The sequence below is a fragment of the Micromonospora sp. NPDC049523 genome, from assembly GCF_040676775.1.
Taxonomy (GTDB): Bacteria; Actinomycetota; Actinomycetes; order Mycobacteriales; family Micromonosporaceae; genus Micromonospora_G.
Genome location: NZ_JBFAPP010000016.1, coordinates 1 through 191,953 on the forward strand (window position 1 = coordinate 1; position 191,953 = coordinate 191,953).

Annotated in this window: 137 protein-coding genes, 2 pseudogenes and 1 riboswitch; of the genes and pseudogenes, 66 read left to right on the forward strand and 73 right to left on the reverse strand. The window is 71.0% G+C overall.

The window, feature by feature from the left end; genetic code table 11:
- From AB0J90_RS23970 to AB0J90_RS24025, 12 genes and pseudogenes are all read right to left on the reverse strand, one after another.
- Positions 1 to 105: pseudogene (locus tag AB0J90_RS23970) on the reverse strand (sulfate adenylyltransferase small subunit); the annotation flags it as partial.
- Between the two features lie 20 nt (positions 106 to 125).
- On the reverse strand, positions 126 to 989 hold the full coding sequence (locus AB0J90_RS23975) for a 3'(2'),5'-bisphosphate nucleotidase CysQ (RefSeq protein ID WP_363599267.1): 864 nt from the start codon (positions 987 to 989) through the stop codon (positions 126 to 128).
- 37 nt (positions 990 to 1,026) lie between these two features.
- Positions 1,027 to 1,857, reverse strand: coding sequence for an ABC transporter permease (locus AB0J90_RS23980; RefSeq protein WP_363599269.1), 831 nt, complete (start codon positions 1,855 to 1,857; stop codon positions 1,027 to 1,029).
- Complete coding sequence (locus AB0J90_RS23985; RefSeq protein ID WP_363599271.1) at positions 1,854 to 2,981, reverse strand: ABC transporter ATP-binding protein; 1,128 nt, start codon at positions 2,979 to 2,981, stop codon at positions 1,854 to 1,856. Before AB0J90_RS23985 ends, AB0J90_RS23980 begins: the two co-directional genes overlap by 4 nt.
- Before the next feature lie 48 nt (positions 2,982 to 3,029).
- On the reverse strand, positions 3,030 to 3,965 hold the full coding sequence (locus tag AB0J90_RS23990; RefSeq protein ID WP_363599273.1) for a PHB depolymerase family esterase: 936 nt from the start codon (positions 3,963 to 3,965) through the stop codon (positions 3,030 to 3,032).
- Between the two features lie 198 nt (positions 3,966 to 4,163).
- Positions 4,164 to 5,984, reverse strand: coding sequence for a hypothetical protein (locus AB0J90_RS23995; RefSeq protein ID WP_363599275.1), 1,821 nt, complete (start codon positions 5,982 to 5,984; stop codon positions 4,164 to 4,166).
- A 54-nt stretch (positions 5,985 to 6,038) separates the two neighbouring features.
- Entirely contained in the window at positions 6,039 to 7,001 is a 963-nt protein-coding gene (locus tag AB0J90_RS24000; RefSeq protein WP_363599277.1) for a sulfotransferase, read from the reverse strand.
- Positions 7,002 to 7,026: 25 nt separating this feature from the next.
- Positions 7,027 to 7,857: an alpha/beta hydrolase gene (locus AB0J90_RS24005; RefSeq protein ID WP_363599527.1), complete on the reverse strand. Its 831-nt coding sequence runs from the start codon at positions 7,855 to 7,857 to the stop codon at positions 7,027 to 7,029.
- Between the two features lie 2 nt (positions 7,858 to 7,859).
- On the reverse strand, positions 7,860 to 8,204 hold the full coding sequence (locus AB0J90_RS24010) for an acyl carrier protein (protein WP_363599279.1): 345 nt from the start codon (positions 8,202 to 8,204) through the stop codon (positions 7,860 to 7,862).
- A 38-nt stretch (positions 8,205 to 8,242) separates the two neighbouring features.
- Complete coding sequence (locus AB0J90_RS24015; RefSeq protein ID WP_363599281.1) at positions 8,243 to 13,105, reverse strand: beta-ketoacyl synthase N-terminal-like domain-containing protein; 4,863 nt, start codon at positions 13,103 to 13,105, stop codon at positions 8,243 to 8,245.
- 97 nt (positions 13,106 to 13,202) lie between these two features.
- Positions 13,203 to 20,501 carry an SDR family NAD(P)-dependent oxidoreductase gene (locus AB0J90_RS24020; RefSeq protein WP_363599283.1) on the reverse strand — a complete coding sequence of 2,433 codons (7,299 nt, stop codon included), beginning with the start codon at positions 20,499 to 20,501 and terminating at the stop codon, positions 13,203 to 13,205.
- Between the two features lie 542 nt (positions 20,502 to 21,043).
- Positions 21,044 to 21,181, reverse strand: a complete 138-nt coding sequence (locus AB0J90_RS24025; protein ID WP_363599285.1) for a hypothetical protein — start codon at positions 21,179 to 21,181, stop codon at positions 21,044 to 21,046.
- A gap of 32 nt (positions 21,182 to 21,213) precedes the next feature.
- Here AB0J90_RS24025 and AB0J90_RS24030 point away from each other — a divergent pair, with 32 nt between their 5' ends.
- Positions 21,214 to 22,128 (forward strand): sulfite exporter TauE/SafE family protein, encoded by a 915-nt coding sequence (locus tag AB0J90_RS24030; RefSeq protein ID WP_363599287.1) that lies wholly within the window; start codon positions 21,214 to 21,216, stop codon positions 22,126 to 22,128.
- Positions 22,129 to 22,165: 37 nt separating this feature from the next.
- Here AB0J90_RS24030 and AB0J90_RS24035 read toward each other — a convergent pair whose 3' ends face one another.
- Entirely contained in the window at positions 22,166 to 23,758 is a 1,593-nt protein-coding gene (locus AB0J90_RS24035) for a protein kinase (protein ID WP_363599289.1), read from the reverse strand.
- A gap of 208 nt (positions 23,759 to 23,966) precedes the next feature.
- Between AB0J90_RS24035 and AB0J90_RS24040 the strand changes: the two genes are divergently transcribed.
- Positions 23,967 to 24,953 (forward strand): NAD(P)-dependent alcohol dehydrogenase, encoded by a 987-nt coding sequence (locus tag AB0J90_RS24040; RefSeq protein WP_363599291.1) that lies wholly within the window; start codon positions 23,967 to 23,969, stop codon positions 24,951 to 24,953.
- Between the two features lie 140 nt (positions 24,954 to 25,093).
- Here AB0J90_RS24040 and AB0J90_RS24045 read toward each other — a convergent pair whose 3' ends face one another.
- From AB0J90_RS24045 to AB0J90_RS24060, 4 genes are all read right to left on the reverse strand, one after another.
- Complete coding sequence (locus tag AB0J90_RS24045; RefSeq protein ID WP_363599293.1) at positions 25,094 to 26,173, reverse strand: NAD-dependent epimerase/dehydratase family protein; 1,080 nt, start codon at positions 26,171 to 26,173, stop codon at positions 25,094 to 25,096.
- A 134-nt stretch (positions 26,174 to 26,307) separates the two neighbouring features.
- Positions 26,308 to 27,480 (reverse strand): hypothetical protein, encoded by a 1,173-nt coding sequence (locus AB0J90_RS24050; protein ID WP_363599295.1) that lies wholly within the window; start codon positions 27,478 to 27,480, stop codon positions 26,308 to 26,310.
- A gap of 348 nt (positions 27,481 to 27,828) precedes the next feature.
- Positions 27,829 to 30,273: a tetratricopeptide repeat protein gene (locus tag AB0J90_RS24055; RefSeq protein ID WP_363599297.1), complete on the reverse strand. Its 2,445-nt coding sequence runs from the start codon at positions 30,271 to 30,273 to the stop codon at positions 27,829 to 27,831.
- Positions 30,274 to 30,395: 122 nt separating this feature from the next.
- Positions 30,396 to 31,454 (reverse strand): alpha/beta hydrolase, encoded by a 1,059-nt coding sequence (locus AB0J90_RS24060; RefSeq protein ID WP_363599299.1) that lies wholly within the window; start codon positions 31,452 to 31,454, stop codon positions 30,396 to 30,398.
- Positions 31,455 to 31,598: 144 nt separating this feature from the next.
- Between AB0J90_RS24060 and AB0J90_RS24065 the strand changes: the two genes are divergently transcribed.
- From AB0J90_RS24065 to AB0J90_RS24075, 3 genes are all read left to right on the forward strand, one after another.
- A complete protein-coding gene (locus tag AB0J90_RS24065; protein WP_363599301.1) occupies positions 31,599 to 32,489 on the forward strand; it encodes a helix-turn-helix transcriptional regulator in 891 nt (296 codons plus the stop codon).
- Between the two features lie 198 nt (positions 32,490 to 32,687).
- Positions 32,688 to 33,623, forward strand: a complete 936-nt coding sequence (locus AB0J90_RS24070) for a transporter substrate-binding domain-containing protein (RefSeq protein WP_363599303.1) — start codon at positions 32,688 to 32,690, stop codon at positions 33,621 to 33,623.
- The gene (locus AB0J90_RS24075) at positions 33,620 to 34,696 is read left to right on the forward strand and encodes a hypothetical protein (protein ID WP_363599305.1); all 1,077 of its coding nucleotides are present in this window, start codon (positions 33,620 to 33,622) and stop codon (positions 34,694 to 34,696) included. Before AB0J90_RS24070 ends, AB0J90_RS24075 begins: the two co-directional genes overlap by 4 nt.
- Before the next feature lie 50 nt (positions 34,697 to 34,746).
- On the opposite strand, the gene AB0J90_RS24080 is transcribed toward AB0J90_RS24075, so the two are convergent.
- From AB0J90_RS24080 to AB0J90_RS24090, 3 genes are read right to left on the reverse strand one after another with little or no spacing between them, the layout of a single operon-like run.
- Complete coding sequence (locus tag AB0J90_RS24080) at positions 34,747 to 35,034, reverse strand: hypothetical protein (protein ID WP_363599307.1); 288 nt, start codon at positions 35,032 to 35,034, stop codon at positions 34,747 to 34,749.
- Positions 35,028 to 35,360 carry a hypothetical protein gene (locus AB0J90_RS24085; RefSeq protein WP_363599309.1) on the reverse strand — a complete coding sequence of 111 codons (333 nt, stop codon included), beginning with the start codon at positions 35,358 to 35,360 and terminating at the stop codon, positions 35,028 to 35,030. Before AB0J90_RS24085 ends, AB0J90_RS24080 begins: the two co-directional genes overlap by 7 nt.
- 3 nt (positions 35,361 to 35,363) lie before the next feature.
- Positions 35,364 to 36,581 (reverse strand): hypothetical protein, encoded by a 1,218-nt coding sequence (locus tag AB0J90_RS24090; RefSeq protein ID WP_363599311.1) that lies wholly within the window; start codon positions 36,579 to 36,581, stop codon positions 35,364 to 35,366.
- Between the two features lie 196 nt (positions 36,582 to 36,777).
- On the opposite strand from AB0J90_RS24090, the gene AB0J90_RS24095 reads away from it, so the two are divergent.
- Genes AB0J90_RS24095 through AB0J90_RS24120 form a run of 6 tightly spaced genes read left to right on the forward strand, consistent with a single transcriptional unit; the run spans position 36,778 to position 54,509 of the window.
- Entirely contained in the window at positions 36,778 to 38,790 is a 2,013-nt protein-coding gene (locus tag AB0J90_RS24095; protein ID WP_363599313.1) for a hypothetical protein, read from the forward strand.
- 51 nt (positions 38,791 to 38,841) lie between these two features.
- A complete protein-coding gene (locus AB0J90_RS24100) occupies positions 38,842 to 41,991 on the forward strand; it encodes a DUF6603 domain-containing protein (protein ID WP_363599315.1) in 3,150 nt (1,049 codons plus the stop codon).
- The gene (locus AB0J90_RS24105; protein WP_363599317.1) at positions 41,988 to 47,297 is read left to right on the forward strand and encodes a DUF3892 domain-containing protein; all 5,310 of its coding nucleotides are present in this window, start codon (positions 41,988 to 41,990) and stop codon (positions 47,295 to 47,297) included. Before AB0J90_RS24100 ends, AB0J90_RS24105 begins: the two co-directional genes overlap by 4 nt.
- Positions 47,297 to 51,730, forward strand: a complete 4,434-nt coding sequence (locus AB0J90_RS24110) for a hypothetical protein (RefSeq protein ID WP_363599319.1) — start codon at positions 47,297 to 47,299, stop codon at positions 51,728 to 51,730. Before AB0J90_RS24105 ends, AB0J90_RS24110 begins: the two co-directional genes overlap by 1 nt.
- Positions 51,731 to 51,742: 12 nt before the next feature.
- A complete protein-coding gene (locus AB0J90_RS24115; RefSeq protein ID WP_363599321.1) occupies positions 51,743 to 53,461 on the forward strand; it encodes a hypothetical protein in 1,719 nt (572 codons plus the stop codon).
- Between the two features lie 40 nt (positions 53,462 to 53,501).
- Positions 53,502 to 54,509: a peptidoglycan-binding protein gene (locus AB0J90_RS24120; RefSeq protein ID WP_363599323.1), complete on the forward strand. Its 1,008-nt coding sequence runs from the start codon at positions 53,502 to 53,504 to the stop codon at positions 54,507 to 54,509.
- A 77-nt stretch (positions 54,510 to 54,586) separates the two neighbouring features.
- On the opposite strand, the gene AB0J90_RS24125 is transcribed toward AB0J90_RS24120, so the two are convergent.
- Positions 54,587 to 55,732 carry an HNH endonuclease signature motif containing protein gene (locus tag AB0J90_RS24125; RefSeq protein WP_363599325.1) on the reverse strand — a complete coding sequence of 382 codons (1,146 nt, stop codon included), beginning with the start codon at positions 55,730 to 55,732 and terminating at the stop codon, positions 54,587 to 54,589.
- Between the two features lie 103 nt (positions 55,733 to 55,835).
- On the opposite strand from AB0J90_RS24125, the gene AB0J90_RS24130 reads away from it, so the two are divergent.
- The gene (locus AB0J90_RS24130) at positions 55,836 to 56,891 is read left to right on the forward strand and encodes a Gfo/Idh/MocA family oxidoreductase (RefSeq protein WP_363599327.1); all 1,056 of its coding nucleotides are present in this window, start codon (positions 55,836 to 55,838) and stop codon (positions 56,889 to 56,891) included.
- A 23-nt stretch (positions 56,892 to 56,914) separates the two neighbouring features.
- Positions 56,915 to 57,760: an alpha/beta hydrolase gene (locus tag AB0J90_RS24135; protein ID WP_363599329.1), complete on the forward strand. Its 846-nt coding sequence runs from the start codon at positions 56,915 to 56,917 to the stop codon at positions 57,758 to 57,760.
- Positions 57,761 to 57,768: 8 nt separating this feature from the next.
- On the opposite strand, the gene AB0J90_RS24140 is transcribed toward AB0J90_RS24135, so the two are convergent.
- A complete protein-coding gene (locus AB0J90_RS24140; protein ID WP_363599331.1) occupies positions 57,769 to 58,455 on the reverse strand; it encodes a TMEM175 family protein in 687 nt (228 codons plus the stop codon).
- Between the two features lie 136 nt (positions 58,456 to 58,591).
- Here AB0J90_RS24140 and AB0J90_RS24145 point away from each other — a divergent pair, with 136 nt between their 5' ends.
- Positions 58,592 to 60,142, forward strand: a complete 1,551-nt coding sequence (locus AB0J90_RS24145; protein WP_363599333.1) for a glycosyltransferase family 39 protein — start codon at positions 58,592 to 58,594, stop codon at positions 60,140 to 60,142.
- Positions 60,143 to 60,160: 18 nt separating this feature from the next.
- Here AB0J90_RS24145 and AB0J90_RS24150 read toward each other — a convergent pair whose 3' ends face one another.
- The 3 genes from AB0J90_RS24150 to AB0J90_RS24160 form a co-directional block, all read right to left on the reverse strand.
- Positions 60,161 to 60,862: a DUF305 domain-containing protein gene (locus AB0J90_RS24150; RefSeq protein WP_363599335.1), complete on the reverse strand. Its 702-nt coding sequence runs from the start codon at positions 60,860 to 60,862 to the stop codon at positions 60,161 to 60,163.
- 154 nt (positions 60,863 to 61,016) lie between these two features.
- The gene (locus tag AB0J90_RS24155) at positions 61,017 to 62,276 is read right to left on the reverse strand and encodes a primary-amine oxidase (protein ID WP_363599337.1); all 1,260 of its coding nucleotides are present in this window, start codon (positions 62,274 to 62,276) and stop codon (positions 61,017 to 61,019) included.
- A gap of 18 nt (positions 62,277 to 62,294) precedes the next feature.
- A complete protein-coding gene (locus AB0J90_RS24160; protein ID WP_363599339.1) occupies positions 62,295 to 63,107 on the reverse strand; it encodes a hypothetical protein in 813 nt (270 codons plus the stop codon).
- 314 nt (positions 63,108 to 63,421) lie between these two features.
- On the opposite strand from AB0J90_RS24160, the gene AB0J90_RS24165 reads away from it, so the two are divergent.
- From AB0J90_RS24165 to AB0J90_RS24180, 4 genes are all read left to right on the forward strand, one after another.
- Positions 63,422 to 64,912, forward strand: coding sequence for an APC family permease (locus AB0J90_RS24165; protein ID WP_363599341.1), 1,491 nt, complete (start codon positions 63,422 to 63,424; stop codon positions 64,910 to 64,912).
- Between the two features lie 9 nt (positions 64,913 to 64,921).
- Entirely contained in the window at positions 64,922 to 65,689 is a 768-nt protein-coding gene (locus AB0J90_RS24170) for an IclR family transcriptional regulator C-terminal domain-containing protein (protein ID WP_363599343.1), read from the forward strand.
- A 74-nt stretch (positions 65,690 to 65,763) separates the two neighbouring features.
- Positions 65,764 to 66,519, forward strand: a complete 756-nt coding sequence (locus tag AB0J90_RS24175) for a DUF72 domain-containing protein (RefSeq protein WP_363599345.1) — start codon at positions 65,764 to 65,766, stop codon at positions 66,517 to 66,519.
- A gap of 13 nt (positions 66,520 to 66,532) precedes the next feature.
- On the forward strand, positions 66,533 to 66,898 hold the full coding sequence (locus AB0J90_RS24180) for a hypothetical protein (RefSeq protein ID WP_363599347.1): 366 nt from the start codon (positions 66,533 to 66,535) through the stop codon (positions 66,896 to 66,898).
- Between the two features lie 14 nt (positions 66,899 to 66,912).
- Here the strand turns inward: AB0J90_RS24180 and AB0J90_RS24185 are convergent, their stop codons facing one another.
- Positions 66,913 to 67,566 (reverse strand): DUF1345 domain-containing protein, encoded by a 654-nt coding sequence (locus AB0J90_RS24185; RefSeq protein WP_363599349.1) that lies wholly within the window; start codon positions 67,564 to 67,566, stop codon positions 66,913 to 66,915.
- Positions 67,567 to 67,923: 357 nt separating this feature from the next.
- On the opposite strand from AB0J90_RS24185, the gene AB0J90_RS24190 reads away from it, so the two are divergent.
- Positions 67,924 to 68,262, forward strand: a complete 339-nt coding sequence (locus tag AB0J90_RS24190; protein WP_326557663.1) for a hypothetical protein — start codon at positions 67,924 to 67,926, stop codon at positions 68,260 to 68,262.
- A 79-nt stretch (positions 68,263 to 68,341) separates the two neighbouring features.
- Here the strand turns inward: AB0J90_RS24190 and AB0J90_RS24195 are convergent, their stop codons facing one another.
- On the reverse strand, positions 68,342 to 69,565 hold the full coding sequence (locus AB0J90_RS24195) for a hypothetical protein (RefSeq protein ID WP_363599351.1): 1,224 nt from the start codon (positions 69,563 to 69,565) through the stop codon (positions 68,342 to 68,344).
- 198 nt (positions 69,566 to 69,763) lie between these two features.
- On the reverse strand, positions 69,764 to 70,417 hold the full coding sequence (locus tag AB0J90_RS24200) for a TetR/AcrR family transcriptional regulator (protein WP_363599353.1): 654 nt from the start codon (positions 70,415 to 70,417) through the stop codon (positions 69,764 to 69,766).
- A 125-nt stretch (positions 70,418 to 70,542) separates the two neighbouring features.
- On the opposite strand from AB0J90_RS24200, the gene AB0J90_RS24205 reads away from it, so the two are divergent.
- Entirely contained in the window at positions 70,543 to 72,060 is a 1,518-nt protein-coding gene (locus tag AB0J90_RS24205) for an MFS transporter (RefSeq protein WP_363599354.1), read from the forward strand.
- A gap of 49 nt (positions 72,061 to 72,109) precedes the next feature.
- On the opposite strand, the gene AB0J90_RS24210 is transcribed toward AB0J90_RS24205, so the two are convergent.
- From AB0J90_RS24210 to AB0J90_RS24220, 3 genes are read right to left on the reverse strand one after another with little or no spacing between them, the layout of a single operon-like run.
- Positions 72,110 to 72,724 (reverse strand): response regulator transcription factor, encoded by a 615-nt coding sequence (locus AB0J90_RS24210; RefSeq protein WP_363599356.1) that lies wholly within the window; start codon positions 72,722 to 72,724, stop codon positions 72,110 to 72,112.
- Positions 72,724 to 73,866 (reverse strand): histidine kinase, encoded by a 1,143-nt coding sequence (locus AB0J90_RS24215; RefSeq protein ID WP_363599358.1) that lies wholly within the window; start codon positions 73,864 to 73,866, stop codon positions 72,724 to 72,726. The genes AB0J90_RS24210 and AB0J90_RS24215 overlap by 1 nt, the downstream gene beginning before the upstream one ends.
- Positions 73,867 to 73,878: 12 nt before the next feature.
- Complete coding sequence (locus tag AB0J90_RS24220) at positions 73,879 to 74,298, reverse strand: DUF6069 family protein (protein WP_363599360.1); 420 nt, start codon at positions 74,296 to 74,298, stop codon at positions 73,879 to 73,881.
- Positions 74,299 to 74,532: 234 nt separating this feature from the next.
- On the opposite strand from AB0J90_RS24220, the gene AB0J90_RS24225 reads away from it, so the two are divergent.
- Positions 74,533 to 75,438 carry a bile acid:sodium symporter family protein gene (locus AB0J90_RS24225; protein ID WP_363599361.1) on the forward strand — a complete coding sequence of 302 codons (906 nt, stop codon included), beginning with the start codon at positions 74,533 to 74,535 and terminating at the stop codon, positions 75,436 to 75,438.
- Between the two features lie 16 nt (positions 75,439 to 75,454).
- On the opposite strand, the gene AB0J90_RS24230 is transcribed toward AB0J90_RS24225, so the two are convergent.
- Entirely contained in the window at positions 75,455 to 76,003 is a 549-nt protein-coding gene (locus AB0J90_RS24230) for a hypothetical protein (protein ID WP_363599363.1), read from the reverse strand.
- Between the two features lie 264 nt (positions 76,004 to 76,267).
- Between AB0J90_RS24230 and AB0J90_RS24235 the strand changes: the two genes are divergently transcribed.
- Positions 76,268 to 77,536 carry a glycosyltransferase family 87 protein gene (locus AB0J90_RS24235; protein WP_363599365.1) on the forward strand — a complete coding sequence of 423 codons (1,269 nt, stop codon included), beginning with the start codon at positions 76,268 to 76,270 and terminating at the stop codon, positions 77,534 to 77,536.
- 45 nt (positions 77,537 to 77,581) lie between these two features.
- On the opposite strand, the gene AB0J90_RS24240 is transcribed toward AB0J90_RS24235, so the two are convergent.
- From AB0J90_RS24240 to AB0J90_RS24255, 4 genes are all read right to left on the reverse strand, one after another.
- On the reverse strand, positions 77,582 to 81,556 hold the full coding sequence (locus tag AB0J90_RS24240) for a CARDB domain-containing protein (protein ID WP_363599367.1): 3,975 nt from the start codon (positions 81,554 to 81,556) through the stop codon (positions 77,582 to 77,584).
- Positions 81,557 to 81,901: 345 nt separating this feature from the next.
- Entirely contained in the window at positions 81,902 to 84,949 is a 3,048-nt protein-coding gene (locus AB0J90_RS24245) for a BTAD domain-containing putative transcriptional regulator (protein ID WP_363599369.1), read from the reverse strand.
- A gap of 70 nt (positions 84,950 to 85,019) precedes the next feature.
- Positions 85,020 to 85,667 carry a M15 family metallopeptidase gene (locus AB0J90_RS24250; RefSeq protein WP_363599371.1) on the reverse strand — a complete coding sequence of 216 codons (648 nt, stop codon included), beginning with the start codon at positions 85,665 to 85,667 and terminating at the stop codon, positions 85,020 to 85,022.
- A 210-nt stretch (positions 85,668 to 85,877) separates the two neighbouring features.
- Positions 85,878 to 86,285, reverse strand: coding sequence for a BlaI/MecI/CopY family transcriptional regulator (locus AB0J90_RS24255; RefSeq protein ID WP_363599373.1), 408 nt, complete (start codon positions 86,283 to 86,285; stop codon positions 85,878 to 85,880).
- 118 nt (positions 86,286 to 86,403) lie between these two features.
- On the opposite strand from AB0J90_RS24255, the gene AB0J90_RS24260 reads away from it, so the two are divergent.
- Complete coding sequence (locus AB0J90_RS24260; protein ID WP_363599375.1) at positions 86,404 to 87,285, forward strand: M56 family metallopeptidase; 882 nt, start codon at positions 86,404 to 86,406, stop codon at positions 87,283 to 87,285.
- Positions 87,286 to 87,299: 14 nt separating this feature from the next.
- Here the strand turns inward: AB0J90_RS24260 and AB0J90_RS24265 are convergent, their stop codons facing one another.
- The gene (locus tag AB0J90_RS24265) at positions 87,300 to 88,496 is read right to left on the reverse strand and encodes a glycoside hydrolase family 3 N-terminal domain-containing protein (protein ID WP_363599377.1); all 1,197 of its coding nucleotides are present in this window, start codon (positions 88,494 to 88,496) and stop codon (positions 87,300 to 87,302) included.
- 198 nt (positions 88,497 to 88,694) lie between these two features.
- Between AB0J90_RS24265 and AB0J90_RS24270 the strand changes: the two genes are divergently transcribed.
- Positions 88,695 to 89,285 (forward strand): hypothetical protein, encoded by a 591-nt coding sequence (locus AB0J90_RS24270; protein ID WP_363599379.1) that lies wholly within the window; start codon positions 88,695 to 88,697, stop codon positions 89,283 to 89,285.
- 103 nt (positions 89,286 to 89,388) lie between these two features.
- On the opposite strand, the gene AB0J90_RS24275 is transcribed toward AB0J90_RS24270, so the two are convergent.
- A complete protein-coding gene (locus tag AB0J90_RS24275) occupies positions 89,389 to 89,931 on the reverse strand; it encodes a serine acetyltransferase (RefSeq protein ID WP_363599381.1) in 543 nt (180 codons plus the stop codon).
- A gap of 154 nt (positions 89,932 to 90,085) precedes the next feature.
- Positions 90,086 to 90,541 (reverse strand): hypothetical protein, encoded by a 456-nt coding sequence (locus AB0J90_RS24280; protein WP_363599383.1) that lies wholly within the window; start codon positions 90,539 to 90,541, stop codon positions 90,086 to 90,088.
- Between the two features lie 144 nt (positions 90,542 to 90,685).
- Here AB0J90_RS24280 and AB0J90_RS24285 point away from each other — a divergent pair, with 144 nt between their 5' ends.
- Complete coding sequence (locus AB0J90_RS24285; RefSeq protein ID WP_363599385.1) at positions 90,686 to 91,624, forward strand: hypothetical protein; 939 nt, start codon at positions 90,686 to 90,688, stop codon at positions 91,622 to 91,624.
- A gap of 157 nt (positions 91,625 to 91,781) precedes the next feature.
- Positions 91,782 to 93,212, forward strand: a complete 1,431-nt coding sequence (locus AB0J90_RS24290; RefSeq protein WP_363599387.1) for a neutral zinc metallopeptidase — start codon at positions 91,782 to 91,784, stop codon at positions 93,210 to 93,212.
- Positions 93,213 to 93,281: 69 nt separating this feature from the next.
- On the opposite strand, the gene AB0J90_RS24295 is transcribed toward AB0J90_RS24290, so the two are convergent.
- The 6 genes from AB0J90_RS24295 to AB0J90_RS24320 form a co-directional block, all read right to left on the reverse strand.
- Positions 93,282 to 94,010 (reverse strand): zf-HC2 domain-containing protein, encoded by a 729-nt coding sequence (locus tag AB0J90_RS24295; RefSeq protein WP_363599389.1) that lies wholly within the window; start codon positions 94,008 to 94,010, stop codon positions 93,282 to 93,284.
- Positions 94,007 to 94,558, reverse strand: coding sequence for a sigma-70 family RNA polymerase sigma factor (locus AB0J90_RS24300; RefSeq protein WP_363599391.1), 552 nt, complete (start codon positions 94,556 to 94,558; stop codon positions 94,007 to 94,009). Before AB0J90_RS24300 ends, AB0J90_RS24295 begins: the two co-directional genes overlap by 4 nt.
- A 127-nt stretch (positions 94,559 to 94,685) precedes the next feature.
- Positions 94,686 to 95,231, reverse strand: coding sequence for a hypothetical protein (locus AB0J90_RS24305; protein WP_363599393.1), 546 nt, complete (start codon positions 95,229 to 95,231; stop codon positions 94,686 to 94,688).
- Between the two features lie 40 nt (positions 95,232 to 95,271).
- Positions 95,272 to 96,645 (reverse strand): hypothetical protein, encoded by a 1,374-nt coding sequence (locus AB0J90_RS24310; RefSeq protein ID WP_363599395.1) that lies wholly within the window; start codon positions 96,643 to 96,645, stop codon positions 95,272 to 95,274.
- Positions 96,646 to 96,783: 138 nt separating this feature from the next.
- The gene (locus tag AB0J90_RS24315) at positions 96,784 to 97,347 is read right to left on the reverse strand and encodes a type VII secretion system-associated protein (protein WP_363599397.1); all 564 of its coding nucleotides are present in this window, start codon (positions 97,345 to 97,347) and stop codon (positions 96,784 to 96,786) included.
- Positions 97,348 to 97,447: 100 nt separating this feature from the next.
- A complete protein-coding gene (locus AB0J90_RS24320) occupies positions 97,448 to 102,160 on the reverse strand; it encodes a DUF6531 domain-containing protein (RefSeq protein ID WP_363599399.1) in 4,713 nt (1,570 codons plus the stop codon).
- A gap of 222 nt (positions 102,161 to 102,382) precedes the next feature.
- Between AB0J90_RS24320 and AB0J90_RS24325 the strand changes: the two genes are divergently transcribed.
- A complete protein-coding gene (locus AB0J90_RS24325) occupies positions 102,383 to 102,703 on the forward strand; it encodes a hypothetical protein (protein WP_363599401.1) in 321 nt (106 codons plus the stop codon).
- Positions 102,704 to 102,707: 4 nt separating this feature from the next.
- A complete protein-coding gene (locus tag AB0J90_RS24330; RefSeq protein WP_363599403.1) occupies positions 102,708 to 103,334 on the forward strand; it encodes a hypothetical protein in 627 nt (208 codons plus the stop codon).
- A 59-nt stretch (positions 103,335 to 103,393) separates the two neighbouring features.
- Here AB0J90_RS24330 and AB0J90_RS24335 read toward each other — a convergent pair whose 3' ends face one another.
- Together AB0J90_RS24335 and AB0J90_RS24340 are read right to left on the reverse strand one after the other, a co-directional pair.
- Positions 103,394 to 107,803: an FtsK/SpoIIIE domain-containing protein gene (locus AB0J90_RS24335; protein ID WP_363599405.1), complete on the reverse strand. Its 4,410-nt coding sequence runs from the start codon at positions 107,801 to 107,803 to the stop codon at positions 103,394 to 103,396.
- A gap of 99 nt (positions 107,804 to 107,902) precedes the next feature.
- Complete coding sequence (locus tag AB0J90_RS24340; RefSeq protein ID WP_363599407.1) at positions 107,903 to 108,196, reverse strand: WXG100 family type VII secretion target; 294 nt, start codon at positions 108,194 to 108,196, stop codon at positions 107,903 to 107,905.
- Positions 108,197 to 108,451: 255 nt separating this feature from the next.
- Between AB0J90_RS24340 and AB0J90_RS24345 the strand changes: the two genes are divergently transcribed.
- Positions 108,452 to 109,156 carry a hypothetical protein gene (locus AB0J90_RS24345; protein WP_363599409.1) on the forward strand — a complete coding sequence of 235 codons (705 nt, stop codon included), beginning with the start codon at positions 108,452 to 108,454 and terminating at the stop codon, positions 109,154 to 109,156.
- Positions 109,157 to 109,183: 27 nt separating this feature from the next.
- Positions 109,184 to 109,708 (forward strand): DUF4333 domain-containing protein, encoded by a 525-nt coding sequence (locus tag AB0J90_RS24350; protein WP_363599411.1) that lies wholly within the window; start codon positions 109,184 to 109,186, stop codon positions 109,706 to 109,708.
- A gap of 88 nt (positions 109,709 to 109,796) precedes the next feature.
- Here AB0J90_RS24350 and AB0J90_RS24355 read toward each other — a convergent pair whose 3' ends face one another.
- Positions 109,797 to 110,831 (reverse strand): DUF1996 domain-containing protein, encoded by a 1,035-nt coding sequence (locus AB0J90_RS24355; protein ID WP_363599413.1) that lies wholly within the window; start codon positions 110,829 to 110,831, stop codon positions 109,797 to 109,799.
- 272 nt (positions 110,832 to 111,103) lie between these two features.
- Here AB0J90_RS24355 and AB0J90_RS24360 point away from each other — a divergent pair, with 272 nt between their 5' ends.
- Together AB0J90_RS24360 and AB0J90_RS24365 are read left to right on the forward strand one after the other, a co-directional pair.
- On the forward strand, positions 111,104 to 112,183 hold the full coding sequence (locus AB0J90_RS24360) for an alpha/beta fold hydrolase (protein WP_363599415.1): 1,080 nt from the start codon (positions 111,104 to 111,106) through the stop codon (positions 112,181 to 112,183).
- 99 nt (positions 112,184 to 112,282) lie between these two features.
- On the forward strand, positions 112,283 to 114,295 hold the full coding sequence (locus tag AB0J90_RS24365; RefSeq protein WP_363599417.1) for an FAD-dependent oxidoreductase: 2,013 nt from the start codon (positions 112,283 to 112,285) through the stop codon (positions 114,293 to 114,295).
- Between the two features lie 34 nt (positions 114,296 to 114,329).
- Here the strand turns inward: AB0J90_RS24365 and AB0J90_RS24370 are convergent, their stop codons facing one another.
- Together AB0J90_RS24370 and AB0J90_RS24375 are read right to left on the reverse strand one after the other, a co-directional pair.
- Complete coding sequence (locus AB0J90_RS24370; RefSeq protein WP_363599419.1) at positions 114,330 to 114,974, reverse strand: helix-turn-helix domain-containing protein; 645 nt, start codon at positions 114,972 to 114,974, stop codon at positions 114,330 to 114,332.
- Between the two features lie 58 nt (positions 114,975 to 115,032).
- The gene (locus AB0J90_RS24375; RefSeq protein ID WP_363599421.1) at positions 115,033 to 115,617 is read right to left on the reverse strand and encodes a TetR family transcriptional regulator; all 585 of its coding nucleotides are present in this window, start codon (positions 115,615 to 115,617) and stop codon (positions 115,033 to 115,035) included.
- Positions 115,618 to 115,811: 194 nt separating this feature from the next.
- Between AB0J90_RS24375 and AB0J90_RS24380 the strand changes: the two genes are divergently transcribed.
- Positions 115,812 to 117,461, forward strand: a complete 1,650-nt coding sequence (locus AB0J90_RS24380) for an MDR family MFS transporter (protein ID WP_363599423.1) — start codon at positions 115,812 to 115,814, stop codon at positions 117,459 to 117,461.
- A gap of 141 nt (positions 117,462 to 117,602) precedes the next feature.
- On the opposite strand, the gene AB0J90_RS24385 is transcribed toward AB0J90_RS24380, so the two are convergent.
- Positions 117,603 to 118,322 carry an SDR family oxidoreductase gene (locus AB0J90_RS24385; RefSeq protein ID WP_363599425.1) on the reverse strand — a complete coding sequence of 240 codons (720 nt, stop codon included), beginning with the start codon at positions 118,320 to 118,322 and terminating at the stop codon, positions 117,603 to 117,605.
- Between the two features lie 164 nt (positions 118,323 to 118,486).
- Here AB0J90_RS24385 and AB0J90_RS24390 point away from each other — a divergent pair, with 164 nt between their 5' ends.
- Entirely contained in the window at positions 118,487 to 119,479 is a 993-nt protein-coding gene (locus AB0J90_RS24390) for a LysR substrate-binding domain-containing protein (protein ID WP_363599427.1), read from the forward strand.
- Here the strand turns inward: AB0J90_RS24390 and AB0J90_RS24395 are convergent.
- From AB0J90_RS24395 to AB0J90_RS24405, 3 genes are all read right to left on the reverse strand, one after another.
- Positions 119,383 to 120,633 carry a DUF1501 domain-containing protein gene (locus AB0J90_RS24395; protein ID WP_363599429.1) on the reverse strand — a complete coding sequence of 417 codons (1,251 nt, stop codon included), beginning with the start codon at positions 120,631 to 120,633 and terminating at the stop codon, positions 119,383 to 119,385. The two genes, AB0J90_RS24390 and AB0J90_RS24395, sit on opposite strands and share 97 nt — an antisense overlap.
- Positions 120,634 to 120,646: 13 nt before the next feature.
- The gene (locus tag AB0J90_RS24400; RefSeq protein ID WP_363599431.1) at positions 120,647 to 121,942 is read right to left on the reverse strand and encodes a DUF1800 domain-containing protein; all 1,296 of its coding nucleotides are present in this window, start codon (positions 121,940 to 121,942) and stop codon (positions 120,647 to 120,649) included.
- A 109-nt stretch (positions 121,943 to 122,051) separates the two neighbouring features.
- Positions 122,052 to 123,128, reverse strand: coding sequence for an oxidoreductase (locus tag AB0J90_RS24405; RefSeq protein ID WP_363599433.1), 1,077 nt, complete (start codon positions 123,126 to 123,128; stop codon positions 122,052 to 122,054).
- A 186-nt stretch (positions 123,129 to 123,314) separates the two neighbouring features.
- On the opposite strand from AB0J90_RS24405, the gene AB0J90_RS24410 reads away from it, so the two are divergent.
- On the forward strand, positions 123,315 to 124,673 hold the full coding sequence (locus AB0J90_RS24410) for a carbohydrate-binding domain-containing protein (protein WP_363599435.1): 1,359 nt from the start codon (positions 123,315 to 123,317) through the stop codon (positions 124,671 to 124,673).
- 12 nt (positions 124,674 to 124,685) lie between these two features.
- Here AB0J90_RS24410 and AB0J90_RS24415 read toward each other — a convergent pair whose 3' ends face one another.
- Entirely contained in the window at positions 124,686 to 126,833 is a 2,148-nt protein-coding gene (locus AB0J90_RS24415) for an MMPL family transporter (protein WP_363599437.1), read from the reverse strand.
- A gap of 142 nt (positions 126,834 to 126,975) precedes the next feature.
- Positions 126,976 to 128,931 (reverse strand): BTAD domain-containing putative transcriptional regulator, encoded by a 1,956-nt coding sequence (locus AB0J90_RS24420; protein ID WP_363599438.1) that lies wholly within the window; start codon positions 128,929 to 128,931, stop codon positions 126,976 to 126,978.
- Between the two features lie 306 nt (positions 128,932 to 129,237).
- Between AB0J90_RS24420 and AB0J90_RS24425 the strand changes: the two genes are divergently transcribed.
- Positions 129,238 to 130,632, forward strand: coding sequence for an FAD-binding oxidoreductase (locus AB0J90_RS24425; RefSeq protein ID WP_363599440.1), 1,395 nt, complete (start codon positions 129,238 to 129,240; stop codon positions 130,630 to 130,632).
- Positions 130,633 to 130,753: 121 nt separating this feature from the next.
- Here the strand turns inward: AB0J90_RS24425 and AB0J90_RS24430 are convergent, their stop codons facing one another.
- Positions 130,754 to 131,629 (reverse strand): NAD(P)-binding domain-containing protein, encoded by an 876-nt coding sequence (locus AB0J90_RS24430; RefSeq protein ID WP_363599442.1) that lies wholly within the window; start codon positions 131,627 to 131,629, stop codon positions 130,754 to 130,756.
- Between the two features lie 111 nt (positions 131,630 to 131,740).
- Between AB0J90_RS24430 and AB0J90_RS24435 the strand changes: the two genes are divergently transcribed.
- Entirely contained in the window at positions 131,741 to 132,340 is a 600-nt protein-coding gene (locus tag AB0J90_RS24435) for a TetR/AcrR family transcriptional regulator (protein WP_363599444.1), read from the forward strand.
- Positions 132,341 to 132,443: 103 nt separating this feature from the next.
- Here AB0J90_RS24435 and AB0J90_RS24440 read toward each other — a convergent pair whose 3' ends face one another.
- From AB0J90_RS24440 to AB0J90_RS24450, 3 genes are all read right to left on the reverse strand, one after another.
- Positions 132,444 to 133,529 carry a Gfo/Idh/MocA family oxidoreductase gene (locus AB0J90_RS24440; RefSeq protein WP_363599446.1) on the reverse strand — a complete coding sequence of 362 codons (1,086 nt, stop codon included), beginning with the start codon at positions 133,527 to 133,529 and terminating at the stop codon, positions 132,444 to 132,446.
- Between the two features lie 41 nt (positions 133,530 to 133,570).
- A complete protein-coding gene (gene ggt, locus AB0J90_RS24445) occupies positions 133,571 to 135,403 on the reverse strand; it encodes a gamma-glutamyltransferase (protein WP_363599448.1) in 1,833 nt (610 codons plus the stop codon).
- Positions 135,404 to 135,512: 109 nt separating this feature from the next.
- Entirely contained in the window at positions 135,513 to 136,139 is a 627-nt protein-coding gene (locus AB0J90_RS24450; protein WP_363599450.1) for a M23 family metallopeptidase, read from the reverse strand.
- Positions 136,140 to 136,449: 310 nt separating this feature from the next.
- Here AB0J90_RS24450 and AB0J90_RS24455 point away from each other — a divergent pair, with 310 nt between their 5' ends.
- The 5 genes from AB0J90_RS24455 to AB0J90_RS24475 all read left to right on the forward strand — a co-directional run bounded on the left by AB0J90_RS24455 (position 136,450) and on the right by AB0J90_RS24475 (position 141,841).
- The gene (locus AB0J90_RS24455; protein WP_363599452.1) at positions 136,450 to 137,733 is read left to right on the forward strand and encodes an ABC transporter substrate-binding protein; all 1,284 of its coding nucleotides are present in this window, start codon (positions 136,450 to 136,452) and stop codon (positions 137,731 to 137,733) included.
- A gap of 80 nt (positions 137,734 to 137,813) precedes the next feature.
- The gene (locus tag AB0J90_RS24460; RefSeq protein WP_363599529.1) at positions 137,814 to 138,725 is read left to right on the forward strand and encodes a sugar ABC transporter permease; all 912 of its coding nucleotides are present in this window, start codon (positions 137,814 to 137,816) and stop codon (positions 138,723 to 138,725) included.
- Positions 138,725 to 139,564 carry a carbohydrate ABC transporter permease gene (locus AB0J90_RS24465; protein ID WP_363599454.1) on the forward strand — a complete coding sequence of 280 codons (840 nt, stop codon included), beginning with the start codon at positions 138,725 to 138,727 and terminating at the stop codon, positions 139,562 to 139,564. Before AB0J90_RS24460 ends, AB0J90_RS24465 begins: the two co-directional genes overlap by 1 nt.
- 6 nt (positions 139,565 to 139,570) lie before the next feature.
- The gene (gene ugpC / locus AB0J90_RS24470) at positions 139,571 to 140,779 is read left to right on the forward strand and encodes a sn-glycerol-3-phosphate ABC transporter ATP-binding protein UgpC (protein ID WP_363599456.1); all 1,209 of its coding nucleotides are present in this window, start codon (positions 139,571 to 139,573) and stop codon (positions 140,777 to 140,779) included.
- Positions 140,780 to 140,956: 177 nt separating this feature from the next.
- On the forward strand, positions 140,957 to 141,841 hold the full coding sequence (locus tag AB0J90_RS24475; RefSeq protein ID WP_363599458.1) for a DMT family transporter: 885 nt from the start codon (positions 140,957 to 140,959) through the stop codon (positions 141,839 to 141,841).
- A gap of 119 nt (positions 141,842 to 141,960) precedes the next feature.
- On the opposite strand, the gene AB0J90_RS24480 is transcribed toward AB0J90_RS24475, so the two are convergent.
- Complete coding sequence (locus AB0J90_RS24480) at positions 141,961 to 142,422, reverse strand: Hsp20/alpha crystallin family protein (RefSeq protein ID WP_363599460.1); 462 nt, start codon at positions 142,420 to 142,422, stop codon at positions 141,961 to 141,963.
- Positions 142,423 to 142,937: 515 nt separating this feature from the next.
- Between AB0J90_RS24480 and AB0J90_RS24485 the strand changes: the two genes are divergently transcribed.
- The 4 genes from AB0J90_RS24485 to AB0J90_RS24500 all read left to right on the forward strand — a co-directional run bounded on the left by AB0J90_RS24485 (position 142,938) and on the right by AB0J90_RS24500 (position 150,109).
- A complete protein-coding gene (locus AB0J90_RS24485; protein WP_363599462.1) occupies positions 142,938 to 144,479 on the forward strand; it encodes a glycosyltransferase family 39 protein in 1,542 nt (513 codons plus the stop codon).
- Between the two features lie 172 nt (positions 144,480 to 144,651).
- Positions 144,652 to 146,694, forward strand: coding sequence for a glycosyltransferase family 2 protein (locus tag AB0J90_RS24490; RefSeq protein WP_363599464.1), 2,043 nt, complete (start codon positions 144,652 to 144,654; stop codon positions 146,692 to 146,694).
- A 10-nt stretch (positions 146,695 to 146,704) separates the two neighbouring features.
- Positions 146,705 to 147,847, forward strand: coding sequence for a glycosyl hydrolase (locus tag AB0J90_RS24495; RefSeq protein ID WP_363599466.1), 1,143 nt, complete (start codon positions 146,705 to 146,707; stop codon positions 147,845 to 147,847).
- A gap of 45 nt (positions 147,848 to 147,892) precedes the next feature.
- The gene (locus AB0J90_RS24500; RefSeq protein ID WP_363599468.1) at positions 147,893 to 150,109 is read left to right on the forward strand and encodes a hypothetical protein; all 2,217 of its coding nucleotides are present in this window, start codon (positions 147,893 to 147,895) and stop codon (positions 150,107 to 150,109) included.
- Here the strand turns inward: AB0J90_RS24500 and AB0J90_RS24505 are convergent.
- The gene (locus AB0J90_RS24505; protein WP_363599470.1) at positions 150,083 to 151,237 is read right to left on the reverse strand and encodes a cobalamin biosynthesis protein CobQ; all 1,155 of its coding nucleotides are present in this window, start codon (positions 151,235 to 151,237) and stop codon (positions 150,083 to 150,085) included. The two genes, AB0J90_RS24500 and AB0J90_RS24505, sit on opposite strands and share 27 nt — an antisense overlap.
- 258 nt (positions 151,238 to 151,495) lie before the next feature.
- Between AB0J90_RS24505 and AB0J90_RS24510 the strand changes: the two genes are divergently transcribed.
- The 5 genes from AB0J90_RS24510 to AB0J90_RS24530 all read left to right on the forward strand — a co-directional run bounded on the left by AB0J90_RS24510 (position 151,496) and on the right by AB0J90_RS24530 (position 156,682).
- Entirely contained in the window at positions 151,496 to 152,596 is a 1,101-nt protein-coding gene (locus AB0J90_RS24510; protein WP_363599472.1) for a hypothetical protein, read from the forward strand.
- A gap of 17 nt (positions 152,597 to 152,613) precedes the next feature.
- Complete coding sequence (locus AB0J90_RS24515; RefSeq protein WP_363599474.1) at positions 152,614 to 153,246, forward strand: alpha-ketoglutarate-dependent dioxygenase AlkB; 633 nt, start codon at positions 152,614 to 152,616, stop codon at positions 153,244 to 153,246.
- 154 nt (positions 153,247 to 153,400) lie between these two features.
- A complete protein-coding gene (locus AB0J90_RS24520) occupies positions 153,401 to 155,542 on the forward strand; it encodes a M14 family zinc carboxypeptidase (protein WP_363599476.1) in 2,142 nt (713 codons plus the stop codon).
- Between the two features lie 105 nt (positions 155,543 to 155,647).
- Complete coding sequence (locus tag AB0J90_RS24525; RefSeq protein WP_363599478.1) at positions 155,648 to 156,316, forward strand: fasciclin domain-containing protein; 669 nt, start codon at positions 155,648 to 155,650, stop codon at positions 156,314 to 156,316.
- A gap of 60 nt (positions 156,317 to 156,376) precedes the next feature.
- The gene (locus AB0J90_RS24530; protein ID WP_363599480.1) at positions 156,377 to 156,682 is read left to right on the forward strand and encodes a DUF6582 domain-containing protein; all 306 of its coding nucleotides are present in this window, start codon (positions 156,377 to 156,379) and stop codon (positions 156,680 to 156,682) included.
- Positions 156,683 to 156,771: 89 nt separating this feature from the next.
- Here the strand turns inward: AB0J90_RS24530 and AB0J90_RS24535 are convergent, their stop codons facing one another.
- The gene (locus AB0J90_RS24535) at positions 156,772 to 157,560 is read right to left on the reverse strand and encodes a CbtA family protein (RefSeq protein ID WP_363599482.1); all 789 of its coding nucleotides are present in this window, start codon (positions 157,558 to 157,560) and stop codon (positions 156,772 to 156,774) included.
- 17 nt (positions 157,561 to 157,577) lie between these two features.
- Positions 157,578 to 157,805: a CbtB domain-containing protein gene (locus tag AB0J90_RS24540; protein ID WP_326557719.1), complete on the reverse strand. Its 228-nt coding sequence runs from the start codon at positions 157,803 to 157,805 to the stop codon at positions 157,578 to 157,580.
- 53 nt (positions 157,806 to 157,858) lie between these two features.
- A riboswitch (cobalamin riboswitch) is annotated at positions 157,859 to 157,932 on the reverse strand.
- A gap of 117 nt (positions 157,933 to 158,049) precedes the next feature.
- On the opposite strand from AB0J90_RS24540, the gene AB0J90_RS24545 reads away from it, so the two are divergent.
- Positions 158,050 to 158,631: a histidine phosphatase family protein gene (locus AB0J90_RS24545; protein WP_363599484.1), complete on the forward strand. Its 582-nt coding sequence runs from the start codon at positions 158,050 to 158,052 to the stop codon at positions 158,629 to 158,631.
- A gap of 9 nt (positions 158,632 to 158,640) precedes the next feature.
- Here AB0J90_RS24545 and recQ read toward each other — a convergent pair whose 3' ends face one another.
- From recQ to AB0J90_RS24560, 3 genes are all read right to left on the reverse strand, one after another.
- Positions 158,641 to 160,479 carry a DNA helicase RecQ gene (gene recQ / locus AB0J90_RS24550; RefSeq protein WP_363599486.1) on the reverse strand — a complete coding sequence of 613 codons (1,839 nt, stop codon included), beginning with the start codon at positions 160,477 to 160,479 and terminating at the stop codon, positions 158,641 to 158,643.
- Between the two features lie 9 nt (positions 160,480 to 160,488).
- On the reverse strand, positions 160,489 to 162,138 hold the full coding sequence (locus AB0J90_RS24555; protein ID WP_363599488.1) for a RecQ family ATP-dependent DNA helicase: 1,650 nt from the start codon (positions 162,136 to 162,138) through the stop codon (positions 160,489 to 160,491).
- 190 nt (positions 162,139 to 162,328) lie between these two features.
- Positions 162,329 to 163,879, reverse strand: a complete 1,551-nt coding sequence (locus AB0J90_RS24560) for an alpha/beta hydrolase (RefSeq protein ID WP_363599490.1) — start codon at positions 163,877 to 163,879, stop codon at positions 162,329 to 162,331.
- A 206-nt stretch (positions 163,880 to 164,085) separates the two neighbouring features.
- Between AB0J90_RS24560 and AB0J90_RS24565 the strand changes: the two genes are divergently transcribed.
- Positions 164,086 to 164,661: a LemA family protein gene (locus tag AB0J90_RS24565; RefSeq protein ID WP_363599492.1), complete on the forward strand. Its 576-nt coding sequence runs from the start codon at positions 164,086 to 164,088 to the stop codon at positions 164,659 to 164,661.
- A 21-nt stretch (positions 164,662 to 164,682) separates the two neighbouring features.
- Positions 164,683 to 165,648 (forward strand): hypothetical protein, encoded by a 966-nt coding sequence (locus AB0J90_RS24570; RefSeq protein ID WP_363599494.1) that lies wholly within the window; start codon positions 164,683 to 164,685, stop codon positions 165,646 to 165,648.
- 77 nt (positions 165,649 to 165,725) lie between these two features.
- Here AB0J90_RS24570 and AB0J90_RS24575 read toward each other — a convergent pair whose 3' ends face one another.
- Positions 165,726 to 166,976, reverse strand: coding sequence for a hypothetical protein (locus AB0J90_RS24575; RefSeq protein ID WP_363599496.1), 1,251 nt, complete (start codon positions 166,974 to 166,976; stop codon positions 165,726 to 165,728).
- Positions 166,977 to 166,993: 17 nt separating this feature from the next.
- The gene (locus AB0J90_RS24580) at positions 166,994 to 168,520 is read right to left on the reverse strand and encodes an alkaline phosphatase D family protein (RefSeq protein ID WP_363599498.1); all 1,527 of its coding nucleotides are present in this window, start codon (positions 168,518 to 168,520) and stop codon (positions 166,994 to 166,996) included.
- 278 nt (positions 168,521 to 168,798) lie between these two features.
- Between AB0J90_RS24580 and AB0J90_RS24585 the strand changes: the two genes are divergently transcribed.
- On the forward strand, positions 168,799 to 169,653 hold the full coding sequence (locus AB0J90_RS24585) for an alpha/beta hydrolase (protein WP_363599500.1): 855 nt from the start codon (positions 168,799 to 168,801) through the stop codon (positions 169,651 to 169,653).
- Positions 169,654 to 169,852: 199 nt separating this feature from the next.
- Positions 169,853 to 171,022, forward strand: coding sequence for a winged helix DNA-binding domain-containing protein (locus AB0J90_RS24590; protein ID WP_363599502.1), 1,170 nt, complete (start codon positions 169,853 to 169,855; stop codon positions 171,020 to 171,022).
- A gap of 37 nt (positions 171,023 to 171,059) precedes the next feature.
- Here AB0J90_RS24590 and AB0J90_RS24595 read toward each other — a convergent pair whose 3' ends face one another.
- The gene (locus tag AB0J90_RS24595; RefSeq protein ID WP_363599504.1) at positions 171,060 to 172,205 is read right to left on the reverse strand and encodes an FAD-dependent oxidoreductase; all 1,146 of its coding nucleotides are present in this window, start codon (positions 172,203 to 172,205) and stop codon (positions 171,060 to 171,062) included.
- 108 nt (positions 172,206 to 172,313) lie between these two features.
- On the opposite strand from AB0J90_RS24595, the gene AB0J90_RS24600 reads away from it, so the two are divergent.
- Positions 172,314 to 172,970: a TetR family transcriptional regulator gene (locus AB0J90_RS24600; RefSeq protein WP_363599506.1), complete on the forward strand. Its 657-nt coding sequence runs from the start codon at positions 172,314 to 172,316 to the stop codon at positions 172,968 to 172,970.
- Positions 172,971 to 173,107: 137 nt separating this feature from the next.
- A complete protein-coding gene (locus AB0J90_RS24605; protein WP_363599508.1) occupies positions 173,108 to 174,205 on the forward strand; it encodes a DNA alkylation repair protein in 1,098 nt (365 codons plus the stop codon).
- Positions 174,206 to 174,246: 41 nt separating this feature from the next.
- Here AB0J90_RS24605 and AB0J90_RS24610 read toward each other — a convergent pair whose 3' ends face one another.
- Positions 174,247 to 175,575 carry a hemolysin family protein gene (locus AB0J90_RS24610; RefSeq protein WP_363599510.1) on the reverse strand — a complete coding sequence of 443 codons (1,329 nt, stop codon included), beginning with the start codon at positions 175,573 to 175,575 and terminating at the stop codon, positions 174,247 to 174,249.
- Positions 175,576 to 175,776: 201 nt separating this feature from the next.
- Between AB0J90_RS24610 and AB0J90_RS24615 the strand changes: the two genes are divergently transcribed.
- Positions 175,777 to 176,046, forward strand: a complete 270-nt coding sequence (locus AB0J90_RS24615) for a GlsB/YeaQ/YmgE family stress response membrane protein (RefSeq protein WP_363599512.1) — start codon at positions 175,777 to 175,779, stop codon at positions 176,044 to 176,046.
- A 103-nt stretch (positions 176,047 to 176,149) separates the two neighbouring features.
- On the opposite strand, the gene AB0J90_RS24620 is transcribed toward AB0J90_RS24615, so the two are convergent.
- Complete coding sequence (locus AB0J90_RS24620) at positions 176,150 to 177,487, reverse strand: FAD-dependent monooxygenase (protein ID WP_363599513.1); 1,338 nt, start codon at positions 177,485 to 177,487, stop codon at positions 176,150 to 176,152.
- Positions 177,488 to 177,895: 408 nt separating this feature from the next.
- On the opposite strand from AB0J90_RS24620, the gene AB0J90_RS24625 reads away from it, so the two are divergent.
- The 6 genes and pseudogenes from AB0J90_RS24625 (at position 177,896) to AB0J90_RS24650 (ending at position 184,324) form a co-directional block, all read left to right on the forward strand.
- Entirely contained in the window at positions 177,896 to 179,197 is a 1,302-nt protein-coding gene (locus AB0J90_RS24625) for a serine hydrolase (protein WP_363599531.1), read from the forward strand.
- Between the two features lie 79 nt (positions 179,198 to 179,276).
- Positions 179,277 to 180,551: a cytochrome P450 gene (locus AB0J90_RS24630; protein ID WP_363599515.1), complete on the forward strand. Its 1,275-nt coding sequence runs from the start codon at positions 179,277 to 179,279 to the stop codon at positions 180,549 to 180,551.
- Positions 180,552 to 180,591: 40 nt separating this feature from the next.
- Positions 180,592 to 180,940, forward strand: a pseudogene (locus AB0J90_RS24635) (GNAT family N-acetyltransferase).
- Positions 180,941 to 181,039: 99 nt separating this feature from the next.
- A complete protein-coding gene (locus AB0J90_RS24640; RefSeq protein ID WP_363599517.1) occupies positions 181,040 to 181,987 on the forward strand; it encodes a pentapeptide repeat-containing protein in 948 nt (315 codons plus the stop codon).
- A 182-nt stretch (positions 181,988 to 182,169) separates the two neighbouring features.
- Positions 182,170 to 183,969 (forward strand): hypothetical protein, encoded by a 1,800-nt coding sequence (locus AB0J90_RS24645; RefSeq protein WP_363599519.1) that lies wholly within the window; start codon positions 182,170 to 182,172, stop codon positions 183,967 to 183,969.
- Complete coding sequence (locus tag AB0J90_RS24650; RefSeq protein ID WP_363599521.1) at positions 183,962 to 184,324, forward strand: hypothetical protein; 363 nt, start codon at positions 183,962 to 183,964, stop codon at positions 184,322 to 184,324. Before AB0J90_RS24645 ends, AB0J90_RS24650 begins: the two co-directional genes overlap by 8 nt.
- A 1-nt stretch (position 184,325) precedes the next feature.
- On the opposite strand, the gene AB0J90_RS24655 is transcribed toward AB0J90_RS24650, so the two are convergent.
- Positions 184,326 to 185,189, reverse strand: a complete 864-nt coding sequence (locus AB0J90_RS24655) for a zinc ribbon domain-containing protein (protein ID WP_363599523.1) — start codon at positions 185,187 to 185,189, stop codon at positions 184,326 to 184,328.
- A 682-nt stretch (positions 185,190 to 185,871) separates the two neighbouring features.
- Between AB0J90_RS24655 and AB0J90_RS24660 the strand changes: the two genes are divergently transcribed.
- Complete coding sequence (locus AB0J90_RS24660) at positions 185,872 to 191,829, forward strand: ThuA domain-containing protein (protein ID WP_363599525.1); 5,958 nt, start codon at positions 185,872 to 185,874, stop codon at positions 191,827 to 191,829.
- Positions 191,830 to 191,953 lie beyond the last annotated feature (124 nt).

Consider the following 191,953-nt stretch of genomic DNA (forward strand, 5'->3'; position numbering starts at 1 on the left):
CAGCACCGGACGCTCCAACTCCGCCACCACCTCACGCATGACGAAAACGCTCTCCGCCTCCAGAGCATCCAGATGCGACACCCGGTACGCCGCCGGAGTGGTCATGTCCACCGTCTCCATCGCGGTCAGCCGACTGCCGTGGCCGTCGCCGGCACCAGGGTCAGGTGTTGCCGCAGCGCGGCGAGCAGTGGTGCGGCCAGTTCCGGCCGGCAGACCACCAGGTCCGGCAGCCGGGGATCGGCCTCGTTGTATTTCAACGCAGAACCATCGATTCGGGAAGCATGCAACCCCGTGGCCGTCGCCACAGCCACCGGCGCAGCCGAATCCCACTCGTACTGACCACCCGCATGCACGTACGCGTCGACCTCACCACTGATCACCGCCGCGATCTTCGCACCCGCCGACCCCATCGGCACCAACTCCGCACCCACCTCGCCCGCCAACTCGGTCAGGAACGCCGGCGGCCGACTACGACTCGCCGCCAACCGGATCGTCCGCCCGCTGACCGCCGCTGGCCGGAGCGGGGGTGTCTCGGTGCCGAGCGTACGGTGCTGGGCCGGCAGGGCGATGGCCCCCGCCACCAGGTGATGCTCCGTCGGAGCGTGCCGCTGCCAGAGCGCGACATGCACCGCCCAGTCCGTACGACCCGGCTCGGAGAACTCGCGGGTTCCGTCCAACGGGTCGATGATCCACACCCGGTCGGCGCCCAGCCGGTCCGGCGGGGGTCCGGCCGTACCCGTGGCCCATGCCTGCCGGGCGCCGTCGTCCTCCTCCGAGAGCACGGCGTCGGTGCTCCTGCACCGGGCCAGTTCATCGCGCAGCAGCTGGTGCGACGCCCGGTCTCCCGCGAGCTTCAGCGCGGCCGCGTCGTCGTGACCGTGCTCGGCGCGTACGCGCAGCAGCAGCCGGCCGGCCCGGTCGGCCAACCAGGCGGCGAACGCGCCATCCGACGCGGGGGCTTCGGACCTAGGGGGTTCCAGCACGTTCATCGACGAGCACCTCCGGTAGACGCGTTGACCGTGCCGCTCACTGGACGGCACGCCGACTGAAACTTCGTACGCTGCTGAACGTGACCATCGCGGCCACGCCCGTCAGCACCAGGAGACAGACCCAGGCCGGTATGTGCGCGACCTCGGGCAACATGGCCCCGCGCACGCCCTCGGACACGTAGGTCATCGGGTTGAGGGCGGTGACTGTCTGGAACCAGGGCATCGAGGAGAGCCGCGGCCACGGGTAGTGGATGCAACCGGTCCAGATGATCGGGGTCACGACCAGCGAGAACGTGATGTTGATCCGTTGGATGGGCAGGATCGTCGCCAGCGTCATGCCGATGCCGCCGCCGATCCACCCGCCGAGCAGGACCGTCAGCAGGACCATCGGCAGCCGTTCGGGTTGCCAGGGTGCCGAGCCGACCATCAGCGCCCCCAGCGGGTAGATGAGGGCTGCGGCGACGAGGCCGCGCAGCATCGCGACCACGAGCTTGCCCACCGCGACCAGGTTGGTCGACAGCGGGGCGAGCAGCCGGTCCTCGATCTCCCGGGTGAAGCCGAACTCCTTGACCAGTGGCAGTGCGACGCTCTGCAACGCGGTGGTGAGCGCGGCGAGCGCGATGATGCCGGGCAGGAACAGGTCGGCGAAGTTCCGGGCGACGATGCCCTGCCCGCCGAGCACCTTGACGAAGACGAAGAGCATGAACAGCGGGGTGAGGCCGACCTGGACCAGGATGACCCAGAGTTCCTTGCCGGTGACCAGCAGGTCCCGGCGCAGGATCGCCAGGAAGACCCGGTGTGCGCTGGGTCGCGCAGGTGCGGCCGTGGTGCTCGTCGCCGTCGCCGGTGGCGCTTCGAGGTCGGTCACCGTGGGTCCCTTCCGGTCAGTCCGATGAAGACGTCCTCGAGGCTCGGCTCGGCGATGTGTACGTCGGTGAGGGTCGCCGACCGGGTGGTCAGGATGGTGAGTGCCGGCCCGAGCACGGTCGCGGGGTCGGTGGCGAGATGCAGCCGGATCCGGACGCGCTGGCGCCCGCCGGCTTCGGGGGCGAGCGTGGCGACCGCCCGTTCCCGTCGGGCCAGCGCGGCCAGTGCGGCGGCGGGTGCGCCCGTACCGAATCCGCCGCCGAGGCCGGCGCGGAGGTTGGCGGCCCCGGCGCCGGGCGGTGGCACCGCGGCGAGCCGTTCACCCTTGCGTACGCCGGAGACGTCGGCAAGTGCGCGCAGCAACTCGTCCGGTTCGTCGAGTGCGGCCGGGGTGACGGTCAGGTCGAGGATCGAGCGTCCGGCGAGTCCCCTGACCAGGTTGCCCGGTGTGTCCAGGGTGAGCAGCCGGCCATGGTCGACGATGCCGACCCGGTCGACCAGGGCGGCTGCCGCGTTCATCTGGTGCGTGGTCAGCACGACCGTCACGCCGCGCCCGCGCATCTCGCGGATCCGGCCCCAGATCAGCCGCCGGGACTGCGGGTCCAGGCCGTTGGTGGGCTCGTCGAGGAAGAGGACCGCCGGCTCGTGGATCAGCGCGCGGGCGATCATCAGCCGTTGGGCCATGCCGCCCGAGTACGCCTCGATCCGCTTGTCCGCCCGATCCGTCAGACCGAAACGGTCCAGCAGCACGTCGGCCCGGGCGTTGCGGTCGGCACGTCCGACACCGTGGTAGGCGGCGTGGTACACCAGGTTCTGTCGTGGCGTGAGCGACCGGTCCAGGTTGTTGTGCTGTGGTACGACGGCCAACTGGGCGCGGGCCGCGACCGGGTCGCCGACCACGTCGACCCCGCCGACCAGCGCCCGGCCCCCGGACGCCCGCAGCCGGGTGGTGAGGATGCCGATGGTGGTCGACTTGCCGGCACCGTTCGGTCCGAGCAGCCCGAAGATCTCGCCGGGGGCCACCGTGAAGGACAGCCCGTCCACGGCTGCGGTCGTGCTCCCGGGATAGCGTTTGACGAGGTCGACGACCTCGACCGCGGCCGGGTTGCCAGCACTGCTGGGCATCTGCTGCTCCCTGTCCTGAACTGTCGGGTGGATGGGTGCCGGTGCGGGTCAGCCGCCGGTGCGGGGATGCGCGTCGAAGAAGCGCCAGATGGTGTCGGTGGCGTCCAGCGCCGTCGCGGGTGGATCCAGGTCCAAAAGGCGTTGCGCCTCCGGCCCGGGGCCGGCGGCACCGGGCCACTGGTGGCCGGCGTCGGCGACGGTGACCAGCTCGACCGCCCGCCCCTCGGGGCAGGTGGCGAGCGAGGTGCTGACCGGACCGGAGGTGCTGGTCACCGGCGCGGCGCACCCGCCGATGGAGCGCCACCGGGCGAGCAGGTCGGGGGTGGCCGGGCCGTTGATCTTGACCGGGTTGCGTCCGGTCCCGCCGTTGTCCCGCTTGCCCGGCCCACCGTCGTACGGCACGGTCCGGTCCGCCGTACCGTGGACGTGGATCACGGAGGTCGGTGCCGGGGACGGGCAGGGACCGAGCTGGGTCGCCGCCACCGGCCCGATCGCGGCGAACAGTTCCGTGTCGCACGCCAGCCGGTAGGCGAGCATTCCGCCGTTGGAGATCCCGGTGGCGTAGACCCGGTCGCGGTCCACCGGGAGTTGGTCGGCCACGGTGGCGACCAGTTGCCGGACGAAGGCCACGTCGTCCACGCCGTCGCGGGCCGGCGGGCCGCAGCAGTCCGGGCTCACCGCCCAGGAACGGCTCAACCCGTCCGGGTACGCGGCGACAAAGCCCTCCCGGTCCGCCATCGCATTCCAGCCGTACGAGCTCTCCGCCTGACTGCCGGTGCCGAGCGCGCCGTGCAGCATGACCACCAACGGCACCGGGGTCGACCGGGCAAGGTTCGCCGGCTGATAGAGGCCGAAGTCGCGCTTCTGCCCCTGGACCACCAGGGTGTGCACCGAGGATCCGGCCGCCATGGTCGGCGCCGGTCCGACCTCGTGCTGCTCCGGGTCGTCCCGGAACAGTCCGCAACCGGCCAGCAGCACGAGCACACCGACGAGCGGCAGAAGCGCGACCGGGGGCCGCCGACCGGGCCGTCCCGCCGATACTGTCCAAGATCTACTTATTTCAGCCATATTCGCACCATGACATGATGATGTTCGGGACATGTAAGGATCTGCGCTGATTCGTGTATCCCTGAGGTCGGCCCCGCTCGTGGCCGCCCACGATGCACGAGCGGGGCCAACCGGTTAACAGCGCTGCATACTCAGCCGGATCAGTTCCCAGCCGCCCTCGGGAACGTCGTCATCCGGGTCCGTACGCAGGTTCATCGGATTCGCCATGCCCAGGTAGAGGGTCGACCCGTCGGCGACCATGTTGCGGATCCCGTAGTTCAGGTAGTTGCCGAGCCCGCTGTTGTCCACCACCGTGGCCGGCTTGCTGGTCGAGTCGAAGACGAACAGGTCGCCGCCGTAGACCGGTGCCGGCGGCGGGTCGTCGGCCAGCACGGAGGCGTCGCCGAACTCGGCCGCGGCCGGGCCGGTGACACCCAACACCCGGGCGGTGTCCTGACCCAGGTCCTTGGAGATGTAGCTCCAGTCCATGGTGCCGACGTACAGTTTCCCGCCCGCGACCGCCATCTTCCAGGTGTAGTTGTTGTACGGGTTGCCCATGCCCGACGGGCCGTACAGCGGGGTGTAACCGGTCGAGGCTGGGGCCCACGCGCCCGCGCCACCGTTGCCGGCCGGGTCGTACGCGGGTAGCTGGGGCGCGCCGTACAGCAGGTCCACCCGCTGGTGGCGGTCGCCGAAACTCTTGCCGCGGAAGATGCTGATCGCCCGTTGGGTGCCGCGTACCGAGGCGCGCAGCGCGGCCTCGTTCGCCGGTGGATAGGTCGCGATGTGCACCGTGGTCGCCTTCATCGGCACGTGCATCGTGCCCCAGTAGAGGTAACCGTTGAACGACGCCAGCCCGCCCAGGGCGTAGGTACGGGCGACCACCGGATCGGGCTCGTACCCGTCCACCGACCAGACCTGGGCCCAGCCGTCGGCGTCGGCCGGCGTGAGGCCGCGTTCCCCGTGCGACAGCTTCGGGCTCATCCACACCCCGGCGACCCCGGACAGCGGCTCGTCGGTCGTGCCGGGCACGGCCGCTGCCAGCGCGTCGTCACCGGAACCCGTCCAGGTGGTGACGAAGATGCGTCCGTCGTGCACGGTGAGGTCCGCCGCCTGCGCCGGCAGGTTCGCCACCTCGACGAAACTGAACGGGTTGCTCCGGGAGCCGGTCCAGCGCAGCACGTGCCCCCGGTTGCCGCCGTTCGCGCCCACCCCGACACCCGCGTAGAGGGCGCCGTCCGCCACCACGAAGTGGCGGATGTTGCCGTACGCCGGCAGGTTGACCGAGCCGAGGAAGGCTCCGGTGTACGTGTCGAAGGCGAACAGGTTGATGCTCTCGCCCAGGGCGGGCCCACCCAGGAACGCCACCCCCTGATGGGTGCCGGCGGCGCGGATCCCGGCGGTGGTGCTCAGCCGGTTGGCGTCGGCGGTGGAGGCGCTCTTGACCGCGTCGGTCTTCTCCGTCAACCGCCGCGAACGCTTGTCGTACGTGTACAGCCGAGGTGGCCGATGGTCGCCCAGGGTGGCGGGCAGGGTCGGATTGCGTTTCACGATCTGGCTCTCGCCGTACTCGCAGACCCAGTCGTCGTTCAGGTTCGGTGTCGTGTTGCGCAGGTTGCGCCCACTGGTCAGGCAGTTGACGTTCGCTCCGGTGCCGAACCAGAGGCTCTGCTCGGTCTGGGTCATGCCCCACAGGTAGGACTGGTTCACCTTGGACTGCCCGGTCGCGCACGGGGGACCGGGCGGATAGGCCACACCGACACCGGCGAAGCACTCGTCCGGGGTGCCCTTCCCGATCAGCTTCCGCTCGTACGTCGGCTGGTGTCCGGACGTACCCGGCACGTCCGTTCCGAGCGGGGCGGCGGCGGCCGGCGACGGCGCCGCCAGCACGTACAGCATTCCCAGCACGGCGGCCGCGGCGAGCGGTCGCCGGCCCGACATCCGGAATGGTTTCACCAATGGTTCCTCTCGTTCGACGGAGTCATGACGTTTGATGGGGCACGCACGCGGTCAGGCCGCGGCGACCTCCCGGGACCTGGCGGGTGCGACCACCCGTCCGGCGACCCGCCGCGCCCAGTCCGCCCAGTCCTCGAACTCCAGGAACCGGGCCAGCAGGCCGAGTTGCCCGACCGGGTCGGCGACCAGGTCCTCGTAGCTCATCCGGTGCAGGTGTCGCGGGGGCAGGTCGCTGAGCGCCTGTTCGGCCTGGCTGGTCAGGAACGCGCTCAGTCCGAGGTAGCGGCGCAGGTCCTGTCCGCGTTCCCGGAGCAGGTCGGCGGTGAGCCGGTCCGGCAGGTACCGCTCCAGATCCTCGGGCACCGACTGGCCGGGCTCGATCCGGAACGGATCCAATCCGCACCGGCCGAGGAACTCCACCCGCAGCTGGATCAGCTGGAACGACGAGTGCCGGCTCATCGAGCGAGCGGTCGCCTCCCGGTCGCGGGTCAGGTACACCACCTTCGCCTCGGGAAACGCCCGCAACAGGTACGGAGCGACATGGCTCGACCCGCCGGAACGCTCGACCCAGCGCTGCTTGCCGGTCGTCACCGCCAGCAGGTCGAGGAACATCCGGTGGTGGTCGCCCACCGACTGCGTCGGGAAGTCCGGCACCCGCTCGGCGAGCTGGTCGAAGAGGCGGTCCGGGTCGGCGGTCAGTTTCGACAGGGTGATGGCGAGGATCCGCGGTAGCTCGGTCATCCGGTCCGCCCACCGTCCGGTCGGGGGATAGCGCACCTCCTTCGGCGGTAGCCCGATCCGGAAGAGGGTGGCGAGTTCCGCCTTGGGACTGCTCAGCACCGCCCAGTACGCGGCACCGGTGAGCACCTCGGAACTGCGCGCCCAGGGTGCGACGGACATGAAGAACTCCTGCGCCGAGAGCGTCTCGGACTGCTCCGCGATCAGGTCGGAGAGCAGTGTCGAGCCGCACCGGCCGTTGCTGATGATGATCGACCTGCCGGTGATCGGGGTGTCCATCCGAAGACCTCCTGCACGATGGTTGTCACGGGGTGGTGGCGGCCTCGGCCACCTCGACGGCGCACTCCTCGCGGAGCCAGGACAGGACGAGCCGGCGCACCGCCTCCGGCCGGTCGATCAGGACGGTGTGTTTCTCGCCGGGTAGGACGACGGTGCGCGCCTGCGGTAACAGCCGGACCACGGTCGGTGCCAGCTCGACGACCGCGGAGTTCGCTCCGTACAGGCAGAGCACGGGTGCGCCGATCGCGCTGATCTGCGCGGAACCGGGCAGGGCACTGCCCGGAAGGTCCCTGACCAGGGTCGTCGTCGCCAGCATTTCGCCGGTGGCCCGGGCCCGGCGAGCCACCCGTTCCCCCCGCCCGGCGCTGATCTGCGCCAGTGACTCCGGTCGGGGCAGAAGGTCGGCGGCCCGGTCCAGCCGGCGCGCGACCCGGGTCATCCACGCCCTGGTCGGCGGTGAGGACTCGATCGCCGCGATGGAGGCGACCCGGTCCGGGTGTCTGATCGCGTAACCGAACGCGATCGTGCCGCCGAACGAGTTGCCGAGCAGGTGCACCGGACCGGGGACGCCGAGTTCGGCCAGCATCGCCGACAGGTCGTCGACGAAGTCGTCGAGGGCGTAACCGGTCGGCGGGCGCTCGCTGTGGCCGTGCCCCCGCAGGTCGTACATCAGCACCCGCAGCCCGGCGTCGGCCAGCGGCTTGGCGAGCGTGAAGTACCAGCTCGCGAGGCTGTCGGAGGCCATGCCGTGGATCATCACCAGGGTGGCTGGTCCGTCACCCCGGCCGGCGCCGACCCCACCGGCCGGTGGATCGAGGTGCTCGACGTGCATCTCGATGCCGTTGGCCCGGATCATCGTCACGAGCGGACCGCCTCGACGACGGTCGGGCTGGCGTCGGCCGATGTGTCCCGGTCGGCACCGACCGCGTCCAGGGAGCGTGCGATGTGCTCGACCAGTTGCCCGACCCGCAGCTCGCCCACGGTCTCCAGATCGAGTTTGGCGACAAAATGCGCGAAGTTGACGGTGTTGCCGTACCGGGCCTGCAACCGGCCGGCGAGGGAGACGACGTCGATGCTCTCCATGCCGAGTTCGTCGCGGAAGGTGGTGTCCACGGTGATCGGGGCATCGGTGGCGAAGTCCCCGAGCACCGCGTGGATGATCTCCGTGAGCTCGGCGAGGATGTCGGCATGCGAGGCGGCCATGGGTGCTACTCCTTCGGATGGTCGGGAATGGATGCCGGTCACGGTTGATCGGCCACGGCAGCGATGCGTGGGCCCCAGGTCCAGGCGACGACGTAGCGTCGGGGCGGCAGGTCGTCGGGATTGCCGACCTCACGGTGCTGCACCGGGTAGACCCGATCGTCGACCTGGACGGTCAGCGCCGTGTCCGTGGCACTCGTCACGGCGAACCGGCGCGGTCGCCCGTCGAGTCCGGTGCCCTCCGCCTTGCCGACCGCCTCCTTGGCGGCCCAGAACCGGGTGAACCACCGCCGCCGGTCCTCGGCGTCGCCGCCGAGCGAGCCCAGCAGCGCGGTCTCCACGTCGGACAGGGCGAAGCGCAGGGTGCTCTCCGGGTGGTCGGCGATCTCGGCGACGTCGATGCCGACTCCCGGCGCGTCGGGTGGCGACGCCGGGTCACGGGGTTTCGCGACGGCAACCCCGATCTCCGCGCAGTGAGCCAGCGAGACGTCACAGTCGCGCAGGTCACGGCCCGGACGTCCGTACACCCGGGGCCGCCCGTCCGGCTCGTTGCCGACCGTCAGCTCGATCGGGTAGATGTCGCTGTGGCCGTCCTCCCACAACCGGAACCGGACGGCGTCCTTCACCGCGATCCGCCCCAACAGCCACTGCTTGCGGCCTCTGGCGGGCTGCCGTTCGTAATCCGCGTACGCGGACGAGCCCAGGATGCCGCGGGCGGCCATGCCCTGGGTGACCAGGTCGGTCCAGCAGTCGAAGGCCATCGTCCAGCCCTCGGGTTGGATCAGCGACATCGGATGCCGCTCGGGGAACCGTTCCGCCGGCCGCGCCTGCGGATGGCTGTCGAAGCGCCGGTCGACCGCGCCGTCGATCTGTGCCCACACCCGGTCGCCGACGACCAGTTGGGTGTCCGCGACGAGTTGCGCGTCGTCGATCGAGCGCACCCGGGCGACACACTCGAACGCCGTACCGGGCTCCGGCGGTGGCCCGAAGTACCGGATGTGTCCCAGGCCCACGGGCAACGCCACGGTACGGAACGGCTGGGTGGTGATGAGCCAGTTGCCGATCAGCTGCAGCGCGTTGTCCAGCAGGGCGCCCGGCGGGACGGGTGCGGTGACCACGCCCCGTACGTGCATGTCGCCGAGGGCGTGTACGGCGGTGACTCCCTGGAACTGGGGGCCGTGGAACATCAGCCGCTCCGCGTACATCTCCTCGGCGCTGATCCGTGGCGGCCGCTCGGTCGCGGGATCGTGCCGCCATACCTCGGGCGGGTCCGCCGGATAGTCCGCCGCGAGTTCCACTGTCGACCGGGCGTACGGGCCGAAGGTGACCGAGACCAGCCCGTCACCGGACGGCTTCACGGTGATCTCGACGTCCTGACCCGGCTCGGCGATCAGCCAACGGTTGAACCTGGCGTCGCGTACGGCCACCGCCCGCATGCCGGGCACGGCCTGCTCCGCCGCGTCGACCATGTGCTGGACCAGGGTGGTTGCCGGCACCACCGGCCACCGGTCCTCCATGTTCGGCCAGTCCGGTGGCTGGACGAAGAAGCAGTGGTCCCTCAGGTACGGCATGGTCTCGACGGAGACCCGCAACGTGATCCGCCGCGCCGTACCCGCGCTGCCGTTGCCCGTGCCGCCCCTGCCCGCGCTGCCGTTGCCCGTGCTGCTGTCGGCCGCGCTGCCGTTGCCGGTGTGGACCCCGCTGCCGGTCCCTGTGTCGGTCACGGCGGTGCGGGTGGGCGCGGCAGGCGGGACGCTCGGGCGTGGCGCGACACTCACCGGCGGCACCACCGGTGCCGCCGAGCGGTGTGGTCGCAGCGCCGGTGCGGCGGCGTCCAGCACGCTGACCGCGTCCCGCGCCGTGTCCTGCAACAGTGCGGCGAGTTCCGCCGCCGCGCTGGACCGCCCGGCCAGCCGGTGTAGGGCGGCCAGCGCCGTCGCCGGGTTACCGCCGGTACCCGCCGGCTCCGGTTGCCGCCCCACGCCGCTCGTCGCCGACGCGTCGACCGGCACGGCCGAGCCCGCGCTCGCCACCCGGGACGCCGTACTGGTCGCACCGTAGTCCGTCACACCGGACGGATGGTGCGGCGCGACGCCGCCCACTGACACGCCGAGCAGACCGGCGGCGTCGGCGCCGAGCCGGACCAGTGGTCCGCCCAGGTCCAGCGGAATCGACGGGCCACGCCGTACCGGTTTCGCGGTCGTCTTCGCCGGTGCCGGATCGAGTGCGGTCAGGTTCGGGCTGCCACCCTCCACCCAGAGCGCGGTGGCGACCCGCCGGAGCTGGTCCAGCCCGCCGCGGTGCTTCACGTTCACCGGCATCGCGAGATGGTCGCGCCCGCGCAGGTTGTCGCTGATCAGCGAGGCGAGCTGTCCCGCACCGAGTTGGAGGAACACCCGTACCCCGGCGTCGTACATCGCCGCCACGGTCTGACGGAACCAGACCGGCTCCATCATGTGCCGGACGAACAGGGCATTGACCTGGGCCTCGTCGGTGGGGAACGGTGCTGCCAGGGTCGCCGACCAGACCGGTATCCGGGTCGGGTGCACCTCCCACCGGCGCAGTGCCGCGCCGATCGACTGCAGGCCGTCGGCGAACACGGGAGTGTGGAAGGCCGACCGGAACGGGAGCTTCTGGCACAGCACGTTCTCCGTACGCAGGGTTTCGACGAGGCGGTCCACCTGCGATTCGGGGCCGTTCACCACGGACTGCCCCGGGGCGTTGTCGTGGGAGAGCACCACCCCCGGGAAGTCGCCCAGCATCGGGGTGACCCGGTCCGCACCCGCTCCCACCGCGGCGAAGACGTACCCGGACACCTCGACCGAGTCGGCGTTGAACAGCTCCAGGAATTCGTCCATCGCCGCGGTGCTGATCTGGCCGCTGGTCGCGGCGGCGGTCCACTCGCCGATGCTGTGTCCGGCGACCGTGTCCGGTAGCACGCCGATGCGGCGCAGCGCCTCGTCGAGCAGTTTGCCCACCTCGATCAGCCCGGCGCCGTGCCGGCCCAGGTCCGCCGCGGACCACTGCCGGTCCGGCAGTCGGAAGTGCGCGGCGATGTCCGCGGTACGCGGTGCGAACTCCGCCTCCAGGCCGGGGAAGACGAAGGCGAGGCGACCGGTGCCGGCGGCCAACAGCGGCGACGGGCTGAACCAGATGTCCCGGCCACCGCGCCACGCCTGCCCGCGGGCCACCGTCTTGCGGGCGACGGCCAGCAGCTTGTCGCTGGGGTTGACGATGCCGATCCGGCACGGTTCGGCCCCGGTCGCGGGGCGGTTGCTCCGGGCCCGTTCGAGGCCGAGTGCCCTGACCTCGTGGTCGTCGCGGGACAGCAGGCCGGCCAACCGGACCGGGTCCGGCGCGGCGAGCCAGAGCACCTGGTCCGGTTCGGTCACCTCGACCGTCGAGCCGGCCCCGGTCGAGGCCGGTCCGCCGGCACCTGTGCTGTTCGCTGTCGCCGGCAACCCGCTGGCCGGCCGGTTCCGTACGCCGGCCGGTTCGGGTGCCTGCTCGACGATGACGTGTGCGTTGATGCCGCCGAAGCCGAAGGCGTTCACCCCGGCGCGACGTGGCCCGTCGCCCTCCCAGGCACGGGCGGTCGCGATCGGGGCGAACCGGGTCGCCGCCATCTCCGACCGTGGGTCGTCGCAGTTCAGCGTGGGCGGCAGCACTCCCTCGTACACCGCGAGGGTGGCCTTGATCAGGCCGGCGATGCCGGCGGCCGGCATGGTGTGCCCGATCATCGACTTGACCGATCCGATCACCGGGCGTGGTCCGTCTCCCGCATGCGGTCCGAAGACCTCCGCGACCGAGACCAGCTCGGCCGCGTCGCCGGTCGGCGTGCCGGTACCGTGCGCCTCCAGCAACCCCAGTGCGTCCGGTGCGGTCGGATCCAGCCCTGCCACCTCCCAGGCCCGTCGGATGGCCAGCACCTGTCCGGAGGAGGCCGGGTTGAACATGCTCGCCGAGCGGCCGTCGCTGGAAATCCCGCTGCCCCGGATGACGGCGTAGACCCGGTCGCCGTCGCGGATCGCGTCAGACCACCGTTTGAGTACGACCACACCGGTGCCCTCGCCGATCAGCAGACCGTCGGACTCCCGGTGGAACGGCCGGCTCTCCCCGCGCCGGGACAGCGCCCGCAACTGGCTGAACACCGACCAGAAGCTGATGTCGTGCACGTGGTGCACCCCACCGGCGAGTACGGCGTCCAGCCGCCCGCTGGTCAGTTCGGTGATCGCCTGGTCGACCGCGATTAGCGACGAGGCGCAGGCGGCGTCCAGGGTGTACGCCGGACCGCGCAGGTTGAGCCGGTTGGCCACCCGGGACGCGGCCAGGTTCGGCACCAGCCCGATCGTCCCCTCCGGCTGGTACGGGCCGAGCCGCTCGTCGAACTTCTCGCGTACCAGGTCGAGGCGGCTCTGGTCCAGCTCCGGGATGAGTTCCCGCAGCACCTGGATGACTTGGCTCGACATCCGCACCCGTTGGGCGTAGCGAGCCTGGGCGGGGCTGAGGATGCCGCCCCGCCCGAGGATCACACCCACCCGGTCGCCGCCGGGTAGCCGGTCCGCGCCACCGGCGTCGTCGATCGCGGCGGCGGCCACGTTCAGGGCGATGAGCTGGTCCGGCTCGATGTCCGCCACCGATGCGGGCATGATGCCGAACCGCAGCGGCTCGAAGCTCGCGAACTCGTCAACGAACCCGCCTCGCCGGCAGTACATCCTGTCCGGTCGGTGGGCCTGCTCCGGGTCGTAGAACTCGTCGTCCCACCGGTGCGCCGGCACGTCGGTGATGGCGTCCACCCCGTCGACCAGGTTGCGCCAGTAACCTTCCAGATTGCCGGCGCCGGGCATCACCGCCGCCATCCCGACGATCGCGACCGGGTCGCGCCGATCGGTGCTCGTGTTCATCTTCGACCTCTCGCTCCACCGTCGACGGGGGTACCGGGTGTACGGCGCTGGCTTCGGTGCGACTCCTGGAAGGTCAGGCGGCGCACCTCTCGGAAGATCACCAGCCCGAGGCGGTGTAGACCACGGAGTTGATCTTCGGGTCGCCCCAGGCCAACTCACCCAGCAGGCTGAACGCGCCCGCCTCGGGGTCGATCAGGTCTATGCCGCGGCGGGCGTACTCCCGGCTCAGTTCGTCACTGACCATCCCGCCGTGCCCGGCGCCCGGCGCCCAGGGGCCCCAGTGCACGGTCAGGCAGCGGTTGCCGGTGCTCGCCGCCCAGCGGGTCCCGATCGCGTCGATCGCGTCGTTCGCCGCCGCGTAGTCGGCTTGACCCCGATTCCCGTACGCCGCGGCGATGCTCCCGAAGAGCACCACGAACCGGGGCGCGGAGCCCAGCTCGTCGATTCCGGCCAGCACCGAACGGGCACCCTCCACCTTGGTGCCGAACACCCGGGCGAACGACTGCGGGTCCTTCTCCGCAATCAGTTTGTCCTCGATCACGCCGGCCGCGTACACCACGCCGTCGACCCGCCCGTGCGTACGTTCGACGTCCAGCAGCAGAGCCCGGATCGCCGACGCGTCCCGCACGTCGAGAGCGTGGTAGCGCACCTCGCTGCCCAGTTCCCGCAGCTCACCGAGGGTCGCCTCGACCTCGCGGGCGGCCAGCACCGCCTGGGTGGTGCGTTCGATCTCCGCCGGAGACCGCAGACCCCGACGGGCGAGCGCGGCCCGCAACGACGCCCGGTCCCGGGCCGACACCAGGTCCGGATCCTCCGGCCCGGTCGGCAGCGGTGTACGGCCGACCAGCTCGATCCGGCAGCGGCTCGCCATGGCCACCGCGCGGGCGAACCACGGTGTGATCCCGCGTGCCCCGCCGACCAGGACTACCACCGAATCCCGGTCGAGGCCGATCGCCGCCGCCTCGGAGGCACCATCACCGGCCGGCCCGGCGCCGCTCGTCGCCACCGCTCCCAGTGCCGTCGGTGCGAGGTCGACCGCCGTCCGCTCGGTCTCGCCCCGCACGACAACCGGTGTTTCCCCGCCGACCAGCAACTCGTCGAGCAGGTGTCGGGCGATCCGCTGCGGGTCGGCGTCCCCGTCGACCTCCACGTACCTGGCCGTGACCTGCGGATACTCCCTGGCAATGGTACGGAACAGGCCGGCCAGCCCATCGGTACGGTCAGACCCGCCGACCGGGCCTGCCGCCAGCAGCCAGCGTGGACCGGCCGCGAGTGCCTGCTTGAGGAACGGGAAGATCTCGGGCAGCAGCGGCGCTCCCGTGCCGGTCAACCCGTCGAGCAGGATCAGCCCGTCGAAGCCGGCGAGCTGACCGGCCTGCTTCCCGTCCACCACACCGGTCTGCCCACCCGCCCCGTGCTCCTGGAGAAGCTCGGCGAGGTACGCCAGCGCCGGGCTGGCGCCGGTGATGAGGAAACTCGTTCCGGCGAGTACGTCGACGGGCTGCCCGGCGAGCGGTGCACCGGTGTTCGTAGCGGGAGGTGCCGCGATCACCTTCACCTGGGGCAGGAGCCGCTTCGGCGTGATCCCCGCCCGGCTGGTGGTGGTGACCTCCGCGACGACGTCCACGACGTCGGCCACCGCGGGGATCGGCGCGGGTGCGACGGCCGGATTCATCGTGGCCACCGTGCCGTCCCCTCGTGCCGGTGCCGCGGCGCCCTCTGCCTGCATCTTCTGGTCGAGCCAGGCGACCATGGTGCGTACGGTGCGGGCCTTGACGAGGTCTTCGAGTTCGGCTTCGTCGCCTTCGACGGCGAGGCGTAGTCGTGCGGCGACCTCGCCGGCGACTTCGGCGCGTTTGATGGAGTCGATGCTGAGGTCGGCTTCGAGGTCGAGGTCGAGTTCGATGAGGTCCACCGGGTAACCGGTGCGCTCGCTGATCACGTCGAGGATCGCGGTCTGGAAGTCGGGTCGGGTCACCACGACCGTGCCGGTCGCGACCAGAGCGTTCGACTGGGTCGCCCCGCTCGCGTGCCCGAGTACGGCGGTCGCGTGGATCACGGTCGTGCCCGCCGCGGACCGCATCTTCTGGTCGAGCCAGGCGACCATGGTGCGTACGGTGCGGGCCTTGACGAGGTCTTCGAGTTCGGCTTCGTCGCCTTCGACGGCGAGGCGTAGTCGTGCGGCGACCTCGCCGGCGACTTCGGCGCGTTTGATGGAGTCGATGCTGAGGTCGGCTTCGAGGTCGAGGTCGAGTTCGATGAGGTCCACCGGGTAACCGGTGCGCTCGCTGATCACGTCGAGGATCGCGGTCTGGAAATCGGGACCGGACGCGGCGACCGGTACGGCGGCCACGTCGACCGCGCCCGCCGGTGCGGCCGGAGACACGGCCATCACCGCCGTTGCCGTGACCGGTGCGACCTCGCTCCCGTGACCCGGCAGCACCACCGGCGGGTACGCCTCGGTGGGCTGCCACACCAGCCGCCCACCCGCACCGTCGCCGAAGTAGGCGAGCATCACGTCGCGCTGCGAGGCGATCATGTCCCGGCTGGTGCGAAGGAACTCGCTCAACAGCTCGTCGCGGCCGTCCCGGCCGCCGAAGGTGGTCCCGTTCGATGCGGTCATCGACAACTCCTTGATCCGTCGTGGGGGCGTCATCCCGCCGGGCAGGCTGTTCCCGAACTGATCTCGTACGAGCTGGCCGTCCACTGTCCAGAAGGGACGTCGAGCTGGCTCGACCGTCGCGAGGTCCACCGTGTCGCGGCCCTGGAACAACCAGCCGGTGCGGACCGGTACGCCGGCACAGGCGAGCTGACCGATGGTGACGAGGAAGCCGCGCAGCCCCTCCTCGGGACGTGGCTCCGCGGCGACCGCCAGATGCGGCCGGTCGCCGAGGACGGCCCGGACCAGCTTCGTGAGTACCTGACCGGGGCCAGCCTCCACGAAGGTCCGAGCGCCGCTGGCGTACATCGACTCGACCTGTTCGACGAAACGCACGGGCGCGCCGATCTGCGCGGCGAGTTGCTCGCGTACCCGGTCGGCGTCACCGTCGTACGGGGCGGCGGTGTGGTTCGACCAGACCGGGATCGCCGGCTCGCGTACGGGCCGGGCGGCGAGCGCCTCGGCGAAACGAGCGGTGCCACCGGCCACCACCGGGCTGTGGAACGCGCACGCGACGGAGAGCCCCCGGGCCGACAGCCCAGCCTCGCGCAGCGCCGCCACCGCCGCCCCGACCGCGGGTGTCGGCCCGGAGATCACCACCTGGGTCGGCGTGTTCCGGTTGGCCAGCACAACCTCGCCGGCCAGTCCCGCCTCCGCGAGCACCCGGCCCACCTGCTCGGCGGTGCCGGTGACCGCCGCCATGGTGCCGGGATCGTCTCCGGTCGCGGCGAGGATCGCGTCGGCCCGTTGCCGGCTCAGCGCGAGCAGGGTCTCCGGGTCGAACGCGTCGGCCACACAGAGCGCGACCAGCTCACCGTAGCTGTGCCCACCGGCCAGGTCGGGCCGGACGCCCAGCCGCCGCAGCAGGTGGTCGACCGCCAGCCCGCCGATGCCCAGTACGGGTTGGGCGACCCGGGTGTCGCGTACCCGGTCCTCCTGCTCGCGTACCGTCTCGGGGTCGAACGCCGACGGGGGGAACAACACGTCCGCCCACTCGGCACCGAGGCGCAGGTAGTGCCGCAACTCGGGGAACGCCACGAACAGTTCGGCGAGCGCACCGGGTCGCTGGCTGCCCTGGCCGGGGAAGAGGAACGCCACCTTGCCCGGTTCCGGTTCGTCCGGCGGTTGGACCAGTCCGCGCGCCGGATCGTGCTCGCCGGCCAGGGCCCGGTCCAACAGGGCGGAAAGCTCGTCCCGGTCGCGGGCGACGACGGCGATCCTAACCGCACCCGCGCGGTGGTCCGCCTCGTCCACCAGCGACGCTGCCAGGTCACGCAGCGACCACGGCCGGCCCAGCTCGTCGCGGGTCGCGAGCATCTCCACCAGGCGCCGTACCCGAAGCTGTGCGGCGGGCCGGTCGGCGCCTCGGAAGCAGAACAGTTCCGCCGGCCAGGACTGCCGGGTGTGTCGCGGCTCCGGGGCATTCGGGTACGCGCTGAGCACCGTGTGGAAGTTCGTACCGCCGAAGCCGAACGCGCTCACCCCGGCCAGCCGTTCGGCCGCCGGCACCGTCCACGGCCGGGCCCCGGTGTAGAACGCGAACGGGCTGCGTTCCGGGCTCCACGCCGGGTTCGGGCGGGTCAGGTGGATCGTCGGTGGCTTGACTCCGGTGTAGAGCGCCAGGCTTGCCTTGATCACCCCGGCCAGCCCGGCCGCGCACTTGGTGTGCCCGATCTGCGACTTCACCGAGCCCAGCGCGCAACTACCGGGCTTCGCGCCGGCCTCGTCGAAGAACCGGGTCAGCGTCTCCAGTTCGGTACGGTCGCCGACCACGGTGCCGGTGCCGTGCGCCTCGACCAGGCCGACCTGTCGGGGCGAGACGCCGGTGCGGTGGTACGCCCGGTCGAGGGCACGCCGCTGTCCGCTCGCCCTCGGGGCGGTGAGCCCGAGCGCACGTCCGTCGCTGGAGCTCCCGACGCCCTTGATGACGGCGTAGATCCGGTCGCCGTCGCGTTCGGCGTCGGCCAACCGCTTCAGTACGACGCACGCCACCCCCTCACCGAGGGCGATGCCGTCGCCGGTGCTATCGAACGTACGGCACCGCCCGGTGGGGGAGAGGGCGTGCGCGGAGGTGAACATCAGGTAGTCGTTGATGCCGTTGTGCAGGTCGGCGCCGCCGCAGATCATCAGGTCGCTGCTGCCGGCGCTGAGTTCCTTGCAGGCGGCGTCCATCGCGGCCAGCGACGAGGCACAGGCGGCGTCGATCGTGTAGTTGGGACCGCCGAGGTCGAGACGGTTGGCGACCCGGCCGGCGATGACGTTGGCCAACACGCCGGGGAAGCTGTCCTCGGTGACGGTGGGGAGCTGGTCCTCCAACTCGGCCGGCACCTCCCCGAGGTACGCCGGGAGCATGGTGCGCAGCGTCTGGGCGTGGCCCATGTCGCTGCCGGCCTCGGCACCGAACACCACCCCGGTCTGGCTGTGGTCCACACCGTCCGCGTCGTACGGGTAGCCGGCGTCGACGAGCGCCCGATGCGCCACCTCGAGCGCGAGCAACTGGGTCGGGTCGATGCTGCTCAGCGCCGCCGGGGGAATCCCGTAGCGGATCGCGTCGAACGGGACCGGGTCGATGAACCCGCCCCACCGGGAGACGCTGATCCGCCCGGCCTGCCCGGGTCCCACCTCGGGCGCGTAGTACGTGTCGACGTCCCACCGGTCGGCCGGCACCTCGGTGACCGCGTCGGCCCCGCCGAGCACGGTCTGCCAGAAGCTGTGCAGGTCGGGTGAGCCGGGCAGGATGCAGGACATGCCGACGATGGCGATGTCCAGCGGCGCGGGCGGCTCCTGAACCGGCGTGACCGGCGGGGTGAGTTCGGCGCGCAGCGCGGCCGCCCGTACCGCGTGGAACTCCTGTGCCTCGGTGGTGACCTGCGTGTGCAGTTGCGCGACCGTGGTCGGCGCGTGGCGCAGCACGGCAACCTGGCCGGCCATGAACATCCCCTCGACGGCCTGGACCGCCTCGTCGACCCGCACCAGCCCGTCGTCCTCCCGGCGTACGCCCTTGCTGGCGATCCGCAGCCGGCCGACGTTCAGCAGCTCCAACTGCTCCCAGACCTGGCGGTTCTCCACCCCGGCCGATTCCAGTTCCTCCCGTACGCCGTGGAAGTCGTCGACGAAGGGACTGGGCAGGCACCGGGTCGCGTGTCCGGGGGCGGTCTCCAGCAGCGACGTGGCCGTGGCGGCGATGGCCTGGCGGTGGAACAGGGGCTGGATGGCGCCCTCCTCCACCGCCTCGCGGGTGAAGAGGTAGGCGGTGCCCATCAACAGCCCGATCTGTGCCCCGCGCGCGGTCAGGGGTGCCGCCATCGCGGCGACCATCGCCGCCGACCGCGCGTCGTGGATGCCGCCCGCGAACAGCAGTTGCAACCGCCCGGCGTCGTCCGGTGTGTCCGCCAGGAACTCGTCGAGTACCAGCAGTTGCGCCTCCCACAGGGGGAAGCTCGCCCGGGGCCCGACGTGGCCGCCGCACTCGGCGCCCTCGAAGACGAACTTGCGCGCACCCGACCGGAGGAACTGCCGCAGCAGCCCCGGCGACGGTACGTGCAGGAAGGTGTTGATCCCGTCCTGCTCCAGCACGGTGGCCTGGGAGGGGCGACCGCCCGCGATGATCGCGCAGGCCGGTCTGATCTCGCGGATCGCGTCGAGCTGTGCCGCGCGCAGCTCGTCGGGCGCGAAGCCGAGCACCCCGACGCCCCAGGGACGGTCGCCCAGCCGCTCGGCGGTCTCCCGCAGCACCCGGCGGGACTGTTCGGCGCCGGACAGGGCGAGCGCGACGAACGGCAGCGCACCGTCGGCGGCGACCGCGGCCGCGAAGGGGGCCTCGTCGCTGACCCGGGTCATCGGGCCCTGCACCACGGGTATCCGTACATTGAGGGTGCCGGCGAGGGCGGCGCCCGGCGCCAGGGCGTCCCCGGCAGCCGGTTCGGCGATCGCTTCGAGCAGCGTGGCGCGGATTGCGCGTACGGCCGCGGCGGTGTCGGGCCAGCGTCGGGCGAAGACGGCGGCGAGCCAGCCGTCCTGGCCGATCGGCAGCAGTTGCGAGGTGCTGTCGTGCGGACCGCCCCGGCGGATCCCGCGTACGCCGTCGACCAGGACCGTCTCGGACCCGTCCAGCCGGCGGATCGTGCCCCGTACGTCCGTCGGCAGCTCGGATTCCGGCATGAGGGTGAGCTGGCTGTCCAGGACGATCCCGGCCGCTCCGCCGATGAGGCAGGCGACAGCGGTACGGGGACCGATGCCGCCGGCAACCCAGATCGGCAGGTCGATGCCGTCGGCTGCGGCCAGTTGCTGGAGCAGGACGAACGAGCTGAGCTCGCTGACCCTGCCGCCGCCCTCCATGCCCCGCGCGATGAGTCCGTGCGCCCCGGCCGCGGCGGCAAGGTGAGCCTCGTCGAGGCTGGTCACCTCGACCAGCACCCGGTACCTGTCGACTATGTCGGCCAGTGGCCAGGCTGTGTCCAGCGGCACGACGACGAGGTCGACGAGGCCGTGCCCCGCCCGGTCGACGTCAGCCGGCGCGGCGGCGCAGCCGGCCGGCACCCGTACGCCGATCGGCTCGTTCGACCCGGCGGTGGCCTGTGCCAGACAGGTAAGTGTCCAGCTGTCGCCGGAGGCGAGGTCCAGTACGCCGTGACCGCCACCATGGCGGGCGGCGGTGGCGATCCGGGGACTGGGTTCGAGGAGGCTACCGGCGCTGATCGCGATCACGAGATCGCGCGTGTTCGGTGCAGGGCTCATCGGACTCCCACTTCATGTGGCGGCGGTTCTCGGACGCGACCGAATGAATCAAATGATCACCGAGGTGGACCCGAAGGTAATAGGCGTCAATCGATCTCGGGCTCCAATTAAGTTAGGGGAGCTTGGTTACAGCTCAGTTAAATCTCCCTAACTATGGCGGTGGCCTGTGGGTTTTTCCGGCGAGCCCGTCGATGCGCCGGAACATCTGACGCCCGTCCTTAACGAGCTGGTCAGAGTTGGTCAGGAGATGGTCGCTACTCTGGCCGATATTGGGCCAGTCTGTTAAATACCGACCTACTTTGGTTTCCGAAATGTTACCTGCCACCCAAAAAGAGTGACGTCTATCACTATCTTGTTGCCGATTCGAATTGTGAAAGCACTCTTGTTTGGTCGGTTTGGTTCGCGGAACCATTCCTATCTAGTGAGTATGAAAATGGTTCGGGAGGGCCTCGCCGAATAGGTCTGGGCGCCAGCCGGAGGGAGGTGAATCGGCCCATAAAAGGCCCGCTCGTGGTGCATCCGGCACCGATGGACGACCGTGCCTACACCTGTGCGGCGGCCCCGCCGTGCCCGCGCCGGTCCGGCGCCGCCGGGCGCACGTCGGCGGCAACCGGGTCGGCGAGGCCCGGCCGAGCGCTGCCCTGCCCGCGTACCGAACCCGAGTGCTCCGCTCCCCGCATCCACCTGCCCCCCGACGAACTGGTGGTACCTCATGCGCAAAATCCTCCTGCTGGCCCTGGTCGGTCTCGGCGCGCAACTGGTCGACGGCAGCCTCGGCATGGCCTACGGCGTGACCTCGACGACCCTGCTACTTGCCGTCGGCGCCCATGCCGCCGCGGCATCGGCTACCGTGCACCTCGCCGAGATCGGCACCACGCTCGCCTCCGGCGCCGCCCACTGGCGATTCGGCAACGTCGACGCGAAGGTCGTCGCGCGGATCGGCATCCCGGGCGCGGTCGGCGCCTTCGCCGGGGCGACCTTCCTGTCCAGCCTCTCCACCGACACGGCGGCCCCGATCATGTCGCTGATCCTGCTCACCCTCGGTGGCTATCTCCTGGTCCGCTTCACCACCTTCGGCCTGCCGCAGGGCAACCTGGGCAAGCCGTTGCGCAAGCGGTTCCTCGGGCCGCTGGGCCTACTGGCCGGCTTCGTCGACGCCACTGGCGGCGGCGGCTGGGGACCGATCGGCACCCCGGCGATCCTGGCCAGTGGCAGGCTCGAACCACGCAAGGTCATCGGTTCGATCGACACCAGTGAGTTCCTGGTCGCCATCGCGGCGAGCCTCGGCTTCCTGGTCGGTCTCGGTGCGGAGAACATCAACCTCGGCTGGGTGGCCGCACTGCTGATCGGAGGGGTGGTCGCGGCGCCCATCGCGGCCTGGCTCGTACGCAAGGTCCCGCCCCGAGTGCTCGGCTCGGCGGTCGGCGGCATGATCGTCCTGACCAACAGTCGGACGTTGCTCCGCAGTGACTGGTTCGAAGCGTCGACTACCGTTCGTTACGCCTGTTACACCGTCATCTGCGCGGTATGGGCGGCCGCACTGACCCACTCGATCCGCCAACATCTCGCCGAGCAGCAGCGGCACCCGGTCGCGATCGGCGGTGAGCCGGAGACCCGTTCCAGCTGATCATCGGACGTCGGCTGGTCTTCCCTGGACCGTCGACTCAGCCGCAGTGCTCGAAGGGGCTGTCGTAGCTGGCCCCGCCGGCCGACCCGCCCCACCTGACGCAGGTGCCTGCGGCGTGCGCGCGTACCGGCCCGGCGTAGTACGCGAAGGAGCCGCTGTCGGTGCTGCGGGGTCGGCCCTGTACCTCCAGGTACGCCGACACCGCCGACCCGGTGCCGACCGAGGTGGTCTTCATGGTCACCGTGCAGTTGTAGCCGTTGCCGTTGTTGTAGAGCAGGTAAACCTTCCCGTACTGGGTTCCGTTCGTCCCGGTCAGCGGCGCCGAGTCGACCACCTGGTACCCGCTGCCGCAGACCTCGCCCGGAGTGTGCGGGTTGGCGGCGGCCGGGGCCTGGGTGGTCTTCGCGGAGGGTTTCGGGCCGGCGGCCGTGGTCGGCGCGCTGGTCGGCGGTGCCGTCACCGGGGCACCCGGTTTGCCGGGTGTCACCGGCGGGGGACTCGGCTTGCTGGACGCCGCCTGGGCGGGCACGACCGGCGGGGCCGGGTCGGCACCGAGGGCCGGCGCCTCGACCGGCACGTTCGCCACCGGCTGGGTCGGTGACGGATCCTCGTCGGACGGCCCAGAAAGCAGGGCGACCAGGCCGATCGCCCCGATCACCACGGCCGCCGCAACACCGCCGAGCAGGATGGGGCGTCGCCGCTTGCCGCCGACGGACGCCGCGACCGGTGACGGGTCCGCCCGAGGTGCCGACGGGACGGTGGTCGAGTTGTCGGCAACGCCGATCGGCGTGGGCAGCGGCGCGGTGCCCTGGGCGGCACGGGCGGCGTCGGCGAAGGCGGCGGCGCTCGGGTACCGGTCGGCGGGTGCCTTGGCGAGTGCGCGACTCACCAGGGCGGCCACCGGCGCCGGGATCTCCTCCGGCAGCGCGGGCGGCTCCTCCTGCAGGTGCCGGGTCACCACCTCGATCGGGTTGTCGCCGGTGAACGGCGGCCGTCCGGTCAGGCAGCAGTACGCGACCGCGCCGAGCGCGTAGATGTCGGTCGCCGCCGACACGGGCTGACCGGCGGCCTGCTCGGGGGCCATGTAGTGCGCCGACCCGAGCACCATGTTGGTGGCGGTGATGCTGGTCAGGTTCGCGGACCGGGCCACGCCGAAGTCGACGAGCACCACGCTTCCGTCCGGCTGGACCAGCAGGTTGCTCGGCTTGACGTCGCGGTGCACGATGCCGGCGGTGTGCGCGACGTGCAACGCCTGCGCGGCCTGCGTCACGATCGACATCGCCTGCCCGACGTCGAGCTCGGCGGTTTCCCGAATCCACGTCGACAGTGGTACGCCCTCGATGTACTCCATCACGAGGTAGTCCACCCGCCGACCGTCGACCACCGCGTCCTCGCCGTAGTCGTAGATCTGCACGATGCCCGGGTGGCGCAGCGCGGCCATCATCCGTGCCTCGGTACGGAACCGGGTGATGAACTCCGCGTCGGACACCAGCGCCGGTAGTAGCACCTTGACCGCGACCTTGCGTCTGAGTAGGACATCGGTGCCCAACCAGACATCGCCCATGCCGCCGGTGGCGACGCGTTCGTCCAACTGGTAACGATCACTGAGCACGATCCCCCGAGACAACACCGGGACACGGTACCCGCCGCCGAATTGTCGTTACCCGCACCCGGTGCCGCGACGGGCGGGTGCGGTGCCGTTCGTCCGCAGGTCAGGGGCGAATCCGGGCTCGTCCCCGATGCGCGGCCCGAGGTCCCGCCCTTAGCCTGGTGATCGGGGTCGATGCCTTCGGTCACCGGCCGCAGACCCGCAGATGCTCCGGATCAGGGGAGACGCGATGAAGGCGATCGTCCAGGACCGGTACGGCTCACCCGACGTCCTGGAACTCCAGGAGGTCGACAGGCCGGTGCCTGCCGACAACGAGGTGCTGGTACGGGTGCACGCGGCGTCGGTCAACGCGCGCGACTGGCACATCATGCGCGGGGACCCGTACGTGGCGCGGCTGATGGATCCGAGCGTGTTCGGTCGTGGTGGACCCAAGCTGAGGATCCGGGGCTCGGACTTCGCCGGCCGGGTGGAGTCGGTCGGCCGGGACGTGCGGCGCTTCCGCCCCGGCGACGAGGTGTACGGCGAGGCCGACGGCGCGTTCGCCGAGTACGTGGCCGCCCCGGAGAACGTGGTGGCACTCAAGCCGACCGACCTGACGTTCGAGCAGGCGGCGGCCGTACCGCTGGCCGGGAACACGGCGCTGATGGGCGTGCGTGACGTGGGGCGGGTGCAGCCGGGCCAGCGGGTTCTGGTCAACGGGGCGTCTGGTGGGGTGGGCACGTTCGCCGTACAGCTCGCGAAGTCGTTCGGCGCCGAGGTGACCGGCGTGTGCAGTACGCGCAACGTGGACCTGGTCCGGTCGCTCGGCGCGGATCACGTCGTCGACTACAGCCGTACGGACTTCACCCGCGACGCGACCCCGTACGACGTGGTGTTCGACCTGGTAGGGAACCGTTCCTTGACCGAGTGCCGGCGGGTGCTGGCACCCGGCGGCACCCTCGTCCTCTCCGGCGGAGGCGTCTCCGAGGGCGGCGCTCTTTTCGGGCCGGTCGGTCTGATGATCCGGGCGCAGCTGCTGGACCGGTTCGTCGGCCACCGACTGCTCCTCCTCGCGGCGAAGCAGAGCACGGAGAACCTGTCGACACTCGGCGTGCTCGCCGAATCCGGGGCGGTCGTCCCGATCATCGACCGGACCTTTCCACTGGCCGAGGTGCCCGACGCGATCCGGTACGTCGAGGTCGAGCACGCCCGGGCGAAGGTTGTCGTCACCGTGTGAGAGGGCCGGACCCGGCGGGAGCGGACGCAGGGCTCGATGCGGCCATCGGCCGTAACCACCCACACCCGAGGGCAGCCGTCAACGGCCCACGCCGGAGGGCAGCCGTCAACCGCCCACCACTGACGGGCGTCCGGCAGCCGTCAACCGGCCACCGTGGAGGGCGTCCGGATCGCCGCCGGTGCCCGCAGCTGCGCGGTCGCGAAACCGGCGACGCCCTCGGTGAACCCGATCCGGGCCCGGAACCCGATCAGTTCCGCCGCCCTGGCCGGGTCGGCGACGACGTGCCGTACGTCGGCCGGTCGGCCGCCACCGACCACCATCGGCGTCGGACCGTCCATCGCGGCGGCCAGCTCGTACGCCAACTCCCCGACCGTGTGCGGCTCACCGGAGCAGACGTTCAGCGGCACCAGCCCGTCCGGCGGCGGGGCGGTCAGGGCCAGCAGGTTGGCCCGTGCCACGTCGGCGACGTGGACGAAGTCGCGCCGCTGCCGCCCGTCCTCCAGCACCCGGGGCGCCTGCCCGGCGGCCAGCGCCGACCGGAAGATCGACGCCACCCCGGCGTACGGGGTGTCCCGGGGCATCCTCGGCCCGTAGACGTTGTGGTACCGCAGGGCCCAGACCCCGCCGCCGGTCTGCCGGGCCCAGGCCGCGGCCAGGTGCTCCTGGGCGAGCTTGGTCGCCGCGTACGTGCTGCGCGGTTCCAGTGGCGCGTCCTCCGGCACCAGACCGGGGGCCAGCGCGCTGCCGCAGGTCGGGCAGGTCGGGTCGTACCTGTTCGCGGCGAGGTCGGCCGGGCGTCGGTCAGCCGGCCGGGCCACCCCGTGGACCGCGCAGTGGTACCGGCCCTCGCCGTAGACCACCATCGAACTGGCCAACACCAGCCGACGTACGCCCGCCGCGTGCATCGCCGCGAGCAGGTGGGCGGTGCCGAGGCTGTTGTGGGCGGCGTACTCGGGGGCATCCGAGGGGTCGAGCCCGTGGCCGACCATCGCCGCCTGGTGACACACCGCGTCGACCCTGGACAGCAGCCCGGTCAGCAACCCGCCGTCGCGTACGTCGCCGACGACCAGCCCGTGCCGCCGCGACCAGGGCGGTATCTCCCCGCCGTGGGCCTGGGGCAGCAGCGCGTCCAGGGCCACGACCTCGTGTCCGTCCTCGACGAGCAGGTCGGCGACGTGGGATCCGATGAACCCGGCCGCACCGGTGACGAGTATCCGCATTCCGGTCACCGTATGGCCCGCTCGGCGTCCCTGTCCCGCGATCGACCCAAGCCGGCCCCCGGCGGTCTGGCTCGACACGGGTGCCCGGACCCCTGCCCGATCCGGGCACCCGTTGCGCGCGGAAAGCTACCCGCTCACCTGATCATGGTGATCGACGTGTCGAAGCCGACCCGGACCGGGTTGGTCGTCGGGAACGAGAAGACCTCTCCGGCCCACGGCGGTGGCCCCGGCGGCGGGGGAATCGGGCGCCGCCACCACCAGAAGAACCACCACCAGATGTTGTTGCCGCACCAGGCCACGTACACGTAGTCGTCGACGACGGTGAGCGAGATCGGACCGCCGGGACGGGCGATTCCCGGCTGGCTGGCCACCGCCGGCTCGATCCATCCGCCGGCGAGGTTGGTCGCCACCCGGATCGCGCCGTCGGCGCCCGCGAAGAAGACGCTCGTCTGGCCGGTGGTGAACTGCGCCGCGGCGAGGCGGGCGCCGACCGGTGCCGCGCCGACACCCGAGATGGCCACCGGCTCCCACGGATCCGGTAGGGCTCCGGCCGCGAAGTTGACCCGCCAGAGCCGACCGTCGAGACCGGTGAAGAACGCGGTCACCGCGGCGGCGGAGGCCGCGGCGACGCCGCCACCGGGCGGCGCCAGGCCGGGCGGGCTGGCCGGGACCGTCGCCCAGGTGCTGGTGCCGGTCCGCCAGACCGACTGGAGCCCGCCGTCCGCGCCGACGAACAGGGCGCCCGGCACGTTGCCCTGCCGGGTCGCGGAGACGACCGCGCCCGGCGGGGCGATCCCGGTCGCGGAGATCCGTCGTGGTCCGGCTCCCGGCAGTACGCGTTGCAGATACGACGCGCCGTAGAGCGCCCCGTCGTTGCCGACGAAGAACGCGTGTACGCCGTCCGATGTGCTGACCGCGCTCACCTGTCCGCCCGGCGGTGCCAGGCCGCCGGATCCGTCGTTGAAGATCCTGAATCCGGAACTGCCGGAGCTGGTGGTGCCGACGACGAGTGCCCCCTGGGTGCCGATGACGAACGTGGCGACGTTCCCGTCGGGTTGGCGTACTGCGCTGACGCCGGCTCCGGGTGGCGCGATCACCGCGGTGCTGACCGGGCCGGACGATCCCGACGATGCTCCCGTCGAGGCCGGGTAGAGGCGGCCGTCCGCGCCGATGGTGAAACCGACGAGTTGCGACGGCGCGATCTGCGCGGCTTGCCCGGGTGGGGCTCCGAGCGGTGCGACGGCGGTGGCCACCGCAACGCCGACCGCCACCGCGATGCGCAAGCGTCTGGTGTGGTTCTGGCTCACGGAATTCCCTTCGTTTCGGGTGCGAACCCTCGGACCACAGGTTCCCCACCGGATCGCCTCGGTGGCGAGAATTCAGCGAAAGTGCCAGCCATTCGTGAATTGCTATGCGAAGCCATTGACGAATGGTCCTGTGGAGTGTCATGCCGTAAACGCAGGACCCACAAATCCCTGGTAGCAGTCCATATGATCTTCCGAGGTGTACCTATTCCGGATCCCGCCCGGACACCCGCACCCGAATAGCTGCCGCGAGCTGCTCTTATTGTTCCGGTGCTGCTTCCGGTGTCCGGGAATCGGCCGGACACCGATTTCGTACGCCATGCTGGTAGCGGATTTCCCGGCGGTGTGGGGTCAAGACGATCCGTCGGTTTCGGGGCGAAGTTTCGTCCACACCTGCGCGGCATCCGGATGGCCGAGCCGGTCGAGGATGTCGGCGGCCCGACGCCAGGCGGCGCCGGCCCGCTCGGCTTCGCCCGCACCATGGTGGGTGTCGCCGAGATGCGTCAGCGTGGTGGCTTCGAAGTAGCGCTCCCCGGCCTCCTGCCACAACGCGAGCGCGTGCTCGTAGCAGTCGACGGCTTCCCGGTGGTGCCCGAGATGGTGGTGCGCATAGCCGAGGCTGTCCCAGGTGTGGGCCTGCCAGTACCGGTTGCCCGTCCGCTGTTGTTCGGCGAGGGCCCGTTCGCAGTAACCGAGCGCCCGCCGGTGGTCGCCGAGCTGGATGTGGTACCAGCCGATGTTGTTCAGCGCGTTCGCCGCGCCGTGCGCGTGACCGGCGCCCTCGAACAGGTCGAAGGCCCGTTGTGCCTGGTCGAGCGCCTGCCGGTAGTCGCCCTGGCGCTCGGCCAGGATGCCGAGGTTCAGCCGCGTACGGGCACTGCCGACGTCGTCGCCGAGTTGGCCGTACAGGTCCAGGGACTGCTGCAGGTGGGCACCGGCCTCGGCGTAGCTCCCCAGGCGCAGGCAGGCCACCGCACGGTTACGGTGGACGCGGGCCTGGCCGAGTCGATCACCGGACCGGGTGGCGGCCTCCAGGGCGAGCTGCTGTACGCCGGACTGGTCCTGCCACGCCCCCAGCCGGTCCAGATAGGTGTTCAGCGTGCAGGCCAGCTGCCAGGCGTGGGTTTCGAACCCGGTGGCGGCGGCCAGCGCGGTAGCGGCGAGCAGCGCCCGATGCTCGGTGCCGAGACAGGCCCACGCATGCTCCCGGTCGCGTAACTCGACCGTTGCCACCCCGTCGTGCACGGCCGGCAGGTCGATCGAGTCACGATGGTGGTAGAGCAGCAGGTCCGCGCCGTGCGCGGTGTGCAGGTAATGATCGAACAGCCGGGTCAGGGCCGCCTCCCGCTCTCGATCGGGAGCGTCCGCCTCGAACTGCTCCAGCGCGTACGCACGCAGGAGGTCGTGCAGCGCGTACCGCCCGGGCAGCGGCTCGGCCAGCAGGTTCGCCCGGGTCAGATCGGCCAGCGGTGCCCGTACGTCCGCGACCGGAAGGCCGGCGAGGCTGGCCGCCGCTGGGACGGACACGTCCGGGCCGGGGTGTAACCCGAGCAGCCGGAACAGCCTTGCGCTGACCGGGTCCAGCCCACGGTAGGACCAGGAGAAGACCGCCCGAACGTCGGCACCCGCCTCGCCACCGGTGAAGCCGTCGAGGCTGCCCCGTCTGTCTTCCAGTTCGTCGGCCAGCCGGCCGAGCCCGAAGTCCGGATGGGTGGCCGCCCGCGCGGCCACGATGGACAGCGCCAGCGGCAGCCCCGCCGAAGACGCGACGATCCGGTCCACCGCCTCCGCCTCCCGGGCCACCCGCGCGGCGCCGAGGCGGCGCGACAGCAACTCCCGCGACTCCGCCGCCGGCAGCAGGTCCAGGACCAGCGGATGCGCACCCTCGGCGGCGACGAGCCCCGGTAGCTGGTTGCGACTCGTCACCACCACCAGACAGCCGGACGAACCGGGCAGCAACGGCCGTACCTGGTCGGCGTCACGGGCGTTGTCCAGCAGCACGAGCATCCTGCGCCCCACGAGCAGGCTCCGATAGAGCGCCGCCTGTGCGGTGAGCCCCACCGGAACGCGCTCCGCGGGCACACCGAGGGCCTCCAGGAAACCCCGTGTCGCCTCGGCCGGACTCATGATCGGCAAGGTGGCGTCGAAACCGCGCAGGTTGACGTAGAGCTGCCCGTCCGGAAATCGGTCGGCGACCCGGTGCGCCCAGTGCAGCGCAAGGGCGGTCTTGCCGACCCCCGCCGTCCCGCCGATCGCGGAGATCAGCACCGCCCCGGGCGCGTCGGCCGCCTCCGCGAGCAGGTCGGACAGGGCGGCGACCTGCGGCTCCCGTCCCGCGAAGTGCCGTACCGCCGCCGGCAACTGCCGGGGGACCAGCCGGTCGCGCCCTGTGCTCCCGAGTTCCGGGGCGGCCGGCTGTTCGGCGCGCGCGGCCCGGCGACCCAGCTCGGTGTGCGCCGCGCCACTGAGCCGCTCAGCCGCACGGACGCCGTCGGCGGCCCGCAGCAACCGCCAGTGCTCGGCATCCCACCGGCCCAGGTCGGACAGTTCGGCCGGCAGCGGTACGCCGACCTGCTCGGCGTGGGCGGAGCAGGCACTCACGTACGCGGCCACGAAGTGCCATTCCGGCAGTGACTTGGCATTGAGCTTGTCGCTGAGGGTGGAGCGGGCGAGCGGCTGGTGCAACCGGGTGGCGACCGCGACCAGTTCGTTCAGCGACGGCGCACCGGCGAGTTGCCGCAGCCGCTTGAGTTCGTCGACGAAGTGGAGCAGCGCCTCCCGGCCGGCTTCCCCCATACCGCACCTACCTCCGGCACCCGGTTCCGATCTTCGAAAGCCCCACCCAGGGTAGCCGGACGAACTCACGCTGATCGATGCCAGTTGCCTTGGGTGTTCGACCCGGCCCATCGCCTGAGGCGTCACAGGTGGCGTACGTGGGCGAGCAGCGCGCCGAGAAACTGTTCCGGTTGGGTGAACGCGGCGAAGTGGCTGGCGTTGCCGATCAGCACCAGCGCCTTCGTCGACGCCTGCACCTGGGCGTAGTAATCCTGCGCCAGGGTGGTCAGGGTCAGCACGTCGGTTTCGCCCTGGAAGATGAAGAACGGTACGTCGAACCGGGTACCGTAACGCCGTGCGTCGTACGACATGAACTGCTCGAACAGCGCCCGCTGCGAGTACGTGAAACCCGACGCGAGGTGGACGACGTCGCGCAGGGTGTGAGCGGGTGAGGTCAGCGCGAGCGGGAACAGCAGCTTGGTGACGGCGTTCGGTTCGACCGGATCGGTCTTCATGGTCCAGTTCATCTTCCTGCCCCAGGTCGCCAGGTCCCACCGCGACGGATCCGGGTCGATCCGTTCCAGAATCGCGACCGCCCTGGTGTTGCCGGCACGGCGCAACCGGTCGAGGGTCAACCCGAGCCCCTGCGACTCGTTGCGGGCCATGTCCACGTAGTGGTCGGTGCCGACGTAGGCGCTGAACAGGTCGGGCCGGCGCTGGACCAGTGGGACCCCGACCAGGGTGCCCATCGAGCCGGCCAGCAGGATCACCTTGTCTTTCTGCAGGTGCCGGCGGAGGAACTCGACCACCTCGATCCCGTCGGACACCATCCGCTCGAACGTCATCTCGCCGCTGCCCGACCTGCCGTTACGACCCAGGGTCTTGCCCGCGCCGCGACGGTCCCAGTGCACCACCGTGAAATGCTTCTCCCACGGGCGCAGCAGCGGTGTGAACACCGAGTACGGCGACCCCGGCCCGCCGTGGACCACCAGCAGCACCGGGTTCTCCCGGTCCTCGCCACGGATGCCGATCCACTGGTCGATCCCGCCGATCCGGACGAACCGCTCCTCGACGATGCCGTCGGGAGTGTCGATCGTCAGCTTCCTGGCGATCCGGCGCCGCAGCACCGTACGGTAAACCAGGCCCCCGACGACGGGTACGACGACAGCGGCGGCGGCGCAGGCCAGAACGGTTCCGATCATTTCCGCTCCCAGGATCGTGGTCTGTGCAGCCATCGTTGGTCCGGAAGCGGGCCGGGCCCAGGGTGCGGTTCCCACCCCGGTTCACGGTTCATAGGTCTGGCAGGACCAGGCTCGCACCACGGGGACGAGTCGATACTGGACGGCATGGACCCTCGTGCGGAATTGAGCGAGTTCCTACGGTCCCGCCGCGCACGGCTGCGGCCCGAGGACACCGGACTGCCGGTCTTCGGTGGCCGGCGCCGGGTGCCGGGGCTGCGCCGTGAGGAGCTGGCCCAGCTAGCCGGGGTCAGCGTCGACTACTACGTACGCCTGGAGCAGGGCCGGCTGGGCAACGTCTCCGAGTCGATCCTGAACGCCGTCGCGGTCGCGCTGCGCCTGGACGACGCCGAGCGTACGCACCTGTACGACCTCGCCCGGCCGGTGCGGCGGCAACGGCCGCCACAGCGGCAGGGTGGTGGCCGGGAGCAGGTCCGCCCGAGCCAACAGTGGCTGCTCGACGCCCTGTACGAGGTCCCGGCGTACATCCTCGGCCGGCGGCTGGACGTCATCGCCTGGAACGACCAGGCCAGCGCCCTGCTCTCGGTCGACCTCGACGCGCTCGGCCCCGAGGAGCGCAACATGGCCCGGCTGATCTTCCTGGACGACTCGGCCCGCGACCTGTGGGGCAACTGGACGCAGAAGGCCCGGGACACCCTGGGCGGCCTGCGGATGCACGCCGGCCAATACCCGGACGACCCGCTGATGGCGCAACTCGTCGGCGAACTGTCGTTGCGGAGTACGGAGTTCCGGCAGTGGTGGGCGGATCACGACGTGTGGGTCAAGCCGCACGGCACCATGCACTTCCACCATCCGGTCGTCGGCGAGTTCAGCCTCGCCTACGAGGCGCTCGCGGTGCCGGACGCGCCCGAGCAGACCCTGGTCACGTACACCGCGCAGCCGGGCTCGGCCGCCCACACCGCCCTGCGCCTGCTCGCCACCTGGCACGCCGACTCCCGCGACCCGGTCAAGACCCCGCCGATGTCCGACCCTTCCTGACGCTCCGACAAAACACATGACAAAGCGCACCCGCCGGCAAGTCTCGGGTAGCGGAGTAGAACCAGACCGCAAGTCAGCAGAATCCCGGCTGCGACCAGCCTGACCAACTTTGTGAACGTCTGGTGACCGATCGTGCGCGGCGTCGATACGCTGACTGCTTCCGCGCACTCACTCCAGCTTCGAGTTGAGGACGGGCAGATGAACCCGACGTCCGCGCCACCCCGTTACCGGTCCCTGGCCACCAGCGTCGCGGTGGTCCTCACACTGGCCCTCGCCGCGGCGGCCGGCTGCCAGAGTCAGCAGGACCCCAAGCTTCAGTCGGTGCAGGAGAAGCTGAAGCAGACCCACATCTACCAGCAGGGCAAGCTGCGGATCGGGGTGGCCGGCACCGAGCCGCTGATGGGTGAGGTGGACAACGGCGTCTACAAGGGATTCGACATCGAGGTTGCCCGGTACATCGCGGCGTCGTTGGGGTACTCCGCCGAGGACATCGAGTTCAAGGCGGTCGAGACCGAGAACCGCATTCCCAGCCTGCAGGGTGGCGACGTCGACCTGGTGGTGTCGAGCTTCTCCATCACCGAGGAGCGCGAAAAGCTGGTCAGCTTCGCCGGCCCGTACTTCGTCACCACCCAGGAAGTGCTTATCCCGGTGACCATGAAGGGGAAGATCCAGACCATCGAGGACCTGCGCAATCCCGCGTACCGGATCTGCACCAGCGGCGGCTCGACCAGCGAGGAAGAGCTGGAGCGGCACAAGGTCTCTCCCCTTGTGGTGATGACGACCAACGACTGCGTCACCGGCATCCGGGCCGGCCGGTACGACGCGATGAGTTCCGACGAGACCATCCTCGCCGGGTTCATGTCCCGCTATCCGAAGGAGTTCGAGATCGTGGGTATGCCGTTCGGTACCAGCGAACGGCTGGGCATCGGCGTACCGATCACCGACCCGGCGCTGCGGGACCTGGTCGCCTACTTCCTGCAGAAGAGCTACCTGGCCGGCCGCAACGGCGGCAGCAGCCCGTGGCGGACGGCGTACAACAAGACCTTGGGACCCTGGCTGGGCGCCGACCGGAATCAGCCGGCGCCGGAGAAGGTGCCGGACCTCATCGACTTCGACGAGCGGTCGCCACGATGACCCGCGCAGTCTCAGACCTACCGGTGGCCGGTGACCCAGCGACGGACGCCGCGACGGCGACGGCCGGACCCCCGACCGGACTGCCGCGGGATGACGCCGAACGCCGCGCGCGGGCCAGCCAGTCCTTCTGGGCGGTGGCGGTCGGCGCACCCGCAATCTTCTCGGTACTGCGTCTCGGCGTCGAAGCCGGTGGCGAGTTGCAGACCACCTTGCTGCTGGTCGCCAACGTCGGGCCGGTCAACCTGGTCGCAGCATTCGTCACGACCGCCACCCGGCTGGTGTCCACCGCGCTGGTCGCCGTCTTCGCGATCGGAGCGGTGCTCGCGGTCAGCGCCGACCACGACCCGAACGGGCGACTCGGCCGGCGCCGGCCGATCTTCGCCCGCTGGGCCGACGTCGCACCGGTCTGGTTCGTGATCGCCTGCTTCGGTCTGGCGCTGGTCACGTGGCAGGTCCTCTACCTGCCACTGCTCCTGCCGGCGCTCGCCGCCACGTTTCAGCTCGATCCGGTACGCCTGATCGAGCACCGGATAACCCGGGTGTTGGTCATCGGGGCGGGACTGCTGGCGTACTCCTGGTTGGTGTTCCCGACCACATGGAACGCCCTCGAACAGGGCGAGTACGTCGTGGCGTTGCTCTTCACCGTCCCACCACTGGTCGCACTGTTCGTCGCCGGCCCGATCCTGCCCATGATCGCCCGGCCGCTCGCGTCCGTCGGTCAGGCTGCGGCGCTGGTCATGCTGGTCTGGGCGGCGGTGCCGGTGATCACGACGCCGGTGCTGCCGCTCACCGTCACGACCGTCGAGAACACCGGGGGCGGGGACGAGGACATCCGTGGTCACGTGATCAGCGTGGACGACGTGAACGTGGTGATCCTCCAGGAGCGCGGCGGGGTGCGGTACGTCCCGGTCGACCGGGTTGCGTCGCAGGTGCTGTGCCCCACCGAGGAGGAACTACCCCGCTACCGGCTGCGGGTACGCGACTTCCACATCGAGGACTCGCTGCTGGTCGGCCTCGGCCGGTTCGTACGCCCCTCGGCCCCGATCGACGCGGCCTGCCGAATCATCCCGTGATCGGGGTTTTGGTCCACTGTCGGAAAACGCTGGGCTTCGCCCGCTCGCGGCTACTGAACCTCGCGGCGGAGAACGGCCAGGCCGCAGGTCAGCAGGATCCCGAGAGCGACCAGCCCGATCCGTAGCCAGGGGACGTCCCGGGCGGGCCTGACGCCGATCGAGATCGCAACACCGACGTTCACGATGACGACCAGGCAGATGACTATGCTCAGCGCCCGGAAGGCCACGCCGTGGTCCGACCACCATGCCCAGGTGCCGAACAGAGCGGGGGCGACCAGCAGCAGGCTCAAGCCGATCAGGGGAAGGGCGATCCTCCAGCGCATCCGGACGCTCAGCACTGACCACCCTCCTTGTCGGGGCCCTCGCCACGGTTACCCGCCGTGTCGGCCGACGGCTGCTCGTCGGCATCCCGGAGTTGCTGTGCCTGTCGTTCGACCTGGGCCCGCTCGGTTGGCGTCAGCTCGTTGCGCCTGTTCAGGGCCTCGGTGAACGCTTCACCGAGCGCGCCGCCGTGCCAGGAGTGGGTGACCGCGGTGCGCAGGTCGGCATCCCCGGCGAGGACGGTACGGGCCAGTGATCCGAGCGGGTCGTCCCCGGAGCGAGTCCGGGCGAGCCGGGCCAGGACAGCGCGGGCGAGCGGTTGCTGGGTGATGTCCTCTGTCATGGCCTATCCCTGATAGCCGGCGGGGTGTTGGTAAGGCTTCAGGTCGGGTATCGAGGCGACCTCGAGGCCAGCGTCGATCATCGCAATCGAACCCGCGATGCCCTTGAAGGTGGCCTCGGCGGTCCCGTAGACGTTCGAGATCTCCCGGTATAGGTCGTACGCCTGCCAGGTGTAATACGCGGCGACGCCGTAACCGGCGACGGCTCCGATGCCGGTCTCGATCGTCGCCGTGCCGATCACCGCCGCCAAGTTCACGATGATAAGGACGTCGATCAGTTCGCTGATCAGGCCGCTGACGACGGAGAAGAACTGTTTGGCCGCCTCGGCCGCCTGTAGGTAGAGGTCGGCGTACCGGTCGCAGGCGGGGTGCAACGCCATCGTGGCGGCACCGAGTGCGAACTGGAATTCCTGCTCGGCCTCTGCGGCGTTGCCCCGCCAGACGCTGGGCACCTCCGCTGCGCCGGTGGTCAGGTTACGACCGAGATCGTGCATCGTGTTGCCGATGATCCGCCAGGCTGCGGCGCAGTGCACGTACGAGTTCCAGTCGCCGCTGAAAGCTTTGGCCCAGCCTTCGAACGGGTCGTGGTCGAAGAGCCAGACGCTGACCTGGCGCAGCCAGGCCGCCGGGCTGATCAGGTCCGTCATCGGGTTGATCTGCCACATCTCGATGCCGGTCGCGTAGTTGGGCGGCACCAGGTGCCGGGCCGGCTGCGCGACGTCGGAGAAGAGTGACCGTTGCGGAGCCGGCCACAGATCCGGGCGGCCGGTAGCCGACGTTCCCCGCACCATGTCCGGATCCGCAGCACTCGGATAGCCCTGATCGATTCGCGCGACGGCGTTGTGGTCGGATGTCGCGTAGTCCCGCTGGGCAAGATTGATCTGGGTGGCTGCGCTACTGGTCAGGCTCTGCAGCCGTGCCAGGGCACTCGTCATCGCCTCGTACGCCTCGGAGTGCGGCCCGCCGAGATAGAACAGCAGGCCCTCCTCGTCGAACTCCATCTGACAATGTGTATTCGTGTACCGCAATGTCTCTTCGGCGTCGCCGGATGCTCGGTGGAGCAGGTTGTAGAGCCCGTTGAGACCGGCTGGATCCACATAGAAGCCGCTCATGTTCCCCCGTCGAACGTCGGTCGGCACCTCGCGGCACAGTAATAGCCGACGATCACGACAGTCAACGGCCCGTCGCCTTCGGTAACCGATCCGACAGGACGAGCGCGCCATCGCTGACCGGGCAGGCGGTGCGGGCGATTGTCCCGCCCGGTCGGGACTGCCGTCACTGGTGAACCGGGACGGCCCTCCGGTGTCCTTCTACTCGGCACAGATCGAGGGAAGGGGTCCAGTTGCGGTACAGACCAGGGACCGTAGGCAGCATCGCGTCCGTCCTCACGACGACGACCGGGCGCGGGGGGTGGACGTGGTGAGGGACGGCTTCCTGCTGTTTCCGTTCTCCCCGGCCGACCAGGGGAGGATCGACGCCGCGTCGATCGGGGTCACGGACGTCGGCTTCGCGTCGGCGCCGGTTGCCGGACAGCCGTACCCGCAGGCGATGCGGCTGGCGTTCCGGATGACCGCCGGCAGCCCCGTACCGCAGGTCCGGCCGCTCTTTCCGGGGCAACTGCGGTTCATTGCCGATCCTGCGGCTCCGGGGGTCACCCCAGCGCCCGACGACGTCGAGTTCACCGGGACCGCGTACGCCAATTGGCGCACCCTCGGCATGCTCCGGCTGACGGTGGACCCGGAAGCCGCCCGGGCGCTGGGTGAACTCGACCCGGATCTGGTTGTGCTGCCGAACGTCGTCTGGTACGGGCCCGTACGCATCTCCCAGGAGTTCCTGTTCAGCACCCTGCGTACGGGGCTGCGCGCGGAACGGTTGGGCGGCACTCCGTCCATCCCGCCGAGCGATCCGCGCTGGGCCAAGCACGCGGTGGCGGCGTTCCTCGCCGGACGGTACGAGCCGACCATCAGGGCCGGCGCCACAGCGGCCACCGACGACCGGATCGCGCATCCGATGCCGACGGTGCATCCGACCGGCGCGCAGCACGACGTCACGCTGCTGGTGAGCGCGGCGATCCGACAATCGCCGAAGGACGGGCTGCGGGAGCGGTTCAACGTACTCAGCGCGGGTGTGGCCGAGGACGACCCGGCGCACAGCGCCAACGGTGCCGTACCCGCCCGGCACGTGTACCGGGTGCTGCGTCCGCATCTGACGGACGCCGCCGCCGGTACCGCCGTACCCGATGCGGTGCTGGCCACCGGCGGGTCCACGCCGGTCTACCACGCGCTGCGCTGCACCCGCGCCTGGCAGCCGGTGGCCGAGTGTTCGGTCCACTTTCCGGCGCAGCGGATCTCCGTCGCCGATCCGGCGGGCAATCCGCTGGCCGTCCAACGCCTTCCGGCCCACGGTGTCTTCTTCTGGTCGTACCCCGCCGACGCACCCGTACGGGATCTGCGGGTTTCGATCGCCGGGGGGATGCGCTGGATCGACGGGGCGACCGCCGACGTGTGGCGGCAGCCGGCGGGTACGGTGGCGCTCGCGTACGACCTAACCGTCACGCCGTCGCCGCATCTGCAACTGCGTCTTCCGATGGGCGAGGCGATGCTGGCCGAGCCGCGGGACAGTCCGGGCGGCGGCAGGTGCACGTACATGTCGATGCGACGGTCGGTGCGGGCGCTGACCGACAACCGGATCTGCGGCGGACGGCTGAACTTCGGCCGGGGCGTCACCGGGCCGGGGACCCGCCAGCTCATGGACGACGCCTGGGCCGGCACTCCAGCACATGCCGGAATCCTGCGCAACAACCAGCCGCTGCCGAACCTCGCGCCGGACATCGGCGCGCCACGACTGGTCCCGGTGCTGCGGGCTTTCTTCCCGGACGAGGTTCCGGCCCAGGAGATCGGCGGCAGCACGCACCGCGCGACCGCCTACGACGGCGGTGAGATGGCGTACCGGCTCTGGCAGACGATCATGGGTTCGTTCCATGCGGAGGGGACCAAGCGCAACTTCCCGCCGGCGGTGATCGGACGCGGTGGGCCGGGGGTGCTCGTCGCGACCGGGCTCGCCGCCGGGTTCCACCTCGACCCGGTACGCCGAGCAGGCGAGGCCGACAGCGTCTACTTCGACCGGATCGTGGGCCTCGCCACCGCTGGGCTCCATCCCGGTGCCCTGCTCCAGTTCTGGCATTTCGACACCGACTTCGAGGGCATCAAGGCCACCCAGACCAGCGCGAACCCCCACCCGATGCAGGGGTACGGGCACTCGCTGGTGTTCGCCGGGTACGAGCGGAACAGCGCCGGGGCGATCACCGGACTGCGAACCATCGACCAGTTCGGCGAGGACGTCCAGCCGATCACGGGCGCCGCGGGCTCACGGCTCATCACGTGGGGCGGGGATGACCAGCAGATCTGGGTCGCCGCCAACTGGGAGGAGTGAGCGGATGTACCAGCCACCTGCCGGCCACGCCCGGCGAGAGCGGAGACTGTCGTGACCATCGATGTCAACGGGCGCGCCCTGCACCCGCTCGGCGAGGCGATCGCCGCCGCCGACTTCCCCCTGGTCGACCTGTTGCCGGCCGGGGCGTTCGACGGGATCTACTACCTCAGCGCGGAAGCCGCCGTCGAGGACAAGAGCTTGGTCGTCGCGTTCGAACTGGCCTTCGAGGGTGAACTGGCGCTGACTCCGCCGGACAGCGACGTCATCGCGCTCGTCCTCGGCTCCGCCGGGGCCGGGTGGACGGGGGTACGGGCCACCGTCACGCTCGGCGCGGAGCCGTCGATCCTGCTCGAAGACGTCGCCCTGTCGCTGCGGCTGCGCGGTGACGTACTGCGGGATGTGGCGACCGGCGGTCCGGCCAGCATCAGTGTCACCGCCGACCTGCGGGTCTCCCCGGACGGGCTCAGCCTGGAGGGCTTCGGCGGGGCGTCGCTGGCCCCCGCGTACGTGGCCGACACCGAGGTGGTGGTCGAGGCCGACCAGGTGCGGCCGGTCTTCGGCGGCATCGACCCGCCCGGTTGGTTGGAGGGCCGCGAGGACTTCCGTGGACTCGCCATCGACCGGCTGTCCGTCACGTTGCCCGGTAAGTATCTCGACGCCGACCCCGGTGCCGATCTGCGGTTGGAGTTGGAGCACGCGGCGATCGACGCGGACGGGTTCACCGGCAAGTTCGCCGTGGCCGCCGACCCGCAGCATCCGGTCACCGGGCAGCTTTTCGGCTTCCCGTTCCGGTTCCGCGCGTTCGCCCTTGAGATCGAGCGCAACGTCGTACGTGTCGCCCGGCTCGCGGCCGACCTGCGGCTGGCGGCGCTGGAGCAGTCCGATCAGGAGAAGTGGGTCAGCGTCGAGGTCGGCTTCGCCGCCGGCCGCAGGCTCAGCGCCGCGCTCGCGGCCGCACAACCACCGGGTACGTCCACCGACCCGGCCGCGCTGGTCTCCGTCGAGGCGGCCGGGGTGGCCCGGATCGGGTTGCGGGCGATGCGGCTGGAGGCGACCGACGGTGTTGTGGTGCTGCTCTTCTCCGGTGCGGTGACCGTCCTGGTCGGCGCCGGGGCGATCGGCTGGCCGCGGCTGGAGTTCGACGAGTTCGGCATCGGGTCCGACGGGCGGCTGATCCTGCCCGCCGAAGGGATCCGGTTGCGGGGTGTACTCGCCGCCGCCCTGGGACCGGTCAAGCTGGTGGCCGAGGGGATCGGCATCGGCAGCAACGCCGCCGGCACCGCGCTCGCGCTCAAGCCGCCGACCAGCGTCGGGATGTCGTTGGCGGCGGGACCGGTCGCCGGTGGCGGCTACCTCTTCGTCGACGAGGCCGCCGGCCAGTACGCCGGTGCGCTGAGCCTGCGGTTCGAGGCGGTCGCGGTGACCGCGGTGGGGGTGCTGGCGACCAGGAATCCCGACGGTTCGCCGGTCCGGATGCCGGACGGCGGCGACGGCTTCTCCCTGCTGGTTCTCGTATCGGCCGAGTTCACCCCGATCCAGCTCGGCTTCGGCTTCACCCTCAACGGTGTCGGCGGGCTGTTCGGCGTACACCGGACGGTCGACGTCGAGGCGCTGCGCGCGGGGGTGCGTACGGGGTCGCTGAACGCGCTGATGTTCCCGAACGACCCGGTGGGTCGGGCCGCCGAGGTGGTGGCGACCGCTGGTTCGGTCTTCCCGGTCGCGGTCGGGCGGTACGTCCTCGGCCCGATGGCCCGCCTCGGCTGGGGTACGCCCACCCTGCTCACCTTCGACCTCGGGCTGGTGCTCGAACTGCCGGCGCCGATGCGGCTGGTGGTGCTGGGGCGCCTGCGGATGGCCCTGCCGGACGACAACCATCCCCTCGTCAAGATCAATATGGACGTGCTGGGTGTCGTCGACTTCGACGCCGGTGAGGCCTCGATCGACGCCTCGCTCTACGACTCCCAGGTGGCCGGGTTCCCGATCAGCGGCGACATGGCTATGCGCATGTCCTGGGGCGACCGGCCCACGTTCGCCCTGGCGGCCGGCGGCTTCAACCCGAGGTTCCAACCACCGCCGAACTTCCCGGCGCTGCGCCGCCTCGCCATCGCGCTGTCCGAACGGAACAACCCGCGGCTGCGGCTGGAGGCGTACCTCGCGCTGACCTCCAACACCGTCCAGTTCGGCGCCCGGCTGGAGGTGTACGCCGAAGCCGCCGGCTTCAACGTCGCCGGGATGCTCTCCTTCGACGCGCTGCTGCAACTGGCGCCGCTCGGCTTCATCGCCGACATCGCCGCCGCGGTGGCACTGCGCCGGGGCAGCCGCGAGCTGATGGCGGTCTCGCTCCAGGTCACGCTCAGCGGACCACGCCCGTGGCGGGCCCGAGGCAAGGCCAAGTTCAAGGTGCTGTTCGTCAGCGCGTCGGTCGCCTTCGACGTGTCGATCGGCTCGCGTACGCCACCGCCGCTGCCCACCCCGTTCGACGTCGGCGGCGAACTGGCCCAGGCACTCGGCGACCCGCGCAACTGGACCGCGCAGCTCCCGCCGCGCGACGAGGCGCTGGTGACGCTGCGCCGGATCGACGTCGCCCGACGGCAGCTGCTGGCCCACCCGCTCGGCGCGATCGCGGTCACCCAGCAGGTCGCACCGCTCGGCCTGGACATCAACCGGTACGGCACCTCACCCGTCACCGCGCCGGGGACCTTCACCATCGAGTCGGTCCGGTTCGGTGACGCCGACGGCAGTGCCGGCGAGGCGACGTACGAGCATTTCGCGCGGGCACAGTTCCAGGACCTGACCGACGACGAGAAGCTGTCGACGCCGTCGTTCGAGCTGATGGAGGCGGGGCGCAGCTTCGGCGCGCCCGAGGTGAGGTTCGACGACGACCCGCCACCGCCGCTGCCGCTGGGCTACCTGGAACCGATCATCGTCGACCGGCCGGAGGCCGTCGAGCGGCGTGGATCCGTCGAGCGGCGTGGATCCGTCGAGCGGCGTGGGTCCGTCACCCGGATTCGGCGGGTCGAGCCCGCGGCGATCCAGCCCGTGGACGGGCCGACGCTGCTGCGGTTGTCGCGTACCAGCCCGGCCGCGCTGGCGCCGACCCGGACCACCGGGCGGGCCGCGTACCGCACCGGGGCGGGACCGCTGGTGCGTCTCATCGAGCCGGTCACCGGTTCACCCAAACCCGAGGAGGCACGCCGGTGACGGCGCAACTGCACTTTCTGGCGTACGTCCGGCAGGGGCTGGCCGCGGCCGGCGTGGCGCCGGACCCGATCGTGTCCGACATCCCGGCCCGGCAACCGATCCAGGTCGGCGTACGGCTGACCGGCCGCGACGAGGAGCACTTCGACGTACGGCTCTACGGCCCCGGCGACGTACGCGGGGTCGACACCCGGCAGGTGATCCGGATGGACCCGCCGCCCGGTGCGCACGACTTCGAACCGAACAACCTCGTCACGATCGAGTTCGACCGGCCGGACTTCCCGTGGCTGTTCACCCCCGCGAGCAAGGGCCACCGGCAACGGCTGCGCCCCTGGCTGTTCCTGGTCGTGGTACCGGTGGCCGACTCCGAACTGCGTACGGACACCGGCGCGCCGCTGCCCGTACTGGAATGCGACCGGGCCGACCTGCCCGACCTCGCCGAGTCGTGGGCCTGGGCACACGCCCAGGTCGCCACGGCCGACGACACCGACACCGTCGCCTCGGTGCTGGACGGTGACCCGGCCCGGACCCTGTCCCGGCTGATCAGCCCGCGCCGGCTCGCCTCCGGTGTCACCTACCGGGCCTGCCTGGTGCCCGCCTTCGAACCCGGCCGGCTCGCCGGTCTCGGCCTGGACGTCGACGACACCGTTGCCATCGGCCCGGCCTGGCGTCCCGGCGAGGGCGCCGCGCCACCGCTGCCGGTCTACCACTCGTGGGAGTTCTCCACCAGCGAAGACGGCGACTTCCAGTTGCTCGCCAGCCGGCTGGAGCCACGGGCACTCGGCACCGACGTCGGGCTGCGTCCGGTGTGGATCGGCCGATCCGGGCTGCCGGACCTGGATCCGGCCGTGCCCACGGTCAGCCTCGGCGTCGAGGGCGCGCTGCGCGGCGCCACGACCATGCCGAGCCGGTGGGCGGCCGAGTCCCGCGAACCAGTGCAGGCGCTGCTGCGCGAGCTGATCACCGACACCGCCACCCGGCTCGGGCCACCGCTCTACGGCGGCCACTACGCCGAGCTGGACCGGGTCCCCGGCGACGCCGAGCCCCCGCACTGGCTGCGCGAACTGAACCTCGACCCCCGGCACCGGATCGCCGCCGCACTCGGCACCCGGGTCGTACGCGAACAGCAGGAAACCCTGATGGCCGCCGCCTGGGAACAGGCCGCCGAGGTCCAGCGGGCCAACGAGGCGCTGCGCCAGGCACAGCTCGCCGCGGAGGCGAGCCGGTCGACGTACGAGCGGCGGATCGTGGCCGGCGCGGCACCGGTGGGCGGCGCGGCCGTGCCGTCGACGGACACCGGCCCGTTGCCGCCCGGCCGACTGCTCCAGGTCAGCGGCGCGGTCCTGGACTCGGTGACCGTCACCCCGCGCAGCAAGAAGCGCATCGGTGACGAACTCGAACACAACCCGACGGCGGCGGCGACCCTGTCGACCACCTTCCGCCGGATCGCCCGACCGCACGGACCGGTAGCCCGCCGGCTCGGCACCGACGCCCTGGACGGGCTGGTCGAAGCGGCCGGCGACAACCAGGTACGAGCCACCCCGCCGCAACGAGAACCCGCCGGTACGGTGCTGTTCGACACCGTCGCCGGGCCCGACAACGTCTCCTTCGACCGGATCGACGCGCAGATCGACGACGACGCCCGGTGGTGGCACTGGCCGCCACCGGCCAGCGCGACCGCCGCGGTGGAGCCGCCCCAGCCGCAGACCGAGCCCGCCCCGGCCGCGCCGAGGCTGCCACCGGAGAACCCGGAGTGGCCGCCGGAGAACCCCGACTGGCCCCCGCCGCCGCCTCCGCCGCCCCCACCCCCGCCGCCCGCGCCGCCGGTCGAGCCGCTGCCGGTGTCGTACCCGGACACCGGCCCGCTGCCGGCGGGTGTGCCGGGCCAACCGACCGGCCTGCCGGCGAGCGTGTTGAGCGGACCCGGTCCGGTGCTCGACGACCGCCGCACGTACGTCAGCAGCGGCGACGGCCGACTCTTCGAGCTCTACCACGACGGTGGCCGCTGGCTCTGGTCCGACCACGGCACCCCGCCGGGCACCCAGGCAGCCGGGGTCGAACCCGGCGCGGCCATGGACGGCGGACGCCGCTTCTTCGTCGCCTCGGTCCACGGCGCCCTGTTCGAGCACTACTGGGAGAGCGACCGCTGGCTGTGGCGCAAGCACCCGTCGCCGCCGAACACCTACGGGCTCGGCAGCGCCCCCTCCCTGGTGCTGAACAACCAGAGCATGTTCGTCGCCCAGACCACGAACGGCAACACCAACGACAAGGTCGGCCGGCTCTGGGAACGCCGCCGCGACGGCGACCTGTGGAGCTGGGTCGACCACGGCAACCCCGGCGGCACCGAACGGCTCACCGCAAATCCGGGAGCAGCACACGGCAGCACCCGGTTCTTCGTCGTCACCGACGCCGGCAACCTGTGGGAACGGGGCTGGAACGGCACCCGGTGGCTCTGGATTCCACACGGCCGCCCGGCCGACACCCTGGTCGCGGACCTCGGCCCGTCCCTCGGTACGACCAGCGTGTTCGTGAAGACCCGCGACGGCCGGCTGTTCGAACGGATCTGGTCCGGCACCAGCGCCTACTGGCAGGACCACGGCAAGCCCTCCGGTGTCGACCTGGCCAACATGACGTACGCGGTGATGCAGGTCGGGGAGGAGACGTCGCTCTTTGTCGGCGGCGTCGACGGCGGACTGCACCAGCGGCGCCGGATCGGTGCCGGTGGGGCGTGGGCGTGGCGCAACCTCGGCACCCCGCCCGGCACCAGGGTCATGCAGCCGCCGGGTGCCGCGATGCCGTCCCGATCGGTGCTCTTCGTCAGCGCCAGCGACGGCCGCGTCCACCCCGTACGCAAGGACGGTGACAACTGGCGGTGGGGCGACCCGCTGCCGCTGCTCGACTCCCGAGGCGCCGGACCCGTCGGCGCGGAACCGGCGCCCCACCTGCGCTGGGCGCTGCCGCTCGGCTTCCTGTCCAACCTCGTCGCCGCCCACGTCGACAACCCGGCCGGCGACAACACCGTCTACCACCGCATCGGCCGTGACCTCGGCTTCGAGGCCGAGGTACGCGGCGGCTGGTCACCGCACCTCGCCAAACCCGGCGGAATCGGCGCGGAAACCCAGGGGCTGGGCGTCGCGGTCGCCGACCTCAAGGGGCGGGGACAGCAGCTCGACCTGGTCCTGATGTGGGTGGAGAACCCGACCGGCGCGAACACCATCTGCTACCAGGTGGGCTGGAACCTCGGCCCGACCGGTGAGGTGAGCGGCGGATGGGGACCGGTCCACCGGATCCCGAACGAGGTCGCCGCCGAAGTGCAAGGGGCCGATCTCGCCCTGGCGGACCTCGACGGCGACGGCCGCCCCGAACTGGTGCTCGCGTACGCGACCGGCGGGGCCAACCCGACGATCTACTACCGGATCGGCTGGCGCCTCGGCGACCAGGGCGAGGTCACCGGGGGCTGGTCGGACTCGGTGCAGGTGCCCTGGGCAACCTCCGGCCCGATCCGGGGTGTCGGCGTGGCCGTCGCCGACCTCGACGACGACCGGATCCCCGACATCGTCGTACTCACCCTCGAACCGCGCGGCGGTCAGACCCGGGCGGTCTACCGGGTCGGTCGGCGGATCAACCCCCGTGGCCAGGTGGTCGGCGGGTGGGCGCCGGAGAAGGAGGCCGGTGGCGACCCGCTACCGGCCGAGCACCAGGGCGCCGGGATCGCCGTCGTCGACGTCACCGGCACCCACCAACCGGACCTCGTGCTGTTCCACGTCGACAGCTCCGGCGCCGAGAACCGCGGCTACTACCGGGTCGGCTGGGACCTCAACCACTACGGCGTGGCCCGGCGATGGTCCGCCGACGCCCCGGTCTCCGGCTGGTTCGGTGGGCAGGGGCAGGGTGCCGCGATCACCATCGCCGACCTGAACCCGGCCCTGGTCACGGTCCGCCGGAACATGGGCGACGCGTTCGCCGCCGCCGCCGACCGGCACCAGGCCAAGGTGCTCGCCGCGCAGGACCTGGTCGACGAGTCGGACCCGGACCAGGTGGACGCCGCCACGATGGCGGCCCGGGTCGCCACCGCCCTGCACCCGGTCGCCGGGATCACCGGGCGGATGACCGCCCGGCTGGCCCTGCCCGGTACGGACACCCTCGAAACCCTGGACCAGCTGGTCGTCGTGCCGAGCTTCCCCCGACCGATGTACGAGGCGGTACGCGAACTCTCCCCGGAGATCCTCTTCCCCGGTGCGTCCCAGATCCCACCGGAGACCGTCACCCTGCTGCGGGTCAACGCCTCCTTCGTGGAGTCGTTCATGGTCGGGCTCAACTCGGAACTCGCCCGCGAGATGCTCTGGCGGCGCTTCCCGACCGACCCGAGAGCCACCTTCTTCCGCCAGTTCTGGGACGTCCGTTCCGCGTCACCGTCGGTCGGCCCGCTCTCCGATCTGCCGCCGATCGCCGGCTGGGCCGACGACAACCAGCTCGGCGAGAACGCCACCGCCGTCGGCGCCGGGGACCTACTCGTGGTCCTGGTCCGGGGCGAGTTGCTGCGCCGCTACCCGGGCACCGAGATCTACGTACAGAAGGCGGAGTACGCACCCGACGGCAGCCGCCGGCTGCTGCCGGAAACCAGGTCACCGCAGTTCACCGGCCGGCTCGACCCGGACATGCACTTCTTCGGCCTGCCGCTGAGCGTTTCCGACGCCATCGGCGACGACGAGAAGGCCGGCTGGTTCGTGGTGTTCCGGCAGCCACCGGTCGACGCCCGGTTCGGGCTGAACGCGGCACCGACCGGAGCACCGTACGGCGGCAGCCCCGCCACCTGGTCGGACCTGCACTGGCGGCACCTGTCCGGCAACGAGGCGGCGGACCGGGCACTGCGGCACGTACGACTCGGCGGCCGGCTCGCCGACCTGCGCCTCGACGAGGTCGAGTGGAACCACAACGGCGCCCACCAGGCGCGGATCGTCTACCAGCCACCGGTCCTCGTCGCGGTGCACGCCACCGACATGGTGCCGCCGATCGACGACACCTGGCAGGTGGACGCGATCGTCCGACGCGCCGACGGGCTGCCGCAACACCGCATCGTCGCCCTCGCCGGCACCCGCTCCGACGGCACCCCGTGGCGGATGGACACCGACGACGTGATCGCCGCCATCGCCCGGCACGAACGGTTCCTGGTCGAACGCCCGGTCGGCGACCGGGTACGCGTACGGGTCTCCCGCACCGGACAGGGCCGCCCGTACCTGACCACCGAGGCCGACGGCGACCTGCCGAACAACCTGCTATCCCTGCCCGAACTGGCCGAGGACGCGTGATGACCGCACCGAACCCCATCTGGAACCTGCCGACCGAGTGGCCCGTAGCGCTGCTGCCCGTACGCCTGGAAACCCGGTTCGTCGACAACACCGACGACGGGACCACCGAGCTGTGGCTGCGGATCCTGCCCGACGTGCTGCACGTCGACACCCACCAGCCGGAACTAACCGACGACGAGGTGGCGTGGGGCAAGCAGTACTGGACCGACGTGTGGCGGGCCGCAGGCAAGACGACCGACGAGGTCACCGCCTGGCACCGGTTGTGCCAGCTCGTCGACCCGGAACGGGCCGCCTGGATCGCCCGGGTGATGGAACCGGCGCAGACCGGCCGCCCGGACCGGCCCGTACCGCCGGACCAGCCGCTGCCCCACGACCCGGAGTTCCCGCCAGCGCCCGGCGGCGCCGACCCGTGGGACCGGGCGCCGGTCGCCCGCGCCCTGCCCAGCCAGTGGCAGGTCACCCTCTGGCGTGACGGCGTGCCACCGGTGTACGCCCAGTCCGAGCCGGTCAGCCGGCCCCTGGTCGTCGGCCCACCGGCCAACCTCGACCTCACCGACGTCGGCAACGACGAGCCGCCCGTGGACGACAACAGCCGCTGGCTGGTCGACTTCCCAGCCGCGGTCGACGCCGGCATGGCGCTGCGCATCCCGCTGCCCCCGGCGATGGCCGACGGCGGCATCGACCGCCTCCTGGTCTTCGGCGTGGACGACGACCCGACGACCGAGGTCGACGGGATCCCCGCACGCGGCGGCCGGATCCTCGGTGAACTGCTCGACGCCCACTTCCACACCCACGGCCTCAGCTTCGTCGCCCCGGGCACGCCGACGAACAGCACCGCCGGCGCCCGGTCCGGCTACCGGTCCGGCGACCCCGAATACGCCGAACTGATCCGGGTCGGCCACGACCAGCACGCACCGACACAGGTCGACGGTGACTCGCCGATCACCGCCCTCGCCCTCGGTGTCGCACCCGTCGCCGAGGCGGGCGACCCGCTCCACCTCGCCCGAGGCGCCGCCGCGACCACCTCGCCACGGGCACTCGTCCGGGCCGAGCACCGGCCCGACGGCCCGCCCGCCGACCCGGCGCTCGCCGAGGTGTCCCAGTCCGCTGGCGCGCGGCACATGAACACCGTCACCTGGGCCGCCACCTGGGGATACTTCCTCAGCGACATGCTCACCGGCGTGGTGGGCGAGGACGACATCCGGTACGGCCGGCAGCACTTCGTCGACCACGTACGCGCCGCCGGGCCGGTGCCGACCCTGCGCATCGCCGAACAGCCGTACGGCATCCTGCCGGTGACCGCGCTGAACCGGTGGATCGGCGACGACCCCCGCGACGACACCCTGGTCGACTTCCTGAGAACGCTCCGGGACCAGGTGTGGAAACCGTCCGCGACCGAAACCGACGCGAGCACCGGCCTGCCGGGCGTACCCCGCATCGGCGGCCCCGGCGACCCGCGCGAGGTGCTGCTGCGCATCCTCGCCCAGGCACCACTGGGCCGCGAATGGCGGGTACGCAGCCTGCTCGGCATGGAGTACGTCACCTACCTGTGGCGGTTCCTCCGACTCGACCTCGACGAAGGCTGGCGGGAGCGGCAGGCACTGGCACCGAACCAGCTCCTGACCGACCTCGACCTGCCCTGGCAACCCCGCGTCGCCAGCGCCGTCTTCGCCGAGGGCGCGCACCGCATCGGCGGGCAGCTGGTGAACCCGCCCGCACCGTCGACCCCGGCCGGTTACCTGAACTGGCTCGGCGACCCCGTCCGCACCTGGAACGAACTGCGCGACCGGGCGGAGACCGACGGCACCGCCACCCCGCTGCTCTACCGGATGCTGCGGCAGTCCGCACTGGCCGAGTACGCCACCGGCGCCCGCCGGCTGCAGGCCGCCACGGCACCGCTGCCCGCCGACGCGTACCGCGACGCCGAACTTGTCGACATCCGCCCCGACCGGGTCAGCTGGCCGCTCTGGCGGCAACTCGAACGGGTCATCCCGCTGCCAGGCGGCGGATCCGGGGCCGTCGGCGACCACCTGCGGGCCGCACCGGACAGCGAACTGAGCGCCTTCCGGGACAGCGCCCGGGCACTGGCCGCGTACCCGGCCGCCGACCTGGAACGACTGCTCGCCGAGGCGATCGACCTGAGCTCGTACCGGCTCGACGCGTGGCTGACCTCGTTCGCCACCAAACGGCTCGCCACCATGCGGGCGGCCCGGCCGCGCGGGGTGCACCTCGGCGGCTACGGCTGGGTCGAGAACCTGCGCCCACGCACCGTCACCCCCGCCCCGGTGCTCGACGCGCCGCCGGACGAGGGCGGCCAACTGTGGGAGGGGGCACCGGACGCCGGCTACGTACACGCCCCGTCGCTGCCCCAGGCGGTCACCGCCGCCGTGCTCCGGGCCGGTTACCGGGCACACACCGGCACCGGCGACAACCCCCTCGCCGTCGACCTGACCGCCGACCGGGTCCGGCTCGCCGGCTGGTTGCTCGACGGCGTACGCCAGGGCCAGCCGCTGACCGAACTGCTCGGCTACCGGTTCGAACGCCAACTCCAGGACCACCCGAGGGTACTGGAGCAGTACCTGCCCCGGCTGCGGGAAATCGCACCCGTGCACGTCACCCGGATCGAAACCGACACCCGACCACGGGAGACGGTGGCGGCGACAACCGTCGTGGACGGCCTCGACCTGCACCGACGCTGGCGCGACGACCTGGTCGACTGGGCCGGTGACCCGGCGCTGCCGGATCCGGGCAGCGCCGACCACGACGCCATCACCACCGTGCTCCGCTCGCTCGGCGAGGCGATCGACGCGGTCGCCGACGCCCTGCTCGCCGAGGGGGTCCACCACGCCGCACAGGGCAACCCGATGCGCAGCGGCGCCACCCTCGACGCCGCCTCACGCGGCGACGTACCCGCATCCGAACTGGAGTTCGCGCGGACCCCGCGTACCGGGATGGCGCTGACCCACCGGATCGCGCTGGTCGCCAACAACTGGCCGGACCGGACCGCGCAGTGGCCGCTCACCGGACCCAGCCCCCGCTCGGCCGCCGAACCCCACCTGGAAGCCATGGTGGCCGGGCTGCTCCCGGCACCCGCATCGGTGCGCTGCGAGATCGAATGGTCGGCCGGACAGACGACGCTGACCAGCGAGATCACCCTCGACCGGCTCGGCCGCTCCGCACTGGACCTGCTCGCCCTCGCCGACGTCACCGAGCCGACCGCCGACGGCGAACTCGCCGCCCGGATCCTGGACGCCGCCGCCACGGACGGCCCACCGACCGGCGCCGACCGCACCCGACCCGACCGGGTACGCCCCGGCCGCGCTCCCCAGTGGACCGACAACGTACTCGGGCTGGACGAGTTCGCCGAGATCGCCCGCGCGGTCCGGGAACTCGTCGGCTCCGCCCGCCCGCTCACCCCAGCAGACCTGGCACCCGGCGGCGACGAACCCGACGAGACGGTGGCCGACACCGACCTCACCACCCGCGCCGACACCGCCGCGGCACTGCTCACCCAACTCCACCTCGACCTGGCAGGGCAGGACCCGACCGAACTGGCAGCGGCACTCGACGTCGCCGCCGGCATCGGCGTACTCGGCGCGTACGTCGGCCCCGACGCCACCCCGGCGGCCCTGCTCGCCCGGGCCCGTACGGTCGCCGCCGAGGTCGGCGCCCGAACCGCCGAACTCGCCACGCTCACCGTCAACCGCGGTACGGCCACCGCCGCCGAACAGCGCGACCACGACACAGCCCGACTACGGGCCGTCTTCGGACCGGACTTCCGGGTCCTGCCCCGCTTCACCCTCACCAGCGCGACCGCACTCGCCACCGCACTCGCGGCGAGCACCGACCTACAGGGCGGCGACCCGTACGGCGCCACCGACTGGCTCACCGACGCCGCCCCGGTCCGCCCCGGCGCCGACCGCCTCGAAGCCGTACGCGGCTACACCCAGGCGATCCACCCCGACCGGCAACAGCCGCTGCGGGTCGCCCAACTGCCGTACAAACCGGGGGACCGGTGGCTGGCACTGAAGTTCACCGGCACCCGGCCGGACGGAGTCGGCCTCTCCCTCGTGGTCGACGCACCCGCCGACCTCGACCCGGCCGCACCGCTGCGCGGACTGATGGTCGACGAATGGGTGGAGGTGCTGCCCAACGACGCCGAGACCACCGGGGTGACGTTCCACGCCGAAACCCCCGGACAGGTCGCCCCACAGGCGATCCTGCTCGCCGTCCCCGCCGACGACGCACCGGTCTGGACCCGCGACGCCCTCGAACAAACCCTGGTCGAAACGCTCGAACTCGCCCCGCTGCGAGCCGTCGACGTCGCCACCCTCGGCGAGGTCGGCCAATTCCTGCCGGCCCTCTACTTCCCGCTCAACGTCGACGGCGAAACCGCCTCGACCGACTTCACCCGTACCGTTCCGGCCGGCTAAGGAGCAGCGCAGATGCCCTCTGTCACCTCGTGGACCCGGATCGAACCGGGATCCCGCAACGACAACCTGGCCCCCGGCCTACAGGCCCGGGTGCACGACCCGCTCTGGCTGCTCGCCCGGCAGTGGCAACTCGGGGAGTTCACCGGCGAGGACGCCGGCTCCCCGGCCTCGGTACGAATCCAGGCGCAGGTCACCCCCGTCACCACCTACCGACCGTACGGCGGCCCGGAGCAACCGTACGACCGGGGCCGGCCACTGGAGTCGGTGGTCGAAGCCGGCTCCGGCGGCCAGCTCACCGAGCCACGTACCGCCGCCCGGACCGGTCAACACTTCCTGCGGCTGCTCGCCGAACGGCCCACCCTGGCCGCCTACGGCCCACTCTTCGCGCAGGCGTACCCGGTGGTCGTCGACCCACAACGGTCGGCGGCGCTGGACGAGCGCGGCCGGCGGTGGCTTGCCGTCATGGGCCGGCGAGCGGCGAGCGGCGCCGCGCTGCTGCCCGTGCTGCGGGCCCTCGTCGACCACGGCACACCACCACCCCGGCCGACGCTACCGACGTCGATCCTGCCCGAACTGACCGAATGCGCGCAGACCTGGCTGGACTGGCTCGACCGGCTCGACCTCGCCGGAACCGACCCGGCGGTATCCCCGGCCGCGTGGCAGGCCGACCGGATGGAGTACCGCTTCGACCTCACCGCACCCACCACCGACGGCCCCACCGTCCTGTCCGCCAACGAATACGACGGCGGCCGGCTCGACTGGCACTCCTTCAGCCACGACACCACGGCCACCACCGACGTGCCGGCCGGCCCGGAGACGGAGATCCGGGTCCGGACCGTGCTGCCCGCACCCGCCAGCTACCCCGGGATGCCGGCGCCCCGGTGGTGGGAGTTCGAGGACGCCCGGGTCGACTTCGGCCGGGTCGAGGCCGAACCGACCGACCTGCACCGGCTGCTCCTGGTCGAGTACGCCACCGTCTACAGCAACGACTGGTACCTGCTGCCACTGACCGTCCCGGTAGCCAGCGTCGTGAAGATCCGCTCCCTGGTGGTCACCGACACCTTCGGCTTCCGCACCCTCGTACGGATGGCCGGCGCCCTTCCCGACGACGGCCAGGACTGGAGCCTGTTCCGGCACACGGTGACCGGCCCCGGCGCGACCGCGAACCACGGACGGTCCGACTTCCTGCTGGTCGCGCCGGCCATCGCGGACAGCCTGGACAGCGCTCCGGTGGAGGAGGTCCGGATGTTCCGCGACGAGATCGCGAACGTCGCCTGGGCGGTGGAAACCACCGTCGAGGGGGCCACCGGGCGGCCGTTGCGCCGCCACGAGAACGCCGAACCGGCCGAGCCGTCCCCACCCGCCGGGGACGAGCCAGCCGGCGCCCACTACCGGCTGGCCACCTCCGTCCCGGAGCACTGGTTTCCGCTGCTCCCGGTCGAGCCCACCCAGGGCGCGTACCGGTACCGCCGGGGCGGCGTACCCCGGCGGCGCGACGGGGAGACGGTCGTCCCCCGACCGCTCGGTCAACTGCTCGAACCCGACAGCGACCTGCTCATCCACGAGGAGGAGGTGCCGCGCGACGGGCTGCACGTCACCCGGTTCCGTCAGCGGGCCCGCTGGTCGGACGGCTCGACACACAGCTGGACCGGGCGGCGCAAGCGGCCAGGCCGGGGCGAGGGCGCAAGCGGCCTGCTCTTCGACGTGATCACCGATCCCACCGACGACTGAGACAGCAGAACCGTATCCACCGACAACCGAAGGAGGAACCATGAGCAGCCCCGTCACCACCGTTGACCCGGACCGGATGTACGAGGACGACGACCCGGAGAGCCGGATCGGGGAGCCGGTCGAGTACGACCTTTACGACCAGGAGGAACAGGAACAGCCGGCCGAGGAGCCGCCCGGCCTCGCGGCGGGCTACCATCTGGCGCCGACGTTGAAGGTGCTCCGCGACGAGGTCGACCGCCGATGGCCGCACCGGGACCGGGCCTCGGACGGCTGGATCGGCGACGCGGCGCACCAGGCCACCAAATCGGACCATGTGCCGGACTCCGACAACCGGTCGGTGAACGCGCTCGACATCGACAGGGACGGCATCGACCCGATGCTGGTCGTACGGATGTGCATCGCCCACCCGTCCACCCAGTACGTCATCTTCGACCGGACGATCTGGAGCCGAACCCGGAAGTTCGCCGCGGCCCGTTACACCGGCAGCAACCCGCACGACAAACACCTGCACGTGAGCGTCAGCCACACCCGTTCGTTGGAGACCAGCACCCGCGGCTGGGGGATCGCCGACGCCGTGGTGCCGAAGCTCGGCGACCGGGTGCTGCGCAAGGGCAGCCAGGGCAGCGACGTACGCGAGTTGCAGACACTCGCCAACCGGCTGGGCGCGAAGCTGACGGTGGACGGCGACTTCGGCCCGAAAACCGACACCTGGGTACGGAGCTTCCAGAAGTCACACCGGCTGGCGATGGACGGGGCGGTCGGCGCGCAGACGGTCGCCGCCCTGCGCGAGGCGACCAAGCCGGCACCCGCCCCGCAGCCCACCGGACGGGCACCCGGTTCGCGTACGCTGCGCCGCTCGATGACCGGGGACGACGTCGCGTTCGTGCAGCGGTTCATCGGCGAGCAGCGCTGTGGCCGGCCCACCGGTGTCTTCGACGCGAAAACCGAGGCGGGCGTGCGGTGGTACCAGGAAATGCGCGGGATCGCCGTCGACGGGGTGGTCGGCCCGCAGACCTGGCGGCAGATGCAGGTCCGGGTGACCTACTGAGGGCGGGCCGGTGCCGTGGCCGTACGAACGGCCGCGGCACCGGTCGCCGGTTCCCCGCCTGGCGGCCCGATCCGGTATCAGCCCGGCTGACCGAGCTTCTCGCGACGCTTCGCCTCATAGCGCGCCACGGCCTCACGTCGGCAGTCGAGACATATCCGCTCAGTTCGCTCCTTGCCCTTCCGTTCTCGTTTGGTGATGCGAGTGTTATCGGGCGTTCGCTCGTGCCCATTGCGGCAACTATTCGCGAGCTCCGCCGCAGTGCGCTGGTAGCCGTACCTTCTGCGGGCGTACTCCCTAGCGCACTCGCGGCACTCGCCATTGCCGCTCGTTCTACCGACCATAAATGTATCGTGACCGCGAGGACAGAACTGAACTGGCGGCCGTGGGCCCTTGCGTCGGGCCGCATCTTTGACTAACTGACAGGCAATGCATCCACCGGATGGGTATCGACCTGTCTCTGCGTAGGTATGGCCCTTCGGGCAGCGAGATTCAATATCGCTGGGGGTTCGGCGGGGCGAACCCTTCCTTGAACGTTCAGGGTTGCATACAGTGCATGACACGCCTGGGTTGATGTCGGCGTTCTCGCGCAAGTGTCCGTTTCGGCACGTCCGAGGACGCCGCTCGCTGAAGGGAACCCGACGACTGTTTTCGCTTCGTGATACTGCCTCAAGGTGCTCGGGATTGAAGCAGGCTGGTCTGCGACATAGGTGGTCGATCGTCACCGTTTCGCTGAGCGGGGAGATGGCCAGCTGGTAGGCGACCCGGTGCACGTACTGCGTCCGATTTTCGATAGATGCCACGCCGTAGCCGCGCACCCTCGCCCCAGTCCATATCCAGCATCCGTCCACGTCCAGGTGTCGACGTGCAAGGAGTCGGTCGAATACCGGCAAGTGTCCTAGGGGTTTGCCGAATGAATCTCGACGGCGAAGGTTCTCGGCTCGAGATACGAGCTGAAGGTGAGCAGGATTGACGCATGCTCGGTCACGGCAGAGATGGTCGATCTCGTAGCGTCCCGGTATGTCGCCGACGAAAGCGGCGTATGCGAAGCGGTGCCCACTGGTCTTGGTGCCGTCGATCTGGATCGTGCTGTAGCCGTTGCTGCGTGCGCGGCCAGAGAGATACCAGCAGCCCGACGTCTTCTCGATCACGGCGAGAAAGCGGGCTATGTGCGGCTGAACCTGCTGCTGCGTCAGTGCCACGATGCCATCGTGGCAGGTATACATCCGGCTGATGTACTTGGGGCGGTCCGTGGCCGTGGGAAAGACTGCGGCGCCGGTCGTGCGTACTCCCGGGGTCGCCGGGGCGGTGGTGATCTAGGGTGGCCGGATGACGGGCCGGACGTCGTTCGTGTTGGTCGGTTTCGGGTACCGGGCGGAGGCGTTCTGGCGGCTGTCCACCGCGCTGCCCGACGTGACCTGCGTCGGCGCGGTGGTCCGTACGCCCAGGACGCTGCCGGTGCCGGCCTTCGGTTCGCTCGCCGACTGCCTGGATTCGGTCCGGCCGGACTTCGTGGTGACCGCCCTGCCGCGGGCCGCGAACCCGGACATCCTGGTCGACGCGGTCGCCCGCGGGGTGCCGGTGCTGACCGAGACGCCGCCCGCGCCGGACCTGCCCGGACTGCGTGATCTGTGGGAGGCCGTCGGCGATTCCGGGCTGGTGCAGGTCGCCGAGCAGTACCTGCTGATGCCCGCGCACGCGGCACGGCTGGCGGCGGTCCGTTCCGGGATCATCGGTACGCCCACCCAGGTGCAGGTGTCCTCGACGCAGCAGTACCACGCGGTCTCCCTGATCCGGGGTCTGCTCGACGTCGGTCACGACCCGGCGACCGTGCGCGCTTCGCGTACCACGGCGCCGTTGCTCGACCCGCAGAACCGGGCCGGCTGGACCGACGACCCGGTGCCGAAGCCTGCCACCACCACCATTGCCACGCTGGACTTCGGCCGGGGGCGTTCCGGGCTGTACGACTTCACCGACAACCAGACGCGCAACCAGTTGCGGTTTCGGCGCATCCTGGTTCGCGGCACCCACGGCGAGCTGCGCGACGACGAGGTGGTGCACCTGGCCGCGCCGCGTACGGTCGTGCGTTCGCCCCTGGTACGGCGGCAGACCGGGCACGACCTCGACCTCGACGGCTTCGACACCGGGGCCATCACGCTCGGCTCCGAGGTGCTGTACCGCAACCCCTATCCGGGGCAGCGGTGGAACGACGACGAGATCGCCACCGCCACGATGCTCCAGGCGATGGCCGCGTGGGTACGCGGTGCGGGAGCCGCGCCGTACCCGCTGGCCGAGGGGGCGCAGGATCACCTGATCGCGCTCGCGATCGAGCAGGCCGCCGACACCGACCGTACGGTCACCACGACCACGCGGGCGTGGACCTGATCGGACGGTGGCATCATTTCCGGATGACCGCTCCGACCTTTGTTCTTGTCCATGGTGCCGCCAGTAACTCGTTCGCCTGGGCGCCGATGCAGCGGGAGTTGGCCCTGCGCGGGCATCGTTCGCTCGCCGTCGACCTGCCCGGGCACGGCTTCGGCGCGACGTTTCCGGTGGCGTACCAGGCGCCGCAGGACCTCACCGGCCTGGCGACCGCGCGGAGCGCGATGGCCGGCGTCGGGCACGCGGACAACGTGGCCCACGTCCTTGGCGTGGTGAAGCGGGTACGCGAGCACGGGCCGGTGATCCTGGTCGGTCACAGCCGGGGTGGGCTCACCCTGACCGGGGTCGGCAACGCGGCCCCGGAACTGGTCGACCGATTGGTCTACATCTCGGCGTGGTGCTGCGTCGTCGACACCCCGGCCGGATATGAGGCCTCGGCGGAGAACGCGTCGACCGCGTTGGCGGGTGTCGGTGGCCTGATCGCCGCGGATCCGAGGGGACTTGGTGCGTTGCGCTTCAACTGGCGTACCGCCGATCCGGAACTGCTCGCGACGCTGCGGGAGGCGACGCTGGCCGACGGCACCGACGACGAGTTCCGCGGTTATCTGAACACCCTGGAGCCGGACGAGAGTCTGGACGCCGGCGAGGAGCGGGTCGACGCCGACACCTGGGGTCGGATCCCGCGCACGTACGTGCGGCTCACCGCGGATCGGTCGGTCCCGGTTGCGCTCCAGGACCGGTTCATCGCGGAGGCGGACGCGCTGACCCCCGGTAACCGGTTCGACGTCCGGTCGCTCGATGTCAGCCACGCGGGTGTGCTGGTCCGCCCGGGCGAGGCCGCGGCCCTGCTCTCCTCACTGGTCGAGGGCTGACCCGCCCGCTAGGTCTGCGGCGGGGGCGGGCGGTCGACGAGTCGGCGGGCGAAGGGCGCCGCGTTGTACAGGCCGGCGCTGGTGACTCCGTAGAACACGGGCAGCAGCACGAAGATCCCCAGGCTGGCGATCGGCGCGACCAGGTAACCGACGAGGCCGGCGACGACGTACAGGATGAGCCCGATCAGTGCCCGGAGCCGTTCGCTGGGGTACAGGCGGTCGTGGACGCCCTCTTCGAGCAGTTCCCGGTGCCGGCTCAGGTAGTGGAAGAACACCAGCCAACTCACGCAGAGCAACGCGCTGACCAGCGCGTAGAAGGCGACGCCCACGCGTTGGTCCTGCTGGTTGTGGTCCTGTAGCGCGCGGGACACGACGGCGGTCGGGAACGGTAGCAGCGCCGTGCTGAACAGGACGAACAGGTTCGCCCAGTGCAGCCCCCGATCGGCGATCCGGATGCGGTTGAACGTCGCCCGGTGGTTCAGCCATACAACGGCGACATAAAGGTACGACGCGACGTATGCCCCGTATGCGGGCCACTGCTTGAGAAGTCCGGAAAGCAGGTGACCGTTCTCGACCTCCGGAACCCGCAGGTCGAGGACGAGGAGCGTGATGACGATCGCGAGGACCCCGTCGCTGAAACCCTCGGCGCGCGTGGTGCCCGATCGGACACCGGCGTCGTCGACTGGTCTGCTCACCGGGTGCTGGTACCCGTTGGTGCTTGCCCCAACCTGACCCCGCAGTCCTCCCCGCCGGCCCGGTCCCCGGTTGCAGGTTCACGCAGTTCCGTTCCAGCCCCTGCCGACGCCTGGCAGCCGTCGATACGCTGCCGCAATGACCGGCGTTTCCGGGTCCGCCACGTCCCGTACCGTGCCGACGGCCGGGGGGACGGCAGTCGTGTCGCCGCCGCCGGTTGCCTGGCCCCTGCTGGGTGCCGTGGCCGGTACGGCCGGCGCGCTGATGCTCGCGTTCAGCGGGCGGTACGGCTATCACCGCGACGAGTTGTACTTCCTCGTCGCCGGCCGGCACCCCGACTGGGGGTACGACGACCAGCCGCCCCTGGTGCCGTTGCTCGCCCGGTTCATGGACAGCGTCTCCGGCGGCTCGCTGGTCGCACTGCGACTGCCGAGCACGGTCGCCGTCACGCTGGGTGTGCTGCTGGTGGGTCTGCTCGCCCGTGAGTTCGGTGGCGGACGGGCGGCGCAACTGTTGGCGGCCGTCGGTTGGGCGGCCGTACCGGTGGTGATGATCTCCGGTCACCTGCTCAACACCACGCCGCTGGACCTGCTCGGCTGGATCACCGTCGGCTGGCTGGTGACCCGCTGGGTACGCACCCGCGACGACCGGCTGCTGCTGGCCCTGGGCCCGGTGGTCGGCCTCGGGTTGCAGGTCAAGAACCTGCCGCTGATCCTCGTCGCCGCCCTGTTCGGCGCGGTGCTGATCAGCGGGCCGAGGGAGGTGCTGCGCCGCCCGGCACTGTGGATCGCGGCGGTGGTGGCACTGGCGCTCTGGGCGCCGAACCTCTGGTGGCAGGCCACCCACGACTGGCCGCAGCTCACCATGACCGGGGTGATCCGCGAGGACGCGGACTTCGGCGGCCGGGCCGGGCTCGTACCCGCCCAGTTGCTGATGCTGGGTCCGCTGCTGACGCCGATCTGGGTCGCCGGACTGTGGCGGCTGCTGCGTTCCGCGGACGCGCGGCCGTACCGTTTCCTCGGTTGGACGTACCTGCTGGTCCTGGTGTTGGTGCTGGCGACGGGCGGGCGGGAGTACTACCCGGTCGGGGCGTACCCCGCGCTGGTCGCGGCCGGTGCGGTGGTGACGGTCGGCTGGTTGCGTCGCGGGGTACGGCCACGGCTGCGCCGTACCGGGCTGGTGGTGCTGCTGGCCGTGCACGCGGTGACGACCGTCGGGCTCGCGTTGCCGGTCTATCCGATCCGGTGGCTGCCGGACACCCCGCAGGCCGAGGTCAACTACGACGCGGGGGAGACGGTCGGCTGGCCGGAACTCGCCGCGACGGTGGCCGGGGTCCACCGGGCCCTGCCGGAGCGGGAGCGGGCCGACGCGGTCCTGCTGACCGGCAACTATGGCGAGGCGGGTGCGCTCGACCGGTACGGGCGCCCGCTCGGGCTGCCCACCCCGTACAGCGGGCACGTGAACTACTGGCGCTGGGGTCCACCGCCGGACAGCGCCCGGGGCCCGGTGATCGTGGTCGGCTGGTGGACCGCCGAGGAGTTGGCCTCCTACTGCGGTACGGTCACCCTCGCCGCCCGCCACGACAACGGGTACGGCCTGGACAACGAGGAGCAGGGCGTACCTGTGTGGGTCTGTCGTGATCTGACGATGCCCTGGTCGCAGCTTTGGCCCCGACTCCGCCGCTTCTGACGGACCCGGCTGTCGGTCTCATGCGTCGATCAACCGGCGCATGGCCTCGTTCTCCGCACCCTGCTCGTTGACGACGTGCTTGGCCAGGTTGCGCACGTACGCGTTCCGCCCGGCGGAGACCGCGCCCTTCGCCATCGCGATCGCGCCGAGATGGTGCTCGATCATCCGGGTCAGGTACAGCCGGTCGGCGGCCGGTCCCTGCGCGGCGGCGAGTTCGGCGAGTTGGGCCTCGGTGAGCATGCCGTGGCCCTCGCCGCTGTGCACCCTCGCCGTCGCCGGATCGGCCGGGTCGACCCGAGGCTGGTCCCAGCTTTCCAACCAGGCGTTCATCTCGTCGACCTCACGCTGCTGGTCGCGGGCGATGAACTCGGCGATCGCGACGACTCGCGGCGACACCCCGGACTTGGTCAGCAGGTCCCGGCTCATCCGCACCGCCTGCGCGTGGTGCGGGATCATCATCCGGGCGAAGAGCAGGTCCACCCCGTTGGGCGGGCTCGCCGAAGCACCGCCTCCGGCACCGGTCGGAGAAGCACCGCTCGCCGGAGACAGCGCGGGGCCGGACACGGGCGCCGGCGGGCCGGAGGGCACCGCCGGATCGGGCAGCGCCACCGCCGCCGGAGCCGGTGCGACCCGCTCCGGATCCGTGCCCCGACCGCAACCGCCGCCCATCATGACCAGCCCGGCCAGCGTCAGGGCCAGCATCCCGGTTGCCTTGCGCATGCTTCCTCCACAATCCGCTCGGTTCGAAGCTCGTCCCCATGGCTCGCAGGCCGTCCCGACGGGGGTTGTCGGCCACGCCGTCGGGGCGGCCGGTGGTCCCGCCCGCGCGGACCAGCGCGAGCGGGACCACCGGGTCACTCGGTTCCGGGTACGGTCACGGCCGGCCGTTGACGTCCAGGCGGGACGCGGGGCCGATCGGGTTCGTCGCGGTGTAGTCGCGGGGCAGCAGGTCGAATCCCTGCCAGTGCACCGGCATCGGGCTCTGGTCCTCGTCGCGCGGCACGTGGTGGTAGCCGACCCGGACCCACATCACCGGGTCGGTCAGCGACTCGCCGTCGGAGTAGTCGAGGATGCCCCGGCCCGCGCACTCCGGGTCGAGGTTGAAGGTGGCGAACTTCTCGCACGGCTTGTACTGGGTGAACGTGACGTCCGGCTGGGTTTCCGGGTGCGCCTCGTACGCGTCGCTGGCGCCCAGTTCCAGCTCGTACGACCGGTTGTGGCCGTCGGAGTTCTTGCTGGTCGGGCTGACCACCCGCCACCAGCGGCGCAACGCGGTGTTGAGCGGTGCCTCGGTGGCGACGGCGGTCTTGGTGGTGTGGTAGATCGCGGCGCGGGTGCCGTTCTCACCGGTCGGTGCGGTGTCGTACTGCTCGACCTTCTCCTGGCCCCGGCCGCCGATGTTGAAGTCGACCTTCCAGAAGGCGCTGTGGTAGTGGTTGGTGGCGAAGTCGGTCTGCCCCGCGCCGAGCGGCCAGCCGTCGTCGACCGTGGTGTAGTCGCGGGGCGCCAGGTCCCCGGTCGCGCCGAGTCGGACGGCGATCGCGCCGTCGTCCTGCAACCGGTATTCGGTGATGTACTCGTACCAGCCGACCTTCGCGATGGTCCGCAGGACCACGTCCTGGCCCTGCTTGGCGATCGGCTGCTCGGGCGTCTCGCCCTGCAACCGGTACGCCAGCCCGGTGTCCTCGACCTTCACGCACATCACCTTGGTCTCGGACTGGCCGTCCTCGGTCCAGACGCCTCGGCGGGAGCCGCCCTTGCAGTCCACCGCGGACATCTGCTGCAGGTAACGCCCGCCGAACCCGTACGAGGTGATGTCGTTCCACTCGTTCGCGCCCGAGTCGTACGGGACGTTGAGCTGGGCGATGGTGACCTGGTTGAGCACCGTGATCGGGTTGGCGTCCCGCTTGCCCTGGTACGCCACCCGTTCCAGCACCAGGCCGGTACGGTCGTCCATCCGCCAGCAGAGCTGCCACAGCGAACCGTTCGGCAGTTCCTGCTTGACCATCGCGTCGGCGTCGCAGTACGTCCAACGTTCGTCGGCTGCCGTCGCCGGTGCCGCCGCGGCGAGCGCGCCGAGCAGGGTGACCGTGGTCGCGGCGCCGAGCAGCGCCGTCAGCTTCCTGTTTCGCATCTGGGAAGAGCCCTCCATCTACTTCAGGCGGGCGACGACGCGCCCGGAGAGGTCGACGACGATGTCGGAGATGTCGATGAACACGCCGCCGGGCACCTGCGGTACGAGTTGCACGCAGCGGTGCTTGCCGCACTGCTGGGCGCCCTGGTCCGCCGGTGCGGCGACGTAACTGGGCGTGCTGAGCAGGACCTGGTTCACGTCGGTGATGTCGGTGCCGGTGGCCTTGCGGAACCGGGACTTGAAGTCGGCGCTCAGGTCGTTGGCGAGGAAGATGCGGAACGCCTCGGTGCTTTCCCGAACGCTTGTCGGTGGTTGGATGCCCGGTGCGGCGAAACTGTTCTCCAATTTGCCGGTCTTCAGGTTGACCACCTGCTTGACCAGGGTGTTGTCGGTGTAGTTGTAGTAGTAGAAGGCGGCCCGTCGGGCACCGTCGGAGCGTTCGTCGACCAGTTCGGTGGAGAGGTATTCCGGACCTGCCGCGCCGGTCACACCGGTGCCGGCGGACAGTGCGGCGGCGGCGACCTCGCGGGCGGCGGCGCGTTCGTCCGGGGTGATGGGATCGCGACCGGTGCCCTTGGCCGGTGCCGGTCCGGGGGTGGGGTCGTCGATGGTGACCGGGCCGCTGTCCGTCTCGACCCGGTTCTGCCCGGCCGCCGGGCCGGTCGTTGCCGGTGGGGGAGTCGGTGCGGTCGCGGCGGCGCTGAGGGAGACCGCGGCGGTGGCCACCACCGCGGTCGTGACGGCGATGCCCAGGCCCCATCTGAGCCGTTGCGCTCGGTTCCGCCAGGGCGACCCGGGCGTCGCCGGATCCGTGGGTTCGACACGCTGCATAGACACTCCTGCGGGAAGCGTGGTTTCGATCTGCTGCGCCGGGGTCGGGCTCCGCGTCGAGCCCGGCCTCCGTGACCAGGCGATCGCCGACCCGGTACGTCGTCCACCCTGCGTGGATCAAGCCGGGTACGGGTTGCGCGTCCATCAATTCCCGGCAATATGCCGGGACGCGGTGAACGCGAACGGGGTCGGACCCTTTCTCGTTCGGTCCGCTCAGGCCGGTACCGCCCGTTAACAACGAAGAAACGAGGCGTATCTATTTTCAAGATCTCTACAGGGGCGGCCGAGCCCACCGGCACGTGAACGGGGATACGGTGAGCGCTCTCGACGACGCGATTGCCGGCGCGCTGGCCCGTCCGGCCCGCCCGCTCGGCCAGCCGTCGTCGGAGACCGGCCTGGACCGGCGCCGTCTGTCGGCGTTGCCGGTGGCCGCCCAGGCCGTGGCGAACGTCGCCCCGTCACCGGGCATGATGGCGGCCAGCGGGATGGTCGCCTGGCTCGGTGTGGCGGTCGTCCCGGTGTACCTGCTGGCCACCCTCGCCATGGTGCTGGTCGGGTCCTGTGTCGCCCAGTTCGCGCGGCGGATGGCGGCGGCCGGTTCGCTCTACACCTTCGTCGCCAAGGGACTGTCACCCCGTACGGCGTTCCTGACCGGCTGCGCGTTGCTGTTGGCGTACCTGTCGTTGGTCGCCATGTGCCTGCTGGGGTCCTCCCGGCGGCTGGCGACGCTGCTCGCCGACGCGGGCCTGATCTCCGTCGTCGAGCAGGAGCGGACGGTGTTGCTGCTGACCATGTTGCTCGGCACGATCCTCGCCACCTGCGTGGTACGTGGCATCCAGATCTCCGCGATGGTCACCCTCACCCTGGAGGCCGCCTCGGTGTGCGTGGTGCTCACCGCGCTCGCGGTCACCGCCTACCGGGGGGTGGGCATCGCCGACACCCTGGCCGCACCGGACCTGACCGCCAGCGCGGTCACCGCGGCGCTGATGATCGCGATCACCGGGTTGGTCGGCTTCGAGAGCGGATGTGCGTTGAGCGTCGAGGCCCGGCGGCCGTACGCGGTCGTTCCCCGGGTGGTGTTCTGGACCCCGGCCGTCTGCGGCGCGCTCATGGTGGCCGCCGCCGGCCTGCACATCTACGGTTTCAGCCGGCACCAGGGCGGGTCCGCCGTGGACGGTTCCGCGCTGGCCGGCCGGGCGGTCGCGGAGGTCACCCCGCTGCTGCCGGTCCTGCTGCAACTGGGGCTGGTCTCGTCGCTGTTCGCCTGCGCGATGGCGTCGGCGAACGCGGCCGTCCGGGTGCTCTTCTCGATGGGGCGCGAGCAGGTCACACCGCCGGTCTTCGGGCGTACCCACCCCCGCTACCGGACGCCGTACGTGGCGGCCGTGACGGTGATCCCGGCCGCTGTGCTCACGCCGGGCGCGCTCTGGCTGGCTGGTCTGCCGATCCGGTCGATCTCGAACGCGCTGTCCGTCCTCGCCACCCAGGGCTTCCTGCTCACGTACGTGCTCGTCTGCCTGGCCATGCCGGTGTTCCTGCGCCGGATCGGAGAGCACACCCGGTGGGCGAGCATCGCCGGACTGCTCGGTGCGGTGCTGCTCGGAGCCGTCTTCACCGGGTTCTGGGCGGAGACCGTACGGGACGGCAGAGCCGTGCTGGTCGCCGTCTTCGCCGGTCTGCTCGTACTCGGCCTGCTCTGGTTCGGCCGGGTACGTCGGCGGGTGCCGGACGTCGCCGTCGGCTTCTTCGACGAGGCCACCGTCGAGGACATCCTGCCCGGCGCGTCGCCGGTCGGCCGGGGCTAGGCCGGCCGGATGACCAAGCCTCCCCGCCACCCACCGGCCGAGTTGGCGGGACGCCAGCCGGCCGCCGTGGTGTCCGCGCTGACCGTGTTGGAAGAGGTCGCGCGGGCGGGTCCCGGGGTGACCGCCAAGGAGATCTCCACCGCGCTGGGCTTGCCGCCGGCCACCACGTACCGGTTGGTGAACCTGCTGGTGGGGGAGGAGTACCTGGTCCGGCTCGCGGACCTGCGCGGGTTCGCGCTCGGCCGGAAGGTGATCGAGCTGGCCGGTGCCGCCGCCCGGGAGGCGCTGCCGCCGGGGGTGCCGGAGGTGGTGACCGCCCTGCGCACCCGCGTACGCCTCGCCGTGCACCTGGTTCGTTACCGCGACGGGCGGCTGCGGTTGGTCGACCCGGATCCGGACCATCCACCGTCCCCGGAGGCGCTGCTGGCCCGGCATCTGCACGCCTCGGCCGTGGGCAAGCTGCTGCTCGCCGAGCGGCGGGACCTGTGGCCGGTGTCGCTGGCCCGGCTCACCCCGGCCACCATCACCCGACCCGACCTGCTCGACCTGGAACTGGCCGGGGTACGCAGCGAACAGGCGGCCCGCCAGCTCGGCGAGTTGCGCCGGGACCGGGGTTGTCTGGCGTTCCCGGTCCGTGGCCGGGCTGGTGACCTGCTCGCCGGTCTGGCCGTGAGCACCAGCCCGGACCGGGTCGGCCGGTTGGACCGGGCGGTCCTGCGGCTGGTCGGCCGGTGTGTCGACGAACTGGCCGACCTGCTGGCGCTCGACCCGACCTGAACCGGCCCGTCCCTGCCGCCCGGTGCGACAGCGCTCGCCGTCCACGGGCGTTGCGGGGTGCATGATGGGCGGAGATGATTCTCGTCGGCACGTCCGGATGGCAGTACCGCGACTGGCGCGACCGGTTCTACCCGGCCGGGCTGCCGCAGCGGCGCTGGTTGGAGCACTACGCGGAGCGGTTCGCCACGGTCGAGGTGAACAACGCGTTCTACCGGCTGCCCGAGCGGGACACCTTCGCCCAGTGGCGCGAGCGCACCCCCGGCGACTTCTGCGTCGCGGTCAAGATGAGCCGCTACCTGACCCATATCAAGCGTCTGCGGGAGCCGGACGAGCCGGTCGCCCGGTTCTTCGACCGGGCCACCGCGCTCGGGGGCCGACTCGGACCGGTGCTGCTCCAGTTGCCGCCGAACCTGCGCGTCGACGTTGCCGCGCTGGACGCCACCCTGGCCCAGTTCCCCTCGGGCGTACGGGTGGCGGTCGAGCCGAGGCACGCGTCGTGGTGGACCGCGGAGACCCGGCGGGTGCTGGAGGTACGCGGAGCCGCTCTGTGCTGGGCCGACCGGCGCAGCCGACCGGTCACCCCGCTGTGGCGTACGGCGGCCTTCGGTTATCTGCGGCTGCACGAGGGCCGGGCGAAACCGTGGCCGCGCTACGGCCGTGCCGCCCTCGGCTCCTGGCTGGACCGGATCGAGGCCGGTTACGGCGACCGGGATCCGGTGTACGTCTACTTCAACAACGATCCGGGCGGGGCGGCCATCGTCGACGCGAGCGCGCTGGCCGGGATCGCCCGTCGGCGCACGCTGCAGATCACCCGTGCCCCCGTGGCCTGAAGCGGTGCGGCTGGTGGGGGATTGGCCGAGGGGAGGACGGGAATCCGCGGTCACCGGCAACGCGGAGGTGGTGGTGACGATGGCCCGTGCGGCGAAGAGCAGCGGACCGACCGGACGGCTCAGCAGGGCACGGAACAGCACAAAACGTCGGCGGATAGCGTTCGCCCAGCGCGCCGAGGAGCTTGCCGCCCAGGTGGGGGTCATGCTGGGGCGCAAGGCCAGCAAGGCAGGCCGCAAACGCCCGTTGAAGACCGAGCGGGGCGGCAAGAGCACGACCCGCAGCGTGGGTGCGGACACCCGCGGCATCAAGGGTGCCAAGATCAGAAGGCGGCAGGGTCGGAAGATCGGACTCGGTCGTAAGCGGGTCCGGCCCAGCTGAGAGGGCACGATTGCTCACGGATGGGCGAGGCCGGCGACCAGGTTGATGGCGGCGCCGATGATGACGGCCCCGAACAGGTAGGCCAGCAGGGCGTGCCGCAGCGCGGTGCTGCGCATCTCGGTGGTCGTGAGGTCGGTGTCCGAGACCTGGAAGGTCAGGCCGATGGTGAACGCCACGTACGCGAAGTCGGCGTACCGGGGCGGCGGTGTCTGGTGGAACTCGATCCCGCCGTCGGGCCCGGTGTAGTAGATCCGCGCGTACCGGGCGGTGAACACCGTGTGCACGACGCTCCAGGACAGCACGATGCTCACCACGGCCGCGCCGATCCGGATGGGCTTGGCGAGGTCAGGCGGGTTGCCCTCGGCCAGCACGAAGCCGATCGCGACCAGACTCACCAGACATGCGCCCAGCAGCAGCAGGTCGCGCACCGTGCGGTTGGGATCCTGTCGTACCGCCAGGCGTGCGGTCTGCTCCGAATCCATCGGCCAGATGATCACCCAGACCCAGATCAGGTAGGCGAGTGCGGCGGCGTCCCAACCGGCCAGCGGGCCGAGAATCGGCGAGTAGAGGACGCTCACCGGCACTCCGACGCAGATACCGATGACGCCGACCGCCGCCAGTTCCACCCCGGAGCGCACACGCTGGGCCGACGCCGGAAGTCTGCTCAACTGGAGCGCCCGTACATCTACGCCACCTCTTCCGGCCGTCCACATCGACGCTCGGCCAGCCCGCCCACGCCACTTCCTATGCCCTAACGACGCAGGCCCGACTTTGTCAACGGCCGCCGGCCGTCGGCGCGGGCGGGTACGGAGGCGCAGGTGTCGGTGGCCAAGTCGAGAATTTGCATCTTTCGATTTAGATATTGCAGCGCATTGTTCGACAACCTACGATCACAGCGTCGCCATCGATCCACTACCGCCGATGCGGCAACCGCTGAGGCAGCCCGTGGGTCGGTACGCGGGGCGCCAGCCACCTCGGGCATCCGCGCGGGCGATCCCATCCGCTCCCACCCGCGAAGGATCACCGTGAGAATCGTCAAGCTGTTCGCCGCGGCGGCCGTCACCGCCGCTGCCGTACTCGTACCGGCCGCTGCCGCCCAGGCCGCGCCCTGTCAGGGGATCTACTCGATCGCGAACTACGCCGGCAAGGTCGAGGTCACCGGCGGCTTCGCCTGCGACAACGGCTGGCAGCCGGCGTACCTGGTACTGCTGCGCAGCCAGAACGGCGGGTCACCGCAGTACGTCGCGAGCGGCATGGGCGTGGCCACCTACGTGTGCCGTACGTCCGACATCTGGACGTACCAGCTCGGTGGCCAGGTCGTCGGCAGCGGGGGTTACACGCTCACCGACGTGCACTGCGGCTGAACCTGACACGGGATGCCTCCCGTACCGGACGTGGGTTTCCCGTCCGGTACGGGAGGCGGCGTCCTGGGCGATCCGATGTTCAGTGCCGGGTGTGGTCGCCGTTGAACTCCTGCTGGTCCGGCTGCGCGTTCTGGTCGCCGGCCGGCTCGACCGGCTCGGCGACGGCCCGGTTGCCGCCCGGCGGGACCGCCACCATCCGGTACTCACCGGTTTCGGCACTGATCGCGGCGGCGGCCATCACGGCGGCGGCGGCCCGGTCGGCCACCCGCTTCGCCTCGCGCTGCACTCGCGCCCGTACCTCCATGGCGTGCCGCTCGGCGGAGTCGGCGGCCTGGCGGGCGTCGTCCAGGCGGGTGAGTTCGGCGGTCATGTCCTGGCGGACCTCGCCGAGGCGTTGCTGTAGCTGGATGACGTCGCGTTCCGTGCTCGCCCGTTCCTGACGCGACTGCGCGAGCCGCTGCTGAGCGGTTTCCTGGGCGGCCTGGAGTTGGGCCAGCGCCTGCTGCCGGGCCTCTATCTCCTTCTGCGCGACGGAGAGCTGCTGTTCGAGGGCGGCCGCCTGCTCGTCGGCGCGACGGTGCAGGTCGGCGGAGTACTGCTGCGCCTCGGCCTGGAGCGCCGCGTTCTTCTGTTCGGCCATCGAACGCCAGCGCGTCAGGTCGGCCTCGGCCGCCGCCTGCCGTTCGGTGATCTCCCGCTCCACATGCGCCTTCCACTGCCCAAGCTCCTGCTGGGTCTGGGTACGCGCCGCCTCGATCTCCTGCTGGACCTGGGCACGGGCCGCCTCCAGCATCGACTCGGCCTCGGCCCGGGCCTGCTCGACCTGCTGCCGGCTCTGCTCGTTGATCCGGTCCGCTTCCTGTATCGCCTGCTCCTGGGCGGCCTCGCCCTCGGCGATCAGCTTGTCCGCGTGCTCGCGGGCCTCGGTGAGGACCCGTTCCGCCTCGGCCTGATAGTCGGCCGCCTGCTGCGCGGCGGTGTTGACGATCGCCTCGGCCTGCATCTCGGACAGGGCCAGGATCTGCTCGACCATCGGTCCGAGTTGCCGGAACGACGCCCGGTCCGTCTGCGGTGGCCGCTGGTGCAGGTCGGCGATTTCCGCCTGAAGCTGCTGGACCTGCACGGTCAGACCGCGGACCTGGCCGTACGCGGACTCGCGCTCGGACGTCAGCTTCGAGATGTCGGCGGTCGACTGTGACACGTACTGGTCCACCTGCCGCTTGTCGTAGCCGCGCAGCGCGGACTCGAAGCCCGGCCGCGAGGTGCCCTCGCGTAGGTCGAACAGCTCCGCGCTCTGGGACATGCGCCATCCTCCATACGATCGGAGCCCGGCCCGGGCGTACGACACGCCGCCGGGACACGGCTCAACCGCCGGACTATACCGCCCGCCCGAGTCAACGCAAGGCCACCGTTGTGACAGTGGACGTCACCTTCCGTCCCCGGTCGCCGGGGCGTCGTTCCGGTGGCCGCCGGTCGGGCCGGACCCACTGCCGGGGCTTGTTCAGACGGTCGCCGGCAGTGGTTCTCCGATCGCGGTCGGACCGGTCGGCACGGTTCCGTAGAGCAGGCGCAGCGTGGCGTCGGTCAGCGAATCCAACAGGTCGTCGTCGGTCTGCTCGTCGGGGCTGGTGAAGGCGTGGGCGAACATCGTCAGCCTCAGCTTCACCACCATCAGAGCCAGCAGGGTGGGGTCGCCCACCACGGTGACACCGGCCCGGATGTCCCGCTCGACGCGCCGGGTGATCGCCGTGCAGCCGTTGGCGGTGACCCGCTCCCGGATCTCGACGATCTCCGGCCCGGGGAACGGGTTGACGAACGCCTCGCACAACCAGCGCCCGTCGATCTGCCACCGTTTGAGGGAGCGCGCGAGCCCGCGTCGCAGGGCCTCCCGGTCGAGGCCGTCGGACTCGACCCACTCCGCCAGTTCCTGCTCGCTCTCGCCGAGCACCGTCTCGCAGAGCGCGGCGAGCAGCGCCTGCTTGGACTCGAAGTAGAAATAGAAGCCCGAGCGGGCGATGCCGGCCGCCGCCGCGAGTTCGTCGATCGTCACCTGCGCGAGCGGCTTCTTTCGCAGCACGGTACGGGCGGCGTCGATCAGGGCGCGCTCACGTTGATCACCCTTGGTCGGCCCGCGACGGCTTCCGGAAGCTGGCATGCGGCCACTATACCCGCCGTCGTCGGTGATCGACGTCACGACGAGTTTTCTCGACACCGTGTTGAAAAACGAGCGCCTGCGGTTCTACGTTCGGTGCTTCAACCAGGCGAAAAGAGAGCCCGAACATGCTGACCACCTCCGACGGGCCGCGCGTCTCCCGTCTCGTGCTACCCGTCGTCGCGTACGGCGTACTGCTGGTCGCTGCCCTCCAGTCCCTCGTCGTACCGGTCCTCGGGGCGATCGCCGGGTCGCTGCACTCCAGCGCCAATGCCACCAGTTGGGTGGTGACCGCCAACCTGCTCGCCGCCGCCGTACTGACGCCGATCCTCGGGCGGCTCGGTGACCTGCGCGGCCGGCGGCCGGTCATGCTCGGGGTGCTGACCGTGGTGCTGCTCGGCGGGGTGCTCGCCGCCACCACCGACAACCTGCCGCTGCTGCTGCTCGCCCGCGTCCTGCAGGGCTCGTCCTTCGCCCTCTTCCCACTGGGCATCGGTGTGCTGCGCGACGAACTGCCACGGGAACGGCTCACCGGCGCGATGGCGATCGTCAGCGGGACACTCGCCATCGGTGCCGGGATCGGGCTCGTCGCCACCGGACTGCTCACCCGCGACGGGGCCGACTACCACCGCGTCTTCTGGCTCGGCACCGCACTCAGCGCGATCGGACTCGCCGCCGCCTGGTACGTCGTACCGCGACGGGAGCCCACCGCGGTCGGCCGCACCGACTGGGCGGGTGCCGGCATCCTCGGCCTCGCCCTGGTGCTCCTGCTCATGCCGCTCGCCCAGGCCAACAACTGGGGTTGGGGCTCGGTACGCGTGATCGGCTCGTTCGTCGGTGCGGCCGTCGCCTTCACCGTCTTCGTGCTGGTCGAACGTCGCCTCACCCACCCGCTGGTGAGCATCCGGATGCTGACCCACCGGCCACTGATCGTCGCGAACGTCGCCGGCCTGTTCCTTGGTGTGTCGCTGTTCGTCGTGTTCCTCACCGTGGCGTCGTTCGTCCAGGCGCCGCCCACCCTAGCCGGCTACGGATTCAGCTCGACCGTGCTCGCCGCGAGCGTCGTCTACCTGCTGCCCGGTGCCGCCGCGGGTGTGGTCACCGCCCCGCTGGGCGGTCGACTCGTCGCCCGGTACGGCGCCCGCTCGACCCTGGTCATAGCGCTGCTGCTCGCGGCGCTCGGATACCTCTCCCTCGCCGTGCTGCACAGCGCGAGCTGGCAGGTGATCGTCGGCTCCTTCGCCGTCAACACCGCCGTCACCTTCGGCTACGCCGCCCTACCGGCCCTGCTGGTCGAGCACGTCGGGCCGGCCGAGACCGGCATCGCCAACAGTGTGAACTCGATTGCCCGCTCGATCGGCAGCTCACTGGCCAGCGCCCTGGTGGTGACCATGCTGACCCGCAACCTGATCGCCGGGTCGCCCGTACCGCTGCCGCACGAGTCGCAGTACGTCGTCATCTTCGCCATCGCGGCGGTCGGTGCCACCGCGGGGGCCGTCCTCGTCGCCCTCGGCCTGTCCCGCAGCCCGCGTGGTGTGCTCACCACCGCGCAGGCCGAAGCCGAGGAGGTGCTCGGCGCGGCGGGGCTGGACATTCCCACCGAGTTGCGTCCCGCGGGCTCGCCCGTGGCCGACTCCCGCCGATGACGCCCGTACGGCCGGGTCGCTGCGGCGTCAGCGACCCGGCCGTACGCGATCAGAGCCAGCCGCGGTCGCGGGCCAGGCTCAACGCCTCACCCCGGTTGCGCGTGTTGGTCTTGCCGATCGCCGACGACAGGTAGTTGCGTACGGTGCTCGCCGACAGGTGCAGGCCGGCGGCGATGTCGGCGATCGTGGCACCGCCCGAGGACGCGTTGAGCACCTGCCGTTCCCGGTCCGACAGCGGGTTCGGGCTGGCACCCAGCGCCTGCGCGGCGAGTTGCGGGTTGACCGCGATCTCACCGGCGAGGACCCGGCGGATGGCCGAGGCGAGTTCCTCGACCGGGTCGTCCTTCACCAGGAAGCCCTTCGCCCCGGATTCGAGCGCGCGTCTGAGGTAACCGGGGCGGCCGAACGTGGTGACCACGATGACGACGCTGCCGGGCAACGCGTCGATCACCTCGCCGATGACGTCGAGGCCACTGCGCCCGGGCAGTTCGATGTCGAGCAGCACCACGTCCGGCCGCTCCCGGCGCACCGCGGCCACCACCTCGTCGCCGCGCGCGACGGTCGCCACCACACTCATGTCCTCCTCGAGGTCGAGCAGGCTCGCGAGCGCCGAACGCATCATGCCCTGGTCCTCGGCGATCAGGATCCTCGTCGTGGCCGCCATCAGGACTGCCCCGACAGCACGGCCACCGGCACGGCCGCCGCCAGGCGGAAGCCGGTCGTGCTTGTTGTCACGGTCAGCTCGCCACCGACGTCCTCCACCCGTTCCCGCAGGCCGCGCAGGCCGCTGCCGGCTCCGGCCGTACCGCCGTGTCCGTCGTCGACAAGTTCCACGCTGGCGACCCTGCCATCGAAGCGCACCTCGATCCGGCAACTGGTGGCCGCGGCGTGCCGCAGCACGTTCGTCGTACCCTCCCGCACCACCCAGCCGAGCAGCGAGTCGACCCGTGGGTCCAGCTCCACCGCCGGTGACGTCACGTCGACCCGGACGTTCGCGGCGGCCAGCGCGGTCCGTGCGTTCGCCAGCTCCTCGACCAGGCGTACGGTCCGGTACCCGCTCACCGCCTCGCGTACCTCGGTCAGGGCCTGCCGGCCGATCGTCTCGATGTCACGTGCGTGCTCGACCGCCGAGTCCGGGTCCCGGTCGAGTAGCCGCCTGACCGCCTCCGCCTTCACCACCACCAGCGACAGCGTGTGTCCGAGCAGGTCGTGCAGGTCACGGGAGAAGCGCAGTCGCTCCTCGGAGACGGCGACCCGGGCGAGCTGCTCGCGGGTGCGGGTGAGTTCACCGACCACGCCGACGAGGTACTGCACCAGGAAGGTCGCCGCACCGGCGAAGAACGTCGCGAAGCCGAGCGACAGGGCCAGTTCCACCGACCCGCTCTCCAGGCCGGGGACCAGAGCCCCGCTGATTGTGAGCGACGCGATCAGGCTCAACGCCCACCGCTGCCGTACGGCGACGGCGGCGGCGATCGCCAGCAGCGGGAAGATGAACTCCCGATCCGTACGCCAGCCCACCAGGTAACCGGTGCACAACACCGTGAGGAGCACGAGAGCCGCCTCGGCGCGGCGCCGCGTACGCAGACCGGGCCGGAACGGCAGCCGCACCGTCACCGCGTACGCCGCGCCGAGCACCACCAGGTAGCTCGCCCGCCACACCTGCCCGTCCACCAGCGCGTCGATGAGCGGCGCCACCAGGAGTACGGGCGCCCACACGAGCGCGAACCAGGGGCCGGGGTGGCGCGTGACCCACGCCAGCGCCGGCTCGCTCTCGACACATCCGATCGTGCTGTCGTCCGAACTCATCGCCACATCCACTCAACGAGCCGACGTCGGTGCGAGCCCGACGATCAGCGTCACACCGACCAGCACGTGCATGCAGAGCAGCGTGACGAGCACGCCGCCGGAGGCGCCGGAGGTGACAGGTCCGAGCAGGGACGACACGAGCACCGTCCAGGCCGTGATCAGCCAGGCCCGGCGACCGCCGCGGAAGCGGCCTTCGAGGAACGCTAGCAGTGCCCAACCGGCGCCACCGACCAGCAGCGGCACGAGCACGACCGACGCGGGGCTGACCGTCTGTTCCTGCGCTCCCGAGCCGAACGTGAGGTCGAGCCCGGCGAGCGGAACGCTGACCACCCAGACGGCGAGGGCGAGCGCCGCCGCCACCAGCAGCGTGACCGTACGGCGCAGGCGGGGCCGACGTACGGTCGGCGAATCGAGGTTGATCGTCTCCGGCATCACAGTGTCTCCCTTTCGCGATTTCGACAACGCCGACGCTACGGAGACGACAGGGGGCGGCGGCAGGCTGAGAAATCCTGTGATCCGTAGGACGAATGTCCTGCGTACCGGGTGTCGGTGACCGTTCGCGACGCGTACCGACAGGGGTTTGCGCACGTCGTGAGATGCGTGCCGAACGGCGCCGGTGTGAGGATCCGGGGATATCTCGCAGGCCTCATCGGAAGGCGGGTCGTCATGGGTTCCGGGTTGTCGCTCGTGCTCTTCCCCGTCGCACTGGGCATCGTCATGCTCGGGCTCGGGCTCACCCTGACCGCCGAGGACTTCCGCCGGGTGGTCCGGTACCCACGGGTGGTCGTGATCTCCCTGGTCTGCCAGATGCTGATCCTGCCGGCCATCTGTCTGGGGCTGGTGGTCGCCTTCGACCTGGCCCCCGAACTGGCCGTCGGCATGATGCTGCTGGCCGCCTCACCGGGCGGAAGCACGGCCAGCCTCTACAGCCACCTCTTCCGGGGCAACGTGGCGCTCAACGTGTCGCTGACCGCGATCAACTCGGTGCTGGCGCTGTTCACCCTGCCGCTGATCGTGAACCTGTCGGTGGCCGGTTTTGTCGGTTCGGACAGCTCGATCGGTCTGCAGTTCGACAAGGTGGTCCAGGTCTTCGCCCTGGTCCTGATCCCGATCGGGATCGGCATGGCCGTGCGTGCCCGGTTCACCGACTTCGCCCTGCGCATGGAACGCACGGTGAAGATCCTGTCCATCGTGGTCCTGGTCGTGATGATCACCGGCGCGCTCAGCGGTATCAAGGACGACATCGCCGCCACCATCGGCGAGGTCATCGTCATCGTCCTGGTCTTCAACCTGGTCAGCCTGGGGATCGGGTACGTCGCACCGCGTACGCTGCGCGTCGCGCACCGGGAGTCGGTCGCCTCCTCGTTCGAGATCGGCCTGCACAACGCCACCCTGGCCATCACCATCGGGATGAGTCCGGCGCTGCTCGACAACACCCGGATGGCGATGCCGTCGGTGATCTACGGCACCGTCATGTTCTTCACCGCCGCCGCCTTCGGCCTGGTTGCCGCCCGCCGGGTGCCGGCCGGAACCGAGCACACCGGCCGGGCGGCCGACCCGTCGACCGTGTGAGACCCGAGGTGACCCGTCACCACCACTGCTTGACGGCCACCTGCGCGCCGCCGCCGTTGTCGCCCAGGTTCGGGTCGTTGTACGAGAAGACGAGCTGCGGTATGCCGACGTCCCAGCCCTGGAACTGCACACAGCGGCTGTCCGCGCCGACCGGGAACCATTCGTTCGCGTGGTAGAGGCGTCCGGTCCGGGTCGACCAGATCAGACCGGCGGTCACCTTGGCGACGAGGGCGTACCTGGGGGAGTCGGGGGCCGGCCAGCCACTGCCGAGGCCGGGGGCGGGCAACTCCCCGACGATGTTCTTCGACGTGCCCCAGTAGTCGACCCGGACCGAGCCGGAGGCGGTGATCCGGAAGATGTCGCCGTCCTGGATGCCGGCCGGGGCGGCCCACGGGGTGTGCTGGTTGCCGGGGGCGGACCAGAAGGCGCCGTCGCCGTGCTGTGGCCGTTCGTTGTTGTAGCAGTTCTCCAGCGGTAGGGCGGCCGCCGCGGGCGCGGCCGGGCCGATCGCCACCGCGCCGACTCCGACCAGGGCGCCGACGAGTACGAGCCGGATCGACCGCATCGGAAAACCCTTGACGCGCATTTTCGCGAACCGCGCAGAACCGAACATCCGTTGTCCCTTCATCGGCCGTCTCAGCGGAGCCGACGTTAGCCAGCGACGTCAACATCGTCGGCTGTTGCTTTGTCACGGCATCGGAGCATTCTCCGGAAACATTCGTCTGTCTACAATGCACCAGCCGAAAGCGGGTCTGCGGAAACACCAGGCCCCGCGCCGACGACCGAAACACGAGGGTGGGCAATGGACCTGAGCGGACGGCGCCGGTCAATGGTTGCTGTGCTCGCGGTATGGATCTTCACCAGGACCGCATTCGTGCTGGTCTACACGAAGGTCGTCAAGGCTCCCGATTTCGGCGGCGTCTTCGCCGACGTGGAGCTGTACTACCGCTGGAGCGACTCGCTGCTCGACTGGCAGGTCCCCGTCGGCGACCCGATGTGGCAATATCCGCCCGGCGCCGCGGCGATCTTCGTCTTCCTGCGCCACCTCGGCGGCGACTCCGTCGGTGGGTACGAGGCCACCTTCTTCGTCGCGGCACTCGCGGCCGACCTGCTGATCCTGCTCGCCCTGTTCCGGCTGGCGAGGGGCGACGGGCTGCTGCTCGGTGCCGCGGCCTGGGCCGTGGTCGTACCGTGTCTGAACCTGCTGACCTATGCCCGCTACGACATCTTCGTCACGGCCTCGGCCGTGGTCGCGCTCGCCGCCACCGTCCGCCGTCCGGTCGTCGCGGGCGCCGCCATGGCCATCGGGGGACTGGTCAAGGTCTGGCCCGTGCTGCTGCTGATCAGCGCCAGACCGTTGCGCGGGCTTCGCCCGATGCTGACCGGTTTCGTCGCGGCGCTCGCCGTACTGGGTGGTGCGCTCACGCTCGCCTTCGCCGGTGGCTGGTACGGCTTCACGAACAACCAGTCGGACCGGGGGCTCCAGATCGAGTCGGTGGGCGCGTCCCCGCTGGTGCTGGCGCGGCTCTGGGACGAGACCATCACCGTCGTCTACGTCTTCGGGGCGATGGAGTTCCAGCACCCGTACGTGCGCGTGGCGACGGTCGTGCTGCCGCTGCTGACCGTCGCCGGCCTGGGTTTCCTCGCCCTCTGGTGGCTGGTACGGGGTCGCCGGATCACCTGGACCGCCACGCTCGGATTCGACGTGGCGCTGCTGGCGGTCCTCGTGTCGGTGCTGACCAGCCGGGTCTTCTCGCCCCAGTACATGCTCTGGCTGGTCGGGACGGCCGCGGTCTGCCTGACCCGCCGGGACACGACACAACGGGTCAGCGCCGTCCTGATCCTGGTCGCCACCGGGCTGACCAGCGTGCTCTTCCCGTGGTTCTACGAACATGTGTCGGCGGACCCGTACTGGCAGGGCACCGCGCTGCTGCTCGTCCGCAACGCCCTGGTGCTGCTCGCCCTCGGTGTCGGGCTCGGTGCGCTCACACGCGCCGCTGGTAAGGCGGCCCTCGACAGCGGTACGGACGCGCACACCGGCACCGGTGTGGGCCGGGCCGGTGCCGGTGTGCCGTCCGTGGGCGTGCTCCCGAGCTGATCTTCCGTCCGGGAGCACGCCACCTCTGCGGTGGTAGCCGGAGGGCTATCCGCCGTTGATCACGAAGCTCGATCCCGGTTCTCGGACGATGTCGCCATCGGCCGAGTTGGTGATGGTCACGTTCGTGAGCGTGGCGCTACCACGGGCGCCACCCATCGCCAGGATTCCGGCACCGTTGTTGGACTTGTCGATCCGTACGTTGCTGATCACGACGCCGGGCATGTTGCCGCCGCCGTTCTTGAACTGGATGCCGTCGTAGGTCGAGTCGTAGATGTCGGTGTCACGTATGGTGACGCCGGTGATGTCCAGAGTCGCCGGGAACAGCGTGATGGCGCCGAACTCCTGATCCTCGTTCCAGAAGGCGCCACCGGTGCGGTAAAGCGCGTTGTTGGCGATCAGGGTGGTCCCGGAGAACGGCAGGGGACTGTGGTCGGTCGCCAGCATGATGCCGGGGTAGTTCATGGTGTCGTAGATCAGGTTGTTCTCGATCGAGTTGTCGTAGCCGCCGTAGATCGCGATGCCGTTGGCTCGCCAGGGCAGCTGGATGGTGTTGTTGACGAAGTGGTTGTCGTGCGTGTTGTCGGCGACCCGGTCCCGCACGGCCGTGTTGGCCCAGACCGCCAGGGCGTCGTCACCGTTGGTACGGAACGAAGAGTTGAACACCTTCGAATTGCTCGTTCCGTTGGTGAAGTTGATGCCGTCGGCGTACGTGTTGCGGATGCGCATGCCGCTGAACTCGAGGCCGTCGCCAGGTCCCCACAGAGCGGGGATGTTGTCGTAGTCCCGACCGACCCAGGCGCCCACGTTGGCGTGCTCGATCCACACGTTGGTGATCTTGGTGTTGTCGCCGAACCGCCCGTTCAGGCCCACGCCACCCTCGTCGTTGCCGTCCCCGCCACGGATCCGGCCCGAGCCGAAGATGGCGATGTCGGAGATCTGGGTGTTGTTGTCGATGTCGAAGCCGAAGTTGCCCTCGTGCGGGTGGTTGATCCCGCCGACCACGTCCTGCGGCTCGGTCAGCGTGTAGAACTGCGAGTGCCACATCCCGGCGCCACGGATCGTGACGTTGCTGATGCCGACCTGGTTCCACTGACCCCGGTTCAGCGGGTCGTCGGTGAGGATCTTCTGTTCCTGCCGCCACTGTCCGGCCGGGATCCAGACGCAGCTGATGACACCGTTCTGGTCGTCGGTGACCGCCCGCTGGATCGCGGTCGTGTCGTCGAGCCCGTCGTTGGCGACCGCACCGTAGGCCGTGATCGAGGTGCAACCGGCCGGCTGGCTCAGCGGTGCCGCGACCTGCTCCAGGTCGACCAGGTCGATGATGTAGAACGAGGCGGTGTCGGTCGCGTCGCGCTGCAACTTGAACCTGGTGCCGGCCGGGTAGGACTGCGCCAGCAGCGCATGTGACTCGTCGAACAACCGCCGGGCGTCGGCCTGGGGGGTGTTCGTCAGTCCCTCGGGCTGGTCGGTGTTCCCGTAGAGCCAGCTGTGGCGGGACGAGAGCGTCAGCTTCTGCACGAAGGTGTCGTTGGCGTACAGGCTGATGCTCGCCTCGATGCCACCGCCGCCCGCCGCGTCCGGGATGGAGTTGCGGACCACTATCGAGTTGGACGCGTTGGTCGAGGTGAACTCGACGAACTGCCCGGTGCTGTTCAGGCGTACCGACTTGCGGCCCGAGGACTCGGTGGCGAAGTTGGTGTGGCCGAAGGTGCGCAGCGGGTCGGTTTCCAGCAGCACACCCTGGTAACGGCCGGCCTCCGCCTCGTACGACACCCACGGGACCGCCGCGCCACGGCCGACCACGATCGACTGCGTGAACACGTTGTTGGACTCGTTGGTCTCGGCGACCACCCCGGTCGCGTCGGCGGTGGCCGTGATGGTGGCCCCGCCGCTGGTGGCGGTCCAGCTACCGGTGATGGCGACGTTGGCCGTCGTACCGGCGGCGATCGAGGGGGTGTTGGTGTTGAGCGTGGTACCACCGACCGACAGTCGAGTGACCGTGGTCGCGCCGCTCGCGGTCGTACCGCGGTTGTTCACCGCGACGGTGAAGGTGACCGCCGCGCCGACCGCCGGGTTCGGCGGGTTGGAGCTGATGCTCAGCACCTGCAGGTCCGGACCGGGGGCCTGGCTGACCACCAGTTGCGAGGGTGCGGTGAAGCTGTTGTTGCCGTTGTTCTGCTCGATGACGGTGTTGGTCGGGTCGACCACCGAGGTCACCACGTAGCTGCCCAGCGCCCGGTTACCGGCGTTGAACGAGACGGTGGTCGAGGCACCCGCGTTGAGGGCACTCACCGGCGCGCTGCCGACGACCGCGCCGCCCAGGCTGAAGTTGACCGTGGTCGCGCCGGCGGCCGCCGAGCCGATGTTCTGCACGGTGGCGGTGAGGGTGACCGGGGTGGCCTCGGTCGGCGCGGTGGGCGTCCAGGTCGTGCCGCTGACGATCAGGTCGGCGTTGGGCGCCGGCGTACCGCACACCTCGATCTCGGCCACCTGGCCGGACGGGGCGCCGGTGTTGGAGTTGAACCGCAGCTGCACGTCCGCGGTGGTCGCGCCGACCGGCACGCTCACCACGTTGTTGCCCTGGACGAACTGGTAGTTCGCCGCCGACACCAGGTTGGTGTAGGTGGTCGAGGCCTGGTCGCGGCCGAGGATCTGGAAGTTCTGGGTACGGGTGCCCCAGGCCGGATCCGGGTTCAGCTTCACGTTGACCGAGGTGACGACGTGGTTCGCACCGAGGACCGCGGTCAGGCTCTGCGGGTAACCCGCCGCGCCCTCCCAGTACGTGGTCAGCGAGCCGTCGTTCGCCTTCTCCGGGGTGAAGCTGAAGGTGGAGCCGGTGGCGATCATGGTCTTGCCCAGCGCCACGTTGGTGCAGCCGGGGGGCTGGGTGCCGGTCCGGGTGACGGTGTTGCTGTTGCCGGACAGGTTGCCCGCGCCGTCACGCGCCCGGACGTAGTAGGAGACGGTCGCCGTCGTCGGCTGGGTGTCCTGGTACGTGAGCACGGTGCCCAGGGTCGCGATCAGGCTGCCGCCCCGGTAGACGTTGTAGCCGGCCAGGCCGCTGCCGCCGGAGTCGGTGGAGGCGCCCCAGTTCAGGGTGATGGTGGTGCCCGAGGTGCTCTGCGACAGCGTGCCGGGCACGGTCGGCGCGATGGAGTCACCGGCGCCGGGGCGGGTCACGGTGTTGCTGTTGCCCGACAGGTTGCCGGCCACGTCCCGGGCCCGTACGTAGTACGACACGGTGGCCGATGCCGGCTGGGTGTCGCCGAAGGTGGTGACGTTGCCGACGGACTGCAGGTACGCGCCGTTGCGGTAGACGTCGTACCCGGCCAGGCCGCTGCCGCCGGTGTTGTCCGTGGACGCGCCCCAGTTGAGGGTGATCGTCGTACCGGACTGGGTGTAGGACAAGGTGCCCGGAACGCTCGGCGGGGTGGTGTCGGCGGCGGTGTCCGGCCCGTAGACCTCCAACTCGGAGAGCTGCCCGGCCGGCCAGCCGCTGTTGGCGGTGATGTTGATCCGCAGGTAGCGGGTGGTGGCCTGGCCGAAGTTGATGGTGACCGAGTTGCCGTTCACGGCCGGGTTGAAGGTGTACGTCTGCGACCCGACCAGGTCGGTGAACGTCGACCCGTTGGTGCTGCCCTGCACGCTCAACGCCTGCGTACGGGTGCCCCAGCCGGAGGTGGGCAGCTTCAGTACGACCCGGTTGACGACGGCCGACGGGCCGAGGTCGACCTGGATCCATTCCGGGAAGGAGTTGTTGACGCTCTCCCAGTAGCTGCCCTGGTTGCCGTCGACGGCTCGGGCCGAGTCGTAGACGTCGGCGTGACCGCTCTCCTGGGTGGGGCGGCCCTGGGCGAGGTTGACGACCGCGTTCGGGGCGATGACCGCGTTCGTGGCCGTCTGACCGACTGAGGGGTCGGGCTGGGCGGCCGCGTTCGCGACGGCCGCCCACCCCATGGTGGCGATCATGGCGGCGGCGACCGTCGTCGCCACCAACCGGATCGGATTGCTTCGTCTCATCTGCTGTCCTTGTCGCGTGGAGGGACGTTTACGCGTGTGTGTGGATCCCCATGGGCGTGGGGTCGGGCGTGGATCGGCAGGTGACCGGTCGAGCCCGTGGGCTACGGGCGGGCCGGTCGGTAGAAGTGGGGGAGGCGAGAGCGACGGCACCACCGGGCCTCTCCGGGACGGGGGAGAAACACCGCAGGGAGCGGCCCCACTGGAAATTGCAGATGCAAGCGGCAAAACAAGCAGGTCTTTGTCGTAATCTTGCAGCGCTTTGGCCGAATGTTACCGACGTGCTACGGGCACGTCAACACTGGAATCGATGCCGTGCATCGATTCCCGGAAATGCGGTGGGTGGCCTCAGTGGAGCGTCGGACCGGCCGAAGCCGGTGCTGGCGCGGTGCTCAGCTCGACGTACTCACGCGAGTTGCGGTCGTGGAAGACCCGGCGCGCGCTGGCGTACGCCCGGTCCGCCGCGTCCAGGTCACCCCGGGCGCGGTACACCAGGGACAGGACATACTCGGTACGCGCCCGCCAGAGCGGCGCCTGCACGGTGTCCCACAGCGACATCGCCGAGTCGAGCAGGTCCTCCGCCAGGTCCAGCCGGCCCTGGGCGAGGTGGAGCTGCCCCAGCACCCGGAGCGCGACGCCCTGCCCCCACCGGTCCCGGGCGTCGCGGGCCACCGACAGCACCCACTCCAACCGGGGCAGCGCCTCGTCGACCAAGCCCATCCGCAACTGCGTGGTGGCGAACGCGCGCACGGCGTACGAGTGCATCAGGTCGTTGCCGAGTTCGGCGAAGATCTCGGCGGCCTCGGCGCACGCCCGCAGCGCCTCGTCGTACTCACCCCGGGCACGGTGGTAGAGCCCGAGGCTGCGCAGCGTGTACGCGACCCCGCGGCGGCTGCCGGTACGGCGGTACGCCGACATGGACAGCTCCAGGTCGGCGAGCGCGGCCGGAAAGTTGCCCTGCTCCAGCAGCACCGAACCGCGCACCCGGTGCACGTAGCCGAGGCCGACGGCGTCGTCCAGGGTGTGCAGCAACGCCGCCGACTGGTTGAGGAAGTGCAGCGCCTCGGCCAGGTGCCCGGGCTCCCGGCAGGCCAGACCCAACCCGGCCAGCGCCGAGGCCTGCCCCCGTACGTCCCGCAGGGCACGGAACCTGCTCAGCGCCTCACCGAAGTGCTGCCGGGACTCGCTGTAGCGGTCCTCGGCGTAGCGCAGGTGGGCCAACTCCGCCAGCATGTCCGCCTCGCCGTGCAGGTTGTCGGCCAGCACGCTGGCCTCCAGCGCGGCGTTCACTATCCGGGACCGGAACTCGAAGCGGTTCGCCCCCTCCAGTTCCAGCGCCATCCGCGCCGAGACGAAGTCGCAGGCCAGCTCGTCCAGACCGATCGCCGCCGCCCGTTCGAGCCCGATCGCCAGCACCGACTCCTCGCGCTGCAACCAGCCCGCGGCGTCGCCGAGCACCCGTCGCGCCAGCTCGTCCGGAACCGGGAAGCGCGGCCCGGAGGGCTTGTGCCAGACGACCTCGGCCGGTGGGAAGGTGGTGGTGATGCGGTCGATGACGGCCCGCCAACCGGTGACCGCCCGGACCACCGCGTCCCGCAGTGCCTCGGCCGGCTCCTCCGCGTCGGCCCGCTCCCGCGCGTACAGGCGGACCAGGTCGTGCAGCCGGTAGCGCAGCACGCCGGTGGGGTCGACCCCGGTGAATTCCACCAGGTGCGCGTCCACCAGCAACTCCAACAGCCGCTCCGCGGCTGCTTCGGACGTGTCCAGCAGCCGGCTGAGCACCCAGGCGTCGAACTCGGGGATGCCGAAGAAACCGAGCCGACGCAGCGCGGCGCCGGCCTGCTCGTCCAGGGCCCGGTAGCTGAGCGCGATGCTGGAGCGTACGGCGAGGTCCCCGGCGGCGAGTTCGTCGAGGCGTTGGCGCTCGTCGGCCAGACGCCCGGCGAGCACGCCGAGCGGTAGCTGCCGGCGGGTGGCCAGCCGGGCACCCGCGATCCGGATCGCCAGCGGCAGATTCTCGCAGCCGGACAGGATGCCCCGGGCCGAGGCGACGTCCCCGGCGGCCCGCTCCGCGCCGATGATCCGGCAAAGCAGCGCCCACGCCTCCTCGTCGGTGAGCACACCGAGTTCGGTCAGCGTCGCGCCGGCCAGCCCGGCCAGCCGGTCCCGGGAGGTGATCAGCGCCGCGCACTGCGGTCCGGCCGGCAGCAGAGGCCGTACCTGCCGTTCGTTCGCGGCGTCGTCGAACAGCACCAGGATCCGCCGCCCGGCGACCAGGCTGCGGTACAACTCGGTCCGCTCGCGGGCGGAATCCGGGATGTGCGACAGGCCGACCCCGAGCGACCGGAGGAAGCCGGCCAGCACCTCGTCCGGTGTCGCCGGGGAGTCGGTCATCCCGCGCAGGTCGGCGTAGAGCAGACCGTCCGGGAACGACTCCCGCACCTGCTGGGCCACCCGGGCGGCCAGCGCCGACTTGCCGCTGCCACCCTGCCCGGCCAGGACGTGCGTGCCCGGTGCGGTGGCCCGCAACGCGGTGACCAGCGAGTCGCGTTCCACCTCGCGGCCGGTGAAGTCCGACGGGGCGAGCGGGACCTGTACCGGTATCACCAGGGGCGGCGGTCCCGGTTCGGGCTCGACCCGGTCGCCGTGCAGCACCTCGCCGTCGCCGCGCAGGATAGCTTCGTGCAGCTCCCGCAGGTGCGGGCCCGGCTCCATGCCCAACTCCTCGACCAGCGCCGACCGGCCCTCCCGATAGCAGGCGAGCGCGTCGGTCTGCCGCCCCAGCCGGTACAGCGTGACCATGAGCTGCCCACGCAGCCGCTCGTTGGTCGGGTGACGGCTCACCAGGCCGGTCAGTTCGGCGAGATGGTCGAGACGACCCTGGTTCAGCTCGGCCGCGACGCGTTCGCCGTGCGCGACCAGGAGCAGTTCGTCGAGCCGTCGGGCCTCGGCGGCCAGCGGCGACCTTTCCAGACCCGACAGGGCCGGTCCGCGACTGAGCGCGATCGCCTCGCGCAGCAGGTCCGCCGCGCCACCGTGGTCGCCGAGCCCGGCCTTCTCCCTGGCTTGGTCGACGAGTCCGGCAAGGACGTCGGCGTCCACCGTCGCGTCGTCGAGTCGCGCCAGGTAGCCGGGCGGATGGGTACCGATGACATCCGGATGACCGTGCCGGGCGAACGACTTGCGCAGCGTGGAGACGTAGGTCTGGATCAACGCTCGGGCACTCTCCGGCGGGTTGTCCGGCCAGACCACGTCGACCAGGCGGCTCGCCGGTACGATCCGTCCCCGCTCCAGGACCAGGGCCGCGAACAACGCCCGCGGTTTGCTGCCACCCAGCGGGACAGGCCCGTCCGAGGACTGGGCCGTGACCGGGCCGAGCAGCCGTACCTGTAGCAAAGTCGACCTCCAGCCTCCACCCACGTCCCTGGTTGGATGCTAGTGCCGTCGCTGGGGCCGCTCTGTCAGGTCAGGAACTCACCGGGCCGTACGGGGCGTGGCCGGAATCGTTCAGGTACGCCCAGTAGCGGTCGCCGTACGACCAGTGCCACCATTCGCTCGGATAGTTCACCAGGCCGGCGCCGCGCATGGCATCGCAGAGCAGCTTCCGGTTCGCCCGCGCCTCCGCACCGATGTCGGCCGAGTCGGTGTGGCAGGCGGTGGTGTCGGTGTCGTTCACCGCCGTACCCATCCAGAGTTCGTCGCCGTCGACGCTGCACAGGGTCAGGTCCACCGCCGCCCCGGCGACGTGCGGCGCCACCGCGGGCGGGGAGATGTACCGGCTGGCGTGGCGACGCAGCGCCGACTCCTCGGCGTCCGGCGTACGTTCGCGCAACCGCTGTACGTGTGCCTCGAAATACTGCTCCTGCAGCGCCATCGGTCGGTACCCCTCGACGACGAGGAGCCGGATCCCGGACGGCAGCAGGGTCTGCGCGGTGACCAGGCGGTCGACCACACCCACCCGTAGCCGTGCGTACGCGCCGTCGAAGTCGGCGAGCCGGTGGTCGAGCCGCAACGCCTCCACGTCGCGCAGGTCGACCAACGGCTCACCGCACTCGCGTACCAGCGTCGCCGTCACGGCCGGGTCGGACAGCAGCACCATGCCCACGTTCAGCACCCATCTTCGCCCACGATGCTCCGTCCCGCCCAGCTCAGGCGGCGACCCCCCGATGCGGCCAGCGTGCCCCACCCCGCTTCAATTTCTCTTCAATTGCGGGCGGAGGTTCGCCTCGGGCGACGGATCTGGAAGCGGGCCCCACCAAATCGGAACCCCAGGGACTGGCGTCCTTCGCCAAAGGGACTCTCGTCCTTCGCCAACCGGCCGACGTCAGGAGTCGGAGTCCTCGCGGAGCAGAGCACGCAGGATCCGTTCGTCCCGTTCGTCGAGTGCACCGACGAACCGTCGCAGTACCGAGGTGCGATCGGGCTCGGCGGTCAGCAGCCGGCGCATCCGCTCGGCGACCAGGCCGGCGGCGTCGCGTACGGCACCGTAACGGTAGGCCCGACCGTCGCGCTCCCGGCTGACGGCACCCTTCTCGAACAGCCGGCTGAGCGTGGTCACCACCGTGCTGTAGGACAGCGAACCAGCGGGATCGAGCCGATCACGGACCTCACCGGGGGTCAACGGGCCGTTGGCCTCGACGAGGATGGTGACCACCTGGGCTTCGAGTTGGCCGGAGCGGCGGCGTCCGTTCTCGGACGGCTCGGCGTCGGCGGCGGGCGGTGTCGTACTCATCGCGGTCGACTCTATCGGCTGCCCCTTACCGCCTCCGTCGGGTCCTCCAGCTTGGCGTGGCACACTCGTCCGGTCCGGACGGAGGGGCATGTTCGATCATCTCGTATGGTCGGTGGTCGTGGTTCCGCCACTGATCGTGGTGGCGGTACGGCTGCTGGCCGATCGGCTGCCACCGTCGGTCGCGGCGGTCATCGTGGCCTGGTCCGCCGCCGCCGTCGGTGCAGCCAGCATGACCAACCTCGGCGTGTTCGCCCTGAAGGCGATCGCCGAGGTGCCGGCTGTCGGCCGGACGTTCGGGTGGTCGTCCCCGGTGGTCGCGGCCGACACCGAGTACGTTTCCTGGGCGCCGTGGCTGAGCGCCGTACTGTTCGTGATCGGCGTGGTGTCGGTCGCCCGGCGCTGGCGCCGGCACCGCCGGGCGCTGGACCTCGGTCACGTCGTGCCGCCCGCCGACGGCCCGCTCGTGGTGCTGCCCGACCAGTCGGCACAGGCATTCGCCGTGCCGGGGCACCCCGGTCATGTCGTGGTGACCACCGGCATGCGTCGGCTGCTCACCGATCGGCAGTTCGACGCGTTGCTCGCCCACGAGCACGCCCACCTGGCGGCGGGTCATCACCGGCTCGTCCGGCTGGCCGAACTGGCCGCCGCCACCCACCCGGCGCTGTGGTGGGTGGCCCGCCACGTCGACTACCTCGTGGAACGGGCCGCCGACGAGCAGGCCGCGATCGAGGTCGGCAGTCGCCGTACGGTCGCCCACGCCATCGGTGTGGCCGCCCTCGCCGCAACCGGCAGGCAGGACGTTCCGCAGAGCCTGCACGTCGCGGCGGCCGGCGGCGTCGTGCCACGCCGCGTGGCGGAGCTGCTGCACCCCCACCCGCCTGTCCGCTCGCGCGCGTTGCGGGCACTGCCGGTGTCACTGGCGGTGGCATCGCTGCTCTGGACCGGTGAGGCGGTCTGGGACCTGTTCGAACTGCTCAACGCGGCCCGACTCGGCCGATAGGTCGCCCGCGTACGTCAGCTCTTCGGGCGGAGGGCGTTGACTCGCGTCACCGACTGGTCGATCCGCGCCTCGGTGAGGCGCCCGGTGCGTACCAGGTTGACGACGTTGTCGAGCGTCTCGTCGACGATCTTCGTGTCGTACACCTGCTGGTTTCCGAACACGAGCAGGTCGAGGCCGGCTTCGAGTGCCAGCGCGACGGCCTCGTCCCGGCCGAACTTGCTGGTGATCGCGACGGCCTGCATGTCGTCGCTGACCACGGGACCCTGCCAGCCGAGTTGCCCGCGGAGCAGGTCGGTGACAACCGCCGGTGACAGGGACGCGGGGCGGCTCGGGTCGAGCTGCTTGATGAGCAGGTGTGCGACCAGGACCGAGTCGACGGTTCCGCTGTCGATCAGCCGCTGGAACGGTACGAGTTCGCTCCTGTTCCAGGTCTTGCTGACGTCGACGACGGCGAAGTCCGTGTTCCCGGTGGCGCTGCCGAAGCCGGGGAAGTGCTTGATGCTCGTCTTGACGCCGGCCGCCCGATGGACCTGGATCTCCTCGGTGGCGTTCCGGACCACCACGTCCGGGTTGGCGGAGAAACTGCGGGCGAGCTTGCCGATCGCGGGATTGTTCGGGTTCAGGTCCAGGTCGACCACTGGTGCGTAGTTGAGGTTGACGCCGATCGACGTGAGGTCGTGCACCAGGCCCTGCGCCCAGGTCCGGGTGGTGGAGGGGGAGTTCGCCGCGCCGATCTCGGCCTCCGACCTGGTGGCGGGGAAGCCGTTGCTCGGGTTGAGCCGGGCGACCTTGCCGCCCTCCTGGTCGATCGAGACGATCAGCCGTCCGGGCGAGGCCTGCCGCAGGCTCTTGACCAGGGCGGTGACCTGAGCCGGTGAGGTGATGTTGCGGGCGGCGTCGGTCTCCAGGTCGCGGTCGAACAGGATCACCCCGCCGAGGCCGTTCCTGACCGCCTTCACGATCCAGTCGTCGGCGCCGACCGTCTCGCCGCGGAAGCCGACCACGAGCAGGCTCGCGATCTTCCGGCGGAGCGTGGCCTCGTCGAACGTCGCCGACCCGGCTGGCCGGCCGGTGGAGGCCCGGGGCGAGGCTGCCACCTGACGCGTCGGCGTTCTCGCCGTGGACGACCCGCAGCCGGACAGTCCGGCCGCCACCGCGGCCGAACCGATGCCCGTGAGCAGCAGCCGGCGGGTCAGGTGAGAGTCGTTCACGTTGTCCACGCTACGGCCGGCGGACGGCCCTCGCCGGCATATCGCGCCTCTTCGACCCGCGAGCTGCGGGCAGCCGGGTTGTGCGGGGTTGATTGTCCGCGAGTCGGCCCCGAAGCCGGACAACGATCCGCCGACTAGACATCTGGTCAGCGGGGTGTCACAGGGCTCCCCACCAGCCAGATCACGAGGTGATCAGCAATGCGAACCATCTTCAACCCAGGTGCGGACCGGCGGTCCTCCACCCGGCCGGCCCAGCGCACACCGCGTCGGGCGGCGGTCCTGGCGGTCCTGCTCGGCCTGACCGCCGCGCTGATCGGGATGACCGCTTCGCCGGCCAGCGCCGCGATCATCACCGTTCAGGACGGCTTCGAGGGGACCCAGGCGGCCAACTGGAGCTTCACCCACGTCGGAGACGGGACGGGCGGCGTCAGCCTGTCGCAACCCCACAACGGGATCCGCTCCGGATTCGTCTCGATGCGCGGCGCGGGCTTCTCCTCGGTCGGCCGCCGGGTCACGTTGCCGCCGACGACCAGTTGCACGGCCGGGATCCACGTCAACCCGGCCCTGGCCACCCAGCAGGTCAACTTCGAGATCATCAACCCGGTCAACTTCACGTACCTGGCGCTCAAGACCGTCGTGCTCAGCGGCGATGCCCCGTACACGTTCGTTTCGACCGAGTGGAAACACGGCCCGACCGACGTGCTCGTCCGGGTCTCGCTGATCGGCAACGCCAGCGGTACGACGTTGGCCGCGTGGGTGGACGACCTGGGCATCCTTTGCATCACGTAGGTCGGAGACTCGCTCGGATCGCAATGGCGGTGGTCGTCCCCGGCGGACGACCACCGCTACGCCGTTGGCTGTGGCGGGCCGGAGCACTGGCCCGCCGCCCCGCTCAGGAAGCGGTGGCGCCTTCCGGTTCGGCCTGGCTCCGGTTCGCGGGGCGGATCGTGGCGCGGGGGCCGAGGGCCGTTCCGCCAGCCGGCACGTCGTCGAGTACGACCGCGTTCGCGCCCACCCGCGCCCCGGTGCCGAGCCGGACCGGGCCGAGGATGCGGGCGCCCACGCCCACCACCACACCGTCTTCGAGCACCGGCTCGCCGCTGTTGTCGCGCTGACCGATGGCGACATCGTGGAAGAGGGTGACGTCGGCGCCGAGGACCGCCCGCCGGTGGAGGGCGACGCCCCGTCCGGCGTGGTGCAGGCGCAGCCCCGGTCCGCAGGTCGTCTGCGCAGGCAGATCGCAGCCGACCGCGAGCCGCAGCAGGAGCAGGTTGGCGACCTTGTGCGGTAGGGCGAGGAGGATCCTGGCCGCCCCCTTTCGCCGGTCCGCCCATTGCCCGTAGCGGAAGACGACCAGAACCGCGCGGGTGAGCCCGTCGCGGTTGCGCGCGAAGTCCCGCCTGAGGGCCTCACGCAGGGCGAACTCTGCCGACACAGGGTGCTCCAAGGGGGCGTGGGGGCAGGGGGTGAGGGGTCGGTGCAAGGCCGATAATTATGCCGGCACGGGGAAGCGGCACACCAGCATTGGTGACGAACTGGTGTGCGCGGGGCCTTGCCGGCGGCTGCGCCTAGAGGAGCAGCGGCTGCGCCTAGAGGAGCAGTAGCGTGACGACTGCGGTGTATGTCAGGAATGTGCCCACGAGGACCAGGAGCATGAAAATCGCCTTTACGGCGGTCGACTGCGAACCGCGCGCGATGCCGAAGTTCGCCACCAGGCCGGCTGCGGCGATCACCCCGCCGAGCAGCCCGCCTGCGATCACGAGGACGAACGGGAGCAGCGCCAGGATCCGCAGCGCGAGCGGGATTGCGGGTCCGGTGCGGTACTTGACACCAGCGACCTCGATCGTCGGGTACGGGTCGAGCAGGCTGGCCCGCAACCTGGCCGGCACGGTCTGCCCATCGGCGGTCGGAAGGTTGTAGTGACCTCGACGGGTACCCACCGTCGGTTGCCCGCCGATGGTCATCGAGTGCCTACCGGTGAGCAGGTTCGTCGTCACTTGAACGGGCCCGGCCAGGCCGTCGATGATCACGGGATCGGTGCGCATGCGGCTAGATGCTAGAGGCACACCCGGCGCGTGCCGTCTCCGGTCGGCACCGAAGGCCGACTGAACCGATCGCGCACCGGCTCCGTGTGGATGCCGAACGGCTTCCGGATGTGCTGGAGCCGGGTAGACACTGGAGAAACTCAGATGTTGCGCAAGCGTTTCGTGCCACTCGCTGTCCTGCTGGCCACCGGTGTGGCGATGCTGTCGGCGTGCGACTCCGACGAGAGCGCGCCGGCAGCGCAGCCTCCTGCCGCGCCGGCCACCACCCAGGCCGGCGGCCAGGGTGACGGCACCGGGGCGACGGACCTGTCGCTGCTTTCCGGCACCGCCAAGTCGAACAACTCCCCGGCCGGTACCGGCGACTGGGCGGTCCCCAATGGTGGCACCGCCACCGGTGCGGCCATCCCGGCCGCGCAGAAATGGGTGCAGCTCACCGCGGGCAAGGCCGGCGACCTCGACCCGGTTGTGGTCAACGGTGCGGGCCTGACCCTCTACCGGTTCGACAAGGACACCGCCAAGCCGTCCAAGTCGAACTGCAACGACGCCTGCGCGGTGACCTGGCCGCCGGTCACGGTCGCGCCGGGCGGCAAGATCTTCATCGCCGGCATCAAGAAGTCCGCGGTCGGTACGGTCAAGCGTGCCGACGGCACCCGCCAGGTCACCATCGGGGGATGGCCGGTCTACCGCTTCGCGAAGGACACCAAGCCCGGTGACACCCTGGGCAACGGCGTCGGTGGCACCTGGTTCGGCGTGACGCCGACCGGCACGAAGGCCGGCGTACCGGCCGGCGGCGACACCACGCCGGACGCCAACCCGGGCAACCCGCAGACCCCGCCCGCCACCAGTGCCGTCCTCTTCGACGACGCCAACTTCAGCGACAACGGCGCCTCCCAGGGCGTCGGCGGCACCGGCTGCCAGAACCTCAGCCGGCCCGGCGTGACGTCCTCGGTGGCGGCTCCCGGTTCGCTCAAGATCTGGTCCGAGGCCAACTGCAAGGGCCGTTCGAAGGTCATCGACGGGGACGTCACCGACCTGGCCACGATCGGTTTCGACAACGCCGTGGCCTCGGTTTTCCTCGGCTGATCCCAGCTTTGCCCCGGGTGTGCCGGACTGGCTCCACGCCAGCCCGGCACACCCGTCTTCGTGCGCGTCCGAGCCCCTGGGCCAGGCCCGGCCGGCGAACCCCCGTGCGGCGGACGCGTACGCCCGTAGACCACGGAATCGAAGAGGGTACGTGAACATGACGAGATCGGCTCGTCCACCGAGGTGGATGCCGGTGCTGCTGGCGGCGACCCTGCTGGCGGCCTGTACGCAGTCCGTCGCCGGAACCGGTGGCGTCGAACGCTGGAGCGCGACCAAGGTCGCCGGGCTCGACATCACCACCGGTGACAGCGGCCCGCGGCGGGGCGTCGCCGGCTCCCGGCTGACCGCCGACGGCGGCGACGGCGGACGGATCGACCGGCTGGCGCTCGACGCCGTCGACGACGTGCAGGAATACTGGACCGAGGTGCTGCCGGCGAACTTCGGCAAGCGGTTCGAGCCGGTCACCAGGCTTGTCTCGTACGACTCCGGCGGTGCCGGTCCCCAGGTGTGCGGGACCGGCACGGCGGGACTGGTCAACGCCTTCTACTGTGCGACGGACGACACCGTCGCCTGGGACCGGGGTCAGCTCCTGCCCACCCTGGACGACTCGTTCGGTCCTATGTCGGTGGTGGCGGTGCTGGCCCACGAGCTGGGTCACGCCGTGCAGTTCCGGCTCGGCGCCACCGGTGCGCAGACCGCCTCCATCGTCAAGGAACAGCAGGCCGACTGCTACGCGGGCAGCTTCTTCCGGTGGGTGGCCGAGGGCAACGCGCCGCACTTCCAGCTCTCCACCGGGCCCGGCCTGAACCAGATCATGTCCACGTTGTTCTTCATCCGCGACTCCGCCGGCACCGGATTCGACGCGCAGGGCGCGCACGGCAACGCGTTCGACCGGGTGTCCGCCTTCCAGTTCGGCTTCGGCGACGGGCCCCGGCGGTGCGCGCAGATCGACGAGGCCGAGGTCCGTCGGCGGATCACCCAGCAGGCCAGCGACGACCGGGTACGCGACGACGGTGCCGCCGACCTGCCGGTCGACGATCCGGACGCACTGCGGGCGCTGATGACCACCCTGCGCAACTCGTACGCGCCGGCCGGGGCCGAGCCGCCGACGGTGGGTGCGGTGCTGGACGGCTGTCCGGATGCCGCACCGACCAGACCCGCGGCCTACTGCCCCGGCACCGACACCATCGGGCTCGACCTCGACGCGCTGGTCCGCATCGGATCCGCGCCCCAGCCGGGGCGCCGGGGCGGGATCGGTGACTTCGCCGCCTTCGCCGAGGTCGCCTCGCGCTACGCGCTGTCGCTGCAACGGGTGGCCGGCTACCCGTTGCGCGGGGTCGCCGCCGGGCAGCGTACGGCGTGCCTCACCGGGGTCTGGGCCGGCAGCATCGTGGCGGGCCGGGGTGCGGCGTTGCGGCTTTCCCCCGGCGACCTGGACGAGGCGGTGGCCGAGATGCTGACCGCGGACAGCCTGATCGCCGCGGACGTCGACGGTGCCAGCGTTCCCTCCGGCTTCGCCCGGGTCGAGGCGTTCCGGGACGGCTTCTCCGCCCCCGGAACCGCCACCTGCACCGCCAAGTACCGGTAGTTCCCGGTGCTGACACGATGATGCCCACGCCGGCCGGCGTGGGCATCATCGTCGTGCGGGTCGGTACGGTCAGAGCTGCACGCTGGTGAACTTCTTGCCACTGGTGTTCTCCACCTCGACCTTGGCTACCTGGGTCAGGTCGATCAACGCGGTGCCGTCGAGCGTGGTCCCCTCGTCCTCGCCCTTCTGCGACACCAGCCAACTGCCGGCGAGGATCTCGGTGCCGTCCTTGCCGACGATCACCAGCCGGCAGAGTTCACCGGCCGGGATGCCGGAGACCGCGGCGTTGAGCCGTACCCAGCCGGGCAGGGGGGAAACCGCGACGGTGATCCTGGCCCCGGTGGTCGCGTCGGTGGCGGTGGCGAACCTGGTACCGGGTGCGGCTGTGGAGACCGACGGGGCCGGAGGAGACTGGCCCTCGGTTGACGGCGGGTCGTTGGTCACCCGGCCGACCACGACACCGGCCGAGATCGCGGCGGCCACGACCACCACGGCGGCCGAGCTCACCCATGCGCTGCGCCGGTTGCGCCTGCCCGCGGACTCCGTACGGATCTGGCGCAGGGTCCGCTGCAGCAACAGGTCGCCGCCCTCGGGCGGTCCGTCCAGCAACATCGCATCGGGTACGGCACCGAGCGCCTTCTCCCACTCGCGCAGCGAGTCGACCTCCGCGCGGCACTCCGCGCAGCCCGCGAGGTGCTCTTCGACCTCCCGGACCTGCTCCGGCTCGAGCGACTCCGTCAGGTAACCGCCGATGTCCACATGGTCATCGGCTGGGTGCAAGCTGTCCGGAGTTTTCATGAGGCAGACCGTTCCATCCCGGCAGGGCGCTCCGAGTGAATTTCGCGTAAAGCCCGGAGTGCATAAAAGGAGCGTGACTTGACCGTCCCCGGCGGGATACCCAATGCCTTGGCGGCTTCGGCAACTGTACTCCCGAGTAGGTAAACCTGTTCAAGTACCTCTCGGTGCTCCGGGGAGAGCTGATTGAGCGCGTCGACGACCACCATCGAATTGACCACGTGGTCGGCGTGGTCCCGTTCCACCGCGACGTCCACCGGTGTCTCCGGCACCTCAGTCGGCCGGGCGTTGCGTGCCCGGATGGTGTCGGTCACGATGTTGCGGACCACCGTCAGCAGCCATCCGCGTACCGATCCCTTGCCGTTGACCAGGCTGTCCGGGTGCCGCCAGGCGCGTACCAGAGCCTCCTGGACCACGTCCTCGGCCGCGGCCCGATCCCTGGTGAGTTGCGTCGCGTACGCCAGCATGGCCCGCCCGTGTTCCTGGAACAGGGATCGGACCAACGCCTCGTCGGCCACCTCCTGGCGACGATGAGTCCTTAACCCCGCCATTTTCCCCCACCCTCCGAGGCCCCCACCTGGCCCGTTTCTCCCATTGCCGGACCAAACAATGAAGCAGCGGTCTCCGCGAAGTTCGTACGCGGACGACTTGTGTGCCGGTCATCACGTCGCGCCCTCCTCAACTCCCGATCGGTGCTCCCTGCGGAGCTGCCTTGCCGCCATCGGGTGACACCACGAACCAGACGCCCTGGGCGCCCTGGCCGAGGATCTGTCCGGGAACCTTGTCGTCGGCGAAGCGGTACACCGGAAAACCGCCGACGGTGACCTGCTGGGTGCCGTCCTGGCGGTTCACCGCGCCGAGCACCGCCGAGTCGAGGTTCTGAAAGGTGATCTTCTCGCTGACCAGCACCGGCGGCCACTGGTCCGAGCACTCGTCGACGCAGGTGGACTCCGATGGCGAGCTGATGTCCTGGTCGAACCGGTAGAGGGTGAAGCCCTGGCCGTCGAGCACCACCGGACCCAGCTCCGGATTCTGTCCGAGCTGCACCGACTTGGGCCAGTAGCCACCCTCCGGACTGCGCCGCCCCAGGTCGTTCTGCGCGGCGCCGGTCTCCGGCTGCGGCGCGGCGACCGGGTTGGTCACCGTGGTCGTGCACCCCGTGGCGAGCAGCGCCACGGCCAGCGTCAGCGGGCCGAGCAGTGTTCGTGGGCCGAGAGGCTTCATCACCAATACCTTCCTATCCGGTTAACGAGGAGGAGCGGGATCAGCCCCGGCTGCCGTACGCGAGCGCGCCGCGGCTGCGTGGCGTCAGGGGCGGGTCGAGTCGCAGGCCGAGTACGCCGACGTCGAGTGAACCGTCGGCGCCGGCCTCGAAGCGCCAGGCGGCGTTCGGTACGTCCCCGACGACCAGTACGGCGGCGGTGTCGTCCGACAGCGTGGCCATCGCGCCGAGCCGTTCGACCGCGACCGAGCCGATGGGTGCGGTGACCACCACCAGTTGCCCGCGCAGCGGAGGTGGCGTCACGGGTCCCGTGTCGTCCGGCCCCGACCCGCCCCGACCCGCCGCGAGCAGGTCGACGGCACCGACCGGATCCGGTGTGGCGCGCAGGCGTCCGGCCGGCAGCCGGGTGCCGGGCACCGGGCCGAGGACGGTGATGAGCACCGACGCGGCGGCGGGATCGGAGCCGATCTCGTCCAGGAATGCGCCGAGTACGGCCATCGAGATCGCCGGATCGCCGGTGAGCGCGACCACGCCCGGCGCCCGGCCGAGGTTCACCACGGTCAACTCGCCGCCGATGGTGCCGACCGTGGCGAGCAGCGGGAGCGCGGTCGGGCCGGCGGTGGCGGAGCCGTCGTCGAGTTGCCAGTTGGGTGCCTCCCACACCGAGCCCTGCTCGCGGGGCTGCCACGGCGACGGCGCCTCCGGTACCGCCGGAGCCAGCCGCAACGACACCCGGTCCGGACCGACCACGGCCGCGTACACCTGGGGTTGGGACGGGCGGGTGGCGAGTTGGCGCAGGGCCCGGTCCAGCACGGCGCGGGAACCGGTCGCGACCGGCGCAGGAGCCACCGGCCGGCCACTCCGGCGACGCAGCGCCGGCACCCCGGCGACCAGTGCGCCGGCGAGCACCAGCACACCCAGGCAGGTCAGGACCGCCGAGGTGGGGGAGAGGCCGAGGATCCGGAGCTGGCCGGTGTCGCCGGGACCGGTCGCCAGCGGTGCCGCAGGCAAGGTGTCCGGCGAGGTCGCGGCCGGCTGGCCCGTACCCGGTGGTGGGCCGATCCGGATCTCGCCGGAACTCGCGTTCTCCGGCAGGACCAGCACCCAGCCCGCGCGTAACCGCGCCGGGTCGGTCAACGTCAGCCCGTCCGGCTGGGCGCGGCCCTGGTTCAGGTCGAGGATCTCCGGCCAGCGTCGGCTGTCGCCGAGCAGCCGGTCCGCGACACCGGGCAGGGTCAGGTCGCTGACCGTACCCGGCTCGCCGGGCACCACCCAGTAGGGCACCGCCGGTTCGGCCGCGGCCCGGGCGGGCGTCAGCGGAAGCAGCAGCATCAGCAGGACGGCGGACAGGCAGGCCAACCAACCCGGCAGGGTGGTGGAACCGCTGCTACCGGCGATCGGGACCAGCCTGGGCATGACTACCTCGCTCACAGAGTTGTCGCTACTCGTACGGGCCGGGCGGGCAGGTGGACCGCCGAGATGAAACGAACACGTACGCCCGGCCGGACCGGTTCACCGCCACGGCTGCCAACCTGTCGCGGCTACGGCCGGCCGTCAGCCCAGGTCCCGGCTCGGCACCCGCAGTTCCAGCTCGCTGTCGGGGTTGAGCAGCAGGTAACGCTCGCCGAGCGCCTCGGCCAGATCGCGTACCGGCAGGCGTTCCCAGTGCCGCCAGGTGACGGGTCCGGGCAGGTAGCGCTCCGAGCTGAACGCGTGCACCACTCGCTGGTCCAGCCCCGCGTCGAGGCCGGCCACCCCGTCCGTCCCGGACAGGTGCGGTACGAACACGGTTGCCTCCAGCAGCGCCGCTCGGACCTCGTCGTCGTCGGCGTGACCGGTGACCGCACGCTGCAACGCGCCCTCCAGTTCGTTCGCCGGTGGCGGGAAACCCAGGGCAGCCGGGGTGGGCCGGTAGCTCGGATTGGGCCGCAACTCGTCCACCACCTCGCCCCGCTCGTCCACCCGGTACGCGCCGACCACCGCCCAGCCGGGCACCTCCGGTGCACCCTCGAAACCGGGATCGACGACGTAGATCCAGCTGTCCGGGCTCTGCCTTGCCCGTTGCCGTAGCTGCGGGGTGACCGTCGGGTTCTGCACCTCGGCCATCGTTGCCTCCATCTGGTGTCCGTCCGTATAGGTGGTTGGTCGCGAGCCCGGTGACGACAACTCGCGGTGGGCCGGTGCCGGCCCGAGCGGGGCCGACACCGGAAAGAGCGAGCTAGCCCCGCTTCGGGGCCCCCGGGCCCTCGACGCCGCTCATCTTCAGCCCGTACTTCGAGCTGCTCGGCGTATCGATCTTGATCTGCTTGATCTTCTCGCCCGGGTTGGCCGGGTCCGGCACCTCGAACGCGTCCACGTTGTAGTAGCCGTCCACCTTGGTCGCCTGGACGATCCGGTCCGGTGAGATGTGGTCCAGGGCGGCGTACTCGTCCTGGTAGTCCAGGTGGCTCATGCCCGGGATCCGCTGCGACGGCAGGTGGATGTACTGGTCCTTCGACGGGTCGATCGCGTAGATCCACCCCTCCCGCCGGTAGAACTCCTTGCCGCCCGCGCTGACCTTCGTGCCGTCGGACCGGACGAACTGCATCGCCACCTGGAGGTCCCCGGTGGTGGAGACGAAACCGCTGCCCTTGCCGTTGTGCATGTGCTGCTTGATGTTGTAGTGCGGCACCGTGCCGGCCTGCTCCGCCCGCGACTTCAGGCCCTGCGCGAACACGACCTCCGGCGGCTCGCTGGAGCCGTGGTAGACGTAGCCCGGCCTCTGCTGGCCCATGCCCTGCACCGAGTCGGTGATCGCCGGGTGGTTCGCCGGGCCCTGCACGGGCGCGTCGACCGGTTCCGGCGAAGCTGGCCGGGAGCCCGAACTGCCGACGCCGTCCAGGTGCGCGGCGTCGCTGCCGCCGCCCGGTGTGACCGGGGCGCTGCTCGCCGCCCCGGCCGTGCACGACGGCTTCGGTGCCAGACCCAGCGGATCCGCGCCGCTGTACGGGTTCCGCACGTAACCGGCCGGGTCGGGCGCCGGGGCCAGGCCGAGCGGGTCCTGGCTGACGTACCGGCCGGTGGCGGGGTCGTAGTAGCGGTAGACGTTGTAGTGCAGGCCGGTCTCCGGGTCGAGATACTGCCCGGGGAAACGCAACGGCATCATCGCCTCGGCGTCGCCCGCACCGCCCGACGGGCCACCCCACAGCGTGCCGCCGCCCTGCCAGGCCAGTTCGCCGTCCGTGCCGACCAGGTCGGTGGGGGTGCCGACCAGGTCGGTGACGATCGCGTAGAACCGCCGGTCGACCTGGTCCTGGCCGGTGCGTACGGACTGGCCCACCGGGTGCTGCCGGTCCGGGTGGTGGTCCCAGGTGGTCACCCGGACCCGTCCCCGCGGGTCGGTGTGGATCTGCTCCACCAGCAGCGGCCCGTCCCAGACGAAGTCGACCTGTTCCACCAGCAGGCGCGGGTCGATCGGGAAACGCAGGCTGGCCGGGTCCTGCGCCTCGGCCGCCGAGTAGCGCCGCTTGCCGATCCGCCGACCGAGCGGGTCGTAGAGGTAACGCCACCGGTCACCGCTCGGGGTCAGCACCCCGACCAGCCGATCCTGGCCCTCCCACAGGAAATGCCAGCTTTGCTCGCCGGCCACCGGGTCGGACACGGTACGGGTGATCATCCGCCCCTGCCGGTCGTAGCGGTACCGCACCGCCCCCGCCTCGGTGACGAGATTGCCGTGGTAACGCAGCTCGCCCGAGTGGTGCGCCCCGGCCAGGGCGCTGGTGGTGAGCTGACCGCCGGCGTCGTACCGGTAGTCCTCGGCCCGGCCCGGCCCGCGTACGCCGAGCACCCGGCCCACCGGGTCGAGCGCGAAGTCGGTACGCCCGGTGCGGTTGTCGTCGATGCCGGTGAGCTGGCCGTCGGCCCGGTAGTCGAACCGCCGCTGCCGCCGGCCGGGCACCACCTGGGCGGCCAGCCGCCGGTCCTCGCCGTACGACTGCTCGAGCACCACCCGGCCGTCGACCGTACGCCGCAGCTCCCGGCCCGATGCGTCCTGCCGGAAGCCGACCCGGTGCCCCGCCGTGACCAGCGAGGCCACGTTGCCGAACGGGTCGTAGGACCAGACACTGTCCGCCCCGGACGGGGTGAGGCGGTGCCGGCTGCGGTCGGTGTCGTCGTAGCGGAAGGAGAGGGTACGGCCGTTGGTCGTCGACGCGGTCACCCGACCCAGGTCGTCGCGCTGGATCACCATGATCGCGTCCTCGTTCACCGCCCGGACCAGGCGACCGACCGGGTCGTAGGTGTACGCGGTGGTCCCCGACAGGCAACGCCGCTCGACCACGTTGCCGAGCGGGTCGTGCTCGTACTCGGTGACCTCGCCGAGCCCGTTGGTCGACCGGACGAGCTGGCCGGCGGCGTCGTACTCGAACCGCAGCACCCGGCCGTTGAAGTCGGTCTCCTCGACCACGCGCCCGCACCGGTCGTAGGCGTAGGACCAGGTCAGGCCGAGCGGGTTGGTGACCCGGGTGAGCCGGAGTTCGGTGTCGTACTCGTATCCGGTACGGGCACCGGTCGCGTCCACCGTCGCCAGGACCAGGCCGAACGGTCCGTACTCGGTGCGGCTGAGGTGGCCGTCGCCGTCGACACGTTCGACCGGGTTGCCCTCGTTGTCGTAGCGGACCTGTTCGGACCCGCCGTGGCGGCCCGGACGGGCGACCTGCCGGCCCGCGACGGCGGCGTCCGGCCGCACCCGGTCCTCGGAGCGGAGGCTGTCGTAGTCGAACAGCCCGGCGATTCCGAGCTGCTCGTTCGCCGGATCCGGGGCCCCGTCGTAGCGCCGGGTGAAGGTCCGCGCCCCGGCCCGTACGGAAATCGTCATCGCACCGCCGTCGAGGGTGGTACGCACCGTGCTGCCGTCGGGGCGGACCACGGCGGTGAGGCGGCCGTCGCCGTCGTAGTCGTAGCGGGTGGTCCGCCCGAGCGGGTCGGTACGGCTGAGCAACTGGTTGTAGCGGCCCCAGACGTAACGGGTGGTGTTGCCGAGCGGATCGGTACGGCTCGACAGGTGACCGGCCCCGTCGAGCTGGTACGTGGTGCTGTCGCCGAGCGAGTCGGTGTAGACGGTGAGCCGCCGTAGCGGGTCGTAGGCGAGGCTGGCGCTCAGGTAACCCGAGTCGCCCTCGGTGCGTACGCACCGCCCGTCCTCGTCGTACGTGTAGTGGTAACCGACACCGTTGCGGTCCCGCCAGTCGGTGACCCGGCCGTGGTCGTCGTAGCCGAACCGCATCGGCTGGCCGGAGGCGTTGACCACCTCGATCAGCCGCTGCCGATCGTCGTAGCCGTAGCCGGTGACCAGGGCGGCGGGTCGTCCGGTGGAGTCGACCAGGTGCATCGCGGTGATCCGGTCCGCCTCGGTGGTCAGCGCGATCCGCTGCCCGGACGGGTGCGTGAGCATGGTCGGCCTGCCGTCGTCGTCCCGTACGACCTCCAGCCGGCCGCCGTCACCGTCCGTCACCGCCGAGATCAGCCCGACCGGGCCGGAGAGCGAGAAGTGGGTGGTCCGTTCCAGCAGCGGGTCGGTGAGCCGGGCGCTGCCGTCGTCGCCGACGGTCAGCGGCCAGCGGGGGCCCTCCACCGGCAGTACCGGCTCGCCGGCCGGGGCCGGCGGGTAGACCAGGATCATCCCGTCCGGGGCGAAGTAGCAGACGCCCTCGCCGTCGAATTCGAGCCGTTGGTCGAGGGTGGACGCCCAGGACGGCCCGAACCAGCCACCGGCCCGGTACGACGAGACGTGGGTCCGCCCGATCGCCAGTGCCAGCGGGGCGGTCAGTTCCAGGTCGGTCTGGGCGAGCACCATCTCGCCGGTGGCGACGTCGACCGGGTCGGTGACGCACTCGCGGATGTCGACCGAGACCGAGGTGTCCTTCGGCACCGGCGGCCGGTTCGCGCCCACGCCGGTGCCGGCCCTGCCGGGCAGCGCGCCGCCGATCTGCCTGCCCCCGTCGCCCAGGCTCTTGCTGCCGGCCCTGATCCCGTCGGAGACCGTGCCTGGCAGCAGCTTGCCGCCCTTGGCGGCGAACTTCATCACCCGCCCGACCAGCCGTCCGCCGGGCACCAGGCCGAGTGCGATCCCGCCCGCCGCCATCGCGATCTCGCCCGCGTTGCCGCCGGCCAGCGCGCTGGCGAAGTCGATCGCGCCGGATAGGAAGCCGATGGCCGAACCGAGCGGGGGGAAGATGAACGAGGCGATCGCGGAGAGGACGTCCAGCACGGTCGTGATCCACTCGATCACGGTGCTGCGCAGGAAGTCCACAAACGCCTGGAACGCCTCCGCGATCTTCTCCCACAGCGACCGCTGCGGCGCGTCCTTGGCCAACTGCCGGATCACCTGCGCGGCCGTACGGGCCGCCTGGTCGCGCAGCGCGGTGGCCTGCCCCAGCAGCGCCTTGGCCTGGTCCAATGCCTGGTCGGCCTGCGCCTGGCGGTTGCGTGCGGCGTTGACGTCGTCGGTGGCGGTGTCCTTCGCGGCGGCCTCGGCGTCCGGGTTCCCGCCCAGTGCGATCATCACCGCCTGCGCCGCGGCGAGCGCGACCTGGGACGAGCCCTGGTCCTGGCTCGCCTGCCGGGCGTCCTCCAGCGCCCGCAGCGACATCGCCTGCGCCTCCTGCAACGACGGCAGATACCGCAGGTACGCGTCGGCCGCCTGGCCGTACGAGTGCGCCATCGTGTCCAGGCGGCCGGGCAGCTTGCCGATCAGGTCCCGGAACGCCTCCATCGCCTTACCCTGGCCGACGTCGACCTGGCTGCCCGAGGCCAGCAGGTCGTGCGCCTCCTGGGTGGTCCTGGCCAACTCCTGGTAGGCCCGGGTGATCTCCTCGAAGGACTCGGGATCACCGGGCACCGGATCGGAGTCGAGTTGCAGCACCGACCACTCGGCCGTCCCTGGACGCGTCATGACCCAACTCCCCATCACGCCGTTACTGGTTTCCGCTCGTCCGGGCCGTCCGCCGGGACGCTGGTCCCGGGGCTCATCCACCGGGACGCGACTCGAACACGTAGCGCAGCGCGGACCGGTTCAGTCCGGAGAATTCCGCGCTCGCCGGACACCCGCTGAACCGGTACGCCCGGCGGACCGTGTATCGCGCAGAGTCGCTGCGACACCCCCGGAGGAATCCGCATGAGCGTGATCGACGTTCCCGGTGCCGAACTGGAGCGGGTGCATGACCTGCTGCAACGGACCAAAGACCTGATGGACAGTGCACCGATCAGAGGCATCGGCCAACTGGTCGACACGCTCGGCCAGCACGACCTCGAGTCGGCCGCGCACGAGTTCGAGAAGCGGTGGGGCGACGGCCGGCACGTGCTGGCCAAGGACCTGGAGGGGGTACGCGACGCGGCCAAGGCGGTCGCGGACGCGTTCCGGGAGACCGACGAACAGACGGCCGCCGCGCTCACCGAGCCGGCCACCGACGGCTCAGCGCCGCAGGCGAAGGAGTAGTGCAGTGACCGACCCGACATCCACGGCCACCCCGGCACCGACCGGTTTCCACCTGCGTACGCCAGACGACTGGGTCGACTTCTCCCTCGCCGACGAGGCCAGCGAGAACCGGATCGCGCTGGACGTGTGGACCCAGGCGCGGGAGGCCGGGCTCACCGAGAGCCAGGCCGGCGAGTTCACCGAGTCCGTACGCCGCTCGGTGCGGCAGGCCCGGCGCTCGGGTGCCGTACACGCTGCCGGCACTTTCCAGCTCTACGAGGACGGCCCGCTCACCGCGACCGTACTGGTGTCGGTGGTCACCCCACCGGCAACCGGTGACGTGCTCGGCGCGCTGACCGCGGTGCAGCGCCCGGCACAGGCCGATGGCACCTGGCGGCGGGTGAGCACCGCACAGCTCGACGGCATCGGTACGGTCGGCCGGGTGCACGGCATCCAGCACGTCACCCTGGACGAGGCGACCGTACGGTCCGCCGTCATGCACACCGTCGTACCGCTGCCGGGCTCCACCGACGTGCTCGTGGTGACCGGTACCAGCCCGAACGTCGCCGAGGCCGACGAGCTGTTCGAACTCTTCGACACGATCACCGGCACTCTGCGCCTCACCCCGACGGGAACCGCCGAGCGGCCGTAGTCGCCGCGCAAGCACGGATCAGGGGGACACCGCATCGGTGTCCCCCTGATCGTCTGTGTTCAGGAGTGGGCGGCGGACTCGCGTACCGAGGCCCGTACCGCGTCGAGGTCGGCGCGGGGGACCTGCACCGTACGGACCACGCCGTCGCCGAAGTGCGCCAGCGCCCGGCCGGGCCGTCCACCGCCGAGCTGACCACGGGACAGTTTGGCGCCCAGCAACTCGCCGTCACCGAGCCCCTGCGGGCTGAGCAGCGCGCCGTGCCGGTTGCGGCGGGCGTCGACGTGCCAGCCGCCGAAGCCGCCGGAGAGCCCGTCGATGGTGCCCGCCATGATCAGCGCCCGGCCGGTCTCCGTACCGGTTCGGGCGATCTCGCCCAGGTCGCTGCCGGCGTCGCACTTGAGCAGCAGTTCGGCGTCGTCCAGTACGACCACCGCCGGACCGTCGTGCCCGTCGAGCGCGGCCGCGAGCCGGGCCGAGGTGAGATCGTCCCCGGCGACCAGGTCGAGCACACCCGGCATCCCGGCCAAGTCCCGCAGCGGTGACCGGCGTGGGGCCGCGACGACCACCGGCGTACCCCGCTCCAACAGCGACGAGACCATCGTCATCAGCACCGTGCTCCGCCCCGACCGGGGTGGGCCGGCCACGACGAAGCTGGCGATGGCGGCCAGGTCCGGTCCCACCCCGCTGAGCCGGTCACCACCGACACCGAGCATCGCCCACAGCGGCCCGGCCGGACGGACCAGCGTCCGCGCCCGGTCGAGGGTGACCTCGTCGGGCAGCACGTCGATCCGGAACGGGCGAACCGACTCCGGCAGGTCCCGGTCCCGTGCCCCGGTCGTCTCGGCGATCTCGGCCAGCACCCGGGCCTGGCCCTGCCCCGAACCGTCGACCGCCGACGGTTCCTCGCCGGGGCGCCGGACGGGGGCCAGCAGTGCGATCTGCGCCTCCGCGCTGTCGACCGCGCGCAACGCCCGACCGGCCTCGATCTCGTCCGGAAGCTGGCGGTAGTTGATGCCGACCATGCCGTAGTCGCTGCGCTCGCTCAGCCGGAGCACGAGCTTGTCCTCGGTGGTCGCCGAGACCCGGGTGGAGAACAAACTCCGGTCGCCGGCCAGGACCAGGTGGATACCCGCGCCCGCGCCCTCCCGCAGGAGCGTGAGCAGCGCCGACATCAGGGTGCCGTTGTCGAAGTCGGCGAAGGTCTTGTCGAACACCTCCCAGCGGTCCAGCAGCACCAGGATGTGCGGCGGCCGCTCCGACCCGCTCGTGCCGGCCCGGAACTCCACCAGGCTCGCCGAACCGGTCGAGGCGAGCAACTGCTGGCGGCGGCCCATCTCGGCGGTCAGCCGGGAGAGCAGGCGGCCGAGCCGCTCGGCCTCCGTACGCTGCACCACCGCACCGCAGTGCGGCAGCTCGTTCAGGGCGAGCAGTGCCCCGTTGCCGCAGTCGATCCCGTACAGGTGGACGTCGGCGGACGAGTGGGCGCGGGCGAGTGCGCCGGCGAGCGTACGCAGGGTCTGTGACCGTCCACTGCGCGACGAACCGATGACGTGCAGGTGCCCCAGGGTCGCCAGGTCCAGCTCCAGCGGCACCTGGTCCTGTTGGGCGGGCAGGTCCACCAGCCCGTACGCGACCGCGGGCAGGTGGTAGCCGCCGGTGCGTGGCGGCGGTAGGTCGTCCACGGTCAGTGTGGTGGGCAGAGCGGGCAGCCAGGGGCTGTGCTGGGGCGCGATGGCGAGCCGCTCGCTGGCACCGCGTACCGCCTGGACCAGGACCGCGAGGTCGGTCAGCTCGGCCGACGGTGCCGTACCGCCCGGTCGGGTCGGCGCCGGCCGGCCCAGGTCGGTCCAGTCCAGCGGCACCAGCCACGGTGCCGGCCGCTCGGTGGCGACGCTGCCGGGGCGGAACCCGCCGACCCGGCCCGCCTGGAACGGCACCAGCGAGGACTGCGCCAGCCGCACGTACGCCCGACCCGGGGTGGACTTGGAGATCGAGGCCGCGTCCGGGGCGTTGAGTACGTCCTGGCTCTCGCTGCTGTCGGTGACCCGCAGGGCGATCCTCAGGTTGGTGTTCGCCCTGATCTCCGGCGAGACCACGCCACCGGGACGCTGGGTGGCCAGCACCAGGTGGATGCCGAGCGACCGCCCCCGCTGCGCGATGTTGACCAGACCGGTGACGAAGTCCGGCAGGTCCCGGACCATCGAGGCGAACTCGTCGATGACGATCAGCAGTCGCGGCATCGGGACCCGGGTCGGCTCGCGGCGCAGCAGGTCGACGTAGTCGTCGATGTCCTTCGCACCGGCCTCGGCGAGGATGTGCTCCCGACGCCGCAGCTCGGCGGAGAGCGAGGTCAGGGCGCGGCTCACCAGGTGGGTGTCCAGGTCGGTGACCATGCCGACGGTGTGCGGCAGCAGTACGCAGTCCTTGAACGCGCTGCCGCCCTTGTAGTCGACCAGCACGAACGTCATCGCGTCCGGCCGGTTGGCGACCGCGAGCGAGGCGACCAGGGTCTGCAACAGCTCGGACTTGCCCGAACCGGTGGTGCCGGCGATCAGCGCGTGCGGGCCGTCGCGTTTCAGGTCGAGGGCGAACGGGCCGTCCAGCGAGATGCCGAGCACCGCCTCGGTCGTACGCCCACCGGTGGCCCAGCGCGCCGCGACCGCGTCCGGCTCCGGCGGTTCCATCGCGAGTACGTCCAGCAGCCGGCTGGCGTCCGGCAGGGCTCCGCCGTCGTCGGTGCCGCCGGTGTCCCGCAGCGGCGCCAGCGCCCGAGCCATCCGGCGCAGCCACTGCCGCGCCACCAGGTCGGGATGGACACCGGGGATCGGGTCGGCCAGCGTACGGGTGACCAGCAGGGTGCCGTCGGGCTGCTGGGCGACGACCGCCTGGCATTCCTCGGGTAGCAGCTTCTCCTCCGCGTCGAGGCAGATCGCGAAGACCCCGACCGCGGGACCTTCGCGCAGGATCTGGGTCACACCCGGCAGCGAGCGGAGCTTGCGGGCGCCGTCGAGCACCACCAGCACGTCCCGGAACGCGCCGTCGGATCTCGACTCGACCGTGCGGGCGGAGATCAGCGCGACCAGTTCCGCCACCCGGCGGGCCAGGGTCTGGGTGTCGGCGCCGACGGTGACCAGGGTGTCCTGACCGTCGCGCGGGGACAGGTGCGGCAACCAGCGGGTCCAGGCCCAGCCGTCGTTGTCGCCGGCACCGGAGAGCAGGTAGATCTGCAGGTCCTCGGGGCTGTGCAGCGCCGCGGCCTGGGCCAGCATCCACCGGGCCGTGGTCCGGGCCAACTCACCGCCCGCGACACCGACGACACCGTGCCGGCGTACGGCGACCGTTGCCGGTACGTCCAGCGCGCTCCACCTGACCTCGCGCCGGTGCTCGTCCTGGGCCGGGTCGGTGAGCACCACCTCGGACGGCAGGTCGGCGGTACCCGCCCGCAGCTCCAGGAAGTCCGGATCGGAGCGCCGCCGCTCCCACAGCCGCCGCTGCGGACCCACGCAGGTCAGCAGCACGGCGGCCGGGTCGGGGGAGCCGTACCGGCGGGCCAGCCGTTCGGCGGCCAGCGCCTCCTGGGCCTCGGCGGCGACCCGGCTCTTCTTCGCCTCGTACTCGGCGACCCGGCCGCGGTAGGAGGCGCGCCCCTGACGTCGGCTGCTGACCTGGTTGGCGATCAGCGCGATCGGGGACAGCAGGGCGAAGAGCAGGGTGGCCGGGTTGTGCGTGATGAAGTACGCCGCACCGGAGACGACCAGCGGGGCCAGGATGGCGATCAGCGCGAGCGGTCGCCGCTCCGGTGGGATCGGCGGGCCGGGCAGGGTGAACCGGGTGGTCTTCGCGGCGGGCAGCAGCCGGGGCGGGCGGTTGTAGTCGAACCCGGTCCGGTCCTCGGAGAGCTGCAGTGCCGCGTCGGCCCGTTCCGGCGTACGCAGTTCCAGTAGGGACGAGCCGACGGCCAGTTGGGCGCCGGGGGTCCAGACCTGCTCGGTGTCGAGTGCGGTCCGGTCCAGCAGGAGGCCGCTGCCGACCGGAAGCAGGTGGCAGCGGCCGTCGGGGGTGACCCGTACCCGGGCCATCACGGCGGCCAGGGCGGGGTCGGAGAGGCGCACCCGGCAGGTGCTGGCCGCGCCGACGGTGTGTTCGCCCAGGTCGAGCGGGTAGACGCCGCCGGCATCGCTGCCACCGACCACCCGTACCTCGACCAGACCCCGTGGTGGCGCGCTCGTCTCCTCGGCGGGCCGGCCCAGTCCCAGTACCGACCCCTGCCGCAGTGGCGCCTCGGCCAGCGGGAGCCGGGGGTCCAGCGGCGCACCGGCGACAAAGATCCGGGGCAGATCGTCGGTCGGCTCCGGTCGCCGGGCGGCGAGCGCCTCGGCGAGTTCGTGGACGGTGGTCTCCGGTGCGACGTCCACCTGGTAGTCGGTGGCCACCGAAAGCGGATCCACAACGGTGAGCAAGAGGCGCACGGCAAACTCCAGATCGGTTGTTCCGGTCGGTTGTCCCGGGTCGGGAAATGGTCAAGGCCGCGCGGTGCTGTGTCACCGCGCGGCCTTGTTCTCCCCGATTCAGCCGAGGCTGTTCCCGGTCTGGGTGTCGGTGTCCTCGAACGCCGTGCCGACCTGCTGGAGGTACTGGCTGATGCCCTCCATGCCCTGCAGCGTCTGGTCCACACTCGACTTATACTCGTCGAAGTACGGGCCGAACTTCGCCTGCGCGGCCGGGGTGTTGTAACCGCCCTGGATCAAGGTGTCGATCTTGCTCTTGGCCTGGTTCATCCCGTCCAGCAGCGTCTGCATGTTCTGCTGCAGCCAGCTCGCCGACTCCTGAATGTCCTCGGTCTGGATGTGGTAGGTAGCCATGACGATTCCTGCTTTCTGTCGATGTGAAAGGTGTTGGCGACCGGGGCTCGGTAGGTGTCGAGTCGAGGTCCCGTCGCTGTTGCCACCACCCACACGCATCCTCGTCGGAATCGGTTCAGCGGAATTTTCCGCCGACGGCGGATTCGATGATTTCCGCATACCGGTGAACCACTTCGCGACCCACTCCGTGTGGATGCCGAACCGGGTCGCCGATCGGGCGGACCCGGACCCGACGAGCCACGAGGTGGACCAGTCATGAAGCTGCACCGCAGGATCGCGTACGCCGCGATCGCCCTCTCCGGCCTGGCGGCCCTCGCCGCGTGCGGCGACTCCGGCGCCGCGACCACCACCGTCGCTGCCCCGGCCGGGGTGGTGTCGACGCCGACGCCAGCCGCCGAGCCGACCGCCGAGGCGACGCCCGAGGTGATCGGGGACACGCCCACCGCCGCCCCGACCGCGAAACCGGTGGTGGCCAAGACCCAGCGCCGGGTGCAGATCTACAGCGGCCCCTCGGACGTGCCGCTCTCGCCGGCCCCGGACACCGGCAAGGGCAGCAACATCGTCCAGCTCAACAGCACCGCCTCGGCCCAGATCGGTGCCTACGTCGCCGACGGTCGGGGCATGACGCTCTACCGCTTCGACAAGGACACGGCCAAGCCGTCGAAGTCCAACTGCAACGGTGACTGCGCCAAGACCTGGCCCCCGCTGCTGATCAAGTCGCCCGGTGCGATCTACCCCAGCGGGGTGGACCCGCAACTCGTCGGCTACGTCGAGCGGGCCGACGGCACCTGCCAGGTGACCATCAACGGCTGGCCGGTCTACTACTTCGCCAAGGACACCAAGCCCGGCGACATCCTGGGCCAGGGCGTCGGCGGCACCTGGTTCGCGATCAGCCCGGCCGGCGGCAAGACGAAGGCCGCGCCGCAGGCCGACTCGGCACCCACCACGGCCGGCTACTGAGCACGCCGGATACCTCGGGAGGCGATGATGACCAGCCCGTACGGACCCTTCGGCAACAACGACCCGCAGCCCTGGGGCCAGCCGAGCGCGGGTACGGCCGCTCCCGCCCCGCAGTGGGGTGCGGTGCCACCACCCCACTGGGGACCGGCGCCCGCCCCGCAGTGGGGACCCGCCTCGGAGTCCAGGCCGGCGGTCCGGGAGCCGGGTCAGCCCGAGCGGCGGCGACTGCGACCGGGCGGGCCGGCAAGGCTCGCGCTCATGATCGGTGGACCGGTGGTGGCGCTGGCCGCCCTGGTGGTCGTACTCGGGCTGACCTGGCCGGGTTTTCTGAACCGGAAGGTGTTCGACGACGGGGCGTTGCAGGTCGGCGTCACCGGCGTGCTGCGGGACAGCTACCAGCTCGACGTGACCGGCGTCAGCTGCCCACCCGAGCAGCCGGTACGGGTCGACGAGAGGTTCCCGTGCTCGGTGGTGGTGGATGGTGAGCAGCGGACGGTCACCGTCGTCGTCACCTCCGGCGACGGTCGGTTCGAGGTCGGGCGCCCGCAATGACCGGGCCACGGGTAGCGCCGTTCACGGGCCGCTGCCGTCGACTGCTCGACCCGTCCGAGGGTCCGGTGGCCGTCTGGTCACCGGACCGTCACCGGCCCGACCCGGCGTGGTCGCCGCACACCTCGCCCGCGTTGAGGCAGCGCACCACCTGCGCCATCACCGGCTCGGGCATCAGGTTGACGAAGAAGGCGTGATCGGTGAGGGGGCTGTTGCGCTGTCCGTCGAACGCGTCGATCCGGTAGCGGGTCCCGGCGGGCAGGTCGTAGGTAGCGACCAGGCGCAGTCGCGGCACCGCGAACGTCGCCACCGGGCAGCCGCCGCCCGCGACCGGGAAGACCAGATGCTGGCGATGGTCGGTGCTGTCCACCTGCCGCCCGTCCCAGCAGCTGGGGAAGTCGAACACCCGCGTCACCCGCTGGCCGGCGGCACAGACCGGATAGCGGGTGGTACGCAGCTGCGGGGTGTCCGAACAGGTCCAGGTCGCCTGCGCCCGGGCCCCGCCGTTCGTGATCGCCACGGCGTCGCCCATGGTGGCGCGCAGCAGCGACGGCATCGGGATGACCTGGGTCCGCGGGTTGCCGTGGAAGGTGAGCGTCAGCGACACCGGCAACTGGATCTCACCGGCGTGCTCGGTGACCGGTGCGCCGGGCGCCCCGCCCGGGTGCCCGGCGGTGTGCTCGGCCTGTGCGGCCGGCAGCGTACGCAGCACCGGCCAGTAATAGGTGGACTCGTCGCCGTTGGCGCAGGTCGTACCGCCGCCGGCGAGGCTGTCGACGGTGGAGCTGACATCGGTGGAGAGATTCCCGACGTAGTCGTGCACGTGGTGCACCGGACCGGGCATGCCCGGCACCACCACCACGTTCGCGGTGTTGCGGTGGCCGATCTCGTTACGGCCGCAGTCCCAGCTGTAGGTGCCGGTGGCCGCCCCCGCAACCGGGGCCGGTTCGGCGCCGCCGCCGCGGACCGTACGGATGTCGACGTAGTCGGGTCCGAGCAGCGCGGCGGCCGACGGTGCGGGCGACCCGGCGTCGGCCGCCACCCGTACGCCGAAGACCGCCCCGATCACGACCAGCGCCAGCGCCAGGGCGAGCGCACCCCGGCGAGCTGCGACAGCTTTCGTCATGACCCCTACCCTAGGTAGCCGCGAATACCGCCCCCATCCCGCCCGTACCCCAGCATCGCCCCTTCTGGGCTGCGGAAACAGGCCTCGCGACGGACCGTCGGGGATCCGACTCTCGGTGAGATTGTGATGCTTTTCAACCGTCGGCACACCCGGTGGACGGGTCGGCTGTGGTCCGGACATGATCCCGACCACAGCTACGGGCCAGTAGGTGACCTCCGTAACTACCGTTTCCGGTACGGATTACGTCAGCTCCGGTGACGGCAGGTGAACCCTTGGACCACTCCTCGAACAGCGTCTGGCACTACTCGGCGGCGCACCTCGGCGGCGGCATCCTGCCCTGGGTCGCGATCGTGGTCGGGCTGCTGGTCCTGCTGCTGCTCGTCCCGGTGCTGGTCGTCTACGCGTGGCCGCTGCGCAACGGGCGGCTGCGACACGCGCTGGTCGAGTCGTTGGACTACGACGCCGCCGTCGCCCGTGCCACGGAGATCGTCACCGCCGACCGGGACGACCCGGACGTGGCGCCGGAGGCCGGGAGCGTGCTGCTGAGCCACGGCAGCCGTACCGCGAAGGCGGTGCTGATGCTGCACGGTTACACCGTCTCGCCGGCCCAGTACGCGAACCTGGCGCGGTTCTACTTCGACCACGGTTACAACGTCTACGTGCCCCGCGCCCCCGGACACGGCCTGGTCGACCGGCGGGCGGAGGGACACCTGCGCGCGATCGAGCTGGTCGGGTACGCGAACGAGTCGATCAACATCGCGGCCGGACTGGGGGAGGAGGTCGGCGTCGTCGGCATCTCCGGCGGGGCGGTGCTCGGCACCTGGTTGGCCCAGTACCGCTCCGACGTGGTGCGCCGGCTGCTCGTACTCGCCCCGTTCTACCGGGTGAACCCGGCGAAGGCGCCCGGTTACCTGATCAAGCCGCTGACCGTACTGTTCGGGTTCCGGCTCCTGCCGGACCGCCAGGTCACCGCGACCGGGTTCTGGATCTCCGCGCTGTCCCAGTACCTGCGGATCACGATCAACCTCGAAGCACTGCCCGGCCGCAGCGACCTGCGTACCGTGGCCGTGGCGTTCTCCGAGAACGACGAGTCGATCGACCAGCGGGCGGCCGTCGAGCTGCCACGCAAGCTGGCCGACGCGAACGACCTGCCGCTGCGTGTACACCGGTTGGACCGCGAGCTCGGGCTGGGACACGACATCGTCCGGCCGGAGCGGGTCAACGAGCTGGCCGACGAATTGGACCAGCTCTATCTCGACCTCTACGAGGGCCGTGCCGGCCTGGCCGGCGTCCCGGAACAAGGGCAGGGTCCCGACCATCCCGAGCGGGCACGGGTCGGCCGTACCGGATAGACGACCTTGACAACGTCGGACGGCGGCGTGAGAGTCGTGGGTGATTCGAGGGATGCGGCGGCGCGCTCCCGGGTCCACCGACCGGAGGAGTCGCGCGCCATGCCCTACCAGATCAACCGCCGTACGCTACTGCGGGTCGGCGGTGCCACCGTTGTCGTCGCCGGTGTGCCGGCACTGTCGACCGCCGCCCTCGCCGCCGCTGTCGTCCCCGCCGACCTGGTGGTCTACGGTGCCACCTCGGCCGGCATCGTCGCCGCCGTGCAGGCCCGCCGGATGGGCCGTACCGCCGTCGTCCTCGAACCGGGCAGCCACCTCGGTGGGCTGACCACCGGCGGGCTCGGCATGACCGACAGCGGCACCCAGTCCGCGATCAAGGGAATCGCCGGCGAGTTCTACCGCCGCGTGCACGCCAAGTACGCCGGCACCCCGGTCACCCCGACCTCGCCGGCCCGGTTCACCTTCGAACCGCACGTCGCCCGCGCCGTCTTCGACGACCTGCTCGCCGAGTCGGGCGTGCCGATCTACTACGGCACCCGGCTGTCCACCGTCACCATGGCCGGCAACCGGATCACCGAGATCGTCGCCGACAACGGCCAGGTGTTCCGCGGACCGATGTTCGTCGACGCCAGCTACGAGGGCGACCTGATGCACCGGGCCGGCGTGACCTGGACGGTCGGCCGGGAGAGCAACAGCACCTACGGCGAGACCATCAACGGGGTGCAGTTGCGCAACGGGCACCAGTTCAACTTCCCGGTCGACCCGTACGTGGTGGCGGGCACCCCGTCCAGCGGGCTGCTGCCCGGTATCTCGGCCGCACCGGTCGCGCCCAACGGCAGCGGTGACGGCCTGATCCAGGCGTACAACTACCGAATGTGTCTGACCCAGGCCGGCAACCGGATCCCGTTCCCGCGCCCGTCCGGCTATGACGCCGCCGACTACGAACTCCTGCTGCGCTACGTCCAGGCGGGCTGGACCGGTCCGTTCTTCACCACCCACGGGGTGGGCAACGGCAAGACCGACTCGAACAACAACGGGGCGTTCTCGACCGACTTCATCGGCGCGAACTACGCGTACCCGACCGCGAGCTACGCCGTACGGGACAGCATCGCGGCCGAGCACCGCGCGTACCAGCAGGGGCTGATGTGGTTCCTGGCCAACGACCCCCGGCTGCCGGCGTCGGTCAGGTCGGCGACGGCGTCCTGGGGACTGGCCGCCGACGAGTTCACCGGCACCGGTGGCTGGCCGCCGCAGCTCTACGTCCGGGAGGCCCGGCGGATGATCTCGGCGTACGTGATGAGCGAGCGGAACTGCCGGGGTCAGGAGACGGTCACCGACCCGGTGGGACTGGCCAGCTACACCATGGACTCGCACAACTGCCAGCGGGTGGTGGTCGATGGCCGGGTGCGTAACGAGGGGGACGTACAGATCGGGGTGCCGGCGCCGTACTCGATCAGCTACCGGTCGATCGTGCCGACCCGAGGGCAGTGCGCCAACCTCACCGTGCCGGTCTGCCTGGCCGCGAGCCACATCGCGTACGGGTCCATCCGGATGGAGCCGGTGTTCATGATCCTCGGCCAGTCGGCTGCCACCGCGGCGATGCTGGCGGTCGACAGCGGCACGGCCGTGCAGGACGTCGACTACCCGACGTTGCGGACCCGACTGCTCGCCGACGGTCAACTGCTGGTCTGGCCGCCGCCGGCCACCGGTGAGGTGATCGTCGACAGCCGGGCGGCCACCGGCGTGACCCGGGCCGGCACCTGGCTGGGGAGCACCTCGATCGGTGGCTACCACGGTCCCGACTACGAGCACGACGACAACACCGGCAAGGGCGTCAACCGGATGCGGTTCACCCCGTATCTGCCCAGCGCCGGCACGTACGCGGTCTACCTGCGGTGGACCGCACACGAGAACCGGGCCAGCAACGTACCGGTGGATGTCGTCCACAGTGGTGGCATCACCACCCGCACGGTCGACCAGCGGACCTCGGGTGGCCAGTGGGTCTCCCTAGGCAGCTTCCCCTTCACCGCCGGCTCCGCCGGCAGCGTGCTGATCCGCACCGAGAACACCACCGGCTACGTGGTAGCCGACGCCGCCCGCTTCCTCCCCGCCTGAGCCCGGGGGCGGGGCTTCCGCCGGGAGCCCCGCCCTAACCGGGCTGGTGGTCGGCGTTCCGCAGGATTTGCAGGGCTACTTCGAGGGTGGCTTGGCGGCGCTCCTCGTCGGTGCCGCGGTCGCGCAGGATCTGCCAGCCGGCGTGGAGCGAGAAGATGGCCATCACCCGGCACAGCTGCTGGGTGAGCGGTTCGTCGGGCTCGGCCAGTAGCTCGAAAACCCGGATCATCTGCTCGCGCAGCAGCGTACCGGCCCGCAGCGTGTTGACCAGCGTCTTGTTCTGCTCGAAGAAGAGCAGGACCTCCTCGTGCCGGTGCACGTCGTGCAGCCCGGCCGCGTACCGTCGGACGAACTCCGGTCGCATCAGCTCGGGATCGGGCTGCTGCCGGGCCCATGCGATCAGCTCCTCGACGGCCGCGATCCGCTTCTCGACCAGGCTGCTGACGATGTCTTCCTTGGTGGGGAAGTGGTAGTAGAGGGCCGCCTTGGTCACCCCGAGCTGTTCGGCGATCTCCCGCAGCGAGGTCTTGTCGTAGCCCTTCTCGATGAACAGCCTGAGCGCGATCCGTTGGATGTGGGCGCGTACCTGCCCGGCGTCGCTGGGGCTCGGGGAGTCCGTGCCGGTCCGGATCCGGTTGCGGCCGCCCGGCGTACGGGTGGCGGTCTTGTTCTGGTCCATGTGCCCGCGCTCCAACGTCGCTGTTCGCCGCTCGGTCTCGAATGTGGTGGGCGGCCGGTCAGCCGTCCCTGGCGTACGTCAGTGCCACCCGTACGACCTCCGCGAGCGGTCGGTCGGGGCGGTCGATCCAGTGCTGGATGGCCGCGCGGACCGCGTTGAGGAACGCGGCGGCGAGCACCCGTGCCCGCAGTGCGGTGTCGGTCCCCTCGGGCAGCCGCCGCAGGATCTCCGTGGTCAGGTCGCGTTCGGCGGCACCGTAGACCGCGACGAGCTGGGCCGCGAGGCTCGGGTGGCCGCGGATCAGCCGACGCTGGGCCAACCAGAGTGGGTCCAGGTCGTCCCCCTCCGCGATCAGCTGCTCGGCGGCCCGCTCCAGCGCGGTCCAGGGTCGTTCCGCCGCCGGCCGGGCCCGGACCAGCTCGGTCAGGCGACGGCTGCGGACCAGGTCGGCGTGGAAGAGCGCCTCCTCCTTGCTGGAGAAGTAGTTCGAGAACGTACGCCGGGAGACGTCGGCGGCGTCCGCGATCGCCTCGACGGTGAGCCGGTCGAGGCCCTCTTCGACGGCGAGCCGGATGGCAGCCTCGTGCAGCGCCTGGCGCGTCGCGGCCTTCTTCCGTTCTCGCCGTCCCGGCGTCGTGTCCACCCTGAGAGGCTACGCTGTCGTGACTATTTTCTCAATGGGAAAACTTGCACAGCAGGCAAATATCCACGAAGCTGGGACAAGGCAGCGCGTCGGCACCCGGGCACGGATGTGACGAGATGGCGCACCGGGGGAGGCACCGGAGCCTCGGTCAACCCCGGATCCGAGACACTTCCATGACTGCTGGAGGCCGCGCGATGAGCGCACCCACTACCACCACGGCCACCGCGACCGGCGCCGCCGCCGCGGAGCCGATGAACCATCGGCAGACCCTCGAAGCACTCAGCGGTCTGCTGCTGGTGCTCTTCGTCGCGATGCTCAGCGGTACGGTCGTGTCGACCGCGCTGCCGCAGATCATCGGCGCCCTGGACGGCTCGCAGAGCCAGTACACCTGGGTGGTGACGGCCACCCTGCTCACCGCGACCGCCACCACCCCGATCTGGGGCAAGCTCGCCGACCTGTTCAACAAGAAGTCGCTGGTCCAGATCGCCATCGTGATCTTCGTCCTGGGTTCGTTCGTGAGCGGGTTCGCACAGAGCGCCGGCCAGCTCATCGCCGCCCGCGCCTTCCAGGGCATCGGCGTCGGTGGCCTGCAGGCCCTGGTCCAGGTCGTGATCGCGGCGATGATCCCGCCCCGCGAGCGGGGCCGCTACAACGGCTACCTCGGCGGCGTGATGGCCATCGCCACCGTCGGCGGGCCGCTGCTCGGCGGCCTCATCGTCGACACCTCGTGGCTGGGCTGGCGCTGGTGCTTCTTCGTCGGCGTACCGGTCGCGATCATCGCCCTGGTGGCCCTCCAGGCCACCCTGCGGCTGCCGACCGTACGGCGCGAGAACGTGAAGATCGACTACCTGGGTGCCGCGCTCATCGCGGCCGGGGTGAGCCTGCTGCTGATCTGGATCTCGTTCGTCGACGGATCCTTCGCCTGGATCTCCTGGCAGTCCGCCGTCATGGTCGGCGGATCGCTGGTCCTATTCGCGCTCACCGTGTTCGTCGAGTCCCGCGCCGCCGAGCCGGTGGTGCCGCTGGAGATCGTGCGGCGGCGTACGACCGCACTGTCCATCGTCGCCAGCCTCGCGGTCGGGATGGCCATGTTCGGCGGCGCGGTCTTCCTCGGCCAGTACTTCCAGATCGGCCGCGGCTACAGCCCGACCGAGGCCGGCCTGCTCACCATCCCGATGATGGCCGGAGTGCTCGGCGCCTCGATCGTCGCGGGTCGCCTCATCACCAAGACCGGTCGGATCAAGCCCTACATCGTCGGCGGCGCGATCGTCCTGGTGGCCGGTTTCGTCATGCTCGGCACCATCGACCACCAGACGTCGCTGCTCTTCATCGGCGCGGCGATGCTGCTGGTCGGCATCGGTGTCGGCATGACCATGCAGAACCTGGTCCTGGCCGTGCAGAACACCGTGCCGCTGCGCGACATCGGCGCCGCCAGCTCCACCGTGGCCTTCTTCCGGTCACTCGGCGGCACCATCGGTGTCTCGGTCCTCGGTGCGGTCCTCGCCCGCCGGGTCACCGACCAGATCACCCACGACCTGACCGCCGCGGGCGTACCGGCCTCGGCTTCGGGCAGTGCCGGCGGCAGCCTCAACCTCAACGGGTTGCCCGACGCGGTGGTGCACATCGTGCGCAACGCGTACGGCGACGCGACCGGGCACATCTTCCTCATCTCGGCCGCGATCGCGGTGGTCGGTGTGATCGCCGCCGCCCTGCTCAAGCCGATCACGTTGCGTACCAGCCTGGACCTTCCCGACCTGCCGGACACCGGCGCCTCCGTGGTCGACGCGGCACCCGGTGGGCCGGGCGTCGCCGGGACGGGGGAGACCGACCGCCGTTCAAGCTGAACCGGGCACGTCACGCCCGGTGCCACGCCGCAGAGGCGGCACGGCACCGGGCGTCGTCGTGCGCGGCCGGAGGCAGAGGCTCCGCCTCCGCGCGACCGCACGGGATCGAAAGCGGCGCGACCGCACGGGATCGCCACGGCGTCAGGCGAGCAGGGTGCCGCCGTCGACGGTCACGATGGTCCCGGTGGTGTAGGTCGCCCGGAGCAGGAACAGGAACGCCTCGGCGACCTCCTCGGGCTCACCCACCCGGCCCAGCGGGAGCGTTTCGCCGAGTTGGCGGTACATCTGCTCGCGGTCGGCGTCTGGCATCGAGTCCCACAGTGGCGAGCGGATCACGCCGGGGGCGACCGCGTTGACGCGTACCGGGGCAAGTTCGACAGCCAGGGCACGAACGAGCGCGTCGACGGCGCCGCAGATGCTGGCCGCGACCGACCAGCCCGGTCCGGGGCGGTCCTTCGCGGAACCGGTGGTGAGCGCGACGGATCCACCGGGCCGCAGGTACGGCACGGCGGCGCTGACCGCCGACAGGGCGGAGAAGTAGCGCAGCTCGAAGAACCGGCGGGCGGTGTCGAGGTGGAGCGCGTCGAGCGCCATCAGGGAGAGCGGCTCGCCAGCCGTGTAGATCAGGTGGTCGAACGGCCCGGTCCGGTCGAACAGTGAACCGACGTCGGCCGCGTCGGTGAGGTCGACGGTGTAGCCGGCGGCACCGGCCGGCAGGCTCGCCAGGGCCCGGTCCACGCTGCCCTGGCTGCTGGAGGCGACCACGACCTGGGCGCCGTCGCGGGCCGCCAGGGCGGCGGTGGCCAGCCCGATCCCGGAGGTTCCGCCGAGTACGACCACCCGCTGGTCGGTGAGAGCCATGATCCTGCTTCCTCTCGATCATCCTTGCTGCGTGCTGACGGTGTCTACCCTGCGCCGGGCCGGTGAGTCCCGTCCAAGACCTCTTCCTGCGTCTGTGATGCTCGACGGGTATCAGCAGCGGTCATACCCCAGGGGTATCATGGATCACCAGAAAGGGGGACGGGATGGACATCGATCTCCGTAAGCTGCGTTACTTCGTCGCCGTCGCCGAACTGCTGCACTTCGGTCGCGCCGCCCAGCGGCTGCACATCGCCCAACCGGTCCTCTCCCGGCAGATCCGGGCACTGGAGCAGGAACTACGCGTCCAGCTCTTCGTCCGGGACCGGCGGTCGACCGTACTGACCGAGGCCGGGCGGCAACTGCTGGCGGACGCCGGACCGCTGCTCGCCTCGGCCGAGGCGCTGCAACGCCGGGTGCTCCGGGCGGCCCATGACCGGCCGGCGCTCACCATCGGCTTCATGCCCGGCATCACCGTCACCGCCGAGGCCCGCGCCATCGCCGCCCGTCACCCCGACCTCACCGTCGACGTCGTACGCACCTCCTGGCACGACCAGGTCGAGGCGGTGCACGACGGGCGGGTCGACGTCAGCTACGTCCGCCTCCCCGTGAACCGGCGCGGTCTGCGACTGCGCCCGCTGTTCAGCGAGCCCCGCGTCGCGGTGCTGCCCGCCGACCACCGGTTGGCCGGTAAGGAGTCGGTCGTGCTCGCCGAACTCGCCGCGGAGCGGCTTGTCCAGGACCCGGATGCGGTGCCGGAGTGGCGGGACCTGCCGGGCCGACCGGCCGAAGAGGACACCAGGGCCCGGCCCGACCTCTCCTCGGTCGAGGAGAAGCTCGAACACGTGGCGACGTACGGCGGGGTGGTGATCTTGCCCTATTCGACCGCGACGTTCTACACCCGCGGTGACGTCACCCACACCCCCGTCGAAGATCTGCCGGACACCGAGGTCTGTCTCGCCTGGAGCGACGGCAACCGGTCCCCGCTGGTGGCGGAGTTCGTCGAGCTGGCAACCGCACACCACGCCAGCACCGATCCCGGTGCCGGACCCGCGGTTCACGGTCAGACCGAGGCGAACGCCTTGTCGAGCCGGCCGGACCAGCCACCGAGCACCGGTCCCGGATCGCCGTCCAGCACCCGTTCCAACAACGTGGCGTAGACATCCCGGAAGTCGACGGTGAACCTCAGGTCGCCGTCGTCCAGGTCGGTCAGGCTCGGCTGCTCGCCGTAGAGGCCGCCGCGCACCCCGGCGCCGAGTAGGAAGACGTTCGAGGCGGTGCCGTGGTCGGTGCCGTCGGAGGCGTTGGCGCGTACCCGCCGACCGAACTCGGAGTAGACCCCGACCACCACCTTGCGGCCCGCCTCGGTCCGGCCCATCCGCTCGGCGAAGCCGGTCAGCGCCCGGTCCACCTGTCCGAGCAGCACCGCCTGCAACTGCTTCTCGTCGGCGTGGCTGTCGAACCCGCCCAACGAAACCGAGAAGACCCGGGTGGACACGCCCGCCTCCACACACCGGGCCACCAGGTCGAGTTGGGCTTCCAGCGACGTACGCGCGCCTCCGGTGGCGGTCGCCGCCGGCCGGTCGGGATCGTCGGCGTCGTCGGTTTCGTCGGTCGCGTCGCGTACCTCGGTGATCATCGCGTCGACCGAGCGGAGGTCCGCGAAACAGGCGGCCGCGCGGGCCTGCGCCGGGGACTCGCCGGGGCTGCCGGCACCGAACGCGGCCAGCGTCCGGTCCGCCAGGCCACCGCGTCCACCACGACCGGTCACGGGTACGGACGCACCCGCGCTCCGTTCGCCCGCCAGCAGCGGAGGTACCGCCGACTCGAACGACACCGCGAGCCGGGGGTCACCGCCGGTGCCGTCGAGCCAGCGGCCGATCCACCCGGTCGAGCCGGGCCGGTCCGGGGTGGCGGTCTGCCAGATGTCCATCGAGCGGAAGTGGCTGCGGTCCGGCTTCGGGTAACCGACGCCGCGTACGACCGCCAGCCGCCCCTGCCCGAACAGCCCGTGCAGGCCGGCGAGGGCAGGGTTCAGCCCGAAGTGGTCGTCGAGCCGCTTGACCTCCTCCGCCGAGTAGGCGATCTCGGGGCGGGCGTCGTGGTACGCCGGATCCGCGTACGGGATGACGGTGTTGAGCCCGTCGTTGCCGCCGTAGAGCGTGACCAGCACGAGGGTGCGGCTGTCCGGGTCCCGCTCCCCGGCGGTCTCGAACAGGTCGGAGAGCGCGTACGTGCCGGCGCCCGCGGCCAGCGCGCCCGCGCCCACCACGCCGCTGGCGATCAGGAACTTGCGCCGGGTCAGGATGTCCACGTGTCGCCTCCGGTCAGCTGACGGTGTATTCGGGACTCACCAGTGCGGCCGCGACGAGCCGTACCGGGTCGGCGGCCAGCGGGGTCAGGGCGGCTCGGGTCCGGTCGGTCCAGGCGTCCACCACGAGCAGCCGGGCCAGCGCGTCGAGCCGACCCGACTCCGGTGCCGCGCCGAGTCGCTGGACCGCCACCGGGCCGGCCGCCCCGGCGAACATGCCGGCGAGCCGCATCCGGGCTTGTAGCGACGAGGTGGTGAGCCAGGCCGCCCCGGCCGGCCATCCGCCGACGCTGGGCGGACGCAGCGGCACCTGGTCCATCCCGGACAGCCCGGACTGGAGCTGTTTGCGCTGTTGTTCCGACAGGGTCGAGGGGCGGATGTGCAGCTGGCGCATGGCGCCCACCGCCCACTCCACCGGCTGCTTGACCAGCTGTCCACGGGTCTGCGCGAAGGCGGCGTCGGTGAACATCGCGCGCAGCATCGCGCTGACGTCGGTGGGCATGCCGCCGCCGCTGGCGGGTGCACTGCCGGCGAACCGGGACCAGAGTCGCCCGGCGACGAACTCGGCGGCCCGGGGTTGCCCGGCGAGCAACCGGGCGTACGCGTCGGCGTCGAAGGTGTCGGTCCGGCCGAGGATGGTCTTCGGCCCGGCGTCGTGCCGCTTCGGCTCGAACCGGGCGGTGCCCGACTCCCGGGACACGGTCCACCCGGTCAGCGCCTTCGCGCCGGCCTTCACGTCGTCCTCGGTGTAGTGGCCGATGCCGAGGGTGAACAGCTCCATCAGCTCGCGGGCCAGGTTCTCGTTCGGCGCCTTGCGGGTGTTCTTCTCCCCGTCGAGCCAGAGGATCATCGCGGGGTCGCGCACCATCGCGGCCACCAGCGGCGCGAACTCGCCCCGGCCGTACCGGCGCAGGGTGTCCAATTGGCCCAGCATGAGCTGCGCCGACTTCACCTTCTGCACGCTGGTGGCCCAGTGTCCGTGCCAGAAGAAGGTCAGCTTCTCGGTGAGCTGGTGGTCGGCCGCGACCATCCGGTCCAGCCACCACCGCTGCACCTGCTGGACCTGCTCGGTGCGCTGCCGGTTGGCCTGCTGTCGCTGTTCCCGGCCCGCACCCTTGGCGAGCGCGGAGTACGGGTCGGGCCCGAGCTGAGGCGCGGGGGTGGCCGTCGCGCCCGCGTCGGTGCCGGGCTGGGCGAGCAGCCGGTCGAGAGTGCTCTCGAAACCCGCGCGTACGGCCGCTTCGACCTCTTCGGCGGTGGGGCCGAACGTAGCGCGGCGCAGCAGGTGGGCTATCGCGTCCGGGGAGGCCATACCGGGACCCTAGGCCGACAACGTACGAATCCAGTAAATGTCCCGTACGAGGCAGGTCCGGCGGCCGGACCGGCGGGTGGGTGTACCCGCCGGTCCGGCCGGATCGGGCTCAGCGCCAGCGGAGCGAGGCGATCCGGCCCTGTACGCCGGAGGCCCAGCAGTCACCGCCGGCCGTGCAGTCGACCGAGTCGAAGCTGCCGGTGTCGAACCGTTGCCAGTGGGTACCGCCGTCGAGGCTGAGGTCGCTGCCGGTCGGGCCGACCGCGAGCGCCAGCCATCCGGCACGGTTCAGCCAGGCCGATCCCGACCGGTACTCGCCCGGCTGGCTCCGCGCAGGCGTCCAGTTGCGGCCACCGTCGCGGCTGGTCGCCGCGCCGTCGGGGGCGCTGGTCGGGGTGTTGTAGTCGCCGCCGAGCGCGATGCCGTGCCGCGAGTCGCGGAACGCCAGCGAGTAGATGCCGGCGGACGGCCCGCTCGGCACCGGGGTGGAGGTCACCCGCCAGTTCCGGCCCCGGTCGTCGGTGCGGAACACCCGCGCGGTGGCCCCACCCCCGGTCGCGAACCAGGCCTGGTCGGCACCCCCGCCGGAGCTTCGGCCGGCACTCTGGACGGTGGTGACCAGGCAGGTGCCGCTGGCCGCGAAGGCGAACTCACCCGCCAACGCCGCTGGCATGCCGGCGCTGGGCAGCGGGCGCCAGGACCGGCCGCCGTCCGAGGTGGAGAGGATGCGGAACCGACCGTCGACCGGGTCGGACAGTGCCAGGCCGTGGTGGCGGTCGAAAAACGCCAGGCAGTCGTAGAAGGCCCGTTCGTCGTCGTTGCGGAAGGTCTCGGTCCAGGTCCGACCGCCGTTGTCGGTCCGGTAGACGCGCGACTGTTCACCCGGGCCGATCGACAGGGCAACCGCGTGGTCGGCGTCGAACGCCTCGATGTCGCGCAGTTCGAGGCTCGTGTCGGCCGGGCCGACCTGCTGCCAGTGGCGACCGCCGTCGACAGTGCGCAGAACGGTGCCGGCGGTGCCGCTGGCCCAGGCGACCCGTTCGTTGACCGCGGCGAGTCCGCGCAGTCGTACGGTCGCCCCGGTGTCGTGCAGCCTCCATTCCGGCTCCCGCCGGGTGGTGAAACCGCCGGTGGTGGTCAGTACGACAGCGCCGGCGAGCAGGGTGGAGATCATTCGTAGCCGCATGGGTCGACAACGTACCTGACATCGCTCGACTTGGATGTCCTGCTGTGCGTGGCCGGTGGTCACACGCGCGAAACGTGGCGTACAGCCGAGGTTTCTGTGGTGTGTGTCAGTGATTTGCATAGATCGTATCGATCTTGTTTATCGTCCAGGTGTCCGAATGGCGGGCATAACGTGCATGGAGGATTGATGCGCATCAGGGGAGCCAGATCCGTGGCCGCGGCGCTGCTCGCGACCACGGTGGTGGCCGGCGGGATCGCCTTTTCCACCCAGGCGAGCGCGGCGGAGAGTTCGCAGTTCAGCGTGGTGAATGGAGCCATCCGTACGGCGACCGGCACCCCGGTGCCGGCATCGGGCACGCACGCGTCGCTGTGGGGCAACAACAGCTACGCCACCACCACGATCACCGGCTCGGGCCGGGTGCTGGTCGGCGCGATCGGCGACAACTGCCAGGGCTGGCCGACCATCCGGGTGACCATGGACGGCACCGCCGTCGGCACCAGCACGATCGTCAGTGCCACCAGCTACGGCACCTATCCGATCGGCGCCGCGGTCGGCGCGGGGCAGCACAACGTCAAGATCGAGCTGATCAACGACTTCCAGTCGACGACCTGCGACCGCAACGTCCACCTCGCGTACGCGCGGATGGAGACGCCCGGCTCCACCGTCGACACCAGGTTCAGCTTCGCCGTCATGCCCGACACCCAGCAGGAGGTGCTCAACGCCTCCGACACCCGGTTCCGCCAGCGCACCGACTGGCTGGTCAGCAACCGGTCCGCGCTGGACCTGCGGTTCGTGACCCACTCCGGCGACGTGGTCAACTGGGACACCCCCGACCACTCGCAGTACACGATCGCCCGCAACGCCATGCGGTCGTTGGAGACCGCGGGCATCCCGTACTCGCTGGCGCTCGGCAACCACGACACCCAGGCGACCGGGGTCGGCGGCTCGGCCCGGGACCCCGCCCGCACCCGTGAACTGGTCCGGGACACCACCGTGTTCAACCAGTACTTCACCGCCGCCCAGTACGGCGCGGTCAAGGGGCAGTTCGAGGCCGGCAAGGTGGACAACTCGTTCGCCACGTACGAGGCCGGCGGCCTGCAGTGGCTGGTGCTGACCCTGGAGCTTTGGCCGCGTACCCAGGCGGTCGCCTGGGCGAAGAGTGTCGTCGCGGCGCACCCGCGGCACAACGTCATCGTGGTCACGCACGACTACATCGACGGCAACGGCAACATCGAGCAGAGCGCCGGGTACGGGGCCACCAGCCCGCAGTACCTGTTCGACAACCTGATCAAGCAGTACGCCAACATCAGGTTCGTCTTCTCCGGCCACGTCGGGGTGGCGGGCAACCGGGTGGACACCGGGGTCAACGGCAACAAGATCTACACGTTCCTGCAGACGTTCCACTCCAACACCACCAACCCGGTCCGGCTGGTGGAGGTCGACACCGCAGCCAACTCGGTGCGTACCTGGGTCTACGGACCCTTCAACAACCAGTCGTTCACCGAGTACGACCGTTCGTTCACCGGCCTCGCCCTGGTGCGCTGAACTCCGTAGGAATCACGGCGACTGGCGACCGTGGGGCTCGATCGGGGCCTCGCGGTCGCTGTCGGCGGCGACGTCCGCGTGTCCGGGCCACCAGGCCACGTGCCCGAGCAGCGCGGTGATGGCCGGGGTGAGGAACAGCGACATCACGAACGCGACGATCACGATGCCGGCGGAGATGGCGAAGCCCATCTGGGTGAGGGTGCTGTTGCCGGCCAGCATGAGCGAGGCGAACGTACCGGCGAGGATGAGTCCGGCGGCGGCGACCGTGGGTCCGGCGTGCCGGATCGCCATCGACGCGGCGTCACGCGGACTGCGCCCCTCGCGCGCCTCCTCCCGTAGCCTGGCGATCATGAGGATGTTGTAGTCGGTGCCGAGCGCGACCACGAACAGGTACATGATCACCGGCAGGATGAAGATCAGACCGGGTTCACCGAGGCCGTGCTGGAAGATCAGTACGGTGGCACCGAGGGTGGCGGCGAAGCCGAGGCCCACCGAGAGCATCAGGTACCAGGGCGCCACCACGCTGCGCAGCAGCAGACCCAGGATCACCATGATGAGTACGGCCGCGACCGGGAACACCACCGCGTAGTCGCGGTTGACGGCCGCCTGGATGTCGACGAACACCGCGGTGATGCCCCCGACGAACGCGGTCGTCCCGTCCGGTGCCGCCGAGTGCGCGGTGCTGCGCAGCGGCCCCTTGACGGTGTGTAGTGCCGCCGAGGACTGCGGGGTGTTCGCCAGGGTCACCTGGAAGTCGGCGACTTTGCCGTCCGGTGACAGCGTCGGCTGCCCGACCTGCCCTACGCCGGGCACCTTGGCCAGCGCGTCCCGGTAGGCGCCGAGCTGGTCGGTCGGCAGCGGGCTGCCGGTGTCCGAGCGCAGGAACACGTTGGAGGGCTCGGTCGCACCCGCCGGCAGACCCCTGAGCAGTTCCTTGCTCCAGACGTTCGACTCCGACTCGGTCGAGGTCGACCCGCTGCTCAGGTCGAAGTTGGGGTGGAAACCGAGGGCGAAGACGGCGAGCACGACCAGTCCGGCGCCGGAGACCGCCGCGTACAGCGACGGGCGGCGGGCCAGGGAACGGCCGATCGCGGCGAACCGGGCGCCGCGCGGCTCGCGCCGCCACGCGTTCGAGGGCCAGAACACCTTCGTCCCGAGCAGCGACACCACCGCCGGGATGAGGGTGAGACCGGCGACCAGGGTGGTGGCGACCGCGATGGCCAGGGCCGGCCCGAGGGACTTGAACAGGCCGAGCGACGACAGGGTGAGGGCCAGGAAGGCGATGATGACCGCACCCGCCGCCGAGGCGATCGCCTCGCCGGCTCGGGCGACCGCGCTGACCATCGCCGTCTTCGGGTCCTCGCCGAGGCGCAGCCGTTCCCGGAAGCGGAACATCAGGAACAGGATGTAGTCGGTGCCGACGCCGAACAGCACCACGATCAGCATCGCGCTCACCGAGCTGTCCGTCTTCAGGTCGAACGCCTGGTTGGCCCAGGCGATCAGGCCGGTCGCGATCTGCGACACCAGGCCGATCACGATCACCGGCAGCAGCGCGATGATCGGGCTCCGGAAGATGATCAACAGCAGGATGATGATCAGACCGATGGTGGCGATCCCGATGATCGCGTTGGCCCGGTCCCCGGAATCCTGGGCATCCAGGTTCTGTGCGGCCGTACCGGTGATGCCGGCCTTGAGGTCCGTGTTCGCGACCTGGTCCTGCAACGCGGCCCGCAGCGCCTTCACCGCGTCGGGCTGGGCCTGGTCGGCCGGGCCACGCTGTGGTGTCATCTCGACCGCGATGATCTGGATCAACCGGTTCGGCGACGGCGGGGTCGGCGTGATCGCGATGATGTCGGGGAAGTGGCGGTCGGTCAGGGCCTGCCCGATCGCGACCACCTTCGCCGCGTCGGCGTCGGTCAGCGCAGCCCCGTCCCGGCGCTCGAAGACGATGATCGCCGCCGGTGTCGCCGCGCGCGGGAACGCCTGCTGCTGCACCTCCGCGGCCCGGATCGACTCGTAGTGCGACGGCAGGAAGGACGCCTCGTCGGTGGTCGCGGTCAGGGTCGGCGCGAAGCCGATCACCCCTACCGCCGCGGCCACCCAGGCCACGATCACCCAGATCGGGTGGCGGACCACGAACCGCCCCACAGCAGCGAACACCCGCGGCACCTCTTCGTGATCGACGGCCTCCGTTCCGTGATCAACCTAAACGTTCACCCATGCCCGGGTACGGGGAATGGCTCGGGTCCACCCCATCGGGCGGCGAGCGGTCGCCCGCGCCCGCGTACCGCCGACGTGACGCTCAGCGGGCGGCAGGCACGCGCTCGGCGGCCCAACGGTCGGCCGGTGCGATCGAGGGAAGATCCGCGTACGGGCTGAACGCCCACACCGGGTCCACCGCCGTGGTTCCGTACCCGCGAGCCAGCCGTGCCAGCGCCTCCTCGCGTTGGGCCGGCTCGCAGGCCAGCAGCGCCTTGCGACGGGCGAACCACCTGACCACGCTCTGGTAGCGGTAGCGCTGGTACGGCCCGGCCTCGACCAGGTGGGCGTCGGCGAGCGACTCCATCACCCGCTCGGCCTCGTACGGCGGCAGGTCGAGCAGCGCGGCGACGGCGGCGAGGTCGAGGTCCGGCCGGTCCGGCAGCGCGGCGAGGCAGAACGCCGTCGCCTGCCGCGGGTCGAGTTGCCGGTACGCGCGTTCGAACGGCACCTCGACCGTGATGCAGTCCTCGTGCAGAGCCACCGGCTGGCGGATCTCGACCCGCAGCCGATCCTCGATCGCCGCCACGCTCCACTCGGGCCGGGCGGCCAGCCGCGCGGCGGCGAGTCGAACGGCGAGCGGAAGGTGGGAGCAGATCTCGGCGTAACGCCGCGCCGGACCCGGTTCCGCGCGTACGCGGTCGGTGCCGGCGACCCGCTCCATCAGGGCCAACGACTCGTCCGGGCGGAACACGTCGACGGTCGACCACCGCGCGACGGGCAGCCCCGCCATCCGGCGCCCCGCGGTGACGATGACCGCACTGCCCGGACTCGCCGGCAGCAGGTGGCGCAGTTGCTCGGCGTCCCGCGCGTGGTCGAGCACCATCAGCACCCGCCGGCCGTCGAGCACCGTACGCCACAGCGCCGCCCGCTCGGCCAGGGAATCGGGCTGGCTGTCAGGCGCCACCCCGTACGCCCGCAGGAACGTGCCCAGTGCCTGCCGCGGCTCGACCGGTTCCTCGTCGGGGCCGCGCAGGTCGAGGTAGAGCTGCCCGTCCGGGAACCGGTCCCGGACCGCGTGTGCGGCGTGCACGGCGAGCGTGCTGGTGCCCACCCCGGCCAGGCCGACGAGGCCGACGACCGGGGTGTGGTCCACCGAGGTCAGCGTGGTGGTGAGGGTGCGCATGATCTCGGCCCGCCCGGTGAAGTCGGCGAGGTCGGCCGGCAGCTGCGCGGGGATCGCCGGCCCGGCCAGGATCGGTGCGGCCGGCGATTGTTGCCGGTCGGCCGGCCCGAGCAGCGCCGGGTCACCGGTCAGGATGCGCTGGTGCAGGTCCTGCAACGCCCGGCCGGGGTCCAGCCCGAGTTCGTCGCCGAGCAGCCGCCGGACCTCCCGGTAGTTGGCCAGGGCGTCGGCCTTGCGGCCGGACCGGTACAGGGCGAGGATCAGCAGCTGTCGCAGGCGTTCACAGAGCGGTTCGTCGGCCACCAGGGCGGACAACTCGGTCACCGCGTCGGTGTGCCGGCCCAGGTCGAGATCGATCGCCTGCCGGTCCTCGATCGCGCTGCGCCGCAGGTTTTCCAGCCGGATGCCCTGACTCTGCGCGTACGGGCCGGGCACCCCGGCGAGGGCCGAACCCTGCCACAGCGCGTCCGCCGCGCGCAGCGACGCCGCCGCACCCGCCAGGTTGCCGTCGGCGCGGTCGGCCTCCGCCCCGGCGACCAACTCCCGGAACCGCCGGTAGTCGAGTTGTTCCGGATCGACCCGCAGCGCGTAACCGCCACCCACGGACTCGATCGGACCCGCCAGGTCCGGGTCTCCGGACGCCAGGACCCGGCGCAGCCGGTACAGATAGGTGCGTACGGTGCCGCTGGCCGCGCGGGGTGGGTCGACGTCCCACAGCGCGTCGATGAGTTCGGTGATCGTGGCCTGGCTGCCCTCCCGCAGCAGGAGCGCGGCGAGCACCGCCCGCTGCTGCGGAGAGCCGAGGTCCAGCTCGACGTCGCCGCGCCAGGCCCTTACCGGGCCCAGCACCGTGAACCGCGGCTGGTGTCTCATCGCCATCCCATCACCGGTCGAGTACGTGGCTCGGTCGAGCCTATCCGGTCCGGCAACGGCTGATGATCATCGTCGGCGGACGGCCGCCCCGAGCGACCGCATGCCGATCGGCGGCCGCACCGATTCCGGCGCCGTCGACAACACGTCGACAGCACGTCGACCGGATGTCGACACCGGCTGACCTGCAATGGGTGGGCAGCCCGGCGTCGGTCGGGCCGGTATCGACCGTTCAGAAGGGCCGTACCTCCCGTGACCTCCACGACTTCTCCTGTCAACCACCCGACTCCCGATCCGGACCCGACCGGCGTGGCGCAGCCCGTGCGGCTGGACGCGAACGCGGTCGACCGGTTGCGCGCCCGCGTCGCCGGACCGGTGCTCCTGCCCGGCGACGACGACTTCGCCGGTGAGTTGGCCACCTACAACCTGACCGTGGTGCACCGGCCGGCGGTGGTCGTCGGCGCCAGCGGACCCGAGGACGTACGGGCGGCGGTCCGGTTCGCGACCGACCACGGCCTTGCGGTGGCGGTCCTCGCCGCAGGTCACGGCAGCTCCGTACCCTCCGACGGCGCGGTCCTCGTCACCGTCCGGCGGATGCAGGCGCTCACCGTCGACGCCACCGCCCGCACGGCGCGGGTGGAGGCCGGCGTCCGCTGGGCCGAGGTGATCGAGCAGGCCGGCAAGTTCGGGCTGGCCCCGCTGAACGGCTCCTCACCGACGGTGTCGGTGATCGGCTACACCCTCGGCGGCGGACTCGGCCCGATGGGCCGCGCCTACGGCTACGCCGCCGACCACGTACGCAGCCTCGACGTGGTCACCGCCGACGGTGAAATCCGGCACGTGACCGCCGAGACCGAACCCGACCTGTTCTGGGCGCTGCGCGGCGCGAAGGGCAACTTCGGTGTGGTCACCGCGATCGAGTTCGACCTGTTCCCGGTCGCCCGCCTCTACGGCGGCGGCCTGTTCTTCCCCGGCGAGCAGGCCGTCGAGGTGCTGTACCGGTACGCCGAGTGGACCGCGGACCTGCCCGAGGAGATGACCTCCTCGGTCGGTCTGCTGCACCTGCCACCGCTGCCGTTCGTGCCCGAGCCACTGCGGGACCGGCTCGTCGTCCACGTCCGGATCGCCTACCTCGGCACCGCCGCCGAGGGGGAGCGGCTGGTCGCCCCGCTGCGCGACCTCGGTCCCCGGATCATCGACACCGTGGCCGAGATGCCGTACACCGCGATCGCGTCCGTACACGCCGACCCGGTGGACCCGCTGCCGCTGTACGAGAGCGGGGCACTGCTGCGGGAACTGACCCCGGAGACGATCGACACCATCCTCGCTTTCGCCGGCCCGGAGGCCGACTCGCCGTTGGTCCTGACCGAGGTGCGGCACCTCGGCGGTGCGCTGGGGCGGCCGCCCGCGCAGCCCAACGCGGTCGGCAACCGGGACGCCGCGTACTCGTTCTTCGCCGTCGCGGCCGGCGGCCCGCCGCAGGCGCGGGCACTGGTCGACTACCAGCGCGACTTCGTCGACCACCTCACGCCGTGGACCACCGGCCGGCGCTACCTGAACTTCATGTTCGCCCACGACACCACCCCGGACCAGGTGCGGCACGCGTTCGATCCGGAAACCTACCGCCGGCTCGGTGCGCTGAAGAAGCGGTACGACCCGGCCAACACCTTCCGGATCAACCACAACATCCCGCCGGTCGGCTGAACCCCGACAGACCCGCCTCGGGGCGCGTCGTCCACGGGGGAGGACAACGCGCTCCGAGGCGGGTCGAAGGACCTCCTACGTGATTCATTCCGAAACCAGGGGCCGGCCAGCGGCCCAGCTTCTAGGCCGTCGTCTTCTTCATCAGTTGCACCAGGCTGGAGAAACTGTCGGTCGCGTGTCCGGCGTCCATCCCGCGCCGGAATATGTCGACGACGGCGGCGGGAAGGGCGGTGTCGACGCCCGCGTCGGCGTTGGTGTGCAGCACGTGTTCGACGCTGGCCATGCCCATCGCCAGGCGGTCGACGTCGCCGCCGTGCTCGCCGGCGTCGATGCGCGCCGAATAGAAGGACAGGAAGCTCGGCATCGACGTCATGGTCTCGGTGGCGTGCGGCAGCACGTCAGCCGCGCTGAGGCCGTTGGCGGCGGCGAGGGCGACGGCCTGCCAGTAGCCGAGCATGGACGTCCAGAACATGACCATGCCGATCTGGTAGAACAGCGCCGCCAGTCCGGGGTCCTCACCGCGGAAGTCCGTGCCGCTGAGAACTTCGAGGGTGGGGCGGTGCGACTCGAAGGGTGCGCGAGGCCCGCTGTAGAAGGTGGACGACTCGGGGTGTCCGATGCCGGCTGGCGGAACGGTGACCCCACCGGTGAGGTGGATCCCGCCGTGCTCGGTGACCCACCGGGCTCCCGCGCGGGTCTTCTCCGGGGTGTCGGAGCTGAGGTTGACCAGCACTCGGCCGGTAAGGGCGTGTGACGCCGGTTCCAGCACGGCGTACATCGCGTCGTAGTCGGTGAGGCTTAGGATCACCAGCTCGTTGGCCGCCAGCGCCTCCTCGACGCTGCCCGCGAGGACGGCCCCGCGCTCGACCAGGGCGTCGGCGCGGGACGCGGTGCGGTTCCAGACGGTGACCCGGTGGCGCTTGTCCAGGAAGGCGTGGACCATCGCCTGCCCCATCGGGCCCAGTCCGATGACGGTCACGGGCTGCTTGCTGTTCACGGTGACGACCTCCGTAAGACGCGTGGCGGCTAGAACGAACGCTCTATTTAGGGAGCGGACAGAAACGTAGCACACCTCTAAAACGAACGTTCTAACTAGTAGACTGTGCGCATGGACCAGACCAGCACCCGAGACCGGATCGTCATCGCCGCCTCGCGACTCATCCAGCGCCAGGGCTATGTCGGCACGGGCATCAAGCAGATCGCCAAGGAGGCGCAGGCCACGCTCGGGTCGGTCTACCACTTCTTCCCCGACGGAAAGGAAGCCGTCGGAGTCGCCGCGATCAAGCACGGCGACCAGGAATTCGCGGCTGTCCTCCGCGAAGCGCTGGACAGCGAGCAGGACCCGAGCGCGGCCGTAGCGGCCTGCACCCGGCAGCTCGCCGACTCGCTGCGCGAGTCCGGCTGGATCGACGGCTGCCCGGTCACCGCGGCCGCGCTGGAGACACTGGGCACCGACTCGGAGATCCAGCGGGCGTGCGCGGCCGCGCTGCGCAACTGGGAACGGTTGGTCTACGACAAGCTGCTGCACTCGGGGCTACGCGCCGAGGACGCCCGGGACCTGGCAACCACGATCATCAGCACCCTGGAAGGCGCCGAAGTGACGGCCCAGGTCAACCGCAGCGAAGAGCCCCTGTGGGCGGCTGGCCGGCAGCTTGCCCGCCTGGTCGGCACGTACGAAGTCGCCCCGTCCGTGGCCCAGACTCCATGACCACCTGGTCTCCAGGAGCCTCAGGGCACGGCGGTCCTCCTGCGGTGGCCACGCCCAGACGACGCTTTTCGTGCCCGCCGGTACGGCAGCGCGCTGTGGACGGCTATCCGGCCCATGCCTCCTTCACGGTGACCACCGGGCGGCCGGTGCGTACCGACTCCTCGATGGCGAGGCTGAGCAGGTGGTCCTGGCAGGCTTCGGCGAGCGGGTACGGCGCCGCTGCCTGCTCCCGTGCCCAGGCGCCGGTACGGGCCACGATGTCGGCCACCGCGAGATCGTCGTCGGACAGTCCGCTGCCGACGAACGGGTTCCGGTAGACCACGCGCCCATCGAAGCTGATGTGCTTCAGGTCGCGTCCCTCCAGGTTGAGGTCGACCCCGGTCTGGCGGCGTACCAGCGACGACTCCACCGGGGTGGTCGGGTCGACCAGCCGGACGACATGGTCGTCGACGATCTCGCCGAGCGAGCCACGGATGGTCAGCCGCCGGGCCCGCAGCGGGTTCCACCACTGGTTGTCGGTGAAGTCGTACAGCCCCATCCGGCCGCCGAAGTCGATGGTCGCCAGCGTGGTGGACAGTTGCCGGGGTGTGTCGTCGCCGCTCCAGCCGTCCGGGGACAGGGGATCGGCCAGCGGAGCGACGAAGGCTCGCGCGTTGACCTCGGCGGCGTCGTAGCCGACGCCGAGCAGGCCGCGGATGAGCGAGACCGCATGGTAGAGATGCGTCGACGAGATCTGTACGGAGGTCGGCTCGCCGATCACCCCGGCGCGGACCAGTTCGAGCCGGGCGGCGTGTCCCGGCATCAGCAGGTACTGCTCGGCGACCTGGACCAGCCCGCTCGCTCCCACGTCCGACCAGAGCGACCGCAGCCCGTCCAGGTCGGGTGCGGGCGGGGTCTCGGCGAGTACGGGCACACCGGCGGCGACCAGTTCCCGGGTCGCCGCCGGGGTCACCGCCCACGGCACCGACACGATGACGAAGTCCGGCCGCTCGTGCGCGAGCAGTTCGGCGGTGGAGCGGAAGGTCGGTACGCCCCACTCCGCCGCCACCTCGCCGCCCCGCTGTGCGGTACGGGTGACCACACCGGTGACCCGCAACCGGTCGGGCAGCAACCGGGCCAGCCGCAGGAAGAACAGCGACCGCCAGCCGCTGCCGACCAAACCGAAGCGGGTCTGTGTAACCGCTGTCATCCGGACTCCCCACTCGGCGGGCTGATCTTGGCAGTCACACCCTAACGGCCGGGCTGGACCACCGCCGCCGCCCCGCCACCGCGCCGTACCGGTTCCGCCGACGCCACGAAGCCGTGCCGCCCGGTCAGTTCGACGGCGGTCGCGGCGCCCAGTTCGGCCGTGCTCGTGAACGGCGGATGCCCGTACGCGGTGAGCGCCGCGCCGTACCCGGTGACGAAGGCCGGTTCGGCCTGCGGTGCCGCGCTGTTGCGCTGCGACGCCCGTGGCGCGGCCATCGCCTCGGGCAGCGACATGCCCAGGTCGATCCGGTTGACGAGCATCTGCAGCACGGTGGTGATGATCGTGGCGCCACCGGGGCTGCCGAGCGCGAGGAACGGGCGGCCGTCGTCGAGCACGATCGTCGGCGACATGGAGCTGCGCGGACGCTTGCCCGGCGCGGGCAGGTTCGGGTCCGGGGCGGCACCCGGCGTCTGCGCGAAGGTGAAGTCGGTCAGCTCGTTGTTGAGCAGGAAGCCGCGCCCGGGCACCACCATCGCGTTGCCGCCGGTCTGTTCGATCGTCAGCGTGTACTCGACCACGTTGCCCCAACGGTCGGCCACGGTCAGGTTCGTGGTGCTCTGACCGGGGTGGCCCTCGGCACCGGTCGTGGCGGTCGCGCACCCGTCGTAGCGGCCGTCGGGGGCACCGGGCAGGACCGGCTTCTGCGCGGCCCGGGCGGGGTCGATCCGGCAGGCCCGCTCGGCCGCGTACCGGTCGCTCAGGAGTTCTCCGAGCACCCGCTGCGACGTGTCGTCACCGACGTACCGGTTGCGGTCGGCGTACGCGAGCGCGCTCGCCTCCAGGTAGTGGTGCAGTGCCTCGGTCACCGTCATCGTGGACAGGTCGAACCGCTCCAGGATGTTGAGCGCCTCGCCGACGGCGACACCGCCACTGGACGGCGTCGACATGCCGTACACGTCGTAGCCGCGGTAGTCGGACCGGGTCGGCGCGGGGAACCGTACGTCGTACCGGGCGAGGTCGGCCCGGGTCATACCGCCCGGTCGGATCGGGAACTGCCACGGCACGCTCGGGGTGCCGGCGACCGGCGGGCGTTGCACGGTCGCCACGATGTCCGCGCCGATCTGGCCCTCGTAGAACACGTCGACACCGCGCCGGGAGATCTGCCGGTAGGTGTCGGCCAGGTCGCGGTTGCGCTGCGTCGAACCGACCGCCGGTGGCTGCCCGCCCGGCAGGTAGAGCTTGCGGGTCGCGTCGAACTGGGCGAACGCCGCCGCGTTGTCGCTGACCTGCTGGCGGAACGTCGCGTCGACGGTGAACCCGCGTTCGGCGACGTCGGCGGCCGGGGCGAGCGCGGTGGACAGGGACCGACTGCCCCACTTGCGCAGCGCCTCGTGCCAGGTCAGGAGCGTCCCCGGTACGCCGACCGAGAGCCCGCTCACCCGGGCCTCCTGGAAGCTGTAGGGCGCGTCGGTGGCCGGGTCGACGAACGAGTCCTCCCGCATCGACGCGGGCGCCGACTCCCGCCCGTCGATGGTGTGCACCCGCTTGGTGCGCGCGTCGTAGTAGACGAAGAACCCGCCACCGCCGATGCCGGCCGAGAACGGCTCGGTCACGCCGAGCGTCGCGGCGGCGGCCACGGCCGCGTCGACCGCGTTGCCACCGCGTCGCAGGACGTCGATGCCGACCGCCGTCGCGGTCGGGTCGACGGTGGACACCGCGCCGCCGTACCCCTGCGCGGTCGGCGCCTTCGCCGGTTCGCCGGGGTGGCCGGCGGTGCCCGCACCGGCACTTGCCGGCGCCGCGGCGCCCTGCCAGGCGACCACGGTGACGGCGGCGACCGCCACCCGGACCAGTGTCGTCACCGTGCGCGTCATCGACCCTCCACGAATCGGCCTGTGTCTCTCCGACAGCGTAGTGACGGTCAACCGCAAACCGCACCCTCTGCGGCGCTACGGCCGAACGATCGTCGGGAGTGGGCCAGCGTCAGCCGCAGTTGTTGCTCGTACGCCTGACCGTGTATTCGGCGTCGTCGCTGGTGATGCCGGACGGCGTACCGTCGAAATGGGTCTCGACCTTCTCCCAGCCCCGGCGCTGCTCGTAGTGCAGGTGCGGTGCGCCGGAGTTGCCCGTGCTGCCGACCCGCCCGATCCGATCGCCCTGCGCCACCCGCTGGCCGACCTCCACCGACGGCGGTTCGAGCAGGTGGAGGTACTGCGTCTCCCACTTGCCACCGTGGTCGATCTTCACCCAGTAACCGCCGCCACGTCCGCGCGGGCCGTCCGGGTTGTCGGGCGTACGCCCGCCGAGGGAGCCGTTGATCCCGGCCTCGGTGATCGTGCCGGCGTACGAGGCGAGCACCGGTTGCCCCCACGCCTCGCCCTCGGTCGGGAACAGGTCGACGTCGTAGTCGTCATGGCCGGGATAGGTGCCGAGCTGCCAGGTCTCGCCGCAGGCGACGGGGAGTTGGAACAGCGGGCGGGGCCCTGCCGGCCGCAGCATCGGCACGACGACCAGGGCGACGGCGAGGATGGCCGCGACGGCGGTGAGCACGAGGACCACACGGGCGGTGCGGCCGGAGAGGCGGCGTCTGGTCGGGTCGCCGGTCGTCACCTCCCGAGCATGGCAGACGAGGACAAGTCACGATCCCGGACAGCGCGCACCCCGTCGGAGGCGACGGCGTCGATCGATGTCCGAAGGTCGACCGTGTCGGCTGGATGACCAGCATGTTTCGTGGAGTTGCCCCGGGGGCAGTGAGATCGCGCGACAGCCCATCGACCCGGCCCGTCAGCGACATCGGCCGGGGGCGGTGTCGTTTCGCCGTGCGCCGGGCGCGGATGGTGTCCCGGCCGTCATGGAAGGAGGCGCGCGATGAGCGTTCACAGTGGTACGACGACCGCTCGGGCCGGTACGGGGTGCTGGCATGAGTGACCCAGACCGGGCCCGACCCGGACGGTTCCGGCTCGGAGCGGCGGCCCTCGGGCTGGCCCTGCTGGCCCCGTTGGCGGCCTGCGGTTCCGACACCGGCGGGGACGGCGGCGTGCCCACCGTCAACCTCTACTACCCGCCGGAGCAGAACCTGCAGAAGGTGGTCGACGACTGCAACGCGCAGGCCGGCGGGCGGTACCGGATCGCGTACCGGATCCTGCCTCGGGCGGCCGACGACCAGCGGGTGCAACTGGTCCGCCGGTTGGCCGCCGAGGACACCGGTATGGACGTACTCGGGCTGGACGTGACCTGGACCCAGGAGTTCGCCAGCGCCGGCTGGCTGCGGGAGTGGACCGGTGAACAGCGGGCCGAGGCGGAGCGGGGCACCCTGGCCAAGCCGCTGGAGACCGCCCGGTACGAGGACAAGCTGTTCGCCGCGCCGAAGAACACGAACGTGCAACTGCTGTGGTACCGATCCGACCTGGTCGACCAGCCGCCTCGTACCTGGGACGAGATGATCGAGACGGCGCAGCAGCTCAAGTCGCGTGGCGGGCCGTACCGGGTGATCACCATGGGCGCGCAGTACGAGGGCCTGGTGGTCCTCTACAACACCCTGGTCGCCAGCGCCGGAGGACAGATCCTCAACGAGGAGGGGACCAAGGCCGTCTTCGACGGCGGCGCGGTCCGGGCACTGGAGGTGCTGCGTCGGTTCGCCACCGCGGGCATCACCACCCCGTCGTTCTCGAACACGATCGAGGACCAGGCCCGGCTGGAGTTCCAGTCCGGCGGCGGGGCCTTCCAGATCAACTGGCCGTTCGTCTACCCGGCCATGCAGGAGGCCGACCCGGAGCTGGCCAAGAAGGTCAAGTGGGCGCGCATCCCCGGCGTGGACCCGCAGACCCCGAGCCGGGTGACCATCGGCGGGGTGAACCTCGCGGTCAGCCGCTACTCGCGCCACCCGGCCGAGTCCTTCGCGGCGGCGAGCTGCCTGCGCAGCGCCGAGCACCAGAAGTTCTCCGCGATCAACGACGGCGTACCGCCCACGATCGAGAGTGTCTACGCCGACCCGGAGATGGCGCAGGCGTACCCGATGCGCGACACCATCCTCGAGGAGCTGAGGGACGCGGCGACCCGACCGCGCAGCCCCGCCTACCAGAACATCTCCACGGTGCTGTCGGCGACGCTCTCCCCACCGAGCGGCATCCGACCCGAGCAGACCGCCGACCGGTTGCGGGACGCGGCACAGGACGCGCTGGAGTCCAAGGGGGTACTGCCGTGAGCCGACCCGACACCGACACCGACACCGCCCCGGACCGGACCGGTTCCGGGAAGGCACAACGGGGTGGTTCGCCGGGCCGGATCCCGGCACAGCGCGGCGGGCGGGCGCCACTGAGCGAGGGCAAGCGGGCCGAACGCCGGCTCGCCTGGCTGCTCTGCGCCCCGGCGGCGTTCGTGATGCTCGCGGTCACCGCGTACCCGATCCTCTATTCGGTCTGGTTGTCGCTGCAACGCTTCGACCTCAAGTTCCCGGACCAGCGGGAGTTCGTCGGGCTCGCCAACTACGCCACCGTGCTGACCAACGAGTACTGGTGGACGGCCTTCGGCGTGACGATGCTGATCACGGTGGTGACGGTCGCGGTCGAGCTGGTGCTCGGGATGGGACTGGCCATCGTCATGCACCGGACCATCGTCGGCCGCGGGCTGGTCCGCACCGCGGCCCTGATCCCGTACGGAATCGTCACCGTCGTCGCGGCCTTCTCCTGGCGGTACGCCTGGACGCCGGGCACGGGTTACCTGGCCACCCTGTTCGGCGAGGGTGCGCCGTTGACCGAGCGGGCGAGCGCGCTCGGGATCATCATGCTGGCCGAGATCTGGAAGACGACCCCGTTCATGGCGCTGTTGCTGATGGCGGGGCTGGCCCTGGTGCCCGAGGACCTGCTCAAGGCGGCGTCGATGGACGGCGCCACCGGCTGGCAGCGCTTCACCAAGGTGATGCTGCCGGTGATGAAACCGGCGATCCTGGTCGCCCTGCTGTTCCGGACCCTGGACGCGTTCCGCGTCTTCGACAACATCTTCGTGCTGACCGCCGGATCGAACGAGACCTCGTCCGTCAGCATGCTGGCCTACAACAACCTGATCAGAGGGTTGAACCTCGGCATCGGTTCGACCATGTCGGTGCTCATCTTCCTGACCGTGGCGATCATCGCGTTCGTCTTCGTGAAACTGTTCGGCACCGCTGCCCCGGGCAGCACCGACGAGGGGAGGCGCTGATGGCGGCCGCCGACACGACCGTCGCGGCGAAATGGCGGTGGGGACTGCTGGACCTGGTCGTGGTGGTCTTCGCGCTGGTCCCGGTGCTCTGGATCGCCTCGCTGTCGTTCAAGACCACCGGTACGCTCACCGACGGCAATTTCATTCCCCGTGAATGGACGCTGGACAACTACCGGACCATCTTCGCCACCGACCAGTTCGTCCGGGCGCTGGCGAACTCGATCGGGATCGCGTTGATCGCGACGGCGATCGCCGTGGTGCTCGGCACGATGGCCGCGTACGCGGTCGCCCGGCTCGACTTCCCCGGCAAGAAGCTGCTCGTCGGGGTCTCCCTGCTGATCGCGATGTTTCCGCAGGTGTCGCTGGTATCGCCGCTGTTCGAGATCGAGCGGTCGCTGGGACTGTTCGACACCTGGCCGGGCCTGATCCTGCCGTACATCACGTTCGCGCTGCCGCTGGCCATCTACACCCTCTCGGCGTTCTTCAAGCAGATTCCGTGGGACCTGGAGAAGGCGGCCAAGATGGACGGCGCGACCCAGGGACAGGCGTTCCGGCGGGTGATCGCACCACTGGCCGCGCCCGGGGTGTTCACCACCGCGATCCTGGTCTTCATCTTCTGCTGGAACGACTTCCTGTTCGCGATCTCGCTCACCTCCACCGAGCGGTCCCGTACGGTGCCGGTCGCGTTGTCGTTCTTCACGGGTGAGTCGCAGTTCGAGGACCCGACCGGGGCGATCTGCGCGGCCGCGGTCGTGATCACCATTCCGATCATTTTGTTCGTGCTGTTCTTCCAGCGTCGCATCGTGTCCGGTCTGACCTCCGGCGCAGTCAAGGGGTGAATTGCAGTGGCTGACATCGTGCTGGACAAGGTGAGCAAGAAATTCCCGGACGGGACTGTGGCGGTCCACGACGTCGACCTGGAGATCGCCGACGGCGAGTTCGTGATCCTGGTCGGCCCGTCGGGCTGCGGCAAGTCGACCACCCTGAACATGATCGCCGGGCTGGAGGACATCAGCGGCGGCGAACTGCGGATCGGTGGCCAGCGGGTCAACGACAAGGCACCCCGGGACCGGGACATCGCGATGGTGTTCCAGTCGTACGCCCTCTACCCGAACATGACGGTCCGGGAGAACATGGCGTTTCCGCTCCGGCTGGCGAAGCTGGACAAGGCGACCATCGAACGGAAGGTCGACGACGCGGCCCGGGTGTTGGAACTGACCGCGCTGCTGGACCGCAAGCCGGCGAACCTCTCCGGCGGACAGCGCCAGCGGGTCGCCATGGGCCGGGCCATCGTGCGCAGTCCGAAGGCGTTCCTGATGGACGAGCCGCTGTCCAACCTGGACGCGAAACTGCGGGTGCAGATGCGTACGGTGGTGTCCCGGTTGCAGAAGCAGCTCGGTACGACAACCGTCTACGTCACCCACGACCAGACCGAGGCGATGACGCTCGGTGACCGGGTAGTGATCATGCGGGCCGGGGCCGTGCAGCAGGTCGGTCCACCACAGGAGCTCTACGACCACCCGGTGAACCTGTTCGTCGCCGGCTTCATCGGCTCGCCGTCGATGAACTTCCTGCACGCCGAGGTGGCCGACGGGCGGCTGCGTACGGCCGTCGGCGAACTGCCGCTGGGCGACCGTCTCCGGCGTGAGCTGGAGGCGGCCGACGCGCCACGGAACCTGATCCTCGGTATCCGACCCGAACACTTCGAGGACGCGGCCCTGGTCGATGACGACACCCGGTCGCGGGGTGCGGAGTTCGAGGCGCCGGTCGACATCGTCGAGTCGATGGGCTCGGACAAGTACGTCTACCTCAGCGTCGAGGGGGAGCGGGCCACCGCGGCCGAGTTGGAGGAACTCGCCGCCGACGCGGGCGCGGAGGGCCTGGGCGGCGCGGGCGCCGACCTGGTGACCCGGCTGTCGGCGGAGTCGACGGTGGCCGAGGGCGAGAGCCGCCGGATCTGGTTCAACCTGGAGAAGATCCACCTGTTCGACCCGGCCGACGGTCGCAACCTCACCCTGCACGAGGGTCGGGCGGCGGGCGCGCTCGCCTCCTGACCGGCGACCTGCGAGATCACGAGGGGCTCGGCCGCCGCCGCGCGGGCCGAACCCCTCGTGATCCCCCGGATCGTTCCACCCGCGCCACGGAACTCGGCACCCGAGGCGCCGTCGATCACGTAGCGTCATTTGTGTGCGTACGGGATCAGGGGTGCCTCGTCGCGAGCGGGACGATCCGTGACGCCCCTCGCGATCCTGCTGGCCCTCTGCGCCGCCGCCTGCTTCGCCCTGGGAGCCGCCCTACAGCAACGCGCCGCCCGACGGGAACCGCCGCACCATACCTTCGATCCCCGGCTGTTCATGCGGCTGTTGCGCCGACCCACCTGGCTGCTGGGCAAGCTGCCCGACATCACCGGCACCCTGCTCCAGGCGGTCGCGCTCCGGTACGGTCCGCTGACCCTGGTCCAGCCGTTGCTGATCAGCGGGATGTTCCTGGCGATCCCGCTGGAGGCGGCGCTGGACCGCAGGCGCCCGCACCCCCGCGACGTCATAGCCGTCACCGCGTGCGTGATCGGGCTCGGCGCCTTCCTCATCGTCGCGCGCCCGCGGCCCGGTGTGCCCGAGCCGTCGGTGATGGCGTGGGTGGGGGTGGGGCTCGCCAGCGGCGCGGTGGTGGTGATCTGTCTCGCGCTCGCCCACCGTGCCACCAGCGCGCTGCGCGGCACCCTGCTCGGGGTCGCCACCGGGATCTTCTACTCCGGGGTGGCGGTCCTGCTGAAGGCGTTCACCGGACGGGTCTTCGCCGACCCGTTCTCGGCGCTCACCGACTGGCATCTCTACGCCCTGGTCCTGGTCGGTCTGGGTGGGGTGATGCTGAACCAGAACGCGTTCCAGAACGGCCCGCTCGCCGCACCGCTGACCGCGATCACCCTGGTCGACCCGGTTGCCAGCGTGGTGATCGGTGTGACCGCCTTCCACGAGACGCTGTCGATCAGCGGGTTGCGGTTGCTCATCGAGGTGCCCGCCGTACTCGCGATGATCTTCGGGATCTGGCTGGCCAGTACCCGCCCTGGTGGGCGGGGTGGCGGCGGTGAGAAACCCGGACCGAATCCCGACGACTGACAGCGTGCCGGTCAAGGTGGTCGGCTGGGCATCCCGAACGGGTGGGGTCTCGCGGGCGAACCGCCCGCGAGACCCACGGGTGTCGTGCCGTCGCGGCACGGCGCCCTTCGTCCGCTCGGTCAGGACCGGTCCACGGCAACCGCGTCGGTGGCGGAGCTGTTCAGTGCTGGGCCGCCGGCCGTACCGATCGGGATCCGCCGGGGCTTGGCCTGCTCGGCGACCGGGATCGTCAGGGTCAGCACGCCGTCCTGCCAGGTCGCGCTGACCCGGTCGAGGTCGAGCCCGTCGCCCAGGGTCAGCCGCCGCTCGAACGTGCCGGTGGCCCGCTCGCGCCGTACCCACTGGACGTCGGCGTCGGTACGGGCGCTGCGCTCGGCCCGGATGGTCAGGACCCGGCCGTCGACGTTCACGTCGACCGATCCGGGGTCGATGCCGGCGAGGTCGCAGTGCAGCACGAAGTGGTCACCGGATCGGTACAGGTCCATCGGCATCGCCATGGTCGCGCTGCTGCCGCCGCCGGCACCCAGCACCTGGCCGGCCAACCGGTCGAAGTCGCGGAAAGGATCGAAAGTCAGCACCACGCCAACCACCTCCTCGAGACTGCCCACCGGCGGATCCGGTGGGCGTGTGGCGCTCGGATTCCGAGGTCGCCCTGCCTCAGTGCGGTGGTCGATCACCGCACCCGTCAGGTGCGACAGTTAATTTTTTAGCACTCTCCCCCGGTGAGTGCCAACCCGTTCGGGCAAGAATTTTTGTCCCGGTCGCGATGCTGTGCCGGCGCCGGACACCGGTGCCCGCTCGACCGCTGGCGGCGCGCTCCGGTGCTGACCGGACCCTCGGGGCCGGGCCCGCCAGGCATCACCCGTTCGTGCGAAAGCGCACCGGTATCGGGTTGTACGGCCCTGCTTCCCCCGAATTCGCGGCCTTTCCGGGTACCCGCCTCACTACCATCCAGGTGACAGCCAGTGCCCGACCCGGCCCGCCGGGTGTGGGTGGTGCGCCCGGTACGACAACCTCGGAAGCCTGTCCCGGCACCGCTTGCCGGCGGCCTCGCCGTGGCCTTGACCGCCCGATCCGTAGGGAAGCGTGAGGCACGATGAAGGATGCGGAAACCGTAGTCATGCCCCGGCTCGCGGCGGACGTCGCGGCCGAGGATCCGTGGGGCGAGGACCGGGACGGGCAGGCACGCCGCACCGGCCGCGGCGGGCTCGGCCGTACCGTCGTGCACAGGCTCGGGGCGCGGGTAGCGCCATGGCTGGTGCCGGGACTGCTGATGGGCGGGCTGAGCGCGCGGGGAGTCGCCGCGCCCGGACTCTGGCAGGACGAACTCGCGACCTGGGGCATGGCCACCTCGACCTGGCGGGAGAACCTGTCCCCGCAGCGCTGGGTCGACGTCGCCGGCACCCCGTACCACCTGTTCATGCGGCTGTGGGTGGAGTACGTCGGCACCTCCGACCTGGCTCTGCGGGCACCCTCGATGCTGGCCATGACCGTCGCCGCGGCCCTCGTCGGGGTGCTGGGCGCGCGGCTGTTCACCCCGAGGATCGGACTGTTCGCCGGGGTGATCTTCGCGCTGCTGCCGACCTCGACCAGGTACGCGCAGGAGGCACGGCCGTACGCGTTCGCCCTGCTCGCCGCCGTACTCGCCACGCTGTTCCTGGTGCTCGCGATCAACCGGCCGAAGCACTGGAGGTTCGCGGCGTACGCGGTCGCGGTGGTGTTGCTCGGGCTGTCCCACGTCGTCGCGCTGGTGCTGCTCGCCGGGCACGGATGGGCGGTGCTCGCCTTCGGCCGGAAGCTGGCGTACCGGTGGCTGGCCGCGGCGGCCGCCGGTGTGCTGCCGGCGGTCGGGCTGCTCTGGCTCGGCTCCCGGTACGCGACCCGGATCAGCCGGTTCCCCGATACCGGTGGACAGTTGTTCACCGCCACCCCGAGAGAGCTGTTCGGTGCCACCGCCATCGGCCTGGTGCTGCTCGTGTTGGCGCTGTTCAGCCTCCCGCTGCGGTACTCCGCGGCCATCTACACCGCGTGGGCGGTGGTGCCGCTGCTCGTCCTGCTGCTCGTCGCGCAGGTGACGCCGGTGGGGTTGCCGCAGAGCCTGATCTTCACGCTCCCGGCCTGGGCCACGCTCGGCGCCGCCGCCCTCGGCCGGGCACCCGTCCAGTTGGGCCTGGCGGCCCTGGTCGCGTTCGGGTTGATCGGCCTGCCGGTGCAGGCCGCGTTCCGCGCGCCCGACGGCCACCGGCAGGCCACCCGCCAACTCGCCGCGATCGTCGACTCCGGCATGCGTGCTGGTGACGGTGTCGTCTACCGCTCGGCCGGTGGCGACGGGGGCTGGGACGGTCGGGGCGTACTCGCGCGTTACCTGTCGGACGACTGGCAGCCGGTCGACGTGCTCGCCACCGGCTCGGTACGCGTCGACGGCCAACTGCCGACCAGCGAGTGCGTCGACGTCGCACGGTGCCTCGGTGACACTCACCGGCTGTGGGTGGTGCGGGTCGGTGCGCTGACCGACCCGATCCACGACCTCGGCGACCGCAAGGAGTACGTGCTGCGTGCCCGGTACGAGGTGGCGCAGGTGTGGCGGCTGACCGGATTCACCCTGGCCCTGCTGGTCGACGAGCGGACCGCGGTCTGAGGGTCGGCATGGTCCTTCGGGGCTCCAGGTGGGACGGCAATTCGGGGTGAATTGGGGCTACCACCAGGCTTTCGGGTGACTAGTAGGGATCGCCGTGTTTGTCAGCACCACCCGCTTAGGATCTGGTCTAGCAGGGTTTGTCGCGAGCAGAGTTCAGGTTCTTGGGGGAATTGTGAGCGTCGCCGGCCAGACACGCCCGTCCCAACCCGCCACCTCACCGACGTCCGAGCGCCCCGGCGGCTCCCGGCCCGAGCCGGCGCACCGCCGTCCCGGTCGCCGGCAGCGCAACATCAGCGCCAGGGTCGCGTACGCGGGCTGCGGGGCCACCGCCGGCCCGCTCGTCCCGCCTCGGGCGGCGGATTCGCCGGTCGAGTTCCGCCACGTCGCCTCGCCCGCGTCGAGGCTGGTCCTGACCATCCTGGTGTTCGTCAACGCCGCCGCCGGACTGCTCTTCGTCGGCTGGCTGCTGCTGCCCGGACACGTACCCGGAGCGGGTGCGTCCGGGCTCGGCGCCTGGCAGACGACGCTGGCCCGGATCGGCTTCTGCGTGGTCGTCGCCGTCGAACTGATCCGCATCGCGCAGAACGTGTCGGTCTGGGTCTTCGCCTACAACGCCAAGGACCCGGTTCCGGTCGACCCGCCGATCGGCCTGCGCGTCGCCCTGCTCACCACCATCGTGCCCAGCAAGGAACCGATCGAGGTCGCCGAGCGGACGCTGCGCCGGATGCGACAGCTCGTGTACTGCGGACCGGTCGACGTCTGGATCCTCGACGAGGGAGACGACCCGGCCGTGAAGGAGATGGCCGCGCGGCTCGGCGTACGTCACTTCAGCCGCAAGGGCCGACCGGAGTACAACCAGCCCGGCGGCGAGTTCCGGGCCCGGACCAAGTCCGGCAACCACAACGCCTGGCGGGCCGAGTACGAGCACCACTACGACGTGGTCGCGAACGTCGACCCCGACCACGTGCCGCTGCCCGGCTTCCTCGAACGCACGCTCGGCTACTTCCGTGACCCGGACGTCGCGTTCGTGGTGACGCCACAGGTCTACGGCAACATGCACCAGAACTGGGTCGCGCACGGCGCCTCGGTCCAGCAGTACCTCTACAACGGGCTGATCGCACGCGGCGGCAACGGGCTGGACGCGCCACTGCTCACCGGCACCGGTCACCTCTACCGGCCCTCGGCCTGGCGGACCATCGGCGGCTACCAGGACTCGATCATCGAGGACCACCTGACCAGCATCCGGATCCACGCCGCGGCCAACCCGGCGACCGGAAACCGGTGGAAGGGCGTCTACACCCCGGATGTGGTGGCGATCGGGGAGGGTCCCACGTCCTGGGCGGACTACATGAACCAGCAGAAGCGGTGGGCGGCCGGCATCTGGGAGATCCTGGTCCGCCCCGACCTGCGCGCCCCGCGTGACCTCGGCTCCCGACGGCGCTGGCAGTACCGGCTGCTCCAGTTCTACTACCCGAGCGTGGCCGTCAGCCTGCTGCTGGGCAACCTGGCCACCGCGCTCTACATGCTCACCGGAGTGAGCACGGTCCAACTCGACACCCGGGTCTGGGCGGTGCTGTGGGGCTCGACCATCGTCACGTGGTTCATGCTCTGGCTCTGGCTGCGCCGCTACAACATCGCCCGGCACGAACGCGAGGAGATCGGCGTCGTCGGCATGGCACTGGCCCTGTTCGTGGGCCCGATCTACGTGGCGGCGGGACTCGCCGCGGTGCTGCGCCGCCGGCTCGCCTTCGTGGTGACCGCCAAGGGAAAGCTGCGTACCACCGAGTCGCTCGGCACCTTCCGGCTGCACTTCGCCTGGGCCGGCTTCGCCGCCGCCATGCTCGTGGTGAGTTTCGTCCTGGACCACAGTTACCCGCTGCTGCGGGTGTGGCCGGCGCTCACCCTGATCGCGAGCCTGGCCCCGCCCGCGATCGCGATCGTGACGGGCCTGGTCGCCCGCGTCGAGCGGCGGGCCGAGACGACCGGCGGCACCGGTCGGGACGCGGCCGGGAACGGCGACACCGCCGGGTGGGCGGTCTACTACGTCGACGGGCACGGCCGCAACGAGTGGTCGCCGCCGGCCGCCGTACGTATCGACGCGGGCGTGCACGACCGCCTCGATCCGGGCGGGTACGGCCGAGGGGCCACGGGCGGTCACGGACGGTTGGACGCGGGCGGTTTCGCCCGGCCGGCGCACACGCCGCGGAACGGTTGAGGAGCAGGCGATGCTGAGGCTGACGCTACCGCGCGTACTGGTCGCGCTGGTTGCCGTACTTTTGTTGACGTACGCCTTCGCGGTCGCGCCGCGGACCGCGGACCGGTGGGGTGGGGAGGTCGGCGCGGACGTGGCGGCGACGACGCAGCCGAGCGCCCTGCCCTCTGCGTCGCCGAGGGAACCGGAACTGTTCCCGCCCGCCGGTAAGGCGTTCATCGGCGTCATGACGCACGAGGGCGCGTACAACTTCGAGGCGGTGGACGCGTTCACCAAGGCGGCCAAACGCCAGCCGCAGGTGATGCTCTTCAGCGCGGACTGGGCGTCCGGCAGGTTCGACCGGTCGCTGTTCGACCGGGTCAGCGACCGCGGCATGATGCCGATGCTGGCCTGGGAGCCGTGGGACTACCGGATCGACGAGAAGGCGCGCAAGCAGGGCCTGCGGCTGCGGGAGATCGACGAGCTCCGGTCCGACCAGCCGACGTACCGGTTGGCCCGGATAGCGTCCGGGGACCTCGACGACTACGTGCGCTCCTGGGCCGAGGGGATCAAGTCCCTCGGCTACCCGGTCGCGATCCGGTTCGGACACGAGATGAACGGCGACTGGTACCCGTGGTCGGAGGCGGCCAACGGCAACCGGGCGGGCGACTACGTCAAGGCCTGGCGGCACGTACACGACGTCTTCCGTACGGCCGGGGCCACCAACGTGACCTGGGTGTGGAGTCCGAACGTGCAGTGGGACGACTCGACACCCCCGCTCAAGTCGCTCTATCCGGGCGACGACTACGTGGACTGGCTGGGACTGTCGGGCTACTACGGCACCGGCTACTTCTCGGACTACCGGAACTTCGACGAGATCTTCGGGGAGACCATCGAGGAGTTGCGTACCTTCAGCGATCGGCCGCTGGTCATCACCGAGACGGCGGCCGCAGACGACAACGGCCGCAAGGTCGAATGGATCAAGGAGACGTTCCGGCTGTTGCCGAAACACAGGGACATCATCGGCGTCATCTGGTTCGAAGTGGACAAGGAACTGGACTGGCGGATCGTCAGCTCACGGGCGTCGGCTACCGCGTTCGCCCAGGGTGTCGCCGCACCGAGATACGACCTGCGCTGGTCACCGGAGATGGTGCCGCGCAGCGAGGTCGACGACTGACGCCCCACCCACACCCGTCCGCACCGGGTGGGTCAAGATGGCGCCATGACCATCCCGATCGACCATCCGCGGGTTCACGGGTACGACCGGACCATCGTCATCGTCCGAGGCGACGCGCTGCCACCCGAGCTCCTTCCCACCCGGCTGCCTCGGGAGGCCGACCGGCACACGGTCATCGTGGCGGCCGACCCACCGGTGGAACTGGCCGCCCTGGTCGAGCTGCTCTCCCGGCACCTTCCGGTGCGCTGCGAGTCGATCCGGCTGGTGCTCTCCGACGCGGGTCAGCCAGGGGTCGCCCAGGTCATCGCGGACCAACTGCGGATCGAGGTGCTCGCGCCGACCGGTCCGGTGATGCTGCTCCGTACCGGCATGCTGTTCGTGGTCGACGGGACCTGGTGGTGCTTCCGGCCCGGTGAACCGGCCCAGCGCGAAGGCGCCCGGCATCCGGCACCCGACTGGCAGCGGCTGCTGCCGCCGACCCTGCGGGCGGTGCCGGCCGGACTGCGGGTCACCGCCATTCCCGCCGGACTGTGGGTGCACCACGCGGAGCAGTCCGAGGCGGAGCTGACCGCGGCGCTGCTGTCGGTGTACGTGGACGCCGAGCAGCCGACCGTGGTGATCGGCCGCCCCGGCACGCCCGCCCTTGCGCCCGAGCCGGTCTACGACCTGCTGGAGTCGCTGCCCCGGCCGCTGCGCCGCCGGCTGGTCCTGGTGCCGTACGGCGCGGAGAGCGCGACCGCCGACACGGTCGGGGAGTGGCTGGCGGCGCGTACCGGCGGCACCGTGGAGGTGATGAGCGGGGTGGCCGACACGGACTCCGACGGCGCCACCGTCCGCACCACGCTCGACGCGAGCGGCGAGCCGGGTTGGCGGCCCTTCGCGCAGCGGCTCGTGTACCGCGCCGGAGCCACGCCACAGGTGACCGAGTGGCGCCGGCCGCTGCCGGACGTGCCCGGCACCGGTGGAATCCAGCGGATCGACGAACGCTGGGCGATCGAGGTGGTCCGCAGCGGACTCTGGCTGCGTAGCGCCGCACCGGATCCGGAGCAGGACCTGGTCCGGCGCCTGCCGATCGACGCCAACCACCCGTTGCTGGTGCTCGGTGCCGCCGTGGTGGCGGCGCCGACGCAGGCACGGTCGGCCATCGACACGGTGGTGGGGGCGCTGCCGGCGACCGTCACCGGTGCGCTGCGACTGGTGGTGACCAGCCCGCCGGACACCGGCGCACCGGCCTGGACGGCGTTGACCGCCCGCTTCGGGCCGCTGCTGGCGGTGGTCGGACCGGGACACCTGGTCGAACTGCCCGCACCGGAAACCAACTCGGGCGCGGAGCAGGAGGCATCCTCGACGGCCGGCGATCCGTCGCCGGATCAGGAGGTGCCACCGTCGACAGAGGTACCGGCGGTGCAGGTGCCGGCAGCAGAGGTGACGTTGGCGGACGTGCCGGTGGTATCGCTGCCGGTGGTCGCCCAGGAGCCGCGTCGGCCGGGTTTGCGGCCGGGACGCCTGGTGGTGTCGCAGACCGCGGATCCGTTGCCGGTGCCCGGCCGGCACAGCGATCCGTCGGAGCGGCAGGTGCTGCGCGAACTGCTCGGCGACCGCTATCCGGGCTACGCCGAGATCGTGACGCGTTCGCCGAGGGGGCAGGCGGACGGCCGGGACGGCGACGCCGTACTGACCGACCTGGCCACGGTGGTCGCGTTCGTCGACGGTGACGAGCTGTTCGACACCGCCGGCTACGCCGACACCGACACCGCCGCCGAGGGCCAGCCCGATGCGGTACGCCGGGAGGTGGCCTCGTGCCTGCACAGCGGGCTGCTGCGGCTGCCCGTACAGCCGGGGCCGGTCTTCGCGTCCTGGGCGGTGCCGGAACCCGTCGCGGGCGAGGTGCTGCACACCACCGACGTGCTGGCCGCGGCGGTGTCCCCGTACCGGTGGGAGCCGGGTCGGGCGGTGCCCGTGGTCTGGTCGACGGCCGGGCGGAACACGGCCGGCGTGACGCCGGCCGGGCGTGAGTGCGTACTCTTTCCGGCCGGCACCCGCTTCCAGGTGGTCGGTCTCGACCACCTCGACCGCCCGGGGCCCGCGTTCGTGCTGCTGCGCGAGCTGGAGGCGGGTGAACCGGCCGGCGGACCGGCCACCCCGGAGGGCGAGGCCGCGGACCGGCGGGCCCGTGAGGGACTCCGGCGGGCGGTCGAGGCGGTACGCCGAGCCGCTACCGCCGCCGGTCGGCCCTCAGCTCTGGTCGCGGATGGCGAGTGAGTCGACGATCGAGCTGCACGCCATCAGCCAGGCCCGGCGGGTGGGGATGGCGAGCGCATCGAACTCGATCCGCCCGCCGGACCGGATCAGCCGGTCGTACGGGATGACGACGACGTCCCGGACCACCTTGCGGTAGCGCTCCACGATCTCGTCGAGCAGCTCGGTGTCGGGTTTGGGGTCGGCACAGGAGACGACGGCGACGGCGTTCTCGGCCAGGTCGGCCCGGCCGGTCCGGATCAGGTGGTCCAGCATCCACAGTCCACTGTCGGCGACGTCACGCTGCACCGTGGTCGGCACGACCAGGCAGTCCGCGACGGCGGTCGCCGACTGCCAGTTCGCCGAGCGGATGTTGTTCCCGGTGTCGACCACGATCAGGCGGTAGAACCGGCACAGCGCGGTCCACAGCTTGGTGAACGCCTCGTCGTCGATGATCTCCATGCTGCCGGCGGCGTCGTCCGAGGCGAGTACGTCGAACCGGGCGCTCTGCGGTCGCAGGTACGCCGACAGCCGCCCGACGCTCGCCGTGGTGGCGAGGAACTCGTCGATGTTGTGCAGCAGGTTGATCACGGTCTGTTCGTGCGTGGCCGACTCGGCCCGCATGCCGAGGGTGCCTCGGGTTTCGTTGTTGTCCCAGGCCAGCGTGTAACCGCCGCGGTGGAAGCCGAGGGTCGCGGCGGCGAGCAGCGCGGTCGGCGTCTTCGCCGCCCCACCCTTCGGGTTGGCCACCACGATCGACATGGTCCGGCTGAACGGGCGGAGCAACCGGCGGCGGGCGGCCCGGTGCACCAACTCGTCCTTGGTCGCGATCAGGTTCAGGGTCCCGCCGCTGAACCGGTTCGCCCGACCGCGCCAGCCCCATTCCGCCCGGGGCTGCCCCGGCTGGCTCGCCGGGATCCCCTCCAGCGGGGCCGGTACGGCGGCGCTGTCCGGCACCGTCGGTGGTTGGCGGGGCGCCTGCCAGGCGAGTCCGGCCGGTGCCGCCGACGGCTGCGCCGGCCCGGTCGGCGGTGGTGGCGTGGCCGGATCCGTCGGGCCACCGGCGGCGGGCGTGGGCTCCGGAGTGCGCGACTTGTGCGCTGCCGACGCGGGCTCCGGAGTGACGGGCTGGTGCGCTGCGGACGCGGTCATGACGGATCTCCCTGTCGATCAGCCGACGCTCGGTGCTGCCGCCGACCGGGGCAGTCGAATGGCGGGACTGTACGTGAGTCGGGCCCCGGATCCCATGGTGCGAAAACCGATCCGGCGGACTGCGGCGGTCGCGCCGCAGGTAGCCGGGGAAATGGGCCTCGACTTGGGAAATCTCACCTGAACCAGATAGGCGTCCGCGCCGTAGTCGCTTCGTACGTTCGCCCGGCGCGGGCACTCGGCACGGTGGGAAGGACGGTCGTGGCGGCAGGTTCGGAAGCGGACACGCGGATCCGGTTACGGCTCGACGAGTTGCACGGGCTGTTGCTCCGCGTGGCCGTGCGGTTGCCCGACGGACTGGTCACCCAGGCTCGGCAGTGGCTGGCCGAGGGGAGGGCCGTCGAGGTCGCGCAGGCGGTGGTCTTCGGCGCGATCGCCGGCCGGGTCGCCCTCACCGAGGCGGACGTCACCCTGCTCGGTGGGGTACTCGCCGAAGCCGGTGAGGAGACCGAGGCGGTCGACGACGTACCGCGGGGGATGCCGGCGCCGTACCGGTTCTACCGGCTGGCACCGTTGCACCCGGAGGTGCTGGTCGAGCACGGCGAGCCGGTGGCGTATCCGCCGGACCTGACCAGGGGACACGACGGTCCCGGCGGGCCCGATCCGGTCGACCTCGCGCTGGTCGGGGCGGTGCCGGACCGGATCACCGGCGTACGGGCGCTCTGGCGGGTCTGGTCGTTTCCGGACCGGGCCACCCGGTGGCCGCCGCCCCGCCGGACGTACCTGGTGCAGGTCCTCGCCGACCGCAGCCTCGACCAGCCCGCGGTGGCCGCCGCGGCGCAGGGTGTGCTGCTCGCCGCGGGCGAGCGAGACCCACGGGTGGAGGTGTTCGCCGAAGCGGGCGGTCTGCCCGACTACCAACGCGCCGCACTGGGGCGGGCCGCCCTGCTCTGGGCCGCCGCGCCGCCCCGGCCGATCCGGTTCGCCCGGCACGTCGGCGCTGGTCAGGGGCGCGGCGACGACGGGGAGCGGCTCGACGCCGACGAGCGGGACCGGGTGCTGGGCTACCTGGACGCGGGTACGCCGTTGCTGCTCACCCCGGACCGCGCCGAGGACCCGCTGGACCGGGCACGGGGTCCGGTGGTGCCGACGAACGTCCGTACCGACGGGTGGTGGATCTGGACCGACGAGGTCTCCTACCGCCTGCGCGAGCACGGCCTGGCACCCGAGGCGGACCTGCTCGCACATGTCCGCCGCAACGATCACCTGCCGCCGGAGGTCGATTCGGTGGACCTGCACCGGGCTCGGGCCGCGCTCGACACGCCGGGGCGGGGCACCCCGTTCGTACGCCTGTTCGATTGAGGCGTACGCTGGCCCTCATGGCGCACGGCGTTTACCAGCCATCGATGCTGGATACGGCCCCCACGGCGAGCCTCGGTCGGCTGGCCGGGGCGGTCCGGCGGCACGAGCTGACCCGGGGCGCCTGGGTCGACCACCTACCCGGCTGGGTGCAGGGCTCCGACCTGGTGCTCGCGACGTTGCTGGACGAGGTCGACTGGCGGGCCGAGCGTCGCCGGATGTACGACGGGCAGGTCGACGTCCCCCGCCTGCTGCGCTGGTACGCCGGCCACGAGACGCTGCCGCACCCGCTGTTGAGCGAGGCGCGTCGCCGACTCAGCGCCCACTACGCCCCGGAGCTGGGGGAGCCGTTCGTCACCGCCGGCATGTGCCTCTACCGCACCGGCCGGGACAGCGTGGCCTGGCACGGCGACACGGTGGGGCGGTCGTCGCACCAGGACACGATGGTCGCGATCGTCTCCTTCGGCACGCCCCGGCCGCTGCTGCTTCGGCCGAAGGGCGGTGGGGCCAGCCTGCGCTTCCCGCTCGGGCACGGCGACCTGGTGGTGATGGGCGGCTCCTGCCAGCGCACCTGGGAGCACACGATCCCGAAGACCGCACGCCCGGTCGGGCCGAGGGTCAGCGTGCAGTTCCGGCCCGAGGGTGTCGCCTGATCCTCAGTGGATGACGGCGCATTCGCGCCCGTGCGGATCCGGAGCGATCGAACCTCAAGAATTGCTCAAGATCTTGCGTCATCAACTGGAGTCGATCATGATGGCCAGCACTGCTGTCCCTGATCAACTGCGCCTTCAACACCCTGGAGGTTCCATGCGATACAGACGATCAACGGTAGCCGTCCTGTCCGGGCTACTCGTCGCCACCCTCGGTACGTTCACCGCCCCGGCGGCCGCGCTGGGCAGTCCGAACTCGACCCGGCTCACCGCCCTCGCCGCCGAGGAACCGAACCAGGTACAGGGCCTCGCCGTCGCGCAGGCCGACGGTTTCGCGACGCTGACCTGGACCCCGGTTGCCGGCGCGACCGACTACCAGATCGAGCGCACCCTGGTGGACGGCGGCGACACCGCCACCGGCCCGTCCACCGTGGTCGGGGTCTGGCGCCCCAACCGTCAGATCAACAACGAGAAGCCGACGTTCGCCGACGCCGGCTTCAACCCCGGCGACCGGTTCCAGTGGCGGGTCCGGGCCCGGTTCGGCACCGAGGTCCAGCCGTACTCGCTGCCGGTCTCCGGCACCACCACGGCACCCTGGGGCGACCCGGCCGTGACCGGCGAGAACCTGCGTACGCAGTGGGAGACCACCAAGGCCGCGCAGTACACCAGCGACGTCAACGAGTACGCCTACACCGCGGCCGTCGACGAGCTGAGCGAGCGGGTCCGGGTGGTGGAGATCGGGCGTACGGTGCTCGGCCGGCCGATCAACATGTTCGTCATCGGCTACCCCACCCCGCCCGCCACCGCGGCGGCCGTGGCGGCGACCTCGCCCCTGTCGATCAACTGCAACGTGCACGGCGGCGAGCCGGGCGACCGCGAGGCCTGCCTGATCATGGCCCGCAAGCTCGCCTTCAGCAAGGACTCCCGCACGCTCGACCTGCTGTCGCACACCACCGTGCTGATCGTCCCGACGATCAACGGCGACGGCCGGGCGGCCAACACCCGGGGCAACTCCACCGGGCAGGACCTCAACCGCGACTACTCGCTGATCCGCCAGCCGGAGACCTTCGCGTTCGTGCAGATGCTGCGCGAGTACCGGCCGGTCGCGGGCTACGACGGCCACGAGTTCGGCAACTCCAGCGCCGGTGACCTGCCGATGCTGCCGCCGCGGCACCAGAACGTGGCGACCTCGATCTTCAACGAGTCGCAGCACATGATCGAGGGCCACATGTACGAGCAGGGCGCCAAGGACGGTTGGTGGCCGTGCCCGTACGGGTGCGCCAACGGCGGCAACGTCGGCCTGGGCGAGGAGACCATCCTGCGCAACACGCTGGGCCTGAAGAACGTGGTGAACTCGCTGCTCGAACTGCGCAGCTCCGGTGGCGCCACCCGCCCGGACGAGGGCAACACGGCCAACAACCGGCGGCGCAAGTCGTACTCGGCGATGTGGACGTTCAACCAGTTCCTCGACTACCACCGGGCCAACCTGCCGGCGATCAAGCAGGCGCGGACCGAGGCGATCAAGTTCCAGACCTCAAACAGCAGCCGGATCGTGTTCCGCGGATCGCACCTGATCCCGGCCCACCCGGCACCGCATCCGGGGGAGAGCCCGCCGGTCGCCGACGCGCCCGGTCCGGACCAGATCCTGGACAACGCGCCGTGTGCGTACAAGCTGACCGAGGAGCAGTACAACGGGGCCCGTACCGATGGTCCCGGCAGCGTCGGCACCACCGTGGCGCAGCGCATCCGGGCACACGGCTGGAAGGTGGTCAAGAGCGGCGACGCGTACTACGTGCCGCTCAACCAGCCGGAACGTGGTCTGATCCCGCTGCTGCTCGACGCACAGGGCGCCGAGGAGTTCGTCGGCGGCGAGCGGGTCTACCCGACCGGCTCCAGCCGGTACAACGGCCCGCTGGTCGTCTCCGGCTTCACCTGCCTGTCCGACGGCACGGTCAACGGCCCGGTGACGGTCCGCCCCGGCGCGACCCTCGTCGCCACCGGCACCACGATCAACGGGCCGGTCAGCGCCGCCGGTGCGGCCGGTGTCTTCCTGACCGACAGCACCGTACGCGGTCCGGTGTCGATCTCCGGCACCAGCGGTGCGGTCAACGTGGTCGACGTCAACGTCTCCGGCCCGGTCAGCCTCTCGGCCAACGGCACCGGCGTCGACGTGCCACTGCTGGCCGGCAACTCGGTCAACGGTCCGTTGAGCTGTGCCGGCAACAGCCCGGCGCCGATCAACCTGAACATCGCCAACACGGTGCAGGGTCCGAAGTCGGGCCAGTGCGCGGGGCTGTGAACCCGGCTCCATCACGCACACTGACACACCGGTGAACCCGTGCCGGCGGGTCGGGGCCCACGCCCGGCCCGCCGGCACGACCGTACCCAGAGGCAGGAGATCGTCGTGTCCGAGCCAACCGTCCCGCCGTCCACCCGAAACCGCCCGGTCGACGCGCTGCGGACCGCCGGGCTGACCCTGCTGCTGGTCCTCGCCGTCGCCGGCTGCACGAGCGCCGACGACCGGGACAGGGCGACCGGCGCAGGCAGTACGGCGGTCGCGGTGACCGGCCCGCTGTGCGACGTGCTGCCCGCCGGCACCGATCCGGGCAACCCGGCCTCGCTGGTCGCCGAGCCGGTCGACGTGGCGCTGCAGTGGATCCCCGTGCTGACCACGTTCGAGTCCGCGCTGCGGGCCTCGGGCCTCGCTCCCGAACTGCGCGGCAAGACCGGCCTGACCATTCTCGCGCCGACCGACGACGCGTTCCTGGCCAAGTTCAACGAGGACACGCTCGACGCCCTGTTCATCGAACGCCAGGACGACCTGCGGGCGCTGCTGAAGGCCCACCTCGTCGACGGATCGCACTCGCTGTCCGACCTGCTCGACGCCGGTACGGTGACCACCCTGGACGGAGCGACGGTCGAGGTCACCGCGTCCGGGGCGATGGCCCGCGTGGCCGATCAGGCGGACACCCTGTGCACCGACTACCGGGCCGGCAACGCCCGGATCCACATCATCAACAAGGTGCTCGGCAAACTGCCCACGGACGCCGACGGCCGGGGACACCGGGGCTGACCAGCGGGAATCCTCGGCGCCGAGGGGTGTAGGCCGGCTCACCGTGGGTAGGGGGAGAGCATGAAAACCACCTGGAAGCCGCACGAGGAGCACGGCACCCTGTCGAGCAAGACGAAGCGGGAGCTGCCGGATTCGGTCTTCGCCTTTCCCGGCAAGCGCAAGGAGCCGCTAGTCGACGCCGGCCACGTACGCAACGCGGTGGCCCGGTTCGACCAGGTACAGGGCGTCACCGACGCCGAGCGGGAGCAGGCCTTCGCCAACATCCGTGCCGCCGCGAAGCACTACGGCGTCGACATGGCCGAAACCAACTGGCGCGAGCTCGGCAAGCTGCCGCACACCCCGAACCCGGCCCACAGCCGAGGCTGACCTCCCCGGACGCCGACCACCCGGCGCCGGTCCCCGCTCGACGGGCTTTCACGCCCGCCGAGCGGAGTCGACCGTGTCCGTCTCCGGTCTCAGACCACGACCGGCTCGCCGACGCCGCGCCGGGCGGCGTTGACGCGTACCTGACGTTCGGTCAGGGCGCCGAACAGCAGGCCGAGGGTGGCCCAGGTGACGAACTGGGTGCCGAGCGAGGCCAGCCGGAACTCCCACAGCACCAGGGCCGGGAAGCCGTCGGGCACCTCGCTGATCGACGGCAGCGCGAGCTGTACCACGGTGATGAACACCGCGTACGCGCCGACCGCCAGCAGGGTCGCGTTCCAGGCCCCGTACTGCGGGTGCAGCCAGCGGCCGAGGTGCAGGGCGAGCAGACCGGCGGCCACCGCGATCACGATCATCAGGAAGTACAGGCCGGTCCGTTGGCCGAGGGTGTCCGGGTTACCGGTGGCCGGCGGGTTGGCCGGGTACTTCAGGAACGGCACCAGCGCCACCGTGACGAAGCCGGCGAGGCCGACGAGTGCGGCGGTGGCACGCGGCGAGAACCGTCCGATCCGGCCGTACGCGACCGCGAAGGCGAGCGCGAACAGGCCGCCGAGCGCCACCCCGTACACCAGGGCGGCGGTGGCCAGGCCGATGGTGCTCTGCACGGTGCGGCTGACCAGCTCGGGTTCGGCCGCGTCGGTGTGTGCGGCATCGGCCGCACCGTGCGACGCGGCGTGGGCGGCGGCACCGGCGGCGGACTCGAAGTCGATGGCCTGCCCGACCGGTCCCTCACCGAACAGCGTGGCGAATAGGTACGCGGCGACACCGGCGGCAAGGCCCACCAGCATCCCGCGGATCAGTAGTGAACGAGCGGAGAGCATGGGGGTGTCCGGCCGGCTCAGTGGCAGGGGAAACCGAGCAGGTGCCGCCCGTCGTGGACGAACTCGTGCACCGTCTCGCCGGAGATCAGCGAGGTCACGCCCTGTTCGGCGCCGACGAAGTAGAGCAGCACGACCGCCAGCACCGCGCCGAAGATCGCCCAGGGCAGGATCTGGCGCAGCGGGATCGGTGCCGGCATCGGCACGGTCACGGCGGTCGGGGTCGGCAGTGCGGATACGTTTGCCATGGCAAACCTCCTCGGGATCACGCGTCCCATAGTGGTATCCGTGACGGTGGAGGGTCTGACTTCCGGACTGCCGCATGGCGGAGAACGGTTACAGTGGCGCGACCGTGCCGGGATCTCACCGGCTTCCTCCCACCTTCACGCTGTGGACCGGACGCTACGGGCGGCGACGCCGGGGTGTCAACCTGCACGGGCGTCGTGTGCTTCACGTCCGCCACCATCCGCGGCAAGGAGATCGACTCCGGCGATGACGACCCGACTGATCCTGCTCGCGCACGCACCGACGGCGGCGGTCCGTCGAGCCGCCTTCCCGGTCGACGAACCGCTGGACGCACACGGGCTGGCCGATGCCACGGCTGCCGCCGGCACACTGCCCCGAGCCGACCTCGTGCTCTGCGCCCCGGCCCGTCGCTGCGTCGAGACCGCCGTGGCGCTGGGTCTGGTCCCGACGGTCGACCAGGGGTTGCGTGACGGCGATCTGGGGCGCTGGGCCGGCAGCACGCTCGACCAGGTCGCGGCCGACGAGCCGGACGCGGTGACCGCCTGGCTGACCGACCCGGCTGCCGCGCCGCACGGCGGGGAGAGCCTCGACGACCTGCTCGCCCGCACCGGCGACTGGCTGCGTGACCTGGACGGCTCCACCCGTACGGTGGTCGCGGTCACCCACCCGATGGTGGTCCGCGCGCTGGTGGTCAACGCGATCGCGGCGACGCCCGCCTCGTTCTGGCGGATCGACATCGCCCCGCTGAGCCGGACCGTGTTGCGCGGCGGCGCGAACCGGTGGAGCCTGCGCGGCTCGTCCGAGCCGCTCACCGCGTCCCGCGACTGACCTCCGCCGCTACTCGGCGAGGGTGTCCAGGATCTGCTGGCCGTACTTCGCCAGCTTGTTCTCCCCGACGCCGCTGACCCGGCCGAGGTCGGCCAGAGTGGCCGGCACGTCGGTCGCGATCTGGCGCAGCGTCGCGTCGTGGAAGATGACGTACGCGGGCACGCCCTGCTCCTTGGCGGTCGCACCGCGCCAGGCCCGAAGCCGTTCGAACAGCGGGGCGGCGGTCGGTGACAGCTCGGCGGCCGGTGCGCCGGCACCGCGCGGCTTGGAACCGCGTGAGGCGGTCGCGGCCCGCTCCGGCTCGCGTCGCATCATCACCGTACGGCGACGGCCCAGCACCTCCGCGCTGGACTCGGTGAGCACCAGGGTGCCGTACTCGCCCTCGACCGCGAGCAGGCCCTGGGCGAGCAGGGCGCGGACCACCCCGCGCCATTCGGCCTCGCGCAGTTCGGCGCCGATGCCGAACACGGTCAGCGCGTCGTGGCCGTGCTGGGCGACCTTCTCCGTCTTGCGGCCGAGCAGGATGTCGATCGACTGGCCGGCACCGAACTTCTGGTTCCGCTCGCGGTGCAGCCGCAGCACGGTGGAGAGCAGCTTCTGGGCCGGGATGGTGGCGTCCCACGACTGCGGCGGGGTGAGGCAGGTGTCGCAGTTGCCGCACGGGTCGCTCTGCTGGCCGAAGTAGGCGAGGATCCGCACCCGCCGGCACTCCACCGTCTCGCAGAGGGCCAGCATGGCGTCGAGGTGTCCGGCGAGCATCCGGCGGTGCGCGGCGTCGCCCTCGGACCCGTCGATCATCTTGCGCTGCTGGACCACGTCCTGCAGCCCGTACGCGAGCCAGGCGGTCGAGGGCAGGCCGTCCCGCCCGGCCCGGCCGGTTTCCTGGTAGTAGCCCTCGACGGACTTGGGCAGGTCGAGGTGGGCGACGAAGCGTACGTCGGGCTTGTCGATGCCCATGCCGAACGCGATCGTGGCGACCATCACCAGGCCGTCCTCGCGCAGGAAGCGTTTCTGGTTGGCGGCTCGGGTCGAGGAGTCCAACCCGGCGTGGTACGGCAGCGCCGCGATCCCGTTGGCGACCAGGAACTCGGCGATCTTGTCCACCGACGCCCGGGAGAGGCAGTAGACGATGCCGGCGTCACCGGGGTGTTCGGTGCGCAGCAGGTCGAGCAGTTGCTTGCGCGGTTCCTGCTTGGCCACGATCCGGTACTGGATGTTCGGCCGGTCGAAGCTCGCCACGAAGTGCCGGGCGTTCTCCAGGTTCAGCCGGGTCGCGATCTCGGCGTGGGTGGCCGGGGTCGCGGTCGCGGTCAGCGCGATCCGGGGTACGGTCGGCCACCGCTCGTGCAGCATCGACAGCGCCAGGTAGTCGGGCCGGAAGTCGTGGCCCCACTGGGCGACGCAGTGCGCCTCGTCGATGGCGAACAGCGCGATCGTGCCCCGCTCCAGCAGCCCGACGGTCGCCCCGGAGCCGAGCGCCTCCGGGGCCAGGTAGAGCAGGTCCAACTCGTTGGCGAGGAAGGCCGCCTCCACCTGCCGCCGGGCGGCGTAATCCTGGGTGGAGTTGATGAACCCGGCTCGTACGCCGAGGTTGGTCAGGGCGTCGACCTGGTCCTGCATCAGCGCGATGAGCGGCGAGACGACCACCGCGACGCCCTCCCGGACCAGGGCCGGGATCTGGTAGCAGAGCGACTTGCCACCGCCCGTCGGCATCAGTACGAGCGCGTCGCCGCCGTCGACCACCTGGTCGATGATCTCCTGCTGGTTGCCCCGGAAGGCGTCGTAGCCGAAGACCCGCCGGAGCACCTGCAACGATTCGGTGGTCCGCACCTGCGTCGGGGAAGCCATCCGGGGAGTCTACGAGTCACCGCCGACAACGGCGGTGAGCAACCCCTGTTCGCTCACCACGGGTACGGAAAGCGTCTTGTATCCGACATTCTGGAACAGTACGGTCATCCGGTCGTCCTCGTAGCTCAGCACCATCCCCGGCCCCCACTCCGCGTGCTCCACCGTGCTGTGCACCGGGAACGGCCCGCTCGCCCCGTCGGCGGCGGTGCTGGTGCCGGCGTGGCAACTGTCGCAGTGGCCGCAGGTGGTCGTGAGCTGCTCACCGAAGTACGCCAGCAGCGCCTGGCTGCGGCAGCCGGTGGTTTCGGCGAACGCCCGCATCATGTCCGTACGGCTGTTCTGCACCGCCTGCTGCCGCTCCGCCTCGGCCACCGCCGCCCTGCCCGCCTCCGCGGGCTCCGGGGCGTACCGGGGGCTGCTGACCCGCTGACTGGTTCCCGTCGTACGGGCCGCGCCGACCCGTTCCAACAGGGCGAGGAGCTGGCCGAGCTTGCGCGCCCCCATCCCGGTCCGCTCCCGCAGCGCGGTCCGGGTGGCCGGCCCCTCGTGCAGGGCGGCGGCCAGTTCGGTCAGCTCGGCGGCGTCCGGGGTGCCGCCGGTGAAGAAGCGCTGCAAGCCGATGTCCTCGGCCCGCCACAGCAGCAGCGCATGGGCGGGCGCCCCGTCCCGTCCGGCCCGGCCGATCTCCTGCAGGTAGCTGTCCGGCGAGTCGGGCAGGGCCACGTGTGCCACCCAGCGGATGTTGGGCTTGTCGATGCCCATCCCGAACGCCGACGTCGCCACCATGATCGGCACCTGGTCGGCGAGGAACCGCTCGTGCAACTCCGTGCGGGCGCCGGCCGGCATCCCGCCGTGGTAGAACTCGGCCGCGTGACCGGCGTCGGTCAGCCGGGTCGCCAACTCCTCGGCGGCGCGTCGGGTCGGCACGTAGACGATGCCGGGCCACTGACCACCGTCGAGCAGGCCGAGCAGCCGCCGCCACCGGTAGTCCTCGGTGGGGCAGTGCGCCACCTCCAGGAAGAGGTTGGCCCGATCCAGCCCGGCGACCACCGTACGCGGATCGACCAGCCCGAGCCGGGCGACGATGTCCTCCCGTACGGGCGGTGACGCGGTGGCGGTCAACGCGACCACCGGGGGCCGGCCCAGTCCCCGGATCAGGTGACCGAGCGCCAGGTAGTCGGGGCGGAAGTCGTTTCCCCAGGCCGAGATGCAATGCGCCTCGTCCACCGCGACCAGGGCGGGGCGCAGCGCGCGTACCTTGGCCAGCACGTCCGGGTTGCTGAGCTGCTCGGGGGTGATGAACAGGAACCTCGCCCGGCCGTCCTCGATCTCGTGCAGTGCCTCGGCCTGCTGGTTGGGTGTCTCGGCCGAGCTGACCCGCACCGCGCGCAGCCGGGGGTTGTCCCGCTCGTTCAGGTTGCGAATCTGGTCCTGTTGCAGGGCGAGCAGCGGTGAGATCACCACCGTCGGCCCGGGCAGCAGCGCCGCCGGCACCTGGTAGATCGCCGACTTTCCGGCTCCGGTGGAGAGTACGACGAGCGCGTCACGTCCTTTCATCACCGCCCGCATCGCGGCGAGTTGGCCGGGGCGCAGCGAGCGCCAGCCGAAATGGTGCCGCGCGGCGCGGCGCAGGCGGGTCGAGTGCAGTGGCAGCTTCATCGGCGCCGGAGGTACCCAGGCGCGCCGAACGTGAAACGGAGACCGGTTCGGGGTACCGGGCCCCGACGGCCGGGCGGGGCATCCCGCCCGGCCGTCGGTCAGCACCGACCGTGCCGGTTGTCGAGCGGACGACTCACCGTCCCGTTACGCGGACAGGTCGCTTTCCGTCACCCGAACGGTCGTGGCCCTGTTACGCGAACGGGTCGTCGTCGGCCGCGCAGACGACGCCGGGTGCCGGCAGCGCGCCGGTGAACAGGTACTCCCGCTTCACCCGCTCGCCGCAGGTGCTGGGCACGAACATCCCGGTGTGCCCCGCACCCTCGATGGTGAACAGATGACCCCGGGCCAGCTCCGCGGTGGCGTCCCGCGCGCCGTGCCACGGAGTCGACGGGTCGTACCGGTTGTTGACCACCAGGATCGGCGCGGCCGTCCACCGGTTCCACGGACCCAGGTGCCGGTCGGTGTTGCGGGCCGGCCACTTGGCACACGGCATGTAGTCGAAGACCCCGATCGGACCGAAGTACGGCACCCGCCGTTCCTCGCTCGCGCCGAGCCGGCTGTAGATCGCGGTGTTGCCGGGCACGATGCTGTCCGCGCAGTTGGTGGCGTAGAACGCCTCGGTGTTGTTGGCCAGGTACTCCTCACCCGGTTTCGGCCGGGCGGCGCGGGTGCCCAGCGTGGCGGTCCGCGGTGCGTCGTAGAGCCGTTCGAGTTGCACGGCGAGGTCCGCCCACCACAACGGACGCGGGAGGTTGTCGTTGACGGTGCTGATGATGCTGGTGTAGGACCAGCTCTCGCCGTCGACCACCACCGGCCGCTGGCGGGCCCGCGCGGTCAGCTCGGCGAACTTCGCCCGAGGGTCACCGCCGGCCGCGAACGCACACTTCGCCGCCCCCGCGGCGGCGCAGCGGCGCAGGAACTGGTCGAACGTGTCCGCGATGCCCCGGGGTACGTCCTGGCGGGTGTCGATCGGTTTGGTCAGCCCGTCGATACCGTGCCCGGTGGCGTTGCCGACGAAGTCCAGCGCCCCGTCGAGGACGAGCGCCCGTACCCGGTCGGGGAACAGGTTGGCGTAGGTCGCCCCGACGTAGGTGCCGTACGACAGCCCGAAGAAGTTCAGGTGGCTGTCGCCGACCGCCCGGCGGAGCAGGTCGAGATCCCGCGCCGTGTCCGCACTGGACAGATGGTCGAGCAGGTCGCCGTTGCGGTCGCGGCAGCGGCGGCCGAGATCCTCGGCGGCGGCGTAGAAGGCCTTCTCCTCGTCGGCCCCGACCGGGAAGGCCGGGATGGTGGAGAAGAACTCCTGCTGTTCGGCCTCGGTGCCGAAACACCGTACGGCGGTGCTGCGGCCCACCCCGCGGGTGTCCCACGACACCAGGTCGAACCGGGCCCGCAACTCGGGCGAGAACAGCCATTCCCAACGGCCCCGCGCCCGCAGCCGCTCCACCCCGGAGGCACCGGGGCCACCGAAGTTGACGAACAGCGTGCCGATCCGGTTCGCGGGATCCGTCGCCGGATCCTTGATCAGGGAGAGGTCGATCTGCCGCCCGCGCGGCTGGTCGTAGTCCAGCGGCGCGGCCACGGTCGCGCACTGGTAACCGTCGTCGCAGTCCGACCAGGTGATCGGTGGTGTCGTCGCCGTATTCGGCCGTTGCGCGGCTGCCGGTGCGGCCCCGACCAGCGCCGGTGCGACCGCGATCAGCACCGTGGCGACCAGCAGCCGCGATCTTCTTCTTCTCATCCGCAACCATCCTCGACAGCGGGGGTCGATCTTCTGACACGGGTCACACGCGCGACCGAGGGTGAAGGTTGCGCGGCGTCGACCGACACATGCACATTCGGGTGCCCCGGCGGCGTGGCGCGAGCCGCTTGCGGCCGTACCGATCATGGTGGATGAGGCTGCCGGTCGGCCGCCGATCGTCAGACGTCTCGAAGAGGTGGGTTCGAGTGGATACGGGCGTGGTGCTGGTGGTGGTGACAGCGGCCGTGGTGCTGCTGGCAGTGGTGCTGGTGGTCAACGCGGTCTCCGCCTACAACCGGCTCGTCCGGTTGCAGGCCCAGGTACGGGCCTCGTGGGCCCAGGTGGACGTGGTACTCAAGCGTCGGCACTCGTTGATCCCGAACCTGGTGGAGACGGTTCGGGGCTACGCCGGCCACGAGTGGACGACCCTGGACGCGCTGACCGCCGCGCGTACCGCCGCGGTCGGGGCAGCCGGCGGCGCGGACTCCAGGGCGGGCGCGGAGGAGGCGCTGACCTCGGCACTGGGCCGGGTGTACGCGGTCGCGGAGGCGTATCCGCAGTTGCGGGCGAGCGCCAACTTCGTCGAGTTGCAACGTGAACTCGCCGCCACCGAAGACAAGATCGCGTACGCGCGGCAGTTCTACAACACCGCCGTACAGGCGCTGAACACCGCCGTCGAGTCGCTGCCGACCAGCATCGTCGCCGGGCTCGCCGGGTTCCGCGCACAGCCGTACCTCGAAGCCGGCGGCGACGAGCGCGCCGACGTCCCCGTCCGGTTCTGAGTCCCGGCCACCGAGCAACCGATGAACCTCTCGACCCTGGCGGTCGAGGCCGGCCTGCCCACGGCCTGCGTCGCCCTCTTCGTCGCCGGACGGGCCGTGATCCGGCTGCGCACCCGTCCCGCCCCGGTCACCGCGGGCGCGGCCACCATGAACCTGCCCGGCCCGGAGTCACCGGCGGTGGTCAGCCTGCTGGTGAACCGGTGGCGGAGCACCGTCGACGCCGCCGAGTCCAGCCTGCTCGACCTCGCCGCCCGAGGTCACGTCGAACTACGCCAGACCGGCCCCGACCCGCGCCACGCCACCGTCCACCCGACCGGGCGCGACCCGGCCGAACTCGACGCGTACGAGCGGCAGGTCCTCGACCGGGTCGTCGAACGCGCTGTCGACGGTGTGGTCCCACTGACCGCGCTCGGTTTCGCCGACGCCGACCGCTCCGCCGACTGGACCGCACGACTGGGCCAGGCAGTGATCGCCGCCGCCCGCCGCCTCGGCCTGTCCCGCCCCCGGTTCTCACCCGCCGCGATCAACGGGCTCCGGGTGCTGGGGCTGTTCGCCTCGGTGGGGATCACCCTCGGCGCGGCGCACTACATGGTCCGCAGCATGGACGGCTACCACCTGGCGTTCGGAGTGCTCCTGATCAGCGCCCTGCTCCTCTGGAACATCGCCAGCGGCCAACGTGGCGAACGGCACACCTCCGCCGGCCGGGAGGCGGCCGCCCGCTGGCTCGGCGTACGGGACTGGATCGCCGGACACGGCGGCGGCACCAACGCGGTCCGGGCGGTCGACTTCTACCTCGTACTCGACGACGGTCGGGCCGCCCGTACCCGGGCCTGGATCCTGCCGGCCGAGATCGGTGACCGTTGCCGGCTCGGTGACGTGGTCTCGGTCCGGGTCCGGCCGTGGACCTGCCGGGTGGTGAAGGTGACCGTGCACCGCGGCGCCACCGACCCCGACGGCCGGACCGACGCACGCACCGCCGCCCGCTGACCCGGACTTTTGTGCGGAAGGGACACCGCCCGGACCGGCGTACGTGACCGATCCGGGACGGTGTCCCGCGCCTGGTCCTACCAGTTCGAGTTCGTCACGCCGGTGCCCAGCAGGACCTGGTCGAACTGGTTGCCGTCGTTGTCGTCGGTGTAGCAGACCGCCACCTCACCCCAGGCCGAGCTGGCCAGCGCCAGCTGCTCCTGACGGCCGACGGTGGACTGGCTGAGCACCTGCGCGGCGAGCCGGCCGGTGTCCGTACCGTCCGGGTTGAGGCCGCGGACCCGGACGTCGGTGTCGGTTGCCTGCACCGTCCACCCGACCACCACGTTGGCCTGGTCGTCGATGCCCACGGTCGGTGCGGCGGCGCCCGCACCGGCGGAGGTCTCGACCTCGCTGTGCCGGGCCGCACCGGTCGCGGTGAACGAACGGGTCCACACCCCACGGGTGCCGGTGTGGTCGGACTCCCAGGCGACGGTGAAGTCACCGTTGAAGTTCGCCGCCACGGCCGGGCGCACCTGCTGACCGCCGCTGTTCGCGTTCGCGGTCCGGCGGGACAGCGTCACCGCCCCGTTCGCCCTGGCCAGGCGGGTGAGGCCGACGTTGTAGGAGCCGTTGGCGTCGCCGTCCTCGTCCCACACCACGGTCGCCTCGCCGGACGCCGACACCGCCACGTCCGGCCGGTGGTGCTGGCCGGTGGTCTGGCTCGCCGTCACCTCGTACGCCTTGGTGGTGATGTTGGTGTAGCCGGCGGCCTTGACCGTCGCCGGGCTGGTGCCCTGGACGTCCTCCCAGACCACGGTGAACGCCACCGCGGCGTTGTTGTTGGCCACCCCGTCCGGGTCGACCGCGACCCTCGGCCAGGTCTGCTGCCCGGCGGTGCTGGCGTTGGCCCGGCCGGAGGCGAGCACCGTCCCGGTCGGGGACACCACCCGGTACGGCACGTTGTAGACCCCGTTGCCGTCCGGGTCGTCGGACCACACCACGACCGCGTTGCCCTTGTCGTCCAGGCCCACGTCGGGGTTGACATGCCGCCACGCGGCACCACTGGTGCCGGCGGCGGAAAGCTTGAGCTCGTACACGGCGGCGCCGTTGTTGAACACCCGTAGGTAGATCTCCGAGTGCAGGTTGTCACCCGGATTGGTGTCGTCCCGGTCGTCCTCCCAGACGACCGCGACCCGCCCGTTGCGGTTGGCCGCGATGGCCGGGGTGTCCTGGTCACCGGTGGCGACGCTGTTGGCGGTGGACCAGGTGGCCGCAGCCGCGGCGACGTCCGACGGGATCGGTGCCGCGAGGAGTGACGCGACGAGCAGTGAGGTGATGGCTGACATCGGGTGGCTTTCTCCTCTTACGCGGGACGCAGGCCGGGCTGGCCGTCGACGATGACGAACGAACCGACGGTGGAGACCGGGGCACCGTGCTCGGTGACCGTGGCCACCGCACGGAAGTCGGCCCGGACCTGGGTGGGACTGATGGTCGTACGGACGTAGCCGCGCCGGTCGGAGGAGAACTTCAGGTGCGGGTTGTTCGACACGTTCGGGATGGTCGTGCTCGCGCTGCCGTTGCCACCGGAGGTGATCGAGGTGCAGACCAGTTCGGTGCCGATGGTGGCCGACGAAGAGCTGGCGTAGTCCGCCTTGAGATCGTTTGCCCAGGCCCGGTGCACGTCACCGGTGAGCACCAGCGGGTTGCGTACGCCCCGCTGCAACCAGCCCTGCTGGATCCGGGAGCGGGACGCGCGGTAGCCGTCCCAGGCGTCCATGTTGGCCGCCCCGGCGGCATCGAGCTGGCGGGCGAAGAAGACCTGCTGGCCCAGGATGTCCCAGGTGCCGTAGTGCTGGGCCAGGCCGTCGAGCAGCCACGTCTCCTGGGCGGCGCCGGTCAGGCTGCGGGAGGCCAGGTCGGCGTCGGTGGAGACCTTCCACCCGTCACCGCTGGCCTGGTCGTCGCGGAACTGGCGGGTGTCGAGCATGTGGAAGGTGGCCAACTGCCCCCACCGGACCCGGCGGAACAGCGAGATGGCGTTGCCGCTCGGCGCCGAACTCGGTCGCAGCGGCATGTTCTCGTAGTACGCGCGGTACGCGGCCGTACGCCGGGCGGTCCACTGGGCGGTGGTCAGCGCCGGGCTGTTGTTGGCGCGGACCATGTTGGCGTAGTTGTTCTCCACCTCGTGGTCGTCCGGCACCACCAGCCACGGCGCGGCGGCGTGCGCCGCCTGCAGGTCCGGGTCGGACTTGTACTGGGCGTACCGGCGGCGGTAGTCGGCGAGGGTGACGATCTCGCTGCCGAGGTGTTCGCGTACGGCTCCGGCGGTCGCCCCGCCCTCGTAGATGTAGTCGCCCAGGTGCAGTACCAGTCCGGGATTGTCCTCGGCGATCCGCCGGTACGCCGTGTAGTAGCCCGACTCGTAGTGCGCGCAGGACGCGAAGGCCATCACCAGGTCGCGGCCGAACGTGCCGACCGCCGGTGCGGTACGGGTCCGCCCCACCGGCGAGATGTGCCCCTGTGCTCGGAACCGGTAGTAGTAGTCGGCGTCGGGGGCGAGGCCACCGGCCACCACGTGCACCGAGTGCGCGTCGGCGTAACGGGCGGTGACCGTGCCGGACGCGACCAGCGAGGTGAACCGCTCGTTGGCCGACACCTGCCACTCGACGGTCACGTCGGCGTTGGCCATGCCGCCCTGCCCGTCGGCGTTGAGCGGCGACGGGGCCAGGCGGGTCCAGAGCACGACGCTGTCGGGCGCCGGTTCGCCGGAGGCGACCCCCAGCTTGAACGGAAACGGAACGGCGGCCTGGGCGATGCGCCAGGGGGCGACCACCGTTCCCGCGGTGGCCAGTCCACCCAGGACGATGATGCGACGGCTGAGCCTCTTCATGGTCGATAACCCTGGAGGCCGTCCGTGAACGCCACGAGCCTCAGCGGAGAAACCCACATGACGCCGAGGTGGTCGCATCGAGGCTAACGGATGTACGGGTCACCCGGTGGTGACCGCCGGTTGCCCGGTCACCCGCGTCCCCGCGGGGGGCGGTCCGGTCGGTCGCAGGATGGCCGAAGGCGAACCTACGTCACCTGATGTCCAGCCCCCGGTATAGCTTCCGGCCAGGCAGCGCGAGTAGGTTCAGCGCGTCTGTGCAGGTGAACCTGGGAGAGAACATGACTGAATCCGTACACCCGCTACCGGTCGGCACCGAACAGCAGATCGCGGCGGCCAACGCGAGCGGCCGTACGCCGGTGGTGTTCATCCACGGCCTCTGGCTGCTCCCCAGCAGTTGGGACCGGTGGGCGGAGGTGTTCGAGGCCGCCGGCTACGCGCCGCTGACCCCGGGCTGGCCGGACGACCCGGAGACGGTCGAGGAGGCCAACGCGCACCCGGAGGTCTTCGCCGACAAGACCATCACCCAGGTCGCCGACCACTACGCCGACGTGATCGGCAAGCTGGAGCGTAAGCCCGCGGTGATCGGGCACTCGTTCGGCGGCCTGCTCACCCAGATCCTCGCCGGGCGGGGCCTGTCGGCCGCGTCGGTGGCGATCGACGCCGCGCCGTTCCGGGGTGTGCTGCCGCTGCCGATCTCGGCGCTGCGGTCGGCGGCACCGGTGCTCGGCAACCCGGCGAACCGGCACCGCGCCGTGCCGCTCACGTACGACCAGTTCCGGTTCGCGTTCGCCAACGCGGTGACCGAGGACGAGGCACGGCAGCTCTACGACACGTACGCCGTGCCGGCGCCGGGGGCACCGCTGTTCCAGGCCGCGGCGGCGAACCTGAACCCGTGGACCGAGGCGAAGGTGGACAGCACGAACCCGGAGCGCGGACCGATGCTGATCGTCTCCGGTGAGCGGGACCACACGGTGCCGCGGGCGATCTCCGAGGCGACGTTTGACAAGCAGAAGCGCAACGAGGGCGTGACCGAGTTCGTGGAGATCCCCAATCGCGGACACGCGCTCACCATCGACAGCGGTTGGCGCGAGGTCGCCGACACCGCTCTCACCTTCGTCAAGCGGTTCGTCTAGCGGTGACACCGGTGCGGCCTGCCGACGCCTGCGGGCAGCGGTCGGCCGCACCGCCGCGAACGGATCGCCACGGTCCTGGAATCCGGCCCACGCCGACCACGAATCCGGCCCACGCCGACCACGCCTGAGCGGTCCGGTTCCCAGCGGCCCGGCGCGACCTTCGATACGCTCCGCCGGAGCCGCGTCGAAGGGATGTCCGATGAGCGGACGGGCAGGTGTACCGCGACTGGAATGGCCGCAGGTGTGTGCCCGGCGCCTGGAACGACACGCACTCGCTTCCGGGTCGCCGGACGCGAACCCGGCCGGCGTCGCCGGTGCGATCTGCGGCGCACACGCCCAGGTGCTCTCCGCGGCCGAACTCTCCCTCGGCCTGCGGCTGCAAGGGGCAACCCGAACCGACGTACGCGACGCGCTCTGGACCGAACGCAGCCTGGTCAAGACGTACGGACCGCGGGGGACGGTGCACCTGTTGCCGACCCGGGACCTGCCCACGTGGACCGGCGCGCTGTCGGCGATCCCGTCGACGAACCAGTTCCCGGACGAGGTGCGGCTGACCGCCGGGCAGACCGAGGAGGTCGTCGGGGCGATCGGGCAGGCGCTGGAGGACGCCGAGCTGACCGTCGAGGAACTGGGCGAGGCGGTGCTGGCGGCCACCGGGCCGTGGGCGGGTGACCTCGTCGTACCGGCGTTCCAGGAGAAGTGGCCGCGCTGGCGGCAGGCGATCACGGTCGCGGCTCACCGGGGCGCGCTCTGCTTCGGGCCCAACCGGGGCCGGCGGGTCACGTACACCAACCCGCACCGCTGGTTGCCCGACTTCCGGCCCAGCCGGGGCAGGGCCGCCCTCACCAGGGTCGTCCGGCACTACCTGCGGGCGTACGGGCCGGCAACATCGAAGCAGTTCGCGCAGTGGATCGGGGGACCGCCCGGCTGGGCGGCGGAACTGTTCGACTCCCTCGCCGGTGAGTTGCGCGAGGTCGAGTTCGACGGCTCCCCGGCCTGGTTGGCCGCCGACGACACGCCGCTGCCGGAGACCGAGCCCGAGGGTGTACGGCTGCTGCCGTACTTCGACGCATACACGGTCGGCAGCCATCCCCGCAAGCGGATCTTCCAGGGGCGGGCGGCGGAGCGGGCGCTGAGCCGTACCGGTCAGGCCGGGACCTTCCCGGTGCTGCTCGTCGACGGCACGGTGGCCGGGGTCTGGCACCTGCGCCGCTCCGGACGCAAGCTCGACGTCACGGTGGAGTCACTGCGCCGCCTCGGCAAGGGCAGACAGGCAGAGCTCGACGACGAGGTGGAGCGGATCGGCCGGATCCTCGAGGGCACACCCCGGTTGACGATGGGCACCGTGACCGTGGGCGGTCACGCGTAGGCATCACGCGTGCCTGGTGGCGCGCGGCGGGATCCGGTCACCGATCGGTCAGCCCGGCGAGCCGCCCGACCACCCGGCCCCGGGCGGCCGGGCGGCTGGACAGCAGCCGGAGCGCCGCGTTGCGCAGCGGGCGCAGCGCGGGCGGAGTGGTGCCTATCCGGGTGAGCCGCTCGGCGAAGCCGACCACCTCCCGCGCGACCGAACGGCGGTTGGTCGCGTACCCGTCGAGCACGGTTTCGGGGGCGCCGGAGAGCACGTCGGCCAGGGCGTCGGCGAGCGCCACGCCGTCGCGCAGGCCGAGGTTCATGCCCTGCCCACCGGCGGGACTGTGCACGTGCCCGGCGTCCCCGGCGAGCAGCACCGGCCCGGCCCGGAACGACTCCGCCACCCGGTGGTGCACCCGGAAACGCGAACCCCAGAGCAGTTCGGTGACCGTGCTGCGTCGTGCGGTCGGGCCGCGTGCGTCGAGCAGTGACTGCGCGTACGCCACGTCGGGGTGTTCTGGCGGGTCGTCGACCTCGGCCACGATCCGGATGCTGCCGTTCGGCAGCGGCGCCCAGACCAGCAGTCCGGTGCGGGAGAGGAAGAGCACCAGTTCGTCGCGGGGGAGTGCGGTGTCGACCCGGATGTCGGCGAGGACGAATGACTGCGCGCTGTCCGTACCGGGGAAGTCGATGCCGGCGAGTCGCCGGACGGTGCTGTGCACGCCGTCCGCGCCGACCACGTAGCGGGCGCGGACGGTCTCCCCACCGGCGAAGCTGACCCGGGCGCCGGTCCCGTCGGCCACCAGGCCGACCACGGGGTACGGCCGCAGCACCCGACCGCCGAGCGCGGTGAGCCGGTCGAGGAGCACCTTTTCGGTCACCGACTGCGGCACCAGCAGCACGTACGGGAACGGGGTCGGCAGGTCGTCGAAACGCATGGTCAGCAGGGTCCGGTCGTGGTCGCGGAGGGTGACCCGGGTGGCCGGGACGCCCTGCTCGACCAGGGGTCGGGCGGCACCGAGGGTGGCCAGTACCTCCAGCGTCCGGGCGTGTACGCCGTTGGCGCGGGAGGTGTTGTGGCCCTTGGCCACCCGGTCGACCACGGTGACGTCGACGCCGCGCCGGGCGAGCGCCACGGCGGTGACCAACCCGGTCGGACCAGCACCGACAACGAGTACGTCGCAGTTGCTGGGCAGCATCGTTACCTCCGGAAAAGTCAATGCCAACGCTTGTTTGCCAACGTCTGTTGACAACGGTAGGTGGGTATCGACGTCGATGTCAACGGGTGTTGGCCTACACTCGTTGACATGTCCCCGCGTGATCAAGGTGCGGTCGCGGCCCCGGGCGTCGGGTCCGATCCGGTGGCGGCCGACCCGGCCGTACCGCCGCGCCGGTCCGACGCCACTCGTGCGGCGATACTGCGGGCGGCCCGCGAGCGGTTCGCCGCCGACGGGTACGACCGGGCCACCATCCGGGCGATCGCCACGGACGCGGCCATCGACCCGTCGATGGTGATGCGTTACTACGGCAGCAAGGAACGGCTCTTCGCCGCAGCCGCCGAGTTCGACCTGCGGCTGCCGGACTTCGGCGACCTACCGGCCGAAGGGCTCGGGGCCGCGCTCGTCGGGCACTTCCTCGACCGGTGGGAGGAGGACGAGACGATGATCGCCCTGCTGCGCGCGGGGGCGACCAACCCGGCGGCGGCACAGCGGATGCGGCAGATCTTCGCCGACCAGGTGGGTCCGGCGATCCGTGCCCTTGCCGTACGCGCCGGGGTTTCCTCGCCCGGTGGGGAGCCGGCGCTGCCCGTCGAGCAGCGCGCCGGCCTGATCACCAGTCAGTTGCTCGGTCTGGCCCTGACCCGCTACGTCTTGCTGCTGCCGCCGGTGGTCGGGATGGACCGTGCGGAACTGGTCGACTGGCTCGGCCCCACCATCCAGCGCTACCTGCTCGGGCGCCCGTAGCCCGCTGGTCGGAACTTCGCCACGACGTCACGACGTCGGAGGCAGGGCGGCTACCGGCCGGGAACTGTCCCACCTGCGTGCGATGCTGGCCCCGCCCCTGCACGGGGCACTTCCATCGCACCAGCACGAGGACACACATGCCCACCGCCGACGAACTCATCAGCACGACGACGGTGACCCATCTCGTACGCGTACTCACGGCCGTGGCGCCACGACGCGGTTGGGACGGTGTCGCCGCAAGTGGCACGGCGCTGGTCGGATTGACCCTCAGTGAGCGGGCGCTGGCGATCCGCGATGCTCTGCTGTCCGACCTGCCCGACTCCTACCGGTCCTCGGCGGCGATCCTGCGGGACGCCCTGGCCGATCCGTCCTTCACCGGCTGGATGATCTGGCCGGTCACCGAAGCCGTCGCGGTACGGGCGCTGGCCTCACCCGAGGCCGGTGACTTCGAGTCCGGGCTCGGCCTGCTCGTCGAGCTGACCGGCCGGCTCACCGGCGAGTTCGCGCTGCGCACGTTCCTCAACGCCGACCTCGACCGCACCCTGGCCACCGTGACCGGCTGGACCACCCACCCGGACGAGCACGTACGCCGGCTGGCCAGCGAGGGCACCCGGCCCCGGCTGCCCTGGGCCAAGCGGGTTCCGGAGCTGACCCGGCGCCCCGACGCCACCATCGCCATCCTCGACGGGCTCTACCGGGACGAGGTCGAATACGTGCGGCGCTCGGTCGCGAACCACCTCAACGACCTCAGCCGACTCGACCCGGACCTGGCCGTCGCCACCGCGAAGCGCTGGTTGCAGCGCCCGGAACCGTCCACCCCGCGCCTGGTCCGGCACGCGATGCGTACGCTCGTCAAGGCCGCCGACCCCGGTGCCATGGCGTTGCTCGGCTTCCCGCCCCCGGTCGACGTCTCGGTCAGCGGCCCGCACCTGACCCGGACCGCCGTACGCCTCGGTGGTGAACTGGGTTTCGAGATCGTGGTGGCCAACAACAGCGACCGGGACGCGAACCTCGTCATCGACTACGTCGTGCATTTCCGCAAGGCGAACGGCAGCCTCGCGCCCAAGGTCTTCAAGTTGACCAACCGGGTCCTCGCGCCCGGACAGCAGATCACGCTCAGCCGGCGGCACTCCTTCAAACCGATCACCACCCGCCGGTACCACCCGGGCCAACACGGGATCGAGGTCCAGGTCAACGGCGTACGGTCCGGGATGGTCGACTTCGACCTCGGCTGAGCCGGCGACCGCCCGGGCTGCCGACCGCTGTCGTCCGGCTGCTACCGCTTGCTGGGGACCTGGCCCGACGCCTGCCGGACCTCGTCGTCGCCGCCGGGCGAGTCACCCGAGCGGGGACGCAGCCGGACCTTCGTGATCGCGTGGCCGGTCACCTCCACCACCGCTGCCGTGAACGCGGGCACCTCGATCGTCTCGCCGGGCGCGGTCGGGATGTGACCGAGGCGGGCCAGCACCAACCCGGCGATGGTGGTGTAGTCGCCGTCGTCGGCCTCGTCCAGGTCGAGTCCGAGGTCGGGCAGGTCGTGGATGGGGAAGGTGCCGGAGAGCAGCAGGGTGCCGCCCGGCTCGCGGACCACGGCCTGCACGTCGCGGTCGGTCTCGTCGTAGATCTCCCCGACGATCTCCTCGATCAGGTCCTCCATCGTCACGATGCCGTCGATCGAGCCGCGCTCGTCCACCACCAGGGCGAACTGCTGGCGTTGCTGGCGCATCTGCCGGATCGCGTCGGTCACGCCCAGGGTCTCCGGCATGAACAGCGCCTCGGACGCATGGTCCGCCACCACGCCGGTGCCGTCGAGCAGGTCCCGCAGGTGCACCACGCCGACGACGTTGTCCAGACCCGCGCGGGTGACCACCGGCGCCCTGGACTGTCCGGACTTGGCGAGCACACGCAGCCCCTCGGCGGTCGGCATGTCCGCCGGCAGGGTGGTGACCTCGCCCCGGGGCACCAGGATCTCCCGCAGGATCCGGTCGGCCACCTCGAAGGCGCCACTGATGATCGTGCGGTGTTCGGCGGTCAGGCTCGGCTGTGCGGCGACCATGTCCCGCAGTTCCTCGGCGGTGACCTCCTCCCGGCCGCCGTCGGGGTCGGCGCCGGTCAGCCGTACGACCGTGTTCGTCGCCCGGCTGAGCAGCCACACCGCCGGGCGGGAGAACGTGGAGAGCATGTCCAGCGGGCGGGCCACGAGCAGTGCCCAACCCTCGGTACGTTGCATCGCGATGCGTTTCGGGGCCAGCTCGCCGAAGACCAGGGTGAGGAAGGTCAGCACGATGGTCACCAGCACGATCGAAACCGGCTCGGCGGCCGACCCGAGGAAGCCCAGCGGCTCGACCAGCGGTGCCGAGAGCGACACCGCGGCGGCGGCCGAGGCGAGGAAACCGGCCAGGGTGATGCCGATCTGGATGGTGGCCAGGAACCGGTTCGGATCCCGGGCCAACCGGGCCAGCACCCGTCCCGTACGCGACCCGCGCTCCAGCCGTTGCAGCTGACTCTCCCGCAACGACACCAGGGCCATCTCGCTACCCGAGAAGACCGCGTTGACCAGCACCAATACTGCTACCAGCGCCACCTGAAACCCGTAGCCACCCACGCCGCGACGCCTTCCTCACCTGACTGGTCGAGTCACAAAACTAACCGGCCCCGCCGTGATGCCCAATCCAGCCGTGGGCCACGCCCATCGTACGCATCGACAGACCTCTACTCCGCGCTCGACAGCCCGTTCACACTGGGATTGAGCTGGCCCGCCGCGTGGGTAGACGAGCGCGGCAGACATCGAAGGGAAGGAACCGACATGGAGATCAGTGGCATCTTCACCGCCCTCGTCATCGGCCTCGTCATCGGCGCCCTCGGGCGCCTCGTCGTACCCGGCAAGCAGAGCATCCCGATCTGGCTCACCCTGGTCATCGGCATCCTCGCCGCCCTGCTCGGCACGATCATCGCCGGTGCGATCGACGTCGCCGACACCGATGGCCCCGACTGGATCGAACTCGCCCTACAGGTCGGTCTCGCCGCCGTCGGCGTCGCCATCGCCGCGGGTGCGTACGGTCGCCGTACGCCGTGATCGGTAGCGGCGGACGGCACGCTCCCGGAATCCTCCGGCACCGCTTCCGGGAGCGTCACCGCCGCTGACCGGCCGGCGCTCCCGACCTTCCGCTCCGCCGCTCCTACCAGGCGCTCGTCCAGGGGAGGAAACGGAGCCTGACCGCGCGCCACAGCGTGCTCGGGCGGGCCAGCGCCGTCGGGTGATCGAGCATGGTGGTGACCCGCGCCAACCGGTCGTTGACCACCCCGTCGGTCATCGACGCGCGGAACAGCAGGTTGCCGAACCACCTGATCAGCCGATACCCGCGCGGATACGGCCCGTCGACGTGTGGGAGGTCGAGGTCGGCGAAGGTGGAGACCTGCCAGGCGGCGTCGACGACCACCCGTACCTGCTCGAAGTAGGCCCGTGCTGGCTCGTCGCGCAGCGCCGGGTCCGAGCGCAGGTACGCCGACAGGCAGGAGGCGTGCAGTGCCGCCGAGGTCATGCCCTGGCCGTAGATCGGATTGAACGAGGCGACCGCGTCCCCGGCGGCGACCAGGCCGGCCGGGAGCCGGTCCAACTCGTGGAAGTCCCGGCGGCGGCTGTCGGCCTGGTGGTACGTCACCACGTCGCCGATCCGCTGGGCGTGCTCGGCGATGTCCCGGAATTCCTGGGGGAAGTGCTCGCGGCAGCGGTTGGTGAAATCGTCGGCGTCGCGGCTGGGCCGGTCGTTGTCGTAGCCGGCGACCAGCATGATCCACTGGTCGTTCTCGACCGAGTTGATGCCACCGATGCGGGCGACCCGGCCGTTGCCCGGAGTCGTCTGGGCGACCGCCACCCAGGCGTCGCTCACCTGCTCGTCACGCTTGTAGAGCGCCGTGGCGTAGTTCAGTTTGATCGGCATCCGGCGCATCGGAGGACGCGGCCATCCGGAGCTGTCGAGCCAGTCGCCGAGCCGGCTGGAGCGCCCCATCGCGTCCACCACCAGGTCCGTGGTCACGGTCACCGGCTCGGTCCCGCCGTCCGGTACGTACCGGACGGCGGCGACCCGGTTGTCGTCGAGGACCAGCCCTTCGGCCCGGCCGGGCACCAGGGTGACGTTGTCGATGGCGAGGGTCCGTTTCCGTACCAGTGCCTCGAGGAACGGCCTCGTGGTGATCAGCCCCGGCACCTGCGGCCGGGACATCGGCGCCGTACGCAGCACCCCGTTGAGGAAGACCTTGCCCGTACCGCCGGTCGGCAGCGGTGCACCCGCGGCGAACGCCTGTTTCGCGAAGCCCGGAAACCAGCGCTCCAGCTGCGCCTGTCCCGCCGGCAGCAGCGCGTGCACCTGACTGCCCTGCGGTACGCCTGGGCGCGGCCCGACGTCCACCTCGGACGGATCCCGCTCGATGATCAAAACTTCCTCGGCGTGGTCGCTGAGCACCCGCGCGGCCATCAACCCGGCGATGCTCCCACCCAGCACCACCGCCCGCCGCATGATCACTCTTGTGTCGGTGGGACGTTGCGACGTGGTTATCTGGGCGAAAAGCGTTGACGCTGAGGGCGGCACCCGGCACTCCTTCTCCGAAGAGGAATCCGCCGCCCGGAGTCGGCCGCCACTGCCCGGCACCCCGCTTCCGGTCACTGGGCGTCACCGACTGACCGCGCAGCGGGAACTCGCCGGAGACTATCACTGGCTGCACGTCCAGGCGACGTATGTTCTCCGTGTCGCACGTCGCCTCGACGCTGCCTGGGCGAGCCGCCGCCCGTCCACCTGACTCACGGCACGGCGTATCGGGACTCCGGACCGCTCCGGTTGGCTGGACCACGGCGCCAGCAGGGGCTCACGTGACCGGGCGAACCATCCCAAGTTACCCTCGTTGCCCATGAGGGGTTGGTGCTCATGATGGGTCGGCGTCTGGCCGCCGCGGTCACCAGTGCGGTGCTCGCAGTATCGGCCGCAGGGGTCACACCACAGGCAGCCGCCAGCGCCGCGGCGGCGTCGCCGGCCACCGCGACCCGAGCCGCCGCACCGGTGCCCTGCCCGACGCCGTCGCCACCGGTACCCCGCCCGGCTTCACCGCCCCGCCCGTCACCGCCTGCCGGCGATCCCGCGCACCGCGTGGTCGGCGGCCCGGAACTCGCGACACCGGGCCTGGTCGTCCCGCCGGGTGCGCCCAAGCCGCCGGCCCTGACCGCGACCTCGTGGGTGGTCGCCGACCTGGACACCGGTGCCGTCCTCGGTGCCTGCGGCCCACACGAGTACGGCACTCCGGCGAGCGTGCAGAAGCTCCTGCTGGCCGCGACCGCGCTGCCGAAGCTCGATCCGAAGCAGGTCATCACGGTGACCCGTGGGGACCTCGACTTCGAGCCGGGCAGTTCCGCGGTGGGTCTGCTGCTCAACGGCCGCTACCCGGTGGAGACGCTCTGGCTGGGGCTGCTGCTCAACTCCGGCAACGACGCGGCCAACGTCCTCGCCCGGCTGGCCGGCGGTGACACCGGGGTCGCCGGCACCGTCGAGGCGATGAACGAGGAGGCACACCGGCTGGGCGCGTTGCAGACCCATGCCGTGACACCGTCCGGTCTCGACGGGCCGGGGCAGTTCACCAGCGCGTACGACCTGGCGCTGATCGCCCGGGTCTGCTTCGCCAACGAGGCCTTCCGGCGGTACGCGATGACCGAGCGTACCCAGATTCCGGCGCAGGGAGCGCAGAAGGGCTTCCAGATCCAGAACGAGAACCAGTTGATCTTCCGCTACCGTGGTGCGCTCGGCGGCAAGACCGGATACACCACCCTGGCCCGGCACAGTTACGTCGGTGCGGCCGAGCGTAACGGCCGGCGGTTGGTGGTGACGCTGCTCGGCGCGGAGGCCCGGCCGTTGCGCGGCTGGCAGCAGGGTGCGGCGCTGCTCGACTGGGGTTTCTCGGTGGCTGGCGACGCGTCGGTCGGCCGGCTGGTCGACCCGGGCGAGGCGACTTCCCCCTCCCCGTCACCGGTGTCCGGGCGGGCGCCGGGCGAGCGCTCGTCGGCACGTGCCACCGCCCGCGGCGAGACCTGGTTCGCGGGCCTGTCGCCGACGGTTGCCGTCGGCGTGGCTGCCGTTCTCACGGTCGCGCTGGTGCTGACGATCGTGATCCTGCTGGTGTCGGCACGCCGCCGCCCACGCCGACCGGTCGGGCGGCGCCGTCGGCCGGGACTGCTCGGATAACGGTCGGTCCGTCGTTCGACGGTCACACGATCCGGCGATGACCGGCCATGATGGACGGACCGCTATCGCAGGAGGATCCGTGGAAGCTGTTCCGACCGACGAAGCCGGCCACGTACGGCCCAGGGCGACGATCGACCTCGACCATCACTCGTCCGACTACCAGCGCCGTTGGCGCGAGATCTCCGACGACAACGTCACCCGGTGCCCGGTCGCGTACACGCCCGCGCACGGCGGGACCTGGGTGGTCTCCGGTTACGAACCCCTGGTCGAGGCGCTGCGCGACTACTCGACGTTCTCGTCCTTCTACGACCACAGCGATCCTGACAGCCCGATGCGCGGTACGAGCAACCCGCCGACGCCCTACCTGAACGTCCCCCAGGAACTGGACCCGCCGGAGTTCTTCACCTACCGGCGGTTGCTGAATCCACCGTTGTCGCCGGAGCGGTCCCGGCGGCGGGAACCGTTCATCCGGCAGGTGACCGCCGCCTGCCTGGACCGGGTGACCCCGACCGGGCAGGCCGACCTGGTGGACGCGCTGACCAATCCGGTGCCGGCGATCGTCACGATGAGCATTCTCGGCATCCCGCTGGCCGACTTCGAACGCTATGCGCAGCCGATCCACCGGATCGTGTACAGCACGCCGGGAAGTCCCGAGGCGGCGCAGGCCATGGTGGGCCTGGCCGAGATGACGGGGCTCATCGCGCAGTTGGTCGGGCAGCGCCGGGCCGAGCCCGCCGACGACCTGATCAGTGTGCTCGCCACCGCGACCGACGACAACGGCGTACCGCTCCCGCTGGACCATGTCATCGCCGCGTCCGGACTGGTCATCGCCGGGGGAGTGGACACCACGACCGCGCTGGTCTCGCACGCACTGCACTGGCTGTACCGCAACCCGGCCGAGCGGGACCGGCTGGTGGCCGACCCCGCGCTGATCCCGTCCGCGGTCGAGGAGTTCCTGCGGGTACTCGCGCCGGTGCAGTTCATGTCGCGTACCGCGACCCGCGACGTCGAGCTCGGCGGACAGCGGATCGCGGCCGGCGAGCGGGTCATGCTCGCTTTCGCGGCGGCGAACCGCGATCCGGCGGCCTTCGACAACCCGACCGAGGTACGCCTCGACCGGACCCCGAACCGGCACGTGGCGTTCGGTTCCGGCATCCACCGCTGCGTCGGCGCCCACCTGGCGAAGGTGCAGGCCGTGGTGATGCTGGAGGAGGTGCTGCGCCGGATTCCCGACTACGTCGTGGACGAGGAGCGGCTGCGGCCGTACCCGTCGATCAGGGCGATCAACGGCTACATCAACCTACCCGCGACCTTCACCCCGTCGCCGGCGGTCGGTGCCACGTTCCCCGAGTGACCAATTGTCCCCGTCGCCATCGGGTCGTACCGTGCTGGCCGTGCTGCTCAGGGAGTTCGTCGAAGGCGACTGGTCACGGGTGTGGCCGATCGTGCAGGAGGTCGTACGGGAGCAGGAAACGTTCCCGTACGACCCGGGGCTGACCGCCGAGCAGGCGTACGGCATGTGGGTCGAAACGCCGCCGGGGCTCACGGTCGTCGCGCTCGACGGTGACCGGGTGCTCGGCACGGCGGAGATGGGGACCAACCGGCCCGGACCGGGGTCGCACGTGTCGACGGCGAGTTTCATGGTCGCCGCGGAGGTGCGAGGCCCGGGCGTCGGAACGGCCCTGTGCCGTCCACCCGACCCTGGGACGGGTCGGCCTGCACCCGATGTGTCAGGAGTTCTGACCGGCGGATGGCCCCCTGCGTACGGCCCTTCACCTGCATGGACGCGGTCGCACGGGCGGTAGGCTCTACCAGGCGGGCCAGCGACGGCCGGCGGCTCGAATGCGACGGGAGATCCGAATCTTGACCGCGGGGCACGAAGATACGCGGGATACGCGGGACGCGCCGGGTGGGGCAGGCGCCGAGCTACGAGCCGACTGCACCCGCTGTTTCGGGTTGTGCTGTGTCGCCCCGGCCTTCGCCGCCTCGGCGGACTTCGCGATCGACAAGGACGCCGGGCAGGCGTGCCCCAACCTGCGCCAGGACTTCCGCTGCGGCATCCATCCGGAGCTGCGGCAGCAGGGCTTCTCCGGCTGCACCGTCTTCGACTGCTTCGGCGCCGGTCAGCGGGTCGCTCAGGTCACCTTCGGCGGTCGGGACTGGCGGCAGGCGCCGGGAACCGCGAAGCAGATGTTCGACGTGTTCACCGTCATGCGGCAGCTCCACGAGCTGCTCTGGTACCTCACCGAGGCGCTCAACCTACCGCCGGCCCGGCCGATCCATGGCGACCTCCGTACGCTGCTCGACCGGACCGAAGCGCTCACCCGGTACGACCCCGACGCGGTCCTTCGCGTGGACGTGGCGGCGCACCGGCGCGACGTCGACGCGCTGCTGAGCCGGACGAGCGAGTTGGTCCGGACGCAGGTACGGGGGCGCCGCACCGACCGCCGAGGCGCCGACCTCGTCGGAGCCAAACTGCGCGGTGCCGACCTCAGGGGAGCGAACCTGAGGGGCGCCTACCTGATCGGTGCCGACCTGAGCGGTGCCGACCTCGGACTGGCCGATCTGATCGGTGCCGACCTGCGGGGCGCCGACCTGCGCGGTGCCGACCTCGGCGACAGCATCTTCCTCACCCAGTTCCAGGTCAACGCGGCCAGGGGCGACGACAACACCCGGCTGCCGGCCGCGCTCACCCGCCCGCCGCACTGGACCACCGTGGGTCCGCCCTCCGGGCGGGCGTTGCTGCCGGTGTCCCAGCGCCACCGCGGCGCCAGGCCTCGGCGGCGGTGAAGGTCCGGTACTCGACCGGAAATGACTCCGAAAGTTGACCACGGGGGCCGCTAACGGGTTCGGGTCGAGCCGTTGATCCGCGTAGGGTGCCGGTCAGGACCTGGCCGACCATGAGTACGGTCGTCAGCCTTGCCCCGAAAACGACCCCGCGCCAACGGACCAGTGTGAGGCGATCCTCCACCATGGACGTCCCCGCCCAGAAAGCCCACTCCGCTCCGTTCAGTACGCCGGTATACACGCCCGCCCGGACGCTGAGCGATACGACCAGGTACCTGTGCGCCGCGGCCTACCTGCACCAGGAATTCGGCGAGGCGGCCATCCAGGAGGTGCTGGAGGACGAGCGGCGGGCCGTCGCACCGTCGTTCGGTTTCGACCTCGACCCGGTCGTACGGCACTGCCTGCGGGCCCGTCGGCTGATGCTCGCCCGAGACCTGCGGGTGACCGGGCTCGTGATCGCCGGGCTTCTTGTCGCCACGGTTCCGACCGTCTGCTGGCTCGGTATCGGGGCGTTCATGCGGGCACGCGAACAGCCGTCCGTACGGCGGCTCGATTCCGGCGCTCGGGCCCGGATCTACGCGATGATCTTCCTGGTCACCGTTCTCGTCCTCTGCTTCGCAGGTTCGCTCGGCTTTGCCCTCACCATGGCGTTCTCGCTGGTCTCCCTGCAGGGCCCGTCGGTTGAATTGTTCTCCGCGTCGCCCGTCGACCTGGGCGAGGTCTGGTTTTCGGAACGTGTTCGTGACCTGGGTGTCCTCATGTTCGGGCTGGCGCCGATTCTGCTTGCCGTCTTCACCTACCTTGTCCTGTTGCATTACCGGCGGGAATCGCTCGGGATCCTGGTCCGGGAACTCGCACCCGGTCAGCCGGCTCGGGTCTATCCGACCAGGAGCAGTCGGATCGAGCGGCGCTTGGCCAGGGTCGCGGCGAGTCAGCGCGGAAACATCACCGTGCAGGAGAGCAATCCGTTCATCGGTGCCGGCACGGTGACCCATGGCTGGTCGTTCGCGGTGACCCTGCGTGAGATCATGTCCCGGATCACCACGACGGGGCAGCCGGACCCCGAGCCGGAGGATCCACGAGAACCGGTACGCCTCGACCCGGTCGCCCTGGTCCGGCACGTACGCGCTGCCGTGCTCCGGATGCGCGACAGCGCGTTGCCCGAACGGGAGCGGGTCGCCGGTCTCTACCTGGCCCCGCACGTGGTCGCCGACGGGGTACGCGACCAGGACGATCCGCTGCTCGACCCGCGCTCCGGGATGCCGTACAGCGAGGCGTCGCAGGAGGCACTCGAGGCGATCATCCGCTCCCCGCAGGGCGGACTCAGGTACTACGAGCGGATCGTCGTACCCATGGGCGGTAAGCGGATCGAGACCGAGGACGGCCGGGCAGTCCTGCCCGCGCAGAGCCTCGGCTTCGAGGTGGTGGCCTTCGTGCACCTCGCCGTGGAGGGCGGCCGGCTCTACACCGAGTTCATGGCCACGGTGCTGCCGCCGGTCCGCCGCGAATATCGACTCCCGGACGCGTTGCACGAGGACCAGATCAACAGCAGGTCGGTCCGGGACACGCTCGGTCGTTTCGCCGCGGATACGGCGACCGCGCCGGGACGGCTGGTCAGGGGTCTGCGGGACAGGCGGAGGGTCGTCAGCCGGATGGACCGGGCCAGCCTGGACAGCCAGGAGTTCCGCGCCTATGACTACGGCGCGCGGCTCAGCGTCCGGGAACTCGCGGCAGAGTCGCACACCCGCAAGTTCCTCCAGGCGCTCGACGGGTGGAAGTACACCAAGCTTCTCGACCGCGTGGTGAGCGAGGCCATCATCGACTTCCTGACCGACAACGGGGTGGACACGACCGAGTTCCGGGTGGGTGTCACGCACGTACACAACAACTACGGTGGCATCGAGGTCAGTGGCGGCCAGGTCAATCTCGGCGGAGCCAACCCCACCTTCGGCCAGACGAATGACGGGAGCGCGAGCAATGGCTAATTCCCAGTCCTCCCCGGCGGGCGACTCGTACAACATCAGCGGTGGCATGGTCAACGTGCACGGCGACAACCCGTCGTTCACCCAACACAACCACTACGGCACCGATGCGGCGCTCGACCGGTTCCGCCAGCTGCTCCAGACGATCGAGCAGCGACTTTCGGACTTCAGCGACGTCGACGCCGCGCGCGGGCAGGTCGGCGTCATCGAGGACTCCCTGCAGCGGCGGGACCCGGCCGACCGGAAGAAGGTAGAGTCGGCGCTGACCCGGCTGGCGGCCCTGACCGTCGCCGGCACGGCCCTGATGGACGCCATCAAGAAGGCCATCGATCTGGTGGTCTCGTCCTGGCCGTTCTGAGTCAGATGTCGTCCCGGGTACGCCGAGGCAAGCCGAACTCGTCCGCGACGGGATTCCAGAGCTCCACCACCTCGGTTTTCGCGGCTCCGGCCGCATCGGACTCGGCCTCGCCGTCCTTGCGAGCGGCGGTCAGCCGTGCACTGCCTCGACACCTGCTCGACTCCATGCCCGCCGCCCACTCGACGTAGTGCTCGTCCGCGTTCAGCGAGTGCTGCAGCGCCACACGTAGTGCATGCCGCAGGTCTTCGCCCGAGGCAAGCGCGTCGAGCGGTAACGCCGCGACCCTGGCGAGCTGGCCTCGGCGCTCGTCACCGACCTGACGCAACGCGGTGACCGCCCGGGCCAGGTTGGTGCACCCGCTCACCCACTCGTTCGCCTGGACGAGCTTGCGCCGACTTGCCACGCTGTCCGCGAGCAGTTGATCGAGGACGACGGCCTGCGCCCTGCCAGCGGTGGGAGACGACGTGGGGGCGTCGCCGGTGGCAGGGGCCGTGGTCGCGATCACGCCGGTCGTGGTCGGTGGACCTGGCGGGCTGTCCTGGGGGGCCTCCACCAGCGGCGGCTGTGGTTGCTGCTCTGCCGTCTGCCTGGTCTGCCTGGTCATCAGGATGCCGGCCGCGGCGACGACGGCGACGGCGATGATCACCAAGGGCCAGCCTCCGAACGTACGGGCCATCCGACGCCGCGGTTCGTACGACTCCTCGTCGGTGCCCGTGGGGGAGTAGGCCAGCACGGTGGTAGCCGGCGGCAGCGTGCTCCGAACCGGCTCGGTGGTCGGTGTCTCCGTGTCGTGCAGGCTGGTGTTGCAGCGGGCGCAGTACCGCTGCGAGGGATCGTTGTCCTGGCCGCACGATGGACACCGCATCCGTCAACGCTAACCGAGCGGGATCGATGCTGTAGCGCACCGGAGAGCGGGCTGGGCGACGATCGGCCGGACGATCCTAGGTAGATCGGATCTTCGACGGGCAGTGGTGGCTGAGCTTCGGCTCCTTCTGGAGCGGACTCGAGTTGATCCGTCTCGACCCGGCCACCGGCCGCGGGTCCACCACCGACACCGCCGTACGGGCGCTCGCCACCCGGCCCTCGAACGTCGGCGGTGCGGTCGACGCGCCGAGGTGCTCTTCTGCCACTACTACGCGGACAACGGAGCCCCGCTGCTGGGCACCAACCTGCTGGGCTGGGACGCCGCGGGTTGGCCGTACGTCCACTAGAAGCTGCCCTCGGCGCGCCTCCACCCGGCTTGATCCTGACGGGTTCGCCGGCCGACGCTCCTAAGCAGAAGTCGATCAGGCGCGCCCCGCTCCGGGGCAGGGCTCTCGAAGCGGGCAGGTCCTAGTCGAAAATTTTCTGGCTTTCGATGGATTCTTGCAACCATCGGCGCTAATCTATCGCTCAACACACCGCCGAAACATGACCGCAACACCCGCGCAGCGGGGGTGGTCGCGGTCCTCGCCGAACACCCGATGCGGGCACCGCCATGGCACCACGGTCCAGCCGAGCCGATGGCGCCTGTCCCGGTACCGCCACCGGGAAAGGAGACCCCCCGAATGTTCCGGTCCCCCCACCGCTACCCGCGTCCCTCGACGCAACGAAGACTCGTCCGACTGTTCACCGGACTCGTCGCCGCCGCGACGGCCACGGTCACCGCGCTCAGCGCCGCGGCGCCACCCGCCACCGCGACGCCCCGCGGACCAGCCGCGGCGAACACCGAGAACGCCACCGGCGCCCAGAGCACCGGGAACACCCGCGACGCCGCCGGGCAGGCCCAGGCGGCAGCGGCGGCGTACTCGGTGCTGGTGTTCTCGAAGACGGCCGGCTTCCGCCACGAGTCGATCCCGGCCGGGATCACTGCCATCCAGCAACTCGGCGCGGCGAACGACTTCACCGTCGACGCGACCGAGGACGCGACCGCGTTCACCGACGCCAACCTGGCCCGCTACCGGGCCGTCATCTGGCTCTCCACCACCGGGGACGTGCTCGACGCGACCCAACAGGCCGCGTTCGAGCGGTTCATCCGGGCCGGCGGCGGCTACGTCGGCGTCCACGCCGCGGCCGACACCGAATACGACTGGTCCTGGTACGGCAACCTGGTCGGCGCGTACTTCACCAGCCACCCGGCCAACCAGCAGGCCACGGTCAAGGTCGAGGATCCGGCGCACCCGTCCACGGCGACCCTGCCGTCGCGGTGGAGCCGGTTCGACGAGTGGTACAACTTCCGGACCAACCCGCGCGGCTCCGCGCACGTGCTGGCCAGCCTCGACGAGACCAGCTACACCCCCGGTACGGGCGCGATGGGTGCCGACCACCCGACCGCCTGGTGCAAGAACTACGACGGGGGCCGGTCCTGGTACACCGGTGGCGGCCACACCAACGAGTCGTACGCGGACGCGCAGTTCCGGGCCCACCTGCTCGGCGGCATCCAGACGGCGGCCGGGGTGGTCGGTGCCGACTGTGGTGCGACGCAGACCAGCGGGTTCGAGAAGGTGACCCTGGACAGCAACACGAACAACCCGATGGAGCTGGACATCGCGCCGGACGGCCGGGTCTTCTACCTGGAACGTGACGGCCGGCTTCGGATCATCAAACCGGATACCCAGACCACCGTCACCGCCGCCACGCTGAACGTCTTCACCGGCAACGAGGACGGGCTGCTCGGTCTCACCCTCGACCCGAACTTCGCCACCAACCGCTGGGTCTACCTGTACTACTCGCCCAACGGCGGCGCACCGCGTAACCTGCTGTCCCGGTTCACCATGAACGGCGACACCCTCGACCTGGCCAGCGAGCGGGTCGTGCTCCAGGTCGACACCCAGCGCAACACCTGCTGCCACTCCGGCGGCACGATGACCTTCGACAGCGCCGGCAACCTCTACCTCGCCACCGGCGACAACACCAATCCGTTCGAGTCCGGCGGCTTCACGCCGATCGACGAGCGCGCCGGGCGCCAGGACTTCGACGCCCAACGCAGCTCCGGCAACACCAACGACCTGCGCGGCAAGGTGATCCGGATCCGGCCGGAGGCGAACGGCACCTACACCGTGCCGGCCGGCAACCTGTTCGCGCCCGGCACCGCGCAGACCCGTCCCGAGATCTACGCGATGGGCTTCCGCAACCCGTTCCGGATCGGTGTCGACCCGAGGACGAACGTGCTCTACGTGGCCGACTACGGCCCCGATGGTCAGGCCAACGCCGACCGGGGCCCCGGCAACACGGTGGAGTGGAACATCGTCGGCCAGGCCGGCAACTACGGCTGGCCGTACTGCGTGGGCAAGAACGCGGCCTACCGGGACTACACCTTCCCGAACGGGCCGAGCGGACCGGCGTTCAACTGCGCCGCACCGGTCAACAACTCACCGAACAACACCGGGCTGACCACCCTGCCGCCGGTGGTCCCAGCCACGGTCGACTACGACTACGACGCCAACCCGCTCTTCCCCGAAATCGGCGGCGGTGGCGCTCCGATGGCCGGCCCGGTCTACCGGTACGACCCGGCGCTCGCCTCGAGCCGCAAGTGGCCGGCGTACTACGACGGCAAGGCGATTTTCGGCGAGTGGAACCAGAACAAGCTGTACACGATGCAGGTCACCGCCGACGGCAAGTCGCTGGTGGACATCAACCAGCTGTTGACCGGGATGTCGACGATCCGGCCGATGGACTTCGACTTCGGCCCGGACGGCGCGCTCTACCTGATCGAGTGGGGCAGCGGCTTCGGCGGCAACAACGACGACTCTGGCATCTACCGGATCGACTACCGGTCCGTCGACCCGGCCCCGATCGCCGCCGCGTCCGCGCAGCCGGTCAGCGGGCGGGCGCCGCTCACCGTGGCGTTCAGCAGCGCCGGCTCGCGGGACCCGGAGGGGCAACCGATCACGTACGCGTGGCGCTTCGGTGACGGTGGCACCTCGACCCAGGCGAACCCGACCTACACGTACACCACCAACGGCAACTTCACCGCCCAGTTGACGGTGACCGATCCCGGTGGCCGCAGCGCGGTTGCGAACGTGCCGATCACGGTCGGCAACACCGCGCCGGTGGTGAACCTGACCCTGCCGCCGAACGGTGGGTTCTTCGACTGGGGCGCCCAGGTGAACTACTCGGTGACCGTCACCGACCCGGACGGCGGCACCATCGACTGCTCCCGCGTGACGTTGCAGTACCTGCTCGGGCACGACGAGCACGCGCACCCGTTGCAGCAGCGGACCGGCTGCTCGGGCACCGTACAGACCTCGCTGGACAGCGGGCACGGCGGTGACGCGAACATCTTCGCCGTACTGGAGGCGACCTACACCGACCTGGGCGGACCCGGCGGGGCCGCACCGCTGACCGGCCGTTCGCTGATCCAGTTGCAGCCCAAGCGGAAACAGGCCGAGTATTTCAACAGCACCGGCCGGATCACCGGCGCACCCACCGGAGGTACGCCGGGCGTGCAGCGGGAGACCACATCCGACCCGCAGGGCGGCTTCCAGAACATCGCCTTCGTCGAGAACGGCGACTGGTGGTCGTACACGCCGACCAACCTCAACGGGATCCAGTCGCTGCGGCTGCGGGCGTCCTCGGGCGGCACCGGCGGCACGGTGGAGGTGCGTACCGGCTCGGCCACCGGGACACTGCTCGGCTCGGTGGTCGTACCGGGAACCGGCGGGTGGCAGAACTTCACCGACCTGACCGTGCCGTTGGCCGCCAGCACCACGACCGGGCCGCTGTTCTTCGTGGCGAAGGCCGCGTCGGGCACACCGGCGGGAACCTCCCTGCTCAACGTCAACTGGGTGGACTTCGTCGGTCAGGGGGTGGGTGGCAACACCCCGCCGCAGGTCACCGCGGCGGCGTCACCGACCTCCGGCGCCGCGCCGCTACCGGTGACGTTCACCGGCAGCGCCACCGACGCCGAGGGCGACACCCCGTTCACGTACGCCTGGAACTTCGGCGACGGCGGTACGGCGACCACCGCCAACGCCACCCACACGTACGCCAGCGCCGGCACCTTCACCGCGACGCTGACCGTGACCGACGCGCGCGGTGCCCGCAGCACCGCCAACGTCGTGATCACCGTGACCGGCGGACCGGCACCCACCGGATCGTCGAACGTGCACCTGTTCTACTACCCGTGGTACGGCAGCCCGACCGGCCCCAACGGGGGATGGCGGCACTGGCAGCAGGGTGGGCGCACCCCGCCGAACGACGTCGGCGCGGACTTCTACCCGACCCTGGGCGCGTACGACTCGGGTGACCCGGCGGTGCTCGCCCAGCACATGACCTGGGTCAAGCAGTCCGGTGCGAACGTGCTCGTCTACTCCTGGTGGGGTCAGGGCTCGTACGAGGACAACCTGGTCACCACCGTGATGAACGCGGCAGCTCAGCAGGGCATCAAGATCGCCTGGCACCTGGAGCCGTACAGCGGTCGCAGCGCCGCCTCGACCGTCGCCGACATCAACTACATCAACACCCGGTACGGCAGCCACCCGGCCTTCTACCGGGCACCGGACCAGGGCAACCGGCCGGCGTTCTACGTCTTCGAGAGCCTGCTCATCCCGGACTGGTCGGCGCTGAGCCAGGTCAACGCGAACAACATCATCCTGGCCCAGACCACCGACACCTCGAAGATCGCCGGCTTCTCCGGCATGTACACCTACGACGCGATCGCCGCGACGACCGCACCGGGCTGGGCCAACGCCAGCGCGTACGCGAAGGCGAACAACCTGGTCTGGGCGCCGTCGATCGGCCCCGGCTACATCGACGACCGGGCCGTGCCCGGCAACACCACCCCCACCCTGGCCCGCAACAACGGCGCCACCTACGACCAGGTGTGGAACAACGCCCTGGGTACGGCAACCGGTGGGCTGCCCACCTGGGTGTCGGTCACCTCGTTCAACGAGTGGCACGAGGGCTCGACCATCGAGCCGGCCCGGAGCAGTCCGCCGGGCGGGTTCAACTACCAGACCTACTCCGGCGCGTACGGACGCACCGGGGCGTCGGCGGAGACGGCGTACCTCGACCGGACCGCGTACTGGGCGGCCGAGTTCGAGCGGCGGCGCGGCGGCACCGGCGGGGGACTGGTCGCACAGCCGACCAGCGTCACCTTCGGTCCGCAGAACGTCAACACCAGCAGCGCCGCCCAGGCCGTCACCGTACGCAACACCGGCACCACCGCGGTGGCGCTGACCGGCGTGGTCACCGGCGGTGACTTCAGCCAGACCAACACCTGCGGATCGTCCCTGGCCGCGGGTGCCACCTGCACCGTCAACGTCACGTTCCGGCCGACCGCCGCCGGGGCCCGCAGCGGCTCGCTGACGGTCACCCCGGCGACCGGGACCGCGCTGACCGTGCCGCTGTCCGGCACCGGCGTCAACCCCAGCAGCAACCTGGCCGCCGGCCGCCCGGTCACCGCGACCAGCGCCAACCAGGGGTACGCACCGGGCAACACGGTCGACGGCAATGCGTCGAGCTACTGGGAGAGCGCCAACAACGCGTTCCCGCAGTCGCTGACGGTCGACCTCGGTGCGGCGGTGACGGTCAACCGGGCGGTGCTGAAGCTGCCGCCGGGCTGGGAGACGCGTAACCAGACGTTGTCCGTACTCGGCTCCACGGACGGCACGTCGTACTCGACCGTGCTCGGCTCGGCCAGCTACACCTTCAACCCGGCCAGCGCGAACACGGTCACCCTCAACCTGCCGGCCGGAGCCCGCCGCTACCTGCGGCTGACCTTCACCGGCAACACCGGTTGGCCGGCGGCCCAGCTCTCGGAGTTCGAGGTGTACGCCGGAGGCGGCAGCGGGGGACCGGTGCTGTCGGTCTCGCCCGGCACCCTGTCGTTCGGCAGCCGTACGGTCGGATCGCCCAGTCCGGCCAGCGCGGTGACGGTGTCCAACTCCGGTACGGCGGCGGCGACCATCACCGGCATCACCGCCACCGGGGACTTCGCCCAGTCCAACACCTGCGGAACGAGTTTGGCGGCGGGGGCGTCCTGCACGGTCAACGTGACGTTCACCCCCACCGCAACCGGAGCCCGTACGGGCACCCTGTCGGTGGCCTCGAACGCGCCCGGCAGCCCGCTCACCGTGGGGCTTGCCGGCACCGGCACCGCCACCAACGCCAACCTGGCGGCGGGCCGACCGGTCACCGCGACCAGCACCAGCCAGAACTACGTGGCCGGCAACAGCGTCGACGGCAACGCGTCGAGCTACTGGGAGAGCGCGAACAACGCGTTCCCGCAGTCGCTCACGGTCGACCTCGGCTCGGCGGTGACGGTGTCCCGGCTGGTGCTCAAGCTGCCACCGGCAACGGACTGGGGGACCCGTACCCAGACCCTGTCGGTGCTCGGCTCGACCAACGGTTCGACGTACTCGACCGTGGTCGGCTCGGCCGGCTACACCTTCAACCCGGCCACCGGTAACACCGCGACGATCACCTTCCAGGGCACGTCACAGCGTTACCTGCGGCTGACCTTCACCGCTAACACGGGTTGGCCCGCCGGCCAGCTCTCCGAGTTCGAGGCGTACGCCTCCTGACGTACCACCACCAACACGCTGCGGCGGGGGGGGAACCCCCCCGGGGGGGTTGTAACCCCCCCCCCCCGGGGCCAACGGGGCGGGGGGCCGCGGGGCACCCCCCCAACCCGGGTAGGGGTTGGCC

Coding starts and splice junctions, on each gene's coding strand:
- AB0J90_RS24120 (WP_363599323.1), top strand. CDS start 53,502: ATGAGCAGCCCCGTCACCACCGTTGACCCGGACCGGATGTACGAGGAC.
- AB0J90_RS24170 (WP_363599343.1), top strand. CDS start 64,922: ATGACCAAGCCTCCCCGCCACCCACCGGCCGAGTTGGCGGGACGCCAG.
- AB0J90_RS24465 (WP_363599454.1), top strand. CDS start 138,725: ATGGCGGCCGCCGACACGACCGTCGCGGCGAAATGGCGGTGGGGACTG.
- AB0J90_RS24115 (WP_363599321.1), top strand. CDS start 51,743: ATGCCCTCTGTCACCTCGTGGACCCGGATCGAACCGGGATCCCGCAAC.
- AB0J90_RS24615 (WP_363599512.1), top strand. CDS start 175,777: ATGGAGATCAGTGGCATCTTCACCGCCCTCGTCATCGGCCTCGTCATC.
- AB0J90_RS24150 (WP_363599335.1), bottom strand. CDS start 60,862: ATGCGCAAGGCAACCGGGATGCTGGCCCTGACGCTGGCCGGGCTGGTC.
- AB0J90_RS24625 (WP_363599531.1), top strand. CDS start 177,896: ATGGGTCGGCGTCTGGCCGCCGCGGTCACCAGTGCGGTGCTCGCAGTA.
- AB0J90_RS24085 (WP_363599309.1), bottom strand. CDS start 35,360: ATGACAGAGGACATCACCCAGCAACCGCTCGCCCGCGCTGTCCTGGCC.
- AB0J90_RS24325 (WP_363599401.1), top strand. CDS start 102,383: ATGAGCGTGATCGACGTTCCCGGTGCCGAACTGGAGCGGGTGCATGAC.
- AB0J90_RS24515 (WP_363599474.1), top strand. CDS start 152,614: ATGGCGCACGGCGTTTACCAGCCATCGATGCTGGATACGGCCCCCACG.
- AB0J90_RS24200 (WP_363599353.1), bottom strand. CDS start 70,417: ATGCCAGCTTCCGGAAGCCGTCGCGGGCCGACCAAGGGTGATCAACGT.
- AB0J90_RS24125 (WP_363599325.1), bottom strand. CDS start 55,732: ATGTATACCTGCCACGATGGCATCGTGGCACTGACGCAGCAGCAGGTT.
- AB0J90_RS24500 (WP_363599468.1), top strand. CDS start 147,893: ATGACCATCCCGATCGACCATCCGCGGGTTCACGGGTACGACCGGACC.
- AB0J90_RS24535 (WP_363599482.1), bottom strand. CDS start 157,560: ATGCTCTCCGCTCGTTCACTACTGATCCGCGGGATGCTGGTGGGCCTT.
- AB0J90_RS24660 (WP_363599525.1), top strand. CDS start 185,872: ATGTTCCGGTCCCCCCACCGCTACCCGCGTCCCTCGACGCAACGAAGA.
- AB0J90_RS24225 (WP_363599361.1), top strand. CDS start 74,533: ATGGGTTCCGGGTTGTCGCTCGTGCTCTTCCCCGTCGCACTGGGCATC.
- AB0J90_RS24070 (WP_363599303.1), top strand. CDS start 32,688: ATGAACCCGACGTCCGCGCCACCCCGTTACCGGTCCCTGGCCACCAGC.
- AB0J90_RS24010 (WP_363599279.1), bottom strand. CDS start 8,204: ATGGCCGCCTCGCATGCCGACATCCTCGCCGAGCTCACGGAGATCATC.
- AB0J90_RS24240 (WP_363599367.1), bottom strand. CDS start 81,556: ATGAGACGAAGCAATCCGATCCGGTTGGTGGCGACGACGGTCGCCGCC.
- AB0J90_RS24495 (WP_363599466.1), top strand. CDS start 146,705: ATGCTGAGGCTGACGCTACCGCGCGTACTGGTCGCGCTGGTTGCCGTA.
- AB0J90_RS24385 (WP_363599425.1), bottom strand. CDS start 118,322: ATGGCTCTCACCGACCAGCGGGTGGTCGTACTCGGCGGAACCTCCGGG.
- AB0J90_RS24065 (WP_363599301.1), top strand. CDS start 31,599: ATGGACCCTCGTGCGGAATTGAGCGAGTTCCTACGGTCCCGCCGCGCA.
- AB0J90_RS24345 (WP_363599409.1), top strand. CDS start 108,452: ATGAAGCTGCACCGCAGGATCGCGTACGCCGCGATCGCCCTCTCCGGC.
- AB0J90_RS24530 (WP_363599480.1), top strand. CDS start 156,377: ATGAAAACCACCTGGAAGCCGCACGAGGAGCACGGCACCCTGTCGAGC.
- AB0J90_RS24280 (WP_363599383.1), bottom strand. CDS start 90,541: ATGCGCACCGATCCCGTGATCATCGACGGCCTGGCCGGGCCCGTTCAA.
- AB0J90_RS24040 (WP_363599291.1), top strand. CDS start 23,967: ATGAAGGCGATCGTCCAGGACCGGTACGGCTCACCCGACGTCCTGGAA.
- AB0J90_RS24135 (WP_363599329.1), top strand. CDS start 56,915: ATGACCGCTCCGACCTTTGTTCTTGTCCATGGTGCCGCCAGTAACTCG.
- AB0J90_RS24205 (WP_363599354.1), top strand. CDS start 70,543: ATGCTGACCACCTCCGACGGGCCGCGCGTCTCCCGTCTCGTGCTACCC.
- AB0J90_RS24390 (WP_363599427.1), top strand. CDS start 118,487: ATGGACATCGATCTCCGTAAGCTGCGTTACTTCGTCGCCGTCGCCGAA.
- AB0J90_RS24340 (WP_363599407.1), bottom strand. CDS start 108,196: ATGGCTACCTACCACATCCAGACCGAGGACATTCAGGAGTCGGCGAGC.
- AB0J90_RS24585 (WP_363599500.1), top strand. CDS start 168,799: ATGACTGAATCCGTACACCCGCTACCGGTCGGCACCGAACAGCAGATC.
- AB0J90_RS23985 (WP_363599271.1), bottom strand. CDS start 2,981: ATGCCCAGCAGTGCTGGCAACCCGGCCGCGGTCGAGGTCGTCGACCTC.
- AB0J90_RS24110 (WP_363599319.1), top strand. CDS start 47,297: ATGACCGCACCGAACCCCATCTGGAACCTGCCGACCGAGTGGCCCGTA.
- AB0J90_RS24485 (WP_363599462.1), top strand. CDS start 142,938: ATGAAGGATGCGGAAACCGTAGTCATGCCCCGGCTCGCGGCGGACGTC.
- AB0J90_RS24210 (WP_363599356.1), bottom strand. CDS start 72,724: ATGGCGGCCACGACGAGGATCCTGATCGCCGAGGACCAGGGCATGATG.
- AB0J90_RS24005 (WP_363599527.1), bottom strand. CDS start 7,857: ATGATCCGGGCCAACGGCATCGAGATGCACGTCGAGCACCTCGATCCA.
- AB0J90_RS24655 (WP_363599523.1), bottom strand. CDS start 185,189: ATGCGGTGTCCATCGTGCGGCCAGGACAACGATCCCTCGCAGCGGTAC.
- recQ (WP_363599486.1), bottom strand. CDS start 160,479: ATGGCTTCCCCGACGCAGGTGCGGACCACCGAATCGTTGCAGGTGCTC.
- AB0J90_RS24255 (WP_363599373.1), bottom strand. CDS start 86,285: ATGAGTACGACACCGCCCGCCGCCGACGCCGAGCCGTCCGAGAACGGA.
- AB0J90_RS24290 (WP_363599387.1), top strand. CDS start 91,782: ATGACGAGATCGGCTCGTCCACCGAGGTGGATGCCGGTGCTGCTGGCG.
- AB0J90_RS24145 (WP_363599333.1), top strand. CDS start 58,592: ATGACCGGCGTTTCCGGGTCCGCCACGTCCCGTACCGTGCCGACGGCC.
- AB0J90_RS24160 (WP_363599339.1), bottom strand. CDS start 63,107: ATGCAGCGTGTCGAACCCACGGATCCGGCGACGCCCGGGTCGCCCTGG.
- AB0J90_RS24555 (WP_363599488.1), bottom strand. CDS start 162,138: ATGAAGCTGCCACTGCACTCGACCCGCCTGCGCCGCGCCGCGCGGCAC.
- AB0J90_RS24650 (WP_363599521.1), top strand. CDS start 183,962: ATGGCTAATTCCCAGTCCTCCCCGGCGGGCGACTCGTACAACATCAGC.
- AB0J90_RS24440 (WP_363599446.1), bottom strand. CDS start 133,529: ATGACAGCGGTTACACAGACCCGCTTCGGTTTGGTCGGCAGCGGCTGG.
- AB0J90_RS24130 (WP_363599327.1), top strand. CDS start 55,836: ATGACGGGCCGGACGTCGTTCGTGTTGGTCGGTTTCGGGTACCGGGCG.
- AB0J90_RS24570 (WP_363599494.1), top strand. CDS start 164,683: ATGAACCTCTCGACCCTGGCGGTCGAGGCCGGCCTGCCCACGGCCTGC.
- AB0J90_RS24590 (WP_363599502.1), top strand. CDS start 169,853: ATGAGCGGACGGGCAGGTGTACCGCGACTGGAATGGCCGCAGGTGTGT.
- AB0J90_RS24355 (WP_363599413.1), bottom strand. CDS start 110,831: ATGACGAAAGCTGTCGCAGCTCGCCGGGGTGCGCTCGCCCTGGCGCTG.
- AB0J90_RS24580 (WP_363599498.1), bottom strand. CDS start 168,520: ATGAAGAGGCTCAGCCGTCGCATCATCGTCCTGGGTGGACTGGCCACC.
- AB0J90_RS24365 (WP_363599417.1), top strand. CDS start 112,283: ATGCCCTACCAGATCAACCGCCGTACGCTACTGCGGGTCGGCGGTGCC.
- AB0J90_RS24620 (WP_363599513.1), bottom strand. CDS start 177,487: ATGCGGCGGGCGGTGGTGCTGGGTGGGAGCATCGCCGGGTTGATGGCC.
- AB0J90_RS24155 (WP_363599337.1), bottom strand. CDS start 62,276: ATGCGAAACAGGAAGCTGACGGCGCTGCTCGGCGCCGCGACCACGGTC.
- AB0J90_RS24600 (WP_363599506.1), top strand. CDS start 172,314: ATGTCCCCGCGTGATCAAGGTGCGGTCGCGGCCCCGGGCGTCGGGTCC.
- AB0J90_RS24310 (WP_363599395.1), bottom strand. CDS start 96,645: ATGCCCAGGCTGGTCCCGATCGCCGGTAGCAGCGGTTCCACCACCCTG.
- AB0J90_RS24540 (WP_326557719.1), bottom strand. CDS start 157,805: ATGGCAAACGTATCCGCACTGCCGACCCCGACCGCCGTGACCGTGCCG.
- AB0J90_RS24295 (WP_363599389.1), bottom strand. CDS start 94,010: ATGAAAACTCCGGACAGCTTGCACCCAGCCGATGACCATGTGGACATC.
- AB0J90_RS24435 (WP_363599444.1), top strand. CDS start 131,741: ATGGACCAGACCAGCACCCGAGACCGGATCGTCATCGCCGCCTCGCGA.
- AB0J90_RS24400 (WP_363599431.1), bottom strand. CDS start 121,942: ATGGCCTCCCCGGACGCGATAGCCCACCTGCTGCGCCGCGCTACGTTC.
- AB0J90_RS24545 (WP_363599484.1), top strand. CDS start 158,050: ATGACGACCCGACTGATCCTGCTCGCGCACGCACCGACGGCGGCGGTC.
- AB0J90_RS24235 (WP_363599365.1), top strand. CDS start 76,268: ATGGTTGCTGTGCTCGCGGTATGGATCTTCACCAGGACCGCATTCGTG.
- AB0J90_RS24645 (WP_363599519.1), top strand. CDS start 182,170: ATGGACGTCCCCGCCCAGAAAGCCCACTCCGCTCCGTTCAGTACGCCG.
- AB0J90_RS24520 (WP_363599476.1), top strand. CDS start 153,401: ATGCGATACAGACGATCAACGGTAGCCGTCCTGTCCGGGCTACTCGTC.
- AB0J90_RS24410 (WP_363599435.1), top strand. CDS start 123,315: ATGCGCATCAGGGGAGCCAGATCCGTGGCCGCGGCGCTGCTCGCGACC.
- AB0J90_RS24175 (WP_363599345.1), top strand. CDS start 65,764: ATGATTCTCGTCGGCACGTCCGGATGGCAGTACCGCGACTGGCGCGAC.
- AB0J90_RS24000 (WP_363599277.1), bottom strand. CDS start 7,001: ATGGACACCCCGATCACCGGCAGGTCGATCATCATCAGCAACGGCCGG.
- AB0J90_RS24405 (WP_363599433.1), bottom strand. CDS start 123,128: ATGCGGCTACGAATGATCTCCACCCTGCTCGCCGGCGCTGTCGTACTG.
- AB0J90_RS24285 (WP_363599385.1), top strand. CDS start 90,686: ATGTTGCGCAAGCGTTTCGTGCCACTCGCTGTCCTGCTGGCCACCGGT.
- AB0J90_RS24350 (WP_363599411.1), top strand. CDS start 109,184: ATGACCAGCCCGTACGGACCCTTCGGCAACAACGACCCGCAGCCCTGG.
- AB0J90_RS24320 (WP_363599399.1), bottom strand. CDS start 102,160: ATGACGCGTCCAGGGACGGCCGAGTGGTCGGTGCTGCAACTCGACTCC.
- AB0J90_RS24025 (WP_363599285.1), bottom strand. CDS start 21,181: ATGCGGGGAGCGGAGCACTCGGGTTCGGTACGCGGGCAGGGCAGCGCT.
- AB0J90_RS24195 (WP_363599351.1), bottom strand. CDS start 69,565: ATGTCCCAGAGCGCGGAGCTGTTCGACCTACGCGAGGGCACCTCGCGG.
- AB0J90_RS24020 (WP_363599283.1), bottom strand. CDS start 20,501: ATGAGCCCTGCACCGAACACGCGCGATCTCGTGATCGCGATCAGCGCC.
- AB0J90_RS24575 (WP_363599496.1), bottom strand. CDS start 166,976: ATGTCAGCCATCACCTCACTGCTCGTCGCGTCACTCCTCGCGGCACCG.
- AB0J90_RS24420 (WP_363599438.1), bottom strand. CDS start 128,931: ATGAGACACCAGCCGCGGTTCACGGTGCTGGGCCCGGTAAGGGCCTGG.
- AB0J90_RS24640 (WP_363599517.1), top strand. CDS start 181,040: ATGCGACGGGAGATCCGAATCTTGACCGCGGGGCACGAAGATACGCGG.
- AB0J90_RS24045 (WP_363599293.1), bottom strand. CDS start 26,173: ATGCGGATACTCGTCACCGGTGCGGCCGGGTTCATCGGATCCCACGTC.
- AB0J90_RS24220 (WP_363599360.1), bottom strand. CDS start 74,298: ATGCCGGAGACGATCAACCTCGATTCGCCGACCGTACGTCGGCCCCGC.
- AB0J90_RS24595 (WP_363599504.1), bottom strand. CDS start 172,205: ATGCTGCCCAGCAACTGCGACGTACTCGTTGTCGGTGCTGGTCCGACC.
- AB0J90_RS24090 (WP_363599311.1), bottom strand. CDS start 36,581: ATGGCGCGCTCGTCCTGTCGGATCGGTTACCGAAGGCGACGGGCCGTT.
- AB0J90_RS23975 (WP_363599267.1), bottom strand. CDS start 989: ATGAACGTGCTGGAACCCCCTAGGTCCGAAGCCCCCGCGTCGGATGGC.
- AB0J90_RS24455 (WP_363599452.1), top strand. CDS start 136,450: ATGAGTGACCCAGACCGGGCCCGACCCGGACGGTTCCGGCTCGGAGCG.
- AB0J90_RS24505 (WP_363599470.1), bottom strand. CDS start 151,237: ATGACCGCGTCCGCAGCGCACCAGCCCGTCACTCCGGAGCCCGCGTCG.
- AB0J90_RS24605 (WP_363599508.1), top strand. CDS start 173,108: ATGCCCACCGCCGACGAACTCATCAGCACGACGACGGTGACCCATCTC.
- ggt (WP_363599448.1), bottom strand. CDS start 135,403: ATGACGCGCACGGTGACGACACTGGTCCGGGTGGCGGTCGCCGCCGTC.
- AB0J90_RS24230 (WP_363599363.1), bottom strand. CDS start 76,003: ATGCGGTCGATCCGGCTCGTACTCGTCGGCGCCCTGGTCGGAGTCGGC.
- AB0J90_RS24305 (WP_363599393.1), bottom strand. CDS start 95,231: ATGAAGCCTCTCGGCCCACGAACACTGCTCGGCCCGCTGACGCTGGCC.
- AB0J90_RS24055 (WP_363599297.1), bottom strand. CDS start 30,273: ATGGGGGAAGCCGGCCGGGAGGCGCTGCTCCACTTCGTCGACGAACTC.
- AB0J90_RS24030 (WP_363599287.1), top strand. CDS start 21,214: ATGCGCAAAATCCTCCTGCTGGCCCTGGTCGGTCTCGGCGCGCAACTG.
- AB0J90_RS24300 (WP_363599391.1), bottom strand. CDS start 94,558: ATGGCGGGGTTAAGGACTCATCGTCGCCAGGAGGTGGCCGACGAGGCG.
- AB0J90_RS24270 (WP_363599379.1), top strand. CDS start 88,695: ATGCGAACCATCTTCAACCCAGGTGCGGACCGGCGGTCCTCCACCCGG.
- AB0J90_RS24215 (WP_363599358.1), bottom strand. CDS start 73,866: ATGAGTTCGGACGACAGCACGATCGGATGTGTCGAGAGCGAGCCGGCG.
- AB0J90_RS24315 (WP_363599397.1), bottom strand. CDS start 97,347: ATGGAGGCAACGATGGCCGAGGTGCAGAACCCGACGGTCACCCCGCAG.
- AB0J90_RS24380 (WP_363599423.1), top strand. CDS start 115,812: ATGAGCGCACCCACTACCACCACGGCCACCGCGACCGGCGCCGCCGCC.
- AB0J90_RS24370 (WP_363599419.1), bottom strand. CDS start 114,974: ATGGACCAGAACAAGACCGCCACCCGTACGCCGGGCGGCCGCAACCGG.
- AB0J90_RS24060 (WP_363599299.1), bottom strand. CDS start 31,454: ATGATCGGAACCGTTCTGGCCTGCGCCGCCGCCGCTGTCGTCGTACCC.
- AB0J90_RS24560 (WP_363599490.1), bottom strand. CDS start 163,879: ATGAGAAGAAGAAGATCGCGGCTGCTGGTCGCCACGGTGCTGATCGCG.
- AB0J90_RS24075 (WP_363599305.1), top strand. CDS start 33,620: ATGACCCGCGCAGTCTCAGACCTACCGGTGGCCGGTGACCCAGCGACG.
- AB0J90_RS24015 (WP_363599281.1), bottom strand. CDS start 13,105: ATGAACACGAGCACCGATCGGCGCGACCCGGTCGCGATCGTCGGGATG.